Origin of the sequence: Cohnella cellulosilytica, from assembly GCF_042431195.1 — a bacterium.
GTDB lineage: Bacteria > Bacillota > Bacilli > Paenibacillales > Paenibacillaceae > Cohnella > Cohnella cellulosilytica.
Genome location: NZ_JBHMDN010000078.1, coordinates 56,956 through 219,613 on the forward strand (window position 1 = coordinate 56,956; position 162,658 = coordinate 219,613).

Consider the following 162,658-nt stretch of genomic DNA (forward strand, 5'->3'; position numbering starts at 1 on the left):
TCGTATAGCAGCGTAAGGAGACAGATGCACGAAGCGTTCATTCGTCGATCATCTTTTGCACAGTTCTGCTTGCCCGCAGGACAGCCCCGACAGACATAAATCAAAAGGATAGGTGAGATCAAAATGGAGAGAGTGAAAAAAGCGATTATACCCGCCGCCGGACTTGGCACCCGTTTTTTGCCGGCGACGAAAGCGATGCCCAAAGAGATGCTTCCCATTGTTGATAAGCCGACCATCCAATATATCGTCGAGGAAGCGATCGAATCGGGCGTGGAGGACATTATCGTCGTCACCGGCAAAGGCAAGCGGGCGATCGAAGACCATTTCGACATCGCGTTCGAGCTGGAGCACACGCTGGAGGAGAAAGGGAAGCTGGACATTCTGGAGAAGGTTCGCAAATCCTCGCAGGTCAACTTGCATTATATCCGGCAAAAGGAGCCCAAAGGGCTCGGACACGCCGTATGGTGCGCGCGCAACTTCATCGGCGACGAACCGTTCGCGGTGCTGCTCGGGGACGACATTGTCGAGGCCGAGACTCCCTGCACCCGGCAGCTGATCGAGCAGTTCGAACGAACGGGCCGTTCGATCATCGGCGTGCAGACGGTAGGCGTGGATCAGACGCACCGCTACGGCATCGTCGATCCGGGCGAGAGGACGGACCAGTTGTACCGGGTCAATCGCTTCGTGGAAAAGCCGCCGCAAGGGCAGGCGCCTTCCAATCTGGCGATTATGGGCCGGTACGTGCTGACGCCCGAAATTTTCGAATACTTGGGCCGGCACGAGCGGGGAGCGGGCGGAGAAATCCAGCTGACCGACGCGATTCAGAAGCTGAACGAGGCCCAGGGCGTTTACGCGTACGATTTTCAAGGCATCCGATACGACGTGGGCGAGAAGATCGGCTTTATTATGACGACGATCAATTTCGCGCTGCGCAATCAGGAATTAAGGCACATACTGATGACCGAACTGGAGGAGATCATGGAGCGCGAGCTGGTGCAGCAATTGATTGCGGGAAGGGGAGATAGCTGATGAACAGCGGTCCGCATTACCGGAACGAAGCGATAGGGGGAGCCTCTTCGGATTACCGTCCGAACGTCCTGCGAGAGCGGGAAGCGCGGCAAGCGTTCTCCCTCTATTCCGCGATGAAGCGGACCGTCGATCTGCTCGGTTCGCTGGCGGGCCTGGCGCTGGTAAGTCCGGTGCTGGCCGTCGCCGCCGCGCTGATCAAATGGGAGGATCCGCAAGGTCCGGTTATTTTCCGCCAGACGAGAATCGGCAAGGACGGGAAGCCCTTCCGCATGTACAAGCTTCGCTCGATGTACACCGATGCGGAGGACAAGCTGAAGGAGCTGCTCGACCGCAACGAGATCGACGGCGCGATGTTCAAAATGAAGGAAGATCCGCGCGTGACGAAGGTCGGCAGGTTCATTCGCAAGACGAGCATCGACGAGCTGCCGCAATTGATCAACGTGCTCAGAGGCGAAATGTCGCTCGTCGGTCCCCGGCCTCCCCTGGCCAGGGAAGTGGCGGAATATACCGAGCGCGACAAGAAGCGGCTGTCCGTCACGCCGGGCTGCACGGGATTGTGGCAGGTGAGCGGCAGAAGCACGCTCAGCTTTAAGGAGATGGTCGAGCTGGACATCGCCTATATCGAGAAGAGATGCCTCTGGCTCGACCTCAAAATCATGCTGAGAACGTTCAAAGCCGTCGCCGGCTCGCGGGATGCATTCTAAACAGACACGGAGGCGATACGATGGCGAAAATCCTTCATCTGTCCGAGTTCACGAAGGGCGGAGTCGAAACCCATCTCAACGAGGTGCTGAAGCACCAGGCCGGTCGTCACGACATTTATTTGATGGCCTCCGAGCATAACTCCAACCGGCATTCGCTGCAGATCAGTCCCGACCGTCTCATTTTGTATCCCTACCGGCGCAAGCCGGCTTATTTTCTTAAAGCGATGAGGGAAATTCACAAGAAGGTCAACGAGCTGCAGCCGGATATCGTGCATGTGCACGGGACATTCGCGGGCGTTTTTCTGCGGTCGTTGTTTTTTTTCAGGAAGAAGCGTCCCGCCGTCGTCTACTGCTCGCACGGCTGGGCTTTTCTGATGGACACGAAATCCTGGAAGCGCAGGCTGTTCGCATGGGCGGAGAAGCTTCTGTCGCTGCGAACGGACGCCATCATCCACATCTCGAAGCACGAATACGCGATGGCGATGAATTACGGGCTGCCCCCGCGTAAATCGGTCGTCGTGTATAACGGCGTGTCCGATGCCTCCGCCGCTGCGGCCGTCTCGCCTTTTCCCGTCAATCCGGACAAGCTGAACCTGCTCTTCGTCGGGCGGTTCGACCGGCAGAAAGGGCTGGATCTTCTGCTGGACGTGTTTAACGAGCAGCGGTTTCCGCACATCGACCTGTATTTGGCCGGCGATTCCGTGCTGGAGGCGAGCGAGCGCCGGTATCCGGACAACGCGATCCGGCTCGGCTGGGTGGAGCATTCGGAGATCGACCGCTATATGCAAGCCTGCGACGCCATTGTCGTGCCGTCCCGCTGGGAGGGATTCGGCATCGTCGCGATCGAGGCGCTGCGCAACGGCAAGCCGGTCATCGCCAGCAACCGGGGCGCGCTTCCGGAGATCGTCCGGCACGGCGTGAACGGGTACGTGTTCGATTTCGAGCGCAAGGAGCAGCTTGCCGGCATTCTGCAGACGCTGGACAAGCGCAAGCTGGAGGATCTGGGGCGGGCCGGCGAGCGCATTTTCAACGAAAAATTCCATTCCGGCCTCATGAATCGGCAGATCGAACGGCTGTACGACGCGGTTCTGAGCCGGCCGGACGAACGGTATTCCGCAACCGTCAAGAAATACGTATAAGCGCGGGCGTGGAGGGCAGGTGATTGAAACATGCGTTACGATCCGGGAACGTCCGGGGTCGCGGCCGGCAGAACCGGCGGCAATCGGCTGCTCTGGGGGCTGTATCTCGTTTTATTGCTGCTGCTGACCGTTTATCAGGATTTTCCTTTAGTCAATGTCATCGGCGAAATCGGCCGGTCGCCGATCGTCCTGCTGCTGCCGCTATTCGTCGTCTGCGAGGCGGCGATGCTGGCCAAGCATAAGCGGGTGATGCACGGCTCGAAGCTGCAGCGGTATTTGCTCGTTTTTATCGTTTATTTGAGCTTTATCAGCGTCGCTTACGTGCTCGCGCAATTTCTGCAGGGCAGCTACAGCTTCGGGCAGGAGAACCTGCTGGGCAAGGCGGTCAAGGTGCTGATCTATTTCGTGCTGATTTTGCTCTACGTCAGACATATGCAGCTGCTGTTTGCGAAGATCGGCAGCCGTCGCGCGCTCTTCGTCTGCTTCTTCGTCGTCGTCGCGCTGCTGGCGGTCATCATGATCGCGGAGCTGGCGAGCATCCCGAACGCGCTGGCCCCGCTGCATGCGGGAAGCCAGCCCTACTGGCGGGTCAGGCTGCTCACCTCGGAGAGCAGCACGACCGGGACGATCGTGGTCGTCTATTCGGCGATTCTCGTCTATTTGTCCCGGGATTTGAGCGGACCGGCCAAGGCGCTGTCGATTGCGTTCGTCGCCGGTTTTTTCCTGTTTTATTTGTTCGTGACGGGCTCGAAGGGGTTTCTGATCGTCGCTTTGCTCACGATCGTCGTCACGATGGCGAAGTTTCTCGATTTTCGGAAAAAGAGAAACTTCCTTCTGCTCCTGGGCGCGGCGGGGGCGATGTATTTGTTCGTTTCCCATTTCTCCGCCGGCGTGCTGGGCTCGCTGAGCAACGACATCGAGAACTACACGTCGTCCTATACGAGAATGGGTACGATTCTTATCGCGCTGTCCACCGTCGCCCATCATCCGCTGGGCGTGGGCACGGGCGCTTATTTGATGTATTTCGATCAGTATGTGGACAGCGCGATCGGCGTGATGTCGCGGTTTTATTACGATACGTTCGGCATCGGCCAGATCAACGCGGGGGAGCTGCTGCAGTATTCCGGCACGGACCGGAACGTGGGCGTGAAATCGGGCTTTTTCCAATGGTTGATGTTCGGAGGAATCGCGGCCGTCGTCTTCTTCTACCTGCTGGCTGCAAGCCTGCTGAAGAAGGCGAAGACCAGTTCGATTCTGTTTCCCGCCTTGATTTTCGTGCTGCTGTCCCTGCTGTTCGTCGCGCTGGAGATCAAATACGAAATCTGGCTGTTTTTCGCTTTTATCGGCTATGCCACGACATCGACAAGGAGGGCGGAAGCATGAAAATATTGCTCGTATGCAGCGATTTCCCGTATCCTCCGAACCACGGCTTAAGGGTGGATACGTGGGGAAGGATCAAGGCGCTCGCCGAGCTCGGCTGCAAGCTGCATCTCGTCGTATGCGGCAAGCAGCGGCCGGGCGACGCGGACATCAAGGCCGTCGGCGATTACGTCGAGGAGATCGTGCTCTGTCCGCGCAGAAGCAAGCTCGCCGACGCGCTCCGGCTCGTCCCGATGCAGGCCCAGTCGAGAGCCGAACTGGGGCGCATTCCGCTGGCGGACGATTACGATTACGTGCTGCTGGAGGGCGACTACGTGTACCCGATCCTCGACAATCCGCGGATCAGGCGCGAGCGGGCGATCCTGCGGGTGCACAACGACGAGGCGATCTATTTCAAGGCGTTGGCGAGGAGCGCCACCAGCCTGCTGCACAAGCTGTACTATCGGATGGAAAGCGGCAAGTTCGCGGCGCTGCAAAAGAAGATGCGGACGAGGATCGACAAGTATCTGTTCATCTCCAACAAGGAGTTCGAACGGTTCCGCGCGCTCGATCCGGCGGCCCAAAGCCTGTTCCTGCCGCCCCCGGTCGACGGGGAAGCGTTCCGGGCCGGCTCGTTCCGGACGCGGCACGTCGTGTTCGTCGGCTCGCTGTTCATGCCCAACAACCGGGAAGCGATCGAATGGTATTTGGCCCATATTCACCCGGGGCTGCTGGACGTGCCGGGCTACAGGTTCGTCGTGGCGGGCAACAGCCGCGGTCAGGGCCTGGGCTGGTTAGAGGCGCACGATCTGAGGAACGTGGAGGTGCACGACACGCCGGCCAGCCTGGAGGACATCTATGCGAACGGTTATCTGTTCGTCAATCCGATGCGCAACGGGGCGGGCGTGAAGCTGAAGACGATCGAAGCGATCCAGAACGGCCTGCCGGTCGTCTCGACCTCGGTCGGCTGCGAAGGCACCGGACTGATCGACGGCAAGCATATGCTGCTGGCCGATGAGCCTCGTCATTTTCTCGGACATATCCGGACGCTGCTCGCCGATCCCGCCAGGGCTCAGGCATTGCTGGAGGCTGCGCAGCATTTTATCCGCGGACAGTACGACCACAAGGAAGTTCTGAAAAGCTATCTGCAATCGTTAAACGCCAAGTTATCAAGCTGAGCGGGGGATGCGAATGGACAGAAACAGAACGAACGTCTTGTTCGTGACCCATGCGGACAAGAAAGGAGGCGCGGAGCAGAGCTTGATCCACCTGATCAATTACCTGGATACGTCCAAGTATCGGATCTACTTGCTCTGTCCCGGCGACGCCTCCTATTTGCACGAGATTCGGACGGAGTACGAGCTTTTTCCGCTGCGTCTCAACAGCATCAAGAAGAGACTCGGCTTCGGCTATGTGGACACCGTGCTGCGCATACGTGCGTTCGTGAAGAAAAAACGGATCGACATTATCCATGCCAACGGCTGGCGAGCGCCGTGGTACGCGGCACCGCTGAAGTTCATGGCAAGCAGCAAGCTCGTCTGGCATCACCGGGACTACACCCATCTGCGCATGTTCAATCGGGTGCTGCCCCGGTTTTTCGATCAGGTGATCTGCATTTCGCGTTTCGTCGCCGGCTCCGTTCAGGGCGGCAACAAGACGATCATCTACAACGGCGTCGATCCGGAGACGGCGCGAATGCCGAAGAGCCGCGCGTTCATGGAGGACGATACGCTCGTTATCGGAACGTTCGGCCGGATCGTGGAATGGAAGAGATACGATCTTGTCATCGAGGCGGTCAAGAAACTAGCCGATGACAAAGCTTACAACTGGAAGCTGCTGATCGTGGGCGACGCGTCCGTCGACGGCTCGGAGAGCTACTACGCCGAACTGGTCCGCAAGGTGCAAGATTACGGGCTGGAGGAAAACGTCGTCTTCTACGGCTACAGCCCGAAACCGCTCGACGTGATGAAGGAGTGCGATCTGACGATCAATTTCTCGCTGAACGAGCCGTTCGGCAGAGTCATTATCGAGTCGATGCTCGTGCGTACGCCGGTTATCGTATCGGATTCCGGGGGCGCGCCGGAAATCGTCGAGGAGACGAAGGGCGGCTGGATCGTCAAGGACGGGGACGTCGAGGCGCTGTACCGGACGATCCGGCTCGTGTACAGCAAAGCCGTCGATTACCAGGAGCTTGCCGAACGGGGATACGAGGCCGTCATGAGCGAGTTTAATATGAACGCGATCGCCAGAAAGGTAGAGACGGCCTACCGTTCGCTGCTGGCCGCGGGCGGCGCGGCGGAGACGGCGGGATAGCGCATGGGTATCCCGTTCCGTCAGATTCGCATCGGCAAGCTGCTCGCCGTGCTGAAGGGCGCCGTCGTGTTTCCGCTCAAGGCCGATTCGGCCGGCCGCTTGAGCCGGATCGCGGGCAAGCTGGCGATCTCGAACAAAGGAGAGCTGATTCTCGGACGAAGCGTCTCCTTCCACGCCAAGCCGTTCCCGTCGTCCATCTCGGTGGACAAGGGAGCCAGGCTGTGGATCGGCGACCACGTGTTTTGCAATTACGGGCTGGACATCGGCTGCACGGCTTCGATCCGGATCGGCAGCCATACGATCATCGGCCCGATGGTCAATCTGATCGACGCGAATTTCCATCCGGTGGATGCGGAGGACCGTACCGCGAGCCTTCCGATCGTCGTCGGGGACAACGTCTGGATCGGCAGAGGCTGCGTCGTGCTGCCCGGCGTCACGATCGGGTCGGGCAGCGTGATCGCCGCGGGCAGCGTCGTGACGCGAAGCATTCCCGCGAACGTGCTGGCGGGCGGCGTTCCGGCCAAGGTCATCCGCGAGCTGACCGTGCCGGAGGGCTGGATTCGCCGAAGCGAGCAAGGAGCGTATTCGAGATGAAAGTATGGATGTGGCCGAAGTACAGCGAGTTGAATTTGTACAACAATCTATTGACGGATTCGCTCTGCGGCGCGGGGGTGGAGGTGATGGACCTGACGCACGGCAGGCTCGCGCTGCGGGTCGCGCGGGCGAAGCCGGGAGACGTCGTCCACGTGCACTGGATGCACCACGCCTACCAGAATCACAATCCGCTGCTGTTCGCCGCCAAGTCCGCCCTCCTCCTGACGACGCTGCTCGTGCTGAAGGCGAAGCGGGTGCGGCTGATCTGGACGCTGCACAACTTGTATCCGCACGAGGTGAAATACCGGCGGATGGAGCGCGCGATGCGCACGCTGATCTGCCGGTTCTGCTCCGGGCTGATCGTCGCGTCGGAGGCGGCCAAGCGGCAGGCGATGGCGGAATTCGGTGTGCCGGGAGATAAGCTGACCGTTGTGAAGCACGGACACTATGCGGACGCGTACCCCTCGAACGGCACGAACTTCAGGAGGCGGTACGGCATCGGCGAAGACGCCGAGGTCTACCTGTTTCTCGGAGCCATCAAAGCCTATAAGGGCGTCGAGGAGCTGATCGAAGCTTATCGCGCGGTCCAAACGGACAACTCCTGCCTGATTATCGCGGGCAAGGCGGATCGGGAGATGGAGGCGTATCTTCGCGGCGCGGAGGATACCGCGAACCTCGTTCTGGATTTGCGTTTTATCCCGAACGAAGAGGTGGCCGACTTGCTCGGAGCCGCGGATGTCATGGTGATGCCCTACAAAGAGATTACGACATCGGGCTCCGCGATTCTCGGCCTGAGCTTCAGGAAGCTGATCGTCATGCCGGACAACGGCTTTATCGATGAATATTTCGAGGAGGACATGGTCGTCCGTTACGATCCGGGCATCGCCGGCGGCTTGGCGGCCGCGATGGAGGCGGCCATGCGCAGCGTCAAGGAAGGGAGGTCGCCGGATTACGACCGGGCATTGCGCGAGCTGGAATGGGGCTCAATTGCCGAGCGGATCAAAAACGTGTATCAAGGGCGGGATGAACGATGAAGGTAACGGTGGCCATCTGCACCCACAACCGGGCGAAGGATACGGCGGAGGCGATCGGCAGCGTGCTGGTTCAGGACTTCGACAAGAAGGAGCTCGAGATCGTCGTTGTGGACAACGGTTCGACGGACGAGACGGCGGAGATGGTCAACGGCTTGCGGCAGCGGCACGGCGAGCGAATCCGCTACGTGTTCGAGCCGAAGCTGGGGCTGTCGACAGCTCGGAACCGGGCGATCCGCGAGGCGAGGGGAGAATGGATTCTGTTTCTCGACGACGACGCGCTGGCGGGAAGCCAGTGGGTGCGGCATATCGTCGACGTCTTCGAGAGAGATTCGGCGATCGGCTGCGTCGGAGGCAAAATCGATCCGCTGTGGGAAGGCGAGGAGCCGGGCTGGATTCCGGCGGAATATCGGTCGGTGTTCACGATTCTCGATTACTCCGGCGTTGTCGTGGAGATGCCCGCGCCCGCGATTCCTTACGGCGCGAACGTCGCGTTCCGCAGAAGCGTGTTCGCGGACATCGAGCCGTTCCGCGAGGATCTCGGCCGAGTCGGCCGCAACCTGCTGTCGAGCGAGGAGAGCGAGCTCATCGCCCGGCTTCGCGTCAAACACAAGGTCTATTACACGCCTTACGCTTCGGTCAGGCATAAGGTCGCCAAGGAGCGCACGACGAGGAAGTGGTTTCTGAAGCGGATGTTCTGGCAAGGGGTAAGCGACGCGGTCAAGCGGCGGGATGCGGGCGCGACGGCCGTCCTGAAGCATAGCGTTCGCATGGTTCAGGCGATCGGAACGTCGCTGCTGTCGGTTTTCCAATACGAAAGATTTATCCGGCAGATCGTGAAGGTCTGTTACCGCAACGGGGCGCTGGTCGGCGTTCTTCGCTATGGCGGCAGGAGCTAAGCCGATGGCGCGGCAGCTCGCCGCCGGGAGAACGTGGAAGGGAAGCGGACTCGTCCAGACGATGCTGCGTACGAGCGCGACCAACTTCCTCATGATGGCGATCGCCACGCTGACATCGATCGTGACCGCCCGCATGTTCGGCGTCGTCGGCAAGGGCGAGCTGTCCGCCATCCTGTTCTGGCCGACGCTGCTCGCGGGACTGGTCGGCTTCGGGCTGCCGACCTCGCTGATCTACAATCTGAAGCAGTCGCAAGCCGCTGACGGGGGCGAGCTTGTCCGGGCGGGTTTTCTGTTCCAGATCCCGGTCAGTCTCGTCGCCGGGTACGTCGCCTGGCAGGGGCTTCCGATCTGGCTCGCGGATTATCCCGAGCCGGTCGTGCGGACGGCCCGCTGGTTTACGGCGCTGATGCTGCCGACGATTCTCGCGGCCAACCTCGTAGCCGCTCTGGCACAGAGTGCGAACCGCTTCAACGTCTACAACGGCGTGCGGCTGTACGGCCCGCTGTTTAATCTGCTCGGCCTGCTCGCGCTGTGGATGGCGGGCCATCTCAGTCTCGTCTCGGCCGCGGCCGTGTTTCTGGGGACGAGCGCGCTTGTCCTCCTCTGGTCGCTGTACGGCATGAGAGACGCGCTGCGGATCGACTGGTTCGGCAGTCTGCGGAATGCGGCGGCGGCCAAGGCGCTGTTCGGATACGGCAGCAAAGTGTTCGGAGTGGAGCTGCTCGGCACCTTGTATTCCCAGTTCGACAAGCTGGTCATCCTCTCGATGCTGACCGCCAAGGATCTGGGCCTGTACACTGTCGTCTATGCGTTGTCCCGCGTCTTTAACGTCGTGCAGACCGCCGTCTCCAGCGTTGTTTTTCCGAAGGTGACCGGTTTGGACAAGACGCGGATCGTGGACACCGTCGGCCGGGCGTTCCGGTTATCCCTGCTCGTCATGGCGATCGTGCTCGTACCCAGCTTGTTCATCGGGCGGTTCCTGATGGGACTTCTGTTCGGCGAACCGTTCCTGGAAGCGGCGGGCGCCTTCTATCTGCTGTCCGTCGAATGCATTATCGGCGGCGGCTCGTGGATACTGGCCACGGCGTTTAACGCGGCGGGACGTCCCGGACTGGTGCTCGTCAGACAGGCGATATCGCTGGCGGCCACGATCGGCTTGTTTTTTGTTTTCACCCCGCTGTACGGCTTGAACGGAATTGCCCTCGCGCTGTTGATCGGGGCCGCGATCCGCCTGACCGTTACGCTGGTCGCGATGAAGATGGCGTTCGGCGTCAAGGCGGGCAGCTTGCTATTCGACAAAAACGACCTGATCATTCTGCTCAGGCAGCTTAAAGAGAGAGTGCGTCGCAAAGGAGAGAGCGGACATGCCAACTGAACGCAAGGCTCACCCGATGGACGGGCTGAAGGAGCGGCTTCGCCAGATTTTGCGGGCGATTCCTCCCGGCTCGAGCATCTATTACATCGACTACCCCGTGTACAATAACGGCGGCGATCTGTTGATCATGAAAGGGGCGGAGGCGTTCTTCCGGGACAACGGCATCCGCGTGAAGGCGCGGTACAGCGTGCTTGATTTTCCCGACAGGCTGAGCATCCCGGGGGACCACATCATCGTGCTGCAGGGCGGCGGCAACTTCGGCGACTTGTATCCGGCGCACCAAAGGCTGCGGGAGAAAATCGTGGCCGAGTATCCGTTCCATCGCATCGTCGTTTTGCCGCAGACGATTTTCTACAGGGACGAGGGGCAGTTCGACCGGTCGGCGCGCGTATTCGGCAAGCACAGGGACGTCCATTTGTTCGTCCGCGATCCGTCGTCCTACGCGATGGCGGCCAAAAAGTTCGACCGCTGCTCCCTCTACCTGTCGCCCGACATGGCGCACCAGCTGTGGCCGATCCGGCCGGCGGCGAGCCCGGGCAAGGAGCTGCTCTGCTTTTATCGGACCGACATTGAGCGGACGGGGGAGCAGGGGCTGCTGGAGACGAACGCGCAGGGCGATTATTTGGACTGGGGTTCTCTGTATAACAAGGTGGAGAGAAAGTCGATTACGATGATCGGGAAAATGATGGCCAGGGGCGGCGGGGCGCTGCCGCTGCAAGCGATCTGGGGCAGGTACAGCGATTATTTGGTGGAGAAAGCGGTCAAGCGCTTCAGCGTCTATCGTCAGGTGCAAACGTCCAGGCTGCACGGGCATATCCTGTCCTGCCTGATGGACAAGCCCAACGGCCTGCTCGACAACTCGTACGGCAAAAATTCCAGTTATTATCACACTTGGACGAGCGGAATTCCTACCGCCAGATTGGAGGCTATGCCATGAAAATCGTGCTTCTGTCCGGCGGCTCGGGCAAGCGCCTGTGGCCGCTGTCGAACGATTCGCGTTCCAAGCAATTTCTGAAGGTGCTGAAAAACGGGCGAGGCGAACGGGAATCGATGGTCCAGCGGGTATGGCGGCAGCTTGGGGCGGCCGGCCTCCGCGGCGACGCGGTAATCGCGACCGGCAGATCGCAGACGGAGATGATCCAGAGTCAGCTCGGCAGCGAGGTCGAGCTCGTCGTCGAGCCGGAGCGCAGGGATACGTTTCCCGCGATCGCCCTGGCCGCCGTCTATCTGTACTCGGTCCAGGGCGTCGGCCTCGGCGAGACGGTCGTCGTCATGCCGGTCGATCCGTACGTGGAGGAATCGTTTTTCGTCAGGGCAAGGGAGCTTGAGCCCGCCTTGCGGCAATCGAGCGCCGATCTGGCGCTCATGGGCGTGAAGCCGACGTTTCCTTCGGAGAAATACGGCTACATCGTGCCGGAGCCGGAGGACGGGGCGATGCCCGATAAGCCGTTCGTTAAAGTGCACAGCTTCAAGGAAAAACCCCGCCAGGAAGAAGCGGCGGCGATGATCGATCGGGCCGCGCTTTGGAACTGCGGGGTTTTCGCGTTTAAGCTCGATTTTCTGATCAACATCCTGATCGCGTACGAGCTGCCGATCCAGTACGACGAGCTGCAGAAGCAGTACGCCAGACTGCCGAAAATCAGCTTCGACTACGAGATCGCGGAGCGGAGCCGGCAGATCGTGGCGCTGCCGTACGAGGGGGAGTGGAAGGACCTCGGCACATGGAACACGCTGACCGAGGAGATCGACAGTCCGCTGACCGGCAACGGAACGATCGCCGGCGATTCGCGCAATGCGCACGTCGTCAACGAGCTGGACATTCCGATCACGCTGCTCAATCTGTCCGACGTCGTCGTCGCGGCCAGTCCGGACGGCATTCTGGTGGCGGACAAGGCGTCCAGCCCGATGATCAAGGAGGTGATGAAGCATTCGGAGCAGCGGCCGATGTACGAGGAGCGACGCTGGGGCGGCTACCGGGTGCTCGATTACTTGAAGTACGCGGACGGGACGGAAGTGCTGACGAAGCGCATTCGCGTCGCGCCCGGCCGCAACCTGAGCTATCAGTACCACGAGCTCCGGGACGAGGTGTGGACGATCGCCGCCGGCCGCGGGGAGATGGTGCTCGGCGGCAGGAGGTTTGCGGTGAAGCCGGGCGACGTCGTGAAAATTCCGCGCGCCTGCAGGCACAGCCTGAGGGCGGAGGCGGGAGAGGAACTGGACGTCATCGAGGTGCAGACCGGGTCCGAGCTGATCGAGGAGGATATCGTCCGGCTTGCATTCGACTGGGACGAGATCCTGCAGATCAGCGCGGCGGAAGGGGCGTTGGCGCTTCTGCGCGAGGGGCTGTCTCCTAAGTAACGGTGTATAAGGTGATCGATGCCCATGATAACCATACATCGATAATCGTTCGTTACGACTTACTTTACTTATGGGTAGGGGACAGCCCTTTCGGCACGACTTCATAATCAGAGGAGAGTTGCGGGTATGAACATTACGATAATCGGCACCGGCTACGTCGGACTCGTATCGGGCGCTTGCTACGCGAAGCTGGGTCATCGGGTCGTCTGCGTCGACAAGGACCCGGAGAAGATCGCCGTCCTGAATTCCGGCGGCGTGCCGATCTACGAGCCGGGCCTTAAGGAGCTGGCCGCCGAAGGCCGGCTCGCGGGCCATCTCGTCTTCACGACCGACCTGGCGTTCGCGGTTCGCAGCTCCGACATTATTATGATCGCCGTCGGCACGCCTCCGCTGCCAAGCGGGGAGGCCAATCTCGCCTATATCGACCAAGCGGCGATCGAAATCGCGGAGGCGATGAACGGCTACAAAATCGTAGCCGTCAAGAGCACCGTTCCCGTCGGAACGAACGAGCGCCTGGCCAAGCTGATGCGGTCACGCACAATCATGCGCTTCGACAGCGTGTCGCTGCCGGAGTTTCTGCGCGAGGGCTCGGCCATCGCGGACACCCTCCGGCCCGACCGGATTATCGTCGGAGCGGAATGCGACGGCGCCGCCGACCTGATGATCCGGCTGCACGAGCCGCTGACCGACCAGATCGTCGTGACCGATATCCGCAGCGCGGAAATGATCAAATACGCGTCGAACGCTTTTCTCGCCACGAAAATCTCCTTTATCAACGAAATCGCCAACATCTGCGAGAAGGTCGGCGCGGACGTGACGAAGGTGGCGGAAGGCATGGGCTACGACAAGCGGATCGGGCCGTCGTTCCTGAAGGCCGGCATCGGCTACGGGGGTTCCTGTTTTCCGAAGGATACGCGCGCGCTGATCCAGATCGCGGGGAACGTGGATTACGAGTTCAAGCTGCTCCGCTCCGTCGTGGAGGTCAACCAGGACCAGCGTTTTAACGTGATCCGCAAGCTGGAGGCGATCTTCGGCAGCGAGCTGCCTGGCAAGACGATCGGCGTGTGGGGGCTGGCGTTTAAGCCGAATACCGACGATGTGCGGGATTCTCCGGCGCTCGAGATTATGCGGCATCTGGTCGACCGGGGCGTGAAGGCGAAAGCGTACGACCCGATCGCGACGGACAACTTCCGGGCGATGTTCGGAAAGGAGGGGGTTCAATGGTGCGATAAGGCGGAGGAGGCGGCGCAGGGAGCGGACGCCTTGATTCTGCTGACCGAATGGGACGAGTTTGCCGGCGTCGACCTGACGCGGCTCCAGCGGGTGCTGAAGCAGCCCATTCTGATCGACGGGCGCAACCTGTTCAAGGAGGAGCACCTCGCCGAAACCGACTTCGCCTACTATTCCGTCGGCCGCCCCAGCTTAAGCAAGGGCGTGAAGGAACGGATGCCGGTCCTTCAATTTTAGTATACGGCTTAGTTTGTGGCCTAGTAAGTGGCTTAGTATTTAGTATGCGGCGTCCGGTGGCTGCGTCACTCGGAAGAGGCTGCGGCGTGGGGGGTTGCTCGAAAAAAATCGTACATCGTCGTTCGAATGAGGGAGAAACAGAGGGCGTTACTCGAAAAAATCGTACATCGGAGCTCGAATGGGCGAGAAACGAGGGGCGTTACTCGAAAAAATCGTACATCGGAGCTCGAATGGGCGAGAAACGGAGGGCGTTACTCGAAAAAATCGTACATCGGAGCTCGAATGGGCGAGAAACGGAGGACGTTACTCCAAAAAATCGTACATCGGCACTCGAATGGGCGAGAAACGGAGGACGTTACTCCAAAAAATCGTACATCGGAGCTCGAATGGGCGAGAAACGAGGGGCGTTACTCGAAAAAATCGTACATCGGCGTTCGGACATTATCTGAAGAAGCGTTCATTATCATCCCAAGTAGAGGTGAAGGAGATGAAGTTTGGCAATAAGGTAACGTTGTCGGCGCTTGCGGCCGTGCTGGCTGCAACTTCGATAGGCGGGGGACCGCTCGGAGGCCAAGGAGCTTCGGCCAGAATCGGCTGGCTGCAGATTGCGAATGCCGAGGAGTTACCGGCAGGAGCGCTGGAATCGCCTGACACGGGAACTCCAGCGGCAGAACCGCCTGCAGCGGAACCGCCGGGGACGGAACCTCCGGTAGTAGAGCCACCGGGAACGGAGCCGCCAATAGTAGAGCCACCGGAGACAGAACCGCCAATAGTAGAACCGCCAACAACGGAGCCTCCAGTAATAGAACCGCCAGCAACGGAACCGCCAGTGGTGGAACCGCCTGTGACAGAGCCACCGGTGGTGGAAGCTCCGGAGATAGAGCCGCCGGTTATCGGGCCGTATGACGATCAGGCGGAATGGGCAAATCTGCTGGCTTCGGGCATTCTGGACCGCGTAAACGAATTGTTCGCGGCTCTGGCCGCCGGGGATCCGGCGGATCTCCGAGACGTGCAAAATCTGCGCGCCGAGATCGCCGGTCTTGGCGATGCCGACTACGAGCCGCTGATCGCCCCGATCTGGAGCAAAATTAGCGGCAAACTTCCCGAAGGGACCGACAGCGGGGCGGCGAAAGCCAAGCTGCTCCAATTTGCGAAAGCGATCGCCTCCGCCCGGTACGACCCCGAGCTGTCGGAATTCAAGGCGATTCGCAGAAATCCGGAATTCATCGCCTTGATCCGGCTGATCGAGACGGCCGGCGGCGGAGTAAACGTGACGTTCCAGGATACGGTCGAGTTCGTGCTGGGAGACGGAGGAGCGCGCAAAGGCATTGAGGGCACGCTCGTCGATATGCTCTCCGGCTTGTCGCCGATGGAATTGGCGATGCTGCTGGCCAGCCAGGATAAATTGACGGATGTGCTGATCCGCGCCACGGACAGCGTGCTCAGGGATACGGACAACTACAAAGTCAGCCAGCTTCTGAACAATCTCGGAATCACGTCGGGAGATATCGGGGGCGCCATACGGGGACTTCAGCTCAAGCTGCAAAAGGACGAGCCCGCCGTTCGCGCGCTGTTGATCGCCTATATCCGCACGGTCGCGGAAGCGAACGCGCAGATTAGCGAGGACGGCCGCGAGCATCGTTACAGTCTGACCGTGCACGGAACGGAAGTTCCCGCCTTCCTGCTTCGCTGGGAGAAGGTCTCGGGAGATCCGGAAGCGACCGTAACGCCGGAAGGTATCGTTACGATTCCGGAAGACGTCGAAAGCGCGTCCGCGGTCATTCGAGCCAGTCTCGTAAACCCTCTTAACGGAGTAACGAAAGTCATCTTCGAGCAGCAGATCACGCTGACGGCCAAAGAGACGGAAGGCAGCCGGTTCCCGGTCGATGCTTTCATCGCTCGAATGAGCCCCATTCGCGAAGCGCTGCTTGCGGGAGATCCTTCGGACGCGCGCGCCGTGCGCAGTCTGCGGGATGAACTCGCCGGCCTGAACGCCGCTTCGAATCAGAGGCTGATCGATCCGATCTGGCGCCGCATCGCTCCCCGGCTGCCGGCGGACGCGGACCAGGCGAAGCTTCGCCAGCGGCTCTTCGAAGCGGTGAGGGCCGCGGGCGCGATTCATTACGATCCGCAGGCTTCGGAGCTGCAGGCCGTGCTGGACAATCCGGATTATCGGGAGGTCATGCAGACGATCGCCGAGGCGGCGGGCATCCAGCGGCTGACGATGGACGACTATCTGATCTTCTGGTTCGGCGACGGCGAACAGCGCGGAGGAGTCGAAGGAGAAATCCGCAACAGGATCGCCGGCATGAAATCTTCGGATCTGGGCCGTCTGCTTGGCAGCCCTGAAAGGCAGACAACCTTGCGCAACCAAGCGATTGCCGCGGTTTTGTCCCAAACGGATGCTTATCCGTTAAGCGCCGCGCTGTCCAATCTCGGCGTTCGTTCGGCCGACATCGGCTCCGTAATCGCCAACTTCCAGGGCAAACTGCGTTACGACGCCCTAGCCGCGACCGCATGGACCGTTGCCACGATCCGCGCCGAAGCGGCGCCGAAGGTGGACGTCTCCGCGAACGGTCGGCAGCATCAGTACAGTCTGACATTCCTCGGCGTCGAGCTTCCGTCCTCTATCCTGAGATGGAGCAAGGTGTCGGGAAGCAAGGACGTCAGCGTATCGGCGAACGGCAAAGTAACGATTCCGAAGAAGATCGCGGAGGCTGCAGCGGTCATTCAAGCGGTATGGACCGATCGCAGCTCGCGCAGCGGAAAAGTGCTGTTCCGGCAGGAAGTGACGTTGGTGAACGAGGATTACGCGGAATCCGTCGACGACATCGTCAAGGACTTGAAGCAAAAGCTGGGCGACATAGGCAGAAGACTTGACGGCGCAAGCGGTCAGGAGGAGAAGGTGCAGCTTCTGCTCGAGGTGATCCAGCTCAACGAAGAAACCGTCAACCGGATCAAAGCCGTGGAGGCGCCGAAGCGGGAGAAGGACAAAGCCATCGCCGAAGCCAAAAAACAGACGTTGAAAATGACGACGCGAATCATTCAGAAACTGCTCGATTTGTAGGCACAAGGGGGCTGTCCGTTCAGGGCGGCCCCCTATTTTCCGATTAAGGGAGGGATGGAGATGGGCAAAAAACGCACACGCAGAAGAAAACGGCGCGATTTCCCGAAGCCGGACGCCGCAATCGTCACGTTATCCACGTTGGTCGTCCTTCTTCTTCTTTTATGGGGCGGACTGCACATGCGGGAAGCTTCGGAGAGAAAGCTGGCCGCCGCTGCCGCGGCGGAGCAGGGAGAAGCGGAAATCCGGCAGGATGAAAATGGCGAAGCGCTGTCGCCTGAGCAGGATGCTTTGTATCCGCCTGAGCAGGATATCACGTCCCCGTCGGAGCTGGACGAGATGAATTCGCCGGAGACAGACGGCTCTTATATGCCGGAGAATGAATCGGGAGCCGCGACGGATGCCGCAAAAAACGACGGGAACGCGGAGGCGGGGAACGACCGGGACTCCGATGCGAAGAACGACCGAGACACAGACGCAAAGAACAATCGAGACACAGACGCAAAGAACAATCGAGACACAGAGGCAAAGAACGACCGGGACGCGAACGCGAAGCCGGAACGGCAAACTTCCGTCCAGCCGGGAACGCGCGAAGGAGCCGGAACCGAAAAAACTGCCGGAACCGGGAAAACCGCCGGAACGAATTCCGGGTCCAAGTCGTCCAAGACCGGCGATCCCGAAGCGTCTAACCAGGCGAAGCCGGGATCCGGCTCTTCTGCTTCGTCCGGAGCAGGGGCGGCAGAGACGACGGAAAATTCTCCATCGCAGCCGAATTCGCAGGGGACGGGGAGTAACGGGACAAGCGAACCCGCGCTGCCCGGCGAGACTCCGGCGAACACGGCAAACCAGCGGACGCGGGATTACGACCAGGAAATTAAGGAAGTGCAAGCCCAATGCACGAGAAATATGAAGGCCGTATTAAGCGAGGCGGAAGCCGGCTTGCAGCAGGTGGATAAGAGGGACCCTTACGCGGTTCAGGCGTGGCAGGCGAGCTTGGCCGAGAATATGGCGGCGGCGGAATCCGAGTGCGACAATCAATTCCGGGAGCTGACCCGGGAAGCGGAGGAAGATTCCGAATCGCCGGAAACCATCGAAGAATGGAGGGTGGCCTTCAACGCCGCGAAGGAACAGCTGAAAGCGGAGTCGAACGCCAAGGCGGCGAAATTATTGGGAGGATGAATCGTCTTTATTCGACAGAGTGCGGTCGCGAATCATTCGTTCGAGCAGGCTGCGGATCAAGTCGAGATCGGACTTCTCCAACGGAACTCCGTCCCAATGAAGCTGCTCGACGTTCAAATATTCTTTCGCGTTATGATTGACTTCGGCAGGCGGCTCCGGATAATCGGTCAGCCCCAGAAGATAATCCGCCGACGTGCGCAGCATTCTCGAAATCGTCTGTATGGATTCGATCGTCGGCTGCCGGTATCCGGATTCGTACCCTGCGTAAGTGCTTTTGGCAACTCCGACGGAATCGGCCACTTCCTGCATGGTCAACTTTCGCCTTTTCCGCAATTGCTTCAGCCGTTTGGCAAACATGTTGAGCCCCCCTCGTGTCCTCTCTCTATGCCGCATAGCGAAGCGAACGCAACGAACTTCGTTGTATTCCCCTTGATTGCACCCATAATTATAGCATGTTTACCATATGCTTTCATCCGCCGGATTCTATTCTCTGCGAGCTGTTTTTAACAGGGAGGCGAGCCATTTTCCCGGAACGGGCCGGCTTTCTCCCCCTATGAATGGCTTCGCGAAAGTTCCTTCGATTGCTCCGATATGATAGTATGGAGGGTAAAAGAAGCCCGCCACAGGGTTACGTTACGATTGTGAGGTCGACCCATGCTCCCGAGATATTCAACCGTCAGACAATTCGGATCGGACGAGATCGTGATCAGAAAATCCCGCTTTATCGGCTACGCCAAGCCGGCGGATACCGAGGAGGAAGCGGTCGCCTTCATAGAAGAAATCAAGAAGAAGCACTGGGACGCCACGCACAATTGCTCGGCTTACCTGATCGGCGAGCGCGACCAGTACCAGAAAGCGCTGGATGACGGGGAGCCGAGCGGAACGGCGGGCAAACCGATTCTGGAAGTGATTAAAAACCGCGGCATGAAAAATGTCGTTGTCGTCGTCACCCGTTATTTCGGCGGCATTATGCTCGGGGCGGGCGGCTTGGTTCGGGCGTACACGGACGGAGCGGTCGTCGGTCTCGACGCGGCCGAACCGATCGTGAAGGTGCTGCATCGGGAGGTTGTCGTCGACGTCGACTATACCTGGTACGGCAAGCTGGAGAACGAGCTGCGGGGCAGAGGCTTCAGAGTGGGCGAGGTGTCGTTCACCGACCGCGTCAGGGTGCCGTGTTATCCCGAAGCCGGGGAAGCGGCGGAACGTTTTCTCATCTGGATGACCGACCTGACGCAGGGACAGGCGATTCTCGAAGCCGGCGAGGAGCAATATTTTATCGAAGGGGAATAGGGCGCCCGAGGGGCGCCGCGCAACTGTGCGTCAAGAGGACGCAGAAGGCGTTTGGGGTCAACCTTCCGTAAGCTTGATGAAATACTCGCGCTGTCTCGGGCCGTCGAACTCGCAGAAATAGATGCCCTGCCAGCGTCCGAGCCGTAATTTCCCTCCCGTCACGATTACGGTCTGCGAGGTGCCGGTCGTGATCGCCTTCAGATGGGAAGCCGTATTTCCTTCCGCATGGCGGTATTTCGGGTGCTCCCACGGGTACACCTCGTCCAGCCGCATCAGCACGTCCCGCTTGACGTCCGGGTCGGCGTTCTCGTTAATGGCGATGCCGGCCGTCGTATGCGGGCAGTAGACGAGGGCGAGGCCTTCGGTAACCCCCGACTTTGCGACAATCGAAGCGATCTGCCTCGTAATGTCGATCATCTCGTCGCGGCGCGACGTGGACAACGATTCCTTAATGAGCATGATCAGCCCTCCTTTTTCCCCCGATTATATCATCTCTGCCTTATCGCTCTCAAAGCTCTCATCGTTCGGAACAGGCAGCTCCGAAAGCTCGACTTGCCCGGCGCTGAAAATCGAACTTTCTGAACATTCACCGCCCAGAAGGATTGCGAATACGATGCAGTGAACGATCCCGCCGCCTATAGAGGCGTGGGCTTCTTGCTGCAACGATCGCTGCCGCTCCCAAGAGAACGGTCTTACACAATCTCCGCAAGCGTTCGATGCTGCTCGCATCCCGTTCGGGACAAACCCTCCCGTCAAACCGTAGGGAGCCGGACGCTTCTCCTAATCGAGATTTATTTCCATTCCGTAGAGGGAGAGGACTTCACCCGGAAGTTGTTAAATTTTTGATAAAATAGACATTTGCAGCTCCGATTATAGATTGACGGGAGAAGCCGTTATCTGGTAAAGTAACAATACCTACTAAGTTAATAGGAATTATCTCATATACAGCTCTCAAAAGCTCGGGAGGTACACGTCGACGTGAGTTCCATGCTGCAGGGCCGCTGGTGGAGCTGGGGATTTCGCAGCACCGTCATGCTTTATTTTATCGTGCTCATTATTTTTCCCATTATCGGGATTTACGGGCAGTCCTTCTCTTCGGGATGGGCGGCGTTCGCCGAAAATTTGACGGAGCCGCTGGCCTGGAAGGCCGTGCTGCTTACCGTTAAGCTGGCTCTGATCGCCACGGTCGTCAACATGCTGATCGGAACGATGTCGGCGTGGGTGCTGATCCGCTACCGCTTCCCGGGACGCCGGCTGCTGAACAGTCTGGTCGATCTGCCCTTTGCCCTGCCGACGGCGGTGGCGGGACTGATGATCCTGCTGCTGCTCGGCCCGCGCAGTGCCGTCGGGGGCTTGGCGGAGCAGCTCGGCTTTACGATTCTGTTCCACCAGCCGGCCATCGTGATTGCGATGGTGTTCGTGACTTTTCCGTTCGTCATTCGCGCGGTGCAGCCTCTGCTCGAAGAGATGGATTCGTCGGAAGAGGAAGCGGCGTATACGCTGGGAGCGACGAAAGCGGCGACCTTCTGGAAGGTGATTCTGCCGAACATGCTCCCGGGCATACTGAGCGGCGCGATGCTGGCGTTCTCCAGGGCGCTGGCGGAATTCGGGGCGGTCGTGCTCGTCGCCGGGAACATTCCGGGGAAGACGCTTATCGCTTCGGTGTACATTTTCGGCGAGATCGAGAGCGACAATACGATCGGGGCCACCGCGGTCAGCGTGCTGCTGCTGACGTTCTCCTTCCTGATTCTATGGACGGTTAATTACGTCCAGATGAGGAGGAAGGGCGGATGAGGAGACTGTGGATCGGGCTAACCGTAGCCGTATTCGGCGTCCTGCTGATTATCCCCGTGATCCGCATCGCCATGGGCGCTTTCGACGAAAGCTGGGGCGGGTTCGCCAGAGGCCTGGCCAGACCCGAGACGCTTCATGCGCTGTACATGACGGGGTTGATCGTCGTCGTCGTGACGGTCGTCAATACGCTGTTCGGCGTTATGTTGTCCTTGTACCTGGTCAGGGCGACGTGGCTCGGCAGGCGCGTCAAGCAGCTGCTGAACAGTATCGTCGATTTGCCTTTTGCGGTGTCGCCGGTGATCGGCGGCCTGATGATCGTGCTGCTGCTGGGGCCGGAGACGGCGCTGGGCGCGCTGTTCAACAAGGCCGGAATCGACATCGTCTACGCGCTTCCGGGTATGATCATCGCCACGCTGTTCGTTACGTTTCCGCTCATCGTGCGCGAAGTCATGCCGGTGCTGCAGGAAATCGGCGGCGCGCAGGAAGAGGCGGCGGCGACGCTCGGCGCAAGCGCCTGGACGACGTTCTGGCGTGTCACCTGGCCGTCGATCCGCTGGTGCGTCGTCTATGGCGTCGTGCTGACGGTCGCCCGGGCCATGGGCGAATTCGGAGCCGTGCTCGTCGTCTCGGGCAACATTCTGTTCAAGACGCAGACGGCGACTACGCTCGTGTATCAGGATGTCGAGAACTTTAATCTTACCGCGGCGAATTCCATCGCGCTGGTGCTGGCCGCCGGCTCGGTCACGCTGCTGCTGTTGATGGAGTGGGCCAAATCGAGAAGGGAAGTGCATTGAGATGCATATCGAGGTTCGCGGCTTAAACAAGAAATTCGGCGATTTCCAAGCGGTAACGAACGTTAACTTCGAGATCGAGAAAGGTCAGCTCATCGGTCTTCTGGGCCCCAGCGGCGGCGGCAAAACCTCGATTCTGCGCATGCTGGCCGGGCTGGAAACGGTAGACGAGGGCGATATTGTGTTCCACGGCAAGCGGGTCAACGATCTTCCTCCGCAGGAGAGGGGAATCGGCTTCGTTTTCCAGAACTATGCGCTGTTTAAGCATATGACGGTAACGGACAATATCGCGTTCGGTCTGGAAGTGAAGAAATGGTCGAAGCAGAAAATCAAAGAGCGGGTGGCGGAACTGGTCGAGCTGACCGGGCTGTCGGGCTTCGAGAAGCGTTATCCGCACCAGCTGTCCGGAGGCCAGCGCCAGCGCGTGGCGTTCGCCAGAGCGCTCGCTCCCGAGCCGCAGCTGCTGCTGCTCGACGAGCCGTTCGCCGCGATCGACGCGAAAATTCGTCACGAGCTGCGCTCCTGGCTGCGCGAGATGATCGACCGTCTCGGCATTACGTCGATTTTCGTCACGCACGACCAGGACGAAGCCATCGAAGTGGCGGACCAGATTATGATTATTAACAAAGGGCGTCTGGAACAGAAGGGCACGCCTTGGGAAATTTATAAAAATCCGGAGTCCCCTTTCGTGGCCAGCTTTATCGGCGAATCGACGATTGTCGAGGACGTCGCGGCGCTGCGCGGCTTTGGCGGACCGGACGACCTGTCCGGCGCGAAGGCGCTTATCCGTCCGGAATATGTCGAGATCGGCAAAGCGGCCGATTTCGAGCTGCTGTCGGCGACGGAGACCGGGCGCGTGCGCCACGTTCACTTCCGCGGCAGCGAATGGCTGGTGGAGGTCGAGATCGGGGCGGCGAAGCTCGTGACTTACCGGTCGCTGGAGAAGGAGATTTTGCAGCCCGGGGACGAGGTTCGGGTGCTGATTCACCGGGCTTATTTGTTTAACGATACGGACAGCTGGGTCGTGGAGAACAAGCTGAAGGAAGACCCGATGCCGGTTCACATTTAACGCCGGACGGATGGGAGCCTACGAAGGCACCGGGAGGTCGCGATGAAGAGGGATAACCGTACGCGCGCAATCGGGCGTACCGCTTTATACAGCGCGCTTATTACAGCCACGCTTGCGCTCGTCCTGTCCGCCTGCGGAAGCGGCGGCCAAGCGGAGCCGGGCGCCTCGGACGTTCCCGCCGAAGCGAGAGACGTTACGCTCGTGCTCGGCGCTTACTCGGTGGCGAAGGACGCGCTGCAGGAAATCATTCCGGCATTTAACGCCTATTGGAAGCGGGAGACCGGGCAGACGGTCGCTTTCCAGGAATCGTACGAAGCTTCGGGCACGCAGGCCCGGTCCATCATCGGAGGCTTCGACGCGGACGTGACGCTGCTTGCGCTCGAAGGCGACGTGGATAAGCTGGTGGGCGCCGGACTCGTCTCTCCGGAATGGAACAAGGATCGGACGAACGGGATGATTACGCGCTCGATCGTCGTGCTGGGGACGAGGGCGGGCAATCCGCTCGGCATTCGGGATTTCGAGGATTTGACGAAGCCGGGCGTGAAGGTGCTGTATCCGAATCCGAAAACGTCCGGAGGCGCCCAGTGGGACATCAACGCGATCTACGGGGCGGGACTTAAAAAAGCGGAGCTGGCGAACGGAACGAAGGATGAGGCGGCGGCCAAGCAATTTCTCGTCGACGTGCACCGGAACATCGAATCGATGGACAAGAGCGGCCGGGCCTCGATGGCCGCCTTCGAATACGGAGTCGGCGACGTTATCGTCACTTACGAGAACGAGCTGCTGGCCCGGATCGCCCAAGGCGTCGAATACGACGTTGTCGTGCCGCCGAGCACGATTCTGATCGAGAATCCCGTCGCCGTTATCGACCGCAACGCCGACCGGCACGGCGTAAGGAAGGCCGCGGACGCCTTTGTCGAATTTCTCTATTCGGACGAGGCGCAGAGGCTGTTTGCCAAGCACGGCTTTCGTCCGGTGAACGAAGCGCTCGCAGAGGAGATGGCGGACCGCTATCCGCAGCCCCCGGAGATGTTCACGATCGACTATTTGGGCGGTTGGGACGAGGTCAGGAATACGCTGTACGCCAAGCGCGGAATATGGTATCAGGTGCTCGCCGGACAATAAGCGGTTCCGCATTGGTAAAAAACAGCTTTAGCGGGAAGGCTATTCACCGCTCGGCTGTTTTTTTTGTTATAATTCTAGATTAGAACGGAATTGCGCAGCCAATAGGGAGGATTACCACTTGCAGAAACCAACCACGATACGCATTATGCTCATGCTGCTTTATTTTAAGCTTCTTTCGTTTGTGGTGATGATGGGCTGGTCCTTGATCAGCTTTAAGGATTATGCCAGCTTGTCAAGCTCGGACATCAGCAGTCTGATTTTCAGAATCGTGCTTACGCTCGTTGCGATGCTGCTCATGATTCGATTGATCAACCGAAAAAAAATGTTTCCCGCGCTGCTGGTAAGCTTCGTTATTTTCTGGTTTTCCCTTGACCAGATCCAGTTCGCGGCGTCGATCGTCATTGTGCTGCTCTTCTTCCTGAGACCGACCCGTGAATACTTCCGCGGAGAGTACGTCGCGCCGCCGTCTCCGCGCGGTTCGGCCGCGGCCGGGAAGTCCTCCGAAGGCTTGGAGGAAGAAACGGCGGACAAGGCTACGCTGGACGAGCCCGACGAGGCTCCGGCAACGCCTCTCGTCAAGCTGAAGAAAGAGCCGGAAACGCATATTCGCGAGGCGACGCCCGAGGATGCGGATACGATATACGCCTTGATGAGGATGGCGTTCGAGGAATACCGCACGGCGATCCCGCCTTCGAGCGCGCTTGAAGAGACGGAGGAATCGGTGCTGGAAGCGCTGCGCGGCGGCAGCGAATCGGCCGCGATTCTGTATGAGGACGATACGGCTACGGCGATGGTTCGCTTCAAGTACGACGGCGACGTCATCGATTTCTTCCGCTTGTCGGTAGTTCCCCAACGCCGCAGAAGAGGGTATGCAAGGCAGCTCGTCAAATGGATCGAGACGCAAGGCGTCGCCAAAGGGATGAAGACCAGCCGCTGCAAGGTCCGCCAATCGGTGCAGAACAATCTTGTGCTCTATCAGAACATGGGCTACGAGGTTGTCGATCAGGAGCTTGTCGTTCGTCCGACCGGCACGGTTAAGACGCTTACGCTGGAGAAGAAGCTCTGGGAATAGAACGATAGGAACGAAAGGCTCGCCGGTCCTTGGACCGAGCGGGCTTTTGTCAACCACTCAACAGGCCTACACGGAGGGTATATGCGGAATGTCGGGATATTCGCTCACGTCGACGCAGGCAAAACGACGACGACGGAGCAGATGCTGTATCGAAGCGGACGAATTCGCTTCCTGGGCAGCGTAGACGATGGGACGGCGCAGACGGATTGGCTGGAGGTCGAACGGACAAGAGGAATATCGGTCCGCTCCGCCGTCACGAGATTCGAATGGCGGGGCGTCCGAATCAATCTGGTGGATACGCCGGGACACGCCGATTTTCTCTCCGAGGTGGAGCGGTCGCTGCGTGTCATGGACGGCGCGGTGCTGATCGTCTCGTCCGTGGAAGGCGTGCAGGCGCAGACGGAAGTGATCTGGCAGGCGCTCAGGGATCTGGGAATCCCGACGCTGCTGTACGTCAACAAGATGGATCGCATGGGGGCCGAGCCCGAGCGGGTGCTGGAGGAGATTCGCCGGCTGCTGTCCGCAGGCGCGATTCCGGTGCAGAGCTACGACGGGGTCGAGGGCGAGTTCGCAGGCCCGGTCGAATTGCTGCCGGCCGGCGGCGAAGGCGCCGCGGCCGCCTGGCCGGAGAAGGCGCGCGCGGACCGGGAACGGTTGGCGGAGAAGATCGCGGAGCGGGACGATGCGCTGCTGGAGCGGTATTTCGAGCAAGGAAATCTGGACGATTCCGAGCTGGTTTCGGCGCTGCAGGATGGCGTGGCCCGCTGCGAGCTGTTCCCGGTTCTGTACGGCGCGTCCAATCGGGGCGTCGGCGTGGACGCACTGATGGACGCAATCGTGCAGTGGCTGCCGGCTCCCGCGGGCGACACGGAGCAGCCGTTGTCCGGGGTCGTGTTTAAGCTGGACAAGGATCCGACGATGGGCAGGCTTGCCTATGTGCGCTTGTACGGGGGCGTCCTGCGCAACCGGGATACGGTGCGCAATCATTCGCTGGACATCGAAGAGAAAGTGACGCAGATTCGCAAAATGGACGGGCAGCGCAGCGAGGACGTCGGCATCCTGAAGGCCGGGGATATTGCCGTCGTCTGCGGCTGGAGCCGGGTGAGAATCGGGGATATTATCGGAGCGAGCGAAGGGGTGCCGGGCGTCAGAAGACTGGCCGAGCCGCTGCTTACCGTGCAGGCGCAATGGCGGAACGAAGCGGAATATCCGGCCGTCGTGGCCGCGATGCAGGAGCTGGCGGACGAAGATCCGTATCTGGACGTACAGTGGCTGCAGGAGGACCGGGAACTGCATCTGCGGGTGATGGGGCCGATCCAGATCGAGGTGCTGGAGCAAATGCTGCTGAGCCGATACGGTCTCCATGTTATTTTCGGCGAGCCGTCCGTTATCTACAAAGAGACGCCTGCGCGCAAAGGGGAAGGCTTCGTAGCCTATACGATGCCGAAGCCTTGCTGGGCGATTCTCAGGTTCGTCATCGAGCCGGGGGAGCGGGGAAGCGGGCTGGAGTATCATTCGGTCGTCCGTCCGGAGAGGCTGCTGGACAGCTATCAGAACGAGGTGGCCAGACGCGTGCCGGAAGCGCTGGAGCAAGGCTTGAAGGGGTGGCCGGTGACCGATTTGAAGGTGACGTTGATCGAGGGAGAACATCACGTCTGGCATACGCACCCGCTCGATTTTGTCGTGGCGACTCCGATGGGCCTTATGGACGGACTGGTCCATACGGGAACGATATTGCTGGAGCCGATGCTTCGGTTCAGACTGTCGACGCCGGAGGAATTCGGCGGCAAGCTGATGAGCGAGCTGTCCGTCATGCGCGGAGAGTTCGACATGCCGGTCGTTCGCCAAGGCCGCATGGAGCTCGAGGGGCGGCTGCCCGTCGCGACTTCGCTGGATTTTCCGGCCCGGCTGGGGTCGATGACCAAGGGAAGGGGAACGCTGACGACCTACTTCGACGGCTATCAGCAATGTCCTGCGGACGTGAGCGCGGAGAGGAGAAGGCGCGGCGTTAATCCGCTGGATACGTCCAAATATATTTTGGCGACCCGCAATGCTTTGTCGATGGGGTGACCTGCGCGTTCGGAGAGCGACGGAAAAAAAGGCTGTCCCTTGACAGCGCGGCCGTACGAAATGACGGCTTCGCGAGCGGGGACAGCCTTTGCTTTGCGGGTTTAGGCGTTCAGCACGAATTTCTCGATGACATGCTTGACGCCTTCTTCGTTGTTGGACAGCGTGACGTAATCGGCGACCGCCTTGAGCGCCGGAACGGCGTTGGCCATCGCGACGCCGAGGCCGGCCGCTTCGACCATCTCGTGGTCGTTCATCGCGTCGCCCATGGCGATCGTCTCCTCGATCGGAATGCCGTAATGGGCGGCGAGGTAGCGCAGCGCGTGACCTTTGGTGCCTTCCAGATGCAGGAATTCCAGGTAGTTCGGCTTGGACTTGGTCAGATGCACCTGCGAGCCGAACCGGGCTTTCAGCTCGGGCAGCAGAGCGTCCAGCTTCGCGGGCTCGTCGATGATAAGCAGCTTCGTCTGCTTCGGATGGTCGATGATGCGCTTAAAGTCGGGCTCTACAAAATACGGGATTTTGGATTGCGCGATATACCCTTTGATCTTGTCGTTGTCTTCCGAGACATAGAGCTTGTCGTCGATGTAGCTTTGCAGGTGCAGGCCGTTGGCCAGACTGTATGCATACAGCTCGCGGGCGACCTCCGTTGAAATGGAGCGCTCGTAGAGCACCTCTTCGTCCAGCAGGTTTTTGATCAGCGAGCCTTGATAGGTGATGATCGGAACGTTCAGTCCGACTTGGCGGGCGATGTTCTGCGCGGAGGCGAACATTCTTCCGGTGGCGATGGTGATATGGACTCCCCGGGCGATCGCTTCGTTCATCGCTTGACGGGTTCCGTCGGTCACCGTCAGTTCGTCCGTTAACAGCGTGTCGTCGAGATCCATGGCAATAAGGCGGTATGGCATCTTTCTCTCCCTTTCTATCTCGTTCGTATCGTCCCATTGTAACCCAAATCGCCCCAATCGAAAAGAAGGGCGACGTGGTATAATGAGAGGGATAATCGGTTAGGAGAGGGGATTCGGCAATGAAACGTTTGCGTTGGGGAATACTCGGCTGCGCCGCGATCGCGGATCGCGCCGTCATACCGGCCATTCGGGCGTCGGAGACGGGAGAGCTTGTCGCCGTCGCCAGCAGGAACGAAGAGAAGGCAAGGGCGAAGGCGGAGGAATTCGGCATTCCGAAGCATTACGGGAGCTATGAGGCGCTGTTGGCGGACCCCGACATCGACGCCGTATATATTCCGCTTCCGAATCATCTGCACAAGGAATGGACGATCGCGGCGGCGAAAGCCGGAAAGCATATTCTCTGCGAGAAACCGCTGGCGATGAACGCGGTGGAAGCGCAGGAGATGGTCGACGCGTGCAAGGAAGCCGGCGTGCATCTGGCCGAGGCGTTCATGTACCGGCATCATCCGCGTATCGCACGGGTAAAGGAGATTATCGCCAGCGGAGAGATCGGTGCGCTGAGGGCGATTCGAGGCGTATTTACATACAACGGAGCCGCCAACAAAACGGATATCCGGCAAGTGAAGGAATGGGGAGGCGGCGGGCTGTACGACGTCGGCGTATATCCGCTCAGCGCCGCTCGCTGGATTACCGGAGCCGAACCGGAAGCGGTAACGGTTCACGCGCTGTTTTCCCCGGAGCATGACGATGTGGATATGATGGCGTCCGGTCTGGTGGAGTTTGCCGGCGGCGTGGCGCTGACGTTCGACTGCGGCATGTGGGCGGCGTTCCGCAACGAACTGGAGATCGTCGGCACGGAAGGGACGATCGTGCTGAAGCCGTCGTTCCTGCCCAACAAGGAAAACGACGTCATCGTCGTGCAGGCCGGCGGAGAAACCCGCACGGAAGGCCCTTACGGCGTGGACGCCTACGCGGCGCAGTCCGACCAGTTCGCCCGCGTCGTCTGGGGAGAGGAAGCTCCGCTGTACCCGGCCCAGGACGCCGTCGACAACATGAAGCTGATCGACGCGTGCTTGGAGTCCGCTCGCAGCCGCTGTCGGGTTACGTTGTGAAATAAACCGGCAGCAGCGCAATGAGGCTGTCCCCTAAGTAAACAGAGTCGTACCAAACGATAATCGATGGAACGGTAAACCGTCACAGGGGAATTTCAGGACCCTATGAATCGGCTTCCAGGAGATAGATTCCTTTTGATCGATCGTCTTGTACGACTTGACTTAGGGGACAGTCTTTTTTGGCGTGCCGTTGGAACGGTCCGTTATTTGGAGTCGGCGGAGTAGAAGTGAGTTTCGCAGGGATTCAGCTTTGGATCCTGGCCAATAAGATTTCAATCAAACTCCCGTGAAGGGAGTGACATTCGGAGCCTGGAAGTTGGCGAAGACCATTGAATTTCAACCCACGCTCCCGCGAAGGGAGCGACGCGGAACCGGCCGCGAAGACGTCGAACATTTCGGTTTCAATCCACGCTCCCGCGAAGGGAGCGACGTAGGACAAGCAGTAGAGACGTCGTATCAAGACAGTTTCAATCCACGCTCCCGCGAAGGGAGCGACCTAATCCCTCCTGAATTAAGTTTTGAATAGATCGTTTCAATCCACGCTCCCGCGAAGGGAGCGACAGCTCTCCCATCGCAAGAAGCGCAGCCAGGCCAAGTTTCAATCCACGCTCCCGCGAAGGGAGCGACATCCAGATGGCAATGGCGTTACGCAAGGTTGAGGTTTCAATCCACGCTCCCGCGAAGGGAGCGACCTGCTGATGGTCTTCGAAGTTCACGATCTGGATGTTTCAATCCACGCTCCCGCGAAGGGAGCGACGATTGGACATGGCTGGACAGGTAACGGGAGATGTTTCAATCCACGCTCCCGCGAAGGGAGCGACAGTTGCTGCAGTTGCGGTGGAAGTGTAGCGATGTTTCAATCCACGCTCCCGCGAAGGGAGCGACGACGAAGATGAAGCGGAAGAGGAACACTCCGAAGTTTCAATCCACGCTCCCGCGAAGGGAGCGACATGTCGCGGTCGACCAGAGTGGCAACGCGCTTCGTTTCAATCCACGCTCCCGCGAAGGGAGCGACAAGAGGCATTCTCGATTAAGGGCGCGGACCTGCGTTTCAATCCACGCTCCCGCGAAGGGAGCGACGAACGGCTACGCCCAGCATCCGAAAATTTGTCGGTTTCAATCCACGCTCCCGCGAAGGGAGCGACAAGAGTCCCGGATTCAGTCGCGCAGCCGGCAGCGGTTTCAATCCACGCTCCCGCGAAGGGAGCGACGAGATAACGGGCGCTCCCCATCCGTCCTCGTCCGTTTCAATCCACGCTCCCGCGAAGGGAGCGACCCGCATATCGCTGCTCATTAGCGACCTTGTGGAGTTTCAATCCACGCTCCCGCGAAGGGAGCGACAGAGAGGATCATTACAATTGGCAAGGATACGGAGGTTTCAATCCACGCTCCCGCGAAGGGAGCGACTTTTGTCGCGGGCTTAACGTCTATAGCAGGCATTGTTTCAATCCACGCTCCCGCGAAGGGAGCGACCCGAGCGTGAACAACATTTCGATCGAAATCATGGTTTCAATCCACGCTCCCGCGAAGGGAGCGACCCGCGCTTGGCCGGAGAGACGGACGCCAGCTATAGTTTCAATCCACGCTCCCGCGAAGGGAGCGACCGAATCGACCGGTCGAACAGCAGATGGTACTCTGTTTCAATCCACGCTCCCGCGAAGGGAGCGACCTTCGTTAACCTCGTCGAAGCGCGCCTTCGGGATGTTTCAATCCACGCTCCCGCGAAGGGAGCGACATCGTCTATGTCTAACTCTAATTGGTCGTCATGAGTTTCAATCCACGCTCCCGCGAAGGGAGCGACTGACGGCGTCATCTTGGTGGCCGAGCCTTTCTTGTTTCAATCCACGCTCCCGCGAAGGGAGCGACTGACGGCGTCATCTTGGTGGCCGAGCCTTTCTTGTTTCAATCCACGCTCCCGCGAAGGGAGCGACAAACAACTAATCAACATGGCACATTCCAACAATTTGTTTCAATCCACGCTCCCGCGAAGGGAGCGACTAATTTTCTTGAAACTATTCTAAAGAGTAAAGAGTTTCAATCCACGCTCCCGCGAAGGGAGCGACAGCGAGCATGCTGAGCCCTTGCTGGGCAAGGGATTTAGAGCGCAAAAGTGCGAATCAGCATTTTTGATGCGAATAAACGACTATTAAATTAGCACGAAATGCCGAAAACCCTTGTGTCGTAAGAGGTGCGAATACCCCGGGAAAAACATGTGAGCCTGGGGTTCGCACTAGATATTTTCAGTATAGTTCAGGAAGTGTTATTCTCCAACACCTACTAAAGCTATATAGACATCATTTTACAGGGAAGTTAATGGCATTGTATGACGTTTAAATCGAAGGAGAAGAAAAAAGTCTTACGAAACGTTTGGTCTGTAAGTTGCTGTTAAGGTTACAAGTCATCTGGTTCCATGACTGCGGTCTTATTGAGAATGGCTTATTCTGTTTTCCCATCCAAAAGCTCCTCAACGGAGACGTCCAGGGCTTTGGCAATTGCGACGACTTCGTAGTCTTGTACTAGCCGATACTGACCTTCTAATCTGGAAAGACTGGTGGGACTTATATCTAATCCGAAGGTTTGCAGCTTGGCGAGAAATTCCTTTTGCTTCATTCGTTTGGCTTTTCGAATCTCGACTACTCGTGTTCCAATAATGTTTTTGTCGCCTGGTGGGTCCTTTCGATGTTTCATGACTCGTTCACCTCATATTTCACGCCCCTGTAAGGGAGCGACAACATCCGGCACGGAATACGGGGTGGACAGCGTTTCAATCCACGCCCCCGTAGGGGAGCGACCGAATATGGCAGTTATGGGCCTTATGCAGAAAAGATTTCAATCCCCGCCCCCGTAAGGGAGCGACCCCGAAAACGCTGGCCCCGCTCCACGTCGGACGGGTTTCAATCCCCGCCCCCCGTAAGGGAGCGACGATCTCCCCCGCACAGAAAACTGCTTCGTGCAGTTTCAATCCCCGCCCCCCGTAAGGGAGCGACCTTCGTTGATGTCGATCACGTTTCGGCTTCCCGAGTTTCAATCCCCGCCCCCCGTAAGGGAGCGACGATCGCGGCGCTTTGGCTTGTGCTTCGTAACCGGTTTCAATCCCCGCCCCCCCGTAAGGGAGCGACAATACTCGCGTCAGGCATAGCTAATGCACAATACGTTTCAATCCCCGCCCCCGTAAGGGAGCGACTGCCGCCAATGGGTCAGCCTTGAACCGCTCCCAGTTTCAATCCCCGCCCCCGTAAGGGAGCGACCGCAGATGCCGTACGACGTGCAGCTTGAGCGCGACGTTTCAATCCCCACCCCCGTAAGGGAGCGACCGCAGATGCCGTACGACGTGCAGCTTGAGCGCGACGTTTCAATCCCCGCCCCCATAAGGGAGCGACCAACAGCGAACGCCAGGATTACCCAAATGGAGGAGTTTCAATCCCCGCCCCCATAAGGGAGCGACTCCACCGTAAAATCGCCGATATCTGCATCTCGATGTTTCAATCCCCGCCCCCATAAGGGAGCGACTTGATGGATATGTTTTTGGGTGATAAAGGAAAGGTTTCAATCCCCGCCCCCATAAGGGAGCGACTGTCGTTATGCCGCTGTAGGTTAACCATGTCGAGTTTCAATCCCCGCCCCCATAAGGGAGCGACGCGAAGGAATGGGATTTACTTCGACCTTTGCGGTGTTTCAATCCCCGCCCCCATAAGGGAGCGACGCAGCGTGACGGAAGAGCGCAAGGCGGCAGGAACGTTTCAATCCCCGCCCCCATAAGGGAGCGACGGTAAATGCGGGAAAGATCCATCCATCTGCTGTTGTTTCAATCCCCGCCCCCATAAGGGAGCGACATTAAAGCGATTTACGAGACTTACGGGTCCGCAGTTTCAATCCCCGCCCCCATAAGGGAGCGACACCGAGATGAGAGTGGAGGTGTAGAGCATGTATGGTTTCAATCCCCGCCCCCATAAGGGAGCGACTGCGGCGTGCTTATTCGTAGTGGAAAACGTATGGGTTTCAATCCCCGCCCCCATAAGGGAGCGACTTACACCGGAGACACCGGAAATGCTCGCGGCGCGTTTCAATCCCCGCCCCCATAAGGGAGCGACCCTCATCATGGTCAAACTCCAGCTTGGGAAGACCGTTTCAATCCCCGCCCCCATAAGGGAGCGACCCAGCGGCCACCGCGCTCCTCCCAGATCAATTCATGTTTCAATCCCCGCCCCCATAAGGGAGCGACTTCCGCGCCGTGAACAGCGAGTATACGCCGCAGGTTTCAATCCCCGCCCCCATAAGGGAGCGACTTGGCCCGCGATTATGACGTCTACGGGTATTCTGTTTCAATCCCCGCCCCCATAAGGGAGCGACTGCCGATGGGCGAGTTTTACGTCGATAGTCGCGAGTTTCAATCCCCGCCCCCATAAGGGAGCGACCCCTGCCATTTTGCGCAACCTTATCCGTCAACGTCCGTTTCAATCCCCGCCCCCATAAGGGAGCGACAGCGCCCCATTTGAACCCTTGCGAGGCAAGGGATTTGGGGCTCAAAAGTGCGAAAGGGGCATTTTGAGAGCAAGAAATTGATAAGAAATACTCCCAAAAACCTCCGAAGTCCTTATACAGCAAGAGGTGCGAATCTCCCAGGAAAACTATGTGAGCTTGGGGTTCGCACCAGCTCGACCCATATAACGATTTAATTATAAGCTTTTTTTGTAGTGTTGTGGATGCCGATATAGGAGAGACGACGATACAAGATTCGTATACGGTCATGAAAAAATGAATCTATGCCGAGAAGCCTTAACGCCGATAAATGAATTTAATCTATCGCGAGTGTCCCAAAACAGCGAGAGTGTTGGTTATATAAACGAAACGGCGATCATTGGGAGGGAGGCAGGGCATGGAGCAGGCGGAAACGGAACGAATCGTAAAGGCCATTAAGCTGGGAGACAGCGAAAGCTACGGCAAACTGGTGGAAGCTTATCAGCAGCAAATTTTTCGATATTGTTTTCATATGTTGGGGCAGCTGCAGGAAGCGGAGGACGTTACGCAGGACGTGTTCGTCAAAGGGTTCGAACGATTTAAACAGTACCAGGAAGGGACTTATTTCGGAGCGTGGCTGTATAAAATCGCTTATCGCGAGTGCTTGAACAAACTGAAGCGGGCAAAAACGTATGAGCGTCTAATCCGCCTTTTCGTGAGGACGGCTCCAAGGGCGGAGTCGGATCGGGCACCCGATGCAGAATACAACGCTGAGCTTCGTCAGGCGATGCTGCGTCTGAATCCGGAGGACAGGCATATTATTTTGCTGCGGATTGTGGAAGAGAATCGATTCGAGGATATCGCGGAACAGCTCAATATGAGCTATGCGGCGGTTCGCAAAAGATACGAGCGGGCGAAGCGGAGACTTAAAAACGGGTTGTCCGAAAAGGAGGGAGAGTCCGATGAACAAGGTCGAAGTCTTTCTTACTGAGGAGCGGGAGCTGCAGCGAAAATTCAACGAAACCCGTTTGCCTCAAATTCAGTTGAAGGCTCGGGTATTGAGAGAGTTGGATACGACTAAAAGGAGTTTTCCCGCAAGGGCTAACGGACGTCGCTCCGGACGGCTTCTCGCCGCGATCGGCATGGTCGTGTCGGTAATTGCGCTGATCAGCCTGTTGTCCATTTTCCCGGCCTCGGCGGAGCAATTGCGAAAAATTCCGGTCATCGGGAAGGTGTTTGAGGGCAATGTTTTCGATTTTGCGGGAGATCGCGGAATCGTAATCGGACAGAAGTCGGGGCTTGCTTCAGAGGTAAACGAGGAGGCCCATGATCGGGGAGTCACGATTAAGCTGCAAAATGCTCTGTATGACGGCGCGAGATTGTCTGTAGGTTATGAGGTTGTTTCGGAGCAGGCGGAAAACTTGATCTTTTTGGAAAATGTCAGGGTCAGCGTCAATGGTGTTTTTCGCCCGGATGCTGCGCTAAGCGCAAAACCGCATCTGCTCGACGCCCGGCATTCGGCCGGAATTATGACGATCGATCTGGATGAGCCGGTGAAGGAGGAGCGGTTCGAGCTTGAGCTTCTTGTCGGCGGCGTGAGCGGGATGAAAGAAGGAACGCAATCGAAGGTTAGCGGCGAATGGAGCTTTAAGCTGAACGTTGAAAATGGAGCATCGGACAGCGAGTACGTCTCGCTTGCCGACAGCTACTCGAAGACCTGGAAGGGCGAGGAGTTCCGACTGACGGGGTACTTGGCCACTCCGACGACAATGAAGGTGGATTTTCTCTATTCCGGCAATACGGATTGGCTGCGCTTCCAGCTTAAAGATGACAGGGGAATGTTGATTGAAATGCTGGACACGGCGCTGACCGTCGACAAAAAGGGAATGGCCAAAGGCACCGTTCGTTTCGCCCCGCTTGCTCCCGGAACGACAAGCGTTGAGGTTATGCCTTTTCATTTGCTGGTGGGGAACATGGATCCAGAGAAAGTGACGGCCAAGCTGACGAACGATTATCCGATTGTGTTGTCACAGGGCGGGGTAGGAGAAGTTATCGTGCAGAATGTGGAGTTTTTGCAGGACAAGACATTGATCTATTACGAAGTGAAAGGTAAAAATCCTCATATCCAATATGCCTCGCTCTGGCTGGAGACGCCGGACGGTCAGCTGTTTATCTCGGATAACGGAAAGCGTACCCGGGTTAGCGATACATCTTACGAGTACATTTTGGAATATCCCGCGTTGGATGCGTCGCAATCCTATTTCCTCGCGACATTGCCTCAGACGGATATCGCGTTGCAGGAGGAGCTCGCGGTAAGCGTTGCGGTTCGTGAGTAGGTTGGGAGGGGGAGACGCCCTGCAAAATGATGAGGCGCCCCCGTGCGGGAGCGCCTTTTAACTGGAGGATGACGGTTAGCTTCATAGACCTGCAGATTCGGAGAGGATCAGAGCCACCCGGCCGCGCCTATGATTACGCCCATCCACTCTTCGACAGTGAACGGATAGATGGTAAGCGTAACGTTAAGCGCCGCTGTATGGCTATAGCCAATCGCCTGCAGATTATTAATGATCAGCGAGCGGTCGCTGGAATAGCTTGCCATGGCTTGAGCGAGTTCAAGGATGCTGTAATCGGCGTCTTTCATGGCGCGAAAGGCAGCTTCCTCTCCCCCGGCCAACTCGATCAATCCGAAATGGATGCTCCCCTTACTGAAAGTCGTATTGTGGAGCGCATCGGCAATTTGGATCACATTCGCATTAAACGGAGCTTGTTTCAAGAGATCCGCAATCTGCTTGGTTGTCGTATATCCGTCGGTATTTTGCAGCAATGCGCTTAACGAGCGAAGCGACAGATGGAAGTCGGTATACAGCGTACCTGCAACGGTAGGAGTACTATATCCGGCATTCCGCATCGTGTCCAACACGATGGAGCATTGGGGAACGCTCGTGCTGCAGTCCAGAGCCGGGTTGCCAAGGCTGGCCGCAATGGCCTCGATGACATGCGCGTACGTGAAGGTGCTGGTTCCGGTCGAGCAGGCAGGCAGATTGGCGAGATTGCCCTCCGTACAGGCCGTCATTTGTTTCAGCGCCTTCGCCATGGTCGTCATCCAAAATTCGTTCGCGATAGGCGCAAGCGCCTGATGGACACCGGCTGCGACCTCCGGCAAGTCATATCCGCTGCTCCACAGCAGCGACCCGATCTCGGCCGGCGTGTAACCGTAGCTTTGCATGATCGCCGTCGCCGGGACGCGATCTACGCCCAATGCCTTGAGATTGGTGGACAATGTCAACGGATCATTCAGCAAACCTCCAGGGCTGTACAATTGAATTAAGGCGTCCATCGCGTGGACATTCGCCGCCTGCAGGTATCCTCTCAGCACAAACGGGTCGCTTGTTCCCAACAAGGGGACGATGTCGGCAACGGAATACCCGATCTCCTTCATCGCCTGCATGATCGCTCCGTCTCCGTTTATGCCGAACATACCGGTCAGCATCGATTTGGCATCCGACGGCGACAGGCCTATCGTACTGCGAATGGCCGTCATGATGTGGCGGGAATTGTAACCGGCTTGTTGCAAGAGGTTTGCGATTTCCATAATGTCGCTCTTCGCATACACTTGCTGCAGCAAACTGACGGCCTGTGTCGCCGGCGCCCCCTTGGTATAGAGATCCGTGACCGCGTATAGCGGAAAATCAACGGAGCTGCCCATAGCCGCCAGCACCGTGCTTACCTCGGTCGAAGTGCAATCCCGCCCGGGATCCGTAAGGATCTCAAGCAATCGCGTATCTTCGGATTGATAGACTTGCTTCAACGCCCTGATAATCGGTTCAAGATTCGCACAACTGCCATAGCCGGCGGATATCAAATTGCTGGCGGTTGTCACATCGTTTACTTTGGAAACGTCGAGCAGGTACTGCGCAACCGCCTCGGCGCTATAACCGGCATCGTGGAGGTAGCCGACCGTAACCGTCAGCGTCTGACCGGAACCAATCACGCCGGCGATCTCCGGCAGAGTATAACCGGCTTGCGTCATCGCTTCTATCTTTTGCGCAGCGCTCATGGAACCGTATATCAGTTGAATTTTATTCATGACAGTCGTGATAGAGCCCGTGCGGGCCGCGTCGCGCAGCCCGGCTGTCGCTTCGACGGCATTCATGCCAAAAGTGTTTTGCAAAATATAGAGCAGTCGCCATTCCCCTGATTTACTGCCATTATCGGCCAAATCCGAAGTTAATCCCGAATGTTTGGCGGTGTAGGATGCGTTGCGGATTTCGATAAATTCGAACCCGTCTATCGCATAAAGATTTTGCAATGCCGACGCGACTCCCTGCAGATCGTAAACATTTCCCAGCTTCAAAATTTCGATGCCCACCGTTTCCGCCGTCGAGCCGAAAACTTTTTGCAGCACGGACGCAATTTCGGCGGTGCTGTAATAACCCGCGGCTTGGCCTTCTACAAACGTAACCTTCGATAACGTCTCGGTCACCCCGGTCACGTTAAAGCTTCCCTGTTGACTCAGAGCCGACTTCAGCATCGCGATCACCTGTTCAGCCGAATAACCGGCTACGTGAAGGAACGGTGAAATTTGTTGGATGGAATTGGGCATCAGGGCTATCGCCGCCCTGGCGACATCGTTATCGCCGAATCCGGCTTGCTGGAGCAGCTGGAGCGTATCCAGTGTATTAAAACCCAGCTGCGAAAAAACGTTCGTGGCCAGCGCCGTGGCGTCGTAACCAAACACGGTTTGAATCGCCTGCGCGATGAGGAGCGGGCTATACCCATTCCCATTAAGTACGTTGGTTATGGCCAAATCCGAACCCGGTTTGATTATTTGATAGAAGTCGCTTTCCAATATTTGCGCAATATCCGTTGCATCGTAGCCGCCTGTTTTCAATGCTGACGCTCGCAGGTTCGGGTCCGTCCTGTATGTCGGATACAAAGCAAGGAGCAGCGCATTCGTCTCCGAAGCTGTCAGATTGGCCGACCGCAAGCCGGCTGCGGCACTGCCGACAGGCGCAAGCGTGCCGCTCTCGCCGAGCACCCCCGGCCAGGCCGCCGCGACGGCGGCTGTATTGCTGCCTCCATTCAAACCGAGGACAGCCGCCACTGCATCGGACAAGCCGTAGCCCGCTTCGGTCAGCGCCGACCCCAATGGACCGGGGGCAGCTGAGAAGCGCGACCAAAGCGCGGCGGCCGCCTGCGCGACGGTGAAGTTCGTGGCATAGAGCGCCTGGGCAAGCTCCGATGGCTGCATGAAGCCTGCCGAAGCAAGCGCCGCGACAAGATCGTCGGCGGTTCCGGCCTTCGGCAGCACCACGGCCGCCACGGCTACGCTGTCTGCCAGGTAGACCTGCTTCAGAGCCGCAGCAACGTCGGCGACGGGATATCCCGCATAGAGCAAACCGGCGCCTGCAGAATTCACGGGAACTTGCGCCGTCTTTAATGCGGCTGCCGTTTCGTTCACGTCATAACCGTTTGCTTGCAGCGCCTGAACGACAACCACGAGCGAATAGCCTTCGGTTTTAAGCGTGTCGACGATGCTATTCAACGTTTCGCCGTCATTTTTCAACGCTTCTGCAACCGAGCCCGCCGTTGGAACCGCCAGATTGCTAAAGGCCGGGAGTGCGGAACCGCCAACGGTTTTTAATCCCGGCGGCACATACGAGACGGATACCGTACCGAGCGGAACGGAAGCTGCCAAGCCAATGTGAAGTTTGCTCGGATCGGCATCAAGCGTTGTCGAAACGACCGGATTTGGCACCCCGTTCACTGTAACGGTTAAACCCGCCGGTGACGTCGGTGCGACAATCGGCGCTCCGAAGCCGATCACAATTTCAGTGGCATCGCCGCTGGTTGTCGCAAACAGAATATTAAAGGCTTTGACCGTTACTTCGGCATGGACCTCCAAAGGAACAGCCGGATTGGCCTGGGAGACGCCGCCGGGCAAGGTGAACGTCCCGGTTGCTGTGTAAATATCCGCCTGAGCGCCATCATAGCCGTCAATTGTCCAGATCAGATTGACGGTATGCGTCGCACCGGCTTTATCCGTAATCGTCGTTGTTGATGCCAGTGCAGCGATGGCGTCCGCTTCCGACGTTCCAAAATCGACGGCAATGTCCGCTGCATCGGCGATCGATACGATATTGGGGCCATCCACCGTTACATTCGCCGTCACGCTCAAGGAAACGGGGGGATTGGCCTGGGAGACGCCGCTTGGCAGGGTGAACGTTCCGGTTGCCGTATACACGCCTGCCTGATTACCGTTGTAACCGGCAATCGTCCAGTTCAGGTTGACGGCATGCGCCGCATGAACGTTATCCATCACTGTGGTCGTTGTTGCCAGCGCATCAACGGCGTCTGTGTCCGATGTCCCAAAAGCGACGGTAATGTCCGCTGCATCGGCGACGGATACGATATAGGCGTCATTCACCGTTACGTTGGCTATCACGTTCAGTAGAACGGGAGGATTGGCCTGAGAGACGCCGCTCGGCAGGATGAACGTTCCGGTTGCCGTATAAACATCTACTTGATTACCATCGTAATCGGCAATCGTCCAGTCAAGGTTAACAGTATGCGTCGCACCGGCTTTATCCGTAATCGTCGTTGTTGCCGCCAATGCGGCAATGGCGTCTGTGTCCGATGTCCCAAAATCAACGGCAATGTCCGCTACATTGGCGATCGATACGATATTGGGGTCACTCACTGTTACATTCGCCGTTACGCTCAAGGAAACGGGCGGATTGGCTTGAGTGACACCGCTCGGCAGGGCGAACGTTCCGGTTGCCGTATAAATACCTGCTTGATTACCGTCATAACCGGCAATCGTCCAATCTAGGTTGACGGTGTGCGCCGCATGAACGTTGTCTGTCACCGTAGTCGTCTTTGCCAGCGCGGCAATGGCGTCCGTTGCCGAAGTTCCAAAATCGACGGCAATGTCCGCTATGTTGGCGACGGATACGATATAGGCGTCATTCACCGATACGTTTGCCGTCACAATCAAGGGAACAGGGGGATTGGCCTGAGAGACACCGCTTGGGAGGGTGAACGTTCCGGTTGCCGTATACACGCCTGCTTGCTGGTTGTCATAGCCATCAATCGTCCAGTCAAGGTTGACAGTATGCGTGGCACCGGCTTTATCCGTAATCGTCGTAGTTGTCGCCAGCGCGGCGATGGCATCCGTTTCCGATGTCCCAAAATCGACGGCTACGTCCGTTACATCGGCAATAGAAACGATATAGGGGTCATTCACCGTTACATCTGCTGTCACGGTCAAGGGAACAGGGGGAGTGGCTTGGGTGACTCCACCCGGCAGGGTGAACGTTCCGGTAGCCGTATACACGCCTGCTTGCTGGTTGTCATAGCCTTCAATTGTCCAGTCAAGGTTGACGGTGTGGGTCGCACCAGCCTTATCCGTAATCGTCGTCGTTGCCGCCAGCGTGGCGAGGGCATCCGTTTCCGATGTCTCAAAATCGACGGCAATGTCCGCAATATCAGCGGCCGATACGAGATAGGGGTCATCCACCGTTACATTCGCCGTTACGTTCAAGGAAACAGGAGGATTGGCCTGAGAGACGCCGCTCGGCAGGGTGAACGTTCCGGTTGCCGTATAGGCGCCTGCTTGATTACCGTCGTAACCGGCAATCGTCCAGATCAAGTTGACGGTATGCGCCGCTTGAGCGCTGTCCGTTAGGGTGGTCGTCTGCGCCAGAGCGGACAAGGCATCCGTCAGCGTCGTTCCGTAAATCACTTCGATATCGACAGCGTCAGCAACAGAAGCGAGAGTAGGCTTTACCGTCGCATTACCGCCATTTCCGCCGCCGCTGCCGTTATTCCCGGTGCCATTGCCGCCATTATTGCCACCCGCAGCAGGCTCCGTCGTTTCCGTATGCGAATCGTTGACTTCAACGATAACACCTGCTGCGGTTTCCATTTTATCCGGCTTTCTGCTGAAGGTTGATCCGTTGACATTCGCTTTTACGGTTTTCACATGGCCTTCGCCAGTTACTTCCGTATTCGAATCGAGGACCAGCGTGTCCACAGTCGCATTTTCTGCCACAATCAGTTTTGTATCCGCAGCGCTGCCGTTCACTTTGAGTTCGTTGATCGACCCGTTTTGCAAATCAATAGAGACGTTTGGCGTATCAACGATTACAGAAGCAAAGCTGCCGCTCAGCCTGACGATCGGATTGCCGGTCGTTTCGTCAATCGCGATGGTAACGTCGCCGAATCCTGATCCTGTCCCATTATCCCTTTCCAAAAATGCGCCGGTTTTCAGCAAGACTTGACCGATATTCGTTGATCCCGAGACGACAATCCGCACGCTTCCCGTTTTTTTATCAACGATAACTTTAGATAATTGAGAATCGATCATATGGACGCTATGTTCGCCGCCGCCGTTAACGGTCGTCGAGCCTTCCACGGTGACGCCCGTCAGGGTGACGTCTCCTTCTCCAACGGATTGCGCAAGCAGCAGATTGCCCGTAATCCGCACATTTTGCAAAGTGACACCCGGAGAGTTGATGATGACATTTCCTTGGATGACCTCCGCTTGACGGTCCGACCCGTAAGTGCCGGCCGCGACGATCTTCCTGGCGGCTGTCTGATCCAGCGCGACAATCGCTTCCGCCCGTGTAATCGGCTGTACGGGGCGGAACGTTCCGTCCGTATAACCCTTCATATATCCTTGGTCAACGACTGCCGATATCGCTCCACGGCTCCATGAGGAGATGGCCGTTTCATCGCCAAATTTCACGATATTTTTGCTTGCAGACTGCTCCAACCCTAGCAATCTGGCGATTATGACCGCCGCTTCTTGCCGGCTGATCGGTTCGTTCGGTCGAAAAGTACGATCCTGATAACCGGAAATATACCCCGCCGCTGTCGCGATTTCCACGTCTTTGGAGTACCATGCGTCTTTGACATCCGAGTAATCGATGCTCGCCCGTTTCGTATAGCCGTACATCCGGTTCGCCAATGCGACGAATTCTGCTCGGGTCACTTTTTGCCCGGGGTGAAAATTGCCGTCCTCATGGCCCTTGGCCCATCCGAAATCGGCCCAACGCTCAATCGCCTGCTTGGCCCAGTGGCCCTGAATATCATTGAAAACAAGCCGGGTTTCCGGCACCGCCGGCGGAACCTCTTCCGCTGCCGACGTCGTTCCCAAAGGGAACAAGCTGGCGGCCATCACAGCCATGATCACGATTCCGTTTAATGCCGTACGTCGTCTCTTCCTGCTTAAAAAATGCATCCTATTCAAACCCCTTCCGTTTATGTACTTCAGCTTCAAACGGCTTTGCTAGAATCACCTATCCGAATTTATATTTGCCGCTATTTGAAAAGAGATTATCACTCCTATTATAGGAAGCCGCGATAAAAGAATAATGAAAGAAATTGACAAAAAACGACTAAAACCCGCGTGTATCGAGCCTTCGCGGGTTTTGAAAAATAGGAGAATAATTGTAAGGCTTGCCGAGTACCAAACAAGCGGCTAGCTTCCGGGTTCCACCGATTGTAGTCCTTGTTTGGCAATACCGGAACCGGCCTTCCTTCTATCCACGCAACAAACCGACTAAACAAATTTAATTGTTTAATTAATACAGCTAAAATTTTACTGGAATTTAGTTGACGGAGCTTTTTTGAGGATGATACGATGGGATACGGCGCAATAGCTATGACAGCAAGAGGAGAAGCATCGTTTAATACGGGAAGGGGAGTTTGCGGTTGAATCCAATTTTCGAACGGTTTCCTTACCGGGTTCCGGCCAACAAACGGGTGCGCGTCATCGTCAATACCGATGCGGCGAACGAGGCGGACGACCAGTATGCGATCGTGCAGGCGCTGTTAACGCCAAAGCTGAATATTCGCGGATTCGTTGCGACGCATTTCGGCACGCACAGAACGGATACGTCCATGGAGCAGTCGTATGATGAAATCAAGCGGATTTTACAGTTGATGGACATGAGCGAGGATTACCGGGTATACCGGGGGGCGACCGGTCGTCTCAATCCCGACGAGCCCGCTATAAGCGAGGGAGCGCAGTTTATTGTGGACGAGGCGATGCGGGACGATGCGTCCGAGCCGCTGTTTGCGATCTTCCTCGGCGCCATTACCGACCTCGCCGCGGCCTACAAGGCCAAGCCCGAAATCGCCGGCAGACTGACGGCCGTCTGGATTGGCGGGGGTGCTTACCCGCAAGGCGGAGAGGAATTTAACCTGGGCAACGACGTGGCCGCCGCCAACATCGTGTTCGGTTCGGACATCCCGCTGTGGCAGGTTCCGAGAGACGTCTATAAAATGCCGCGCGTCTCGCTCGCGGAGCTTGCCGTCAAGGTAAGGCCTTGGGGAGAAATCGGCGAATATCTGTTCCGCCAGTTGGAGGAATTCAACCTGCTTCCGACCCACACGCTTCGCTGGCCGCCCGGGGAGTCGTGGAACATGGGCGATTCGCCGGCGGTGTCGCTGCTGATCGACGATCAGAATTTCGACTACGAGCTTCGGCACGCTCCTGAAGTCCGAGAGGACATGGGGTATGCCCATCCTGGGACAGGCCGGCAAATCCGGGTATACAAAAGTGTGGATTCCCGATTTATTATGGAAGACTTGTACGCCAAGCTGCAGCTTTTTCACGAGCTGAAATCTTCCGAATAAGGGAGATAGGCAAATAACGAATAGGCAGCCCTCAGGGACTGCCTATTCGCGCGGAGTGGCTATCCTATAAGATAGGGTGACAAGATGATCGATAAAAAATAATGCTTAGTTAATAGGCTTGAGGCTACCTCGTTAAACGATTTTTTAGAACATCGCCAGCCGTTTGAGCTCCATTCGAGCGCCAATGACCGATTTTTTAGAGTATCGCCAGCCGTTTGAGCCCCATTCGAGCGTCAATGTACGATTTTTTAGAGTAACGTCCCCAGTTTGAGCCCCGTTCGCCCTCATTTCTGATAGTCGCGAGGCGTCATGCCGGTAGCCTGCTTGAAGATGCGGCTGAAGTAGAATGGATCCCCGTAGCCGACCTGCTCGCCGACCGCCTTGACGGGCAAATCCTTGCGATGCTTGAGCAGGCGCTTCGCTTCGTTGATTCTCAATGTGGCAATATATTTCGACGGCGCTTCTCCGGCGTGCTTGAGGAAAATTTTGCTTAAATACGCGGACGAGAAATTGAACTGTCGGGCAAGCTGCTCCAGGCTGATTTCCTCGTGAAAATGCTCGCGCAAATATTGCTGAACGCGCTGCACCGTTTTCTCGATATCGTTGGCTTCGACGATGGGTTCGTTCGAGAGCTGCGCCCGGATGTCGTTCAGCACCTCCGCCAGCTCCAATTGCTTGACCGGCTTCAGCAAATAGTGCTTGACGTTGAACTTCATCGCCTGCCTGGCGTAATCGAAGTCGGCGTAGCCGCTGGCGATAATGACCGCAGTGCGCGGAAAATACTTATGAACCTCTTCGATCAGCTTCAGGCCGTCCATGACGGGCATGCGGATGTCCGTGATCAGCAGCTGAGGCTGGATTCGTCGGACGAGCTCCAAAGCTTCTTCTCCGTGCGTGGCCTCGCCGACGACGGCGAAGCTTTGCCGGCTCTGCTCGATTTTGCGGACAAGGCCGCTGCGAATCAAATCTTCATCCTCCGCAATCACCGTCGTAAACGTAATGTCCCGCATCCGACTCACTCCTTATGCAGCCGCCCTCCGATGCGCACGGACGCGCCGCCCTCCGGAAGGTTGCGAATTTCGAAAATTTTATGCTCGCCGTAGATCAGATTCAATCTTAAATAAATGTTGAGCAGGCCCATGCCGTTCAGCTCCAGCGCCGGAAGGCTGCTTTCCTTCTCCAGCGAGGCCAGTCTGTCCAGCAGTCGGGTCAGCTTGTCGGGCGCGAAGCCGCCTCCGTAGTCCCGCACTTCGATCTGCCAGCAGTTGTCGGTCATGGCCCCGATGACGTCGATGCGCCAAGGCGGGGCCTCAGAGGTTCCGAATTTCAGACTGTTCTCGACCAGCGGCTGCACGACCAGCTTGGGCACCGTCTGCTCCAGCAGTTCCTCCGGCACGTCAACGCGGTAGGTCAGCCGTTCTCCGAAGCGGATTTTATTGATTTCCAAATAGTTGATCGTATGCGTCAGTTCGTCCCGCAGCGGCACTTGCCGTTCTTTGGAGGTCATGTACCGCAGGAAGTCCGACATATGCTCGATCGTCTCGATCAGCGGCCCGTTCATCTGCTGCTCGGCCATTTCCTGCAGATTGGCCAGCGTATTGTACAGGAAATGCGGATTCATCTGCGACTGCAGGGCATTCAACTGCGCTTGCAGGCTCTGCGCTTCGGCCAGGAGCAGGTTGTCGAGCGATTGCTTCAGCCGCTCGCTCATGCTCTGGAACGCATCGTGCAGCTCGTCCAGCTCGATAAAGCCGCTTTTCATTTTCTGCTGGGCGATAATGTGGGAGCCGATATGCTCGAACGAGAAGTTGCGCACCGCCCGGCGAATCCGGTAAATCGGAAAAGTGATTTTATTGGCCGCATAGAAGCTCAGCCCGATGCCGAGCGCAAGGAGCACGAAGGCGGTTCCGAACAGCTGAAACGTGAATTTCTTGAGCGGCCGGAACAGATCGCTTTCCGAGGTCGTCAAGACCGTATGCCACCCTGTCGCGGACGAGTAGTGCAGCGATAGCAGCTGTTTCTCGTTCGTGACCGGATCGGTAAAAGGGAAGCTCCCGGAATAATCCTCGCTCTTGTCTATCGGGGCAACCAGACTGCGGAACATTTCATTGCGTTCGCTGTCGTGCTCGAACGGGTAGATGATCCGTCCGTCCCGATTCAGCACGTAAATGTTCCCGTTATACGGATTGCTATCCTCGAAATCGGCAGCGCTTGCAAAAATGCGGTGCGCGTACTGCTTCACTTCGATGGCTCCGATCGGCGAGTTGTATTCGTCGTACAGCAGCCGGTAGAGTGAGATGGAATACTTGCCGACGTCGGAAGAATAATACTTGGACAGCTGCAAATCCAGGTTCGGGTCGGAGACGAGCTTGCCGGGCCGCTCCTGCAGCAATTGCTCGATAAACGGCTTCTCCCTCGGCTCGTAGTCCCGTTCCCGGTTATCGAAGCCTGTGCCGTAATAGCGCCCATTAAAAGAGTACAGATAAATTTGTTCCGCCAGCCGGGACGGACCGATAATGGCGGTTAACGCGTCGGTCAGCACCTTGGCATCGTTGTTCTGCCGAATGCGCTGCTGCGAGGCTTCGTCTTGGTCGTCGCCCTCCCGGCCGCCCAGCGGGAGCGCTCCATTCTCGCCAGCGCTTTCGCCCGTGGGCGGGGAGCTTTCTTCCGGCACGTTGTAGTCGGACATATAGCTGGCGAAGCGTTCCTTGACCAGGTTGGAGTACATCACGTTCAGGGAAACCCGGTTGAGCTGCTCGATCTGTTGAACGAGCTGGTCCTGGATCGAGACGCCGAAGCTTTCCAGCGTGCTCGTCGCCTGTCCTCGCAATTGCTTCGTCGACCAGGAATAGAAGAAAAGGACAAACGTCGCGAATACGATCAAAATAATGGAGGAATACGTCAGGAACAAAGCCGTTTTCATACTTTTGAACATGGTTGTCGTACCCCTCGGTGCTAAACTATACTAAACATTATTAAATTATACATGATATTTTTAGGTATGTAAGCGGTTAAATTTATACAAGTTTAGGATCGATTCCTCTATGGAGGAAAAAACTCAGCTCACTATACTTAAAGTATCATCCATCGATGAGCCAACGATCACACGAACAGGGGGATTTTGAAAATGAAAAAGCGGACGATGATTTTGCTTACCGCCGTGCTTCTGCTTATGGCGACAGCGCTGGCCGGCTGCGGCGGCAACGGCAAGAACGGCGAGCAGGGCGGCGCTTCTCCGTCGGCCGGCGCCAGCGGCGCTCCCGAGCAGGGCGGCAGCAAAAAGAACGTAACGCTGACGTATATGGCGAGCCAGGGCTGGATCAAAGACTCCGAGATGGAGCTGGCCAAGAAGTTCGAAGAACAAACCGGGATTAAAATCGATTTTCAAATCGTGCCTTCCGACCAATATTTCAACGTGCTGAAAACGAAGCTGAATGCCGGAGAAGGTCCCGACATTTTCGGCGGACAGAGCGGCTACAGCGAAATTACGATGAATTACAACGTGGAGAAAAACGCGGTCGACCTGAGCGATCAGGAATGGGTGAAGCGCGAGGATCCGCTGTCCGTGGAGCAGCTTACCGCCAACGGCAAAGTGTATGCGCTTACGATCTGGGACACCTACAGCAGCTTCGTGATCGCGTATAACAAAAAGCTGTTCAACGAGTTGAATCTGGAAGTTCCCAAAACCTATGAGGAGTTCAAGAACGCATCGCTCAAAATTCAGGAGGCCGGAGTTACGCCGATCTATCAACCGATCGCCGACGGCTGGCACCATGTGCTGTGGTTTGCCGAGCCGGGGCCGAACTACGAAGAGCTGGAGCCGAATTTGTATGAGGATCTGAACCAGAACAAGAAGAAATTTGTGGATAGCCAGGCGATGCTGGATTCCTTGACGCAGCTGAAGGAAATGTACGACCTGAACTTCTTCGGCGACAATACGTTGTCCGATACGGGCTCCGACACGGTGGCGAAGCTGGGCAGCGGCGAGTTCGCGATGAGCCTGGTGGCGCAGAGCGCGGCGCTGGAAATCGCGGAGGAGTACGAGGAATTCGAAATCGAGGACTTCGGCTTCTTCCCGATTCCGCTGACGGACAACCAGATCTATTACATCAATCCGGGCGGACCGAGCAAATTCATCTATTCCGGCTCCAAGTACATCGAGGAAGCGAAGCAGTATTTCAACTTCTTGACGCAGCAGGAGAACCTGCAATATATGCTGGACAACGACTCGACGATCTCCAATCTGAACTTCCCGGACCTGGAGAACAAGTACACCGTCGAGCAGCAAAAAATGTTCGATGCCTATCCGAAGCGCGGAACCGATATTCAAAACTATGTCAACTACGTGAATCCGCAATGGATGGACATCGGCAAAGACATCGTCGCGATGCTGTCGGGCGTCATCCAGCCGATCGACGTGCTGAAGAGCATCGATCAGCGCCGCGCGGAAATGGCCAAGGTGGCGCAGGACCCGAACTGGCAATAGGTTCGGCGAGCCGCGAAGAATCAAGGTTGGCAATGGCCCGGAAGCTGTGGCCGTTGCCAATCTTCATTCCAGGGGGAAATGAGGGAGCTTGCGATGAATCGCGCTATCTATCCGTTTTATTTTGGCATCGCGACCTTGGTCGTCTATTCGATCTTTTTCGTGGTGCCGGGCATTATGGGAATTTATTATTCGTTTACCGACTGGAACAGCTACACGGACGAAATCCGTTTTATCGGCTTCGACAATCTGGCGAAAATTTTCTCCGGAGAAGCGAAGTATCTGAGCTACATCGAAAATACGCTGGTGTTCACGATCAGCACGGTTGTGCTCAAGACGGCGCTGGGCCTGCTCTTCGCGATTATGCTGAATGACGGCATTCGGGCGAAGGGATTCCATCGCGTCATGCTGTTTATGCCTTCTATCGTTCCAATGCTCGTTGTCGGCTTGATTTTCAAGTCGATTCTCAATCCGGCCACAGGCCTGCTGAACGAAGCGCTGCGGGCGATCGGTCTTGATTTTATGGCGCAGAAATGGCTGACCGACCTGAGCTGGGCTTTCAAGTCGATCATTGCGGTGGATATATGGAAGGGGGTCGGCTACATTATGATCATTTTGCTGGCCGGCCTGCAGTCGATCGACAAAACCTACTATGAGGCGGCGGCCATAGACGGAGCGAACTTCTGGCAGAAGCTGACGCGCGTTACGATTCCGCTCATTATTCCGGCGCTCGTGGTCACGACGGTGCTGAACCTGCTGCACGGGCTAAAGGTGTTCGAGGCGGTATACGTGCTGACCAACGGCGGCCCGGGCTACGCGACGGATGTCATGTACACGGCGATATTCAAGGAATTTTCCACCGGGAATTACGGCATGGGCACGGCGCTGTCCTCCGTCCTGTTCGTCGTCATGACGGCGCTTGGCTATTTTGTCGTACGACTGATGTCGAGGGAGAGTGACGAAGGATGACGAACAGGGTTCTGCTGCCGACGCTGCGCAATGCGTTTGCCTGGATTTTGAGCGCGATGATGTTTATTCCGCTGCTTCTCGTCGCCGTCAATTCCCTGAAGACGAAAGCCGAAGCGAACGGAATGAATATGTCTCTCCCGAAGGCGTTCCAGTGGTCGAACTATTCGATCGTCGTCGAGGAAGGGAAGCTGATTCAGTCCTTCTTCAACAGTCTGCTGTATGCGTGCGGAGCGACCGTCGGCAGCATCCTGCTCGCTTCGCTGGCCGCTTACGTGTTCTCGCGCAACCGGACGAGACTGAACAAGGCGATGTACTTCTATCTGATCATGGGGATTGCGATGCCGACCAACTTCGTCACCTTGATGAAGGTGATGCAGTGGACGCATCTGATCAATACGCAGACGGGCATCATTCTGATGCTGGCGGCGTCCAGCATTCCGTTCAGCGTGTTTCTGATCTACGGCTTTGTCGGAGGCGTGCCGCGGGAGCTGGACGAAGCGGGAATCGTCGACGGCTGCTCGCCGGTCCGGCTGTTCGTATCGATCGTCATGCCGATGCTGACGCCGGTGCTGGTGACGGTCGCGATTCTGAACTTTATGGGCTCGTGGAGCGATTTTATCCATCCGCTCTACTTCCTGAACAATTCGGACAAATGGCCGATGACGCTGGCCGTGTACAATTTCTTCGGCCGCTTCCAGGTGAACTGGAACCTGGTGTCGGCGGACATCGTGCTGACGACGCTCCCGGTCATCGTCATTTATTTGCTCGGCCAGAGATTCATCATTTCCGGCATGACGGCCGGTTCGGTCAAAGGGTAAAGCAGGTGATGAAGCTGCAAGCGCAACAAAATACGCAGCCGGACGACGGCTCCTGGCACGTTTTCGAGAAGCGGGTCCGGAAGCCGCAGACGCTGGAAGGCCGCAGCGATACGGTGGAGCTGCTCTGGCTATGCGAGGGCAATGCTTATGCGGAGAGAGGCGGCTGCAAGCAGGCGCTGCACGCCGGCGATTTGCTCATCGGCGGACTGCTCGGAGCGCGGACGTCGGTCGTGCCGACTGCGGCGGACGGCTGCCGCCTGCTGCATCTCCGCTTGCCCGCGGAGCTGCTGCTCGGCCTGCCGCAGGGCGGGAGGCTGCTGGCGATGCTGTATGCGGCGTGCGCTGGCGAGGTCGTTCGCCCGCATGCAGGGTGGGCGCAGGCGATGCGGAAGGCGGCCGAAAGTCTGGCCGGGGGGCGGGAAGGCGAAGGCACGGCCGGTCAGGCCGGACGCCGACTGCTTCAATATGCGAAGCTGGTCGAACTGCTGGGCTATCTGTACGAAGGCTTGAGCGGGGAACTGATGGGCCGGCGGCGGGAAGACGCCGTTCAGGCCGTGGAGGAGAAGCTGCTGGATGCGGTTGCCTATATGATCGAGCATGTGACGGGCGATGTGGTCATGACGACGGTCATTCGCCGGAGCGGGCTGGGCAAGACGCAGTTTTACGAGGCGTTTCGCCGGCTTGTCGGCATGAACCCGAAGCCGTTTATTCATCGGCTGCGCATCCGGATGGCGATTCGCCTGCTGCGCGCCTCGAACTTGAGCGTCACTTCCATCGCCTATGAATGCGGCTATCGGTCGCTGAACTATTTTCATAAGCATTTTAAGGAGCAGTATGCGGTCACGCCCCGCGAATTTCGCAAGCTGTACAGAGCGGCAGGTTAAGAGGAGGAACAGTACAATGGCTAACGACAATGGGCAAACGGCCGCTAAAAATCGGCAGGACATTTTGGCGGCGCACGATCCGCGCAGCGAATGGTTCACGGAGGCCAGGTTCGGACTGTATATTCATTGGGGGCTGTACGCCTTGGGCGCGCGCCACGAATGGATGCGATCCCGGGAATTTCTGAGCAACGAGGAGTACGAGAAGTATTTTCGGCATTTCGATCCCGACCTGTACGATCCGGCGAGATGGGCGAAGCTGGCGGCCGGTGCCGGGATGAAATATATGGTGGTGACGACCAAGCATCACGAAGGCTTCTGTTTGTGGGATTCCAAGCTGACCGACTACAAGGCGACCACCACGCCTTACGGCAAGGATGTGCTGCGTCCGATGCTGGAAGCGTTCCGTTCGGAGGGCATCCGCACCGGGCTGTACTATTCGCTGCTGGACTGGCACCATTCCGACTACACGGTGGATGTGAAGCATCCGATGCGTTACAACAAGGAATACGTCGCGATGGACAAGCAGCGGAACTGGCAGAACTATGTGGACTATATGCACGGTCAGACGAAGGAGCTGCTGACGGAATACGGCGATATCGACGTGCTGTTCCTCGATTTCTCCATTCCTTCCGAAGAGGGCTTCCCGGGAAAAGGAAAGGAAGAGTGGCAGAGCGAGCGATATGTAGAAATGGTGCGTTCGCTGCAGCCGAATACGCTGATTAACGACCGGCTCGGCGTGCCGGGCGATATTACGACGCCGGAGCAGTATCAGCCGCGGGAGTGGATCAAGGTCGACGGCAAGCCGGCGCTGTGGGAAGCCTGCCATACGTTCAGCGGCTCGTGGGGCTATTACCGGGACGAGGAATCCTGGAAGAGCACGGAGCAGATTCTGCGCATGCTGATCGACACGGTAAGCAAGGGAGGCAACTTCCTGTTGAACGTCGGCCCCAACGCGCGCGGCGAGCTGGACGAGCGGGCGGTCGAGCGGCTGGAGGAGATCGGCGTCTGGATGAGGAAGCACGACCGCTCCATTCACGGCTGCACGGCCGCACCGGCCCATCTGCCGCCATGTCCGGAGGATTGCAGGTTTACGTACAATCCGAGGACGAACCGGCTGTACCTGCATCTGTTCGCGTGGCCGTTCAAGCAGATTCATCTGCCGGATTTCTCGGGACGGGTCGAATATGCGCAGCTGCTCGACGACGCTTCGGAAATTCGCATGGTGGAAGGCGAGCGGAAGCTGACGATGGAGGCGGGCGCGTTCGACGAAGGCCGTCCGGCCAATATGCTGACGCTGCAGCTGCCGGTCAAGAAGCCTAAGGCGGCGATTCCGGTTATCGAGCTGTTTTTGAGAAGCTAGGGCGTGAACGGGAGAGAGGGAGGAAATGATCATGAAAAAAAGATATCGGTTGGGCGTCATCGGATTGGGGGAAGGCCGCAGCATTATGTCCGCCGCGCTGCAGAGCGAGCGGTGGGAGCTGGCGCAGGTATGCGATCTGAATGAGGAGCTGTGCCGCCAGCGGGCGCAGGAGTTCGATTTTCACCATTGGACGACCTCTTACGAGGAGATGCTGGCCAACGACGAGATCGACGTTATCGCGATCTACACGCCGGACCAGCTTCACTTCACGCATATCAGGCAGGCGGTTGAGGCCGGCAAGCACGCGATCTGCACGAAGCCGGTGCTGCCCTCGCTGGACGACGCCGCTAAGCTGCTCAAGTTCATACGGGAGACGGATCGCAAGCTGTTTGTCGGGCAGAGCACGCGCTATTTCGAGCCGATGCTTCATCAGCGCCGCGATTTCGAAGCGGGCAGGCATGGGGAGCTGTCCGTCGTAGAGACGCATTATATTACGGACGGGCGCTGGTTTCTGGATAAAGGCTGGAGCAGGCAGCAAGGCTTCAGTTGGTTCTACGGCTTTATGATTCACGCGGTCGATCTCGTGCGCTGGTACGTTCCGGACGTGTCGGAGGTGTCCGGCTTCGCGCTGACGAGTGCCAACACGCGGGCGTTCGGGTTGGAGGCCTGGGATTCGCTGCGTTTTATCGCTCGCAATGAAGCGGGACAGATCGCCACGATGGCCGGGGATTACGCGCTGCCCACGCTCGGACAGCACGCCCAGTCGCAGATCGGCTGCGTTCTTCGCGGCACGCAGGGCGTAACGCGCGCGGAATACTCAAACCTGACGTATTATTCGCATTTTGCCGGAGAGGGGCCGAAGGTGCATTCCTTTGACGACAAGGAGCCGTACTACTTCCGATTTGAGAACAAGAGCCATCATGCCGGAGAGTATCAAAATTATATCGAGCATTTCGCCGATTGCCTGGACCGGGGCGAAACGCCGCTGCCGGACGCGCGGGAGGCGGTTCATACGCTGGCGCTGATGGAAGCGATGACCAGAAGCGTTCGGCGCAGAGGGCAGCCCGTCAAGCTGTCCGAGGTGATCTCCGAGTACGGATTGTAAAATAAACGGGGAACGGGGGGCGTCATCGGAATGGAATTGAGATACGACAAGCCTGCCGAAGCGTGGACGGAAGCACTGCCCGTCGGCAACGGCAGGCTCGGCGGCATGGTGTTCGGCGGGATCGAGCAGGAGCGCGTCAGCCTGAACGAGGATACGCTGTGGTCGGGTTATCCGCGCGACTGGAACAATCCGCGCGCGTTGCAGGTTCTCCCCGAGGTGCGGCGGGCCGTGCTGGAGGAGCGTTACGAGGACGCCGAGCGGCTCAGCAAAGCGGGCATGATGGGGCCTTACACACAGGCCTTCATGCCGCTCGGCGATTGGCATATTCGCTTTTATCACGGCCATTTCGCCGACGGTTACCGTCGCTCTCTGAATCTGGAGGACGCTTGCGCCACGGTCGCTTACGAAATCGGCGGCGTCCGCTACACGCGGGAATTGATCGCTTCGTTTCCCGATCAGGCGCTGGTGTATCGCTTGACCTGCAGCCAGCCGGGCAAGCTCGTTTTGAAGGCGTGGCTAGACAGCCCGCTGCGCTCGACGACGGCCTGGCGGGACGGCGGGGAAGACGAGGCGTTCTATGCGGTGCGGGGCGATTGTCCTTATGAAGTCAGTCCGAACTATGTGCACGATCCCGAGCCGGTCAAGTACGAGCCGGAAGCCGGCAGCCGCACGATCGCGTTCGAGGGCCGGCTGGCGTGCCGGACGGATGCCGGAGCGAAGCTGAAGGTCGACCACACAGGCATCCATATCGAACAGGCGACGGAGGTTGTTTTTTTCTTTGCGGCGGGGACGAGCTTTGCCGGCTTCGACCGGATGCCGGATCGCGAGGCGTTCCCGCCCGGCGAGCTGGCGGAGCGGAGACTGCGCGAAGCGACGGCGAGGTCGTTCGAGGAGCTGAAACGGCGGCACGAGGACGATTATCGGCCGTTGTATCGACGTGTCCGCTTCGGCCTGCGTTCCTCCATGCCCGACGAGGTGCGGGAATGGACGACGGAAGAACGGCTTCGGCAGTATGGGGCGGACGATCCGGAGCTGGTCGCGCTGTTTTTTCAATACGGCAGGTATTTGCTTCTGGCTTCCTCGCGTCCGGCTACGCAGCCGGCCAATTTGCAGGGCGTCTGGAACCGGCATATCCGGCCGATCTGGAGCTGCAATTATACGCTGAACATCAATCTGCAAATGAATTACTGGCTGGCGGAAACGGCGAGCTTGAGCGAATGTCACGAGCCGCTGCTGCAATTCGTCGAGGATCTGTCCGTCACCGGCGAGGAGACCGCCCGCATTCATTACGGCTGCAGAGGCTGGACGGCGCATCACAATTCGGATTTATGGCGGCAGTCCGCGCCTCCCGGCAACTACGGGGACGGCAATCCGCTGTGGGCGAATTGGCCGATGGGCGGCGTCTGGCTGTGCGGGCATCTGTGGGAGCATTATTTGTTCACGCAGGATGAGCGGTTTCTGCGGGACAAGGCGTACCCGGTGCTCAGGAAGGCGGCGCTGTTCTGCCTGGATTGGGTACAGTTGAACGAGGCCGGAGAGTATATGACCAACCCCTCCACCTCTCCCGAGCATCGCTTCCGACTGCCGGACGGCAGAACGCCGGCGTTGACGGTCGCTTCCACGATGGATGTCAGCCTCATCCGAGAGCTGTTGGCTCATTGCCTTGAGGCTTGTGAGCGGCTGGGTCTAGAGGATGATCTTCTTCCGGAGATGAGGAGGGTTCTGGCGGGACTGCCCGAGACGAAGGTGGGCAGCCGCGGGCAAATTCAGGAATGGTACTACGATTTCGACGACGAGGACAAGGAGCATCGCCACGTTTCGCATCTCTACGACCTGTTCCCCGGCGCGGCTTGGGGCGAGAACAGGCAGGCGCATTTGTACGAGGCGGCCAAGCGTTCGCTGGAGCTGCGGGGAGACGGCGGCACTGGCTGGAGCATCGGCTGGAAAATCGCCCTGTGGGCACGGCTTCGCGACGGCAACCGCGCTCTCGACATCGTGCGCCGCCTGCTGGTCGAAGTCGAGGACGACGGCGTCATGGATTTCCATCGGGGCGGCCTGTACGCGAACCTGTTCGTCGCGCATCCACCGTTCCAGGTCGACGGCAACTTTGGAGCCGCGGCGGGCATCGTCGAGATGCTGCTGCAATCGCATGAAGGCCGGCTGGACTTGCTCCCGGCTCTGCCGGACGCCTGGCAGGGGGGCGAAATCGGCGGGCTTAAAGTGAGGGGCGGCTTTACGGTCGATTTGCGTTGGGAGCTCGGTAGGTTGACGTATGCTCGCATTATCGCTCCATCGGATCAAACGCTGCGCGTGGCTTATAAGCACCCCATACGCGTGCTGTGCGCCGAGACGGGCGAGCCGCTAACGGAGCAAGCCGCTTTGGAGCATGAGATAGCCGCGCGGCAAGGCCGGATCTATACGATCCGGCCGGCGGGATAAACTGACTTTCGATATCGCGTTCATGGGGCTGTCCCATATCCCATATCCCATAGGTAGGGACGTACAAGATTATCGATGAAAAAAACGGGGCATCTATCTCCTGGAGACCTAATCATGACCCACAACGGCTCCAAATAATTGGAAAACTCGATTTTGAACAAAAATTGTATAATAGGAGATAATTTGCCCCCGAATAGGCTTAAATTTTCATACCACAGTACGAAACAGGGCGAACGCTAAGCACTTCGTGCGGGCTTATCGGCGCGGAACCGTCCCAGGGACAAGGGTTAAGCTCGCTGGATGGGCTTAACGGTCCAGAATCGGCTCAGAGGCGGGGGTTAAGCTTCCCAGACGGGCTTAACGGCGCGGAACCGTCCGAGGGGCGAGAGTTAAGCTCGTCGGACGGGCTTAACGGCCCGGAACCGGTCCAGGGGCGAGGTTTAAGCTTGCTGGACGGGCTTATCGGCCCAGAACCGTCTCAGAGGCGGGGGTTAAGCTCGCTGGACGGGCTTATCGGCCCAGAACCGTCTCAGAGGCGGGGGTTAAGCTTCTCAGACGGGCTTAACGGCCCGGAACCGGTCCAGGAGCGAGGGTTAAGCTCGCTGGACGGGCTTAACGGCCCAGAACTGGCTCAGAGGCGAGGTTTAAGCTCGTCGGATGGGCTTATTCGATTTCAAAATGAAGAGAGAAGCCATGCTCGTCGGCGGGGGAGATGCGGATGGCGTGCTCGCCGAAGCGCTGCCGCCACAGTCTGTCGGACCCGAGATAAGGCGCGGCCAGCTCCCGTGCGTCCTCGCCGAGCAGGTTGTCGACCGGCAGCCAGCAACCGCCGCCGCTCCAGCGCTGCGGGCGCCGCAGCCCCTCCGGCAGCAGCCAGCTGCCGGCGATAACGGCCGAGCCTCGCTCGGCGAGCTTGCGGCAAGCCGCAAGCGTACCGTCGCTGATATAGCTGCCGGCAAGCAGGACCAGCTCAGGCTCGCCGATCGCTTCCGCCGTCGCATAGGCGTCGAAGGCGAGCACGCTGTTGGCCGGCTGGAACAGCGGATGAATCGGCTCTCCGCAGCTTCCGGCGGGCACGCCTTCGCGCAGAGGATACGCCGCCGGTGGTTCCCTGAACTGCAGCGCATGGCGCGGGGAAGCTGTAGCCCGGAATATGCAGGCAGCTGCCGTGCGCGGGCACGGCGCCTTGCGTCGCCAGATGCCAGGCGTGAAAGATCGAACGGCTGTGCTCAGGTAGAGGCAGCTCGCGAATGCCGAACGGCCGCTCGTTCTGCCCGTAATTGCTGTCGTCCGAGTGAACGATCGCAATCGTCGCCCGCGCCTGCCGGTGATCGTAAGGCAGCGGGTGTGCGGGCACATATTCTCTCGCGAACCGCAGCCACTCCTCTCCGAACGCGGTCGTCTCCAGCTTCCGCCCTTCCCCCGTATGCAACAGCCCGTCTATATTTTCCACGAACAAATGAGATGGCCCCATATGGTAACCCAGCCGCAAGGCGGACGCAAATTCGGCCGGCGAATGTCCGGGAAAGCCGGAGAGACGAGTCGGCCACGGCCCCGCGTCCGGGCCCCACAGATCGGCGCAAATCCATAGCGCTCTGTCGTACTGCTTCGCCGCCCCAAGCGCCGTGCCGAGCTGCAGCGGGTGGAACGACTCCTTCATGATCTTCGGAGTCGGAGTCATGCAGGCTCTCGCCTGGGCATGAAACAGCGTAGGGAAAACCTGCTCCGACAGAATCGGCCGTCCCTCTCCCAGCGCTTCGCTTAGCGGCGCCAATCCCGCACGGACTTTCTCTACGAATTGCTCGTGCGCTTCCTGAAGGCTGTCGGCCCGAAGCTTGCCCCAGTGCGGGAGCCATTCGTTCTTGCGGTATTGCGCCGCATTGATCTGCAGATGCTCCGGCTCGTCGTACAGCAGAGCTTCCAGCAGGCCGCTGTCGGCCAGCGTCCGAACGACGTCGGGCGGGATGTCGTAGCGGTTGGCGCCTTCGCTCCACGGACCGTTGATATTGCCATATTCGTTGCCGACGACCAGCCGAATGCCGAATTTCCGACAGTCCTCGATCAGTGCGGGCAGCTCCTGCAAATCCGGAAACAGGTGGTGGACGTAAAATTCGGCCCCCAGCTCCTTAAGCGCCGCCATATACGTCTCCGGCGCGACGTCGGGCTCCTGCGAGGGAATCATTCTGCCGGTGCCGGTCCGCATCAATCGAGCGGAGCCGGAGCGATTCCACGGATCGTTCCAGCCGAGCACCGGTCCCTGGATGCCAAGCTTGGGATGACAGGTCATCGAATCTCCTCCATCAATCAATATAGGAGAATCGTAACATAGCGGCTGTGGCGAATCTTGCTCAATCGGGCGGTATTTTAGGAAGGTTTGTCCGGTCGCCGGGGCTTTGGGCCGGGCTTCATGCTTCGAGCTTCATACTTTGGGCAAGCTTGCGTTTATGCATCAAAAAGCCCGCAGCCCCGGTGTAGAGGGGGGCGAGCTTTCTTAGCACCATCCGAAGAGCCGCTTTTTTCGAACGAGCGGAAAATGTTAGGCGGAAAACCCGCTTTAATTTCGAATAAAAGGAGAAAAAATCGATTTTAAAGCGGGAAATCCCAGTTATTTTCTACGAAACGGGTGAATTTGAGAAATTAAAGCGGAAAACCCGCCTTACTTGGCTTGGAAAAGGAGCGACCACACATTTAAAGCGGATTTTCCGCCTTGGACTTACAGGCCGCCTGCTCCCCCAAGCCGTTTGAGCCGAGTAGAGCGTGCGGATCCAGCAGACCGCTCGGCAAGTCGGAGACGAAGGCAGAGCCTGTCGTCTGCGGGTGTCCCTGTCGTAGTCTCCGGGCATCCCTGTCATAGTCTCCGGGTATCCCTGCCGTAGTCTCCGGGTGTCCCTGCCGCAAATTCAACCGGGTTTCGAGGCGGAGCCGCCGGTTGCGACGGCAGCGGTTGGAGCGCCGGTGGACAGCCGCGCGACGAAGCGGGTGTCGACGCGGGTTTTGCTGCGGGCGTTGGAGCCGTGCTCGGCGGGATCGGTCAGCAGATCGACGGCCAGCCGGGCCATCTTTTCCTTCTCGACATGGATCGTCGTCAGCTCCGGGGTCACGATTACCGATTCGTTGATGTTGTCGAAGCCGATCACGGAGATGTCCTCGGGAACGCGGTAGCCAAGCTCGGCCAGCGTCTTCATTGCGCTGATGGCGATGTAGTCGCATTCGCAGAATAACGCCGTGGGCAGATTTCCCTCGTTTTTCAGGCAGGCCTCAAGCTGCTGACGCATCGAGTCCTGCGACGACAGCAGCGTCGGCGCGACCGAGAACGTCCGGCTAGGCGCGACCTCCATGCCCTTCTCCCGCAGCGCGAAGGCAAAGCCCGCTTTGCGCTCCTCGAAATTATGAATCCGCACGTTGGAAGCGACATAGCCGATATCCCGATGGCCAAGCTCGCAGAGATGCGTTCCCGCCTGGTAAGCGCCCATGGCATTGTTGATCTCGACAAAATGAACCGGCAGCGTATCGTAGCAGGTGTCGAGCACGACGAGCTGCGGCAGCTTGTCCGCGACGAGGGCGATCTGTTCCCGGCTCAAATTGGTGCCGAGCAGAATGACGCCGCTGCTGCGATGATCTTCGGCAACGGAGCGAATGCTCTGATCGAAATGCTCCATATCTACGGACGAAAAAACGACGGAGTAACCTTTGGAACGGCAGCGCTCCTCGACAAAATGAATCAGCTCCCGGAAAAAGGGCTGCTGATAGTATTCCTCCGAGATAATCCCCAGATTGGTGATGACGAGAAATACGAGCTGCTTCGAGCTTTTCTCCTGTACAGACGCGCTGCCGCGGGGCTTCGCGTTATAGCCCATTTCCCGGGCAATGCGCAAAATGCGTTCGCGCGTTTCGTTCCCGATGCCGGGCTTGCCGCTGAAGGCCAAAGAGACGGCGGATTTGGACACTTGCGCGATTTTGGCGATATCTTCCATCCTCATCGGAGTTTCTCCGTTCTATCAATATAAGTGTATAGCTTGCCTCATTAAGTTTAGTTTACTACTAATCTTTCCATCCTCGCAACAGAATAAACTGAACAACTCAATTTGTTGAGTTAAAATAACTAAACTATGACTAAAATCCAAGTTGACGATGCACTTTTGTGATGATACGATAGGGTTAAGCACTAAACTTTATAAAAAGTTTATTAAGGATTAGTTTAGTTTTCGTTTGGGAGTTTAGTTGCAATAACAAGGACAACGAAAAAACGAAAAAACGAGAAAAACGCAAAATGAAAAACGAAAAACGCCATTAACCAAGAAGAGGGGGCTGAACATGAAAAAACTGAAATTGGGCTACGCGCCGACACGCAGGTTTACGTTCAGCGCGGAGGACGCCTTCAAGTACAAGGTGCAAATCCGCAACAAAATGGACTCGTTCGGAATGGATATTGACATTGTCGACCTGGAAGGCTTGAACGAGGAAGGACTGCTGTACGACGACCGGATCGGGGCGGAGCAGATTGCCGATCATTTGCTGAAGGAGAAAGTCGACGCCGTCTTTTTCCCGCATTGCAATTTCGGGACGGAAGATACGGTGGCGCGGGTCGCCAAGGCGCTCGGCAAGCCGGTGCTGCTGTGGGGGCCGCGCGACGAGGCTCCGCTCGAGGACGGAATGCGTCTTCGCGACACGCAGTGCGGCCTGTTCGCGACGGGCAAGGTGCTGCGCCGCTTCCGGACGCCGTTCACCTATGTGACGAACAGCCGGGTGGACGATCCGGTGTTCGAGCGCGGCTTCAAAAATTTCGTGGCGGCCGCCAACGTCGTCCGTCATTTCCGCAGCCTCCGCATATTGCAGATCGGGCCGCGGCCGACATCGTTCTGGACGATGATGTGCAACGAGGGAGAGCTGCTGGAGCGTTTCGGCATCGAGCTGCATCCGATTACGCTCGTCGATATTACGAATGCGGCGAAGAAGGCGGAGAAGTCCGGAGGATCCGAGCTGGCGGAAGCGATCCAATACATTCGCGACAAGCTGGATATTTCCGAGGTGACCGACGACGACGTCAAGCGCGTGGCCGCGCTCAAGGTCGCGATGAAGAAGCTGGCGGTCGATTCCGGCAGCACCGCCATCGCCATCCAGTGCTGGTCCGCTCTGCAGGACGCGATCGGTATTATGCCCTGCCTGGCCAACGCGATTCTGACCGACGAGCAAATCCCGGTCACCTGCGAGACCGACATTCACGGGGCGATTACTTCAGTAATGGTTCAGGCGGCGGCGATGAACGAGGCGCCGACCTTCTTCGCCGATATTACGATTCGCCACCCGGAGAACGACAACGGAGAGCTGCTGTTCCATTGCGGGAATTTCCCGGTATCGCTCAGCGTGGAGAACAAGCCGAAGATGCGCAAGCATTTTCTGTTCGACGATCATGCTCCCGGCACGCACGAGGGCGAAATCCGCGGCGGCAGCATGACGATCGCCCGCTTCGACGGCGATAACGGCGAGTACCAGCTGTTCCTCGGCAAGGCGAAGGGCATCGAAGGGCCGTACACCCGCGGTTCATACGTGTGGGTAGAGGTCAACGACTGGCCGCTGTGGGAGGAGAAGCTGGTGAAAGGTCCGTACGTTCACCATTCCGTAGGCATTCACGCCAACGTGATCCCGGCTCTGTACGAAGCCTGCCAATATATCCCGGGGCTGACCCCGGACCCGGTCGACCCGACGGAGGAGAAAATCCGCGCCTGGCTGAGAGGAAGTGTGTAATCATGGCAACCGTACTGGAACTGAAGCGCAAATCGCTGCAAATCCGCAAGGAGCTGCTGACGATGATCCACGCGGCGAAGGGCGGGCACACCGGTGGCTCGCTTAGCAATACCGACATTCTGACCGCTCTTTATTATGAAGTGATGAAGCACGACCCGCGTAATCCGAAGCTGCCGGAGCGCGACCGTTTTGTGGCTAGCAAGGGGCACTGCGTGGAATCGCTGTGGTGCGTTCTGGCCGATCTCGGCTATTTTCCGAAGGAGGAGCTGTCCACGTTCAGTCAGTTCGGCACGAGGCTGATCGGCCATCCGAACAACAAGGTGCCCGGCATCGAGATGAACACCGGGGCGCTCGGCCACGGCCTCGCCGTGTCGGTCGGCATGGCGCTGGCCGCCAAGCGGGACGGCAAGCCGTACCGTGTGTACTGCCTGATGGGCGACGGCGAGCAGGCGGAGGGCTCGGTCTGGGAGGCGGCGATGGCGGGCGCTCATTACAAGCTCGACAATCTCGTCGGCATCATCGATCGCAATCGGCTGCAGATCAGCGGCAGCACCGAAGACGTCATGGCGCTGGAACCGCTGGATCGCAAATGGGAGGCGTTCGGCTGGCAGGTCGTCACCGTGGACGGACACGATTACGACGCGCTGCTTGAGGCGTTCCGCAGCGTGCCGGAGGCCGTCGGCAAGCCGACGCTGCTGCTGGCGAACACGGTCAAGGGCAAGGGCGTTTCTTTTGCGGAAAATAAACCGGAGTGGCACCATCACGTCCCGAACGACGAGCAATTGAAGCAGGCGTACGAGGAACTCGATGCCGCGCTGGCTGCGCTTGCGGGCGAAGAGGAAAGGAGCGGGACCCATGCCTAATACGATTCCGAACCGTCAGGCGATGTGCGAGGCGCTGCTCGAGCTGGCGGAGGGCAACCGCGATATCATGGTGCTGGCCAGCGATTCGCGCGGCTCGGCGGCGATGGCTCCGTTCGCGAAGCGGTATCCCGAGCAGTTCGTGGAGACCGGCATCGCGGAGCAGAATATCGTCGGCATCGCGGCCGGACTTGCGCACAGCGGCAAAACGCCGTTCGTGACGTCTCCGGCCTGCTTCCTGAGCATGCGGAGCATCGAACAGATCAAGGTCGACGTCGCCTATTCGGCGACGAACGTCAAGCTGATCGGCATCAGCGGCGGCGTCTCCTACGGGGCGCTCGGCATGTCCCACCACTCGGTGCAGGACATCGCCGTGACGCGGGCCATTCCCGGTCTGGCGGTCGTGCTCCCGGCGGACCGTCACGAGACGAAGAAGATGACCAAGGCGATCGCCGGGTACGAGGGCGGCGTCTACGTGCGGCTCGGCCGAAATCCGGTCGAGGACGTGTACGAGGAGGACGACGACCGCGAATTCGTCCTCGGTCAAGCGGTGCGCCTGAAGGACGGCGGCGACCTGACGCTGATCGCGGCGGGCGAGACGGTGCGGGTGGCGTTGGACGCGGCGGAGCTGCTGGCTCGGGAGGGCATCCGGGCGCGCGTGCTGAACATGCATACGATCAAGCCGCTCGACGCGGAGGCGATCATCGCCGCGGCCGAAGAGACGGGGGCGATCATTACGCTGGAGGAGCACAGCGTGTACGGCGGCCTCGGCGCCGCGGTGGCCGAGGTGACTTCCCAGCATTGTCCCGTTCCATTGCGGATTCTCGGCATTCCCGATGAGCCCGCGATCGCCGGCAAGTCGGCGGAGGTGTTCCGCCATTACGGAATTTCCGCGGACAACGTCAAGAAGCTGGCCGAACAGCTGTTAAGCCGGACCGGCGCGCGGGCGCAATGAGCGGCGCGGACCTCTATCTGCTCACCGTCGATCAGAGCACGGCCGGCACCAAGGCCCTGCTGACCGACCGGGAGGGGCGCATCCGGCATCGCTGCTCGCTCGCGCACCGCCAGATCTATCCGCGGGACGGCTGGGTGGAACACGATCCGCTCGAACTGTATGATAACGTTAAAGGCGCCATTCGCGGCGTGATGGAGAAGGCGGCCATCGGCGCGGACGCCGTGGCGGCGCTGACGATTACCAATCAGCGCGAGACGGCGCTGATCTGGGATCGCGAGACGGGCCTGCCCGTCGCCAACGCGATCGTATGGCAGTGCCGGCGCACCGCCGACTGGTGCGAGCGGATGAAGCGGGAAGGGCTGGAGACGCTCGCGGCCGCCAAAACCGGTCTGCCGCTGGACCCTTATTTCTCGGCGGGAAAATGGAGCTGGCTGCTGGAGCATGCGGCGGCCGGCATTCCGCTGGAGCGGCTGGCCGCGGGTACGGTCGACAGCTGGCTGATCTGGAAGCTGACGGGCGGAAGCGTGCATGCGACCGATTATACGAACGCGAGCCGGACCCAATTGTTCAACATCCATACGCTGCAGTGGGACGAGGAGCTGGCGGAGAAGTTCGGCATTCCGCTGTCTCTGCTGCCCGAAGCGAAGGACAGCGACGCCGTATTCGGCCTGACGGACGAGCCGGAGCTGTTTCCGGTCCCGAAGCCGATTGCGGGCGTGATCGGCGACTCGCAGGCGGCGCTGTTCGGACAGCAGTGCGTGCGGCCGGGAATGGCCAAGGGCACGTACGGCACGGGAACGTCCGTATTGATGCACACCGGCGACGAGCCTGTCGCAGCCGGTCACGGACTGGTGACCGCGATCGCCTGGAGCATCGGCGGCCGGACGCAGTACGCGCTGGAGGGCGTCATTCGCTCGACCGGAGATTGCTTGAATTGGGTACGCAACCAGTTGGGCCTGTTCAACGACTACGCCGAGCTGGAGGCGGCTGCCGCCGAAGTCGGCGATAACGGCGGGGTTTATCTCGTCCCCGCGTTCGTCGGACTGGGCGCGCCGCACTGGAACGCCCGCGCCCGGGCGGCCGTCATCGGGCTGAACCGCTCGTCGGACCGCCGCCACCTGCTGCGCGCCGCGCTGGAGAGCATCGCCTTCCAGGTCGCGGACGCGGTCCGGCTGCTGTCGGCGGAGACCGGCCTGCCGCTGCGCGAGCTTCGCGTCGACGGCGGCGCGACCGCCAACGAGCTGCTGATGCGTTTCCAGGCCGATCTGCTGGACGCGGAGGTCGTCCGCTCCGAAGCGGAGGAGCTGTCCGCGCTCGGTTCCGCTTACATGGGCGGACTCGCCCTCGGATGGTGGGATCGGGAGACGCTGTTTTCCTTTTATCGCAAAAATAAAATCTATTCGCCGAATATGGAGTCGGGGACGCGCGAGAGATTGAACCGGGGCTGGCAGGCGGCGGTGAAAGCCGTACTGGCCGCCGAGGAAGCGTCGCGGGCCGACTGAACGAGACTTGAACGACGACGGACGCGCCAGATCGCCGTCCGCCGGCAAGACCACTACAGGGAATGCGGAGGAATCGCCAATGTCATTGCGCGTCGTCCAATTAAAAACGGAATACATCGAAAATCCGCTCGGACTCGACGAGAAGCAGCCGAGGCTGTTCTGGCGTCTGGAATCGCCGGAGCGGGGAGCGGCGCAGAGCGCCTATCGCGTGCTCGTCGCCTCCTCGCGGGAAGCGTTGGATCGCCACGAGGGAGATCAATGGGATACCGGCAAGGTGGCGTCGGACCGCTCCATTCAAATCGTGTACGAAGGGAAGCCGCTCGTCTCCGAAGGACGTTATTATTGGAAGGTCCAGGCTTGGGATGCGCAGGGTAGACCGTCCGAGTGGAGCGAGACGGCGTTCTGGACGATGGGACTGCTCGACCGCGGCGAATGGAAGGCGGGCTGGATCGGCCGCAAGACGGAAGCCAACGTGGCTATGCAGCCGTCTCCGTTCGTGCGCAAGTCGTTCGCCATCGAAGGCCGGGTGGCGAGAGCGACCGTCTACGCCACCGCGCTGGGGCTGTACGACCTGAGAATAAACGGGGAGAAGGTCGGCGATCTGTTCGCGCCGGGCTTTACCGATTACGACAAGCGCGTGCAGGTGCAGACCTACGAGGTGACGCATCTTCTGACCGAAGGGGATAACGCAGTGGGCGCGGTGCTGGGCGACGGCTGGTATTGCGGAACCGTCGGATTTCTCGGCAATAAGGTGTACGGGGAGCGTCCGTTTTTCCTGCTGCAGCTCCATATCGAGCTGGCCGACGGAACGAAGCGGATCGTCGCGACCGATGCGTCCTGGCGAACGACCCGCGGACCGCTTCAATACTCCGACATGATCAAGGGCGAGGCGTACGACGCGCGGCTGGAGCTGGACGGCTGGGACCGTCCGGGCTTCGACGACTCGGGCTGGGAGCGTCCGGACGTCCGTCCGGGCTACAACGGGCTCCTGACCGCCTCGATCGAGCCGCCGGTGCGGATTACCGAGACGATGAAGCCGATTTCCGTTCGCCGTACGGAGTCGGGCACGTACATTTACGATATGGGACAAAATATGGTCGGCTGGACGGAAGTGAAAGCGAGAGGAGCGCGCGGCACGAAGCTTACGCTCAGCCACGCGGAAATGCTCAATCCGGACGGTTCGCTGTATCTGGACAACCTTCGGGTGGCCGTGCAGCAGGACCATTATATTTTGAAGGGCGACGGCCTGGAAAGCTACGAGCCGCATTTTACGTTCCACGGCTTCCGCTATGTCGAGCTGATCGGTTATCCCGGCGAAGCGGATCTCGATACGATTGTCGGCAAGGTTATTCATTCCGACACGCCGCGCACCGGGCGGCTGCGGACGAACGACGCGATGGTCAACAAGCTGTATTCGAACATCGTCTGGGGCCAGCGCGGCAACTTCCTGTCCGTGCCCACCGATTGCCCGCAGCGCGACGAAAGGCTCGGCTGGACCGGGGACGCGCAGATTTTTGCCCGAACGGCTTCGTACAATATGGACGTATCGCGCTTCTTCACCAAGTTCATGTGGGACATGATCGACGCGCAGCAGCCGTCCGGCGCGTTCACCGACGTGGCTCCGGACGCCGGCTGGATCCGGCACAAGATGTGGAACACCCGGCTGAACTGGTTCGCGCCCGACAATGCCGGCTGGGGCGACGCGGGCGTCGTCATCCCGTGGACGCTGTACCTGATGTACGGGGATACCCGCGTTCTGGAAACCCATTACGAAGCGATGGTCCGCTGGGTCGAATATTTGAAGGCCAACAGCGACGAGCTGGTGCGTCCGAATTACGCCAACTACGGCGACTGGTTGTCGATCGACGCCGATACGCCGAACGAAGTGCTGGCGACGGCTTACTTCGCCTACAGCGCGAAGCTGCTGTCGCGCATCGCCGGCGTGCTGGGCAACCAGGAAGACGAAGCGCATTACAACGGGCTGTTCCAAGACATCGCCGCCGCTTTCCGCCGCGCCTTCGTCGACGGCGAGGGCCGCATTCGCGGCGAAACGCAAACCGTCTATGTGCTGGCGCTGCAGTTCGGCCTGCTGGAAGACGGGCTGCGCGACAAGGCTCTGCAGCATCTCACGGACAACATTCGCGAGCGGGGAGACCGCCTGTCGACCGGATTCCTCGGCGTCGGCTATCTTCTGCCCGCGCTGACGGACAGCGGGGAGCTCGACGTCGCTTACGCGCTCCTGACCCAGGAGGCGTTCCCGTCCTGGATGTATTCGATCAAGCACGGAGCGACGACGATCTGGGAGCGCTGGGACGGCTGGACCGAGCATAACGGCTTCCAGACGCCGTCGATGAACTCGTTTAACCATTATTCGCTCGGCTCCGTCGGCGAGTGGATGTTCCGTTATATGGCGGGCATCGAGGCCGATCCGGCACAGCCCGGCTTCCGCCACGCGATTATCCGGCCGCGGCCGGGCGGACGGCTTACGGAAGCGCAGGCCGAATACGAATCGCTGTACGGTCCGATATCGACCGACTGGAAGCTGTCGCCGGACGGCCGGTTCCGCCTGACCGTCCGCGTGCCGGCGGGGGCGACGGCCACCGTCTTCGTGCCCGGCGCCGAAGTCCGCGCGGAAGCTTCGCCGTCCGCCGGCTCCGGGGACCCGTCCGTTTTCGAGATCGGCTCGGGCGAGTATCTGTTCGAGAGCTTCATTCGTCCGTCCGAAGCTTGACCGATTGCCAGGCAAATCCGACTGGTGATCCGGTTCCGGTCGGTTTATAATTTGTGAACACGGACAAGCAGGATCGCATCGGGGAGGGAAAAGAAGATGAAAGCAAGCGGAAGGCCGATCGTCGGCAAAATTCGCGACTTCTTTTCCCGGATCCGCACGGTTCTGCTTTTCAGCTATTTCGTCATCATTTTGCTGTCCATCCTGATGGTCGGAACCGTATCCTTCTACCTGTCGTCCTCGACGATCAAGGGCCGGGTCGAATCCGCCAACCTGCAGATCGTTCGGCAGATCGCCAACAATATGGACAACGATTTTCGCAGCAAACGCAATCTGCTGCTCGCGCCGTACTACGACCAGGAATATATCGACGGCATCAACGCGTATCCGGAGATGAGCGAGCAAAATCAGTTTCTATTTCGCCAGAAGCTGGAAAACCTATACTTGAAAAGCTTTAACGCCACGCCGATCCGCGGCTTTATCCGCTTCCAGATTTATTACCGCACCGGGGAACTGCTGGCCGCCTCGAACGATTACAAGCCGTGGACGGCCGCGCAGGTGCGCAACTCGGAATGGTTTCTGCGAACGGTGGCCAAGGACGGGGAAGTGTTCTTCAACGGTCCCAGCTCCGGGGACGGCACGACCGACGCGGACGGAACGGCGTATTCCTCGTCGATTCTGATCCGCGACTTTTCCAATCCGGAGCGCTTTATCGTTGTTCGCGTCGAATACGGGGACGACCTGTTCCGGGCGACCGGCCGCAGCGACGATCTGTCGGCGCGCAGCCGGATTCTCGTGCTGGACGAGCGCGACGGCCTCGTCTACGATTCCCGGCCCGACGCTCCGGCTCCCGAGAAACGGCTGCTGAACCGATTGGACGGCTCCGAGGGCAAGTTCTGGACGGAGGGCGAGGACGACGAGCAGTTTGTCTCGTACATCGTCTCCGAATCGAGCGGCTGGAAAGCGGTGATCTCGACGCCGCGCCGGGACATCCTGGGGCCGATCGACCAGATCAAAACGACGGTCATCGCGACGGCCGTCGGCGCCTTCGTGCTGACCTTTATTATTTCCGTGCTGTTCGGCCGTCGCATTACGCAGCCGATTCAGACGCTTTACAAGCACGTCAACCGTATCAAACGGGGGGATTTCTCCGAGCGGGTCGAGATCAGGCGGGCCGACGAGATCGGGCTGATCGCGTCCAACTTCAACGCGATGCAGGAAGAGCTTCGCAACCTGATCGAGCACAAATACGTCAACCAGATCAAGCTGCGGGACGCGGAGCTGGCGATGCTGTATTCGCAGATCAATCCGCATTTTCTGTACAACACGCTCGACATTATCCGGGCGATGGCCGACTATCACCGGGCGCCGCAGATCGGGGAGATCGCCCATGCGCTCGCCGATATGTTCCGCTACAACACGCGCAATCGCGACGAGGTCGTCACGCTGCAGGAGGAACTGGATCAGATCGAGGCCTATATGAAAATCCAGAGCATCCGGTTCGACGATAAAATCGCTTACGAGGCGGACGTGGACGAAAGCCTGTACAATTATCCGGTGTTGAAAATGACGCTGCAGCCGCTTGTCGAAAACGCTGTTTTCCACGGACTGGAGCGCAAGCGGGGTAAAGGAACGATCCGCATCGCCGCGAAGCAGGAGGAAGGCCGTTTCGTTCTGGCCGTAGCCGACGACGGCGTCGGCATGTCGGAGCAGCGGCTCGTCGACCTGCGGACAAAGCTGAGGATGTCGCTGCATTCCGAGGAAGCCGTCTCCGTCTCCGAGGGAGGAATCGGCGTGCGCAATGTCTTCGCCCGATACGCCATCCGGTACGGGGAACGGCTCGGCTTCGAGATCGAAAGCCGCAAGGGAGCGGGAACGAGAATCGTTCTTTCGCTTCCGTGCGACGGGCTGCCGGAGGCTTCTACCGATTCGAAATCGCAAGGAGGTCGGATTATTCAACATAACGGGTCAAAATCGTGAATGGGGTTACAGAAAACGCTTCCTTTATAATGAAAACGTACTCAAGAGAACGACTATAAAGGGAGGCTCGCAACGATATGAAAAAGATGAAAGCGGTATCCGCGGCGGTGGCCATCAGCCTGCTGGGCGCGTCGCTCGCGGCTTGCGGAGGCGGAGGGGACAAAGGAAACGGCGGCAGCGCCGCATCCCCGTCGGCTTCGTCCGGCGCTTCGGAAAGTCCCAAAAGCAGCAATCCGGTCACGCTGACGTTCGTTATCTCCAACACCGAGGACACGACGGCGTTCACGAAGGTGTTCGACGCCTACGAGCAGCAAACGGGCAACAAAGTCGAGCTGCAGGCGCTGCCGGGCGGCGATTACGACAACCTGATCAAGACGCGGTTCTCGACCGGGGACTTCCCCGACTTGTTCCTGATGCAGCCGGGCACCAAGCAGTACGTCAAGCTGAGAGCGGCGGAGACGCTGCACGAATGGACCGGCGAATCCGGCATCTGGGACAACGTGTTCGATTCGATCAAGCAGGCGCAGGTGGAGAACGATAAAATTTTCGGCGTTCCTTACGGCTCCACCGGCATGATGGGCGTGTTCTACAACAAGGAAGTGTTCAAGCAGGCGGGCGTGGACGTGCCGAAAAATTACGCCGACCTGATCGAGATCGCCAAGAAGATCAAGGCGGCGGGCTTCACGCCGTTCTACGAGGGCGTCAAGGACGCCTGGCCGCCGCAGGTGTTCTACTATACCGGATGGGTGACGCAGGTCGACCCGGCGATCGGCGACGAAGGCGTCGCCAAGCTGAACCGCAACGAGCTCAAGTTCGCCGACATCCCCGAGCTGAGGGATCTGTTCGCCAAGCAGAAGGAGCTCAAGGAGCTGGACCTGTATCAGAAAAACGTCATGGCCGGCACCTACGACGAAATGCAGAACGAGATGGGCGACGGCAAGGTGGCGATGGCCTTCATGCTGGACGGCATCGTCTCGCAGATGGAGCAAAAATTCGGCAAAGACTGGGTAACGAACAATCTCGGCTTCTTCCCGTTCCCGTCCGCCGACGATCAGGGCGTCGCGATGATCACTCCTCCGAACCAACTGATGGTGCCGGAAAAAGCGAAAAACAGAGACGTCGCCATCGAGCTCGTGAAATTCATGCTGCAGCCGGACAACGTTGATCTGTTTTACGCGAACAAGCCGGGCATCCCGATTTTCGAAGGGGCGACAAGCGAGCTGTACCCGGTGCAGGAGGACGTCAAGGCGTTCATCGACGCCGGCAAATCCCGCGTCAATATTCAGAACCGGCTGACCGCGTCGTTCGTGGATTTCTCGAAGACGCTGCAAAACTTCTTCCTTAAGGGCGATATCGACGAAGCGATCGAAGAATTCGGCGCCAACTACCAGAAGGACGGCAAAGCCAAGCTGCTGGAAGGCTTCTGATTCGCATAGTCCGACAACAAGACGGGGCTGCCTCCGCGCGAAGACGGCAATCGGCTTCGCGCGGAACGGCCCCATCCACCTTAGGAGAAGGAGGGGGAGACGTGGAAAGGCGCAAATATCCACTTTATTTTTCTTACCCCGCAGTCGCCGTTTTTCTGTTGTTTTTTATCGCCCCGACGCTGTTCGGAGTGTATTACAGCTTTACGGACTGGAACATTAACGCCGATTCGGTCAAGTTCATTGGCTTCGACAATTACGCGGCTCTTTTCCGGGAACCGAGACTGGGGAAGGCGCTTAGCAATACATTGATTTTCGCTGCGGCGGTCACCGTCCTGCAGAACGTCGTCGGCTTCGCGCTCGCGCTTGTCATGAACGAGTCGATCCGGATGAGGAATTTTTTCCGCACGGTCTTTTTTATGCCGTACGTCATCGCGCCGATCGTCATCGGTTACGTGTTCCGCGCCATCTACCATCCCGAGCACGGCATCGTCAATACGATTCTCGAAGGCGTCGGACTCGGCTTTATGGCCCAGGACTGGCTGAACGATCCGAAGTGGGCGCTGTTTTCGATCATTTTGACGGACTTGTGGAAGGTATCGGGCTTTACGATGGTCATCTACTTGGCCGGCTTACAGTTTATTCCGAAGGATTTGCTGGAGAGCTCGGCCATCGACGGAGCCAACTACTGGCACCGGCTCAAAAATATTATTTTGCCGCTGGTCGCCTCGTCGACAACGGTCAACATCCTGCTGTCGCTCATCGGCTCGATGAAGGTGTTCGAGATGGTCATGGTGCTGACGGACGGCGGTCCGGGCTACACGACGGAGGTTTTCTACACCTACATCCGCAGCACGTTCAGCATGGGGCAGATGGGCTACTCGACGGCGATCAACCTGGTCTTGTTCGCGCTTGTTACCGTTGTCGGCCTTCCGGTGCTGGCGGCGCTTAAGAAGCGGGAGGTGGAGATGTGATGAGACAGGGAGGCAAAAAGCTCGCGCTGCATCTCTTCGTCCTGCTCGGAGCGCTCGTCATCCTCATTCCGTTTTACATGATTCTGGTCAACTCGTTCAAGGGCGTCCGCGAGTCGGCGCTGTTCGGCATGGGGCTTCCGTCGGAGTGGATGTTCGGCAACTATGAAAAAGTATTCGAGCAGGGCAACATTCTGCGCGGCTTCAAAAACAGCTTTCTGCTGGCGGGGCTGACCGTCGTCTGCGTCAATCTGTTCGCGTCGATGGCCGCCTTCGTGATTCAGCGGCGCGACGACCGGCTTATGCGCGGCCTGTATATGACGTTTATTCTCGGCTTGATCGTGCCGGTGTCGATCGTGCCGACGATCCGGCTTATGGACATGCTCGGCATCAAGGGCACGTACTTCAGCATGATCATGTACTACACGGCGGTGCTGCTTCCGTTTTCCGTTTTTCTGCTGGTCGGCTTTATGAAGCAGATTCCGCGGGAGCTGGACGAGGCGGCGCAGATCGAAGGGGCGGGATTTTTCCGTCTGTACGCCCGGATCATCCTGCCGCTGCTGGTCACCGTGCTCGTCACGGTGTCGATTGTCGTGATCGTGTCGGTGTGGAACGACTTCTTCGGGCCGTTCTACCTGGTGACGGACAGCACGAAGTGGACGATCGTGCTGCAGATTTTCAACTTCGTATCGCTGTACAACACGAACTGGGGCGTCGTCTTCGCCTTCATGGTGATCGTCGTGCTGCCGGTGCTGCTCGTCTATCTGCTGCTGCAGCGCTATATTATCGACGGTTTGACGGCGGGTTCGGTCAAGGGCTGAGACGGAACAAGAGATTATGGAGGCCGGGGGGCCGCGCAAAAGGAGGAGGTTCGGCATGCGGAAGGTGATGGTGGTCGACGACGAGATGTGGGTTCGGCGCGGGCTCATTCAATCGATTCCGTGGGAGCGGCTGAACCTCCGGCTCGCCGGCGAAGCCGCGGACGGACAGGACGCTTACGAGATGGCCTTGGCGCAGAAGCCGGACCTGCTGTTTCTCGACATGCGGATGCCGGGACTGGACGGCAAGGAGCTGCTGGCGCTGCTGGACGGCGCGCTGCCGGAGCTGCTCACGATCGTCGTCAGCGGCTATTCGGATTTCGAGTATACGAAGCAGGCGATTCGCCATCATGCCTTCGACTATTTGCTCAAGCCGGTCAAGAAGGAGGAGCTGACCGCCGTGCTGGACAAGGCGGTGGCGGAGCTCGACCGGAGGGCGGGCGAGCGCCGGAAAGTCGAAGAGGCGGGGAGAAGCGACGGATGGTTTCGCGACTTGCTGCTGGAACGCGCCGGTCGGGAGCGGGAAGGCGGCGGTCCGCCGTCTTCCTGGGCGGGCAAGGAGGCGGTCGTCTTCGTCGCCCAGGCCGACCGGTATCGGGAGGACGGAGGCGGCGCGGCCTGGCTGCGTCCGCTGCGCGATAAGCTTGAGCGGGAGCGGGCGTTCTACTTCGGCGGCGAGTGGGAGCTGGCTTTGTCTCCGTCGCCGGACGGCCGCCCGGGAGCGGTCGGCGCCCTCGCGGCGGACCCGTTGGCTCCCGGCGAGCTGAAACGGCTGCTTGGCGCCGTGCAGGCCGAGCTGAAGCGGATGGACGGCGTCGGCTACAGCATCGGCGTAAGCGAGAGCGCGGCCGCGGAGGCGGGGGCGGGGGCGGCTGGGCTGAGGCGGGCATTCGAGCGGGCGCAGGCCGCCCTTGCCGGCCGGAAGCTGTCGGAGAAGGAAGCGCTCTTGTCGGCTTCGCCTTCGTCCGCCTCGGACGGCTCCGCCGGGTCGGCCTCGCAGCCGTATCCGCAGAAGCGCGAGCAGGCGTTCCTGCTGGCGCTGCAGATGGGAAACCGGGAGGAAGCCGAACGGGAATTCGATCTGCTGCTCGCTTCCGTCTGCTGCGAATCGGCGACGGCGGAGCGGCTCCACCAGGCCGCCGCCCTGCTCGTCCATGCGATCGAGCGCCAGCTGCGCGCCCACGATTCCGGGCTGGAGAGCGTCTGCGGCAGGTCCCCGCTGGAGCTGACGGAGGAGCTGCGGGCCAGGAGCGATCCGGATTCGGTGCGGGCGCTGTTCGCCGAGGAGCTGATTCCGGCCGTGCTGGCGTCGGCGGAGCGGCAGGGAGCGACGCAGGGAGAGCGGATCGTCCGCGAGGTGCAGAGGCTGATCGAGTCGCACTACGACCAGCCGCTGTCGCTGCAGCAGATCGCGGAAAGCCGCTTCGTCAATCCGGACTACCTGAGCCGGCTGTTCAAAAGGATGACCGGGCACAATTTCGTCGATTACCTGGCGGATATCCGCATTCGGCAGGCGATGGAGCTGATGCGCGTGCCGACTTATAAAAACTACGAGATCGCCCGCAAGGTCGGGTATGAGGATTATCGGTATTTCAGCCAGATTTTCAAGAAGAAGACCGGCAAGACGATCGGGGAATTCCGCAGCGAGTTCGTCTGCGGCAAGACGTGAACGCACGCAAGCTTTGCGCGACAAGAACGGAAGAGGAGAGATAGAATATGGCTAAACGACTGATTCCCGATACGCTGATGCTGGAGGAGCGGGCCGGCCATGCGCTGAACGCGATGGCGGGGATGTCCGATCCGGATTTTCACGGCTATCCCTTTTTCGCGGCGAACCTGATGACGGAACCGGCCAATCTGACGCACGGAGACTGGGATTTCGGCTCGTCGCACGGCCGCATGATCGACGGCATGATTTTGGCCCGCCACATGTCTGGAGAGACGCTGGGCGAGGAGATCGAGGCGCAATATCGCGAGAACCTGCTGACGTTCTTCAAGGAGGACGGACTCAGCTACCGGCAGCATAACCCGAATTTCGACTGGGAGCAGAACGCCAATCTGATCGATCAGCGGGCCGTCATTTTGTCGCTGACGACCTGGTACATGACGACCGGAGATCCGAAGGTCAAGGAGGCGGCCGACCGTCACGTCGCCGCGCTGAAGCGAATCGCAATCAAGGAGCGCGAGGTGTGGTACTATCCGGCCTCGGAGTACATGGAAGACGGCTGGCCGTCCCGCAACGCCGTCCTGCTCCGGCTTGCTCCCGATCCGGCCGCGTTCTGCGGACGGCTCATTATGCCGCTGCTCAAATATTACGAGGTGACGGGCAACAAGGACGCGTTCGAGCTGTGCCGCTTCTTCACCGCGCTGATCGTCGAGCGCAGCGGCGTGTTTAACGAGGACGGCAGCTTTAACGACGCGCTGGCCTACCGGAGCGGCCATTTCCATACCCGTCTCGGCACGCTGGACGCGATCGCCCGCTTTGGCGTCTTTACGGGCGACGCCAAGCTGATCGCCTGGGTGGAGAAGAGCTTCGCTTGGGCGCTGACCAAGTGCACTTCGTTCGGCTGGACGCCGGGCGACTTGAAGGAGCAGGCGTACGAGCACGAGACCTGCTCGCTGGTCGATCTGATCGCGACGGGGATCACGCTGGCCAAGAGCGGATACACGAAATATTGGGGAACGGTCGAACGGTTCCTCCGCAATCATCTGGCCGAGTCGCAATTGCTCGACCTCGATTGGGTGAAGGAAACGGACGACAAGTCGGGCAACGTTCCGGGCTTCATCAGCTACACCGACGTCGCCAAGCGCACCCGCGGAGCTTTCGCCGGCTACTCTGCTCCGAACGACTTCTGCTGCGACGTCAATCACGGACGCGGCCATACGAACGACCTGCAAATCTGCTGTCTCGGCTCCGGCACCCGCGGCCTGTACATGGGATGGAGCAATACGATCACCGAGCGGGACGGCAAGGTGAGCGTCAACTTCCTGCTCAATCGCGGTTCGGTCTGGCTGGACGTCGACAGCTATTTGCCTCATGAGGGGAAGGTCGTGCTGCACGTTCGCCGGAATATCCCCGAGCTGCGGATCCGCATTCCGGAGTGGGCCGGATATACGAAGGTGAGAGTCGTCCGCGAGCGCGGCGGCAGCGTCGCGGAAGCCCGCGGCATGGACCCGAGCAGCTGGGTCAAGGAGCATTTCCTGCTGCTGGGCGAGGCGAGCGAGGGAGAAACGATTACGGTGACGTTCCCGCTCGATATGCGCACGACCGTCGAGACGGCGATCGGACAGACGTTCCTGACGCAATGGTGCGGAGACGACGTCGTCGGCATTTCCCCGGAAGGACGCTATCATCCGTATTATAGCGGACGCAAGGTGTACGAGACGGCGCCGATGCGCGAGGGCGATTACCGGCGTCCGGACAAAGAGATCGTATGGTGACGCGCGGGCACGCGATGCCGCGCCGAACCGTCAAAGGAGGAACAAAGCGATGAAAACCGTCGTTGCCGTCTATACCGGCCAGGGGCTGGCCGATCCGCTGAAGGCCGTATTCCGCGAGCTGCTGCCGGACGTAAGGCTGGTGAACATTATCGACGACTCCTTGATCGGAGACGTCGTCCGGGCGGGACATATTCCGCCGGGAGTCGCCCGCAGGCTCGTGCAATACTTCCATCACGGCGAAGAGCTGGGAGCCGACGTGATCCTGAATACATGCTCGTCGGTCGGCGAGGTCGCGGACGAGGCGCGCAAGCTGATCGGCGTCCCGATCGTCAAGATCGACGACGCGATGGCGGCCAAGGCGGCCGCCGACTACGGCCGCGTCGCCGTGCTGGCCACGCTGCCGTCGACGCTGCGGCCGACGATGCGCCTCATCGAGGCGAAGGCGGCCGAGCTGGGCCGAGACGTCAAGCTCGTCAACGGACTGGCGGAAGGCGCGTTCGAAGCGCTGACCGGCGGCAGGCCGGAGGAGCACGACCGCATTTTGCTGGAAACCGCGCTTCGCGCCGCCCGGGACGCGGACGCGATCGTGCTGGCGCAAGGCTCGATGGCGCGGATGGAGAAGGCGCTGGCCGCCGAGACCGGCAAGCCGGTGCTCTCCAGCCCGCGTCTGGGCGTGGAGCAGGTGAAAATAACGTTGGCGCGCTTAAGTCGGGGAGAGACGATCGACAAGCCGGTCTTCGGAGGCGGCGGTCTGCCGCCGGTATGCTGAGAGACGGCGCGGGAGCCGAAATCGCGGGAGGATTCAGGGGGAACGGAACATGAGCGAAGAACGCGTCAAGGCGGTCTATTTGGCGGAAACGCCGCATTCGCTGGAGAAGGTCGCGCAGATCATCGCCGGGGAGCAGTCGACGGGAACGTTCACGGCGGTTCCCGGCGAGACGGATGCGCTGAAGGAGCGGCATGCCGCCAGAGTGGAAGCGATCGAGGAGCTGGAGGCGGCGGACGCTCCCTCCCTGCCCGGCGCGAAGCTGCCGCCGGGACACGACGGCAAATACAGGCGGGGGCGTGTGACGGTGTCGTTCCCGCTGCATAATTTCGGGCCTTCGATCCCGAATCTGATGTCCGCGGTCGCGGGCAATTTATACGAGCTGCAGGAGCTGTCGGGCCTGCGGCTCGTCGATCTGGAGCTGCCCGCTTCGTTTGCCCGGCGTTATCCGGGACCGAAGTTCGGCATCGACGGCACGAGAAGGCTGACGGGCGTCTACGGGCGGCCAATTCTCGGCACGATCGTCAAGCCGAGCGTCGGGCTGTCGCCGGAGGAGCTGGGCAAGCTGGTGTACGAGCTTGCGCTGGCGGGGATGGATTTTATCAAGGATGACGAATTAAACGCCGATCCGCCCTATTTTCCGTTGGAACTGAAGGTAAAAACGGTGATGGAGGCGGTGGAGCGGGCGGCGGACGTCACCGGTAAAAAGCTGATGTACGCGTTCAACATTACGGGCGACATCGACGAGCTGAAGGCGAATCACGACCTGGTCGTCCGGTCGGGCGGCACGTGCGTCATGGTCAGCATTCTGAGCGTCGGGTTGGCCGGGTTGGCTTACTTGAACGGCTTCAGCGAGGTGCCGATTCACGGGCATCGCAATCAATGGGGGATGCTGACGCGGGCCCCGCTGCTCGGGATCGAGTTTGCCGCCTACCAGAAGCTCTGCCGGCTCTGCGGGGCGGATCAACTGCACGTCAACGGCTTGAACAGCAAGTTTTACGAAAGCAACGAGTCCGTGCTGCGCTCGATCAAGGCATGCGCGACGCCGCTGTTCGGCGGCTGCGAGGCGATGCCGGTCGTATCGTCGGCTCAATGGGCGGGAACGGCTCCGGCGACCTACGAGGCGACGGCGGGAAGCGTCGACGTCATGCATCTGGCGGGAGGCGGCATGCTGGCGCATCCGGACGGCCCCGCCGCGGGCTTCGAGAGCATGAAGCTCGGCTGGGAGGCGGCGGTCCGGGGCATTCCGCTGGACGAATATGCGCGGAGCCATCCGAGCCTGCAGCGGGCCATCGACAAATACGGAAAGGGCTGATGCGGATGAATGCGAACGAGACGGCTCGCCCGGCCGCGACGGGCAGACGCCCGATCTGCTATTATGGAGACGACTTTACCGGTTCGACGGACGTGCTGGAGGCGCTGTTCCGCTCCGGGCTGAAGCCGGTGCTGTTTCTGGAGCCGCCGACCGCTGAACGGCTTGAGGGCCGGTTCGCCGGGGCCGACGCCTTCGGCGTGGCCGGCGTCGGCCGCTCGATGTCGCCGGACGAGATGGAGCGAGAATTGCGGCCGATCTTTGAAACGCTGAAGGATGCCGGGGCGTCGATCGTCCATTATAAAATTTGCTCGACCTTCGATTCCTCGCCGGACACGGGCAGCATCGGCAAAGCCGCGGAGATCGGCCGCGACGTGTTCGGCGGGCGCTACATTCCGCTGCTGGTCGGGGTGCCTTACCTGGGCCGGTACACGCTGTTCGGCCATCATTTCGCGACGGCCGGGGAGAAGGTGCACCGGCTCGACCGCCACCCGACGATGTCGCGCCATCCGGTGACGCCGATGGACGAGGCGGATTTGCGTCTCCATCTGGCCAAGCAGACCCCTCTAAGTGCGTCTTTGCTGGATATTCTGGCGCTGGAAGGCGAGATGAAGGATGTTCGCTCCCGGCTGGAGGCGCTGCTGCGCGACGAAGCGCCGGACATCGTGCTGTTCGACGCCTTCGACGAGAAGAGGCTGCGGACGGCGGGACGGCTCATGCTGGAGGAGGCGGAGCGCTCGGGCCCTCTGTTCGTCGTCGGCTCGTCCGGCATCGAATACGCGATAGGCGCGTGCCTCGAGGCGGACGGCTCGATTCGCGGGGGCGCGGCGGAGACGGCCGTCGCCCCCGTCGACCGGCTGCTCGTCGTCTCCGGGAGCTGCTCGCCGGCGACGGAGCGGCAGATCGCCGAGGCGCTCGAAGCGGGCTTCGCCGGCATTCGCGTGCCGGTGCGCGAGCTGATCCGCCCGGAGCTGGCCGACGAGGCGAGAAGGCGCCTGCTGGAGGAAGCCGGGGAGCTGCTGAAGGCCGGTCGAAACGTCGTGCTGTATTCCGCTTCGGGTCCCGCCGACCCGAGCATCGCCGAGCTGCGCCTTGCGCTTGAGGCCCAGGGCTTGCGGCCCGAGGACAGCAGCCGCGTGCTCGGGGCCGAGCTGGGCTCGCTCACCCGGACGCTTGTCGCTCGGGCCGGGCTGTCCCGCGTGCTGATCGCGGGAGGGGACACGTCCGGCTACGTGGCGAGGGAGCTGGGCATCCACGCGCTCGAATGCGTGTCCGCGCTCGCTCCGGGGGCGCCGCTGTGCCGGGCGTTCTCCGACGAGGCGGAGCTGGACGGACTGGAGCTTGTGCTCAAGGGCGGACAGGTGGGCGGGGCGGGCTTTTTCGAGCGGGTGCTTAAAGGGCAATAAAGAAAGAGACGGAGGAGAAAAGAAACGATGCTGGAACTGCGACAGGGGCCGGGACGGAACGATGTTGATGTGCCCGACTGGATGAATCTCGACGTGCCGGGGAGGAATACGGAGCCTCCGCACGCTTATCTGATTCCTTATGCGAGCCGAGAGTCGGCGGTGAAGGAGGCGCGCGAAGCGTCCCCTTTTTTTCGTTTATTGAACGGGAATTGGAAGTTTCGTTATTGCGAATCGCCGGAGCAGGCTCCGCCGAAATTCGAGGAGCCGCATTATGCGGACGGGGACTGGGACGAGCTTCCCGTGCCGGGAAATTGGCAGCTGCACGGCTACGGCCGTCCACACTACAGCAGCTGCCCGTATCCGTTCCCGGTCGATCCGCCCTATGTGCCTCGGGACAATCCGACCGGGTGCTACCGGACCTCGTTTCGCATCGACGAAGCTTGGAACGGGCGCAGCGTCCGCCTTGTTTTCGAAGGGGTAGATTCCGCTTTCCACGTCTGGGTTAACGGTTCGCCGGTCGGCTACAGCCAGGGAAGCCATATGGCTTCCGAGTTCGACATTACGGACAGGCTCGTTCCCGGCGACAACGTCTTGGCTGTCAAAGTGTATCAGTGGTCGGACGGAACTTATCTCGAAAGTCAGGACAAGTGGCGGTTGAGCGGTATTTTCCGCGATGTGTATTTGTTGGCCATGGCTCCGCTTTCCGTTCGGGACGCGAAGGTTGTCGCCGAATGGGAGGAAGGCGGAGGTAGAGGAGAGCTGCAGGTGGCGTTGGCCGTCGCCAATCTGTCGCGGACGGAGCAGCCGGGGGGCTGCAGGCTGCGGATCGAGTTGCTGGACGCCGAGGGGCAGTCGGTGCTGGAGCGCGATGAAGCGGTCTCGCCGCCTCCGGGAGAGGAACGAAGCGTGACACTGAACGAAGTGTTGGCTAATCCGAAGCCGTGGACGGCGGAGACGCCGTATTTGTACACGCTGCTGCTCACGGTGAGCTCGCCGGACGGTCGGATGGCGGAGGTGAAGCGGGTTTTCGTCGGATTTCGCAGCGTTCGGGTCGCGGACGGCAAGCTGTTCGTCAACGGGCAGCCGATCATCGTCAAGGGGGTCAATCGCAACGAGTTCGATCCTTGGCGCGGCTTCGCGACGACCGTCGAGTCGATGAAGCGGGACGTCGAGCTGATGAAGCGGCACAACATCAACACGGTTCGGTTATCCCATTACCCGAACGATCCGCGTTTTCTGGAGCTGTGCGATCGTTACGGACTGTACGTCATCGACGAGGCGGACCTGGAGACGCACGGCTTCGCGTTTACCGGAGAGCGCGTGAACCAGGAGACGCCGGGCTTCGCCAAGGGAGCTGCGGAAAGCTATCTGTCCAAGCATCCGGACTGGACCGAGGCGTATATCGATCGGGCGAGACGCATGGTGGAGCGCGATCGCAATTTTCCGTCGATTATCGTCTGGTCGCTTGGCAACGAATCCGGGTACGGTCCGAACCACGATGCGATGGCCGCTTGGGTGCGCGAGGCCGATCCGACCCGTCCGATCCATTACGAACGGGCGTACGACGCTCCGATCGTCGATATCGTCAGCACGATGTATCCGTCCGTCGATATGCTGATCGCCGAAGCGAACAAGCCGGACGCCCGCCCTTACCTCATGGTCGAATACGGCCATGCGATGGGCAACTCCGTCGGCAATCTGCAGGAATACTGGGACGCCATCTACCAGTATCCGCGCCTGCTCGGCGGCCTGATCTGGGAATGGGCCGATCTGGCGATCGGGCGGCGGACCGAGGACGGGGAACCGTATTATTTGTACGGAGGCGATTTCGGAGAGGAGCCGCACAGCGGCAACTTCTGCATTGACGGCCTGCTGTTTCCGGACGGTACGCCGAAAGCTTCGCTGCTGGAATACAAAAAAGTGCTCGAACCGGTCAAGACGGAGTCGTGGAATGAGGCAACCTGCGAATGGACGATCCGCAACCGTTACGATTTTCTGACGCTGGCTCATCTGCGGGGAGAGTGGGAATTGAAGCGGGCCGGGACAACGATCTCCGCAGGAGAGCTTCCCGTGCTCTGCGCCGGGCCGGGAGAGACGGAGACGGTGCTTATTCCGCTTCCGGAAGAGACGCTGACTGCTTTCGCGGCTTATCGCGAGGGACGTTCGGAGGAGCATGGGCTCGAATCGGGCGAATATTGGGTTCATGTTCGTTTGGTCTTGCGCGAGAATGCGCTTTGGGCGGAGCGGGATTTTGAGATCGCCTGGGAGGACCTGCCTTTGCTCGTCGTTCCGCAAGCCCGAACAGAACTGTTCGATCGGGCGGAGACAGATGAAGAGAGGGACGGAATTCGCATCGAAGAGGAAGATACGCGCGTCCGGGTGCAAGGAGAGGATTTCGAGCTGTCGTTCTGCAAGCGCTCCGGGCAGCTCGAGGAATGGCTCGTCGCCGGCGTTCCTCTGCTCGCTGCCGGACCGAAGCTGAACCTCTGGCGCGCTCCGCTGGACAATGACGTTCGTATGGCGAAGGAATGGGTTAAAGCCGGCTACGACCGTCTTGTAACCAACGTTCGCAACGTCTCTTTCAGCCGCTCGGACGAGTCGGGGTTCGTAGTTACGGTCGATTCCGTCATCGGCGCAAGAGGCGAAAGCGTCGCATTTCGGGCTCGGACGACAACGACCGTAAGCGCTCGGGGCGAGCTTCGAATCGATGTGCGCGCCGAGCCGAGAGAGGGACTGCCGCCGCTGCCCCGCTTCGGCTTCGAGTTGACGCTGCCGTCCGGCTTCGACCGGATGGACTGGTTCGGCAGAGGGCCGCACGAATGCTATGCCGACCGTAAGGAAAGCGGCAAGCTCGGCATCTACGGAGGTACGGTGCAGGAGCAGTTCGTGCCGTATATCAAGCCACAGGAGAACGGCAACAAAGCCGACGTTCGTTGGGCCGCGGTGACGGACGCCTCCGGTCTCGGACTGCGTTTTGCGGCGAGCGGCGGCCTCCCGTTCAACGTCAGCGTGCATCACTACTCCACCGAGGATTTGACGCGTACGAGCCACGTTCACCTGCTAACCAGACTCGACGAAACCATCGTCAAGCTCGACGCCGCCCAAAGCGGAATCGGCAACCATAGCTGCGGTTACGCTCCAACGCTGGAGCAATACCTGCTGCGACCCGATCAACCGCTCTCTTTCTCGCTAGACATCCGTTCTTGCGGAGCTTCTTTTCAGCCATAAGCGGGTGACAGACCATTCTTCTTTCTCGCGAACACCAGACTGATTCATCGGTCATCATAAAGCCAACCAGCGTCCTCCTTGAGGGCGCTGGTTGGTTTGGAGAGGGGGGAGCAACGGGTTAACAGGTCCTCGGCGCTCCTCACAATTTTCGTATATTAACTTTTATGGGGTGTTTTTATATATTTAACAGATTTCATTTATGCTGCGTTATAGAGGGGCCTTTGTCCCACGACACTTCTATTTCGCCCATCATCGGCTTCCGGGAGTCGTATAAGACCGTCACGCGTGCCTATTCGCCCATCACCACCTCCGGCGATTCGTATAAGACCGTCACGCGTGCCTATTCACCCATCACCGGCTCCGGCGGATCGTATAAGACCATCACACGTGCCTATTCGCCCATCATCGGCTCCGGCGAATCGTATAAGACCGTCACACGTGCCTATTCGCCTATCATCGGCTCCGACGAATCGTATAAGACTGTCACGCGTGCCTAATCGCCCATCATCGGCTCTGGGGAATCGTATAAGACCGTCACGCATACCTACTTGAACCGCATTATACGATTTTTTGAGTATTGCTCTAGAGGAAGTCTTTTCATGGGACGTGTGCTCATTGGCGGAAATATTTCAGTCGTAGGAAATTTGATTTCCAATCAGTTTGGAAACGTTGCGGCTCCACACTCTCGTACAGGGAGCGACTGGCAGGCATCGAGCCGAGTGCGGAGATCAACCAGTTTCAATCCACGCTCCCGTACAGAGAGCGACAAATTGTTAAGCAGTACGTGGAAAACATTCAATGTTTCAATCCACGCTCCTGTACAGAGAGCGACGCCGCGAGCGGATCGGCCTTGAACCGTTCCCAGTTTCAATCCACGCTCCCGTACAGAGAGCGACTTGGAAAAGGACTCAGCCAAGGTTTGGTTATAAGTTTCAATCCACGCTCCCATACAGAGAGCGACGCCGAAGTGATCGTGTTGCGCTCCAGCGCGTACGGTTTCAATCCACGCTCCCATACAGAGAGCGACAGCGAACTTGTTGAGCCCTTGCGGAGCAAGGGATTTGGAGCCCTAAAGTGCGAATCGGCTTCTTTGATGCAGAAAACGAGCTTGAAATTAGCACAAAAAGTCAAAAGTTTCTGTGCCGCAAGAGGTGCGGATTTCCCGGGAAAAACATGTGAGCTTGGAGTTCGCACCAGATATTTTCAGTATAGTTCAAGAGGCACTATTCTCCAATACTAATAGCCAAGAGTAACCCTACTTGAAATTTGCCCCATTAATGGTTTACACAATGGCTTGGGTTATACTAACTGTAATGATAAAGCGAGGCGGTGTGGACAGTGAAGCGGATGCCGATCGGAGTGGATGATTTTAAAGCGATTTATGAACGGAATTTATATTATGTGGATAAATCGATGTTTATCAAGGACATTCTCGATGATGGGGCTGAAGTTAATCTGATTGCGCGTCCTCGGAGGTTCGGCAAAACACTCAACTTATCCATGCTGCGTTATTTTTTCGAGAAAACGGAAGAGGATCGCAAATCCCTCTTTCGGAATTTGGACATTTGGCAGCAAGGAGAGCGATACCAGCAGGAGCAGGGCAAGTATCCGGTCATTACTTTAACGATGAAAAGCTTGAAGATGAATACGTGGCAAAACAATTATTCCAGACTTTGTGCATTGTTGGCTACGGAGATAGAACGTCATTCTTATTTGTATGAGAAGGGTACTCTGTCAAGTAATGATAACTATGTAATCAACAGAATTTTGGATAGGTCTGCGGATGAATCGGAGTACGGGGGAAGTCTGGAACTGCTTTCTCGTCTGCTGCATGCTTACCATGGGCAAAAAGTTATTATTCTTGTGGACGAGTACGACACGCTGCTGAATGAGGCATACATCTACGGGTTTTATGACAAGGCGGCTAATTTCTTGCGGATTTTGTTAGGAGAGGCCTTTAAGAGCAATATTCATCTTCGTAAAGGGGTTATGACGGGGATTTTTCGTGTTGCAAAAGAAAGTATTTTCAGTGGATTAAACAACCTCAAGGTGAGTACAATCATTCAGGACGAATACAAGGAATACTTTGGATTTACTGAACCGGAGGTCCAGAAAACACTTGAGGATTTCGGTTTAACGAAACAGGTTGGCGAGGTTATTAAATGGTATAACGGGTATCGTTTTGGGGAAGAAAGGCCGCTCACGATCTACAATCCATGGTCTATCATTCAATATGCGGATCAACGAAAGTTGGTATCGTATTGGGTGAATACGAGTGATAACTTGATCGTACGCAAGCTCGTGACAGAAGGAAGCGGAGAGATACAACAACAAGTTGCGGCGTTGCTGAAGCGACAAGAAATTGGCCCAATTCGGATAGATGATACGATAGTGTATCGAGACGTAGAGCGCTCGTCTGAGACAATCTGGTCGTTTTTACTCATAAGCGGTTATTTAAAGACAGTAAACTTGGAACGTCATACGGAAGGAATGCTTCGGGGGCTGTTCGGAATGCTGACGATTCCGAACGAAGAAGTGCACGATTTTTTCGCGGAAATGCTGTCGAGTTGGTTCTCGGATACGGTAAAGGGCGGCTCTGCGATCAAGCTGTTGCAAGCGTTGACGGACGGGGATATTGCTACTTTTAGCGGAATGCTTCAAGAGACCGTCTTGCATGCGTTTAGCTACCATGACGTGGGCGACGACCGTTCAGAGAGCTTCTACCATGCATTTGTTTTGGGGCTTCTGGTATATCTTGATAAGGAGTACGAAGTGGTCTCTAATCGCGAGAGCGGCTATGGAAGGCATGATGTAATGATCGTACCTCGTGGGAATGGAGAGGGTCGAAAGGGCGTTATTCTTGAGTTTAAAAGAGCGGATAAGCTGCAGGAAGAGTCGATAGATGCGGCTCTTGATGCAGCGCTACGACAAATTGAAGAAAAGCAGTATGAGGCGGTGCTCCGCTCTCGTGGTATTCAGAACGTCATCAAGCTTGGCGTTGCTTTTAAGGGCAAACAGGTAAAAGTTAAGGGTGGGGAGTAGACGGTTTGAGCAAATTTCCATGGATTTGCAGAGAGAAGAGCGATTGAAAATAGAGATTTTTGAGTGAGGGGGGCGCTTTCGAGCGTCCTTTTTGTGGCTTAACGCTCTTTTGGCGTTCCAATTTATGCCCTATACAGGAAGGGCGACTCGCCACCCGAATGATCATCCTCGTTGTCGTAGTTTCAGTCTTGACTCCCATACGAGAAATGATAATGACGAGACGCCGCAACAAAAGATGCTCTAGTTATGGGCAAATACCTTGGGCTTCAATCCAGGCTTCCGAACAGGGAGCGACATCTATCCCTAACGACCCATTTTGTGAAATAGAGAGGAGATTGATAGGACTGAAACACATCCTGGTAAGTATTTATTCGAGGGGATAAAGTATCTCCCAAAAACCCATAAATATTAAAACGATGCCACTGGTAATTTGACCAAGCTTAATTGATTTACGCCTCGATGGGTCTGTGTGGTGATTTTTAGTTAAAGTTTTTGACCGGGGAGATAGCCACACATACAAAAAGACTAAAATAGCAAAAACGAAGCAAACTATAGACCTGCCGGGAATAGTCATGTGATCCTCCTAATTACAAGTGATTGTTAGTATTTTAAACGTCACTAGGGTAAGCGACAATACGACCCATTTTGTTCATTCACTTAAAGTTTCAATCCACGCCCGTACCGGGAGCGACGAGCGGCAGCGACAGTAGCTCCTGGCCAAAGCGGTTTCAATCCACGCCCCCGTACCGGGAGCGACCTATGCCATGTGACGCCAACGTCACACTAAGAAGTTTCAATCCACGCCCCCGAACAGGGAGCGACGTGATATAGAAGAGATCACCGCCTGGGGATACCCGTTTCAACCCACACTCCCGAACAGGGAGCGACATGACCGTATCCTCGAAGTGTCCGTCATCGTCGAGTTTCAACCCACACTCCCGAACAGGGAGCGACTCTAACCCCTGTACGACTTGTTTAATTCCAACAGGTTTCAACCCACACTCCCAAACAGGAAGCGACGGGGCAACATCGGCATTATCGACGACCCGATCAGTTTCAATCCACGCCCCCAAACAGGAAGCGACTTTCTCGATGAGCTTGTCTGTTCCGCTATGGGAAGTTTCAATCCACGCCCCCAAACAGGAAGCGACCGAACTGACGATCAGCAATCTAAATGCCGTGCCGTTTCAATCCACGCCCCCGAACAGGGAGCGACCCGCTACCAATCCGCCCGATTCTTTCAAGTCGCGTTTCAATCCACGCCCCCGAACAGGGAGCGACCTGCTGGGCAACCTGCATAAAATCCAAATACGAGTGTTTCAATCCACGCCCCCGTACAGGGAGCGACACGGCGTTGGACGCGACGGCGGTCGTCAGATCCTGTTTCAATCCACGCCCCCGTACAGGGAGCGACCGACGCGGACCGGCTCCCCGTCCCAGGAAAAGGCGTTTCAATCCACGCCCCCGTACAGGGAGCGACCAGCTGTAATGCCCGCAACTACCTCTTTATTCTCTGTTTCAATCCACGCCCCCGTACAGGGAGCGACCTTTGGCCTGCATTCGCGTCACGATGCTTGTCACGTTTCAATCCACGCCCCCGTACAGGGAGCGACGCTGAACAAACTTCACGGCCACCACCACCAAACAAGTTTCAATCCACGCCCCCGTACAGGGAGCGACTTTGATCGTATTCACACAATCCGGATGTATATGTTTCAATCCACGCCCCCGTACAGGGAGCGACCGTCCCTAATTTCAACAGTTCCATTGTCATTACGTTTCAATCCACGCCCCCGTACAGGGAGCGACTCGACGTGTTGCTCGATAAGAGGGACATGTCTCAGTTTCAATCCACGCCCCCGTACAGGGAGCGACCACGGTCACGGCGTCCGACGCGATTTTGTTGCTGTTTCAATCCACGCCCCCGTACAGGGAGCGACGATCAGCGTATAGGCTTGCTCGGACGTGATGCCGTTTCAATCCACGCCCCCGTACAGGGAGCGACGTTCCTCAACAACCTTGGCATTTTTCTCAATCGGTTTCAATCCACGCCCCCGTACAGGGAGCGACATCTTGGCGGAGGGACAGTCGTATTTCCGCCAGGTTTCAATCCACGCCCCCGTACAGGGAGCGACAGCGCCCCTTACGAGCCCTTGCAGGGCTAGGGATTTGGGGCCTGAAAGTGCGAATCGGCATTTTTGGAGGAAAAGGTTGGGTCCAAAATACCTCAAAAACGCCGGAGGCCTTGTGCGGCAAGAGGTGCGGGTTGTCCAGGGAAATCGTGTGAGCCTGGGGTTCGCACCGCATCGAACCGACAGGGGATGTCACTATTATAAGCTTTTTTTGGGAAGAGGTGTAAGAGAATGTGAGGTTAATAGAGCCTCCAATAGAGCTCCAATAGAACGATATCGTTTGGTCGATTACAGGTCATCCTGTATCGCGCAAGGGTAGGTATGCTAACCATACAGCAAATAAAAACGGCCCCGGTCCCAGGAATTCCAGGACCGAGGCTGTTTCGCTAGCGGATGGGAGGCAGGTTGTGCGCTTTGCGGATGAGCGAGAAGTAGCGGTCCGCGAGAACGGATTCGTATTCCGGACCGAGCTGGTTATCGAGCTCGGCGACGTCCGAAGGCGTCATGCTCCATGCCAGCAGTCCCAGGGAGACAAATAGCGGAGACTTGCCGTCCCAGCCTGCCTTCGCCTCGGCCAGAACGGAGAGTCCGTCCTGCACCGTGCTAATGCCGTGCATGGTCGAGACCGGCAGGTTTCCGTTCGCCAGCTCAACGCCGTGCCGGCCTTCCCAGCTCAAGAAAAGGCCCGGAGCTTTGTAATGCGTCCGATAAGCTTCTGCGACCGCCGGTTCAAGCGGGACGTTGTCGCCGTCGATTCGGTTCAGGACGTACGGGATCATCATCCCGGATTTTTTCAAGTAAGGATAAGTCCGCCGCAGGAAGTCCGCGAACGAATCGTCCGGCCAGACGCTCGGGTAGAAGTAGCCGGCGCCCGAAGGTCCGGCGATCAGCAGGTCGTTGTTCGTTGCCGTGCTGCGGTAATAATTCAGGATCGCCGGAGCGGCGTCATAGAGCAGCGGGCTCGACGTCCAGTTGATCGGCACTTGGCCCCTTGTCGGATCGTCCCATAGTACACGCAGGCGGTGCTGATTGTATTGGAAGTTGTCGCCTTCGCTGAATGTGTAGGTGACATAAATTTTATTTTCCAGCTTAGGCTCCTTGGGCTTGGAAGACGGCGCATGAGTCGGCTTCGTACCCGAGAAAACGGTCAGGTTGCTAAACCAATCGGCCGCCAGCACATAGGCGCCATGGCTGGACGCGATCTCGACGCCGCTGAATTCGCCGTCCACATCGTTGCTGAACCATCCGAGGTACGGAGTGCCCGGGGCGACGTCGGACAGGATGCGCTCGAAGAGCGCTTTCTGCTCCGGCACGTTCGATTCCAGCCAGAACACCATCGCTTTATTGGCGACGGCGTAGTCGCGCAGGTAGCCGTAAGGCTCCTTCTGTTCGGCGGAAGGCGGCTGCTTGCTGCCGGCTGACACTTTGTACTGATTCCACATATCCACCTCGACCGTCAATTGTGTCGTTCCCGAAGGAGGAGCGAACCGGTACACGAAGTAACGGCCGTTGTCGGCAAAGCGGTGACCGCCCTGGCCTTCGGAGACTTGCGAGTTTTGCCGGTCGTACAGATAGGTCTCTTCTTCCGGCGTGCCGGCGATAAATTGTGCGATCGTCTGGCCATCCGCCTTGACGGTCACCTCATGCACGGCCGGTCCCCAGCCATCCTGGGGGAAAGCGTCGTCAAAGCGGAGATAGACGGCCTCGCCGCCAAGAAATGCGGACAGATCGAAAGCGAACGTCTGCCGATTCCCGGCGTCGCGGACTTGTTCCGTCTCTTCCGCGATCGTCTCGAAGGATTCGGGCATACCGGGCGGAATCCGAACGGCGGTGTCGGGGCTGAGTCCGATCAGCATTCTGTGCGTCGTCTGATTCCAAAGGTTGTCGTACTGCCATTGGTAGGCGTCCATGCGGTCCCGGAACATTCCTCTGAAATCTCTGAGTATATGGAGCTTATAAGGTTTTGCGGTCAATACCGCGGCCAATTCCGGACTTGCGACTACGGCATCTCTCAGGCCCGCCAACGTGGTGGCCACATTGATCGAATCCGGTACCGCCGGATCGTAGACGATGATGCCTTTGATTTCCTTGCGATAAGCGCCGAATACGTCCCAAAAATCGTCATGAAGACGGTAAGGAACGGCCAGATCGTCCAACCAGGTCAGTCGGCCTTCTTCCTGGTTTTCGAGCAGATAAATTCGCGGCTCCTTCCGGTTGACAATGCCCTGAAGCGTGCTCATCATCAGCTTGACGTCTCCCGGAGCGTCGTAGATGTCGGCGACATCCAGGTGCTTGGCCTGGTTAAAGTTTGGAAGAGCCTGATCTTTAGGCCAGACGATTTTGCCCGCTTGCGAGGAGGCGTTCCCCGTGGAGGCGGCTGCTGTACCGATCGACAACGCCAAGGCGCACAAAACTGCGATACTCGAAGCGGCAAGTTTTCTTCGGGTCATCGGTGGATCACTCCTTTTCCTTCTTATAAATTCGCAAACTCAATACATATTAAATATATTCAAATATAATTTTTCAAGACATTCGACAAACGTTCCGACGATTCTGCATAAAATCCGATTTGAAGGCTCGATCAACGACTGAATCCGCGCAAGGACCGGTCGTTTTTACCGCAGGATATAGGCTGTAGTGCCCGGATTTTTGGAGCTTTTCCGAAGCTTCTCTGTTGCTCTTTGCAAATGTGGCATATATTATATATTACAAATGTCGCAATTAGGATGGGTGGTTACAATGAGTACGAACGACCGTGTTCCGTTATATCAGCAAATCCAGGATTATATACGGGACATCATCGCCGTGGAGGAGATGGAGACGGGGGACCGGATACCTACGGAGAAGGAGCTGATGGAACGATTTCAGGTCAGCAAAATAACGGTGGCCAACGCGTTGACCGGGCTTGCGAACGAACAGATCATTACTCGCGTTCCCGGCAAGGGGAGCTTTGTGGCGGATAAGGGACTAAAGCTGCGGGCTCCGTCTTCTTCCGCGCCCTCGCAGGGAAAGGATGGCGGAGAGCGGACCGCGCATACGGGAATGATTGGCCTGGTCATGCCGTCGATCGACGATTATTTCGCTATCCGGCTGGTCGAGGGCATTCGCTGCACGCTCGACGAGGAAGGGTATCGGAGCTTGATTATGCTGACCGGCAGCAAGCTGGAAAAAGAAAAAGAAGCAATCAAGGAGCTGAAGGCGCTCGGAGCGGAAGGGCTGCTCATTTTCCCGGTGGACGAGGAGAAATATAACGAGGAAATTTTGAGCATGAAGCTCGGGGATTTCCCGTTCGTTCTGATGGACAGGCACCTGCCGGGCGTCGAAACCCATTTTATCGCCTCGGACGGCCGACAGGGCGTTCGCCTTGCGGTTGAGCATCTCTGGGAGCTCGGACATCGCGAGATCGCGATCTGCTCCGATTCGCCGCTGCTGACCGTGACGGTTCAGGAGCGGATTGAAGGCTATATCGCCGCGTTGAAGGACAAGGGCGCGCTGATCAACCCGGCTCATATGATTACCGGATTCGAACGGGCGGAGAGCCTGAAGGAGGCGGAAGGACATCCGCTGTTCCGGTATATCCGCAACCGAATGGCGACCGCGTACATCTCCTTGAACGGCAGGCTGGGCGTGCATATTTACCAGATGGCCCGGCAGGCGGGACTCGACGTGCCCGGAGACGTGTCGATCGTGAGCTTCGACGACCCGACCTCGATTGTGGAGGAATTCAGCATTTTCACCCATATCAATCAGTTCGAAAGAGAGATGGGCGTCAAGGCGGCCCGCAAGCTGCTCGAGGTCATTCGCGGCGAACGCAGCACCAAAGATTTCGATAAAACGCTGATCGAACCGCAGTTGGTCATTCGCCAGACGTCCGGGCCGAATCGGCAGCGTTAAGAGGCGGACGAGCCTTTGCGAGGGATGGGTTAGAAGTTTGCGAAGAAAAAACAGGCGGCTGTCTTTTCCGAAAGGGAGGCGGCCGCCTGTTTTTGATTTTTATAAAAAACATATTGAATATATATTAAGTTATATATAAAATATATATAGAAGTTGATCAGCAGATTTTGGGAGTGTCCTCGCTTCATATCCGAACCAAAACGGGAGGTTGAACGGGATGTCAAGAAGTCGCACGGAAGAACGGACGGGGTTCCAGGAGTCGGGCCCTTACCATGCGGATTACGATCTGCAGACAGATTTCGTCATGGTGTACGGCATCGACGCTACGATGGAGGAGCGAATCGGCCAGTGGAGGGAAAAAGGCTATGTCGTTCACCTGATGACGGGCATCGCCTGGGGAACCTATAACGACTATCTGGATGGCAAGACAGACGGAAGGGAGCACTGGGACGAAGCGCAGACCGACCGGAACGGCAAGATGATCGTACATGGGACGAAGCCGGTCGTTATTCCGTATATGGTGCCTACACTGAGCTTTACAGATTTCCTGGCTGAACGCATCCGCATCGCAGTAGATGCCGGAGTGGAGGCGATCCATCTGGAGGAGCCGGAATTTTGGGTAAACGGCGGTTACTCCGAAGCGTTCAAGCGCGAATGGCAGCTCTATTACGGCGAGCCGTGGTCGCCGCCGCACGTTTCTCCGGACGCGCAGTATAGAGCATCGAAATTGAAAGCGTTTTTATATACGCGTGCCCTGGATCGTCTTTGCGCCGAAATGAAGGATTACGCTCTGCTCCGGTACGGCCGGCAGCTGCGCTTCTACGTCCCGACCCATAGCTTGATCAATTATACGCAGTGGCGGATCGTCAGCCCGGAATCAAGGCTGCTTGAGCTGCCGTCGATCGACGGATACATTGCTCAAATCTGGACGGGGACTTCGCGGACTCCCAATGTGTACGAAGGGGTGCGGAAGGAGCGGACCTTCGAGACGTCGTATCTCGAATACGGAATTATGCAGGAGCTGGTAAGGGGCACGGACCGCCGCATGTGGTTTCTTCACGATCCGATCGAAGACAATCCGAATCATACCTGGTCGGATTACAAGCAAAACTACATCAAGACGGTTGTGGCCTCGCTCCTTCATCCCGGCGTGGCGCACTTCGAGGTATCCCCGTGGCCCCGGCGGATTTTTCGCGGGAAATATCCGTCGGAGGACGGCAAAGGGAAGGAGCCCATTCCGGCCGATTACGCGACGACGCTGCTGCATGTGATGCATACGCTCGGAAATATGGACCAAAACGAGATCGAGACGGAAGACGAGGTGCAGGGGATCGGGGTGTTGATTGCCGATTCCGCGATGTTTCAGCGCATGAAGCCGAATTCCGCCGATGCCAATGAAGGCAAGTACGACGGCACCGATCCGATAGGCTTCGAGAAAGAAGGAAACAGGGAGATGCTTGATTTCTCCCCGTTTTACGGCCTTGCTCTGCCCCTGCTCAAGCACGGCATTCCCGTGCGGCCGGTGCAGTTGGACAACGTACGGCGCTTCGCTCATTATTTGCAGGATTATCGGGTGCTCCTGCTCAGCTACGAATATATGAAGCCGGAATATCCGGATCTTCATTATGCTTTGTCCGGCTGGGTAAGGGAAGGCGGAGCGCTGATCTATGTCGGAGACGATTCCGATCCGTATCATCGGATTCGGGCGTGGTGGAACGAGAGCAAGGGAACAAGCGCACGAGGCCGGACGTACGTCTCTCCCCGCGAGCATCTGTTCGAGCAGCTGGAGCTTGGCGAGGTGGGAGGCGGCGTCTATAAGGTGGGCAAAGGAGCGGTCGGCTATCTGGCCGTCCGTCCGGACGAATGCGCCGTATCGAAAGCGGGAGCGGAGTCGCTGCGTGCGACGGTGAGACAGGCGATGGAGATGCTTGGAGATCCGGCGTGCGTATGGCGCGCGAAGCATTATTTTAAGCTGCGGAGAGGTCCTTACGTGATCGCGGCGGCGATGGAGGAATCGGTTGCGGATGAGCCGCTCGAAATTGAGGGGCCGGTCGTCGACCTGTTCGATCCGGCGCTGCCGGTTAAACGGAACGTTCGCCTGGCGCCGGGCAAGCAGTCGCTGCTGTTCGACGTAGAGGCAGGCCGTCCGAAATCCGGCGAGGCGGCGGTTATCTCCGCGTCGTCGCGAATCGAGGAATTGACTCATTTGGCGGCGGGTTTTTCGTTCATCGCCAGGGGCCCTGCAAGCATGCGGGCGACAGCGAGGTTCTATTGTCCGCTCAAGCCGATCTCCGCGACGCTCGAATGCGAAGGGAAGACGGAGCCGGCTCCGTGGGAATGGGACGAGGGGACGCGCAGCGTTCTTCTGCATTACAGGCACGGGGACGAAAACAAGGCGAAGATAAGCGTCGCCTGGAAAAGCTGACGCCGCAGCTATCCGGGGACTTCGACGAGAATAGCAATCTATTTTACAGACAGATACGGATAAGGGGATGGATGATATGCCATATGAACCAATCCGGCCGGCGCAGTTGAAGACGATGGTGGATCGGCTTCGGGACGCGATCTACCATCCGCTTGCGGAGCTCGACGTAACGGCCTGGGTGACGACGGAGCCGGTGTCCTATGAGGAACGCATGTCGGGCAACCGTGCGGAGCTTGTCCCCGGAGACCGGTGGGGGAGGCTGTGGGACTGCGCCTGGTTTCGTTTTGCCGGGCGCGTCCCGTCAAGCGGTCGCGGCGCCAAAGTCGTGCTCCTGCTGGATGTGAACGGCGAGCTGTGCATCGTCGACGGTGAGGGGAGTCCCGTGCAGGGGCTGACCAACGTCAATTCCGAGTTCGACTTGTCGCTGGGCTTGCCGGGCAAGCGGGTCGTGGAGATCAGCGACGCTTCGACCGGGGGAGAAGCGATTGAGCTATGGGCGGACGCGGGCTGCAACGATCTGTTCGGCATGTACCGGAGCGGTACGCTGAAGGAGGCGTCCATAGCGATCTGCCGGGAGGACATCCGGCAGTTGTACTACGATGCCGAGGTGCTGCTGGAAACGGCGGACCGGCTGCCGGAAGGCTCCGCTCGCAAGGCGCGGATCTATCAAGCGCTGCAGGAGATCTCGCGGCTCTTGACGACGCTTGAGCCGGAGCGGATCGACCGGGCGAGACGACTGCTTGGCGAGCAGCTGGCGAAGCGGGGCGGGGACGCCGTGCTGACGATCAGCGCCGTCGGACACGCGCATATCGACCTGGCCTGGCTGTGGCCGATCCGCGAAACGATCCGCAAGGGCGCCAGGACGTTCTCGACCGCGCTGCGGATGATGGAACGCTATCCCGACTACGTGTTCGGGGCCAGCCAGCCTCAATTGTACGACTGGATCAAAAGCCGCTACCCGAAGCTGTACGCGCGCGTTAAAGAGCGGGTGCGCGAGGGAAGATGGGAGCCGCAGGGCGCGATGTGGGTCGAGCCGGATACGAACGTGACGGGCGGGGAATCGCTTGTCCGGCAGCTTCTGTACGGCAAGCGATATTTTCGGGAGGAATTCGGCGTCGACATCCGGACGCTCTGGATGCCGGACGTATTCGGATATACGGCCAGCCTGCCGCAGATTCTGAAAAAATCCGGCGTCGATTACATGATGACCCAGAAGCTGTCTTGGAACGCGTACAACCGCCATCCCCACCACACCTTTATGTGGGAGGGCATCGACGGCTCGCAGGTGTTGACGCATATGCCGCCCGAGGATACCTACAACAGTCCGGCCGCGCCGCGTTCGATCGCGAAGGCGGAGAACGATTACCTGGACAAGAACGTCTCGGAGCACTGCCTGATGCTGTTCGGCATCGGGGACGGGGGCGGCGGACCGGGAGAGGAACATCTGGAACGGCTCGCGCGCGAGAAAAATCTGCTTGGTCTGGCTCCGGTCGTGCAGGAGCCTTCATGGCGATTTTTCGAGAGGCTTGACGAAGGACGCGCGCGGTATCAAGCCTGGCGGGGCGAGCTGTATCTGGAAAAGCACCAAGGTACGTTGACGAGCCAGGCTCGCAACAAACGGTTCAATCGGGTCATCGAGAAATCGCTCCGCGAGCTGGAATTTGCGGCGACGCTGGCTGCGCTGGAGAGCGGCAAGTCCTATCCGTACGAAGCGCTGGAGGAAATCTGGAAGGAAGTGCTGCTGTACCAATTCCACGATATTCTGCCCGGTTCGTCGATCAAGCGGGTATACGACGAGTCGCTGGAGCGCTACGCCTTATTGCTGGAGCGGGTGGAGCAAATGATTGCGGAAGCTTACACGGAGCTTGCACGGCTGATGCCGGCCGCGGAGGATGCTGCCGAATCGACCGCCGTCTTTAACTCGCTGCCTTGGGAACGTACGGAATGGATGAAGACAGACGGAGAATGGCAGCAGGTGCGAGTGCCTTCGATGGGCTACGCCGTCGTTCCGGGCCGCTGCGAACCGGGCGGCTCTGCTCCTTCTATGGCGGAAACGAAGGCTTTTGGCGGAGAAATGCGATCATCGGCGAAGGGGCGTCTGCTCGAGAACGACGTGCTGAGACTGGTGTTCGGCGAGGACGGGACCCTCGTATCGATCGTCGACAAAGCCTGCGGGCGAGAGACGATCGCGCAGGGACAGAAGGCAAACGCCCTGGTCGTCTATCCCGATGCGGGCGACGCGTGGGATTTCCGGCAGGACTATCGCCTGAGCGGGGGCGAGCAGTTGGAGCTGATCGGGATAAGCGAGCTGGCGGACGGACCGGTCTTCGGATTGCGGATGCAGTACCGGTACGGAGAATCGACGCTGACGCAGGAGGTGCGGTTGACGCAAAGCAGCCGACGCATCGACTTCGCAACAGTCGTCGATTGGAAAGAGTCCGGACGGATGCTGCGCACCTCTTTTCCGGTTAATATTCGCTCCGACAGCGTGAGCTGCGAGATTCAGTTCGGATACCTTCGCAGGCCGACGCATCGCAATACGATGTGGGATTATGCGAAGGATGAGATCTGCGCCCATCACTGGATCGATCTGTCCGAGCCGGATTACGGCGTGGCGCTTCTGAACGACTGCAAATACGGGCACCGGGTGGAAAACCACGTGATGGATCTCAACCTGCTCCGCAGTCCGTCTCATCCCGATCCCGAAGCGGACCGCGCCGCGCACACGTTCACGTACGCTCTCTATCCGCATTCCGGCGACCATGTGCAGGCCGAGGTCTATAAGCGCGGCTACGAACTGAACGTTCCGCTGCGGACTGCAGCCGTGCAAGCGTCCGACGACAATGCCGATCGGGTTCGGCTGCCTTGGGAGCGAGCCCTCTTGCAGATAGACCGGTCGAACGTGATGGTCGAGACGATGAAGCAAGCCGAAGACGGAGGAGAAGTGATCGTTCGTCTGTACGAAACGTCAGGAACGCGGACGGAGAAGGCCGAGCTGAGATTCGGACTGGAGCTGGAGGCGGCCTGGACGGCCGACTTGATGGAAGCCGCGCTCGAGCGGCTCGTTCCGGAAACGGACGGCAGCCTGCGGCTGTCGCTTGCTCCGTTCGAGATCAAGACGCTTCGCCTGGCGCCTCGAAGAGGAAATTAACGCAAAGGAGAGGTTTTATGCAAACGTTCAGACCCCCGTCCGTCCCCCTGGTAACCGTTGATCCCTATTTTAGCGTCTGGTCCGCGGCCGATCGTCTGTACGACGATCATACCCGGCATTGGACGGGCAAGCGATGCGGAATGACGGGCTTGATTCGAATCGACGGCAAGACGAGAAGGTTTATGGGGAAAATGCGGACGGAAGAGGACGCGGACGATGCGGAGATCGAGCCATTTTCCCAGACGGGGCTGCACGTAGAACCGGTTACAACGCTGTACCGATTCGAAGGAGAGGGCATCGAGCTGGAGGTGCGATTCACGACGCCGCTGCTGCTTGACGATCTGGAGCTGCTGTCTCGTCCGGTCACGTACGTTTCCTTTCACGTTCGCGCCACGGACGGAAGGTCGCATGACGTTCGGCTGTACCTGGACGTTACCGGGGAATGGTGCGTCAACACGACGGATCAGCCGGTCGTCTGGTCGCGCCCGGAGATTTCCGGACTTGCCGCTATGCGGATGGGAACGGAGGAGCAGCAGGTGCTTCAGCGCGTCGGCGACGATACGAGAATCGACTGGGGCTATTGTTATCTGGCCGTCCCGGATGCGGGGGGCGTCGAAACCTTCGTGGGTTCGGTTCGGGCGCGTGAGAGATTTGCGGAGCTCGGCCGGCTGCCGGACGCGGACGACGAGCGGCAGCCGCGGCCTGTGGATCGGGATACGCCTGTGATGGCGGCGGTTCTGGATCTGGGTGCGGTCGGAGCGGACGCGGTCGAGCGGTTCGCGATGCTGGCCTATGACGACATCTGCTCCATCGAATATTTCGGTCGGCCGCTGGAGGCTTATTGGCGCAAGGACGGGACGCAGTTCGAGGACATGCTCGTTCAGGCCGCGGCTCAGTACGACGACGTTCAAGCCCGCTGCGGGAAGTTTAACGACGAGCTTGCGAGCGAGAGCGCTCGTGAAGGGGGAGACAGCTACAGGGAGCTGCTTGCGCTTGCCTACCGCCAGGCGATTGCGGCGCATAAGCTGGCCGTCGATCCGGATGACGGGCTGCTCTTCTTCTCCAAAGAAAACTTCAGCAACGGCTGTATTGCCACGGTCGATGTGAGCTATCCGTCGATTCCGCTGTTTCTGCGGTATAATCCCGAGCTGGTTAAAGGGATGATGCGGCCGATTTTCCGCTATGCGGACAGCAAGGAATGGCCGTATTCGTTCGCGCCGCATGACGCGGGCTGTTATCCGAAGGCGAACGGCCAAGTATACGGAGAAAATAAGCTGGAAAATCAGATGCCGATCGAGGAATGCGGCAACATGCTCGTGATGACGGCGGCGGTCTGTTTGTACGAGCGAGATCCGGCGTTTGCCGGACAGCATTGGAAGCTGCTGTCCCAGTGGGCGGAGTATTTGCTGAAGAATGGGCTTGATCCTGCGAACCAGCTTTGCACGGACGATTTTGCCGGACACTCGGCGCGCAACGCCAACCTGTCGGTTAAAGCGATTGTCGGCCTGGGCGCGTATGCCGTGCTATGCCGCATGTTAGGAAAGCCCGGAGCGGAGGAGTACGCTAAGGAAGCCGCGGCTATGGCAGCCCAATGGGTAGACATGGCGAGAGCGGCGGACGGCCATTTCAAGCGCACATTCGGCGACGCGGAGGCAACCTGGAGCATGAAGTACAATCTGGTCTGGGATCGGCTGCTCGGATTGTCGCTGTTCCCGCAGGAGGTAGTCGAACGGGAATGCGCCCTGTATCTGGACAAGGCCAACCAGTACGGCACCCCGCTGGACGACAGAGCCGATTATACGAAAGCGGATTGGCTCGTATGGTGCGCGTCCATGCTTCGCGAGACGGACGATTTCGAGCGGCTGATCCGCCCGCTGCGGAATTTTCTGCACGAATCGCCAAGCCGCGTACCCCTCACGGACTGGTACGACACGGTAACGGGCAAACAGGTGGGCTTCCAGAACCGTTCGGTCGTCGGCGGTCTGTTCATCCGGCTGCTGCAGCCGGTCTCGGCGTTCTGACTCCTTTATGTAGGTACAAAAAGCCGCACCGAACAATGATCGATGGAATGATGGAAGTCGCATCTATCTCCTTCCGCTGCTAGAGGCAGTTTCCGGGAGATAGATGCTTCTTCTTTTTTATCGATCATCTTGTACGCCTCTACTTATGGGATAGCTTCTTTGGGGCGGCTATGTGGTGTTTTGACACGTGATCTTATTCAAGCTTGCGTAGGGGAGCGGCAACCGAACCCGCGCTATCAGCTTGGAAGGCTGAAGTTTCAGTCCATGTCCCGTATGGGGCTATGCTTGACCCACATAACGACTCCAATTGATTGGGAATCAAACTTTTTATGGCATTCTATCTGCACATATTTGCACATATAAGTTTACGTCCTAGAAGAGACTCCCGCGAGGGGCGTTAGTCGGAAAATCGTACAACGCAGCTCGAGTCAGGCCCAAACGCTGGACATTGATCGGAATCGTACAACTTAACTCGATTCAGCCTCAAACTAACGACGGATATTTGTGTGGAAAATCATACAAAACAACTCAAATCAGGCCTAAAAGACAAACATTTGTGCGAAAAATCATACAAACTAACTCAAATTAGGTCTAAAAGACAAACATTTGTGTCAAAAATCATACAAAGTAACTTGATTCAGGCTCAACGACGGACTACGGATAATTGGAGCGACGACACATTTGCGACTATGCTTCGCGCCGGGTGTTTCAGTCCACGCTTCCGGTACATTGACGCCAATGAGAGGATTCAATCCACACTCCCGTACCGGGAGAGACTGCAGCAGGACAGACGTACCCCTAACAGCACCATGTTTCAATCCACACTCCCGTATCGGGAGAGACGGTTCGGTTGTCCCATATGTAAATGTACCACAAAGTTTCAATCCACACTCCCGTATCGGGAGAGACCGGAAATAGATGGTATAATAAGGGTAGCAACATTGGTTTCAATCCACACTCCCGTATCGGGAGAGACCCAGTTGTTTCGGTTGTTGCTTCCGTATTATCTGTTTCAATCCACACTCCCGTATCGGGAGAGACGGCATTTTACGGCCAGGTGTCGGAGGTCAATTTGTTTCAATCCACACTCCCGTATCGGGAGAGACATGCTGACACGGTGACAGCAGTTACCGATTCGATGTTTCAATCCACACTCCCGTATCGGGAGAGACCGCCCGTCACTTATTAGTGGCGAGCGTACGACACGTTTCAATCCACACTCCCGTATCGGGAGAGACAGCGAGCCTTTTCATCCCTTGCTGGATAAGGGATTTGGGGCTCTAAAGTGCGAATTAGGCATTTTTGAGGTGGAAAACGAAGTCCTAAAATGATCAAAAACCTCGAAAACCTTACGTAGTAAGCGGTGCGAAACCCCCGGGGAAATCATGTGAGCCTGGGGTTCGCACTTGATACCTTACAGCAAATTTAAGTACCAATCGAAATTTCCATCGACAATTGGTGTCACGAAATCTATAAACCTCGAAAAATCCTCTGTTAGGTGCGTTTAATTCAAAGCCGAGTAGTAGGTAAGCCGGTGTTCTTTTTCAATGACAATTGGAGGATATCCGTTTTCATGAGCTCGAAGTTAAGCAAAAGCCGGGCAGTTCGTCCATTGTCATCGACAAAAGGATGGATTTTTACGAATTCGCTATGAATGACCGCGGCTCTTGCAATTGGATGCAAGTTGGCACCCTCTTTTACAAGCCATTGTATAAAAAGTATCATTAATTCAGGGATCTGACTATAGTCGGGAGGCACATGTTTGAAGCCGCTGATTAGAACATTTGGCGTGTGATAGACTCCGGCTTGATCGTCGAGAATTCCTTTCAGGATCAGACTATGGATGCTGCTTTAAATCTGACATTCTGTCAAAGGATGGTTTTGCTTCATGATTTCCCTCCAAAACAACTTTAGTTTCGGACAGTGTTAGCGTATTGCCCTCAATGGCATTGGAGTTGTAGGTTCAATTAACGATCAAGTGCTCGCGGATAGTTTTTAATGATTTTATTTGATTGATATGAGCGCGCCGGAGCTGCGGTCTGCCTTCTCGGGCACGTTCTGCAGGAAACAATGTTCGAGCCGAGCGGTCTGATCGGCCCTTGCCTCATTTTCAAAGAAATGTGTTCCGATTACTCGTCATCCGTAGAATCCTGCGACCGCAAAGCGGCATAGTAGGAGGGCGGATGCTCCATAATGCGCGAAAACGCTTTGCTGAACGACTGCAGCGTTTCATATTGGAGCCTTTCGGCGATTTCCTTGATCGACATTCCCCCACGGTTAATAAGCTCGAGCGCTTTTTCCACCTTCTTGTGGTTGATGTAACGCTGCAGGGTCATCCCGGTCTTGTTCTTGAACGCATGCGACAGATACGTGTAGCTGTAGCCCAAGTCCTCTGCGATCGACTTGATGCTGCCGAGCTCCATAAGATGATTGTCGATGTAGCGCATGACCGAATAAACGGCGAAGCCGACGGCATGGGCGGTCTGACGGGGATGATAAGCGGGCGAACGCTCGCGGTCGTTGGCGAAGGCGCGGCACGAAAGAATGATAATCTCTTCGATATAATTGCGGATCAGCAGCTCGGAATGCGGTCTGCGCATGAAAAACTCGTCGATATTGCGGGAAAAAGGGGCCATGAGCGCATGGGCTCCTTTGGCATGATAATAAGGGGCGGACAGCAAGAAGGACCGGATGTCGGCAAAGCGCTCATCGGCCTCCTCGTTGAACGCGAATCCCATATAGACGTAACGCAGCGTGCTGGTCAGAGATGTGGCGATGGCATGCATATGCTCGGGCGCATTAAAGAAAATATCCCCTTCTTCGACGGAGATGCGCTCGTTGTCGACCGTGAAGAAGCCGCTCCCGGATACGATATAGCTCAGCTCAAGGCAAGTCTGTCTGTGCGCAGGGACCTCGTAGCCGCATTCGCACCAAATCTCACCAATCTGGAACAGGTCGATCCCGCCGAATCGCGGCTCTCCCTTGGCGAACACGTTATCGAAATGAAAATGCTTCCCCGCGCCGCGCCCCGTTTTCATCTGATCACGCCCACGTCTTATACGAATTAACCCCGCGGCAGCTCCACCCATTGATAGGGTGTCCGCGCCGCTTGCAGGCCGCACTCGATGATCGACATGATTGCGATCGTCTCCCGATAATCGAACGGCGGCTTGCCGGTTTGAAAAAATTGTACCATGTTCTTGATCAGTTCGGAGAAGAAATCCGATTCCGCCTGCAGCGAAACGCAGTCCTCGGCTTCGTAGCTCAGCGTCATGGCGAACGGGCTGTTGCGGTAATGGTGAATTTCCGCCTGCCTGCCGCCCGTGTAGCCGATCAGCAGCTCCGCACCGTTCTCGCTGCCGATGTACATCACCTTTTCCGCCTCGACGCCCATCAACGCCACGATCGGTTCGATCTGGTGGACGGCATAATTGCTGTATGCGCCGGGTCCGAAGCTGCAAATCCGCTTTAGCCCCTGACGGTTGACGGAGGCGTACTCTTTGGCGAAACGCAAGGCCGAGGAGGAAAATAACGGTGTACCGTGCCGCTCGGCCGTTTCGAAGAGCAACTGGGCGGTTCGGCGGTCCGGAGCGAACGTCTTGTCCACATAGGTCGGTTTGCCCGATTGCAGCGCCGGCATCGCAAGCTCCATGTGATGCTCGGGATGATCGGGGGACAGAACGACCAGATAATCGCTCGCGGCGACCACGTCGGCTATCGAGTCCAGCAGCTCGACGCCCTGCTGCCGAGACCAGCTTGCATTGTCAATGCCGTGAGGGGCGTCCGCTTTGCCGTATGCGTAACAAACCTGCATGTCGCCGGAGGTCGCCTGGCGAATCCATTCCGGATAGGTGTTTGCATGCCATTCGTCCAGGTAATAGTCGATAAAACCGATTTTTTTCACAGGTTTCGGCCTCCGCTCTAAGAGAGTGTGATTTCCGCGCGCTTGTCGGAAGAATCGTAGATTGCTTGAATGATCTGGGAAGAGAGGATCACAGTATCGATGTGAGAGGGCAGCTTCTCGCCTGTGCGGATGCATTCCAGGAAACGATTGATTTCGTTCTGGAACATATCGTCGGCCGGGACTTTCACGCTCGTTTCCAGCAGCATGCCGTCTCGGGCGCCGTAGAGCTTGAAATCGGCTCCGTACTGGAGGCGAATGCCCGCTTTATCCCCCAGAAAGTCGATGAACATCTCGTCCACGCCGATATTTTGCGCCCAGGCGCCATTCAGGGAAATAGACGGACCCTCGGTGCGGATCATGCCCGTCACAAAGTCGTCCACATCGTAGGTGCCCGAATTTTTCGGCGGTCCGGCCCACATATTCAGATAAGTGTAGTTCGGGATATCCTTGCCCAGCTTGCAGTAGGTTTGTCCCGACACTGTAAGCGGCTTCGGATCGCCCGCGCAGTACATGACGATATCGAGAAAATGAACGCCCCAATCGATCAGAGCGCCGCCGCCCGCGATGGCCTTGGTCGTAAAAGCGCCGCCGAGTCCCGGGATGGAGCGTTGGGCGCGGAAGCTGACGTAAACGTGGTAAAGCTCGCCGAGCTCGCCGTTTTCGATCAGTTCCTTGATCCGGTTGACGCTCGCGTTAAAGCGGTTGACGACGCCGATGTTCAGCGTCCGGCCGGTCTCGTGCTGAACCTTCTGCATTTCCAGCGCTTCGGCATAGGTCCTCGCGGCAGGCTTCTCGCACAGCACGTGTTTGCCCGCACGCATGCATTCGATTGAGATGGAGGCATGAAGATGATTCGGCGTGCAAATCGAGACGGCTTCCACCTCGGGATCGTTCAGAATGATGCGATAATCTTCAATCGCTTCGCCGCTGCCGTACTCGGCCGCCGCCTTCTCGGCTTTCTCCTTCACGATGTCGCAGAAGTATTTGATTCTTGCGTCGGGGTTGCCGGCATACGCTCGGATATGCGCGCTGCTGGCAATGGTGCCGCAGCCGATGACGGCAACTGTCGTATGGCTCATCTGTTATTCCTCCGTTTTGGGGTTGATACCGTTAATTGTATCTCCCCACGCCGGATAAACAACATGCGGATTCGTCTTTGCGGTTGTCCCAATTTGTCTTGTTTGGACGTTCGCGGACAATCGCTCATGGGGCGCGGTAGGTTTGGGGAGAGTGGGGCGGGCGGCAAAGGGCGGACGGTTCATTGGGGTAACTGGAGTGCGGCGATGGCTGGTCGAGGCGGGTCCATCGGCGTAACGGCCGGATGGCGGCGGATTCCCGGCGGTAACTTTCACTTAGGGGGAGCGACGAAGAAGGGCTTCACAAGGTGGCCATTGAACGTGTTTCAATCCACGTTCCTGTACGGGGAGCGACCTTCAAGCAAAAACGGGGGCTGGGCGAGTTCAAGTTTCAATCCACGCTCCCGTATGGGGAGCGACATTGTGCTCTGCCCACGCGCCAAGGCCGTACAGACGTTTCAATCCACGCTCCCGTATGGGGAGCGACGTCCCGATAAAGATAACCAGAACGTGACGGTCGGTTTCAATCCACGCTCCCGTATGGGGAGCGACACGAGTAAACGTGTAGCGATGATCCATATCAATCAGTTTCAATCCACGCTCCCGTATGGGGAGCGACCTGGTTACGGCTCATATCGCGAGGCATTTCGGAGTTTCAATCCACGCTCCCGTATGGGGAGCGACCTGCCCGAGATCCGTTCGGGGCAGCATCAACGCGGTTTCAATCCACGCTCCCGTATGGGGAGCGACTCGCGCTTTCATTCCTGCATGGATTGCAAGCGGCAGTTTCAATCCACGCTCCCGTATGGGGAGCGACCTGGAGGAACCAAATTCCCAAACGCCTGCGAATTCGGTTTCAATCCACGCTCCCGTATGGGGAGCGACGACGGCGTAAAACATGGCAGGAGAAAACACGAAGTTTCAATCCACGCTCCCGTATGGGGAGCGACGTCCGCCGTAGGCGACATTTATGCGCTGCAATACGTTTCAATCCACGCTCCCGTATGGGGAGCGACCCGATTCCGGGCGGCGATCGCATTACGCAATCGCTGTTTCAATCCACGCTCCCGTATGGGGAGCGACATGCCATCGTCTCCGGAAGAGATTTCCCGATGCTGTTTCAATCCACGCTCCCGTATGGGGAGCGACAATAGCTCGCGCCATCGACGCGAGCTTGCTGCAGTTTCAATCCACGCTCCCGTATGGGGAGCGACCCGGTGAGATCACGGACGCCTTTACCGTGGCCATGTTTCAATCCACGCTCCCGTATGGGGAGCGACTCAAAATAGCAGTTACCTCGTTTCTGGTCTGGAGTTTCAATCCACGCTCCCGTATGGGGAGCGACCGATGATCATTGCGAGTTTGCCGTAACGCTTCCGGTTTCAATCCACGCTCCCGTATGGGGAGCGACCGGCTCATGACAGTAGCCTCAATGGTGATCGGCGTTTCAATCCACGCTCCCGTATGGGGAGCGACCCCATGTCAGTTTACGTTTGCGTACTCGGAATAGGTTTCAATCCACGCTCCCGTATGGGGAGCGACCTCGTTCTGGTCCTTTTCCGGATTCGGGAAATAATGTTTCAATCCACGCTCCCGTATGGGGAGCGACATGCGGCGGTGCAGGGATTGGACAAGACGATCCGTTTCAATCCACGCTCCCGTATGGGGAGCGACGACTTCATTCAGTCGAAAAAGCTGTCCCGTCTTGTTTCAATCCACGCTCCCGTACGGGGAGCGACTATGAGGGTTATCCTAACTTATGTGTTATACCTAGTTTCAATCCACGCTCCCGTACGGGGAGCGACATTAAATGTTAGGGGAGGGTAAAACAATATGCCGTTTCAATCCACGCTCCCGTACGGGGAGCGACACCGGAATACGCTGCGTGATTGCCGCCATTTTGGTGTTTCAATCCACGCTCCCGTACGGGGAGCGACCCACGATCACATTACCGTGATCGGAGAACTTCGCGTTTCAATCCACGCTCCCGTACGGGGAGCGACATATATAGTACGCCGAGTAGTGATCGCTACCAAGTTTCAATCCACGCTCCCGTACGGGGAGCGACCGTTTTAATGCGTTATACGTAAAAATGGTTTCCGGTTTCAATCCACGCTCCCGTACGGGGAGCGACAGCGAGCCTTTTCATCCCTTGCTGGGTAAGGGATTTTGGGCTCTAAAGTGCGAATAAGGCATTTTTAAGGTGGGAAACGAGGTTCAAAAATGATCTAAAACCTCGAAGCCCTTATGTAGCAAGTGGTGCGAAACCCCCAGGGAAATCATGTGAGCCTAGGGTTCGCACTTTATATTTTACAGCAAATTTAAGTACCAATCGAATGTTTGATCGACAATTGGTATCACAAAGTTTATAAACTTCGAAAAATCTCCAGTTAGGTGTGTTTCATCCAAAGCCGAGTAGTAGGCAAGCCGGTGTTCTTTTTCAATGACAATTGGAGGATATCCGTTTTTCATGAGCTCGAAGTTAAGCAAAAGTCGGGCAGTTCGTCCATCGCCATCGACAAAAGGATGGATTTTTACGAACTCGCTATGAATAACTGCGGCTCTGGCAACTGGGTGCATGTTGGCACCCTCTTTTACAAGCCATTGTATAAAACGTGCCATGAATTCAGGAACCTGACTATAGTCGGGAGGCACGTGTTTGGCGCCGCTGATTAGAACATTTTGCGAACGATAGACTCCAGCTTGATCGTCGAGAATTCCTTTCAGGATCAGACTATGGATGCTTTTAATCTGCCATTCTGTCAGTGGATGGTTTTGCTTCACGATTTCTTCAACATATAAAATAGCTTCTCTGTGATTGAGCGCTTCAAGGTGTTCGGCTATCGTTTTGCCGCCAATTGTAATGCCCTCTAAAACAACTTTAGTTTCGGACAGGGTTAGCGTATTGCCTTCTATGGCATTGGAGTTGTAGGTCCAGTTAACGATCAAGTGCTCGCGGATAGTTTTTAATGTATGGGTAGGATAAGGTCTTTTGGCATCAAGCAATTGTTTTTTTCGGTCGATTGTATCGAACATTTCGTTTCACCTCACAATTTCTAAGAATCCAGTGCAGTAACCTTATTCGGGTGGCATTACTATAAGCTTTTCCAAGCAAGATAGGTTAATAAACTTTGGTATGTAGAAGCATTGAGGAGATGGGTTTTGAGCGGTTCAATTCGTCTGGACAAAATCCCGAGTAAGCTGATGATGCAATTGTAGGCGAACAATTCTTGCCAACGGATGTTCTCGATGATGCTGTTTCAATCCACGTTCCCGTACGGGGAACGACAATCGCGCATTCGGCGCGTATTGGGGGTAACCGTTTCAATCAACGTCCCCGTACGGGGGACGACGACTGCATATATGGCATATCGCAACGGAGGAGAGTTTCAATCCACGTCCCCGTACGGGGAACGATTAATTTTGTAATATTATGTCGAATTAAATCGACCGTTTCAATCCACGTTCCAGTACGGGGAACGACGGAAGCGCGATACGTACATCGCCCAGGACAGCGCGTTTCAATCCACGTCCCCGTACGGGGAACGACATATGGAGAACTGATCATGGATAAAAAGTACGGAGTTTCAATCCACGTCCCCGTACGGGGAACGACTACGGTACGCTGCACGGCGACCGCTGGTTTCATGTTTCAATCCACGTCCCCGTACGGGGAACGACCATCGGCGGTTATTTTCAGCGTGGCCGGAGCTGTAGTTTCAATCCACGTCCCCGTACGGGGAACGACTCCCGAATTTATCGGTTTGAATTGCATTGCCGTAGTTTCAATCCACGTCCCCGTACGGGGAACGACCTAATCCAGATACCATGCGTCGCACCCGATGCGGTTTCAATCCACGTCCCCGTACGGGGAACGACAAGAATAGTTACTTTTATCCGTGGACAGAAAAGGTTTCAATCCACGTCCCCGTACGGGGAACGACGTACGAGGTCGTGGATATTGGCATGAGGATGCTTGTTTCAATCCACGTCCCCGTACGGGGAACGACGACCACGGGTGGCCTGTTGTCGTACTTGAATAAGTTTCAATCCACGTCCCCGTACGGGGAACGACCTGCCATCGTCGCTCACGACAGCGACAGCACGCAGTTTCAATCCACGTCCCCGTACGGGGAACGACAATAGGAAAACATTTCTCGTCGTCGGATTGGATGGTTTCAATCCACGTCCCCGTACGGGGAACGACATGCTGACACGGTGACAGCAGTTACCGATTCGATGTTTCAATCCACGTCCCCGTACGGGGAACGACAACGAAGTTTCCGTTTTCGATTCCGTGGGATGTGGTTTCAATCCACGTCCCCGTACGGGGAACGACCGGCTAAAATCGCCATCTACTTCGACGATCCGCCAGTTTCAATCCACGTCCCCGTACGGGGAACGACGCCAAAGGGCCTTGACTTAGCTGCAGCGGATATGTTTCAATCCACGTCCCCGTACGGGGAACGACAGCGAGCAGTCTGAGCCCTTGTGGGACAAGGGATTTGAAGCCCGAAAGTGCGAGTTGTTACGCAGGCGGTGCAAAATCAGCATAAAGTTTTCATGAAAATCTGAAATCCCTTATGCCACAAGCGGTGCGAATCTCCCGAGGAAATCATGTGAGCCTGGGGTTCGCACCAGATATTTTCAGTATAGATCAGAGGGCACTATTCTCCAATACTTAAAAGGCAAGGTATACATCTTACTCGAACAATTAATCCCATTATTGGTATGCGATATGGCTTGGGGTATACTGGTTGTAATGAAAAAAGAGGCGGTGTGTAAGGTGAAACGGATGCCGATCGGGGTGGATGATTTTAAAGCCGTTCATGAGCGCAACTTGTACTATGTAGATAAGTCGATGCTTATTAAGGACATCCTCGATGACGGAGCAGAAGTGAATCTGATCGCACGTCCGCGAAGGTTCGGAAAAACACTGAACTTGTCCATGCTGCGTTACTTTTCGAGAAAACGGAAGAGGATCATGCCGCATTTTTTCAGGATCTGGAGATATGGCAGCAAGGAGAGCGATACCAGAAGGAACAGGGCAAGTACCCGGTAATTGTTTTAACGATGAAAAGCTTAAAGATGAACACGTGGCAAAACAACTATTCCAGAATCTGTACACTGTTGGCTACAGAAATAGAACGGCATTCGTACTTGTATGAAAAGGGCACCCTGTCCAGCTACGATAACTATGTAATCACTAAAATCCTGAACAGGACTGCGGATGAAGCGGAGTACGGGGGGAGTCTGGAGCTGCTATCGCGCTTGCTTCATGCTTATCACGGACAGGAAGTCATTATACTCATAGATGAATACGACACGCTGCTGAATGAGGCTTATATCAACGGGTTTTACGATGAGGCAATTAGGTGGAGTTATGAAGAGTGGCCCTAGAGTGAAATACTCTTGAGGGTCGCTCTTTGCTTTGGGTCGTGCTTATGTAGTGGGCGATTTCGTTTTCGTAAAGAAATCGACTCAGAACTTTGGGCAAGGGTTCTGGCAACCTGAGATGTTTCAATCCACGCTCCCGTACAGGGAGCGACGGCCCGGATCCACATCAGCAAGCTGGACGAGCAGTTTCAATCCACGCTCCCGTACAGGGAGCGACATCAGGAAACAATCGTTCACCGCATGGAATACCTGTTTCAATCCACGCTCCCGTACAGGGAGCGATAGCGCCTCCTAAAACCCATGCTGGACAAAGGATTTGGAGCTCAAAAGTGCGAATTGACATTTTTGAGACGGAAAAGCTGGCTCGAAAATTTCATAAAAACCCGAGAGCTCTTGTGCAGCAGGCGGTGCGAAGCCCCAGGAAAATCGTGTGTGTCTGAAATTCGCACCAAATTCGGCGTCTAACTTCTTAAGACATCTTAGGTATGATCTAAGAATATTAGGGGGGCCAGGGCCCCCAATGCGTAAACTACACAAATACTATGTTTCAATCCACGCTCCCGTACAGGGAGCGACTCGTTCGCCAAGCCGCAGCGCCAGCGACAACCAGGTTTCAATCCACGCTCCCGTAGGGGGGGAGGGCTTTCGTCAACACTACTATTTAATCATAGACAAAGAAAGATAACAACACGAGTATCCCTTAATTGGATTTCAGATACTTAAATGGAAATGAGTTGTTGACTACTGAATGATTAATGAGGTAAGCTTGTATTAACAAAATTTTCTATACAAATACTATGAATCTATATAAAGTCAATCTACTTTCCACACCCCAGATCAACAGACATCCTGATAACAAAGGAAGTGTCTGCAATGAAATACGCCCACTCCAAACGCGACCCACTAACGAAAAAAATACTCCCCAAAGAACAATGGCACGGACTCGATCCACATTGGGAAGGTACTGCAAATTTAGCAGGGAAGTTTGCTGGCTGTTTTAAGTGTGAAATACTTGGAGAAATTCTTGGTTATGTGCACGATTACGGGAAGAACTTACTTGACTTCCAGCGTAGACTCGAAGGCTCAAAACGCAAGGTAGACCATAAAACAATGGGAACTCTTGCAGTTTATCAGCATTATCCGCATCCATACGGTCTTATCTTGGCATATGCCATTTATGGGCATCATGGAGGGCTACCTGATCATATCTCACGTGGGGGCCATTCCGGCCTATATGATGTATTATCCAAAAACAAATTTAAGATTATCGATAATATACCTCCAATTTTTCCTGAGCTAATGGAGCATGAAATTCCTAAACGAGTACCTACGATAAATAGAGGAATGTCGCGATCTTTATGGATACGCATGCTGTACTCTGCCCTTGTTGATGCTGATTACTTGGATACTGAACGTTTTTTACGTCCGGAGAAAGCAGCTGCGAGACAAAGTTTTATGCCGTTAGAACAGTTAAGCGTGTTGTACCAAAAGAAGCTGGATAAACTTTTATCTTCATCATCTGATTCGGTAATGGCTCGAGCTCGAAGAAGAGTGCTGCAGAGTTGTCTGCGAAAAGCTCTCGGTCCAAAAGGCTTCTATGTGCTGCGTGCGCCTACTGGAAGCGGAAAAACCTACAGTTCTTTAGCCTTCGCTTTGGAGCATGCCAGGCATCACAACACCATTGAAAATTGTGTAAGGAGAGTAATAGTCGCACTACCTTTCACGAGCTTGATAGAACAAACGGTTGGAGTATATCAAGATGCGCTAGGTAAAGATAACTTGAATACGGTTTTGGAGTATCACAGTAATATCGTTATAGAGCCAGGAAATGAAGATGAGTTGGACCCCCGCTTGCTCGACAGCGAGAATTTTGATGCTGGTCTAATTGTTACCACCAACGTTCAGTTATTCGAGAGTCTGTTTGCCTCTAAACCTTCGCGTGCTCGCAAGCTACATCGGTTAGCGAACAGTGTCATTATCTTGGACGAAGCACAGGCTTTGCCAGAGCATCTTTTGCTGCCGACTTTGGCTGTGCTTCGCAGCTTAGTTGCTGATTATGGAGTTACGGTTTTGTTTTGTACGGCGACTCAACCTGCTTTTCAAGATTCCTGGTTGGATGGGATGCAGCCTATCGAAATTATTGAAGAACCAGGCCAACTGTATTCGGAACTGAAGAGAGTCAATACTACCTTCGTTGGCAGGAAAACAAATCTAGAATTAACCGAGTTAATTATTTCCAATGGGAATCGAGTTTTGTGTATCGTCAACACTAGGAAACAGGCACAACATTTATATAGCCTTCTTACAAAGTCAAAGCAAATCCAGAAGCTCGATGTCTATCATTTAAGTGCTTTAATGACTGCAGAGAATCGAATAGAGATGTTGCAAGAGATTAAATCAAAGGCAAAAGAAGATCCGTGTTATGTCATCGCTACAACTATTGTTGAAGCGGGAGTAGACATCGACTTTCCTGTCGTTATGCGGGAAATGACCGGAATAGAGAGCATCGCCCAAGCAGCCGGACGCTGCAATCGTGAGGGGTTGCTTGAAAAAGGAACCCTGTTTCTTTTCGAATCAGCCGATTACCCATCGTCACCTTATATGTGGTATTCAGGAAGAGCCAAGTTGGCCAAATTTATTCTAAGTCGCCATGTTGATCCTTTAACTCCAGAAGCGGTGGAAGAATATTTTCAGCGATTTTATTTTCAGGAAAAGAGTCAATTGGACAAGCATGGGGTCTTGCGTAATCTGAATGGTGCTGCGGATGAGTATTCGTTTCAGTTCCGTGAGATTGCCGAGCAGTATCAATTTATTAAAGAAGATACTGTTTCCGTTGTGATTCCTCACAACGCAGCTTGCCGAGAGTTACTTCAACAGGCCAATGCGTCCCGGTTTCCCGCTAGCTTCAACCGTAAATTGCAGCGTTACACAATTTCTTTATACTCGCAAGAATTAGAATACTTACGCAAAAAAGAAAGATTGGGAATAATTCGCGGTGTTATCTACTACTTGAAGGATTCGGAAGGAGGCTTCGAAGGGAATATTACCGATTTATACATTGATAGATTAGGCTTGAAAGTCTATGTAGAAGAGGAGGGTTAATTCAATGGGATACGGTGTGTCGCTGCATGTGAGTGGAGACTATGCCTTGTTTTCAAGACCTGAGATGAAAGCGGAGCGGGTAAGCTATGACGTGATTACGCCATCGGCAGCTCGCGGTGTGCTAGAGGCTATATTTTGGCGACCAGCTATTCAATGGGTTGTTGATCGTATTACAGTCCTTAATCGAATTGAATTTGAATCGATTCGTCGTAACGAGGTAGGCTCTAAAATCCCACCAAGGAATGTTACGGCTGCCATGACGGGCTCTAAAATTGACTTGCACCAATATGTTACCGAAGATCGGCAGCAACGTGCTTCGCTTATACTTCGCAACGTGGCTTACATTATCGATGCACATTTTGTCATCCTTCCCGAGAAGGCGGGAGAGAGCGATACCCCGGAGAAATTCTATAACATGTTCTTGCGGAGGGCCAGACAAGGCCAGTGTTTCCATAACCCCTATTTGGGGTGCAGGGAGTTCGCTGCCAAATTTAGGCTTGTAGAAGCGGAAGAGGAACGGCCGATCAGCTACTATGCCAATGACGATGACTATGATCTCAGTTGGATGCTGTGGGACATTGAATATGAACAAAAAGAGGTGAAGAACAGAACTTTGTATTCGTTTAGTCCTCGTTTCTTCCATGCGCGGATGAAAAACGGCATAATAGATGTCCCTAGTGAGGTGAGCGTATGATTTTGCAAGCATTATGCGGATTTTACGATCGCATGATGGAAGAACAGCCGGAAAGTATCGCGCCTTTCGGTTTTGCCATTACTCCAGTATCCAAATGTATTGTATTGGACAGCGAAGGAAATATCGTACAAGTCCTGGATCGCATTCAATTTCAAGAATATTTCGAAAAAAAGAATGTGAAAAAAGTTAAAGCTGTTCCGCAGCGACTACTCACACCACAGCAGCCCAAGAGATCGGGTAAACGGCCTGAACCGGCTTTTCTGTGTGAGAACGCTAACTTCTTATTTGGAATCTATGGTGATTCGGACGGAGCGAATTACAGGTTTGAGGCGAGCAGGAATCTGCATGAAGAGGTCCTAAGTGGAGTAGAGGATGAAGGGGCATCAGCCATTCTTTCATTTTTCTCCAAGCGAAAAAAGGGATCTTTGGACTATGGAAACATAGACACCGCAGGCTTAGAAGATGGGGGAAATATCGTTTTTCAATTGGAAAACGATATGTGGAACTACGTTCATGAGAGACCTGCGATACGGGAAGCTTGGACGAATTATTTGAATAGCCGTTCCGAGGAAGCGGGCATAGGCCAGTGTCTTGTGACAGGGGAAGTAGGCCGGATAGCGCGTATACATGGCAATTTGGACGGATTCGGCCAAGATAAGCCTACGCTTGTTGGATTCAATAAGGATAGCTTTGTCTCATATCGCAAAGAGCAGGGAGAGAATGCTCCTATATCGGAGTCTGCTGCTTTTAAGTATGTTACGGCACTAAATCTGCTTATTAACGATAAAAATCATAGTCTCAACATCCATGATGAAAAAATATTGTTTTGGGCAGAAAAGAAAGCGGAATTGGAAGAGCAAGTTATCGGTTCGATGCTTAATGGAGAAGCGGGTAATTGGAAGTTGGACGAGTTTTCAAGACGAAAACTGTCTGGAGTAGTGGATCATATTTACAACGGCACTTCTCCAGAACAGTTAGAACTTAATGCCAATGTTAGATTTTTTGTGGTAGGGCTTTCCTCTAACAAGACTAGAGCTGTAATTCGTTATTTCTATATCAACACATTTGAAGAATTCTTGGAAAAGATACGGAGACACCAGTCTGATATTTATGCAAAAGGAGCACCTTGGGAACCTGAACATCCCTCATTCTCGCAGATATTACTGGAGACGGCTCTTCGCAGAGAAAGTAAGAATATTCCTCCACCGCATCAATCATCTCTTATTCGTAGTGTGATGACAGGAACTCCGTATCCCAATAGTCTCTACATGGCTATGCTCGGAAGAATAAGAGCAGAAGCATCGGCTAATGCCGGTAAAGCAATCAATCGAATTCGAATCGGTGTGATCAAGGGCTACCTCAACCGATCGGCGTCGCAAATGAAGCGGGAAGAAAGGGTGGGCGAAGTGTTAGATCCAAATGAGAAAGCCATTCCATACCGGTTAGGCAGGTTGTTAGCAATCTTGAATAAGGCGCAGTTAGAGGCTTTGGAAAAGGTGAACGCTTCTATCGTAGACAAGTATTTGAATGCTGCATTGGCAAGTCCACAACAGGTTTTTCCAACGCTGCTGGCCAATTCTCAACCTCATCTTTCGAAAATAAACAAAAATCATAAGGGAAGGTACATCTACCTTTACAACTTACTCTTGGAGGTGCTTGGAGAAATTCCAACGAGCGGATTTCCTAAGACGTTAAATGCCGAGGGACAGGGCCAGTTTTTAGTCGGATTTTTCCATCAAGAACAGGACTTCTATAAAGGGAAGAATAAGGAACAATCGAGAGAAGACAATGATTCGGTAGTCGAGGTTTAAACGAAACGTTATCAGAATTTATAATTTTAGGAGGCTGAAGAAGATGGGAGAAGTATTGAAGAACAGGTATGAATTTGTGCTTTACTTTGATGTTGAGAATGGTAATCCCAATGGAGATCCAGATGCTGGTAATATGCCGCGTATCGATCCGCAGACTGGGTATGGTCTTGTAAGCGACGTAAGCATTAAGCGCAAAGTTCGTAATTACGTTCAATTCTCTAAAGAGGGTGAAGACGGTTTCGATATCTACGTTAGTGAGGGTGCAGTATTAAATAACAAGCAGAAAGAGGCATACGAAGCCAATAATCTGAAAACAAAAGATAATAAGGACGATAAATTGACAGCTCAAGCTTATATGTGCAGACGATTTTTCGACGTGAGAGCATTTGGCGCCGTTATGGATACCGGGGATTTTAAATGCGGTCAAGTACGGGGGCCGATCCAGCTTTGCTTCTCTAGAAGTGAGAATGTAATCCTCCAGCAAGAAGTGACCATTACACGTATGGCCTCCACTACGGAGAAAGAAAATGCCTCCGAAAACCGCACGATGGGAAGAAAGTATTTGGTTCCCTATGGTTTGTATCGATTGGAAGGTTTCGTGTCGGCCAAATTTGCACAGAAAACGGGTTTTACTCAGGATGATCTTGATCTCTTCTTCGAATCACTTAGGCTAATGTTTGATCAAGATCGTTCCGCCTCTCGGGGTAAAATGTCAGCACGTAAGCTGTATGTGTTTAAACATGAATCCGAGTTGGGGAATGCTCCGGCGGCAACATTGTTCGATCTGATTGAAGCAAAATTGATTAACCCCAGCGAACCGCCCAGATCCTTTAAGCACTATGAACTCACAGTTGATAAAAATTCTGTACCTGAAGGTGTTCAATTAATTGAGATGTTATAGTTAGTAGAGCGGGTTAATAGAGAAAAAATATGTGATATGTGGTTTTAAGAAAAGACTCTTTTTGGGGGTCTTTTCTTCATTTTTATGATTCTGGTAGATGTGCATAATAATTCGCCAAGTAAAATGACTAACTGTAGAATCCTGGATTAGTTATGATGTAGAAGAGTGAGAGATAGTCGCTTATCAAGAGGAGGAAAAAGCCATGCAATGGCCGTCATGGTTTCAAAGTGCGATTCAGGAGAGGCTTGACGGCGTAACGGCCCGAATCCAGTTCGATCGGAGTATGGACAAGTATCGCATTGAAGAGAAGCGAGCGTTCGAGACTCTATTTTCAAATGCAGATGTGGCGGACAGCCCGGAGTTTGCGGAATGGGAGGATAAGCATCATTTTCGGCAGGCTTTGGAAAACGAGCGTTTGTATTTGCAGGGGATGCGAGACGGAGCAAAGCTGGTGATGGCGCTGCTATCCGAGTTTTACATACCTTCGAACGGACAAGACTCAGAAAAATCAGATCAACTGCGGAATTAACAGAGCTATCACTTATGGGTAATCAGGGCCAAGGTTCAATTCGTATTCTCGTGCAAGGAGTGACCAGGTGCGATCGAATCCCCTTCCGATTGCACCTGGTTTCAATCCACATTTCCATACCGGGAGCGACGGGAGGAACCGGAAATTTCCCGGTAGATACGCAAGGTTTCAATCCCCGCTCCCATACCGGGAGCGACGTATCTTGTACTGGGTTACAACGCCTATCGTCTGTTTCAATCCCCGCTCCCATACAGGGAGCGACATGTAAATCATAAATGACAAGAGTCCGTCATGCATGTTTCAATCCCCGCTCCCATACAGGGAGCGACCGGTCAATCCCGCCGAGACGCCCGCGCCGATATAGTTTCAATCCCCGCTCCCATACAGGGAGCGACCAGGGGGGCGGGGATATGGTATAATGATTATAGTGTTTCAATCCCCGCTCCCATACAGGGAGCGACAGCAAACGTTGCTACCCCTTACACAGAAAGGGATTCAACGTCCAATAGTGCGAGTTATTCCTTTTAAGACGAGAAACCAGTTGTAAATAAGCCCTGAAAGCCCAAAATCCCTTGAGCAACAAGAGGTGCGAATCTCCCGGGGAAACCATGTGAGCCTGGGGTTCGCACCGGATATTTTCAGTATAGTTCAGAAGATGCGATTTTCCAACATTTGAGATAGACTTTCTGCTTACGCGATCAATAAAAAATAGGTAATTTTGCTTGATTAAACGTCGGAGAGTTGCTCTTCCTTCACTCATCATAAATGATGAACTAGAATAGATTAAAAGGGGCGGATACCAACCAACCGGCTCCTGTGTAGCTTTTTTGGATGAGAGGGAGTGGAGTAGTGTCAAAAGAATTGCTGGACAAGCTGGAAAGCTGGTATGACGAGGGGCAGCACGACCAAATTGCCGAAACGATCGAACAGTTGCCGGAGTCGGAGCGGGACTATGAAATCGTAAGTCACTATGGCCGTGCGCTTAATAATTTGGGACGTTACGGCGAAGCGCTGCAGCAGCTGTTGTCGATCGAACAGCAGGGAAGACAGGATCCGGTGTGGCAATGGCGTATCGGGTATGCTTACTTTTTCTTGCAGCAGTGGGAAAAGGCTGTGGCGGCATTCGAACAGGCGGAGAAGCTCGGGTCTGACAATGAAGCTGTTCAGGAGTTTAAGGAAGCCTGTCGCGATATTATGGAGAGGCAAGCCGAGGCAATTAAAGAGATGGAACGAGTGCCCTTCCGGGAGCGCGATTTCAGTCAGTTTTGGGAGCGGAGCGACTATGCAGACAAGAGCTATGTAGAGGCGCCGCCCACCGATGAGACGATTGCTTCTATTGAAGAGGAGCTGGGATATAAGCTTCCGGCGGATTATATTTGGTTGATGCAGCAGCAGAACGGCGGCATTCCGGTGAATACTTGTTTCCCGACGGCCATTCCGACTTCCTGGGCGGAGGATCACGTAGCCATAACCGGAATTATGGGGATCGGCCGCGAGAAAATGTACAGTCTGTGCGGCGAGCTGGGCAGTAAGTTTATGCAGGAAGAGTGGGGCTACCCGGACATTGGGGTGGTCTTATGCGATTGCCCGTCTGCAGGGCATGATGTGATTATGCTGGATTATCGCGCATGCGGCCGGGACGGCGAGCCCGCTGTCGTACACGTGGATCAGGAGGCCAATTACCGGATTACCTTTCTTGCTCCAAGCTTTGCGACCTTTATTGTAGGACTGGTGAACGAGGAGGCATTCGACACTTCTGAGCAGGACATGCTTGAGGATCTGAATAAGGTGAAAAATGCCCAATTCTCTCCCTTGCTGCAGTCGTTATGCGAGAAGGCAGAAGGAATCAATCAGATTGAAGCGGTCATTCGCAATATTTGCACCCGGATCGTAGAGGATAAAGGACATTTCTCGCTGCATGCGGACGAGCTGTCTGCGCTGATGTACGATGTCCAGTTTTGGTTATATACCGGAGCTAATCAGGAAGTCACGCGAGAGCAATATTTGGCGGATTATAAGGAGATCATCGTCTTTGCAAAAGGCTTCGGCACAGGCGGATATGCGCCCGCTTTTATTACGGACTGGCTGGACGATCGGATCGGGCAGGGCGAGATTGTAAACGACGGAGGCGTATTAAGTCTTACGGCGGAGGCAGCGGAGAGGCTAATTAATAAGCTGGCGGCTATTGAATCCGAATTGGAGGATCAAGGCGAATTCGTTCGAAGATGAGCTCAAGCCGTTTATTTGGATCGAGCATGACAGCGGAAATGTCTCGATCATCTTAAATGCCGGAAGCTATAAGCAGGAACTGTTTGATACGCGTGCAGACGAAGGCTTCGAGGGCAGCGGCTACGATTGGGGTTCGCTGGCTGCCGTTTATTTGGAGGAGAAGCTGCCCGAGCTGGAAGGGATTGTGCGTTTCGACCCGGAGGCGGACATGTTCTGCGCGTATTCCAAGAATAGGGAAGCGCTGCTTCGATTTGCTGCCGGATTCAAACAAGCGTGTGAAAACGATGAACTGATCCGCGATTTATTTTCCAGAGCGATATTGGATTAATTGAAGGTGCAATAGAAAACACCGCTTCGTTTGTCGGGGGATTGGCTATCAACCACTGGCGGCAGGAGGCGGTGTTTTTCGTTGATAATTTAATCTTCACTCCAACATCGTCGGAGGAGTCACAAGCTGGGGAGCAAGATCTTACATGTTTGCCCGCGCCCTTTATGTCCTGAATGTGGTTATAAATACGAGAATCTCAATTTTATAGCATTTTTTATTTACATACATACTGAATGTATGTAAAATGAGGTTATTCGATTGAGAGGAGTTTTGTTATGAAAGCATCCAGTTTTTATCCCGTCATTCTAACGCAGCAAGTTGTAGCCACGGCTGATTTTTACATGGAGCATTTCGGATTCGAGAAGGTTTTCGAGGCAGACTGGTATGTAAGCCTGAAAATGTCCGGCAACGACATCCCGTTCGAGTTAGCCATTCTCGATTCAACTCATCCGACCATCCCCGATGCGTATAGGACAGAAGTAAAAGGGCTAATCCTTAATTTTGAAGTGGACGATGTGGATGCAGAATACGAACGTCTTATTCGGGGAGCCAAGCTTCCTCTTCAGTTAGAGATCCGAAGCGAGGATTTTGGACAGCGGCATTTCATGACTTCCGATCCTAATGGGATCTTGATCGATGTTATTTCCATCATTCTCCCGACAGACGACTTCAACAGCCAATATGTCGAAGAGGTCTGGAAGTAAGGCATTTCCTATTCCTGTCGCCCTTCATGGATAGATACGTGGTGGAGCATTTCCGGATTTCCATGAACGCATTCGGCTGAGAACCCAATCCTCTGAATGATTTGACGAAGGATCACAAACATGTCACTCTAAAATGAATACATTTTGGAAGCCTATTTGTCCGATGAATGGAGAATTTGCTGATCATGAGGAGAAGCAAAGCGGAAACAACGGAAACGATACGCAAATTGATAGAAATCGCCAGAATTCATTTTACCGAACACGGTTACGCGAATGCGGCATTAGAGTCGATCGTTCATGAAGCGAACCTGACGCGGGGAGCGGTTTACCATCATTTTCGCAGCAAAAAGGAATTATTTCGAGCCGTATTGGAAGATGTGCAGCGAGAGGTTGCCGAAAGGGTGGAGGGGGATGCCTCGACAAGCGAGGATTCGTGGCAGCAGCTCTACTTAGGTTGCCGCGCATTTATTATGGCTGCCGTTGAAGAAAGCAATAGACGAATTCTGTTGATAGATGGACCGGCGATTCTGGGTTGGGAGACTTGGCGGGAAATGGACAAGAACCACTCTATGCGTTTATTGAGAGCGCAGTTGGATACGATGCAGCAACAAGGGAGTTTCCGTACGTTGCCTCTTGATGCTCTGACCCATTTTGTTTCGGGCGGTTTGAATGAGACGGCGCTCTGGCTTGCCAATGAATCCGCACAGCCGAAAGCTTTGGACGAAACGATGGAGGTTCTGACCGTTTTCTTGGAAGGATTGAAGCACAGTACAATTTCCTCTTCCGACGCGAGCAGGGTGAATCGCAGAGGATAAAGGCCATTTCTCGCTTCATGCAGACGAGCTGTCTATGCTGAAGTATGATATTCAGTTCTGGTTGTACGCCAGAGCTAGCCTGGGGTAACGCGAGAGCAATATTTGGCGGGGGGATAGGTTAAAACGGTTATACAAGAAAAGACGGGCAAGCCTCTCATCAAGCGGGGTTTGCCCGTTCTATCTTGGAAGGAGCGATTTAAATTTCAATCCGTGCTTGCTTACGGGAAGCGACTTGATGGGGCCAAAGGAAATCGACCTGCGAAAAAGTTTCAATCCATGCTCTCCTACGGGAAGCGACTACGGCTACGAACAGCCCATTCCCATAGCTGACTGTTTCAATCCACGCTCCCCTACGGGAAGCGACCAATCCACCGCCTATCCTGTTTCCTAATTACGATGTTTCAATCCACGCTCCCCCACGGGAAGCGACCGTTTACTTTACAGATGCGCCGATGGAGGTCACTGTTTCAATCCACGCTCCCCCAAGGGAAGCGACCCTCAACGATTTTTAAATGCGGATACTTCCTTTCGTTTCAATCCACGCTCCCCCAAGGGAAGCGACGACCAAGTAGAGATGTGATGTTACTGCTGAGTTGTTTCAATCCACGCTCCCCCAAGGGAAGCGACAGCGCCCCTGTTCAACCCTTGCCAAGCAACAGATTTAAGGCGCAAAAGTGCGAATCGACAATTTTGACTCCTGAAACCGGTTCTCCAAACGATTGAAAACCCCGAGAGTCCCTGTGCAGCAAGGGGGGCGAATCTCCCAGGGAAATCATGTGAGCCTGGGGTTCGCACTAAACGAATCTGCAGTCCAAAAGGCTCTCTAGCACTTCTAAATGAATAGAGTGGCGCAAGGAAACAACTTCAAATTGTTTAACCACACCCAGCAGCGGGTAAAAATGCCGGTAAGCGCCTTTTGGCTCAAGCAGCCACAAGCCCATTTTCTTCATTTTATCATACCAAAATGGAAAACAAACAGCATTCACATAGATTGAAAAAACGGACGACAATCCGCCGCCCATTTTACAAGTCCAACAAACTCCCTGCAACTTCCTGCTTGCTCCCATCGTTGTAACCTGTAGACATATAAGCCATACTGGGAGGTTATCCAAATGACGAAAAATCATCGATTGAAAGCAACGGCATCCATACTGGTGCTGTCCCTGGCGCTTGCCGCATGCGGGGCGAAGAACAACGCGCCCGGCGAGTCGCCGTCCACCCCGCCGCCGACGGTTACGCCTTCGGAGACGGCGCCCGAGCCGACGGAATCGGCCTCGCTCCCTCCGACGCAGGATTCGGGCGAGCTGATCGCCAAGCACTATCGGGAGCTGACGCTTGCAGGAGCTCCCGCGCCGGAAGTGTACGAGGAACTGAAGAAATCGATGGACCAGGTGCTGCCCGCTCAAGCCGACGAATTAATTCGGACGCTTGAGCAATTTTACGAGCAGGATCTGCCGAAGGCCGAAAAAAGCTTCGAGAACGCCAAGGTCCAACAGGCGCTGTCCGAGCTCGACTGGCCGCTTACCGAGCAAGCGATCGCAGGGCTGAAGGACGAGGAGGCGCGCACGGTCGTCGAGAACGCGATCGCCGGCGGCTACAAGGTGGAGACCGCGGAAGGTATGTATTTTCCGGTGGTGGACTACGGCAGACTGCTGACGTACGGGGATCAGGTGTCGATCTCGATGAAGGCGTACCTGGATTTGATGGCAAGAGAGTCCGACACGCCTTCCGCCAAGGATGCCGCGCTGGTCATATCCTGGGATGAGCTGGCTTCCCGGCTGCTCGCCTCCGAAAGCTATCTCGTCACGTTCCCCGACACTCCGGAACGCCAAGCGGTCGAGAGCAGCTTTCTGCGCTATTTAAGCTTCTATTTCATCGGGCTGAACAATACGCCGAATTTCGATTACGAGACGTTCGCGATTCTTCCCGAGCTGAAAACCCAATACGAGCAAATGGCCGCTTCCCACGGAGAGACGATCTCGGGCCAATTCGCCAAGGAGCTTCTGTCCATCCTCGAAGAGTCGAAGGGACAATTGTTCGTGAAAGGCGACAAAGGAGAGCAGAAGGACGTCCCGGCCGTCAAGGAGTTCCGCGACAAGCTGCAGGACGAAGCGCTGGCCAAGCTGCCCGCCGCAAAAAACAACTAAAGAGACGCCAAAATCGCATACAGGAATTGTCCTTCCCTCCGTCGAAATTATTATCCAGAAAACGTTTTCCGAAAACAGATAGGCGCGGAGGGACTTTTTATGGCCAAAATTCAATTTCCGAAGGATTTCGTCTGGGGGACGGCAACCGCTTCTTACCAGATCGAGGGGGCTTACCAGGAGGACGGGAGAGGGCTGTCGATCTGGGACACGTTCTCCCATACGCCGGGCAAAGTGTTCAACGACGACAACGGCGACGTGGCTTGCGACAGCTATCACCGCTATGAAGAAGACGTGGCCCTGTTGAAAAAGTTGGGGGTGAAGGCGTATCGCTTCTCGATCGCCTGGCCCCGCATTTTCCCGCAAGGGACGGGCGACGTGAACGAGAAGGGGCTCGACTATTACCGGAAGGTCGTGGACGCCTTGCTGGCCGCGGGCATCGAGCCCTGCGTGACGCTGTATCACTGGGATTTGCCGCAGGCGCTGCAGGACAAGGGCGGCTGGGACAACCGCGAGACGATCGACGCGTTCGTGAACTACGCGGAGGTCGTGTTCAAGGCGTTCGACGGCAAGATCAAGCAGTGGATCACGTTTAACGAGACGTGGTGCGTCTCGTTCCTGTCCAACTATATCGGCGCCCATGCGCCGGGCAACAAGGATCTGCAGCTGGCGATCAACGTCGCCCATCACTGCATGGTCGCGCACGGAGAGGCGGTCAAGAAGTTCCGCGCGCTCGGCATTAAGGGCGAGATCGGCACAACGCACAACCTGTACTGGTACGAGCCGTATACGACTTCTCCGGAGGACGTAGAGGCGGCTCGCCGCAACCGGGCGTACAACAACGAGTGGTTCATGGAGCCGACGTTCAAGGGAACTTATCCGCAGTTCCTGGTCGACTGGTTCAAGACCAAAGGAGCGACGGTGCCGATTCTTCCGGGAGACATGGAGACGATTTCGCAGAAGATCGACTTCATCGGAGTCAACTTCTACAGCGGCGGCTTTGGGCGTTACAAGAAAGACGAGGGACTGTTCGACTGCGAAGAGGTGCAGATCGGCTTCGACAAGACGTATATGAATTGGAACGTTTACGCGGACGGCCTGTACAAGGTGCTGAGCTGGGTGCACGAGGAGTACGGAGACACGCCGATCTATATTACCGAGAACGGCGCGTGCTACGAGGACGAATTGACCGCGGACAACCGCGTTCACGACGTTCTGCGGACCGAGTATTATCGCAAGCATTTTATCCAGTGCCATCGCCTGATCGGCTCCGGAGTGCCGCTGAAGGGCTACTTCGCCTGGTCGCTGCTCGACAACTTCGAGTGGGCGGAAGGCTATCGCAAGCGCTTTGGCATCGTCTATACGAATTACGAGACGTTGGAACGCCATCCGAAGGACAGCTACTATTTTATTCGGGACGTTATTGCCAACGACGGATTCGAGGTTTAAGCGCAGCGGTATTTTTAATGAGGAGGGCTTTCCCGCCGGTTGCAATCGGCCTTGGGGAAGCCCTCATTCGGTCTCTCGGACCGTTAATCCCCGTCGGGCCCCCCCGAATCCGGGCCAATAGCGTTCTCGTGGACCGTTAATCCCATCAAACCTCCGAATCCGGGTGAATAGCGGTCTCGCAGACCATTAATCCAGGCAAACCTCCGAATTCGGTCGAATAGCGTTCTCGTGGACCGTTAACACCACGTTCATCTCCAAAATCTCCGGTCACCACATGCGGGCGAGTCCGCAGCGTACCGAAGGGGCATCAGCGTACCGAGGGGGCGACGAAGGGCAGTCTGAGGGAGCCGATCGCTGCAAAAGCATTTTCCTCCGAGCCGGTTATCCGTTACAATAAAGGAAAGCCTTACGCCGAAAGAGGATTCCGCTATGAAAGTCGTCTTAGCGACGCTGAACGCCAAATACATTCACACCTCGCTCGCCCTGAGATACTTGAAGGCCTATGCCCAGGACGAGTTCGATATCGACATTGCCGAATATACGATCAAGGACCCCGCCATGGGGATCGCCTCCGATCTGTTTTCCAAGAAGCCCGATGTGATCGGGTTTTCATGCTATATCTGGAACATCGAGGAGACGATCGTTGTCGCCGACATGCTGCGCAAGGTGCTGCCCGAGACGAAGATCGTGCTCGGCGGACCGGAGGTTTCCTACGATACGGAATATTGGATGAACCGGCTCTCCTCCGTCGACTTTATCGTGATGGGGGAAGGCGAGGAGACGTTCCGCGACCTGCTGCGGCAGATCGCCGGAGAGGGCAAATACCACTTTGTCTTCGGACTGGCCTACCGCAAGAACGGTCAAGTCGTCATGACGCCGGGACGCCCGAAGCTCGACTTGAACACTCTTCCGTCGCCCCACAGGTTCCAAGAAGATATTCCTTCGCTGCGCAACCGCGTCGTCTACTTCGAGACGAGCCGGGGCTGCCCGTTCAGCTGTCAGTTCTGCTTGTCCAGCATCGAGGTGGGCGTGCGGTATTTTGACATGGAGCGGGTGAAGGCGGAGCTGACCTATCTGATCGACAGCGGCGCCAAGCTGATCAAGTTCGTCGACCGCACGTTCAACATCAAGCGCGATTATGCGATGGAGATTTTTCAATTTCTGATCGACAACCATCGCGGCTGCGTGTTCCAGTTCGAGATTACCGCCGACATCATGCGTCCGGAGGTGCTGGATTTTCTGGCCGAGCATGCGCCTCCGGGCGTTTTCCGCTTCGAGATCGGGGTGCAGTCGACGAACGATCCGACGAATCTGGCGGTGCAGCGCCGGCAGAACTTCGCGAAGCTGACGCGCACCGTCGTCAAGGTGAAGGAGAGCGGCAAGATCGATCAGCATCTGGACCTGATCGCCGGCCTGCCGCACGAGGATTACGATACGTTCCGGAAAACGTTTAATGACGTGTTCGCGCTCCGGCCCGAAGAGCTGCAGCTCGGCTTCCTGAAAATGCTGAGGGGAACGGGACTGCGCAACGATGCGGACAAGTACGGGTATATTTATTCGGAGCGCGCGCCGTACGAGATGCTCGGCAACGAGCTGATGCCGTTCGGCGACATTGTGCGGATCAAGCGGGTGGAGGACGTGCTGGAGAAATTTTGGAACGCCCACCGGATGGACCGGACGATCGAATATTTGGTCGGAAGCGCCTATCCTTCGCCGTTCGATTTCTTCCAGGCGTTCGGAGATTATTGGGAGGAACGGGGCTGGAGCCGGATCGGCCACCAGCTCGAAGACCTGTTCTCGCGGCTGTGGGCGTTCCTCGAGCACGACGCAAGGCCGGGGCTGGACCGCGACGTCGCGTTCGGCCTGCTGCGCATCGATTATTATTTGCAGCACAAGTACAAGCCCCGCAAGCTCTGGTGGGAGGATCGTCTGGACAAGAGAGATTGGTCCGCAGGGTTGAAATACGCGGCGGAACGGCTGAGCGCGGACGAGCGCGAACTGCAGAAGAAGAGCGCGCTGGACAAGCTGCCGTTCGATTACGAAGTCTGGATGCGGGAAGGCAGGGCGGATCGCGCCCGCCCATCCTTGCTCGTTTTTCAATACTCGGGCGAGGAGGGCGGACCGCAATTGCTGGCGCTGCCGCTTCCGGAGGGGATTGCGGCAGTTAAATAAAAGGCGAGAGGTGGATAAGGAACATGGTTTATTTGGCGAACAAGGAACGTTACGCATCGATGAAATACAACCGGGTAGGACGCTCGGGGCTGAAAATTCCGGCGGTGTCGCTCGGACTCTGGCACAACTTCGGAGGAATCGATACCTTCGAGAACGGCCGCGCATTGGTGAGGCACGCCTTCGATCTGGGGATCACCCACTTCGACCTCGCGAACAACTACGGACCGCCTCCGGGATCGGCCGAGGAGATGTTCGGACGGCTGCTTGCCACCGATCTGAAGCCTTATCGGGACGAGCTCGTCATCTCGACGAAAGCCGGCTATTATATGTGGGAAGGTCCTTACGGGGAATGGGGCTCGCGCAAATATTTGCTGTCCAGCCTCGATCAGAGCTTGAAGCGGATGGGACTCGATTACGTCGATATTTTCTATCATCATCGTCCCGATCCCGATACGCCGCTGGAGGAGACGATGGCCGCGCTCGACCATGCGGTCCGCTCGGGCAAGGCGCTCTATGTCGGTATCTCCAATTACCGGGCGCCGGAAGCGAAGGAAGCGATTCGCATCCTGAAGGAGCTCGGCACGCCGTTGCTCATTCACCAACCGCGCTACAGCATGTTCGACCGCTGGATCGAGGACGGGCTTCAGGATGTATTGGAAGAAGGGGGCGTAGGCTCCATCGTGTTCTCGCCGCTCGAGCAAGGGCTGCTGACGAACCGCTATTTGAACGGCATTCCTCAAGATTCGAGAGCGGCGGGAGCATCCGTCTTCCTGAACGAAGGGAATATTACGCCGGAGAAGCTGGATAAGGTGCGCGAGCTGAATGAGATCGCCGAATCCCGCGGACAGACGCTGGCGCAGCTGGCGCTGGCATGGACGCTGCGCGGCGAGCGGGTGACGAGCGTGCTGATCGGTGCGAGCAAGGTGTCCCAGCTCGACGACAATGTCGCGATGCTGCAGCGGCTCGACTTCTCGGAGGACGAGCTGGCGCGAATTGAAGCGATTTTGAAATAACGGATGGGGGCTGGACGACTCTATTTACTTAGGGGGACAGCCCCTGTTTCATGGAACGGGCAATCGATACGCTGGAGGGGAAATACCGGATGAACCACGCGGTAGGAAGAAGAATAGAAGAGCTGGAGCGATTGGCTCCTCCGCTGACGGCGCAGCCCGACCTGGACGCTTATTGGGACGGGGAGCTTAAGCGTTATGCGGCCAAGCCGCTGAATGCGACAAGAACGCTCGTCGAGACGCCGATGGCATTCATGGAGGCGTACGACGTCGCCTACGAAGGCTTCGACGAGACGCCGATTCGCGGCTGGTACCTGCTGCCGAAGTTTCCCCGCGGAGACGACCGCAAGCTCCCATGCGTCGTGTTGTACCATGGATACGGGGGAAGCCGCGGCTATCCGGAGGATTACGCCTCGTATTTGCTGATGGGGCTCGCGGTATTCGCCATCGACGTCCGCGGCCAGGCCGGGGAGACGGGCAATCTGATGCCGCAGCCGTACGGCATGACGAGAGGGTGGCTGACGCAGGGCATTCTGGATCGGGATACGTGCTACTACAAGGCGATTACGATCGACGCGCTCAAGGCGCTCGATTGGGCCGCCGAGCAGCCGGAGGTCGACCGGAGCCGGATCTGCGCGATGGGCGGCAGCCAGGGCGGAGGACTCGCGATGATCGCCGCGGCGCTGTCCGACAAGCCGGCGATCGCGGTTCCGCATATCCCAAACATGTGCCATATGGATTTCGGCATCCTGAACTCGACCAGCTCGCTGACGGAGGCGGCTTCGTTCGTGGAGCGTTTCCCCGGCCATCTGGAGGCGGTGCTTCATACGCTCAGTTACTTCGACAACATGAACCTGGCGCACCGCATCCGCATTCCGGTATTCGTTACCGTCGGCCTGAAGGACCCCGTCACGATGCCGGAGACGATCTACGCGGCGTACAACCGGATCGAAGGGGATAAGCGCATCGTGCCGTTTCCCTTTACCGGCCATGCGGTGACCGGGGAGATGCAGCGCCAGGCGATGGATTTCATCGCGTCAAGGCTGCTGCAGTAGCTCCTCGATAATGCGCATTCTCCCGCTCGTCGACCAGCTCATGCCGACCCAGTTGGGGGTGCTGCGCACCCGATCGTTCGCGACGGCCCGGATGGCTTGCCATTCCGGGCTTTTCTGCATGCCGGCGAAGATCGTTTCGTCCTCCGGGTAGAAAAAGACATTTTGCACGAACAGATGGTCGGTGTCCATATCCGGATATTTATCGGGGGAAAATTCCACGTTCATCGCGTTGGACGGCACGCAGAAGCCCGGCTTCAGCCCGAGATCGCGGTAAATCAGATCGTTCATCGGGTGGTTGGACAGTCCCTGGATACGAATCAGCTTGTGAATGACTCTCATAATCGTCACCGTCTCGCTGCCGTAACGCTCCCTCAGCGGCCCCCTCGCCTCCTCGATTTTGCGCTCGAGCAGCTTGAAGTTGCGCTCGGCCTCCGCCTCCCTGCCGACGATCTCGGAGATTCTCCGGTTGTTGACCTGCCAATCCATGCTCAGACGGATGACGACCGTAGGCGCGATCTGCTTAAACTGCTCCAGGAACGGCCTGTGGTAATCGTCGCACAGAATCAGATCGGGCGCGGCTTGGCGCAGCTCGGCGATTTTGCCGGCGACGATCGTCTGATGCGTGCTTCGGTCCATCGTTTTGGCTTTGTGGCAGTTCGCCCAGTAGACCGGGGATACGCCGAGCGATTCCAGCATGTCCTGGAAACGCAAAGTCGAGGCCGCCGCGATCCGCAGGTTTTTTCTGCGGACGAAATGAGACGGGGACATCCCGACATGCCGCTTGAACATTCTGCTGAAATAAAACTCGTTGCCGAAGCCGCTCTCCGCCGATACGTCCTTAATGGAGCGGTTGCGCTCCACGAGCATCTGCTTCGCCTGCTCGATGCGGTAACGATTCAAGTAATCGATCGGCGATAGCCCGTACATTTTCTTGAACTCTCTGGAATACGAGGTCGGAGTGAAGCCGGAGATGTCGCCGAGCGTCTCCAGCTTGATCTTGTCTCGAAACCGGCTGTGAATATAATCGAGGCTCTGCGCGACCCCGCCGCCGATCCACCTGCTCCCGTCCCCGGACGCGGTGACGGAAACCAATTCGTGCATGAGACGTTGAAAAAGAAGCTGAAGCCGGCTTCGGTCAGCCGGATCGTCGGTTCGGACGCGATGCAGCTCCATGATTCGTTCCGCGAGCGCTGCGGCATCCTCGACCGGCACTTCGCCGGCGGGCCACAAGCGATCCAACCAGCCTTCTTCGTCTCCCGTCCCCTTCTTCCCGCTGTCCCCCGTTTGCCATTTTCCTCTGAGCTTGATCAATACCGGCGTTTCTACGAATAACAAATAGAGCTTCGTGTCGGCGCTGCGTCCGACGAATTCGACCTGCGTCCCGAGCGGCAGATGGTAGAGAGAACCGGGCTTGACGACCACGTAGCGGGAATCTCCGATCGTCGCGGTCCCCTCTCCTTCCGCCGTATAGACGAGCATGCGGGCCGGCGTTCGGAAGCGCCGGACGCCCGCCGCCGCGCGAAGCGACCTCCGATAGACCGAAGAGAGCAGCGGCAGGGAACCGAAGCTTCGACCGCGGTCTGAGCCGTGCAGAGCTGAATTCATGCCATCGCCTCCTGGACGTTCCGAGATAAAATCGGATATTTATTCTGGATAGGATCGGTCATGTACAAGGGGGTACCCTCTCATTATAATTGATAAAGATTCTCATTATCATCTAATTTCATCATACCAAAGGGGAGCTTTTAGTCATGCCGTTTAATTTAAGAAAACCGCAAGCAATCGTTGCCATTGCAAGTCTGCTGCTCGTTATGCTCATCGCCGCCGCGTGCGGCAGCAACGGAAATTCGGGCGGTTCCGGCGCTTCTTCGCCCGCGGCCGCGGAATCCGCATCGCCCTCCGCCTCATCTACCGTTTCTCCATCGGAGTCCCCGTCTCCTGCCGCAAACCCGGGAACGGAAACTCGCGTCGTACGGGACGCGTTCGGAGAAGTCGAGGTTCCGGCGAATCCGCAAAGAATCGTCATCTTGAATTCGTCGGGGCTGGACAATCTGCTCGCCTTGGGCGTCAAGCCGATCGGCGCGCCGTACAGCATATCGGTCAACGCGAACTTCTTCGCCCATCTGGCCGGTCAGACGGACGGCATCGAGAACACGGGTACGACGGATCAGCCCAATCTCGAATCGATCGCCAAGCTGAACCCCGACCTGATCATCGGACAGCGGGATACGCACGAGGCGGTGTACGAGGACTTGAAGCGGATTGCTCCGACCGTTCTGACCGAGCGGGTTACCGGCGATTGGAAGGGACTGTTCCGTGATCAGGCGGACGCCGTCAACAAGCTCGGAGAAGCGGATCGACTGATCGGCGAATTCGAAGCGCGCATCGCGAAGTTCAAGACGGACATGGGGGATAAGCTCACGAACGCGACGGTCACTCTCATTCGTCCGCGGGAAGACCATATCCGCATCTATACGGAGAACTCCTATGCCGGCGATATCGTCAAGGAGGCGGGGCTGGCCCGTCCGGCCAATCAGCAAGGCGTCTCGGGCCAGCATATCGCGATTACCGAGGAGCAGATCGGCGACATGGACGCGGATGTCATTATCTCGTTCGGCAGAGAAAGCGAAGCGGCGTTTTTTAACGACAAGATTCAGACGAATCCGCTGTGGGGCACGCTGTCCGCGGTGCAGAACGAGCGGGTTCACATGGTCAACTGGGAAACGTGGCTGAGCGGCCAAGGCATACAGGCGTCGAACCTGGTCCTGGACGACCTGCATCGCTTCTTCGGTGCGCAGTAAGGAGCTCGGTTCGGCGATGCGCCTTGCGGGAATCGTCGTCGGCCTGCTGCTGGTCGCTCTCTGCCTGGTCGTCAGCGTCGCGCTCGGCAAGCAGGCCATCTCTCTGTCCGAGGTGTACCGGTCTATCTTCGAGTTCAACGGGTCGAGGGAGCATCTGATCGTGCGGACGGTGCGCGTGCCGCGGGCGCTGATTGCGATGGCCGTCGGGGCCTGCCTGGCCATGGCCGGAGCGATCATGCAGGCCGTTACGCGCAACGCCCTCGCCGGGCCGGAGCTGTTCGGGGTCAATCAGGGGGCCGCTTTCCTGATCGTCATTCATCTGTATTTGGCGGGGGGCGTGTCGGGCTCGTCGGCGATCGCTTACGCTTTCGTCGGAGCGGGCGCCGCGGGTCTGACCGTCTATCTGCTCGGCACGATGGGGGCGAACGGGCTGACTCCGCTGAAGCTGATTCTGGCGGGGGCGACGATCAATCTGCTGCTCGGGGCGCTGACGCAGGGCATTCTGGTGTTCGACGAACGGTCGCTCGACACGATGAGGTTCTGGCTGGCCGGTTCGCTTACCGGCAGAAGCACGTCTCTGTTCGCCGAAGTGGCCCCCTATATGCTGATCGGCATCGGGGGAGCGCTGATCCTGGGGAGGCAGATCAACCTGCTCAGCCTCGGCGAGGAGACGGCGCAGGGGCTCGGGCTGCGCACCGGCCTGGTCAAAGCGCTGTCGCTGCTCGCGGTGATCCTGCTCGCCGGATCTTCGGTGGCGATCGCCGGGCCGATCGGCTTCGTCGGGCTCGCCGTGCCGCACATCGTCCGTTATCTCGTCGGGCAGGATTACCGCTGGGTGCTGCCCTATTCCGCGCTGGCCGGAGCGACGCTGCTGCTGATGGCGGATATCGCGGCGCGCTTCATCGTTCCTTCCCAGGAAGTATCCGCAGGCGTCGTGACCGCCGTGCTGGGCGCGCCCTTCCTGATCTACCTGGCGCAGAGGAGGGCGTGAATGGCGATGGAGACGATAAGAAACAGAGGCGCTTTCGCGCTCGTTCTGCTCGGGGCGGCCGCGCTTAATCTGCTCGTGCTGCTGCTGCAGATCGTGCTGGGCGATTTTCCGATTCCCGCGGCCGAAGCGCTTCACGCGTTGTTCGGGTCGGGAAGCGAACGGTACGATCTGGTCGTGAACCGCTTCCGGTTCCCGCGCGCGCTGGTCGCTTTTCTCGCTGGCGCGGGCCTGGCGCTGTCCGGCGCGATTCTGCAAGGCATCACGCGCAATCCGCTCGCTTCGCCGGGCGTGCTCGGACTGAATTCGGGCGCGGCGCTGGCCGCGGTAGGCTGCATGGTGCTGTTTCCGGGCATTCCCGTATCGCTGCTGCCCTTCGCCGCTTTCGCCGGCGCGCTGCTGGCGGCGCTGCTGTCCTACGCGTTGGCGTGGAGGCGGGGGCTCTCTCCGGTCCGGCTCGTGCTCGTGGGCGTCGGAATCGCCGCTTCGGCGGGGGCCGTCGTCAGCTTTCTGCTCACGTTCACCGATCTGGCGCAGGCGAAGGCGGCCGTCATTTGGATGTCCGGCAGCGTCTACGGCCGGAGCTGGGAGCATTTCCGGCCGCTGCTGCCGTGGCTGGCCGTCGGCTTTCCGGTTGCGCTGCTGCTGTCGAGAAGCCTGGACGTGCTGCAGCTGGGAGATTCGCTGGCGACCGGCCTGGGAACCCGGCTGGAGCGCGTCCGCGCGCTGCTGCTGCTCGTGGCGGTGGCCACTGCGGGAGCCGCCGTCGCGATGGCCGGTACGATCGGCTTTGTCGGCTTGATGGCGCCGCATCTGGCGCGCTTCATCGTCGGCTCCGCGTCGCTCCGGCTGCTTCCCGTCGCCGTGCTGACGGGCGGCCTGCTCGTGAACGCCGCGGATCTGCTGGGCCGGACGATCGCCGCGCCGCTGGAAATTCCCTGCGGCATTCTGATTGCGCTCATAGGTGCGCCGTACATGGTCTATCTGCTGTTCAAGAAGCGCAATGCATAAATCAAGTCGAGGGGAGTGATTCGCATGAGCACGGACGATTATCCCGTAGCCGAGACGCTGCGGCAGCGCCGGACGATCCGGCAGTTCAAGCCCGACCCGATTCCGTTTGCTCTGCTGCTGGAGCTGCTGGACATCGCCAACTGGGCTCCCAATCACGGGCTTCGGGAGCCGTGGAGGTACATTCTGTATCGGGGAGAGGCGCGCTCCGATTTTACGGAGGCGGTGCTCGGTTCGATGTCCGCGGAGGACAAGGCGAAGTACGCGGAGCAGAGAACCAGGGACTATGCGGTCATTCCCTGCCATCTGATCGTCGTCATGAAGGAGGATCCGCGACAGAAGCAGTGGGAGGAGGACTTCGGCGCGGCGTGCGGCTGGATTCAGAGCTTTCAATTGGCGGCGTGGGAGCGGGGCATCGGGGTCGTATGGAAAACGAATCCGTACATCTATTCGCCCTACTTCCGCCGGGCGGTTGGCGTGACCGACGGGGAGAAGGTCGTCGGCGTTCTTCACGTCGGTTACCCGGATCTCGTTCCCGCCCCCCGTCCCCGCTCCCCGGCCGAATCCAAGCTTACGGTGCGGGGATAGCGGCCCGGTCGGCATCCGTTCGATAGGAGCGGAAAGGCGTCCGATTCGGCGCTTACCCGTCCTTGTACAGCTCTCGCATCACATGTCCGAGCTCGGGCACGATCAGGCGCGTCATCGCCAGGCGCACGGCGCCGGTCGAGCCCGGCATCGAGAAGACGGCGGTCGAGCCGATCGTGCCGGCGACGGCGCGGGACAGAATGGCCGCCGAGCCGATGTCCTCCACGAAGCTGAGATAGCGGAAAATTTCGCCGAAGCCCGGTATTTCCTTGTGCAGCTGGCCGCGGACCGCTTCGAACGTCGTGTCCCGGCCGGCGATGCCGGTTCCGCCGTTGAGCAGAACGGCCTCTACGCGCGGATCGTCCGCCGCCTGCCTCAGCAGCGCGGCGATGCCGTCGTAGTCGTCCTTGACGATGGCATAGTCGGCGACCGTATGGCCGGCCGCCTCCAAAAGCTCGCGAATGAGCCGTCCGCTCTTGTCCGTCTCCGGCGTGCGCGTGTCGGATACGGTAAGGATGGAGCAAGCGACGCTGGAGGGAGCCTCCCGGCGGTGCTGCTCGGTTGAATGCGATGTCAATGCCAACGTCTCCTTCTTTAACGGTTTCCTAGAAAATAACAGATATTCGGCAGGGAGACAAGCCGGAACGACGAACCGTCGAACGCCGCGCCCGGTTGATCGGGACGAGGCGCTCGGCGGTTTGCTTTTATCGCACGAACCGGAACCTCCGGTATAGGCCTCCTGAAAGACGCCCTGATCGCAGATACCGACTCCTGTGGGCGGAACGTCCCCGCACGCGAGCCCTAGGGCTGCCTGTCGGGAATCCCCATCGCTCTGTAGACGCCGAGATACGACAGGCGGGTGAGCTGAAGGGCCATATGATCGGGCGAATACACCATGGATTGGGCCAGCCATTTTTTAATCATGCCGTGAACGGAATAACTGACGTAGTCGAGCAGAAGATCCAGCGGAATCAGCAGCTTCTGGTCTTTGCTGATGCTCGAGATGCGGGAGAAAAAGCTTTCGCGGATGACTTCCAGCATCGGGTCCGAAAACAGCGAATGATGGATGCGATTCAGCATCACGGCGTAGAACGTCTTATGCGCGGTCAGATGCTCGAACATTTCGGAGAAATAAGGATCCGGCGCGTCGAAGCTCGGCTTGTAGCCGGAAGACAGGGAGGAGTTGGCCAATTCGGTCAATTCGGCGAGCCTGTCTCCCGTTATTTTTTTCAGCAGGCGTTCCTTGTCCTCGTAATGCGCGTAGAAAGTCGACCGGTTGACGTTCGCGCGTTCCGTGATGTCCTTGATAATAATCGAATCGTAATCCTTCTCGGCGCAGAGGGAGAGAAAGGCGTCGACGATCAACTGCTGGGTGCGGCGAATGCGGCGATCCAATTGTACGCCGTCCTGAGAGGCTGGCACTTTGAATTCCTCCTTAAACAACACATTTAATGAATGGGTTGGATATCCGACAAAACGAAAAAAACAATCAGCGCGATTCCCCCCGACTTCTTCCCCTACAGAATCTTTCCGCGTGTAGGGTTATTTCTCCGTTAACCGATAAATTGCGATTACATGTTGTTTAACCGTCAAAAATAGCAAAATCAATTGTTGTCATCCGGATTGTATTAGCTATCATAGGGAATAAATCAGACAAAATCAATCGGAATATTAGGCTAAATTTCGAGAGGAGCATTGCGGCGTTGAGGGGAGATAAATTTCTGGAGAGCTTGAACGACGGACGCAGCGTCTGGTTCGAGGGCAAGAAAATCGATCGCATTCGCGAGCACCCCGCGTTCCAAGGAACGTTGGGCACGATCCGGGATTTGTTCCAGACGCTGGACGATCCCGAGCTCAGGGAGCGGGTCGGTTATCGGGTGGAGGGGAGCGAGCGTTACGCGCACAGTTCGTTTCTCGTTCCGTATACGCCCGAGCATCTGACCCGGAGGAATCGCTCGTTCTCCTTCTGGTCGGCGGAGACGCACGGCATGATGAGCCGGCTGTCGGATTACGCGAGATCGCTCGTCACGGGATGGTATGCCGCCCGCCATGAGCTGAAGGCGCTCGATCCCGGCTTCGAGCTGAAGATCGCTTCGTATTACGAGCATGCGAGAGACAACGACCGGTTTCTGACGACCGCGATCATCGATCCCCAGATCGACCGATCCAGCGGCCTGGACGACCGGCGGATCGCGGAGCGGTTCCTGCACGTCGTTCGGGAGACGGAGGAGGGCATCGTCATCCGGGGCGCGAAGATGATCGCCACCGGGGCGCCTTATACGCACGATTTCATTCTGTCTTCCTTCCTCAAGTTCGACGTCAAGGATACGAAACACGCCCACGTGCTGATCGTTCCCGCCAATTCGCCGGGGCTGCACATTGTCTGCCGGGAATCGTTCGCCGATTCGCGCGAGCAAAATCATCCGCTCGGCGCCAAGTACGACGAGATGGATGCGGTGCTGTTCTTCGACGACGTGCTCGTTCCGTGGGAGCGGGTGCTGCTGTACGGCGATTCGCAGAAGGTGCTCGCTCTGAGAGCCAATCGGACGGCGAACGCGCTCGCCTATCACCAGAACGTCGTCCGCTTCGTCGCCAAGCTGGAGTTCATTACGGGAGTCGCGTTTGCGGTGGCCGAATCGATCGGCGTGTCCGGCTTCCTGCACGTTCAGGAGAAGCTGGGGGAGCTGATTGTTCAGATCGACGTCATCAAAGCGCTGATCATCGCCTCCGAGGCGCAAGCGAAGACCGACGTCTCCGGCGTTCTCGTCCCGGAAATTTCGTTTATCGATTCGGCGAGAAGCATCGGCACGAAGTTTTATCCGCGGGCGGTGGAAATTTTGCAGCAGGTCGGCGGCGGAGGCTTCATGCAGACGCCGTCCGGCATGGAGGACTTCTACGGGCCGATCTCCAAGCTGATGCACCTGTATTTCGAAGGGGCGACCGTCAGCGCGGAAAAAAAGGTGCAGCTGTTCAAGCTGGCATGGGACTTGATCGGAAGTCCGCTGGGCTCGCGGCACGAGCTGTACGAGAGATTTTACGCCGGAGATCCGGTGAGAGCTTATGCCAATCAATATATCGGCTACGACAAGGACCGCTTGATCGACCCGATCTGGGATCTGCTGAAGCAGACGAGCAAGAGCGTGGGAACGAGAGGCTGACGAGTCAGTCCGCAACGAAGGAGAGAGAAGAAGATGGAAATGTTCTGGTTTATCCCGACGCACGGGGACGGCAGATATTTGGGCACGAGCGAAGGCGCCCGGGCGGTCAGCTACGCCTACTGCAAGCAGATCGCGCAGGCGGCCGACGAATTGGGCTTCAGCGGCGTGCTGCTGCCGACCGGGAAATCGTGCGAGGATTCGTGGATCGTCGCTTCGACGCTGGTGCCGGCGACGGAGCGCCTGAAGTTTCTGGTCGCCGCGCGTCCGGGCTTGATGGCTCCGACGATGGCGGCGAGAATGACGGCGACGCTGGATCGGTTCTCGAAAGGGAGATTGCTGATCAACGTCGTCGCCGGAGGAGACCCCGTGGAGCTGGCGGGAGACGGATTGTTCCTCAGCCACGACGAAAGGTACGAGGTGACGGACGAATTTCTCTCGATCTGGCGCAAGGAGCTGGAGGGGGGACCGGTCGATTTCGAGGGCGAGCATCTGCGGGTGGAGGGCGGCGAGGTGCTGTACCCGACGGCGCAGAAGCCGTATCCGCCGCTCTACTTCGGAGGCTCCTCCGAAGCGGCGATGAAGGTGGCCGCGGAGCACGTCGACGTCTACTTGACCTGGGGCGAACCGCCGGCGCAGGTGGCGGAGAAGATTGCCCGCATGCGCGCGCTGGCCGCAGAGAAGGGGCGAACGCTCAAGTTCGGCATCCGGCTTCACGTCATCGTGCGCAAGACGGAAGAGGAGGCATGGCGCGCCGCCGACGAGTTGATCGAGCATCTCGACGACGAGACGATCGCCTCGGCGCAGCGGATTTTCTCCCGAATGGATTCGGTGGGCCAGAATAGAATGTCCCAGCTTCACCGGGGAGACCGCTCTCAGCTGGAGATCAGCCCGAACCTGTGGGCCGGCATCGGCCTCGTCCGCGGCGGGGCGGGCACGGCGCTCGTCGGTAGCGCGGACAACGTCGCGGCCCGGATTCGGGAATACGCCGAGCTCGGGATCGAGACGTTCATTCTGTCCGGGTATCCGCATCTGGAAGAAGCGTACCGGACCGCGGAGCTGCTCTTCCCCAGGCTGCCGCTCCGACGGGAGGACGAAGCGGACGCGCGGGCGTTCATCAGCCCATTCGGCGAGATGATCGCCAACAACAAAATTCCGGAAAGGCGCGCGAGGACCGGAGCGGACAAGGCCGCCCCGCAGACGTCGCAATCGTAGGATGCGCCGGCGAGGAGGAATGGAAGAATGAGGCATAGGGAAAGCGCATGGGGGAGCGGTCCCTCCGAAGGCTACGAGCGGCTCGCCTCGCGATTCAGGCCGACGTTCCGCCGCATTCGGGAGGGGGCCGTGCAGAGGGAGCTGGACCGGAAGCTGCTGCACGAAGAGATAGGCTGGCTGAAGGCGGCCGGATTCGGGGCCGTACGCATTCCCCGCGAGGAGGGAGGGGCAGGGGCCGCGCTTCCGGAGCTGTTCCATCTGTTGATCGAACTGGCGGAAGCGGACTCCAACCTGCCGCAAGCGCTGCGTATTCATTTCGGCTTTGTCGAGAGAATTCTGGGCTTGCCGGACAGTCCGCTGCGGAGAAGGTGGCTGCAGCGCCTGGCGGACGGCGACATCGTCGGCAACGCTCTGACCGAGATCGGGGAAGCGAAGGTGGGCAGCTATTCCACGAGATTAACCGCCGAAGAGGAACGGCTGCGGCTGCGCGGCGTGAAGTTCTACTCTACGGGGACGATCTACTCCGATTGGATCGTCGTGGGAGCGACGGCCGACGACGACAGCCTCGTGACCGCGATCGTCCCGGCTTCCGCCGAAGGCGTGATCATCGCCGACGACTGGACGGGATTCGGCCAGACGCTGACCGGCAGCGGAACGACGACGTTCGTCGGCACGCCGGTCGATGGGGATGAGGTGCTGGCCCGCGATACTTACGCGAAGTACGCGACGGCATTCGCCCAGATGGTCCATTTGGCGACGCTGGCGGGAATCGCCAGAGCCGCCGCAAGGGACGTCGCCGAGCAGGTTGCGGAGCGGCGGAGGACGTATTCGCATGCGTCCGCCTCCCGAGCCGCCGAAGATCCGCAGGTGCTTCAGGTCGTAGGAAGGGTGCGCAGCCAGGCTTACGCCGCGGGCGCGATCGTCCTGAAGGCGGCGGAAGCGGTGCAAAGAGCCTGCGACGCCCAGTCGTCCGGGGACCCCGATCTGCAGGATACGGCAAATGTCGAAGCGGAGATCGAAACGGCCCAAGCGCAGACGATCGTAGCGAGACTGACGCTCGACGCCTCGGCCTCGGTCTTCGATGCGCTCGGCGCGTCCGCGACTGTTCGAACGAAGGGAATGGACCGCTACTGGCGCAATGCCCGCACGATCGCTTCCCACAATCCGCTGATTTACAAAGAAAGAATCGTCGGCGATTACGCGGTGAACGGAACGCGTCCGCCGTTCGCTTGGCAGACGGGATTGGCAACCGAATAGCGCAACGAGCAAACGTTGACCAGACAACTGGAGACATTGGCGCGGCCAGCCGCCGCCCGTGTCTTCTTTTTTAAATAAACAGAGAACCAAAACCGAAGGAGTGTTCCATTCATGAGAAAACCTGCTCTAACTCTGCTGACAACCGCATTCGTCGTCCTGGCCCTCGTGCTCGCGGCTTGCGGGAAGAAAGACGACGCAAGCTCGCCCGCCGCGGCGAGTCCGGCTTCCGGATCTCCGTCCGTCGCTTCCGCCGAGCCCGCGAAATCCGCCGAACCGCCCGAGCCCGAGGACAAAGTCATCCGCCACATTATGAGCGACGCCGGCTTTAACGCGGAGATCGTGCAAATTTTGAAGGAGGAGCTGGCCAAAGACGGCTACGAGCTCGAGCACATCGTCGTCAACGACATTATCCAGCCGAACAAGATCGTCAACGACGGCGACGCGGACAGCAACTCCTTCCAGCATGAAGCTTATTTCGATCAATTCGTGAAGGATCAAGGCTTGAAGAACATCTCGAGAGCGTTCTACACGACGTTCACCCCTTCCGGCCTGTACTCCAAGAAGTACAAGTCGTTCGACGAGGTGCCGGACGGCGCGCTGATCGGCATTCCCGTCGATCCGGCGAACAACGGCCGGGCGCTGTTCATGCTTCGGGATCTGGGGCTGCTTGAGCTTAAGGACGGCGTGGAAGTGATTCATGCGACGCTTAAGGACATCACGGGCAATCCGCATAAATTCAAGTTCAAGGAAGTCGACCAACTGATGCTGCAACGCACGCTCGACGATGTGGACGTCGGCTTCCTGTTCGCGGGCACGGCGGTTCAGATCGGCTACAATCCCAAGCAGGACGCGCTGGCGCTGGAGACGGGAGACGAATTGCCGTACAAAGGCATCGTGGCCGCGAATAACGACGTGATCGGCTCTCCCAAAATCAAGGCGCTGCAGAAAGCGTACGAAAGCCAGGCGATCAAGGATTTCTACAAGGAGAAGTACGGAGACGCGATCGATACGCTGGAGCATCTGAATCAATAAGCCGGGTCGAATTGGCCGCCGCCGCTCAGCCGCGGTCAGGGCGGCCTGCCCGAACAAGGAGCGATCGAAATGATAACCCTGCAAAATATAAGCAAGACGTACGCGACGGAAGGAGGACCGCTTCATGCGGTTTCCTCCGCTTCCCTGCAGGTCGAGCAAGGAGACATTTACGGATTGATCGGCTTCAGCGGCGCGGGCAAATCGACGCTGCTGCGGACGATCAATCTGCTGGAGCGGCCCGAAGAGGGCGCCGTCGTCGTGGACGGGGAGGATCTGACGAAGCTGAGTATCCGCGAATTGAGGAGGAAACGGCTGTCGATCGGGATGATTTTCCAGCATTTCAACCTGCTGAACAACTTGAGCGTGTACGACAACGTGAGCTTCCCGCTCGAGATCGCGAAGGTGCCGAAGGCCGAGCGGCGGAGCCGGATAGAGACCTGCCTGGAGACGGTCGGCTTGTCGGATAAGGCGAAGGCGTTCCCGGCGAAGCTGAGCGGAGGACAGAAGCAGCGGGTTGCGATCGCCCGGGCTTTGGCGAACGAGCCGAAGATTCTGCTGTGCGACGAGCCGACGTCCTCCGTCGATCCGCAGACGACGGGCAGCATTCTGGCCGCCCTGCGGGACATCAACCGCAAGCTGGGCATCACGATCGTGATCGTGACGCACGAGATGAACGTCATCAAGGCGATCTGCAACAAGGTCGCCGTCATGGAGCACGGGAAGATCGTGGAGAAGTTCGACCTGCGCGAGAAAAATATCGTTCCGCAGTCCAACATTGCCCAATATCTGTTCAAAAACGAAATTTCGCTGGAAGGCGAAAGGGAGAGGGAGAAGGAGGCGCAGTATGCTTGACAACGTAATCTATGCTTGGCCGGAGCTCGTCAAGGCGCTGCTGGAGACGCTCTACATGCTCGTGCTCACGATTCCGATCGCCGTCGCCATCGGCACCCCGCTCGGGACGATCCTGTTCCTGACGCGCCCGGATTCTTTTCTCAAGTGGCCCAGGTTCTACGTCATTCTTAACGGAATCGTGAATCTGGTCCGCTCGTTCCCGTTCCTCATTCTGATGATCGCCATTATCCCGTTCACCCGGCTTGTCGTCGGGACGGCGCTGGGAACGACGGCGGCGACCGTGCCGATGATCATCAACGCCGTTCCTTATTTCGCCAGGTTCATCGAGCAGATTTTGCTGGACGTCAACCGCGGCGTCGTGGAAGCGGCGGAGTCGATGGGGGCGAACAAATTCCAGATCGTCTGGAAGGTGCTGTACACGGAAGCCCGCTCCGGCATCGCCAACGCGATTACGATCGTGACGGTCAGCTTCCTCTCCTACTCCACCGTGGCCGGGCTGGTCGGGGGCGGGGGAATCGGCGACTTCGCCATCCGCTACGGCTATTACCGCTATCAGACGGACGTCATGTTCGTCACGATCGTGATTATGGTGCTGTTCGTTCAGGTGTTCCAGTTCGCGGGCAACTTCGTCGTTCGCAAGCTGGACAAAAGGCTGTAACCCGAGGAAAGGAGACCGGACATGGCGAAAAAAATTCATCTGAACGCGTTCGAAATGAATTGCGTCGGCCATATCGCGCACGGCTTGTGGCGCTATCCGGGCAACAACCGGCACCGCTACACGGATATCCGCTACTGGACGGAGCTGGCCCGGCTGCTGGAGCGAGGCAAATTCGACGCCCTGTTCCTCGCGGACGTCCTCGGCGTATACGACGTCTACAAGCAAGGAGAGGAGACGGCGATCCGCGAGGCGGTGCAGGTGCCCTGCAACGATCCTTTCCTTGTCGTGCCGCCGATGGCGCTCGCGACGCAGCATTTGGGGTTCGCGGTCACCTTCTCGACGACGTACGAGAAGCCGTTCGCCCACGCCAGAAGAATGTCGACCCTGGACCATCTGACGAAGGGCAGAATCGCCTGGAACGTCGTTACTTCCTACTTGCCGGGCGCGGCGCGGAATTTCGGGCTGGACGGCATGATTCGCCACGACGAGCGCTACGAGATCGCCGAGGAGTATCTGGACGTCAGCTACAAGCTGTGGGAGGGCAGCTGGGAGGACGGCGCGGTCGTTCGCGACGCGGAGCGCGGCGTCTACGCCGATCCGGACAAGGTGCATCTCATCTCCCATGAAGGGCGCTACTTCAAGGTGCCGGGCCCGCATCTGAGCGAGCCTTCGCTTCAGCGCACGCCGGTCATCTACCAGGCGGGCAGCTCGGCCAGGGGGCGGGCGTTCGCGGCGAAGCACGCGGAGGCCGTCTTTCTGGGCGGAGGCAGCGTCGAGGCGCTGCGCCGCTACGCCGGGGACATTCGCAGGCAGGCGGCGGCTTGCGGGCGCGATCCCGGGCATCTCAAGCTGATGGCCGGACTGCTGGCGATCGTGGGCCGAACGGAGGAGGAGGCGTGCAGGAAGCTCGCCGACTATCAGGCGTTATACAGCGTTGAGGGCGTGCTGGCGCACTACGGGGGAGGAAGCGGCTACGATCTGTCCGCCTACGATCCGGAGGACGTGCTGGAATACGCCGAGACGGATCACGGCCGGACGGCGGCGGCGCAGTTCACCAAGGACAGCCCGCGTCCGAAGAAGGTCCGCGAGGTCGTGGAAACGCTCGGAACGCTGGGCGGAAGGGGATTGTTCGTCGTCGGAACGCCCGAGCAGGTGGCCGATAAAATCGAGTATTGGGTGGAGGAAACGGGGATCGACGGCTTTAACGTGACGCAGATCGTCTCGCCGGACACGCTGCGCGACTTCGTGGAGCTCGTCGTTCCCGAGCTTCAGCGCAGAGGGCTGTTCCGGGAAGAGTACGAGGAGGAGACGCTGCGCGAGAGGCTGTTCGGGAGAGGGATTCGGAGACTGCCCGAGGATCACCCGGGCGCGGCGTACCGCAAGCAGCCGACTTTGACCTGAAGAGGAGGAAAGGCATGTCGATCAAGATAGAGGCTCTGACGGCGCCCGCGCCGGAGACGATCGGCGCGATCGGGCTCGCGTATCAATTGGGAGAGCTGCCGCTCGATCTGCGCCGCAGAGGCATTCCGGCCGTCCGGGACGCCGAGGGAAATCGGCTGCGATTGGCGGCGCCGGGGACGTCGGAGGACTATTCGATTCAATACGAGAATCCGGCGACGGCTCTCGAACGGTTATCCCGGGGAGAAGACGTCCGGATCGTCGGCCTGGCGCTGCAATATCGCCGGGAAACGATTCTCGTGCGCGCCGACTCGCCGCGGAGAACCGTTGCCGACTTGCGGGGAGCCCGGCTCGGGATCGCCGTCGGCGGCCGTCCGGAGGACGAGATCCGCAAGCGGGAGGCGGCCAGGAACGTGGACATTGCGCTGACCAAAGCCGGGAGCTTGCCCGAGGAGCTCGAATGGGTCGAGCTGCGCGGCGCGGAGGTTCCGGCCGGCGGTCGGCTCGATCTGCAAGCTCTGCTTCGCGGCGAAGCGGACGCGATCTTCGCCGAGGGGGCCCTCGCGGCGGAAGCGCGCCGGCTGCTCGGCGTTCGCGAGCTGGAGGAGTACGTCATCTACGCTCCCGCGATGGCCGTTCTGACCGTCTCGGGCGGACTCGTCCGCGAACGTCCCGAATGGGCGGACCGCATTCTCGCCCATGCTTCGGCGGCTTCCAGCTGGGCGTACGAGAACCGCAAGGAAGCGAACCGGCTCGCGGCCAGGTTGCTCGGCTTGCCGGAGGAGGAGGTCGAATCCGTCTTCTCGGAGCGGCTGCACAGGCAGCTCGGGATCTCCGTTGCCGAAGACAAGTGGGCGCGGCTCGTCTATTGGAAGCGGGAGCTGCTGGCGCTTGGGGCGCTGGAGCGGGATTTTCCGCTGGACGAGGCGCTGGACAAGGAGAGAATTCAGGGGGCGCAAGCGCTTCTGGACGGCGGGGAGATCGAGCTTCCGCAGTCGGAACCGATCTCGGACTACGCCGAGCGGGATTTGCCGCGTTCCTTCTTCTTCGAACGCGGGCCGGCGCGAGTGCTCCGGGACGACGAAGAGGCGCTGGAGGCGGCAAGAGCCTTCGCCGAGGAGATCCGACCGGGCGCTTCGGAGAGAGACCGACGCCGCAAGCTGCCCCTCGAGGAAATGCGGCGGCTTGCGGAGCTGGGGCTGCTCGGGCTGGTCGTGCCGCAAGCGTACGGCGGACCGGACGTAAGCACCCGCACGCTGGTGGAGATTTTCAAGCTGATTTCGCACGCGGACGGAGCGATCGGCCAGATTCCGCAAAACCATCATTTCTTCGTCAAGGCGATCGAGCTGGTCGGCAGCGAGGAGCAGAAGCGCTTCTTCTTCGGCGAGGCGCTGAAGGGGGCCCAGTTCGGCAATGCGTTGGCGGAGAGAGGCGGCGGCAAAGGGGCCAAACGCTTGTCCGCAACGATCCGGCCGGCGGCGGACGGGGACGGCTACGAGCTGTCGGGCAGCAAATATTATTCGACGGGAGCGCTGTATGCCCATTGGATTCCCGTTACCGCCCTGGACGAGGAGGAACGCCGGATGACCGCGTTCGTTCCGAGGCACGCCCCGGGCGTGACCGTACTCGACGACTGGTCGGGCATCGGCCAGCGCACGACGGCCAGCGGCAGCGTCATCCTGCGGGAGGTGCGCGTGCCCGAGCTCCATCTGTTTTCCCACTGGAAGATTTTCGAGGGTCCCCAGCTTTTCTCGGCCTTCGGCCAGATCATGCACGCGGCCGTCGATCTGGGCATTGCCCAGGCGGCGCTGGAGGACGCGGCGGCGTTCGTGAGGGAGCATACGCGTCCCGCTTACGGCAACGGCGCGGCTTCCGCCGCGGAGGAGCCGGATCTGATCCGCCGGTTCGGAGAGCTGGGCATCCGCCTGCAGGCGGGAGAGGCGCTGCTCGACCGGGCGGCCGACGCCGTCGACGCGGCGCGCGCGGAATTGAACGCGGAGACGGCCGGCCGCGCCGCGCTGACGGTCGATTCGGCAAAGTGGCTCATTACGGAGACCGCGGTAGAGATCGCGAACGCCTTGTTCGAAGTCGCCGGCACGTCCTCCATGGACCGCAAGCACAATTACGACCGCCATTGGCGCAACGTCCGCATCCATACGCTGCACGATCCCGCCAGGCTCAAGCTTCATCACGTGGGCAAGTGGTTTCTGAACGGGGTCTATCACGAATACAAAGTCTAGCCGACACTGATAGAAAAGGAGGCGAAGCGATGGGCAAACGGATTATTATGAACGCGTTCGATATGAACGCCGCCATGCACAATTCGCATGGGCTGTGGAAGCATCCCGACAACGAGAGGCATCGGTATACGGATCTGGACTATTGGGCGGACATCGCGCGTCTGCTGGAACGGGGAAAATTCGACGCCCTGTTCCTGGCGGACGTCGTCGGCATCTACGACGTCTACAGGCAAAGCCGCGATCCGGCGATCCGGGACGGCGTTCAGGTGCCGCTGAACGATCCGGCCTTGATCGTTCCGGCGATGGCGTCGGTGACCGAGCATCTGTCTTTCGCCGTGACGGTGACGACCACTTACGAGCATCCTTACGCTCATGCCCGGCGATTCTCCACGCTGGACCATCTGACCGGAGGGCGGATCGCCTGGAATATCGTGACCTCGTATTTGCCGAACGCGGCCCTCAACTACGGCCTGGACCGGATGATCAAGCACGACGATCGCTACGACCTGGCGGACGAGTTTCTGGAAGTCGCGTACAAGCTGTGGGAAGGCAGCTGGGAGGACGATGCGGTCGTTCGCGACGCAGAGCGCGGCGTCTACGCGGAACCGGGCAAAGTTCGGCGGATCGATCACGAGGGCCGCTTCTTCCGGGTTCCGGGACCGCATCTGAGCGAGCCGTCTCTGCAGCGTACGCCGGTGCTGTATCAAGCGGGCAGCTCGGAGAGAGGCAGGGCGTTCGCCGCCAAGCACGCGGAGTGCGTGTTCGTCGGCGGCAATTCGAAGGAATCGCTGAAGTTCAACATTCAGGACATTCGCGACAAGGCGGAGAGGCTGGGACGCGATCCGCAGAGCATCAAGATGTTTACCGGCCTTAACGTCGTCGTCGGAGAAACGGAGGAAGAGGCGGAGAGGAAGCTCGGCGAATACGCCGCCTTGTGGAGCCGGGAAGCCGCGCTGGCGCAGTTCGGCGGCTCCAGCGGCTACGATTTGTCCGCTTACGACCCGGACTCGTATCTGGAATATCGGGCGACCGACCACGGTCAGAGCCGGGCCGCCCAGTTCACGAAGAACGTGCCGGGAAAATTGAAGGTCGGGGAAGTGATGGACCGCATCGGTTCGCTCAAGGCTCGTCAAGGAGGGTTGCGCGCGGGCACGCCAAAGGATATTGTAGATTACATGCAGGAGCAGGTCGAAGAGACCGGGCTGGACGGTTTTAATCTGGCGCATCTGATTACGCCGGGCAGCCTGCGGGAATTCGTCGACCTGGTCGTTCCCGAGCTGCAGAGCCGGGGGCTGTACAAGCGGGACTACGAGCCGGGCACGCTTCGGGAGAAGCTGTTCGGCCCGGGGCGGAGACGGCTTCCGGACAATCATCCCGCCGCCCGGTATCGGAGAACGGCCGATGCCGAAGGTTGAGGAGCCGAAGGCGTACGAGATTATCGATGAAAAAAGGGAGAGGGATGCGATGTATATCTTTCCATCGATAGTCGTTCGGTACGGCGGGGAAACGAAACGATAGGAGGACGACGGACACGATGAAGTATAAGACGGTAGGAAAGACGGGCATTCAAGTATCGGAGTTGTGCTTCGGCACGATGTCTTTCGGCGGCAATGCCGACCGGGAGACGTCCGCGAAGCTGTTCCACCGCTGTCTGGACAAGGGCGTCAATTTCTTCGACAGCGCGAACGTCTACAGCGGAGGCGCGGCGGAAGAGATTCTCGGCGAATTGATCGCGGGCAGACGGGACGAGGTGGTCATTACCTCCAAGGCCGGCTTTCCGTCCGGAACCGACCGCAACGCCCGGGGATCCTCGCGGCGGCATCTGTTTCTGTCGGTGGAGCAGAGCCTGAAGCGGCTCAACACGGACCGCATCGAGTTTTATTTCATCCATACGTTCGACCCGCTGACGCCGATCGAGGAGACGGTTCGCGCGCTGGACGACTTGCGCCGGCAGGGCAAAATTCTGTACCCGGCCGTCAGCAACTGGGCGGCCTGGCAGATCGCCAAGGCGCTCGGCGTCTCCGCGAAGGAAGGCTTGGCCGGCTTCGAGCTGATCCAGCCGATGTACAACCTCGTCAAGCGGCAGGCCGAGGTTGAGATTTTGCCGCTGGCGGAGTCGGAGAAGCTGGGCGTGATCAGCTACAGCCCGCTCGGCGGCGGGCTGCTGACCGGCAAATACGGCGTCGGCAAGCGGCCGGAGTCCGGCAGGCTGGTGGAGCAAGCCAATTATACGAAACGTTACGAGAACGAAAACTATTATGCGATCGCGGACCGGTTCGCCGCGTACGCGAGCGAGCGGGGGATTCATCCGGCGACGCTGGCCGTGGCCTGGACGCTCAGCCACCCCGCGATTACGGCGCCGATTATCGGGGCGCGGAACGTCGAGCAGCTGGAGCCGTCCCTCGCGGCGGTAGATTTGGATTTTACGGAGGAATGGCGCAGAGAGATTACGGCGCTGTCGATCGATCCGCCGCCGGCGACGGATCGCAGCGAAGAGACCGCAAACTGATTTGCCCCGCGAAGAGGCCGTCCCGAGAGTCGTTCACGACCGAGGGACGGCTTTTCTTTATAACCGGGCGCTGCCGTCCGAAGAGGGAGCCATCTTGCCGCATCGGAAGATGGCTCATTCTCGGGAGGAAGCTTCCGCCACCCATTGCACGAATAGTCCTGCGCCCATAGTCAGCGCGTTCTCATCGAGGTCGAAGCGGGGGTGGTGCAGCGGATACGCCGTTTCCTTGGCCGGATCGGCCACCCCCAGAAACGCGAACGCCCCGGGCAGCTCCCGCAGATAGAGGGCGAAATCTTCCCCCGCCAGACTCGGCTTCTCCAGCACGACGACCCGCTGTTCCCCGAACGCTCGCCGTCCCGCCCTCAGCGTCAGCTCCACGGCAGTCGGATCGTTGATCAGCGGAGTGCCGAGACGATACTGCGACGTATAGCTTCCTCCGTATCCGTCCGCGATGGCGGCCGCGCGCGTCTCCAGCAGCCGCTGCAGCTTGTCCACCGCTTCCGGTTGGAATACGCGATAGGTGCCGCTCAGCTCGCTGTCGCCGGCGATCGCGTTGATCGCCGTTCCGGCGTGCAGGGTGCCGAAGCCCAGCACGGCCGGCTCGAACGGATCGAGCTCCGTCGCGACGGCGTATTTCACGTCGGTGACGAACTGGGCGGCCATGGACAGCGCGTCGACGGCCAAATGCGGCGTGCTGTGGTGGCCGTTCAATCCCCGGAATGCGATCCGAAAATGCGTCGAGGCGGCCATTGATTCGCGCCGATGAACGCCGAGCGTGCCGGTGGGCAGCCGCGGCTCCACATGGAGGGCGAAAGCGTAATCGGCGCCCTCCAGCGCGCCGTCCTCGATCAGGTCTTTGCCGCCGCTGATCATCCGCCCGTCGACCGGGCTCGGCAAGGCGCTTTCTTCGGCCGGCTGGAACGCGAAGCGAACCGTCCCGCGCCATTTCTTGCGAAATCGCGTCAGAACGTTGGCCGCGCCGAGCAGCATCGCGACATGGGCGTCGTGGCCGCAAGCGTGCATCGCGCCGTCGTTCCGGGAGCGATGCTCGAACGTATTTTCCTCCCGAATCGCCAGAGCGTCCATGTCGGCGCGCAGCACGATGACGGGACCGGGGCGGCCGCTGTCCAGCGTGCCGACGACGCCTTTGCCGAAATGCTTGCCGACGCCTTCCCGGACATCGATGCCCAATCGTCGCAAGTAATCGGCGACCTTGGCCGCGGTTCGATCGACCTGGAACAGCACCTCCGGGTACCGGTGCAGGTCTCTGCGGATCGCGACGAGCTCGTCCTTTAAGGAATGCGCGTAATCGAGTGCCCCAAGGGTCATGCTTCTTCCTCCTCTATTTCGTGTTCGCGGATCCAAGAACCCGCTTCCGCTTTCTCCAAACCTATCATTTCAAACCGTCTCCCGTCTATTCCGACTATGCTGATATTCAAAGTTTGAATAAAGGTATAGCATTTCTTTATTAGTCAATGCTCGCGATTCGGCCTTACAATGGGTTTATTCTCACTAAGCTTATAGGATTTATTGATTTTACATTGGCGAGAAAAGGAGACATGGAAAAATGGCAGCAACCCGGATCACGATATCAGGAGGAAAACGAAATACGAATTGGAGGGGCTCGCTGGCGAGTCTGCTGGCGCTGGTCCTGTTTCTGGCGGGCTGCGGGAACTCCGGCAGCGGCAGCGATGCGGGCAGCCCCGCGCCGTCCCAACCGGCGGAAAGCGCCGCCGCGGCCGGGAACGCCCCCGTTCCAGGCGGAGAGCTGACTTTCGCGCTGGCGACTTCGCCCGACCATCTCGATCCGCACCGGAGCGGCCTGGCCGTCGCCGTCCGCGTCATTCGGACGTTGTACGACAATCTTGTCGCGCAGGCACCGGACGGGTCGATTCAGCCTTGGCTCGCCAAGGAATGGACCGTCTCCCCGGACGGCAAAAGCTATACGTTCAAGCTTCGCGAGGACGTGAAGTTTCACGACGGCACGCCGTTTAACGCCGAGGCGGTCAAATTCAGCTACGACCGCATTCTGGACCCGGCGACGAAAGCGGCGAACTCCAGCGCGTTGATCCGGCCCTACGAATCCGCGGAAGTCGTCGACGAATATACGATCAAGCTGAATCTCAGCTCGCCCTCCAACGCTTTTCTGGGCAATCTGAGCCAGGCGCTCGTCAGCATCGTATCGCCGACGGCCGCGCGGAAATACGGCGACCAGTTTACGAAAAATCCGGTAGGCACCGGTCCGTTCAAATTCGTGAAATGGGAAGAGAACGCGGCCATTACGGTCGAGCGCAATCCGGATTACAACTGGGCGCCGCCGTTGGTCGAGAACCAGGGGCCGGCTTACCTCGACCGGGTGATCTTCAAGATCGTTCCCGAGGAAGCGACGCGGATCGGGAGCGTGCAGAGCGGGCAGATTCTGGCGGGAGAAACCGTGCCGCCGCAAAACATCGTGTCGCTCGAGCAGGAAGGCAAGCTGCAAATTTTCAAATCCAATACGCAGGGTCTGCCGTACACGCTGTTCATTAACGGCAAGCACGCGCCCTGGAACGAGACGAAAGCCCGTCAAGCGCTGCAGGCGGCCATCGATGTCGACACGATCGTCCAGACGCTGTACCTGGGCACCTACGACCGCGCCTGGTCCGCTCTGACGCCGGGAACGTTGGGGTATGACGCGTCGCTCGAAGGCGGCATCAAGCCCGACCTTGAGAAAGCCAAAAGCTTGCTCGACGAGCTGGGATGGGTTCCCGGCGACGACGGCATCCGGGTCAAGGACGGCCAAAAATTGTCGCTGCATTACGTGGACAGCTCGCCCAACCGCGAGAAGAGGAACGATATCGCGGTCTTCATCCAGCAGCAGCTCAAGGCGATCGGCGTCGCGGTCGAAATCGAGATTACCAAAGACGTGGCCACCGTCGTATTCCAGGGCGCCAACTACGATATTTACGGCAACAGCCAGGTCAATTCCGATCCGGAAGCGCTGCGCGCCTTCTATCATTCGGCTTCCGTTCTGCCGGGAGCGCCGCAGAACCTGCCGGGATACGCCAACCCCGAGCTTGACCGGCTGCTCGATCAAGGGCTGATCGAGACGGACCCGGCCACACGCGTCGATCTGTATAAGCAGGCGCAGCAGATCATTAGCCGCGACGCGGTCATCATCCCGATCTACGTGTTCCCTTACACCGTCGCCGCGGCGAAAACCGTGAAAAATCTGCGGTTCGACGCGCTCGCCTATCCGCTGTTCAATGACGTCGTCATTCAATCTTGATCGGCTGCGAGGAGGACAACGTATGCTCAGATTGGCGGCGGTCCGTCTCTTGACTTCGCTGGTTGTCGTATTCGGGTCGCTGGTGCTCGTGTTCGTCGTCGTTTACCTGCTGCCCGGCGACCCCGTGTCGGCCGTGGTGGACGTCTCCGCGGTGTCGCCGGAGGTGCTGGCCAGTCTGCGGGCGGAGATGGGCGTGGATCAGCCGTTTCATATTCAATTCTTCTCTTATGTCGGAGGAGTGGTGCAGGGGGATTTCGGCCAATCGCTGCTGAACGACGAGCCGGTGCTGCCGAAAATTCTGCAGCATTTCCCGGCGACCTTGACCCTGACGCTGGCCAGCGCCCTGATCGCCGCGTCGTTCGGGATCTGGTTCGGCGTGCTCTCGGCGATTCACCGCAACGGCTGGATCGATATCGCGGCCAGAATCATCGGACTGTTCGGCATCTCCATGCCGACGTTCTGGTCGGGCATCCTGCTGATTCTGATCTTTTCCGTATCGTTGGGCTGGTTTCCGGCCATGGGCTCCGGCAGCCTGCGAACGCTTGTGCTTCCCGCCTTCGCGCTCGGCATCGTCGGAGCCGGCTTCATCGTCCGGCTCGTGCGGAACAGCATGCTGGAAGTGATCAACGAGCCGTTCATTCTGACGCTCCGGGCAAAAGGGATATCCGAACGGCTGGTCATGTACCGCCACGCGCTGAGAAGCGCGCTTATTCCGGCCCTGACCATGATCGGCGTGCTGAGCGGAGAATTGATGGCCGGAACGGTCGTCATCGAAACCGTGTTCGCGCGCCAGGGAATCGGCCGGGTCATTACGGACGCGCTGATGAGCAAGGATCTGCCGGTGGTGCAGGGCGTCGTCTTTTTCTCGGCAGTTATTTACGTGCTGATCAATCTGTTGGTCGATTTGTCCTATAGGTTTATCGATCCAAGGGTAAGACGCGCGCAATAAAAGGAGGCTGACCAAGTTGATCGGATCGGCATTAAAGAAACTGGACTTGCGGCAGCTGCTTCTCCGCGGCGAAACCGCGCCCAAGCCGAGGCCCCGGAGAACCGTTTCCGATTGGCTCCCTTACGCGGCGGCCGCATTCGTGCTGTTTATCGTCGCCTGCGCGCTGATTCCGGGAGCGATCGCGCCTTATTCTCCGACGGAGATGGATACGACGGCCGTAATGGCCAAGCCTTCCTTGACGCATCTGTTCGGGACGGATTATTACGGCCGGGACGTATTCAGCGTCGTCGTCCACGGAAGTCGGGATTCGCTGCTGATCGGAATCGCTTCGGTGTTGGCCGGGGGATTGGCCGGGGCGCTGCTCGGCGCGGTGTCCGGCTATGCCGGCGGAGTCGCGGACACGATTCTGATGGGCTTCGTCGAAATTCTGATGACGATTCCCGGCATCCTGTTCGCTCTGGCCATCGCGGCAGTGCTGGGACCGAGCTTGGGCAATATCGTGTTAGCGGTGTCCATCTCCTCCGTTCCCGGATTTGCCCGCGTATTCCGCGGACAGATCATGAGCATCAAGGGGCGGCCGTTCATTACGGCGGCGAAATCCGCGGGCGCGGGCAAGCTGCGCATCTTCTTCCGGCACGTGCTGCCGAACGCGTGGTCTCCGCTGCTCGTGATGGGAACGATCGGTCTCGGCACCTCGATTCTGATCGGCTCCGGCCTCAGCTTCCTCGGGCTGGGCGTCATCAAGGAAATTCCGGACTGGGGCACGCTGCTGTCGCAGGGCCGCGGCTATTTGACGGTGGCCTGGTGGATGTCGACCTTTCCCGGGCTGGCGATTACGCTGCTTGTCCTGTCCGTCAATCTGATCGGCGACCAGCTCAGGGACAGACTCGATCCGAAAAGAGGCAGAGCTTAGTCAGAGGGGAGGCAATCGAGTGAAACCGCTGCTGGACATTCAAAATTTAACCGTAAATTTCGCCACTCCCGCCGGTCCGCTGACGGCGATCTCGGACGTATCGATCCGCATACGCCAAGGAGAAACCGTATGTCTCGTCGGAGAGTCGGGAAGCGGAAAAACGATTACGTCCAAATCGGTCATGCGGCTGATCGAGCACGAGAACGGCGCCATCGCTTCCGGCGCGATCGATTTCGACGGTCAGAGCATCGTGACGATGCCGGAGCGCAAGCTTCGCGAGATTCGGGGCAGGAAAATCGCGATGGTGTTCCAGGAGCCGATGGCGGCGTTCGATCCGCTGTACACGATCGGGCATCAGATCGTCGAAACCATCGTCGAGCACAAGCGGGGGAACCGGGACGAGGCGCGCAAGCGCGCGCTGGTCCTGCTGCGCCGGGTCGGCATTCCGGAGCCCGAAACCCGCATGAAGCAGTATCCGGGCGAGCTGTCCGGAGGGATGCTGCAGCGGGCGATGATCGCGATGGCTCTATCCTGCGAGCCGGAGCTGCTGATCGCCGACGAACCGACGACGGCGCTCGACATGACGATCCAGGCGCAAATTTTGCAGCTGCTGCAGGAGCTGAAGGAAGAGTTCAACATGGCGATCCTGCTGATTACGCACGATCTCGGCATCGCGGCCGAAATGGCCGATCGCGTCGTCGTCATGTACGCGGGCAAAGTGGTCGAGCAGGCGAGCGTCGGACAATTGTTCGAGCAGCCTCATCATCCGTATACGGCCGGCCTGCTGCAATCGGTCACGACGCTGGACAGCGACCGGTCCGCGAAGCTGTATTCGATCGAAGGGGCGATCCCGAATCTGTTCGAGCTGCCGTCGGGGTGCCGGTTTCATCCGCGCTGCGCCCACGCGACGGCCAGATGCGCCGCCGAAGCGCCGGAGCTGACCGTCGTCAACGGCCGCGAAGTCGCGTGCTGGCATGCCGAGGAACTCGTTGCGGCGGCGTTCCGGACGGCGGGTTCAGGGCCTGCCGGGCGATCGAAGGCGGTCCGGGTGACGGAAGCGCCGCAGCCGCCAAAGCCGTCGGAAGCCGGGCTCCCCGAAACAGAACCGTCCGGGGCCAAGCCGTCCGACGCCGACAATCTGTTCGAGATCGTCCATCTCCGCAAGCACTATCCGATCCGGAAAGGGCTGTTCCAGCGGGGCGGAGCGTCCGTACGCGCCGTCGACGACGTGACCTTCCAAATTCGGCGGGGAGAGACGTTCGGGCTGGTCGGCGAGTCGGGCAGCGGCAAGTCGACGCTGGGGCGGGTCGTGACGCAGCTGGAGAGGGCGACGGCCGGTCAGGTTACGTTCGGCGGCCGGGCGCTGACCGAGCTTCCGGAGGCGGAGCTTCGCGAAGCCCGCAAAGATATGCAGATGATTTTCCAGGACCCCTACGGCTCGATGAATCCGCGCTGGAGGATCGGCGACATCATCGCCGAACCGCTGTCCATCCATACGGATCTCGGCGCGAGGGAGAGAAGAGAACGCGTCGCCGCGCTGCTGGAACGCGTCGGATTAAATCCCGCCTGGCAGGAGCGGTACCCGCACGAATTTTCCGGAGGGCAGCGGCAGCGGATCGGGATCGCCCGGGCGATCGCGCTGCAGCCGGCCTTCGTGCTGGCGGACGAAGCGGTATCGGCGCTCGACGTATCCGTTCAGGCGCAGATCGTCAATCTGATGCAGGAAATCCAGCAAAGCCTCGGCTTGACGTATCTGTTCATCGCGCACGGCCTGCACGTGGTGCGGCACATTTCCGACCGGATCGGCGTGATGTATCTCGGCAAGCTGGTCGAAGTCGCCGCGAGCGAAGAGCTGTTTCTCCATCCGGCTCATCCTTACACGAAAGCGCTGATCGCGTCGATTCCTTGGCCGGACCCCGGCCGCAAGCGGGAGAGCGTGACGCTGCGGGGCGAAATCCCGTCGCCGGTCCGCCCGCCGTCCGGCTGCCGATTCCATACGCGGTGTCCGGCCGCCACGGCGCTGTGCAGGGAGAGCGAGCCGGAATTGCGCGAATGGAGTCCGGGGCACCAGGCGGCGTGCCACTTCCCGGCAGGGTAAGCGAAAAAAAATAAAGCGAAGAAAAAATAAACGATATCGAGGAGAGAATCTGCGATGGCAAATCAAAAGCAAATCAAGTTCGGCGCGGCGCTTCACGGCGTGGGAGGCAACGTAAGCGGGTGGAGGCACCCGGAGGTCGAGGCGGACGCGAGCGTCAATTTCGAGCTGTACAAGAAATGGCTGCAAATCGCGGAAGAGGGGAAGCTCGATTTTATCTTTATCGCCGACGGCTTGTATATTAACGAGAAATCGATTCCCCACTTTCTGAACCGTTTCGAGCCGATCGCCCTGCTCAGCGCGCTGGCGTCGCAGAGCCGGAATATCGGACTCGTCGGGACGCTGTCGACGACCTACAGCGAGCCGTTTAACGTCGCCCGTCAGTTCGGCACGATCGACAAGATCAGCGGAGGCCGCGCCGGCTGGAACATCGTGACCTCTCCGCTGGAAGGAACCTCGTCCAATTTTAACAACAAGGAGCATCCCGAGCACGACTTGCGCTACGAAATCGCCGCGGAATACCTCGAGGTTACCCGGGGGCTGTGGGATTCGTGGGAAGACGACGCATTTGTGCGCGACAAGGAGACCGGCGTTTTCTTCGATCCCGCGAAGCTGCACGCGCTGAATCACGAGGGCCGGTTTTTCTCCGTCAAAGGGCCGCTGAACATCGCGCGTTCGCCGCAGGGGCAGCCGGTTATTTTCCAGGCGGGCTCGTCGGAGGTCGGCAAAAACTTCGCTTCCAAGGAAGCGGACGCGATCTTTACCGGACACGAGACGATTGAGGAGGCGGTCCGGTTCTATAACGATATAAAAGAACGCGCCGCTTCGTTCGGCCGTTCGCCGGACGACGTGCTCGTGTTCCCGGGCATCGGTCCGATCGTCGGCGAGACGGAGGAGGAGGCCGAGCGAAAATACCGGGAGGTGGCGGAGCTCGTCACGATCGAGAAGGCGCTCGATCATCTGGGGCGGTTTTTCGAGCACCACGACTTCAGCCGCTATCCGCTGGACGAACCGTTCCCGGACATCGGCGACTTGGGCAAAAACAGCTTCCAGAGCGGAACGGACAAGATCAAGGCGGACGCCAAGGCGAACAATTGGACGCTGCGCGAGGTAGCGCTTCGGGCGGCGACCCGCAGAAGCGAATTTATCGGGACGCCGACGCAGGTGGCCGATCTCATCCAGCAATGGTTCGAAGGCGGCGCCGCGGACGGGTTCATCTTGTTCGAAGCCGTTCCTCGCGGCCTGGAGGATTTCGTTCGCCTCGTCGTGCCGATCTTGCGGGAGCGCGGGCTGTTCCGCACGGAATACGAGAGCGGCACGCTGCGCGGCAACCTGGGTCTGCCGATTCCCGAGAACCGTTATACCCAAGCACGGGCAGAAGCCGCGCAGCCGACCGCGAACTGATCCGCGCGAGGCGTCCCTGTCATTATCTCAATCTCATACGTTGGGGAGGAAAACACGCAATGGCTATCGATTTTCGCATCAAACCGCCGATTCCCGCCTGGGAGGGCTTATTCGCGGAAGGCAAGCGGGCGTTCTCGTCGTTCCTGAACCTGGAGCTGGAGCCGACCGAGTCGGAAACGCTGGAACAAGTGATCGCCGAGCAGGAGCGGTGGGGGATTACGCACGGAGTCATTATGGGAAGGGGCAACGAGCCCGGTTCGTCCAACGACGAGCTCGCGGCATTTCTGAAGAGCCAGACGACGCGGCGGTTTTTCGGATTTATCGGCGCCGACGCGCCCGATGTCGAGAGCGCGGTGGCGACTATCGACAAGTACGCGCCGACGGGACTGTTTCACGGCGTATCGCTGAACCCCGCCGTGATCCGGCCGCGGATTCCGCTCGGCGATCCCGCCTGGGACCCGATCTTCGAAGCGAGCCTGCGCCATAACCTGCCGCTGTCGATTACCTTGAGCGGCTTTCTTGGCTTGATCGGCCCGACCCCCGATTACGATTACGCCCGGCCGGCCGGTCTGCTGCGACACGCCAAGAAGTATCCCGAGCTCAAGATTATCATTTCCCACGCGGGATGGCCTTTCGTCGGCGAGGCGATCACGACGGCGATCTACAGTCCGAACCTGTACCTGTCGCCCGATTTCTATCTCGGATTTCCCGGCAGCAAGCTTTACGTCGAGGCGGCCAATTTCCCGTTATCCGACCGTATTTTGTACGGCAGCTGCTTCCCGAACGTGCCTTACGATTTCGCGATCAACCATTTCCGGAATCAAATCTGGAATCCCGGCGTGCTGAACAAAGTGCTGTACGAGAACGGGGCCAGGCTGCTTGGCCTTTAAGCGAACGGAAGAGAGGCTCGTCCTCCAGGAAGGATAGAGATTCGCATGAAATTTGTTTTGTTCAGCCTGATCATGAATTTGCCCAACCCCGTGTCCGGAGAGACGCTCTCCGACCGGCAGAAATTCCGCAATATTTTGCGGCAAGCCGAATGGGCCGAGAAGCTCGGCTACGACGGCTACGGCGTAGGGGAGAGGCACGGACCGCCGTTTCTGTCTTCCTCGCCGCCGGTCGTGCTCGCCTCGATCGCCGCCCGCACGGAAAGCATCCGGCTGCTGACCACGGCGACGGTGCTCAGCGTGCTCGATCCCGTGCGCGTGGCGGAGGATTATGCGACGTTGGACCATCTGAGCGGCGGCCGCCTGGACATCATTATCGGCAAAGGCAACGATCCGCGCCATTATCCGCTCTTCGGCATCGAGGAGAAGGAGCAGTGGGAGTCTCTGGCGGAGCGGTATGAATTGCTGAGACGATTATGGTCGGAAGAGAAGGTGTCGTGGGAGGGCAAATACCGGCCTCCGCTCGACGGGGTTACCGTTCTGCCGAAGCCGCTGCAGCGCCCGATCCGAATCTGGCACGGCAGCGCGTCCAGCGAAATCTCGACGGAGCTGGCCGCCAAATACGGCGAACCGTTGTTTTCGTCCAATGCGGCGCACGGGCAAGAGAAGTATAAGGCGCTGATCGATCATTATCGCGATCGTCTCGCGTTCTACGGTCACGATCCGGAGCAAGCGCTCGTCGGCGCGGGAACCGGGGGCTTGTATTTGGCCGATACGAAGGAGGAAGCAATCGAGCGGTTCCGGCCGTATTACAACGCCTTCTCGACTACCGAAGCCGCCAAGCATAACCGTTCGCCGTTCGTCGACGTCGAGGACTATGCCGCCAGAAGCTCCGGTCTGATCGGAAGCCCGGACAGCGTCATCGAGAAAATTCTGGATTATCACCGGGCTTTCGGCAATCAGGTGCTCGGGATCAGCGTCGACGGATTGACCGAATCGGAGCAATTGGAACAGATGGAGCGCTTCGCCAAGGAAGTGGCCCCCGTGCTGCGGCGCGAGCTCCCGAGCTCGTTGTGGAACCCGCCAGGCGCCTGACGGACTTCGCCGTGCGGACCGGCCAGGAACAGGGGGAGGCGTCTTGCCTTACTGGAAGCGCAATTTATATTTGTTGTGGTTTGGGCTGTTTATCAATCATATGGCGTATACGCTCTCGGTTCCCTTTTTCCCGTTATTTCTGCAGCAGGACCTGGGTCTCGGGCAGGGGCTCGAGGTATGGTCCGGGACGGCGATATCGATCAGTTTTTTGGTTAGCGGCTTATGCGCGCCTTATTGGGGCTCGCTTGCCGACCGGTTCGGCAGCAAGCCGATGCTCGTCCGTTCCGGCATCGGACTTGCCCTCGCGCATCTGGCCAATTATTTCGCCTACGATCTCTTTACATTTATGCTCGTGCGTGTGTTCCAAGGCGTGATGGCCGGCTTCAGTCCCGCTTCCATGACCCTGGTCGGAACCAACACGCCGGAAAAGCATGTCGGCTACGCGCTCGGCGTCATCTCGACCTCGACGGCCGCGGGAGGCATTGTCGGACCTCTTGCCGGCGGAATACTGAGCCAATGGATCGGCCTGCGGGGATGCTTCATCGCGTCCGGGGTCATTACGCTGCTGTCGGCCGTTATCGTGCTCGGCGTCAAGGAGGTTCACGAACGGCGTGAGGCAGGCCGAAATAGCCTGCTGCAGGATTTGAGACGGGCGGCCGCGACGCCGCTCTTGCTCCGAATTTACGGGCTGATTCTGCTGGTGTCGGTCTCGGTGCTGATCGTGGAGCCGCTTCTGACGCTATACGTCGTCGAGCTGGGCGCGGATGCGAGCAACGCCGCGCTGAGTTCCGGCATCGTATTCTCGGCGGTTGGCGTGGCTACGGTATTGACCGGAGCGTTCTGGGGACGCCTGGGAGGACGGTTGGGCTTGGGCAGAACGCTGCTCATCGGCCTGCTGGGTGGCGGCATCGGCAATCTTCTGCAGGCGGCGGTTTCCGGCATTGCGGTTTTCGCGGGTTTGCGATTCGTCTACGGGCTGTTTTTCGCCGCCGTCTATCCCGCGCTGAATGCGCTGATCATTCAGCACGCGGATCGCGATTTCCGGGGAAGGGCCGTAAGTCTGAGCCAATCCGCAAGCCAGTTCGGCATTGTCCTTGGTCCCTTGCTGGGTGGCGTTCTTGGCGGTTGGATCGGGATTCCGCTCGTCTTTCTGTTAACGGGCGTCTCGCTGCTCGGGGCCGCCTGGACCGTCCGGGCCAGCCGATTTGATAGGAAAGGAGAGACTGAACGATGATTATCGATTTTCGCATCAAGCCACCCATTCCCGGGTGGGAAAAGCTGTTTGAGGAAGGGAGGGACGCGGTTCCGCGCTTCCATAAGCTCCAGGGCGTGAACCCGGTGCCTTCGAATACGTTGGAGGAAACGATCGGCGAGCTTGATGCCAACGGAATTACGCATGCCGTGGTCATGGCGCGCGGAAGCGTGCCCGGCTCTTCGAACGACGAGCTTTCCGCCTTCTTGTCCGGCCAGCCGTCGCAGCGCTTCATCGGCTTCATCGGCGTGGACAGTCCCGATGCGGAAGGCGCGGTCGCAACGATTGCCAAATATGCGGCTACCGGTTTGTTTCGGGGCGTGTCGCTCAACGCTCACACGCTGCTGCCCCATCTTCCGGTCGGCGATGGCTCCTGGGACCCGATCTTCGAGACCAGCATCGAACACGGCTATCCGGTGTCGCTCACCTTAAGCGGTTTTCTGGGCATGAACGAACCGAGAAAGGATTACGAATTCGCACGGGCAAGCCGGCTCGTGCGAGCGTTAAAGAAATATCCCGAATTAAAGCTCATCGTCTCCCACGGCGGTTGGCCGTTCGTCAGCGAAGCAATCGCCGTCGCTTCCTACTATCCGAACCTGTACTTGTCGCCGGATTTGTTCCTTGGATTTCCGCAGGGCAACCTGTATGCGGAAGCCGCCAATCTCCACTTGTCCGATCAACTGCTGTACGGAAGCTGTTATCCGAACATCTCGTACGAATTTACGCTGTCCCGCTACCGGAGCTATCCCTGGCACGAGGGCGTTATGCGCAAAGTGCTTTACGAGAACGGCGCCAGACTGCTTGGACTCCCCGTCTGACGGGCGGAGAGTCTTACCGAAAGATGAACGATGGAAGTTGCAAGTCGCATCTATCTCCTTCCGCTGCGGATTCCCCCGCAAACCCGATCCTGAAATAAGAAGGACTAACCCGTTAATCGGTGATTTCAGGAACGTATGAGGCGGTCTCCGGGAGATAGATGCTTCTTTTTTTCTATGACCCCTAATCCCCCCCCCCCCCTCTCTCTATGGCTCGGCAGGCCCATTCGGTCAGTTGCCTGCTTTTAACGGTCTGACAGGC

At 57.8% G+C, this 162,658-nt stretch carries 111 protein-coding genes, 1 pseudogene and 8 CRISPR repeat arrays; of the genes and pseudogenes, 91 read left to right on the forward strand and 21 right to left on the reverse strand.

Annotated features, from left to right (window positions below):
- The first annotated feature begins 123 nt into the window (after positions 1–123).
- The 15 genes from galU (at position 124) to ACFFT4_RS32715 (ending at position 18,511) form a co-directional block, all read left to right on the forward strand.
- Positions 124–1,029, forward strand: coding sequence for a UTP--glucose-1-phosphate uridylyltransferase GalU (gene galU, locus ACFFT4_RS32645; RefSeq protein WP_378053591.1), 906 nt, complete (start codon positions 124–126; stop codon positions 1,027–1,029).
- Complete coding sequence (locus ACFFT4_RS32650) at positions 1,029–1,733, forward strand: sugar transferase (RefSeq protein WP_378053593.1); 705 nt, start codon at positions 1,029–1,031, stop codon at positions 1,731–1,733. The genes galU and ACFFT4_RS32650 overlap by 1 nt, the downstream gene beginning before the upstream one ends.
- A 20-nt stretch (positions 1,734–1,753) precedes the next feature.
- The gene (locus tag ACFFT4_RS32655) at positions 1,754–2,872 is read left to right on the forward strand and encodes a glycosyltransferase (protein WP_378053595.1); all 1,119 of its coding nucleotides are present in this window, start codon (positions 1,754–1,756) and stop codon (positions 2,870–2,872) included.
- Positions 2,873–2,902: 30 nt separating this feature from the next.
- Positions 2,903–4,255: an O-antigen ligase family protein gene (locus ACFFT4_RS32660; protein WP_378053597.1), complete on the forward strand. Its 1,353-nt coding sequence runs from the start codon at positions 2,903–2,905 to the stop codon at positions 4,253–4,255.
- Positions 4,252–5,409, forward strand: a complete 1,158-nt coding sequence (locus tag ACFFT4_RS32665; RefSeq protein WP_378053599.1) for a glycosyltransferase family 4 protein — start codon at positions 4,252–4,254, stop codon at positions 5,407–5,409. The genes ACFFT4_RS32660 and ACFFT4_RS32665 overlap by 4 nt, the downstream gene beginning before the upstream one ends.
- 13 nt (positions 5,410–5,422) lie before the next feature.
- Positions 5,423–6,544: a glycosyltransferase gene (locus ACFFT4_RS32670; protein ID WP_378053601.1), complete on the forward strand. Its 1,122-nt coding sequence runs from the start codon at positions 5,423–5,425 to the stop codon at positions 6,542–6,544.
- A 3-nt stretch (positions 6,545–6,547) separates the two neighbouring features.
- Positions 6,548–7,138, forward strand: a complete 591-nt coding sequence (locus ACFFT4_RS32675) for a DapH/DapD/GlmU-related protein (protein ID WP_378053603.1) — start codon at positions 6,548–6,550, stop codon at positions 7,136–7,138.
- The gene (locus tag ACFFT4_RS32680) at positions 7,135–8,172 is read left to right on the forward strand and encodes a glycosyltransferase (protein ID WP_378053605.1); all 1,038 of its coding nucleotides are present in this window, start codon (positions 7,135–7,137) and stop codon (positions 8,170–8,172) included. The genes ACFFT4_RS32675 and ACFFT4_RS32680 overlap by 4 nt, the downstream gene beginning before the upstream one ends.
- Positions 8,169–9,068 carry a glycosyltransferase family 2 protein gene (locus ACFFT4_RS32685; RefSeq protein ID WP_378053607.1) on the forward strand — a complete coding sequence of 300 codons (900 nt, stop codon included), beginning with the start codon at positions 8,169–8,171 and terminating at the stop codon, positions 9,066–9,068. Before ACFFT4_RS32680 ends, ACFFT4_RS32685 begins: the two co-directional genes overlap by 4 nt.
- A 4-nt stretch (positions 9,069–9,072) precedes the next feature.
- Positions 9,073–10,443 carry a lipopolysaccharide biosynthesis protein gene (locus ACFFT4_RS32690; RefSeq protein ID WP_378053609.1) on the forward strand — a complete coding sequence of 457 codons (1,371 nt, stop codon included), beginning with the start codon at positions 9,073–9,075 and terminating at the stop codon, positions 10,441–10,443.
- Positions 10,433–11,380 (forward strand): polysaccharide pyruvyl transferase family protein, encoded by a 948-nt coding sequence (locus tag ACFFT4_RS32695; RefSeq protein ID WP_378053611.1) that lies wholly within the window; start codon positions 10,433–10,435, stop codon positions 11,378–11,380. Before ACFFT4_RS32690 ends, ACFFT4_RS32695 begins: the two co-directional genes overlap by 11 nt.
- Positions 11,377–12,801 carry a sugar phosphate nucleotidyltransferase gene (locus tag ACFFT4_RS32700; protein ID WP_378053613.1) on the forward strand — a complete coding sequence of 475 codons (1,425 nt, stop codon included), beginning with the start codon at positions 11,377–11,379 and terminating at the stop codon, positions 12,799–12,801. Before ACFFT4_RS32695 ends, ACFFT4_RS32700 begins: the two co-directional genes overlap by 4 nt.
- A gap of 126 nt (positions 12,802–12,927) precedes the next feature.
- Positions 12,928–14,268: a UDP-glucose dehydrogenase family protein gene (locus tag ACFFT4_RS32705; RefSeq protein WP_378053615.1), complete on the forward strand. Its 1,341-nt coding sequence runs from the start codon at positions 12,928–12,930 to the stop codon at positions 14,266–14,268.
- A gap of 844 nt (positions 14,269–15,112) precedes the next feature.
- Complete coding sequence (locus ACFFT4_RS32710) at positions 15,113–17,335, forward strand: hypothetical protein (protein WP_378053617.1); 2,223 nt, start codon at positions 15,113–15,115, stop codon at positions 17,333–17,335.
- 60 nt (positions 17,336–17,395) lie between these two features.
- Positions 17,396–18,511 (forward strand): hypothetical protein, encoded by a 1,116-nt coding sequence (locus tag ACFFT4_RS32715; RefSeq protein WP_378053619.1) that lies wholly within the window; start codon positions 17,396–17,398, stop codon positions 18,509–18,511.
- On the opposite strand, the gene ACFFT4_RS32720 is transcribed toward ACFFT4_RS32715, so the two are convergent.
- Positions 18,497–18,868: a helix-turn-helix domain-containing protein gene (locus ACFFT4_RS32720; RefSeq protein WP_378053621.1), complete on the reverse strand. Its 372-nt coding sequence runs from the start codon at positions 18,866–18,868 to the stop codon at positions 18,497–18,499. The two genes, ACFFT4_RS32715 and ACFFT4_RS32720, sit on opposite strands and share 15 nt — an antisense overlap.
- 297 nt (positions 18,869–19,165) lie before the next feature.
- Between ACFFT4_RS32720 and ACFFT4_RS32725 the strand changes: the two genes are divergently transcribed.
- Positions 19,166–19,801 carry a YigZ family protein gene (locus tag ACFFT4_RS32725; RefSeq protein ID WP_378053623.1) on the forward strand — a complete coding sequence of 212 codons (636 nt, stop codon included), beginning with the start codon at positions 19,166–19,168 and terminating at the stop codon, positions 19,799–19,801.
- Positions 19,802–19,858: 57 nt separating this feature from the next.
- Here the strand turns inward: ACFFT4_RS32725 and ACFFT4_RS32730 are convergent, their stop codons facing one another.
- Positions 19,859–20,260, reverse strand: coding sequence for a secondary thiamine-phosphate synthase enzyme YjbQ (locus ACFFT4_RS32730; RefSeq protein WP_378053626.1), 402 nt, complete (start codon positions 20,258–20,260; stop codon positions 19,859–19,861).
- Between the two features lie 528 nt (positions 20,261–20,788).
- On the opposite strand from ACFFT4_RS32730, the gene cysT reads away from it, so the two are divergent.
- The 6 genes from cysT (at position 20,789) to ACFFT4_RS32760 (ending at position 27,722) form a co-directional block, all read left to right on the forward strand.
- Positions 20,789–21,595, forward strand: a complete 807-nt coding sequence (gene cysT / locus ACFFT4_RS32735; protein WP_378053806.1) for a sulfate ABC transporter permease subunit CysT — start codon at positions 20,789–20,791, stop codon at positions 21,593–21,595.
- On the forward strand, positions 21,592–22,389 hold the full coding sequence (locus tag ACFFT4_RS32740; protein ID WP_378053628.1) for a sulfate ABC transporter permease subunit: 798 nt from the start codon (positions 21,592–21,594) through the stop codon (positions 22,387–22,389). Before cysT ends, ACFFT4_RS32740 begins: the two co-directional genes overlap by 4 nt.
- A 1-nt stretch (position 22,390) precedes the next feature.
- Complete coding sequence (locus ACFFT4_RS32745; RefSeq protein WP_378053630.1) at positions 22,391–23,455, forward strand: sulfate/molybdate ABC transporter ATP-binding protein; 1,065 nt, start codon at positions 22,391–22,393, stop codon at positions 23,453–23,455.
- Positions 23,456–23,497: 42 nt separating this feature from the next.
- Entirely contained in the window at positions 23,498–24,580 is a 1,083-nt protein-coding gene (locus ACFFT4_RS32750; RefSeq protein WP_378053632.1) for a sulfate ABC transporter substrate-binding protein, read from the forward strand.
- A 118-nt stretch (positions 24,581–24,698) separates the two neighbouring features.
- On the forward strand, positions 24,699–25,652 hold the full coding sequence (locus tag ACFFT4_RS32755) for a GNAT family N-acetyltransferase (RefSeq protein WP_378053634.1): 954 nt from the start codon (positions 24,699–24,701) through the stop codon (positions 25,650–25,652).
- Between the two features lie 81 nt (positions 25,653–25,733).
- Positions 25,734–27,722, forward strand: coding sequence for a GTP-binding protein (locus ACFFT4_RS32760; protein ID WP_378053636.1), 1,989 nt, complete (start codon positions 25,734–25,736; stop codon positions 27,720–27,722).
- A 101-nt stretch (positions 27,723–27,823) separates the two neighbouring features.
- Here ACFFT4_RS32760 and ACFFT4_RS32765 read toward each other — a convergent pair whose 3' ends face one another.
- Complete coding sequence (locus tag ACFFT4_RS32765; protein WP_378053638.1) at positions 27,824–28,627, reverse strand: Cof-type HAD-IIB family hydrolase; 804 nt, start codon at positions 28,625–28,627, stop codon at positions 27,824–27,826.
- Positions 28,628–28,746: 119 nt separating this feature from the next.
- Here ACFFT4_RS32765 and ACFFT4_RS32770 point away from each other — a divergent pair, with 119 nt between their 5' ends.
- Positions 28,747–29,739 carry a Gfo/Idh/MocA family protein gene (locus ACFFT4_RS32770; RefSeq protein WP_378053640.1) on the forward strand — a complete coding sequence of 331 codons (993 nt, stop codon included), beginning with the start codon at positions 28,747–28,749 and terminating at the stop codon, positions 29,737–29,739.
- A gap of 333 nt (positions 29,740–30,072) precedes the next feature.
- A CRISPR array of direct repeats spans positions 30,073–31,803; the repeat unit is 32 nt; unit sequence GTTTCAATCCACGCTCCCGCGAAGGGAGCGAC.
- 372 nt (positions 31,804–32,175) lie between these two features.
- Here ACFFT4_RS32770 and ACFFT4_RS32775 read toward each other — a convergent pair.
- Positions 32,176–32,427, reverse strand: coding sequence for a helix-turn-helix domain-containing protein (locus ACFFT4_RS32775; RefSeq protein WP_378053642.1), 252 nt, complete (start codon positions 32,425–32,427; stop codon positions 32,176–32,178).
- Between the two features lie 2,188 nt (positions 32,428–34,615).
- Between ACFFT4_RS32775 and ACFFT4_RS32780 the strand changes: the two genes are divergently transcribed.
- Together ACFFT4_RS32780 and ACFFT4_RS32785 are read left to right on the forward strand one after the other, a co-directional pair.
- The gene (locus ACFFT4_RS32780) at positions 34,616–35,188 is read left to right on the forward strand and encodes an RNA polymerase sigma factor (protein ID WP_378053644.1); all 573 of its coding nucleotides are present in this window, start codon (positions 34,616–34,618) and stop codon (positions 35,186–35,188) included.
- Positions 35,160–36,533 carry a DUF4179 domain-containing protein gene (locus tag ACFFT4_RS32785; protein ID WP_378053646.1) on the forward strand — a complete coding sequence of 458 codons (1,374 nt, stop codon included), beginning with the start codon at positions 35,160–35,162 and terminating at the stop codon, positions 36,531–36,533. Before ACFFT4_RS32780 ends, ACFFT4_RS32785 begins: the two co-directional genes overlap by 29 nt.
- Before the next feature lie 107 nt (positions 36,534–36,640).
- On the opposite strand, the gene ACFFT4_RS32790 is transcribed toward ACFFT4_RS32785, so the two are convergent.
- Positions 36,641–43,441, reverse strand: a complete 6,801-nt coding sequence (locus ACFFT4_RS32790) for an S-layer homology domain-containing protein (protein WP_378053648.1) — start codon at positions 43,439–43,441, stop codon at positions 36,641–36,643.
- A gap of 473 nt (positions 43,442–43,914) precedes the next feature.
- On the opposite strand from ACFFT4_RS32790, the gene ACFFT4_RS32795 reads away from it, so the two are divergent.
- Positions 43,915–44,841: a nucleoside hydrolase gene (locus tag ACFFT4_RS32795; protein ID WP_378053650.1), complete on the forward strand. Its 927-nt coding sequence runs from the start codon at positions 43,915–43,917 to the stop codon at positions 44,839–44,841.
- 284 nt (positions 44,842–45,125) lie between these two features.
- Here ACFFT4_RS32795 and ACFFT4_RS32800 read toward each other — a convergent pair whose 3' ends face one another.
- The gene (locus ACFFT4_RS32800; protein WP_378053652.1) at positions 45,126–45,851 is read right to left on the reverse strand and encodes a response regulator transcription factor; all 726 of its coding nucleotides are present in this window, start codon (positions 45,849–45,851) and stop codon (positions 45,126–45,128) included.
- Between the two features lie 5 nt (positions 45,852–45,856).
- Positions 45,857–47,776, reverse strand: a complete 1,920-nt coding sequence (locus tag ACFFT4_RS32805; RefSeq protein ID WP_378053654.1) for a sensor histidine kinase — start codon at positions 47,774–47,776, stop codon at positions 45,857–45,859.
- A 192-nt stretch (positions 47,777–47,968) separates the two neighbouring features.
- On the opposite strand from ACFFT4_RS32805, the gene ACFFT4_RS32810 reads away from it, so the two are divergent.
- The 7 genes from ACFFT4_RS32810 to ACFFT4_RS32840 all read left to right on the forward strand — a co-directional run bounded on the left by ACFFT4_RS32810 (position 47,969) and on the right by ACFFT4_RS32840 (position 56,899).
- A complete protein-coding gene (locus tag ACFFT4_RS32810) occupies positions 47,969–49,327 on the forward strand; it encodes an ABC transporter substrate-binding protein (protein WP_378053656.1) in 1,359 nt (452 codons plus the stop codon).
- Between the two features lie 93 nt (positions 49,328–49,420).
- Positions 49,421–50,293, forward strand: a complete 873-nt coding sequence (locus ACFFT4_RS32815; RefSeq protein WP_378053658.1) for a carbohydrate ABC transporter permease — start codon at positions 49,421–49,423, stop codon at positions 50,291–50,293.
- Positions 50,290–51,111, forward strand: coding sequence for a carbohydrate ABC transporter permease (locus tag ACFFT4_RS32820; protein WP_378053660.1), 822 nt, complete (start codon positions 50,290–50,292; stop codon positions 51,109–51,111). The genes ACFFT4_RS32815 and ACFFT4_RS32820 overlap by 4 nt, the downstream gene beginning before the upstream one ends.
- A gap of 8 nt (positions 51,112–51,119) precedes the next feature.
- Positions 51,120–51,995 (forward strand): helix-turn-helix transcriptional regulator, encoded by an 876-nt coding sequence (locus ACFFT4_RS32825; RefSeq protein ID WP_378053662.1) that lies wholly within the window; start codon positions 51,120–51,122, stop codon positions 51,993–51,995.
- A gap of 16 nt (positions 51,996–52,011) precedes the next feature.
- Entirely contained in the window at positions 52,012–53,355 is a 1,344-nt protein-coding gene (locus ACFFT4_RS32830; RefSeq protein WP_378053664.1) for an alpha-L-fucosidase, read from the forward strand.
- Between the two features lie 31 nt (positions 53,356–53,386).
- Complete coding sequence (locus tag ACFFT4_RS32835; RefSeq protein WP_378053666.1) at positions 53,387–54,460, forward strand: Gfo/Idh/MocA family protein; 1,074 nt, start codon at positions 53,387–53,389, stop codon at positions 54,458–54,460.
- 30 nt (positions 54,461–54,490) lie between these two features.
- Positions 54,491–56,899, forward strand: a complete 2,409-nt coding sequence (locus ACFFT4_RS32840; protein WP_378053667.1) for a glycoside hydrolase family 95 protein — start codon at positions 54,491–54,493, stop codon at positions 56,897–56,899.
- Positions 56,900–57,562: 663 nt separating this feature from the next.
- Here ACFFT4_RS32840 and ACFFT4_RS32845 read toward each other — a convergent pair.
- The 3 genes from ACFFT4_RS32845 to ACFFT4_RS32855 all read right to left on the reverse strand — a co-directional run bounded on the left by ACFFT4_RS32845 (position 57,563) and on the right by ACFFT4_RS32855 (position 60,879).
- Positions 57,563–57,976, reverse strand: a complete 414-nt coding sequence (locus ACFFT4_RS32845; RefSeq protein WP_378053669.1) for a hypothetical protein — start codon at positions 57,974–57,976, stop codon at positions 57,563–57,565.
- Positions 57,870–59,186, reverse strand: coding sequence for a hypothetical protein (locus ACFFT4_RS32850; protein WP_378053671.1), 1,317 nt, complete (start codon positions 59,184–59,186; stop codon positions 57,870–57,872). Before ACFFT4_RS32850 ends, ACFFT4_RS32845 begins: the two co-directional genes overlap by 107 nt.
- Before the next feature lie 613 nt (positions 59,187–59,799).
- Positions 59,800–60,879 carry a LacI family DNA-binding transcriptional regulator gene (locus tag ACFFT4_RS32855; protein ID WP_378053673.1) on the reverse strand — a complete coding sequence of 360 codons (1,080 nt, stop codon included), beginning with the start codon at positions 60,877–60,879 and terminating at the stop codon, positions 59,800–59,802.
- 334 nt (positions 60,880–61,213) lie between these two features.
- Between ACFFT4_RS32855 and ACFFT4_RS32860 the strand changes: the two genes are divergently transcribed.
- The 16 genes from ACFFT4_RS32860 (at position 61,214) to ACFFT4_RS32935 (ending at position 87,077) form a co-directional block, all read left to right on the forward strand.
- Entirely contained in the window at positions 61,214–62,644 is a 1,431-nt protein-coding gene (locus tag ACFFT4_RS32860; protein WP_378053675.1) for an L-fucose/L-arabinose isomerase family protein, read from the forward strand.
- 2 nt (positions 62,645–62,646) lie between these two features.
- Positions 62,647–63,507 (forward strand): transketolase, encoded by an 861-nt coding sequence (locus ACFFT4_RS32865; protein WP_378053677.1) that lies wholly within the window; start codon positions 62,647–62,649, stop codon positions 63,505–63,507.
- Entirely contained in the window at positions 63,500–64,459 is a 960-nt protein-coding gene (locus tag ACFFT4_RS32870) for a transketolase family protein (protein ID WP_378053679.1), read from the forward strand. Before ACFFT4_RS32865 ends, ACFFT4_RS32870 begins: the two co-directional genes overlap by 8 nt.
- Positions 64,456–65,961 carry an FGGY family carbohydrate kinase gene (locus ACFFT4_RS32875; RefSeq protein ID WP_378053681.1) on the forward strand — a complete coding sequence of 502 codons (1,506 nt, stop codon included), beginning with the start codon at positions 64,456–64,458 and terminating at the stop codon, positions 65,959–65,961. Before ACFFT4_RS32870 ends, ACFFT4_RS32875 begins: the two co-directional genes overlap by 4 nt.
- Positions 65,962–66,040: 79 nt before the next feature.
- Complete coding sequence (locus ACFFT4_RS32880; protein ID WP_378053683.1) at positions 66,041–68,692, forward strand: glycoside hydrolase family 78 protein; 2,652 nt, start codon at positions 66,041–66,043, stop codon at positions 68,690–68,692.
- A 96-nt stretch (positions 68,693–68,788) separates the two neighbouring features.
- Positions 68,789–70,669, forward strand: coding sequence for a cache domain-containing sensor histidine kinase (locus tag ACFFT4_RS32885; RefSeq protein ID WP_378053685.1), 1,881 nt, complete (start codon positions 68,789–68,791; stop codon positions 70,667–70,669).
- 77 nt (positions 70,670–70,746) lie between these two features.
- Positions 70,747–72,096 carry an ABC transporter substrate-binding protein gene (locus ACFFT4_RS32890; RefSeq protein ID WP_378053687.1) on the forward strand — a complete coding sequence of 450 codons (1,350 nt, stop codon included), beginning with the start codon at positions 70,747–70,749 and terminating at the stop codon, positions 72,094–72,096.
- A 101-nt stretch (positions 72,097–72,197) separates the two neighbouring features.
- Positions 72,198–73,067 carry a carbohydrate ABC transporter permease gene (locus tag ACFFT4_RS32895; RefSeq protein WP_378053689.1) on the forward strand — a complete coding sequence of 290 codons (870 nt, stop codon included), beginning with the start codon at positions 72,198–72,200 and terminating at the stop codon, positions 73,065–73,067.
- Complete coding sequence (locus ACFFT4_RS32900) at positions 73,067–73,885, forward strand: carbohydrate ABC transporter permease (RefSeq protein ID WP_378053808.1); 819 nt, start codon at positions 73,067–73,069, stop codon at positions 73,883–73,885. Before ACFFT4_RS32895 ends, ACFFT4_RS32900 begins: the two co-directional genes overlap by 1 nt.
- 55 nt (positions 73,886–73,940) lie before the next feature.
- On the forward strand, positions 73,941–75,551 hold the full coding sequence (locus ACFFT4_RS32905) for a response regulator (protein ID WP_378053691.1): 1,611 nt from the start codon (positions 73,941–73,943) through the stop codon (positions 75,549–75,551).
- A 47-nt stretch (positions 75,552–75,598) separates the two neighbouring features.
- A complete protein-coding gene (locus tag ACFFT4_RS32910; protein WP_378053693.1) occupies positions 75,599–77,323 on the forward strand; it encodes a glycoside hydrolase family protein in 1,725 nt (574 codons plus the stop codon).
- Positions 77,324–77,372: 49 nt separating this feature from the next.
- Entirely contained in the window at positions 77,373–78,092 is a 720-nt protein-coding gene (locus ACFFT4_RS32915; protein WP_378053695.1) for an aspartate/glutamate racemase family protein, read from the forward strand.
- Between the two features lie 49 nt (positions 78,093–78,141).
- The gene (locus ACFFT4_RS32920) at positions 78,142–79,404 is read left to right on the forward strand and encodes a ribulose-bisphosphate carboxylase large subunit family protein (protein WP_378053697.1); all 1,263 of its coding nucleotides are present in this window, start codon (positions 78,142–78,144) and stop codon (positions 79,402–79,404) included.
- 5 nt (positions 79,405–79,409) lie between these two features.
- A complete protein-coding gene (locus ACFFT4_RS32925; RefSeq protein ID WP_378053699.1) occupies positions 79,410–80,807 on the forward strand; it encodes a four-carbon acid sugar kinase family protein in 1,398 nt (465 codons plus the stop codon).
- Positions 80,808–80,834: 27 nt separating this feature from the next.
- Positions 80,835–84,035: a glycoside hydrolase family 2 TIM barrel-domain containing protein gene (locus tag ACFFT4_RS32930; protein ID WP_378053701.1), complete on the forward strand. Its 3,201-nt coding sequence runs from the start codon at positions 80,835–80,837 to the stop codon at positions 84,033–84,035.
- 735 nt (positions 84,036–84,770) lie between these two features.
- Positions 84,771–85,062: a CRISPR direct-repeat array (repeat unit 32 nt; unit sequence GTTTCAATCCACGCTCCCATACAGAGAGCGAC).
- 320 nt (positions 85,063–85,382) lie between these two features.
- Entirely contained in the window at positions 85,383–87,077 is a 1,695-nt protein-coding gene (locus tag ACFFT4_RS32935) for an AAA family ATPase (protein WP_378053810.1), read from the forward strand.
- Positions 87,078–87,802: 725 nt separating this feature from the next.
- Positions 87,803–89,212: direct repeats of the CRISPR family, unit length 32 nt; unit sequence GTTTCAATCCACGCCCCCGTACAGGGAGCGAC.
- 383 nt (positions 89,213–89,595) lie between these two features.
- Here the strand turns inward: ACFFT4_RS32935 and ACFFT4_RS32940 are convergent.
- Positions 89,596–91,659: a GxGYxYP domain-containing protein gene (locus ACFFT4_RS32940; protein WP_378053703.1), complete on the reverse strand. Its 2,064-nt coding sequence runs from the start codon at positions 91,657–91,659 to the stop codon at positions 89,596–89,598.
- 289 nt (positions 91,660–91,948) lie between these two features.
- Between ACFFT4_RS32940 and ACFFT4_RS32945 the strand changes: the two genes are divergently transcribed.
- The 4 genes from ACFFT4_RS32945 to ACFFT4_RS32960 all read left to right on the forward strand — a co-directional run bounded on the left by ACFFT4_RS32945 (position 91,949) and on the right by ACFFT4_RS32960 (position 100,700).
- Positions 91,949–93,103 carry a GntR family transcriptional regulator gene (locus tag ACFFT4_RS32945; RefSeq protein WP_378053705.1) on the forward strand — a complete coding sequence of 385 codons (1,155 nt, stop codon included), beginning with the start codon at positions 91,949–91,951 and terminating at the stop codon, positions 93,101–93,103.
- 217 nt (positions 93,104–93,320) lie between these two features.
- Positions 93,321–95,528: a hypothetical protein gene (locus ACFFT4_RS32950; RefSeq protein ID WP_378053707.1), complete on the forward strand. Its 2,208-nt coding sequence runs from the start codon at positions 93,321–93,323 to the stop codon at positions 95,526–95,528.
- Between the two features lie 76 nt (positions 95,529–95,604).
- A complete protein-coding gene (locus tag ACFFT4_RS32955) occupies positions 95,605–98,679 on the forward strand; it encodes an alpha-mannosidase (RefSeq protein WP_378053709.1) in 3,075 nt (1,024 codons plus the stop codon).
- 17 nt (positions 98,680–98,696) lie between these two features.
- Complete coding sequence (locus tag ACFFT4_RS32960; protein WP_378053711.1) at positions 98,697–100,700, forward strand: glutaminase family protein; 2,004 nt, start codon at positions 98,697–98,699, stop codon at positions 100,698–100,700.
- A 745-nt stretch (positions 100,701–101,445) separates the two neighbouring features.
- Positions 101,446–101,938: a CRISPR direct-repeat array (repeat unit 32 nt; unit sequence GTTTCAATCCACACTCCCGTATCGGGAGAGAC).
- A 271-nt stretch (positions 101,939–102,209) separates the two neighbouring features.
- Here ACFFT4_RS32960 and ACFFT4_RS32965 read toward each other — a convergent pair.
- The 5 genes from ACFFT4_RS32965 to ACFFT4_RS32985 form a co-directional block, all read right to left on the reverse strand.
- On the reverse strand, positions 102,210–102,545 hold the full coding sequence (locus ACFFT4_RS32965) for a Fic family protein (RefSeq protein WP_378053812.1): 336 nt from the start codon (positions 102,543–102,545) through the stop codon (positions 102,210–102,212).
- A 284-nt stretch (positions 102,546–102,829) separates the two neighbouring features.
- The gene (locus tag ACFFT4_RS32970) at positions 102,830–103,738 is read right to left on the reverse strand and encodes a helix-turn-helix domain-containing protein (RefSeq protein WP_378053713.1); all 909 of its coding nucleotides are present in this window, start codon (positions 103,736–103,738) and stop codon (positions 102,830–102,832) included.
- Between the two features lie 26 nt (positions 103,739–103,764).
- On the reverse strand, positions 103,765–104,604 hold the full coding sequence (locus tag ACFFT4_RS32975) for a Gfo/Idh/MocA family protein (RefSeq protein ID WP_378053715.1): 840 nt from the start codon (positions 104,602–104,604) through the stop codon (positions 103,765–103,767).
- 17 nt (positions 104,605–104,621) lie between these two features.
- Positions 104,622–105,683, reverse strand: a complete 1,062-nt coding sequence (locus ACFFT4_RS32980) for a Gfo/Idh/MocA family protein (protein ID WP_378053717.1) — start codon at positions 105,681–105,683, stop codon at positions 104,622–104,624.
- A 320-nt stretch (positions 105,684–106,003) separates the two neighbouring features.
- Positions 106,004–107,815: a CRISPR direct-repeat array (repeat unit 32 nt; unit sequence GTTTCAATCCACGCTCCCGTATGGGGAGCGAC).
- 175 nt (positions 107,816–107,990) lie between these two features.
- Positions 107,991–108,716: a Fic family protein gene (locus ACFFT4_RS32985; RefSeq protein ID WP_378053719.1), complete on the reverse strand. Its 726-nt coding sequence runs from the start codon at positions 108,714–108,716 to the stop codon at positions 107,991–107,993.
- Positions 108,717–108,937: 221 nt separating this feature from the next.
- A CRISPR array of direct repeats spans positions 108,938–110,152; the repeat unit is 32 nt; unit sequence GTTTCAATCCACGTTCCCGTACGGGGAACGAC.
- 323 nt (positions 110,153–110,475) lie between these two features.
- On the opposite strand from ACFFT4_RS32985, the pseudogene ACFFT4_RS32995 reads away from it, so the two are divergent.
- The 10 genes and pseudogenes from ACFFT4_RS32995 (at position 110,476) to ACFFT4_RS33040 (ending at position 122,190) form a co-directional block, all read left to right on the forward strand.
- Positions 110,476–111,080 (forward strand): annotated as a pseudogene (locus ACFFT4_RS32995) (AAA family ATPase).
- An 870-nt stretch (positions 111,081–111,950) separates the two neighbouring features.
- Positions 111,951–114,179 (forward strand): CRISPR-associated helicase Cas3', encoded by a 2,229-nt coding sequence (gene cas3, locus ACFFT4_RS33000; RefSeq protein ID WP_378053721.1) that lies wholly within the window; start codon positions 111,951–111,953, stop codon positions 114,177–114,179.
- A gap of 4 nt (positions 114,180–114,183) precedes the next feature.
- Positions 114,184–114,873, forward strand: coding sequence for a type I-C CRISPR-associated protein Cas5c (gene cas5c / locus ACFFT4_RS33005; RefSeq protein ID WP_378053723.1), 690 nt, complete (start codon positions 114,184–114,186; stop codon positions 114,871–114,873).
- A complete protein-coding gene (gene cas8c / locus ACFFT4_RS33010) occupies positions 114,870–116,684 on the forward strand; it encodes a type I-C CRISPR-associated protein Cas8c/Csd1 (RefSeq protein WP_378053725.1) in 1,815 nt (604 codons plus the stop codon). The genes cas5c and cas8c overlap by 4 nt, the downstream gene beginning before the upstream one ends.
- Before the next feature lie 43 nt (positions 116,685–116,727).
- Entirely contained in the window at positions 116,728–117,585 is an 858-nt protein-coding gene (cas7c, locus tag ACFFT4_RS33015) for a type I-C CRISPR-associated protein Cas7/Csd2 (protein WP_378053727.1), read from the forward strand.
- 202 nt (positions 117,586–117,787) lie between these two features.
- Positions 117,788–118,114: a hypothetical protein gene (locus ACFFT4_RS33020; protein WP_378053729.1), complete on the forward strand. Its 327-nt coding sequence runs from the start codon at positions 117,788–117,790 to the stop codon at positions 118,112–118,114.
- 98 nt (positions 118,115–118,212) lie between these two features.
- A CRISPR array of direct repeats spans positions 118,213–118,575; the repeat unit is 32 nt; unit sequence GTTTCAATCCCCGCTCCCATACAGGGAGCGAC.
- Between the two features lie 388 nt (positions 118,576–118,963).
- Positions 118,964–120,343 carry an SMI1/KNR4 family protein gene (locus ACFFT4_RS33025; RefSeq protein ID WP_378053731.1) on the forward strand — a complete coding sequence of 460 codons (1,380 nt, stop codon included), beginning with the start codon at positions 118,964–118,966 and terminating at the stop codon, positions 120,341–120,343.
- Complete coding sequence (locus tag ACFFT4_RS33030) at positions 120,300–120,671, forward strand: immunity 51 family protein (RefSeq protein ID WP_378053733.1); 372 nt, start codon at positions 120,300–120,302, stop codon at positions 120,669–120,671. The genes ACFFT4_RS33025 and ACFFT4_RS33030 overlap by 44 nt, the downstream gene beginning before the upstream one ends.
- A gap of 275 nt (positions 120,672–120,946) precedes the next feature.
- Positions 120,947–121,375 carry a VOC family protein gene (locus tag ACFFT4_RS33035; protein ID WP_378053735.1) on the forward strand — a complete coding sequence of 143 codons (429 nt, stop codon included), beginning with the start codon at positions 120,947–120,949 and terminating at the stop codon, positions 121,373–121,375.
- A gap of 185 nt (positions 121,376–121,560) precedes the next feature.
- On the forward strand, positions 121,561–122,190 hold the full coding sequence (locus ACFFT4_RS33040) for a TetR/AcrR family transcriptional regulator (RefSeq protein WP_378053737.1): 630 nt from the start codon (positions 121,561–121,563) through the stop codon (positions 122,188–122,190).
- Positions 122,191–122,456: 266 nt separating this feature from the next.
- Positions 122,457–122,817: direct repeats of the CRISPR family, unit length 32 nt; unit sequence GTTTCAATCCACGCTCCCCCAAGGGAAGCGAC.
- A gap of 167 nt (positions 122,818–122,984) precedes the next feature.
- Here ACFFT4_RS33040 and ACFFT4_RS33045 read toward each other — a convergent pair.
- Positions 122,985–123,257, reverse strand: coding sequence for a hypothetical protein (locus ACFFT4_RS33045; protein ID WP_378053739.1), 273 nt, complete (start codon positions 123,255–123,257; stop codon positions 122,985–122,987).
- 45 nt (positions 123,258–123,302) lie between these two features.
- On the opposite strand from ACFFT4_RS33045, the gene ACFFT4_RS33050 reads away from it, so the two are divergent.
- From ACFFT4_RS33050 to ACFFT4_RS33070, 5 genes are all read left to right on the forward strand, one after another.
- Positions 123,303–124,337 carry a hypothetical protein gene (locus ACFFT4_RS33050; protein WP_378053741.1) on the forward strand — a complete coding sequence of 345 codons (1,035 nt, stop codon included), beginning with the start codon at positions 123,303–123,305 and terminating at the stop codon, positions 124,335–124,337.
- Positions 124,338–124,436: 99 nt separating this feature from the next.
- The gene (locus ACFFT4_RS33055; RefSeq protein ID WP_378053743.1) at positions 124,437–125,783 is read left to right on the forward strand and encodes a GH1 family beta-glucosidase; all 1,347 of its coding nucleotides are present in this window, start codon (positions 124,437–124,439) and stop codon (positions 125,781–125,783) included.
- A 429-nt stretch (positions 125,784–126,212) separates the two neighbouring features.
- Positions 126,213–127,955: a B12-binding domain-containing radical SAM protein gene (locus ACFFT4_RS33060; RefSeq protein ID WP_378053745.1), complete on the forward strand. Its 1,743-nt coding sequence runs from the start codon at positions 126,213–126,215 to the stop codon at positions 127,953–127,955.
- Between the two features lie 23 nt (positions 127,956–127,978).
- A complete protein-coding gene (mgrA, locus tag ACFFT4_RS33065; RefSeq protein WP_378053747.1) occupies positions 127,979–128,968 on the forward strand; it encodes an L-glyceraldehyde 3-phosphate reductase in 990 nt (329 codons plus the stop codon).
- 50 nt (positions 128,969–129,018) lie between these two features.
- Positions 129,019–130,020 carry an acetylxylan esterase gene (locus tag ACFFT4_RS33070; RefSeq protein ID WP_378053749.1) on the forward strand — a complete coding sequence of 334 codons (1,002 nt, stop codon included), beginning with the start codon at positions 129,019–129,021 and terminating at the stop codon, positions 130,018–130,020.
- Here ACFFT4_RS33070 and ACFFT4_RS33075 read toward each other — a convergent pair.
- Entirely contained in the window at positions 130,003–131,625 is a 1,623-nt protein-coding gene (locus ACFFT4_RS33075; RefSeq protein WP_378053751.1) for a helix-turn-helix domain-containing protein, read from the reverse strand. The two genes, ACFFT4_RS33070 and ACFFT4_RS33075, sit on opposite strands and share 18 nt — an antisense overlap.
- A 146-nt stretch (positions 131,626–131,771) precedes the next feature.
- Here ACFFT4_RS33075 and ACFFT4_RS33080 point away from each other — a divergent pair, with 146 nt between their 5' ends.
- From ACFFT4_RS33080 to ACFFT4_RS33095, 4 genes are read left to right on the forward strand one after another with little or no spacing between them, the layout of a single operon-like run.
- Positions 131,772–132,821: an ABC transporter substrate-binding protein gene (locus ACFFT4_RS33080; protein ID WP_378053753.1), complete on the forward strand. Its 1,050-nt coding sequence runs from the start codon at positions 131,772–131,774 to the stop codon at positions 132,819–132,821.
- Positions 132,822–132,837: 16 nt separating this feature from the next.
- Positions 132,838–133,812, forward strand: coding sequence for a FecCD family ABC transporter permease (locus ACFFT4_RS33085; protein ID WP_378053755.1), 975 nt, complete (start codon positions 132,838–132,840; stop codon positions 133,810–133,812).
- Positions 133,813–133,818: 6 nt separating this feature from the next.
- Entirely contained in the window at positions 133,819–134,820 is a 1,002-nt protein-coding gene (locus tag ACFFT4_RS33090; protein ID WP_378053757.1) for a FecCD family ABC transporter permease, read from the forward strand.
- A gap of 24 nt (positions 134,821–134,844) precedes the next feature.
- Positions 134,845–135,405, forward strand: coding sequence for a nitroreductase family protein (locus tag ACFFT4_RS33095; protein ID WP_378053759.1), 561 nt, complete (start codon positions 134,845–134,847; stop codon positions 135,403–135,405).
- Positions 135,406–135,457: 52 nt separating this feature from the next.
- On the opposite strand, the gene ACFFT4_RS33100 is transcribed toward ACFFT4_RS33095, so the two are convergent.
- Entirely contained in the window at positions 135,458–135,979 is a 522-nt protein-coding gene (locus tag ACFFT4_RS33100) for a MogA/MoaB family molybdenum cofactor biosynthesis protein (protein ID WP_378053761.1), read from the reverse strand.
- A 224-nt stretch (positions 135,980–136,203) separates the two neighbouring features.
- Positions 136,204–136,824 (reverse strand): TetR/AcrR family transcriptional regulator, encoded by a 621-nt coding sequence (locus ACFFT4_RS33105; protein WP_378053762.1) that lies wholly within the window; start codon positions 136,822–136,824, stop codon positions 136,204–136,206.
- Positions 136,825–137,105: 281 nt separating this feature from the next.
- Between ACFFT4_RS33105 and ACFFT4_RS33110 the strand changes: the two genes are divergently transcribed.
- From ACFFT4_RS33110 to ACFFT4_RS33155, 10 genes are all read left to right on the forward strand, one after another.
- Positions 137,106–138,560 (forward strand): 4-hydroxyphenylacetate 3-hydroxylase family protein, encoded by a 1,455-nt coding sequence (locus ACFFT4_RS33110; RefSeq protein WP_378053764.1) that lies wholly within the window; start codon positions 137,106–137,108, stop codon positions 138,558–138,560.
- Positions 138,561–138,593: 33 nt separating this feature from the next.
- Complete coding sequence (gene ssuD, locus ACFFT4_RS33115) at positions 138,594–139,772, forward strand: FMNH2-dependent alkanesulfonate monooxygenase (RefSeq protein ID WP_378053766.1); 1,179 nt, start codon at positions 138,594–138,596, stop codon at positions 139,770–139,772.
- Positions 139,773–139,799: 27 nt separating this feature from the next.
- A complete protein-coding gene (locus ACFFT4_RS33120; protein WP_378053768.1) occupies positions 139,800–141,029 on the forward strand; it encodes an acyl-CoA dehydrogenase family protein in 1,230 nt (409 codons plus the stop codon).
- Between the two features lie 111 nt (positions 141,030–141,140).
- Entirely contained in the window at positions 141,141–142,061 is a 921-nt protein-coding gene (locus ACFFT4_RS33125) for a MetQ/NlpA family ABC transporter substrate-binding protein (RefSeq protein ID WP_378053770.1), read from the forward strand.
- Positions 142,062–142,130: 69 nt separating this feature from the next.
- Positions 142,131–142,913: a methionine ABC transporter ATP-binding protein gene (locus ACFFT4_RS33130; protein ID WP_378053772.1), complete on the forward strand. Its 783-nt coding sequence runs from the start codon at positions 142,131–142,133 to the stop codon at positions 142,911–142,913.
- A complete protein-coding gene (locus ACFFT4_RS33135; RefSeq protein ID WP_378053774.1) occupies positions 142,906–143,571 on the forward strand; it encodes a methionine ABC transporter permease in 666 nt (221 codons plus the stop codon). Before ACFFT4_RS33130 ends, ACFFT4_RS33135 begins: the two co-directional genes overlap by 8 nt.
- 21 nt (positions 143,572–143,592) lie before the next feature.
- A complete protein-coding gene (locus tag ACFFT4_RS33140; RefSeq protein ID WP_378053776.1) occupies positions 143,593–144,972 on the forward strand; it encodes an LLM class flavin-dependent oxidoreductase in 1,380 nt (459 codons plus the stop codon).
- 14 nt (positions 144,973–144,986) lie between these two features.
- The gene (locus tag ACFFT4_RS33145; protein ID WP_378053778.1) at positions 144,987–147,209 is read left to right on the forward strand and encodes an SfnB family sulfur acquisition oxidoreductase; all 2,223 of its coding nucleotides are present in this window, start codon (positions 144,987–144,989) and stop codon (positions 147,207–147,209) included.
- Positions 147,210–147,238: 29 nt separating this feature from the next.
- Complete coding sequence (locus tag ACFFT4_RS33150) at positions 147,239–148,624, forward strand: LLM class flavin-dependent oxidoreductase (protein ID WP_378053780.1); 1,386 nt, start codon at positions 147,239–147,241, stop codon at positions 148,622–148,624.
- A gap of 119 nt (positions 148,625–148,743) precedes the next feature.
- Positions 148,744–149,718, forward strand: coding sequence for an aldo/keto reductase (locus tag ACFFT4_RS33155; protein ID WP_378053782.1), 975 nt, complete (start codon positions 148,744–148,746; stop codon positions 149,716–149,718).
- Positions 149,719–149,832: 114 nt separating this feature from the next.
- Here the strand turns inward: ACFFT4_RS33155 and ACFFT4_RS33160 are convergent, their stop codons facing one another.
- Positions 149,833–151,047: a M20 metallopeptidase family protein gene (locus tag ACFFT4_RS33160; protein ID WP_378053784.1), complete on the reverse strand. Its 1,215-nt coding sequence runs from the start codon at positions 151,045–151,047 to the stop codon at positions 149,833–149,835.
- Positions 151,048–151,285: 238 nt separating this feature from the next.
- Here ACFFT4_RS33160 and ACFFT4_RS33165 point away from each other — a divergent pair, with 238 nt between their 5' ends.
- From ACFFT4_RS33165 to ACFFT4_RS33205, 9 genes are read left to right on the forward strand one after another with little or no spacing between them, the layout of a single operon-like run.
- Complete coding sequence (locus ACFFT4_RS33165) at positions 151,286–152,986, forward strand: ABC transporter substrate-binding protein (protein ID WP_378053786.1); 1,701 nt, start codon at positions 151,286–151,288, stop codon at positions 152,984–152,986.
- A 22-nt stretch (positions 152,987–153,008) separates the two neighbouring features.
- A complete protein-coding gene (locus tag ACFFT4_RS33170) occupies positions 153,009–153,935 on the forward strand; it encodes an ABC transporter permease (RefSeq protein ID WP_378053788.1) in 927 nt (308 codons plus the stop codon).
- Between the two features lie 16 nt (positions 153,936–153,951).
- Positions 153,952–154,848: an ABC transporter permease gene (locus tag ACFFT4_RS33175; RefSeq protein WP_378053790.1), complete on the forward strand. Its 897-nt coding sequence runs from the start codon at positions 153,952–153,954 to the stop codon at positions 154,846–154,848.
- Positions 154,849–154,867: 19 nt separating this feature from the next.
- On the forward strand, positions 154,868–156,946 hold the full coding sequence (locus ACFFT4_RS33180; RefSeq protein ID WP_378053792.1) for an ABC transporter ATP-binding protein: 2,079 nt from the start codon (positions 154,868–154,870) through the stop codon (positions 156,944–156,946).
- 54 nt (positions 156,947–157,000) lie between these two features.
- Positions 157,001–158,347: an LLM class flavin-dependent oxidoreductase gene (locus ACFFT4_RS33185; protein WP_378053794.1), complete on the forward strand. Its 1,347-nt coding sequence runs from the start codon at positions 157,001–157,003 to the stop codon at positions 158,345–158,347.
- Between the two features lie 59 nt (positions 158,348–158,406).
- A complete protein-coding gene (locus tag ACFFT4_RS33190; RefSeq protein ID WP_378053796.1) occupies positions 158,407–159,237 on the forward strand; it encodes an amidohydrolase family protein in 831 nt (276 codons plus the stop codon).
- Between the two features lie 45 nt (positions 159,238–159,282).
- A complete protein-coding gene (locus ACFFT4_RS33195; RefSeq protein ID WP_378053798.1) occupies positions 159,283–160,329 on the forward strand; it encodes an LLM class flavin-dependent oxidoreductase in 1,047 nt (348 codons plus the stop codon).
- 43 nt (positions 160,330–160,372) lie between these two features.
- A complete protein-coding gene (locus ACFFT4_RS33200; protein WP_378053800.1) occupies positions 160,373–161,563 on the forward strand; it encodes an MFS transporter in 1,191 nt (396 codons plus the stop codon).
- The gene (locus ACFFT4_RS33205; RefSeq protein WP_378053802.1) at positions 161,560–162,399 is read left to right on the forward strand and encodes an amidohydrolase family protein; all 840 of its coding nucleotides are present in this window, start codon (positions 161,560–161,562) and stop codon (positions 162,397–162,399) included. Before ACFFT4_RS33200 ends, ACFFT4_RS33205 begins: the two co-directional genes overlap by 4 nt.
- Positions 162,400–162,658 lie beyond the last annotated feature (259 nt).

What these genes read in the sequence shown, in the direction of transcription:
- ACFFT4_RS33185 (WP_378053794.1), top strand. Translation starts at nt 157,001, where the DNA reads ATGGCAAATCAAAAGCAAATCAAGTTCGGCGCGGCGCTTCACGGCGTG.
- ACFFT4_RS32650 (WP_378053593.1), top strand. Translation starts at nt 1,029, where the DNA reads ATGAACAGCGGTCCGCATTACCGGAACGAAGCGATAGGGGGAGCCTCT.
- ACFFT4_RS33080 (WP_378053753.1), top strand. Translation starts at nt 131,772, where the DNA reads ATGCCGTTTAATTTAAGAAAACCGCAAGCAATCGTTGCCATTGCAAGT.
- ACFFT4_RS32840 (WP_378053667.1), top strand. Translation starts at nt 54,491, where the DNA reads ATGGAATTGAGATACGACAAGCCTGCCGAAGCGTGGACGGAAGCACTG.
- ACFFT4_RS33205 (WP_378053802.1), top strand. Translation starts at nt 161,560, where the DNA reads ATGATTATCGATTTTCGCATCAAGCCACCCATTCCCGGGTGGGAAAAG.
- ACFFT4_RS33195 (WP_378053798.1), top strand. Translation starts at nt 159,283, where the DNA reads ATGAAATTTGTTTTGTTCAGCCTGATCATGAATTTGCCCAACCCCGTG.
- mgrA (WP_378053747.1), top strand. Translation starts at nt 127,979, where the DNA reads ATGGTTTATTTGGCGAACAAGGAACGTTACGCATCGATGAAATACAAC.
- ACFFT4_RS33055 (WP_378053743.1), top strand. Translation starts at nt 124,437, where the DNA reads ATGGCCAAAATTCAATTTCCGAAGGATTTCGTCTGGGGGACGGCAACC.
- ACFFT4_RS33170 (WP_378053788.1), top strand. Translation starts at nt 153,009, where the DNA reads ATGCTCAGATTGGCGGCGGTCCGTCTCTTGACTTCGCTGGTTGTCGTA.
- ACFFT4_RS32685 (WP_378053607.1), top strand. Translation starts at nt 8,169, where the DNA reads ATGAAGGTAACGGTGGCCATCTGCACCCACAACCGGGCGAAGGATACG.
- ACFFT4_RS32750 (WP_378053632.1), top strand. Translation starts at nt 23,498, where the DNA reads ATGAAGAGGGATAACCGTACGCGCGCAATCGGGCGTACCGCTTTATAC.
- ACFFT4_RS33160 (WP_378053784.1), bottom strand. Translation starts at nt 151,047, where the DNA reads ATGACCCTTGGGGCACTCGATTACGCGCATTCCTTAAAGGACGAGCTC.
- ACFFT4_RS33190 (WP_378053796.1), top strand. Translation starts at nt 158,407, where the DNA reads ATGGCTATCGATTTTCGCATCAAACCGCCGATTCCCGCCTGGGAGGGC.
- ACFFT4_RS32985 (WP_378053719.1), bottom strand. Translation starts at nt 108,716, where the DNA reads ATGTTCGATACAATCGACCGAAAAAAACAATTGCTTGATGCCAAAAGA.
- ACFFT4_RS33145 (WP_378053778.1), top strand. Translation starts at nt 144,987, where the DNA reads ATGTCGATCAAGATAGAGGCTCTGACGGCGCCCGCGCCGGAGACGATC.
- ACFFT4_RS32655 (WP_378053595.1), top strand. Translation starts at nt 1,754, where the DNA reads ATGGCGAAAATCCTTCATCTGTCCGAGTTCACGAAGGGCGGAGTCGAA.
- ACFFT4_RS32955 (WP_378053709.1), top strand. Translation starts at nt 95,605, where the DNA reads ATGCCATATGAACCAATCCGGCCGGCGCAGTTGAAGACGATGGTGGAT.
- ssuD (WP_378053766.1), top strand. Translation starts at nt 138,594, where the DNA reads ATGGAAATGTTCTGGTTTATCCCGACGCACGGGGACGGCAGATATTTG.
- ACFFT4_RS32730 (WP_378053626.1), bottom strand. Translation starts at nt 20,260, where the DNA reads ATGCTCATTAAGGAATCGTTGTCCACGTCGCGCCGCGACGAGATGATC.
- ACFFT4_RS32705 (WP_378053615.1), top strand. Translation starts at nt 12,928, where the DNA reads ATGAACATTACGATAATCGGCACCGGCTACGTCGGACTCGTATCGGGC.
- galU (WP_378053591.1), top strand. Translation starts at nt 124, where the DNA reads ATGGAGAGAGTGAAAAAAGCGATTATACCCGCCGCCGGACTTGGCACC.
- cas5c (WP_378053723.1), top strand. Translation starts at nt 114,184, where the DNA reads ATGGGATACGGTGTGTCGCTGCATGTGAGTGGAGACTATGCCTTGTTT.
- cas3 (WP_378053721.1), top strand. Translation starts at nt 111,951, where the DNA reads ATGAAATACGCCCACTCCAAACGCGACCCACTAACGAAAAAAATACTC.
- ACFFT4_RS32900 (WP_378053808.1), top strand. Translation starts at nt 73,067, where the DNA reads ATGAGACAGGGAGGCAAAAAGCTCGCGCTGCATCTCTTCGTCCTGCTC.
- ACFFT4_RS32980 (WP_378053717.1), bottom strand. Translation starts at nt 105,683, where the DNA reads ATGAGCCATACGACAGTTGCCGTCATCGGCTGCGGCACCATTGCCAGC.
- ACFFT4_RS32745 (WP_378053630.1), top strand. Translation starts at nt 22,391, where the DNA reads ATGCATATCGAGGTTCGCGGCTTAAACAAGAAATTCGGCGATTTCCAA.
- ACFFT4_RS32670 (WP_378053601.1), top strand. Translation starts at nt 5,423, where the DNA reads ATGGACAGAAACAGAACGAACGTCTTGTTCGTGACCCATGCGGACAAG.
- ACFFT4_RS33040 (WP_378053737.1), top strand. Translation starts at nt 121,561, where the DNA reads ATGAGGAGAAGCAAAGCGGAAACAACGGAAACGATACGCAAATTGATA.
- ACFFT4_RS32805 (WP_378053654.1), bottom strand. Translation starts at nt 47,776, where the DNA reads ATGTTCAAAAGTATGAAAACGGCTTTGTTCCTGACGTATTCCTCCATT.
- ACFFT4_RS33120 (WP_378053768.1), top strand. Translation starts at nt 139,800, where the DNA reads ATGAGGCATAGGGAAAGCGCATGGGGGAGCGGTCCCTCCGAAGGCTAC.
- ACFFT4_RS32785 (WP_378053646.1), top strand. Translation starts at nt 35,160, where the DNA reads ATGAACAAGGTCGAAGTCTTTCTTACTGAGGAGCGGGAGCTGCAGCGA.
- ACFFT4_RS32830 (WP_378053664.1), top strand. Translation starts at nt 52,012, where the DNA reads ATGGCTAACGACAATGGGCAAACGGCCGCTAAAAATCGGCAGGACATT.
- ACFFT4_RS32820 (WP_378053660.1), top strand. Translation starts at nt 50,290, where the DNA reads ATGACGAACAGGGTTCTGCTGCCGACGCTGCGCAATGCGTTTGCCTGG.
- ACFFT4_RS33130 (WP_378053772.1), top strand. Translation starts at nt 142,131, where the DNA reads ATGATAACCCTGCAAAATATAAGCAAGACGTACGCGACGGAAGGAGGA.
- ACFFT4_RS32865 (WP_378053677.1), top strand. Translation starts at nt 62,647, where the DNA reads ATGGCAACCGTACTGGAACTGAAGCGCAAATCGCTGCAAATCCGCAAG.
- ACFFT4_RS32930 (WP_378053701.1), top strand. Translation starts at nt 80,835, where the DNA reads ATGCTGGAACTGCGACAGGGGCCGGGACGGAACGATGTTGATGTGCCC.
- ACFFT4_RS32700 (WP_378053613.1), top strand. Translation starts at nt 11,377, where the DNA reads ATGAAAATCGTGCTTCTGTCCGGCGGCTCGGGCAAGCGCCTGTGGCCG.
- cas7c (WP_378053727.1), top strand. Translation starts at nt 116,728, where the DNA reads ATGGGAGAAGTATTGAAGAACAGGTATGAATTTGTGCTTTACTTTGAT.
- cas8c (WP_378053725.1), top strand. Translation starts at nt 114,870, where the DNA reads ATGATTTTGCAAGCATTATGCGGATTTTACGATCGCATGATGGAAGAA.
- ACFFT4_RS32825 (WP_378053662.1), top strand. Translation starts at nt 51,120, where the DNA reads ATGAAGCTGCAAGCGCAACAAAATACGCAGCCGGACGACGGCTCCTGG.
- ACFFT4_RS33090 (WP_378053757.1), top strand. Translation starts at nt 133,819, where the DNA reads ATGGAGACGATAAGAAACAGAGGCGCTTTCGCGCTCGTTCTGCTCGGG.
- ACFFT4_RS32720 (WP_378053621.1), bottom strand. Translation starts at nt 18,868, where the DNA reads ATGTTTGCCAAACGGCTGAAGCAATTGCGGAAAAGGCGAAAGTTGACC.
- ACFFT4_RS33095 (WP_378053759.1), top strand. Translation starts at nt 134,845, where the DNA reads ATGAGCACGGACGATTATCCCGTAGCCGAGACGCTGCGGCAGCGCCGG.
- ACFFT4_RS32680 (WP_378053605.1), top strand. Translation starts at nt 7,135, where the DNA reads ATGAAAGTATGGATGTGGCCGAAGTACAGCGAGTTGAATTTGTACAAC.
- ACFFT4_RS32915 (WP_378053695.1), top strand. Translation starts at nt 77,373, where the DNA reads ATGAAAACCGTCGTTGCCGTCTATACCGGCCAGGGGCTGGCCGATCCG.
- ACFFT4_RS32950 (WP_378053707.1), top strand. Translation starts at nt 93,321, where the DNA reads ATGTCAAGAAGTCGCACGGAAGAACGGACGGGGTTCCAGGAGTCGGGC.
- ACFFT4_RS32885 (WP_378053685.1), top strand. Translation starts at nt 68,789, where the DNA reads ATGAAAGCAAGCGGAAGGCCGATCGTCGGCAAAATTCGCGACTTCTTT.
- ACFFT4_RS32715 (WP_378053619.1), top strand. Translation starts at nt 17,396, where the DNA reads ATGGGCAAAAAACGCACACGCAGAAGAAAACGGCGCGATTTCCCGAAG.
- ACFFT4_RS32940 (WP_378053703.1), bottom strand. Translation starts at nt 91,659, where the DNA reads ATGACCCGAAGAAAACTTGCCGCTTCGAGTATCGCAGTTTTGTGCGCC.
- ACFFT4_RS33020 (WP_378053729.1), top strand. Translation starts at nt 117,788, where the DNA reads ATGCAATGGCCGTCATGGTTTCAAAGTGCGATTCAGGAGAGGCTTGAC.
- ACFFT4_RS32925 (WP_378053699.1), top strand. Translation starts at nt 79,410, where the DNA reads ATGAATGCGAACGAGACGGCTCGCCCGGCCGCGACGGGCAGACGCCCG.
- ACFFT4_RS32770 (WP_378053640.1), top strand. Translation starts at nt 28,747, where the DNA reads ATGAAACGTTTGCGTTGGGGAATACTCGGCTGCGCCGCGATCGCGGAT.
- ACFFT4_RS32810 (WP_378053656.1), top strand. Translation starts at nt 47,969, where the DNA reads ATGAAAAAGCGGACGATGATTTTGCTTACCGCCGTGCTTCTGCTTATG.
- ACFFT4_RS32675 (WP_378053603.1), top strand. Translation starts at nt 6,548, where the DNA reads ATGGGTATCCCGTTCCGTCAGATTCGCATCGGCAAGCTGCTCGCCGTG.
- ACFFT4_RS32905 (WP_378053691.1), top strand. Translation starts at nt 73,941, where the DNA reads ATGCGGAAGGTGATGGTGGTCGACGACGAGATGTGGGTTCGGCGCGGG.
- ACFFT4_RS32970 (WP_378053713.1), bottom strand. Translation starts at nt 103,738, where the DNA reads ATGAAAACGGGGCGCGGCGCGGGGAAGCATTTTCATTTCGATAACGTG.
- ACFFT4_RS33035 (WP_378053735.1), top strand. Translation starts at nt 120,947, where the DNA reads ATGAAAGCATCCAGTTTTTATCCCGTCATTCTAACGCAGCAAGTTGTA.
- ACFFT4_RS32870 (WP_378053679.1), top strand. Translation starts at nt 63,500, where the DNA reads ATGCCTAATACGATTCCGAACCGTCAGGCGATGTGCGAGGCGCTGCTC.
- ACFFT4_RS33070 (WP_378053749.1), top strand. Translation starts at nt 129,019, where the DNA reads ATGGAACGGGCAATCGATACGCTGGAGGGGAAATACCGGATGAACCAC.
- ACFFT4_RS32660 (WP_378053597.1), top strand. Translation starts at nt 2,903, where the DNA reads ATGCGTTACGATCCGGGAACGTCCGGGGTCGCGGCCGGCAGAACCGGC.
- ACFFT4_RS32800 (WP_378053652.1), bottom strand. Translation starts at nt 45,851, where the DNA reads ATGCGGGACATTACGTTTACGACGGTGATTGCGGAGGATGAAGATTTG.
- ACFFT4_RS32890 (WP_378053687.1), top strand. Translation starts at nt 70,747, where the DNA reads ATGAAAAAGATGAAAGCGGTATCCGCGGCGGTGGCCATCAGCCTGCTG.
- ACFFT4_RS32775 (WP_378053642.1), bottom strand. Translation starts at nt 32,427, where the DNA reads ATGAAACATCGAAAGGACCCACCAGGCGACAAAAACATTATTGGAACA.
- ACFFT4_RS32945 (WP_378053705.1), top strand. Translation starts at nt 91,949, where the DNA reads ATGAGTACGAACGACCGTGTTCCGTTATATCAGCAAATCCAGGATTAT.
- ACFFT4_RS33125 (WP_378053770.1), top strand. Translation starts at nt 141,141, where the DNA reads ATGAGAAAACCTGCTCTAACTCTGCTGACAACCGCATTCGTCGTCCTG.
- ACFFT4_RS32960 (WP_378053711.1), top strand. Translation starts at nt 98,697, where the DNA reads ATGCAAACGTTCAGACCCCCGTCCGTCCCCCTGGTAACCGTTGATCCC.
- ACFFT4_RS32935 (WP_378053810.1), top strand. Translation starts at nt 85,383, where the DNA reads ATGCCGATCGGAGTGGATGATTTTAAAGCGATTTATGAACGGAATTTA.
- ACFFT4_RS33140 (WP_378053776.1), top strand. Translation starts at nt 143,593, where the DNA reads ATGGCGAAAAAAATTCATCTGAACGCGTTCGAAATGAATTGCGTCGGC.
- ACFFT4_RS32690 (WP_378053609.1), top strand. Translation starts at nt 9,073, where the DNA reads ATGGCGCGGCAGCTCGCCGCCGGGAGAACGTGGAAGGGAAGCGGACTC.
- ACFFT4_RS33050 (WP_378053741.1), top strand. Translation starts at nt 123,303, where the DNA reads ATGACGAAAAATCATCGATTGAAAGCAACGGCATCCATACTGGTGCTG.
- ACFFT4_RS32815 (WP_378053658.1), top strand. Translation starts at nt 49,421, where the DNA reads ATGAATCGCGCTATCTATCCGTTTTATTTTGGCATCGCGACCTTGGTC.
- ACFFT4_RS33060 (WP_378053745.1), top strand. Translation starts at nt 126,213, where the DNA reads ATGAAAGTCGTCTTAGCGACGCTGAACGCCAAATACATTCACACCTCG.
- cysT (WP_378053806.1), top strand. Translation starts at nt 20,789, where the DNA reads ATGCTGCAGGGCCGCTGGTGGAGCTGGGGATTTCGCAGCACCGTCATG.
- ACFFT4_RS32855 (WP_378053673.1), bottom strand. Translation starts at nt 60,879, where the DNA reads ATGAGGATGGAAGATATCGCCAAAATCGCGCAAGTGTCCAAATCCGCC.
- ACFFT4_RS32695 (WP_378053611.1), top strand. Translation starts at nt 10,433, where the DNA reads ATGCCAACTGAACGCAAGGCTCACCCGATGGACGGGCTGAAGGAGCGG.
- ACFFT4_RS33150 (WP_378053780.1), top strand. Translation starts at nt 147,239, where the DNA reads ATGGGCAAACGGATTATTATGAACGCGTTCGATATGAACGCCGCCATG.
- ACFFT4_RS32760 (WP_378053636.1), top strand. Translation starts at nt 25,734, where the DNA reads ATGCGGAATGTCGGGATATTCGCTCACGTCGACGCAGGCAAAACGACG.
- ACFFT4_RS33155 (WP_378053782.1), top strand. Translation starts at nt 148,744, where the DNA reads ATGAAGTATAAGACGGTAGGAAAGACGGGCATTCAAGTATCGGAGTTG.
- ACFFT4_RS32850 (WP_378053671.1), bottom strand. Translation starts at nt 59,186, where the DNA reads ATGACCTGTCATCCCAAGCTTGGCATCCAGGGACCGGTGCTCGGCTGG.
- ACFFT4_RS32880 (WP_378053683.1), top strand. Translation starts at nt 66,041, where the DNA reads ATGTCATTGCGCGTCGTCCAATTAAAAACGGAATACATCGAAAATCCG.
- ACFFT4_RS33165 (WP_378053786.1), top strand. Translation starts at nt 151,286, where the DNA reads ATGGCAGCAACCCGGATCACGATATCAGGAGGAAAACGAAATACGAAT.
- ACFFT4_RS33045 (WP_378053739.1), bottom strand. Translation starts at nt 123,257, where the DNA reads ATGGGAGCAAGCAGGAAGTTGCAGGGAGTTTGTTGGACTTGTAAAATG.
- ACFFT4_RS33085 (WP_378053755.1), top strand. Translation starts at nt 132,838, where the DNA reads ATGCGCCTTGCGGGAATCGTCGTCGGCCTGCTGCTGGTCGCTCTCTGC.
- ACFFT4_RS32790 (WP_378053648.1), bottom strand. Translation starts at nt 43,441, where the DNA reads ATGCATTTTTTAAGCAGGAAGAGACGACGTACGGCATTAAACGGAATC.
- ACFFT4_RS32665 (WP_378053599.1), top strand. Translation starts at nt 4,252, where the DNA reads ATGAAAATATTGCTCGTATGCAGCGATTTCCCGTATCCTCCGAACCAC.
- ACFFT4_RS32780 (WP_378053644.1), top strand. Translation starts at nt 34,616, where the DNA reads ATGGAGCAGGCGGAAACGGAACGAATCGTAAAGGCCATTAAGCTGGGA.
- ACFFT4_RS33075 (WP_378053751.1), bottom strand. Translation starts at nt 131,625, where the DNA reads ATGAATTCAGCTCTGCACGGCTCAGACCGCGGTCGAAGCTTCGGTTCC.
- ACFFT4_RS32765 (WP_378053638.1), bottom strand. Translation starts at nt 28,627, where the DNA reads ATGCCATACCGCCTTATTGCCATGGATCTCGACGACACGCTGTTAACG.
- ACFFT4_RS32725 (WP_378053623.1), top strand. Translation starts at nt 19,166, where the DNA reads ATGCTCCCGAGATATTCAACCGTCAGACAATTCGGATCGGACGAGATC.
- ACFFT4_RS32920 (WP_378053697.1), top strand. Translation starts at nt 78,142, where the DNA reads ATGAGCGAAGAACGCGTCAAGGCGGTCTATTTGGCGGAAACGCCGCAT.
- ACFFT4_RS33135 (WP_378053774.1), top strand. Translation starts at nt 142,906, where the DNA reads ATGCTTGACAACGTAATCTATGCTTGGCCGGAGCTCGTCAAGGCGCTG.
- ACFFT4_RS32860 (WP_378053675.1), top strand. Translation starts at nt 61,214, where the DNA reads ATGAAAAAACTGAAATTGGGCTACGCGCCGACACGCAGGTTTACGTTC.
- ACFFT4_RS32910 (WP_378053693.1), top strand. Translation starts at nt 75,599, where the DNA reads ATGGCTAAACGACTGATTCCCGATACGCTGATGCTGGAGGAGCGGGCC.
- ACFFT4_RS32835 (WP_378053666.1), top strand. Translation starts at nt 53,387, where the DNA reads ATGAAAAAAAGATATCGGTTGGGCGTCATCGGATTGGGGGAAGGCCGC.
- ACFFT4_RS32740 (WP_378053628.1), top strand. Translation starts at nt 21,592, where the DNA reads ATGAGGAGACTGTGGATCGGGCTAACCGTAGCCGTATTCGGCGTCCTG.
- ACFFT4_RS32875 (WP_378053681.1), top strand. Translation starts at nt 64,456, where the DNA reads ATGAGCGGCGCGGACCTCTATCTGCTCACCGTCGATCAGAGCACGGCC.